The following is a 227,451-nucleotide window of genomic DNA, read 5'->3' on the forward strand; positions in this document are numbered from 1 at the left end:
GGGTCGCTCACTCAAAAAACTGACAGGCTACTTCCGAAGAAGTATCCTATTTCATTATTTCTTGTGAACATTTGATATTTTAAGTTAGACGCCAATCCGAAGATTGACGCTGCACTTGCATCAAATGCCCACACTTATCGACTGTTAATTGTTAAAGAACGGTATTCGGTACTGCTTATTTGCTACTCTCGCGCTATCGACAAAGCGTTGTGTTTGTCAGCTGCGAAGAAGGAAGAGTATGAAGCGTTTCGGCTATTTCGTCAACCTTCTTTTTTTGCCGTTTGCTACTGCATCCGGCTCCCTCTGTTTCGCTAAAACTACTGCGTCTCATCGGGGAGGCGAATCATATCAAAGACCGTCGAAGTTTGGCAAGCGCTTTTCCAGGAAAGCGTGCATGCCTTCTTTTTGTGCAGGCGTGCCAAAGGCGGCCTGGAACAAACGGCGCTCGTAAGCGACACCATCGGTCAAGGTGGTTTCGAAGGCGCGGTTGACGCAATCCTTGATCATCATGGCAACCGAGATCGGCATGGCGGCGATGGTCTTGGCGGCGGCCAAGGTTTCTTCCAGCAATTTATCGGCCGGCACCACGCGCGACACCAAGCCGATGCGTTCCGCCTCGGCAGCGTCGATGGTGCGCGCCGTCAGCAGCAGATCCATGGCCTTGGCCTTGCCAATGGCGCGCGGCAAACGCTGCGTACCGCCCGCGCCTGGCGTGACGCCAACCTTGATTTCCGGCTGGCCAAATTTGGCGCTGTCGGCGGCGATCAGGAAATCGCACATCATGGCCAGTTCGCAGCCGCCACCGAGCGCGTAGCCAGCCACCGCGCCCACCACCGGTTTGCGTACGCGCAAGATATGCTCCCAGTTGCGGCTGATATAACCCTGGGTAAAGGTATCGGGATAAGTGTAATCGGCCATGGCGGCGATATCGGCGCCGGCGGCAAACGCTTTTTCGCTGCCCGTGAGCACGATACAGCCGATATTGTCATCCGCATCGAACTTCAGCAGGGCGTCGCCCAGTTCATTCATCATGTTGTCGTTCAAGGCGTTCAAGGCCTTCGGGCGATTCAGGCGGATGATCGCCACTTTGTCCTGGATATCGATGATCAAGTCTTCGTATTGCATATAGTCTCCTCTGGATGAACACGGTATCGACGATTGTAGCGGCTAACGGCAGCGGCGCGACAGGTGCGCTGCTATTATTGTGAACCCGATCACCTTTATCGAGCAGCGTATTTTCTCCTCCTTCTTTCAGTACTGCACCCACTACCTGCGCGGCGACGGCAGCGCCGCCAGCGTCAATTTCCGCCGCCTATGGTTCAGCAATGGACTCAATTGCTTCGGCGCCCAGATCACCTCGCTGGCCCTGCCCCTGTGCGCGGTACTCTTGCTGCATGCCACGCCAGAGCAGATGGGTTTGCTGGTCGCCTTGCAGGCGCTGCCGTTTGCGCTCTTCGGCTTGCCCGTCGGCGTGCTGCTGGACCGGCGCAGCAAGCACCCGATCATGCTGTTCAGCGAAAGCATGTCGGGCCTGGCCCTGGCCAGCGTGGCCGTCGCCTACTGGTGTGGCGTGCTATCGATGCCCTGGTTATATATAGTGGGATTCATCATCGGCACGGGCTTCGTCGTGGGCGGCGGTGCCGAACAGGTCTTTCTGACTTTCCTGGTGGGCCGCGATGGCTTGATCGATGCGCAGTCGAAATTTGCCGCCACCGAATCGGCTTCGCGCCTGATCGGCCCCGGCCTGGCTGGCGTCCTGGTGCAAGTCTTGTCAGCTCCCGTCGCCATCCTGTGCACGGCTTGCGGTTATCTGATTTCCGTCTTCAATTTGCGTGCCATGAGCGTACGCGATCCGCGTCCCGCACCATCCGACAAACACGCCTTGCGCGACATCGCCGACGGCTTGCTGTTTGTCTGGCGCGAACCGCTGCTGCGCGCGCTGGCCTGGGGCGCCGGCATCTGGCACTTCCTGTTCTACGCCAGCATGGCCTTGACGGTGCTGTTCGCCACGCGCGACCTGGGCATGAGCCCTGGGGTGCTGGGCATGACGCAGATGCTGGGCGGCGCCGGCGTCTTGCTCAGCGCCTTCATCGTCAAACCGCTGACGCACCGCTATGGCGCCGGCCGCACCATCCTGATCGGCCTGGCATCGACGTCGCTCTGTTTTGCCCTGACACCAACGATTCCCGCCGCGCTATTTGGCAGCGCGGCGGCCAGCGCTGTGGCTTATGCCGTGCTGATGTTCTTTTTCGACTGCGGCGTGATGCTGTTTTTTATTCCCTACCTGGGCCTGCGCCAGAAGGTCACGCCCGATCCCATGCTGGGCCGCATGACGTCGACCATGCGCTTCCTGACGGTGGCGACGGCGCCGCTGGGCGCCCTGGCAGCCGGCTGGGTAGCGGAGCACTTCGGCGTGCGCAATGGCCTGGCCTGCATCGCGGCAGGCAGCATCCTGTTGACCGTCGCCATGGTATGGGGCACGCCACTTCGTAGCGTGCGCACCTGAAGCGATGAACGGGCATACACTGCTGAAAGATTGCCTTGGCGACACTATTCATACCAAAGCTCGCGAGGTTTGATTTACATCAAGGTTTTAGTTGATGTAAATCCATAAGCTGTCTTACATCACTTGAGGAGCACGCTATGTTTAACACCATCTTATTTCCCACCGACGGCTCGCCGTTGTCCGACAAAGCCGCCGAGACCGCCCTCGCCTTCGCCCAATTGAACAAAGCCAAGCTGGTCGCCATCAGCGTGGTGCAGCCCTTCCCGTTCTCGCCGATGGCCGACGGCGGCATCGTGCTCGACGCCAGCCTGTATGAACAGCAGATGCAGGAAGCCTCGCAACGCGCCATCGACAAGATCGGCGCAGCTGCGCGCGCCGTCGGCGTGCCCTTCGAAGGCGTGGTGGCCGTGTCACCGAGCCCGCACGACGAAATCGTCAATGCGGCGCAAACCTACCATTGCGACATCATCCTGATGGCCTCGCATGGCCGCAAAGGCTTGAACAAGCTGTTCGTGGGCAGCGAAACGCAAAAAGTGCTGGCGCATACCCATTTACCCGTCATGGTCTTGCGCTAACCTTGCGTTAGCGCAATCCCCGCCCGGCGCCCCGAGAAATTCAGCGCGCCGGCGCCTGCTTCGGCAGCAACACCCACACGGCGCCGCTCTGCTTCATGCGGCCCGCATTCTCGGCCGCTTCCGCGCCAAAGCCAAAGAAGTAATCGACACGAATGGGCCCGCGAATGGCGCCGCCCGTATCCTGCGCCATCACCAGGCGCTGCATGGGAATTTCGCTATTGGCTTGCGTGGTTGCCAGATACACGGGCGCACCGAGCGGCAGGAAGCGCGAATCGATGGCCACCGAGCGCTGCGGCGTCAGCGGCACGCCCAGCGCACCCTTCGGCCCCACTTTCGGATCAGGCAGACGCTCCTCCTTGAAGAAGACATAGCTGGGATTGGCGTTGAACAATTCATCCTTGCGCGTGGGATGGCCGGCGATCCACGCCTTGATGCCCTGCGCGGACGCCTGACTCAGGGTCAGCTCGCCCTTGTCGACCAGGTAGCGGCCGATCGATTTATAGGGATGGCCGTTTTGATCCGCGTACGCCACGCGCACGGTTTCCTGCGTATCGGTCAGCTGCACGCGCCCGGAACCCTGCACTTGCAGGAAGAACGCCTCGACTTCGTCGTCCACCCACAGTAATTCCTTGCCCGTAACGGACGTGGCGCGCTCGATGTCGGCGCGGGTCGCGTACGGTATCACCTTCTTGCCGACCAGCTTGCCGCGCAAGCGCATGTTCTTCAATTCCGGATACACGCCGGCCAGGTCAACCGAGACCAGGTCGTCCGGCACCTTGTACAGCGGTGTCTGATATGGACCGCCGCGCTTGCGCGCGCCATGCAGCAAAGGTTCGTAATAACCGGTCACCAAACCGGTACTGGCGCCATCGGCGGTGATGACTTGATTGGGCACAAAGAACGTCTCGAAGAACAGGCGGATGGCCTTGTCGCTGTCGGCATTCACCTGGCGCGCAATCGTGCACGATTCTTTCCAGTCCGGACGTTTCACCAGCACGCCGCACGAAGCCATGAACGCTGGCCAGGCGGCGCGCATGTCGTCGCGGGCCCAGCCTGGCAAGGCGGCAAACTTGGCGGGCACGAAGGTGGGGGCAGCCGCATCCGTGGCATCCTTGGCGTCGGCCGGCTTGGCCGGCACTGGCTCGACGACGGTCGGAGCGATGGCCGGCGCCTTGCCAGTCGCGGTGACCGGCTCTGCCGGCGGCGTGGTACAGGCGGAAAGCGCAAGCGCGACGGCACCGATTGAAACGGGTAGACTACCGCGTGTAAAGAGATGGCGGGTAAATACTAAGTTGCGGGTAAATAACATAGGGGTGCGTATGTGGATCTTGATGATAGAGGCGCTGGTGGCGTTCTTCCTGCTGGCATTTATAGTCTGGTGGACCATGTATTCGGGTAAAAAACCCGCGCCACCGGCGCGCAAGCAGCTCAGTGAAGAACAGGACAGCACCGAAAAACTGAAGTAAAGGGGCGCAAGCCTCCGGCGTCACGTTAATGCAGGGTACGCGGCACCGACAGCACGAACTCGGGAATCGGCGCTTCGAACTGATGGCCATCTTCGGCCACGCAAAAGTATTCGCCGTGCATCGAGCCTTGCGGCGTGCCCAGCATCGTCCCGCTCGTGTATTCGAACTGTTCGCCCGGCTGCAGCAACGGCTGGTGGCCGACGGCGCCCAGGCCGCGCACCTCTTCCACCTTGTTGTTCGCATCCGTGATGACCCAGTGGCGCGAAATCAGTTGCGCGCCAGCCGTGCCCGTGTTGACGACGCGGATCGTGTAGCTGAACACGTGCCGCCCCTGGTCCGGTGCCGATTGCTCGGGCAGATATTGCGTCTTGACCGTTACCGTAAATTCATAAGTCGCCATCGTCATTCCTATTCAGACATTGCCAGTCGTATTGTGTGTCGCGCGCGGCGCATTGGCCATCGCGCGACGCGTATTCTGTGTTTCACTGTACTTCAATGAGGCATGGTAACGGCGTCAGGCGTAAAATAGCGCAAATCGCATTTTCTATCCTTTGGCTACTTCACCATGACAACATTCCGTATCGCTCCCAGCATCCTGTCCGCCGACTTTGCCCGCCTGGGCGAGGAAGTGCGCAACGTCGTTACCGCCGGCGCCGACATCATCCACTTCGACGTGATGGATAACCATTATGTGCCGAACCTGACCATCGGCCCGCTGGTGTGCGAAGCGATTCGCCCGCACGTCCAAGTACCCATCGATGTGCATCTGATGGTCAAGCCTGTCGATCGCATTATCCCGGATTTCGCCAAGGCTGGCGCGAACATCATCACCTTTCACCCGGAAGCGTCGGATCACGTGGACCGTTCCTTGCAGCTGATCCGCGATAATGGCTGCAAATCGGGCCTGGTGTTCAATCCGGGCACGCCGCTGCACTACCTGGAACACGTGATGGACAAGATCGACATCATCCTGATCATGTCCGTCAACCCGGGCTTCGGCGGCCAGTCCTTCATTCCGCAAGCGCTGAAGAAAATCGCCGAAGCGCGCCGCATGATCGACGAATCGGGCCGTGACATCATGCTGGAAGTCGATGGCGGCATCAAGATCGACAACATCGCCGCCGCCGCTGCCGCCGGCGCCGACACCTTCGTCGCCGGCTCGGCCATCTTCGGCAAGCCGGACTACAAGGCAGTCATCGACGCCATGCGCGCCGAATTGGCCAAAACAGTGGGCGCCTGATGCAGCCGGGCACGGTGAAAGACCACGTACTGGCTGGCGTGCGCGCCGCCATCATCGACCTTGATGGCACGATGCTCGACACCGTGCCCGATTTTCATGTCGCCATCAACGGCATGCGCGCCGAACTGGATCTGGCGCCCATCAGCGCCGAGGCCATCAAGCTGATGGTGGGCAAGGGCTCGGAAAACCTGATCCGCACCGTGCTGGCGCTCGACTTCGATGCGGCTGGCGTGGAGCAGCATTTCGAGCAGGCGATGGACGGTTACCAGCGCCACTACCTGGCCATCAATGGCCAGTTCAGCACCCTGTACCCGGACGTGGAAGCGGGACTGGCGGCAATGAAAGCGGCGGGCTTGCGCCTGGCCTGCGTCACCAACAAGCCGATCGGCTTCGCCCTGCCCCTGCTGCAGCAGAAAAAGCTCGATGGGTATTTCGAGATCGTCTACGGCGGCGATTCGCTACCGAAGAAGAAACCGCACCCGCTGCCGCTGCTGCAAGTGTGCGCGGACTTCGACTTGCCGCCCGCCAAAGTGGTGGCCATCGGCGACTCCTCGAATGACGCGCAAGCGGCCCGGGCTGCGGGCTGCCCCGTCTTGACAGTACCGTATGGTTACAACCACGGACACTCTATACACGACACCGATTCCGATGGTATAGTAAATACGCTGCTCGAAGCGGCCCATTTTATTAGCATGCACAACAGACCAGCATACTGACCATACCTAACACCATATCGTGAACACGTTTCTCATCAAAAAACACAATGTCACCCAAACCGGCTCGATTGAGGCCTGGCTTTGGCGACGCTGGCAATCCTGGCAGGCCTAAGGGCCGAGCCGTGTAAGATTGCTGTCAGCTGCAGGCGCGCATGTGCGTGCTGTATGCACTGGCAGGTTTTTTGATAACCCACCGCAGGGTCTGTGCTTTGTAAGCACGACGCACACGCGTACCCTGGCGGCATGGAGAGACACATGACCGAACTCGAATTCAAATCGCTGGCCCAGCAAGGCTACAACCGCGTCCCCCTGATCGCGGAAGCCTTCGCCGACCTGGAAACCCCGCTCACGCTGTACCTGAAACTGGCGCAGACCCAGCAAGGCGGCAAGAACACCTTTTTGCTCGAATCCGTCGTCGGCGGCGAACGCTTCGGCCGCTATTCCTTCATCGGCTTGCCCGCCACCACCGTGTTGCGCAGCTATGGCAGCCACACGGAAATCGTCAGGAACGGCGTCGTGATCGAAGAGCACGAAGGCAATCCGCTCGACTTCATCGAACAGTACCAGTCGCGCTTCAAGGTAGCCCTGCGCCCCGGCATGCCGCGTTTCTGCGGTGGCTTGGCCGGTTACTTCGGCTACGACACCGTGCGCCACATCGAGAAAAAACTGGCCGGCGGCGCGCCGAAAGACGATTTGAACCTGCCCGACATCCAGCTGATGGTGACGGAGGAACTGGCCGTCATCGACAACCTGTCGGGCAAGCTGTACCTGATCGTCTACGCCGACACGGCGCAGCCCGAGTCGTTCTCGAAAGCGCGCCAGCGCCTGAAAGACTTGCGCATGATGCTGCGCCGCGGCGTCGATGCGCCCGTCACCAGCGCTTCCGTGCGCACGGAAACCATCCGCGACTTTGCCAAGGAAGACTATCTGAAGGCGGTCGCCAAGGCGCATGAATATGTGATGGCCGGTGACCTGATGCAGGTGCAGATCGGCCAGCGTATCCGCAAGCCATATGTCGATTCGCCGCTGACCCTGTACCGCGCCCTGCGTTCGCTGAACCCGTCGCCGTATATGTACTTCTATAATTTTGGCGACATGCAGATCATCGGCGCCTCGCCCGAGATTTTGGTGCGCAACGAGAACACGGCCGACGGCGGCAAGAAAGTCACCCTGCGCCCCATCGCCGGCACCCGTCCGCGCGGCGCCACGCCAGAACGCGATGCCGAGCTGTCGGCCGAGCTGCTGGCTGACCCGAAAGAGATCGCCGAGCACGTGATGCTGATCGACCTGGCGCGCAATGACATCGGCCGCATCGCCGAAACAGGCAGCGTGCACGTCACCGACCGCATGGTCATCGAAAAATACTCGCACGTGCAGCACATCGTCTCGAACGTGGAAGGCACCCTGAAGGAAGGCTTGTCGAACCTGGACGTGCTGCGCGCGACCTTCCCCGCCGGCACCCTGACGGGCGCACCGAAAGTGCGCGCCATGGAAGTGATCGACGAACTGGAAATCACCAAGCGCGGCATCTATGGCGGCGCCTGCGGCTACCTGTCGTTTGGCGGCGAAATGGATGTGGCGATCGCGATTCGCACGGGCGTGATCAAGGACGGCATGCTGTACGTGCAGGCTGCGGCCGGCATCGTGGCCGACTCGGTCCTCGAAATGGAATGGCAGGAAACCGAAAACAAGGCGCGCGCCGTACTGCGCGCCGCCGAACAAGTGCAAGATGGCCTGGATGGGGAGTTTTAAGATGCTGCTAATGATCGACAACTACGACTCCTTCACCTACAACATCGTGCAGTATTTCGGTGAGCTGGGCGAAGACGTGCGGGTGTACCGCAACGATGAAATCACGATCGAACAGATCGAGGCGCTGAACCCGGACCGCATCTGCATTTCGCCCGGCCCGAAAGCACCAAAGCAGGCGGGCATTTCGGTGGAAGTGCTCAAGCACTTCGCCGGCAAGAAGCCGATACTGGGCGTGTGCCTGGGCCACCAGGCCATCGGCGAGGCGTTTGGCGGTAAAGTCATCCGCGCCAAGCAAGTCATGCATGGCAAGACATCCCTCATCGCGCATACGGGCGTGGGCGTTTTCAAAGGCTTGCCCAGCCCCTTCACAGTGATCCGCTACCACTCTTTGGCGATCGAACGCGCCTCGCTGCCTTCCTGCCTGGAAGTGACAGCGTGGACGGACGACGGCGAAATCATGGGCGTGCGCCACCGGGAATACGATATCGAGGGAGTGCAGTTCCACCCCGAATCGATCCTCTCGGAGCACGGCCACGCCCTGCTGAAGAATTTTCTCGAGCGCTGATCCCATGCGCACGCCCCGGCGTGCCATCAGTGTCCTCCTGCGCCATCATTGAAGAAGGAAGCATCATGCCGATCACCCCACAAGAAGCCCTGCTGCGCTGCATCGAACACCGCGAGATCTTTCACGACGAAATGCTGTACCTGTTCCGCCAGATCATGTCCGGCGAAATGTCGCCCACCATGATCGCGGCCCTCACTATGGGCTTGCGCGTGAAAAAGGAAACCATCGGCGAAATCGCCGCCGCCGCGCAAGTGATGCGCGAGTTTTCCACCAAGGTGCCCATGGCCGACACCACCAACCTGCTCGACATCGTCGGCACGGGTGGCGACGGCGCGCACACTTTCAATATTTCCACCGCTTCGATGTTCGTGGCGGCGGCAGCCGGCGCGCGCGTGGCCAAGCATGGCGGGCGCAGCGTCTCCTCCTCGTCCGGCAGCGCCGACGTGCTCGATTCCCTGGGCGTCAACATCAACCTGCAGCCCGAGCAGATCGCCCAGTCGATCGCGCAAACGGGCATCGGCTTCATGTACGCGCCCAACCACCACGCGGCCATGAAGCATGCGGCGCCCGTGCGCAAGGAGTTGGGCGTGCGCACGATTTTCAACATCCTCGGCCCGCTGACCAATCCGGCCGGCGCGCCGAATATTCTGATGGGCGTATTCCACGCCGACCTGGTCGGCATCCAGGTGCGCGTGCTGCAGCGCCTGGGCGCGCAGCATGCCATCGTCGTATATGGCCACGACAATATGGATGAAGTGTCGCTGGGCGCGGCCACCATGGTGGGCGAACTGGTCAACGGCGAGATCCGTGAATATGAAATCCATCCCGAAGACTTCGGCATGTCGATGATCGCCAGCCGCAATCTGAAGGTGGCCGATTCTATCGAGTCGAAGGCCAAGATGATGGAAGCGCTGCGCGGCGAACCCGGTGCTGCCGCCGACATCGTCGCCCTGAACGCGGGCACGGCGCTGTACGCGGCCGGCGTGGCCAGCTCGATCGAAGACGGCCTGGCGCGTGCGCGCACCGCCGTCACTTCCGGCGCCGCGCTGGCGAAACTCGCTCAATTCGTGCAGGTGACGCAGCAGCTGGGCACCCCGGCGCAAGCCTAAGCTTCCGTCCTCCTTTATAGAATAGTGACCATCATGTCCGACATACTCGATAAAATCCTGGCCGTGAAAGCCGATGAAGTGGCCAAGGCCAAGGCCCACCGCAGCCTGGCCAGCCTGCGCGGCGACGTGGAAAGCGACAGCGCCCTGCGCGCCGGCCTGCGCGGTTTTGAAGCGAGCCTGCGCCAGCACATCGCCGCCGGCAAGCCCGGCATCATCGCCGAAGTAAAAAAGGCGTCGCCGTCGAAAGGCGTGATCCGCGCAGACTTCCGTCCGTTTGATATCGCCGCCAGCTATGCCGCGCATGGCGCGGCTTGCCTGTCCGTGCTGACGGACGAACAGTTCTTCCAGGGATCCGTGGCATATCTGCAGCAGGCGCGTGCCGCCTGCGCCATCCCCGTGCTGCGCAAGGATTTCATGGTCGACATGTACCAGATCTATGAAGCGCGCGCCATGGGCGCCGACTGCATCCTCCTGATCGTCGCGGCGCTCGACCATGGCCTGATGGCCGAGATGGAAGCGTGTGCCCACGAACTGGGCATGGGCGTGCTGATCGAAAGCCACGACGGCGAAGAACTGACGGCGGCGCTCAAGCTCAAGAGCGCGCTGATCGGCATCAACAACCGCAACCTGCGCACCTTCGAAACGTCGCTCGACACGACCATCAACCTGTTACCGCGCATCCCGCAAGACAAATTGATCATCACGGAATCGGGCATCCACAGCACGGCCGACGTGCAACGCATGCGCGATGCGCACATCCACAGTTTCCTCGTGGGCGAAGCGTTCATGCGCGCGCCAGACCCCGGCGTGGAGCTGGAACGCCTGTTCAGTTAAACCGTGGTAGTCTGGCAGACATGAGACACGCGATCACCATCCTTGCCACCACTGTCCTGCTGTCGGCTTGCCAGAATGCATCCCCGCCAGCGGGGCGCATGCCCTTGCCTGTGGAGCGCACGCCCCCTGGCACGCCGGCCGCGATACAGCTCGCCGCCAGCATCGACGCCTACAAGTCGCTGGTGGCGCAGCAGATCATGGCGGCCAACGGGGAATACACGTTCAGCGGGCGCCTGCCGCCCATGCTGCCGGCCATCGTCGTGCTCGACCTGAGCGTGGGTCCCGACGGCGAACTGAAAAGCGTGCATGTCCACCGTTCGCGCGACAGCGAAGCATCGGCCGCGGCGCTGGCTGCCGTGCGGCGCGTGCCAGCGTTCTTTCCGCCGGCGGGACACCTGATGCGCAGCCACGCACGCACCTTCGATTTCTCCGAAACCTTCCTGTTCAACGACCAGTACCGATTCCAGCTGCGATCCTTGTCCGGTCCTCAGTAAACGCGCAAGCATCGAGTTCGATGCGGTCGCGTCCCCGCTCCTTGGCCAGGTACAGGGCAGCATCGGCGCGCGACAGCAACTGTTCCAGTCCTTCCACCACCGATGCCTGGCAAGCGACGCCTATGCTGACCGTACATGATGGCAGCCCCGCATGATTGGGCTCGCGCAGCAAGGCGCGGATGCGTTCGGCAACGCCCAGCGCATTATGCGCCGGCATGTCCGGCATCAGCACGACGAACTCCTCGCCGCCGAAACGCGCCACGCAATCCGATTCGCGCAAGGCGCCACCGATGACGCTGGCCACATGCGCCAGCACCCGGTCACCCACCGCGTGACCGTAGCGGTCATTGATCAATTTGAAGTAATCGAGGTCGATACTGAGCAGTGTCAGCGGCAAGCGGCGGCGCCGCAGATTGCCAATTTCTCGTGCATAGGCGTCGCCAAAGCCGCGCCGGTTCAGCACCTGTGTCAGCGGATCGTGGGTCGAGCGGCGCTCCAGTATCTGCTGCAGGCGGCGCGTCGCCACCGTCATGAAGCCCACCGTCAGCAGCAGCGCCATGAAATTGGCGACCGCCAGATAGATGCCGGCCGGCGTACCGGCCACCGTCAGGTTCACGCTGGCGCCGCCATGCAGCAAGGCAGACACGCCGCGCGCCAGCACCACGACAGCTTGCAACAGCATCAGCGCACCAAAGAAAAAACTGGAGAAATGGCGCTCGCCATGGCGCCATACCAGTTGCGCCTGGCGCGCGTAAAACAGGAAGACCAGCAGGGAGAAGACCGCCACCCGCACCGAGAAATCGGGGTGCACCAGCAGCCACCAGCTATTGCCGGCAATAGACAGGGCAAGGATCAGCAGGTAGGCGCGGCGGCTGGGCGCCAGACCAAAGAATTTCTCCGTGCCCAGCATCGACAGGCCGATGCCGGCCACCAGCGCCGCATTGGCCGCGATCATGGACAATGCCGGCGGCAGCACTTCGCGGGTGCCGAACAGCAGCGACGCGCACACCAGCAACAGCAAACCGGCCGCCCAATGCCCCAGGCCATGCACCTCGCGCCGGAAACTGCGATACACCGAGAACATGACGACGCTCATCGCCCCGCACATCAGGGTCGTCATCAGCATAATCGTTCGAGGATCGAGGGATTGCACGTTGGGCGCGATCTAAAAGAGACAGTTCGGCAATTTTAGTTTAGTTAAAGAAAAATTAGTTCATTTGCAGTAAATATGATGGCAACCCTGCAGCGTCGGCGGGTGAGTTACATTTGAAAAAATGTATCCAAAAAGAAAAACCGGCCAGTAAAGGCCGGTTTTCTGTCTTACTGCACGACAAACAGCATCATGCCGCGCTAGGTCGCTTCGGCCCCGTGGCTTTCTTTGGCGCCGGCAACAACGCCAGGCTGACGCCAGGCACGCGGTCACCCTGCAATGCGGCCGTAAACGTCATCAGCTCATCGCGGCGGAAGGCGTGGATCGCCACCTTGGCGCCGACGGCGTAACGGCCCAGCAGGGTGTCCAGGTTGGCCGGGTTGCCCGTCACGCGCAAGCCATCGACGGCCACCAAAACGTCACCCGCCGACAGGCCAGCCACGTGGGCAGCACCGCCCTGGTGCACCTGCGCGAGCCTGGCGTCGTTGCCGTCGCGGCCCAGGTTGACGTCCAGGCTGGCTTTTTCGGCCTTGCGCGCGTCGCTGTATTTCACGCCGAACGGCGCCAGCAGGCGCGCCAACGGCACATCGTCCGTGCCGCGGATGTAGCGCTCGAAGAAGGGCTTCATGCGCGTGCCGGAGACTTCATCGAACAGGGCTTCGACTTCGGCCGGCGTCACGCCGCGCGCTTTGCCCTGGTAGAAATCGCGGCCATAGCGCTGCCACAATGCCTGCATCACGTCGTCCAGCGATTTTTCGCCATTCGTCTTGGTGCGGATCGTCAGGTCGAAGGCCAGCGCGATCAGCGAACCCTTGGTGTAGTAGCTGACGATGGCGTTCGGCGCGTTTTCATCCTGGCGATAGTACTTGCCCCAGGCATCGAAGCTGGAATCGGCCACGCTTTGCTTGCTGCGGCCGCTGCCGCGCAAGACGCTGTTGACGGTCTTGCCCAGCAGTTTGAAGTAGGCCGCCTCGTCGATCAGGCCGGCGCGCACCAGCATCAGGTCATCGTAATAGCTGGTGAAGCCTTCAAAGAGCCACAGCAGCGGCGAGTAGCTTTCCGCCTGCAGGTTGTACGGCGCGAAGGCGGCCGGCTTGATGCGCTTGACGTTCCAGGTGTGGAAATACTCGTGGCTGCACAGACCCAGGAATTTCAGGTAGCCGTCGCCGATCTCGGTGCTGTTCGAAGCCGTCGTCGGCAAGTCCGCGCGCGCGCAGATCAGCGCCGTCGAGGCGCGGTGCTCCAGGCCGCCATAACCGTCGCCGACGGCCATGGTCATGAACACATAGCGGTCCATCGGCGCTTTTTTGCTCTTCGGTTCGAAGAAGGCGATCTGCGTTTCGCAGATGGCTTTCAGGTCGCGGCACAGACGGTCCAGATCCAGGTTCGGCACCTTGCCCGTGACGACGATATCGTGCGGCACGCCGCAAGCAGTGAAGGTGGCCAGCGCGAAGTCGCCCATTTCCACAGGGTGGTCGATCAGCTCATCGTAGTTGGCCGCCTGGTAGCTGCCGAAGCCATAGCGTTTCGCTTTGAGTTCCGGCAGGGTCGTAGCGACGCGCCAGGTCTTGCAGGCCGCATCCTTCGGCTGCACGATGTGCACTTCATGCGCATCGGATTCCTGCCCCAGCACGCGCAGGAACACGCTGGTACCGTTGAAGAAGCCGTGATTCTGGTCCAGGTGGGCGGCGCGCACGGACAAGTCCCAGGCATACACGTCGTATTCGACCGTCAGGGCGCCCTGGCAAGGCGCGGCCTGCCACGAATGCTTGTCCAGTTTGGTCAGCGCCACGGCCTTGCCCTCGGACTCGGCGCGGATGCTGACGATGTTGCGCGAAAATTCGCGGATCATGTAGCTGCCCGGAATCCAGGCCGGCAAGGACAAGACCTGGCCGATGGCGGCCGGCGACTTGACTATCAACGTCACCTTGAACATGTGGCCCGCCAGATCAAGAGCGGCGATGCTGTAGATGATGCCGGCGGCCGGTGTGGTTTTCACTGCGGTTTTCGCCGCGGCTTTGCTTGTGGCTTTGCCGCTTGCCTTGGCTCCCGCCTTGGCGATGATTTTTTTAGTCGGTGCTTTCTTCATGTTTTCCTCGTGTCTGGCTTGTCTTCCCGGGAGCGCCACTGCCCCGCCTTACAAATCGTCAGGTGTATCAATATCGCGCAAGATGCCGCTGTCGTCCACTGTCACTTCGCATACGGCATGGCTGTTGACGATGCTGCGCGCACCCTGGTCGCCATCGAGCGCCAGCAGCAGCGGCAAGTGAAAGGCGCTGAATCCGACAGGATTGCCGCGCCGTCCCTGGAACACGGGCACGGCGATGTGCGCGCCATCGCCGATGGCTTGCGACAAGGCGGCGATTGTAGCCGCTTCCACACTAGGCATGTCGCCCAGGGCGATCAGCCAACCCGGCGCGCCGCGCACGTAATCGATGGCGCAGGTGAGCGAGGCGGCCATGCCCGTGTCGGCGTCATGGCAGACGCGCACCTCGCAGCCCAGCGCGCCGAGCACGCGCGCCACCGGCGTGTCGTCGGCACGCACCACGGCCAGCACGCGCGGCAAGGCCGCCAGCATGGCTTGTGCTGCCGCCACCACCACGGGCAAGCCCGCATGCGGGCCCTCCATCAAAGGCTGCAATAATTTGTTCTGTACGCCGGAAGGGTCGAACCTGCGTCCCCTTCCGGCTGCCAGCAAGATGCCGACCGTACTCAAAAAACTGCTACCGTCATGCGGCCGCCAGATCAAACGGCAGCTTGCGCAGGCGCTTGCCCGTCAGGGCGAACAGCGCATTGGCGAAGGCGGGCGCCAGCGGCGGCACGCCCGGCTCGCCCATGCCCGTCGGCGCGTCGCCCGACGGCACCAGGTGCACCTCGATCACCGGCATGTCGGGCATGCGCGGCACCGGATAGTCGCCGAAGTTCTGCTGCTCCACCACGCCATCCTTGAGCGTGATGGCCGCGCCGGGAATGGTCATGCCCAGCGCCATCAGCGCGGCGCCCTGCACTTGCGCCTCGATCGTCAAGGGGTTGACGGCCAGGTTGCAATGCACGCCCGCCCACACCTGGTGCAGCTTGGGCGCGCCCTCGACCACGGACGCCGTCACCACGTAGGCGACCACGGAATTGAACGATTCATGCATGGCCACACCCCAGGCCTGTCCCTTCGGCAGCTTCTTCTTGCCGTAACCGGACTTGGCGACGGCCAGGTCCAGAGCGGCGATGTGGCGCGTGTGCTTGGCGTCGATCAGCTGCTTACGGTAGGCGACGGGGTCCATCTTCGCCACGTGCGCCGCTTCGTCGATCAGGGTTTCCATGACGAAGGCCGTATGCGTCGAGCCGACGGAGCGCCACCACAGCACGGGCACGTTCGCCTTGGCCGTATGCACGGACAGTTTCATCGGCAGGGTGTACGGCTCGCCCATGCCTTCGACCATGGTGCCGTCGACGCCATTTTTCACCATGAACGCTTCGAACGGCGTGCCGGCCAAGATGGACTGTCCCACGATGGTATGGTCCCAGGCGAGAATTTTCCCTTTGGCGTCGAGGCCGATCTGCGCGCGGTGCACATGCGACGGCCGGTAGTAGCCGCCCTTGATGTCATCCTCGCGGCTCCACATCAGCTTCAATGGACCGCTCTTGCCCGCCGCCCGATAAGCCTTGGCAACGTTGACGGCTTCAACCACGTAGTCGGAGGACGGCACGGCGCGCCGACCGAAGCCGCCGCCGGCCATCATCGTGTGCAGGGTCACCTGCTCGGGTTTCAGGCCGGAGGTAACCGCGATGGCCGCCTGGTCGCCCGTCTGGAATTGCGAGCCCACCCACATCGTGCATTTGTCGGCTTGCAGGTCGACGACGCAGTTGAGCGGTTCCATCGGCGCGTGCGCCAGGTAGGGGAATTCGTAGACGGCTTCGATCTTTTTCGGCGCCTTGGACAATGCGGCGACATCGAAGGCGCGCGCCACCGTACCCGGCGTTTTCGCCAGCGCCTTGAAGGCCGCCAGCTGCTTGACGCTACTGACCTTTTCCACGGCGCTCGTGTCCCATTCGATCACCAGCGCGTCGCGTCCCTGCTTGGCGGGCCAGTAGCCGTCGGCGATGACGGCCACGCCGCTGCCACCACGGTCGGTCTTCACTTCCAGCACGTCGAGCACGCCCTTGATGGCCTTGGCCTTGCTGGCGTCGAATTTCGCCACCTTGGCACCAAACACGGGCGGCCGCGCCACCATGGCCACTTTCGCGCCAGGCGGCTTGAAGTCGATGCCAAACTGCTGTTTTCCCGTGGACTTGGCGGCCGCGTCGAGGCGTTTCACGGGTTTGCCGATGATGACAAATTCGCGCGGGTCTTTCAGCTTGACGGTGGTGGGCACGGGTTGATGCATGGCCGCGTCGGCAAGTTCGCCATACGTCGCCTTTTGTCCACCGGGGCCATACAGCACGCCCTTGGCGGCCCGTACCTGGTCGGGATTGACTTTCCACTGCGCGGCAGCGGCGCCCACCAGCATGGCGCGCGCCTTGGCGCCGATTTCGCGGTACTGCGTAAAGGAATGGGCGATGCTGCCAGAGCCGCCCGTCATCTGCATGCCGTAGGCGGCATCCTTGTATTGTTCCCCGGCGGGCGCCAGCGCGCCGTGCACCAGACGCCAGTCGGCGTCGAGTTCCTCGGCGATCAGCATGGGCAAGCTCGTTTGCACGCCCTGGCCGAATTCCAGCCGATTCACCTGCACCGTCACCGTGTTATCGGGAGCGATGTGCAAAAAGGCGTTCGGCGCATACGCGGGCTTGGCGGGCGCGGCATCGGCCGCCATGGCCAGCTTGCCTGCACCCGGCAGGAAAAAGCCCAGCATCAAGCCGCCGCCCGCCACCGCGCCGGCCTTCATGAAACCGCGCCGCGACACGCCATCTGCAAGCGCCACCGGCGCCGATGCCAGCGCCGCGCCCAGGGTCACTCCGCCATGCTGCAATGCTTCCTGATTCAACCATTCGATACGCATGTCGCTCTCCTCAGGCCAGGGTCTTGGCCGCGTCCTTGATGGCTGCGCGGATCCGTTGATAGGTGCCGCAGCGACAGATATTGCCGCTCATGGCGCCGTCGATGTCTGCATCGCTGGGCGCCTTGTTGGTGCGCAGCAGCGCCGTGGCGCTCATCACCTGGCCGCTTTGACAGTAGCCGCATTGCGGCACGTCGTGGCGCACCCACGCCGCCTGCACCGCCTTGCCCACCTGGTCGTTTTCCATCGCTTCGATGGTGGTGATTTTTTGCGCGCCGACCGAGGAAATCGGCGTGATGCAGGAGCGGATAGGCTGGCCGTCGAGGTGCACCGTGCAGGCGCCACACAGGGCCGCGCCGCAACCGAATTTGGTGCCCGTCATGTTCAGGTTATCGCGCAACGCCCACAGGATGGGCGTGGAAGGATCGGCGTCGACCTGCGTGTCGCGTCCGTTGATATTCAAGGTAATCATCTGCTGCTTCCCCTTTTTTGGATTGTTATGGCGTCTACAAACAACACTTGATGATACGACAGCGGAAAAAAGTGCAAAAAAAAGCGCGCCTTGCGAGGGCGCGCCGTCCAGCCTTCCTGGCGACAGCCCGGATTACTTAAGGGTCGAGAATTTCTGTTCCAGCGTTTTCGCATCGACTGCGCCCGGAATGCGGCTGCCGTCGGCAAAGAAGATGGCAGGGGTGCCCGAGACGCGCAATTGCTGGCCCAGGGCCAGGATTTTTTCATGCGGATTGGCGCAAGTGGCGGCGACCGTGGCTGGCGCCTTGCCGTTCAACATCCAGTCATCCCAGGCCTTGTTGCGGTCCGGTGCGCACCAGACATTGCGCGACTTGACGATGGAATCGGGCGACAGGATGTTGTACATGAAGGTGTAGACGGTGACGTTGTCGATTTCCTTCAGCGCGTTCTGGCGGAAGCGCTTGCAATAGCCGCAGTTCGGATCTTCGAATACGGCGATCACGCGCTTGCCATTGCCCTTGACGGTCTTCATGGCGGAATCGAGCGGCAGGTCGGAGAACTTGATGCGGTTGACTTCGTCCAGGCGCACCTTGGTCAGGTCTTGCGACGTCTTGGCATCGAAGACGTGGCCGACGAACAGGTATTGCGCGGCCTTGTCCGTGTACAGGATATCGCCGCCCGTGCGCACTTCGTACAGACCTCCGTATGGGGTTTCCTTGACCGAATCGACCTTGGCGCCTTCGCCCAGGCGCGGTTCAATCAGCTTTTTGATGTTCGCTTCCGTCGGCGTTTCCGCGCCGGCGCACGACATCATCAGGCCCGAGGCCAGCACCAATGCGATTCTGCTCATTTTTATCACTATCACTTCTCCACTTGAAACGCCTGGCTGAACTGGCACCTGGCCCCTGGCCCGACGTCATTATCTCTTTGACAAAACGATCGCCGCAGACCAGCTGCGGCGACCTTGAATTTTCACTACTGCCATTATCCGGCGATATCTTAAGATTCGCTGATATTTACTGATGTCCCAACGCGTGAGAAATCATTTTTCGCTTCAGGGCCGGCAATTTATCCAGCAAGTTTAATCCCAAATTGCGAACCACGCGCAACGGCTCCAGATCGGTGCCGAACAAACGCGCCAGGCCATCGGTGGCCAACTGCATCAGCAGCACGTCTTCCTTGCGCGCGCGGGCATAGCGGGCCAGCACGCGTTCATCGCCAATGCCCCGGTGCGCTTCGCGCTCGGCGATCGTCTTGACCAGCTGCGCCACGTCGGCAAAGCCCAGGTTCATGCCGTGGCCGGCCATCGGGTGCACCACGTGGGCCGCGTCACCCACCAGGGCCACGCGCGGCGCCACCATGGCGTGCGGGCGCATCAGGGTCAGGGGAAACGCGCGCACCAGTTCCGGCTGCAACGGCGTGAGTTTACCCAGTTTGTCGTGGCAGTATGCGGCCAGGCGCGCGGCCAGGGCGTCGGCCGATTCGGCCATCAAGGTGTCGGCCAGCGCATCGGGCGCCGACCAGACCAGCGAGACGCGGTCGCCCGGCAGCGGCAGCAGCGCGACGATGCCTTCGCTGCCCGTAAACCATTGGTGGGCCGCGCCATGGTGCGGCTTTTCGCAGGCGAAGTTGCTGACCACGCCGCGCTGGCCATACGAGCGGTAATCGAGGCCGATGTCGCACTGGCCCCGCACCCACGATTGGGCGCCGTCCGCGCCCACCACCAATGCGCAGGTGATGGTGTCGCCGCCATCGAGGTGCACGATGGCCGAGTCGTTCGTCCATTCCAGGCAGCTGGCGCGGCCCTGCAGCACGCTGACGTTCGGCGCGAATTTCAGGGCGGCGTCCAGCGCCTGGCCCAGGTTGCGGTCTTCGATGATCCACGCCAGGGTGCCCACATGGGCGCCGTAGGCGTCGAAACCGAGTCCGCCCGCCTGCGCGCCGTCGCCGTTGACCAGCATGGCGTCGACGGGCGCCACCCTGTCGGCCGCCAAAGCGCCCCATACCTTCAGCGACGACAGCAGCTGATGCGCCGTGTGATTGAGCGCATACACGCGCACATCCCAGCTGGCTTCGACCGGCTTGGCGGCGGAAGTGGATGTGGATGCGGGCGGACTCGCCGGGGATAACAGGGTGACGCTTTGTCCTGCCTGGGCAAACGCCAGCGCCGTGGTTTTCGCGATGGCGCCATTGCCGACGATGCAAACGTCGCTGTGGCTATGCATGAAGCGCCGCATGGTAGGGGGAGTGGGACTGTTCATGGGGCCATTATAGCGTTTGCCCCACCCTTTTCAGATAGTCCGGAAGTACAGAACGCGTGCCTCAGGTCAAGCGGCGCCATGAAATACGGGCAACACGTGGTCCGCGATCTCCTGCAGCGTCTCGTCCAGCGGGCGGCGGTTCTGCCGCAGTTGCAAGCCGATGTGCTGCACGCCGGCCGCGCGCATCGCCTGCAATTCCGCGATCAGGCCATCGCGCCCCGTGCGCCCGCCGAAGCGGAAACGCTGCAGCGGCAAGTTCGGATCTGCATCCAGGTCCAGGTGGATGAAGCTGACATACGGCTTGTCGCCACCGGCCACGGCGCGCCATTGCGCCGCACGCCGCGCATGGTCGTCCGGCGTGCCCGGATAGGCAAGCCAGCCATCCATCTGCGCGCCGATCCAGGCGGGCGACTGCTGCGCCAGCCCCGCCACCAGCAGCGGCAGGGGCGCGGCCGGCTTGGGCAGCAGACGGATGCCGGGTGGCAGGCGCATCTCGCCCCAGTCACGCAGCATGGCGATCTGCTCGCGGAAGGCGGCGCCGCGCTGGTCGAAGTCGCGGCCAAACACGGGATATTCGACGGGCCGGTCGCCGCTGGCCACGCCCAATAGCAGGCGCCCGCCGCTCAGCTGGTCGACGCTGGCCGCCGCCTTCAAGGTCAATACGGGTTCGCGCAGCGGCAGCACCACGGCGGCCGTGCCCAGCAGGATGTTCTCGGTGATGCCGGCCAGGTAGCCGAGGTAAGTAAACACCTCGAATACCTGCGCCGCATCGCCGAATGACGGGTCGTACAGGGGCACGTCGCGCAGCCACAGCGCGCGGAAACCCAGGCGGTCGGCCAGCTTTGCCAGTACCGCATGCTGTTTCAGGTCCGGTTCGCCCGGCACGCGGCCGGACGCCGCATTCGCCTGGCGCCCCAGGGATGACCAGTCATTGTCGAGCGGCAGTTCCAGGCCAATACTGAAACCACCCTGCCCCAGCTTCGTCATGGCGCCCATATCAGTCCCACTGCGGCGCCAGGCCGTCCGGGTTGGCCAGGCGTTCGCCCCGCTCCAGGGTCGCCATCTGCGCCATCTCGTCCGGCGACAGGGTGATGCGCTGGAAATGCAGGTTCGCTTCCAGGTTGGCGCGCTTCGTCGACGACGGGATCACGGCAAAGCCCTGCTGCAGCGACCAGCTCAAGGCCACTTGCGCCGGCGTCACGCCGTGTTTGGCGGCAATGGCGGCGATCACTGGGTCCGCGACCACCTTCCCATAAGCGAGCGGCATGTAGGCCGTGATATGGATGCCCTGGCTGCGCGCAAAATCAATCACCTTGCGGTTTTGCAGGAAGGGGTGGATCTCGACCTGCTGAGTGGCGATTTCTGTTACGCCCACCGTATCGATGGCTTGCCGCAGCTGCGCATTCGTGAAATTCGACACGCCGATAGCCTTGGTCAGCCCCTGCGCCTTGGCGTCCGCCAGCGCCGCCATGTAGTCGGCGACGGGAATCGCGTCCTGCGGCGACGGCCAGTGGATCAGGGTCAGGTCCAGCTGCTCCAGCTGCAGCTTGTGCAGGCTGTCTTTCAGGCTGGGAATCAGCTTGTCGCGCTGCAGATTGTCGATCCATATCTTGGTGGTGACGAACAGATCGTCGCGCGGGACGGCGCTGGCGGCAATCGCCTGGCCCACTTCGGCTTCATTGCCATAGATTTGCGCCGTATCGATATGGCGGTAGCCGACGTCCAGGCCCGTGGTGACGGAATCGATGACGACCTGCCCCTGCAGGCGGAAAGTGCCCAGGCCGATGGCGGGGATGGCGGTGTGATTGGTGGTGGCGTTCATGCGGTAGTCCTCTCGAGTCAGTAACGATGACCACACTATGCGCCCATCCTTTGTTGAGAAAAATACCGTTTATATCAAATCATATTTGATCCACGAGCAAGTAATACAATGTCAATTCGGGAAATACAGGAAAAATCGCAGCCGGCTCTTGCATTCGCGTTTTGGTCTGCTATAATTCGCCACCTTGGCCTGGTAGCTCAGTCGGTAGAGCAGAGGATTGAAAATCCTTGTGTCGGTGGTTCGATTCCGCCCCGGGCCACCAAGAATTCGTTTCACATTCAAAAACGCCACCTTCGGGTGGCGTTTTTGTTTGTGGGCCGTATAGTCATACTCCTCATTTCCCGCACGTCGTCGTCGCCCCCTCCGCAATCCCCAAACGCTCTTGCATCCGGTGCAGCACATCGCTCCAACTTACCCGTCCAGTCGCATCACGCAGGTCGGAGGCAGCCCGACCACAGGAAAGTTTTCCCATATGAAACATGTTAAAATTACATAAAAATCAACGGCGAGCCACCTCGTGCGGAGAACTCCTATTTATACGATCAAAGGATAACGAGAATGAAAAAATGGTTCGTACTGGCCTTCACAGCCTCACTTGCCAGTATCTGCGCAGCCCAAACCAAGCCAGCTGTCAATAAAATACAAACAGTCGCTAGCACGGCAAAACAAGTAAGAAAGACTCCTGTCGCGTCATTGCCGCCAGTCAAACAAGAACAAAAAAAACCGGTCAGCTTTTCAATGAGCATGATCGAAAACGGTCGCATCGATCCCGCATACGAGGGTTTTCCTGTCAGTGAAATCGTGGCAGCCGTGCAAAAAATCACAGGGGCCAGTAAGGGGGAGTTTGAGTCAACAGCCGATTTCAATGCAAGAAAAATAGCCAGCCTGAACGAAAAAGTAATTGGCGAGTCAACCCTGAATGATTACTTTGCGCTTGCTCTACCGGTTAAAAAAGGCGGGAAGTATAAGGAGGGACTGGCATATGACTTCAATGCGGACACGGGGGAAGTACGCTTGTTTGCGCTGCCAAATAAGCTATCCATGAATGGCATTGGCGCCCCTGACTACGATACAAACAAGCGCCAATATACGGACCTGGATCAGTTCGACTTAGACTTTAAAGTAATCGCAAAAGACACTTATGAGGCCAGCAATGCTTATGGCGCAACCGTCGTCGTTGAAAAAACAATGTCGGTACGACTTGGTGTCGCAGTAAACAAGATTCCATTTTTAAATGCCAGACGGGAGAAAGCTTACACAAATCCTTCCCCTGTCGCGCAATTCACCCTGGAAAATGCTAACGCAGCCAAGGAGCTTCCAGCATTAAAAGCGTTGATCGTGATGAAGATTGCGTCTCCTTATCTCATCTATGATTACTTTTACGCAAAACCGACAAGAGATGACCCAAAAGAAATGTCCATGCAAAGCAAGTACCTGACTGGAAATATTTTAGGAATTGTTTTCTATTCTGGAATCACTGGTGAAGTTTTTGGACGGGTACCAGAAGCCTTTGGCCGACCTGAGGTAAAACAAGAAGTAAATGCTCAAACACAGGCTGCACAGCCGGAATGACAGTAACTTTTTATCAGTAGATAACTTTACCTGCTGCCGATACCATCCCGGCCCGCGCTTACTCTCAGCGGCGCCGGGCGGTTACCCTCTTACCACATCAAATCATCGGGAATCTGGAACGCTGCATACGGATCATCCTCATCCACTTCCGTGCTGGCCTGCTTCACGCGCACGACGATGGCGGGATCGCGTTCGGCGATCTTGTCGGCGATGATGCGCGGCACCAGTTCCACGGCCCCGCCCAGGCAGACGATCACCAGACGGCCCGCCACCAGGTGGGCTTGCACGGCGGCCGTCACGTAGATGCGCTCGATCTTGCTGTTGAACGTGAAGTTGTACGGCACGTCGCCGTTGCTGCCCTTGCTCTGGCGGTTCTTTTGCACCATTTGCGCAATCTGCGCCACGATGGCCTTCTGGTTGGCGGCCGCATCGCGCTGGGCGTTCAGTTCACGCGCGCGCTCCGCGTTCTTGCGCTGGGTCTCGAGCGCGGCCAGGCGAACCTCATCGACACTTTGCGTGCCGCTCTTGCGCTCGTCCTTTTTTTGCTTGCTCTTGTCCTGGTTGGCCAGCTTGACCTTCTTCTTGTCGACCAGGCCGGCCTTTAAAAACTGCTCTTGCAACGAGACCATAACTACTCCGTATTGAGGGTGCGCCGGCCAAGGCAGCGGCATCGGCCGGTGGAAAGACGCTAGCATAGCAAAAAACAGGGGCGCTGCCGCCGCAACATGGCTGCCCGGGCCAGCTGGCGAGCGGCTGGCGCCTGACAGTAACAAAAAGACACACTCGAGTGGAAATTTTGTTGATAAATGTCATATAGTTAGTTACGTTCTGCATATCGGCTTCGCTGCCGGTTGCATGCCCCCTTCCACTGACTGCGTCTACAAGGATTTGCCATGAAACAATTAATCGCCCTTTGCATCGCCGCCGCGTTTGCCAGCACCGCCTTTGCCGCCGCACCGGAAGCGGCCCCCGTCGCCAAAACGGCGCAACAGTCAAAAATGACCACCTGCAATGCGGACGCCGCCGGCAAGAAAGGCGATGAGCGCAAAACCTTCATGAAAGAATGCCTGAGCGCCAAGCCAGCACCGGCCATGACGCAGCAAAACAAGATGAAGGCGTGCAATGTGGACGCCAAGGACATGAAGGGCGACGCCCGCAAGGCATTCATGAAAGAATGCTTGAGCGCGCCAAAGAAATAAGCGCCGGATAGCGTTTCACCCACAGCGCCAGCCGAAAGGCTGGCTTTTTTTTGTTCCAAAAATGGAGTCCCACTTGCCCTGCCGCCTGTCCCCATCCTCTGCCAGCAGCCTGCTGGCCGCCGCCTGCCTCGCTATCCTCTTGCCGGGCTGTCACACGGCCACGCCGGCGCCTGTCCCGGCACCGGCCGTCCGCGTGCCGGCCAGCATGCCGGCCGGCTGCCCCCCGCCATCCTGGCCCCTGGGCGAGAAACGGCGCGGTGCCCAAGGCAGAGTGACATTGCACTTCACGGTGGAAGCGGACGGCAAGGTCAGCCAAGCGGCGGTCATCCGCTCCAGTGGCTATCCCGCCCTCGATCAGGCGGCCCGCGATGCGCTCGCCAAATGCGTCTTCCAGCCTGAAACGCTGGACGGCAAGCCCGTCGCCAGCAAGGTGATCATGCCCTACCAATGGATCAATGAATCCGTCGACAAGGCTGACCGCTGAACGCCGGCAATCATGCTTAATGATTAAGATGACATGGTGAAAGATAACGCGTAGTATTTAATCAACCTACTGTTCAGTACGGTTACACGGGATTCTGGAGAAAGGACGGCAGCGTGGCGGCGTCGAACGATCTCGCGCACTGGCGCGGTCAGGTCTTTAGCCGCCTGCTGCAGGTGGTTCTGCTGCTTGGCTTCGTGACGGCCATTCCCAGCGCGCTGCTGGCCGCGAGCGAAGCCATCTGGTCCATCGTCGCCCTCGACTTGCTTGCCATCGGCTGGATCGGCATCATCTGGCATCTGCGCGCCATGCCCTACCGCTGGCGCGTGTGGCAATTCCTCATCGTCGCCTATCTGGTGGGCGTGGGCCTGTTGCTGAAAATCGGCCCCGTCAGCCAGATCTACATGATGCTCATGCCCGTGCTGGCGGCCTTGCTGCTTGGAATGCGGCCAGCCTTGTCGACCCTGGCCCTGACCTCGCTGACCATCTTTTTCCTCGGCCTGCATCCCGACGTTGCCCTGCAAATGCCGGGCACGCCCGATTCTCCCGTGCTGCGCGCGCTGATCGTGGCCCTGAACTTCCTGTTCATCGCCGCCGTGCTGACCCTGTCCTGCGCCTTCCTGCTGCGCCACCTGGAACGCAGCAGCCAGGCCCTGTCGCAGCTGAACGCCGAGCTGCGCTTGACGGCCACGGCACTGGCCCGCCTGAACGACATGGTGATGATCGCCGAAGTGGCCGATGCCCTGCCCGACGCGGGCGCGGTATCCGCCACGCGCATCATCTTCGTCAACGACGCTTTCGAACGCAGCAGCGGCTATGCGCGCGCCGAGGTGCTGGGCCGCAGCCTGCTGTTCCAGCACGGCCCCGCCACCGATACGGAGGAACTGGCCCGCATCGCCGCCGCCATGGGCCGCGCCCAGCCGGCACGCGCGGAACTGCTCAATTACAACAAGGCCGGCAAGGCGTACTGGGTCGAAGCGGAACTGGTGCCGTTCACGGATGCGGACGGCAAGCAAACCCACTGGGTGGCCGTCGAGCGCGAGATCGACGAACGCAAGCAATCGGAAGCGGACATCCACCGCCTGGCCTTCTACGACGTGCTGACGGGCTTGCCCAACCGGCGCCTGCTGATGGACCGCCTCGGCCACCTGCTGGCCGCCGCGCCGCGCGACCATAAAGTCAGCGCGCTGATGTTCATCGACCTCGACCACTTCAAGCACATCAACGACGCGCGCGGCCACGCCACCGGCGACGCGCTGCTGCGCCTGGCCGGCCAACGGCTGGCGCAACTGATGCGCAAGGCTGACACGGTGGCGCGCATCGGCGGCGACGAATTCGTCGTGCTGCTGGCACACCTGGCCGAGGACCTGGACAGCGCCGCCCGCGCGGCGGCCCATGTGGCCGAGAAAATCCGCGCCGCCATCGCGCGCGACTTCGATATCGACGGGCAGTCCTATCATTGCAGCGCCAGCATCGGCGTGACCCTGCTGCCGAAAGCGGGCCAGCAGGCGCACGACCTGCTGCGCGAAGCCGACATCGCCATGTACCGCGCCAAGGCGGAAGGGCGCAACGGCATCGCCTTCTTTGAAGCGGCCATGCAGGCGGGCGTGGAGCGGCGCCTGACTCTGGAACGGGCGCTGGCGCGCGCCCTCGCTGACCATGAATTATGCATGCACGTGCAGCCGCAGGTCGACCGCCACGGCCGGGTGACGGGCGCCGAATTGCTGATGCGCTGGCCGCAGGCGGACGGCACGCACATCGGGCCCGGCGTCTTCATCCCCATCGCCGAGGAATCGGGGCTGATCGTCAGGCTCGGACACTGGGCCCTGCGCGAAGCGTGCCGCGCCGCTACGCTGCTGGCGCAGGCTGGATCGCCCATCGCCCTGTCGGTGAACATTAGTCCTGCCCAGTTTCGCCAGCCCGATTTCGCCGCCCGCGTGCAGGCGGCGCTGGCCGAACACGGCACGCCGGCCGGCGCCCTGATCCTGGAGCTGACGGAAGGCTTGCTGATCGACCAGCGCGACGCCTCGCTGGCGCGCATGCGGGAACTGGCGAACCTGGACATCCGCTTTTCCATCGACGATTTCGGCACCGGCTATTCCAGCCTCGCCTACCTGACCTCGATGCCGCTGTACGAACTGAAGATCGACAAGCGCTTCATCGATGACACGCCGCACGATGCGCGCGACACGGCCATCGTGCAAGCGATACTGGCCATGGCGCGCCACTTGGGCTTGCGCGTCGTGGCCGAAGGCGTGGAAACGCAGGAGCAGGCCGACTTCCTGATCGCCCACGATTGCGACGGCTTGCAGGGCTACCTGTATGCGCGGCCGATGCCGCTGGAAGACTTTCTCGCCTGGCTGGCCCGGCATCAAGCTTAGCTTTCCGACATTTCCTGCACGAAACTCCTCCGCTAGAATACCGGCCTCATAGCCTGTACCTTCACCATCCCCTTTGATTAAAGTGATCCCCGATGCGTCTGGTTCTTCCCCTGCTGCCGCTCCTGCTGCTATCTCTGCTGCCCGCCGTCCATGCGGCCCCCTCCACCACCACGCCCACGCCGATCACCCTGGATCAGGCCATGGCCGATCCCGACTGGATCGGCACGCCCGTCGAGGCGGCGTGGTGGGGTTGGAATGGCCAGCTGTACTACAAGCAAAAACGCCTCGGCTCGCCCCTGCGCGATACCTATCAATTGCCTGGCGCGAACGCCAAGCTCAATAGCGGCAAGAAGGTCGACGATGCGCAACTGGCCAGCCTCGATGGCCAGCAGATGGTCGTCAACCGGGCCGGCACGCGCGCCATCCTGCTGCGCAACGGCGACTTATTCGAGCGCGACCTGAAAAGCGGCGCCTTGATCCAGATCACGCGCGGCGTCTCCGCTATCAGCGACCCGCAATATTCCGCCGACGGCGGCGCCGTGCAATACCGCAGCGGCACTGACTGGTTCAGCTGGAACCGGGTTGACCGCCTGAGCGCCCCCGTCGCCCTGCTGCGCGCGGCCAAGGACCCGGACGCCAAGCCGGAAGCGGACGCCCTGCGCGACCTGCAACTGCGCCTGATCGTCAACCTGGCGCGCCAGAAGGAAGACCGCGACGCCACCCGCGAGCGCCGCCACGAAGAACGCCGCCTGGACAGCACGCGCGCGCCGGAACCGATCTACCTGGGCGACAAGGTCACCATTTCGGGCAGCGCCCTGTCGCCGGATGGCCGCTGGCTGCTGTTCGTCACGCAAGATAAAGCCGCCGAGAAGGGCAAGCTGGGCAAACTGGCCCGCTACGTCACGGAAACGGGCTACCCGGACGTGGATGACGAGCGCACGCGCGTGGGCCGCAACATGCCTATCGCGCAAAGCCTGAAACTGGCCGACCTGCGCACGGGCCAGGTGCGCGAGATCGCTTTCGACAGCTTGCCCGGCATCGCCACCGACCCGCTGGCCAGTCTGCGCGCCGAGCAAAAGTTGCCGCCGTTGAAGGGCAACCGTGCCGTGCGCGTCGATGCCGAGCGCGACGGCATCGCCTGGACCGATGACGGTTCCAATGTGGCCGTGCGCGTGCGCGCCATCGACAACAAGGACCGCTGGATCGCCAACGTCGACCTGGCCAACGCGGCCCTCGTGCCCGTGCACCGCATCAGCGACACGGCCTGGGTCAACCGCCGCGCCGACGAATTCGGCTGGCTGCCCGACAACGCCACTCTGTGGTATTTGTCCGAGGAAAGCGGCTACGCCCACCTGTACACGAAAACCGGCGCCGCGCCCGCACGCGCCTTGACCAACGGCCAGTGGGAAGTGAGCGCCGTCGAATGGAGCCGCGACGGCAAGAACGCCTATTTCCTATGCAACCGGCAGGCGCCAGGCACGTATGAAGTGTGCGCCAGCACGGCCAGGGAGGGCGGCGCGCGCGAAGTGACGAATCTGAAAGGCGTGGAAAACTTCGGCCTGTCGCCTGATGGCGGCAAGCTGCTGCTGCGCTATTCGACCAGCTATATGCCGGCCCAGCTGGCGACCATTCCAGTCTCCGGCGGCAGGGCGAATATCCTCACGGATACGCGCAGCGACGCCTTCAAGGCGCGCAACTGGGTCATGCCGGAACTGGTGCAAGTGCCGTCCACGCATGGCGCGGCGCCCATCTGGGCCAAGCTGTACCGGCCAAAACAGCTGCAAGCGGGTAAGCGCTACCCGATCGTCATGTTCGCGCACGGCGCCGGCTACCTGCAAAATGTGACGCAGCGCTACCCCGTGTATTTCCGCGAACAGATGTTCCACAACCTGCTGGTGGAGCACGGCTACATCGTGCTCGACGTCGACTACCGCGCCTCGCTCGGCTACGGCAGCGCCTGGCGCACGGCCATCTACCGCCAGATGGGCCACCGGGAACTCGAAGATTTCATCGATGGCGCCAACTGGCTGGCGCAACAGCACCAGGGCGATATCAAGAACGTGGGCATCTATGGCGGCAGCTATGGCGGCTTCATGAGCCTGATGGCCCTGATGCGCGCGCCGGAAGTCTTCAAGGCCGGCGCCGCGTTGCGTCCCGTGACGGACTGGACCACCTACAACCACGAGTACACGGCGAATATCCTGAACACGCCGGACGTCGATCCGCAGGCGTACAAAATCTCGTCGCCGATCGAATATGCGGACAAGTTGACGGGCAACCTGCTGATCGCCCACGGCATGATCGACGACAACGTGTTCTACCAGGATTCCGTGCGCCTGTCGCAGCGCCTGATCGAGCTGAAAAAGGATAACTGGGAAATGGCCAGCTATCCGATGGAGCGCCACGGCTTCGTGCAGCCGGAAGCGTGGTATGACGAGTACCGCCGCATTTATCAGTTATTTCAGCGCACGCTGAAATAAACGTCGAATGCCCGCTTTCACGCGGGCATTTTTTATGTGCAGCTCACTCAGTCAAACGGCACCGGCCGCGGCGTCGTGTCGGACGATGGCGGCAGGATCGGCAGCACGATGTGCGGCTGCTTGCCCGTCAGGGTTTTCAGGAAGGCCACCAGCTTGGCGTTTTCGTCAGGCGTAAAGGTGCGGCCCAGCTGCAAACGGCCCATCACGTCGACGGCTTGCGTCAGGGTGGCCGCCTCGCCATCGTGGAAATAGGGATAGGTCAGTTCCACGTTGCGCAGGGTCGGCACCTTGAAGTTGAAGCGGTCCGCATCCTTGCCCGTCACGGCCGAACGTCCCTCCGCCGTCATCGCCGTTTTATACGGCTCCACCACGCCCATCTTCTGGAAGGTGTTGCCGCCCACGGCGGGGCCGTTATGACAGGCGATACAGCCGCTCGATTTAAATAACTGGTAGCCGGCCAGCTCGTCTTTCGTCAACGCGCTCTTCTTGCCGACCAGCCATTGGTCAAAACGGGAACCGGGCGTCACCAGCACCTCTTCAAAGGCGGCGATGGCGCGCGTGACTTGCTCGATGGTCAGCTTATCCTGGCCAAAGACTTGCCTGAATTCCGCGCGGTAGGCGGGAATCGAGGCCAGCACGTCAATGGCCAGCTCGTGCGTAAAAGCCATCTCGCCGGGATTGGCGATGGGGCCACCCGCCTGCTCCTGCAAATCCTTGGCGCGGCCATCCCAGAATTGCGCCACGTTCATGCTGGCATTGAGCACCGTGGGCGAATTGATGGGCCCGCGCTGCCAGTTGTGGCCGATTGACGTCTTGATGTTATCGGTGCCGCCCATGCTCAGGTTATGGCAGCTATTGCAGGAAATAAAACCCGAGCGCGACAGGCGTGGATCGAAAAACAGTTTTTTGCCCAGCTCGACCATTGCCGGATTGGCGACCTTGGCGGCAGTGATGGGCTGGATCGCTTCCTTTTCGGCGGCGTGCAGCACACTGCCGAAAGCGAGGCTGGTGATGAAGAGGAAGGGTGAGAGGGTGCGGCGCATAGTCTAACTCCTGGAAACATTCCCGAATCGGCGGCGCGCGCCGGCGCGGGAATGCAGCGCGCCAGCCCGGTTGCCACCCGTACATCGCTTGCTTGGATGTTGATTTATATTAACTTTGACTAGTTAATAAGGAAAATGACCGGGATCAAGGTTCTCGCCAAGTACGAATCGCGCTTGCCATTTACGCAAGCGTGGCACATGATGAAGGCATGCAAACGCCAACCTACCCCACCCTGTTTCCACTGCTGCGCGCCGCGTGCGCCAGCCTCCTGCTGCTGGCCGCCAGCGCCTGCGGCAGCGCCCCCACGCAAGATGATGCGCCACCCGCCCCCGGCAATGCCGGCTTGCTGGCACAGATCCAGGCGGAAGTGGGCGCCGCCGCCTGCGACTCCACCCAGCAATGCCAGACCCTCGCCATCGGCGCCAAGGCCTGCGGCGGCCCCGAGCGCTACCTGGCCTGGTCCAGCAAGGGCAATGACGGCAAGAAACTCAAGGCACTGGCCCAGGCGCAAGCCGAGGCGAGCCGCAAACAACAGCAGGCGGACGGCATGATGTCGACCTGCTCCATCGTCACGGACCCGGGCGCCACCTGCGAGGCGGGGCGCTGCGTGCTGCAAAAGAGCGGCCTGGGTGGCAGCTCAGCCATGTAGGCAAGGATAACCACGCCGCTGGATCAGCGGCTTGCGTGGTTCAGCAACATTTAGGATGGCAACTGCAAGGTCTTAATGATCTTGCTTTCCACCTTCTCGCCTGCGCCCGAGGTGGAGCTCTTGCTTTCCTTGCGCAACAGCAATAAATGATCGCCGCTGACGCCATACTGGCGCGTCTCATCCGTCTTTTGCGTAAAGCTGACAACGACAAAGGCGCGCCCGCTCACGTCAACATGGAAATGGCTGGCCAGCGGCGTACCGTCCGCGGCGATCCACACGTCGATACCGCCCTCGAACTTCTTCACGTACTTGCGGTCCTTCTCCGGCACCTTGTCGAGCGACAAGGTAAAGCTGAGCAGGCGCGCCGGCTTGCCCTTGTAGCTATCGGCCTTTTCGCCGCTGAACACGGCTTCCTCGATCTCGCGCGACAGGGCATCCGCCGCCGACACCATGGAACGCAACTCCGTCGCCTTCATTTCCCCCAGCGCAAAGCCGATCGGCGTCTTGAGCTTCGGATCCTTCACCTTGGCGCGCTGCTCGGCTTCCACTTTCGCCAACAATTCCTTGCCGTAGAGCACCTGCAAACCCGCCGGCCCGCCGTCGACAGCCACCGTGGCCTGGCCGCTATCCTCTTCCGCCGCCTTGCCCTCGCCCTCGCGGCGCCAGGTTTTCGATTCCACCTGCGCCTTGATTGGCATCTGGCCCTGCAAGCGCGCCAGCGCCGCATTCAGATCGGCCAGCCCGTCGGCCCGCGCCGTGCCGCAAAACAAACTGAACAAGCCCGCCACCGCCAAGCCTTGCACTCCACAACGTCGTCGCATCGCCACATCCCTTCAGCTCATACAAGGATGCCAAAACACCATGTTTTGGCCATCTGTTGCATTTGAACACAGCTAGCTCTGGTCAGGTGGAAAGTCTTTCTGCTATAATTCGCCGCCTTGGCCTGGTAGCTCAGTCGGTAGAGCAGAGGATTGAAAATCCTTGTGTCGGTGGTTCGATTCCGCCCCGGGCCACCAAGAATTCAGTAGTAAAGATCAAAAAGCCAACCTTCGGGTTGGCTTTTTTGTTTGCTGAGCTGCTCGTGCCCAGCCTATCGCCAGTCACGCTGCAAGCCGCGCAGCGCTGCGCGCCGCTTGAAAAAAATACATCCCTACGCCCCTTCCAGTACATCGCCTTAAATTTCAAGGCATGAAATATTGCTTAAAGATATATAATTTCCCTTAACAGACTGACTCCGACAAGAGCTTGGCCGTTTGAGCGTGACGCCACCTGGCATCACTTGAAAAATTAAACATGGATAGATTCGATGAAGACTTTGGCAATTGTGCTTGGTTCGTGCATGCTCGTTGCATGCGGTGGCGGTGGTAGCGGCTCGTCACCGGCTCCTGTGGCCCCGGCAGATTTAACAGTCAACGGCACTGCCGCAACGGGAAAAGCCATTGCTGGCGCCATGGTTACTGCCAAATGCCAGACGGGCACAGGCAACGCCACGACGCAGGCTGATGGCAGCTACAGCCTTGCCGCCGCCGGTGGCAAACTACCGTGCCTACTCCAGATCACCGATCCGGTAGATAGCTCAAAATTACATACACTCGTGCTGGGAAGCGGTAGCGCCGCCACTGCCAACATCACGCCACTGACCGAGATGCTGACGGCGCGGGTATTGGGCAACGAACCCGCAGTCTTCTTTGCCGCGTTTGACGCCGCTATTGCCAACAGCAAGATCACGACCACGGCAGTGACAGCAGCGCAGGCTGATGTGGGTACGGTACTGAACGGTGTCGTCGACACGAGCCCGCTCGCTAATTTCCTTTCCACACCCTTGAAAGCCGCGACACAAAACAACCCGGCTGGCGGCGATGCACAGGACCGGCTTCTGGATGCGCTCAGAGTGAAAATCAATGCCGCCCAGCTCACCCAGGTCGTGACCGCGCTGGCCAAGATCAGCAATACAGACGCCATCAAACAAGTCATCGCCGATATTGCGGCCGTCCCCCCTGTCGCCCAGGCTGGGCCTGCACAAAGCGTCGTCACGGGTACTGTCATCACGCTCGATGGCAGCGCCAGCTCGGCCGATGCAGGCCGTACGCTCAGCTATGCATGGACGCTGCAATCCAAACCGGCAGGCAGCATGGCAAGCTTGTCGTCGCCGACCTCCGCCAGACCCACTTTTACGGCGGATGTAGCTGGCACCTATGTGGCCAGCGTCATCGTCAACGACGGCAAGCTCAGCAGCAACGCGGCGGCGGTCAGCATTACGGCCAGTGTAGCCAATGCGGCGCCGGTTGCGAACGCAGGCTACGCGCAAAATGTCTTGTCCGGCAGCGTGGTCGAACTCGATGGCAGCGCCAGCTCGGATGCCAATGGCGATGTCTTGACGTTTGCCTGGAAGCTGACGGAAAAACCGGCGAACAGTACGGCCACCTTGTCCTCTGCCAGTTCGGCCAGGACCACCTTTACCGCCGACGCCACCGGATTGTATGTCGCCAAACTCATCGTCAACGATGGCAAAACCAGCAGTGCGGACGCAACGGTCACTGTCACCGCCAGCGCCGTCGACACCTCTGGTCCCACTGTTTCGGCCATCACGGTCAATCCCACCACCGTTGACGTCTCCCTGGCAAGTCAACTGGTGACGGCCACCGTCATCGTGACAGATGCCACCGGGGTCAATCTCAACGCCCTGCCCAATCCCTATTGGTACAACATCGCCGATATCGGCGGCACCCGCATCGACAGCAAATGGGTACTGGCATCAGGAGATGCGAAGCATGCCACCTTCAGCTCGACGGTGACGATCCCCGCAGGCGCCAAAGCCGGCTCCTGGTTGGTTGGCTGGACAGCGTTCCGCGACACATTAGGATATACGAGTACAAATGGCGGTTACAGCCGGAGTTTCACCGTACAGAGCAATGAACTCAGCGACACCTCGGGGCCCTCTGTGTCGGACATTACCGTCAATCCCACGAACGTTGACGTCTCGCAGGCAAGTCAACCGGTGACGGTCACCGTCACCGTGACAGATGCTACCGGGGTCAATCTCAACGCCCTGCCCAATCCCTATTGGTACAACATCGCCGATATCGGCGGCACCCGCATCGACAGCAAATGGGTACTGGCATCAGGAGATGCGAAGCATGCCACCTTCAGCTCAACGGTGACGATCCCCGCAGGAGCCAAAGCAGGCTCCTGGAAGGTTGGCTGGACAGCGTTCCGTGACACATTAGGCTATACGAGTACGAATGGCGGCTACGACAAGAGCTTCACCGTGCAAGGTAATGGACTCAGCGACACGTCGGGTCCCGCCGTTTCGGCTATCACCGTCACCCCCACCACCGTTGAAGCCTCACAGGCAAGCCAACTGGTGACGGCTACTGTCATCGTGACAGATGCGACCGGGGTCAATCTCAACGACCTGCCCACCCCCTCCTGGTACAACGACGCCGATATCGGCGGCACACGCATCTGGAGCCAATGGGTGCTGGCATCCGGCGACGCGAAGCATGCCACCTTCAGGGCGACGGCGACGATCCCCGCAGGTGCCAAAGCGGGTGCATGGCAGATTAGCTCTCTAGCTTTCAGTGATGTATTGGGCTATACGAGTACGAATGGCGGTTACAGCCAGAGTTTCACCGTCAAATAGGCGTACCATGCAGCGCCCGACGGTATATCCGGGAGCCGCCAACCCGATGTAAAACTTCACAGCCAACCTTCGGGTTGGCTTTTTTTTGTTTGTCCTTGCACAAAACCTCCACCCCGCCGCCCCATTGTGTGGGCAAACGTACGGACTGCGGCTGTCCAAGAGCACATGCTGCAAGCAGACCATATACCCATCTCGCCGCCAGCGCCCTGTGCGACACGGCGGAACGGCCACCTGGCTAGCTCTCTCCACCACACCGCCATGCGAAACTCGCGCCCGACGCCGTCGAGCCGTTCCGTACATAACGGCACACTGCCAAAGGATGCATCATGAAAACCACCCTGATATTGCTCGCGCTCGCCTCTACCCTCGCCTTGACCGCTTGCCAGCGCGAAGCGCCACCTATCGTACAAGTCGTTCCCGGCCCTGCCGGTGCGCCTGGTCCTGCCGGCGCTACGGGTGCCAAAGGCGCCGAAGCCCCTGCCGGCGCGACCGGTGCGACCGGCGCCACGGGCCAGACCGGCGACAGCGGTGCTGCCGGCTATGACGGCGCCAAGGGCGCCACCGGCGCACAAGGCAACGATGGTGTTCAAGGCAACGATGGGGCAAAGGGCGACGACGGCGCCAAAGGCAAGACGGGCGACACGGTGATTGTCGTTCCACAACGCTAATACGCCTCACGCCACACACCGCAACGCCAACTCATCCGGTTGGCGTTGTGCGTATGCGCAGTACCGCACAGTAACTTCGGCCATATCGGCCTACCCTGTACTTATTACACAGGGAGATATCGCATGCTGACGATCATACTGATGGTGGTCCTGCTGGGCCTGCTTGCACTGTTCGCGCCCGGCCCCGTGCGCCGCGCCCTGATTACCCCACGCTTGCTGGCCCTGTTCAAGCGCATCCTGCCGACCATGTCCGGGACAGAACGCGATGCACTCGAGGCGGGCACCACCTGGTGGGATGCCGAGCTGTTTTCCGGCCGGCCCGACTGGTCCAAGCTGCTCGCTTATGGCCGCGCCTCGCTCACTGCCGAAGAGCGCCATTTTCTTGAGCATGACGTCGAGCGGCTGTGCGAACTGGTCAACGACTGGGAAACGCAGCAGGCGCACGATTTGCCGCCCCAGGCCTGGGACTACATGAAGGCGCAGGGTTTCCTCGGCATGATCATCCCGAAACAATACGGCGGCAAGCAGTTCTCCGCCTACATGCACTCGCAGGTGGTAATGAAGCTGTCGAGCCGCTGCTCGGCACTGGCGGTGACCGTGATGGTGCCCAATTCCCTGGGACCGGCCGAACTGCTGCTGCACTACGGCACCGAGGAACAAAAAGATTATTACCTGCCGCGCTTGGCTTCCGGTACGGAGATCCCCTGCTTTGCGCTGACCAGCCCGTATGCGGGTTCCGACGCGGCCGCCATTCCCGACCTGGGCGTCGTATGCATGGGCATGCATGAGGGGCGCGCTACCCTGGGTTTCCGCCTCACCTGGAACAAGCGCTACATCACCCTGGCGCCCGTGGCGACCTTGCTGGGCCTGGCATTCCAGACCAGCGACCCCGAACATTTGCTCTCCGACAACGATGCGCCTGGCATCACTTGCGCCCTGATCCCCGCCAGCCACGACGGCGTGGTGATCGGCCGCCGCCACCATCCCTTGAACGCCGCGTTCCAGAACGGCCCGACCTCTGGTAACGATGTCTTCATCCCCATCGACTGGGTCATCGGCGGCCAGGCGCAAGTGGGGAAAGGATGGCGCATGCTGATGGAATGCCTGGCGGCCGGGCGCGCCATTTCGCTGCCCTCGTCCAGCGTCGGCATGGGCAAGATGGCCGTGCGTGGCACCGGCGCGTATGCGGCCGTGCGGCGCCAGTTCAACATGGCTATCGGTAAATTTGAGGGGGTGCAGGAAGCGCTGGCCCGCATGGGCGCCAACCTGTACCTGATGGACGCGGCCCGCACCCTGGCTGCGCACGCCGTCGACCTGGGCGAGAAGCCGGCCGTCATTTCCGCCATCGTCAAATACCACGTCACGGAACGGGGACGCGCGCTCGTCAATGACGGCATGGATATCCTGGGCGGCAAGGGCATCTGCGTGGGGCCCAACAATTTCCTCGCCAGCGCCTATCAGCAAATCCCCATCGCCATCACGGTCGAAGGCGCCAACATCCTCACGCGCAGCCTGATCATCTTCGGCCAGGGCGCCATCCGCGCGCACCCGTATGTACTCAGGGAAATGGCCGCCGTCAGCGAAAGCGGCGGCCGCAAAGCCCTGCGGGATTTTGACTCTGCCTTCTTTGGCCACGTGGGCTTTGTGCTGGGCAACCTGGTCAGGGGATTGTGGTACGGGCTGGGCGGCGCGCGCCTGGCGGCCGTGCCCGACGCCAGCGCACCCGCGCTGGCGCCCTACTACCGCGCCCTGACGCGGCTGTCGACGGCCTTCGCCGTCATGACGGATATGTCGATGTTCGTGCTCGGTGGCGAGCTCAAGCGCCGCGAACGGCTGTCTGCCCGGCTGGGCGATGTGCTGGCGCAGCTGTACCTGGCTTCGTCCGTGCTGAAACGCTACGAGGACGATAGCCGCCCCGAAGCGGACCTGCCCTACGTGCACTGGTCGCTGCAAGATGCGCTGGTCAAGGCGCAACAGGGCTTGACGGGCGTCCTCGATAATTTCCCCGCGCGCGTGCTGGCCGTGCTGCTGCGCACCTTGCTGTTCCCCTTCGGCCTGCCCCATCGTCCGCCTTCCGACGAACTGGGCAGCCAGGTGGCGCTAGCCCTGCAAACGCCGGGCGCCGACCGCGAACGGCTGCTGGCCGACGGCCATGTCGCCAGCGAGGGTAGCCACGGCGGCGATCCCGTGGCTTGCGCCGAACGGGCGCTGGTCTTGCTGCCCGACGTACTGCACATCGAAAAACGCCTGAAAGACACGCCCGCTGGCGCGGCCCTGCGGCACCTGCCGCAAAGCCTGTCCGCCATGCAGCAGTGGCTGGCAACGGCCAAAGCCGCAGGCTCGGTCAGTTGCCAGGAGCACAATACCTTGCTCGAATATGCGCGCCTGGTTGACGGCTTGATCCAGGTTGACGATTTTCCCGCCGATGCGTCGCATCAATCTCAAGACGGCGGCGCCGTGCACCTTCTTGATGAAGAATCCGCTGGCGAGAGCCGCGCGGCCTAGGCGAGTCTGCTTTGCGGCCTATACTGAATTGAGCGGGTGCTGTGCCCGCTCTTTCCAGAAAGGAGTCGATCATGACGCGCAAATTCATCGATTGCCGGGAATTCCCAAGCGACACGCATTGCTCGGTGGCCATCTCGGCCGACAGCGAGGAAGAGCTGTTGGGCATTGCTGTGCAACACGCAGTCTCGGTACATCAGCACCACGATACCCCGGAGCTGCGCCAGCAATTACGCCAATTGTTCAAGGACGGCATGCCACCCGAACATCTGTCCATGACCGGGCAGGCCGGCAGCAGCGCCAGCGGCGCCTCGCCCACGCATTAAGTCCATGCCGCACACGGCGGATTGACAGTTCAGGACGCCAGCTTGGTGGCAGGCGTCCTGATGTCCAGGCCCAGCACGAGCGGCACGAGCGCCGCGTACACGACGATCACCGACAGCCAGACTGCACCGGGCCAGTACGCCCTCACGCCAAAGTAAATGCTGGAAAATACCAGCGGGCACAGCACGGACGCCAGGCTCACGGACGAGGCCAGCACGCCCTGGAACTGGCCTTGCCGGTCGTCGGCAACTTGCCGCGTGGCCAGCGACTGCAGGGCCGGCGCGCCGATGCCGCCCAGGGCGAACACGGGCATGATGGCGAAGATCATCCAGCTGCGAGTGGCAAAGGCCATGACGACCAGCGCCAGGCAGGCGCAGGCCACCCCGGTCAGGATGGTGGCGCGCTCGCCCAGCAGTTTCACAGCCGGGCCGGGTAAAAAAGCCTGGGCCAGCGCCTGGCACACGCCAAAGGCGCCCAGCGACAGGCCGATCCACAGCCCGTTCCACTCGAACGCATCGTGTCCCCACAAGGCCCAGCACACGCCATACACTTCACCGGCAGCGCTGAAGGTAAAGAAAATGACGGCGATCGGCAGCAAGCTTTTCTCCGCGAAAACCCAACGCAGCGGGCGCAAGGGATTCAATGCCGCCAGGTCGATTTTCGCGCGCATGGGCGGGCGCATGGTCGGGCGTGACTCGGGCAGCATAAACAACGCCAGCAGCAGGTTGCCCATATTCAGTACGGCGGCCGCCATGAACGGCAGGCGCAGCCCGTAGTCGCCCAGTGCGCCGCCCAGCACGGGGCCGATGATGAAGCCGGCGCCAAACATGGCGTTCAGCAAGCCGAAACGGCGCGCCCGCGTCGCCTCGGGAGAAATGTCGGTGATATAAGCGGTGGCCACGGACACGTTGGCGCTCGTCAGCCCCGCGATGGCGCGCCCCAGTAGCAGCATCCACAGGCTCGGTGCAAAGGCGAGAAACAGATAATTGACGGCGGCGCCAGCCAGCGAAACGAGCAGCACGGGGCGCCGGCCCAGGCGGTCGCTCAGCGCTCCCAGCACGGGCGCAAAGACAAACTGCATCAGCGCGTACAAGGCCGTCATGATGCCGATATACGGCGCTACGTTGACCGCATGCGTCACGTCCCGCAGCAGTGCCGGCAGGATGGGGAAGATCAGGCCGATGCCAACGGCGTCCAGCACGACCGTGGCAAAGATGACAGGCAGCGCTGCCACAGGAAGAGATTCTTTCATATACTCAATCTAAATATGTACTCAGTACATAAATAGTACGCCTAGGCTTGCTGCGTCATCAAGCCTTATCTGTACTCAGTACACCTGGTGTATGATCGCGGCAACATGACGATTCCTTCCGACCTCCGCTCCCGCAAACGCCTTGCCACCCGGCAAGCCATCTCGAATGCCGCCACGCGCCTGTTCTTCGTGCACGGCTTCGAGCAGGTGACGGTGGATGAGATCGCGGCGGCCGCCAGCGTGGGACGCATGACGGTGTTCAACCATTTCCCCCGCAAGGAAGACATGTTCTTCGACCGCGAGGAAGAGGGACGCGAACTGCTGCGCGCCGCCTTGCGCCAGCGCGAGCCCGCCATCCCGCCCATCGAAACCCTGCGCCTGCTGGCGCACCGGCTGGTACAGGAAGACAGTCCCTACATCACATTTTCCGCCGCTGGCCAGGGTTTCATTGCCACCATCGAGGCCAGTGACACGCTCAAGGCGCGGGCGCGGGCGATACGCGACGAGCTGGCGCAAGTAGTGGCGCAAGCGCTGATCGAATGCACGGGGCGCGACGCAGGCGATCCCCTCGCCCACCTGGCGGCCAGCCTGCTGCTAGCCACCTGGAGCACCGCCCTCATCGAAGCGCATCGCGCCTTCGCGCGGCATGGCGACGCGCGGCAGGCCAAGGCCGGCTTTCTCGCCCTGGTGGACCAGGGACATATCGGCTTGAACGCAGCCATGGCGGGCACACCTTACGCCTGAAGTTGCCTGGCAGCGGTCTGGCACCGGCGCAGGTACCACATGTCAATCCCTTGACCCAAGGCAAGGCAATCTGGCGCCAGCCCGACTACAATCGCCGGCTTTGCCCCTCCTCCATGCGCCACGCTCCCGAACTCCTCCTGCCTGCCGGCTCCCTGGCCAAGATGCATGCCGCCTTCGACTTTGGCGCCGACGCCGTCTATGCGGGCCAGCCGCGCTACAGCTTGCGCGTGCGTAATAACGACTTTTCGACCTTGCAAGCCTTGCAGGAGGGCATTGATGGCGCGCATGCGCGCGGCAAGCAATTCTTTGTCGCCAGCAACATCTTCGCCCACAACGCCAAGCTGAAAACGTATCTGCGCGACATGGAACCGGTGATCGCCATGCACCCGGACGCCCTGATCATGGCCGACCCAGGCCTGATCATGATGGTGCGCGACAAGTGGCCGGACATCCCCGTACACCTGTCGGTGCAGGCGAATGCCGTCAACTGGGCCGACGTGAAGTTCTGGCACCGCATGGGTTTGACACGCGTGATCTTGTCGCGCGAACTGTCGCTCGACGAGATCGAGGAAATCCGCCAGCGCTGCCCGGAAATGGAGCTGGAAGTGTTCGTTCACGGCGCCCTGTGCATCGCCTATTCCGGCCGCTGCCTGCTGTCCGGCTATTTCAACCATCGCGACCCGAACCAGGGCACGTGCACGAATTCCTGCCGCTGGGATTACAAGGTAAAAAATGCCACGGAAGACGCCAGCGGCGACCTGGGCGGCATGCAGGTGGTGCCGCTGGAATTCCACCAGGCGCTGGCCGAGGCTGACAATAACGCGTTTTCCGCCCTGCACCAGCAGTCGCGCCACCCGCTGGCCGACCAGCCATATTTCATTGAAGAAGCCCAGCGCCCGGGCCAGCTGATGCCGATACTCGAAGACGAGCACGGCACCTACATCATGAATTCGAAGGACTTGCGCGCCGTCGAGCATATCGAGCGCCTGGTGAAAATCGGCGTCGATTCCCTGAAGGTTGAAGGCCGCACCAAGTCGCTGTACTACGCGGCGCGCACGGCGCAAGTCTACCGCCAGGCCATCGATGATGCCGTGGCGGGCCGGCCTTTCGATATTGGTCTCTTGGGCCAGCTGCAAGGCCTGGCCAACCGCGGCTACACGGACGGCTTCTACCAACGCCACCACACGCAAACGCACCAGAACTACATGCGCGGCGCGTCCGAGGCGGACCGCAGCCAGTATGTGGGCGACGTGCTGGGCGTGACGGACGGCTGGGCCAGGGTGGAAGTAAAAAACCGCTTCGCCGTGGGCGACCGCATCGAAGCCGTGCATCCGGGCGGCAACCGCGATTTCACTATTACCCGCATGCTCAGCGATGATGGCAATGACATCCAGGTCGCGCCCGGCAGCGGCCACTTCGTGCGCATCGAACTCGACGGGGCGCTCGACAAGGCCTTGCTGGCGCGCTATTTGTAACCGCCAGTCTGGTACGCGGGCGTGGCCAGCCCCATCATCAGCTGGATCAACACCCTGCCCGCCGCATGGCGCTTGCAGGATTACAGCCTGACGTCGAACTTCTTCTGAATCGTCGTCCTCGCCACCACCTTCGGCTTGCTGCTCAGCTTTACCAGCGCGCGCAGCCTGGAAGGTGCGGGCGCCTCGACCATCGGCTCGGCCATGCGGTACCTGCTGTTGGCCACCATCGGCATGCACATGGGCCTCGGTGCCTTGCTCGACTAGCCTTTCCTGCTGGGCCTGATCTGGATCGCCGGGCATGGCGGGCCTGATGCTGCTCGTCGCCAAGCTGATCCGCGCCCCCTGTTCTTCATGGCCGTCGGCTCGCAAGCGAACATCGGCGCCGCTGCCTCCGCCCCCGTCATCGCCAGCGCCTTCCACCCGGCCCTGGCACCGTGGGCGTGCTGCTGGCCGTGCTCGGCTACGCTCTGGGCACTTATGGCACCTACATCACGGGTTTGATATTGCGCGGCACGGCGGGGTGATATGCCCTGGCGCCAGCCAGGCATCGCACAGTGATGACAAGGACGCCAGCCTGCCGGTGGGCGCCGTTGTATCAGCAATCTTCTTACCAAAAATCACCACTAGTTGCTACAAAGAGACATAAAAGCATAAATAAAATACAACTTCATCTGGTAGTGGCTTGAAGTGGGCTAATATTTGAGAGCAACAGATTTTCAAAAACTTCGTTGCTTTCAAGTTATCTAATCGCAGACAACAAGGCTGAGCAAGCCTATCTTTCTATCCATGAATGAACGTTTCAATACTCCGCTGACTGATGCCCGGTCAGTGTGGTCAGGCGCCATGCGCCCGACGCCAGCTGAAATGCGTGAGTTTCCCTACGATACAACGTCGCCAGCGTTTCCCGATAAAAAACTGCTGGTCTGCGCAGCGCCACGCGCATCAAGCAAGCGGCTGGCCCGCCTATTGCTCGGCGCGGGCATCGGCGTGCCGCTGGAATATTTCAATGACAACAGCGTGCAGGCACTGACGGACCGCTGGCAGATCAAAAAACAGGATTACCTGGCGCATATTTATGCCAGACGTTCCGCGAATGGCGTGTTCGCGTCGAATATCCAGTTTCCGCAGATTCAAAAGTGGCCCCATGCACACGACTTTGCCGCCCTGTTCGAGGGTGCGACGGTCATTCATTTAATCCGCGACAACAAACTCGCGCAAGCGGCGTCCCTGGCGACCTGCATGGTCACCGGGCGCTGGGGTTTCGAAGAAGCCACGGTGACAAAAAGTTACTCGACCTGGCGCCTCAAATTGGTGGCACGCAAGGCCATGCAGCTGATTGCCGAGGATGAACAGCTGTGGCAGGACTGGTTCAGGAAACGGGGCGTCGAACCACTCGTCATCAGTACCGAGCGTGTCAACCGGCACGATCTGACGCTGATCAATGAGATCGCCGGTTTCCTCGGCGTCAGCGCCGATGCGGCAAGCGCACAGCGCATGCTGGACGTAGATCGGGGTGCCTACCCGGGCGATCTGGAACTGAAAGCGCGCTTTCACGCACTCATCGAAGAACTTGCGGCACGCGGCTAAACAACGCCGCGGCGTCCACATTTTCGTTAAACACATACAACAAGAAGGACGAACATTGAATATCTTTATGGTGCGGCCAACAACTCGCAACATTGGCAACGATCTCATCGGCTACGCTACAGCAGAGCTCCTCTACGAGGTGTTCGGAGCAGCCACCAATGTCGTCAGTATTCCCGCCCTGAAAGGGCCGCAGTTTGGCGGCCTGGTACCACGCCAGATCTATGACATGAACCGTCTCGCCGACGCCGTCATCGTGGGCGGCGGGAACCTGTTTGAAAACGGCCAGCTCTCCTACGATGTCCAGGCCGTCAATGCCTTGCGCCGACCGATGATGCTGATGGGCTTATCCCACGGCCGCATCACGGGGCGCGATGGGCAAATGGAAGACCGCACCGATGCGCTCAGCCCGACTGCGATACGGCACCTGGTCGAGCATGCCAAGGTGGCCATGGTGCGCGACACGGGTTCGCAAGAAATCCTCGCCGATCTTGGCGCCAAGGTGACGGTCGGCGGCTGCCCCACGCTGTACCTGCCGCCGAATGCCGAGGGCGAAGCCGCCAGGGGCGGCGTGATCATTTCCGTCCGTCACCCCATGCGCATGAGCGTGCCCGCTACCTTGCAGTGGCGCATCGCAGAAGACTTGCGCCGCCTGATTGCCGCCCTGCGTGCCGAGTATGCGCAACCCGTCTATCTGGCTTGCCACGATTACATCGATCTCGAATTCGCTGCCGGTTTCCCGGAAGCGTCTCCCATGTACTTTGACGAAGTCAGCCGGTACATCGAAGCGCTGCGCACCTGCAAGCTGCACGTCAGCTACCGCCTGCATGGCTTCCTGCCGTGCCTGGCCATGGGCTCGCACAGCATCAATCTGTCCTATGACGAGCGGGGCCGCTCGATGCTGTCGACCATCGGCATGGCGTCGTGGGATGTTGACCTGATGCAAAGTGGCGACTGCGTGAGCGCCATCATGGATCGCGCGCGATCGGTCGCGCAGTATCACCGCACCCGTCAGGCCGCCCTGCCACTGATACAGGAGTTGCGCCAGATCACGGTGCGTGGCTTGCAGACATTGCGCACCCTGGCAACGGAGCAATGAACATGAGCTTGTCATCCTCGTCTCACGGCGTGTGGCTGAAGTGCCACGTCCGCGAACTCGCCCCGTGGGAAACGATGACCGAGCGCGTGCTCAGCGAAATCATTTCCACGGTCGGGCAAATGAAGGGCGCCGCGGCGGCCCAGGTGCTGCGCCAGCATGGTATCGAGCGACTGCACGAAGTCATCGACACCGACGATGTGGCGTCCTTGCGCAACCAGGTATTGGAACGCTTGCGCCAGCCCTTGCTGGCCATGGCAACGGCCGTCGGACGCCAGGTTCTGGGATGGGATGGCGATTTCTATGTGGATGACTATTTGATCTTGCGCATCAACTTCCCTTACGAAGTGGCCCGCAAGACCAATCCATCGAGCGAGAATCCCGGCATTGGCAGGCTCAGCGCTACCGTGCGCGAAAAATTCCAGATGCGCAAGGTCATCGACCCCGTGTATGCGCCGAAAGAGTATCACCGCGGCCACCCGCCCGCCGCCTGGGCGCATGGTCCGCACATCGATAGCTGGGCCGGCCATTCGCGCGACGGGCGCAATATCTGGTGGGCCATCGGCGAGGTGCCGGCGGAAGCGGGCATGGTGCTGTATCCGGAATTGGCCAACGCCTCGCTGCCCTGCGAGCGGCGCACGCTTTACCTGCAAGCGGGCTACCGCCTGCCTGTACCGACGTACCTGCCCCTGACGGCGGGCGAGATGCTGGTCTTCGATCCCGAAGTGCTGCACGGCACGCATCTGAACACGACAGACGCCACGCGGGTGGCCATTTCCATGCGCCTGAACGCTTCCAGGCCGACGTTCGATCCCGCCTGCTTTTACTCGCGCGAATTCTGGCGCCGGGCCGCCGATATCGAACAGGGCCATGATGAAGTCCTGCATCTGCAACGCGAAGACAACTTCGGTGCGCCCGTTGTGAGCGCCCCCGTGCAGACGCCGCCCGCCGTTCCCGTCATCGCCGCGCGGCTCGACCAGGAAAGCGGTCTCCTACATGGCCAGTTGCCTGCCGCTGGGTCCGATACGCAGCGCGTCATCGTCGATGCCGCGCCCTATCGCATCATGCTGGTACACACCAGCGACGGCACCCGCGCCTACGATGCCGCCTGCCCGCATTACGGCGTGGACCTGGCCGACGGCGGGTGTGACAGCAATAAAGTGTATTGTCCGGCTTGCGCCATCTCGTTCGACTTGCAAACAGGAAAATCATCGTGTCCGTCATTGACACTGCAACCGTATGAAGTCAAACAAGATGGCGCAGCCGTGCAGATCCGTGTTGCGCCGCCAGCGGCCGCAAGGACATGACTCCAGCGGCAGTCCACGCATCAGCCGGCGCGCCAGCGGTCAGCGTCATCCTGTGCACCAGAAATGGCTGGTCCAGGGGCTTTCTTGAAGAAACCTTGCAGTCGCTGCTGGCCCAGTCCTGGCCAGCCAGCGAAATTTTGCTGATCGACGATGCCAGCAGCGACGGCACGCCCGCCCGGGTACAACAAGCTTACCCGCAGGTCACTGTCCTGCCGAATGCGGCAAGCGGCCTGGCGGCGGCGCGCAATACGGGCGTGGCCGCGGCCCGTTTTCCTTGGGTGGCCTTCATCGATGACGACGACATTTGGTGTCCTGAAAAACTGGCCGAACAACTGGCACAGGTACAAGCGTCTGAAACGCCAGATGCGATTGTGTATGCATCGCAAGTTGCAACGCTTAACAGCCATGGCGGCAATCCTGTGGCGTGGGCAACGCCACGGCAGTTTGCCGCCTGGCCGGCCTGCCTGCTGGGTTCGCCCATTCAGCCATCCGGCGTGCTGCTCAGCAAACAGCTACTCTCGCGTATGGGACCGTTTAGTGAGCAGCTCAAGGAAGGCGCCGCGTATGACTACTGGATACGCTGCCTGAGCGCGGGGATGGCGATACACTACAGCACCAACATCCTGCTGCACTATCGCCAGCATCACCCGCAAATGACGGCAATGTCGCGCAAGGTCGAGCATTTCCTCAATATCGACGCCGTGATCATGCCGCACCTTGCCCACCTTGCACCGGCGCTGGCCTACAGGATCCACTCGGCGCGCCTGCTGAACAATCTGCGTTCCCTGCTGAACCATAGCGGCATCTCGGCAGCGGTACATTATTGGCGCGCCAGCGCGCCACGCCCGGCATCGAGCCTGCGCACGCTTTCCTATTTCTTGCTAGATACAATTGTATGTCGTGCCCCGCACCGGCTACGCCCGGCCCTGCGGCAGCGCACCATGCAACTACTGATCGGCAAGGAAACACCCTTGCCTGCGCTGCGCCCGAAACACTCGGGGCATCCGATGTAACAGATATCCACGCCAGCGCTGCCGCTGGCGTTTTTATTTTTAAATCAACTTTCCTGCCCGCTACCACCTGTCTTGCCGCGTCGTCCCGCTGGCGGATTATCCCCAAAATGTAGCAGAAACCCCTCAAAACCAAATTTCCGCACTATTTTTGTGCAAAATCTGCGATGATAGTTGCCCAAATAACCGATTACCTCCATGGAATTCTGATGAAATACGCATCTGCTCACGAGTATGTCCAGCATGTCGCCGCACGCAATCCAGGTCAACCCGAGTTTCTGCAAGCCGTCACCGAAGTCATGGAGAGCTTGTGGCCGTTCCTGGAACAGCACCCGAAATACGCGGAACAAGGCTTGCTGGAACGCTTGATCGAGCCGGAGCGCGTGGTGATGTTCCGCGTGTCGTGGGTTGATGACCATGGGCAAGTGCAAGTCAATCGCGGTTACCGCATCCAGCACAGCATGGCTATCGGGCCGTACAAGGGCGGCATCCGCTTCCACCCGTCCGTCACCTTGTCCGTGCTGAAATTCCTCGCCTTCGAACAGACGTTCAAGAATGCGCTGACGACCTTGCCGATGGGCGGCGGCAAGGGCGGCGCCGATTTCGATCCGAAGGGCAAGAGCCCGGGCGAAGTGATGCGCTTTTGCCAGGCCTTCGTCAGCGAACTGTTCCGTCACGTGGGTTCGGACACGGACGTGCCGGCCGGCGACATCGGCGTGGGTGGCCGCGAAGTGGGCTTTATGGCCGGCATGATGAAAAAACTCAGCAACCGCGCTGACTGCGTGTTCACGGGCAAGGGCGCCAGCTTCGGCGGCTCGCTGATGCGTCCGGAAGCGACGGGCTACGGTACCGTGTATTTTGCGCAGGAAATGCTGAAGACGCGGGGCCGCTCCTTCGAAGGCATGCGCGTGTCCGTTTCCGGCTCGGGCAACGTGGCGCAGTACGCGGTGGAAAAAGCCATGGCCATGGGCGCGAAAGTCATCACTGTCTCGGATTCGAGCGGCACCATCATCGATGAAGACGGTTTCACGCCGGAAAAACTGGCCATCCTGATGGAAATCAAGAACCATCTGTATGGCCGGGTCAGCGACTACGCCGAACGCACGGGCGTGCGCTTCGAAGCAGGCGTATCGCCATGGCATGTGCCGGTCGACATCGCCCTGCCCTGCGCCACGCAAAATGAATTGAACATCGACGACGCGCGCATCCTGATCGCCAATGGCGTGCAATGCGTGGCCGAAGGCGCCAACATGCCCACTACCATCGAGGCGGCAAAAGCGTTCGAGGCAGCCGGCGTGCTGTATGCGCCGGGCAAGGCCAGCAATGCGGGTGGCGTGGCCACGTCAGGCCTGGAAATGAGCCAGAACGCAGCCCGCATGGCGTGGCCACGCGAAGAAGTCGATGCGCGCTTGCTGCAGATCATGCAGGGCATCCACGCGGCGTGCAAACAGTACGGCACGCGCGCCGATGGTTCCGTCAGCTATGTGGATGGCGCCAATATCGCCGGTTTTGTCAAAGTGGCCGATGCGATGCTGGCGCAAGGGGTCATTTAAAGCATTTCTGGTTTCATCAGGCTCTTGCGGCTGATCGTGCGGCCCGACACCATGAACTCGCCGTTGCCGCGGTAGTGCAGGGTTTCGGGCAGCTTGGGCGAGGTCGCCACATGGGCCTTCACGCACTCGAAAATGAAGAAGCCGCCTTTCGGATTGCCCGACACCTGGGCCAGCTTGCATTCGAAGTTGGCGTAGCACTCGGCGATCAGGGGCGCGCCTACCTGCTCAGCCGGCTGGGCCGTCAAGCCGAAGGCCGTGAACTTGTCCGTGTCCTCGCCGCTGCAATTGCCGATGGCCACCACCTGGTCGACCATGTCGGCCGTGGGCAGGTTGATCACGCACTCCATGCTGCGCTTGATCATTTCATAGCTGTGGTTCGCGTCGGAAATGAAGCAGCCCAGCAAGGATGGCGACAATTCCATCAGCATGTGCCAGGCCATGGTCATGACGTCGCTTTCGCCCTTCCACGTTGAACTGACCAGCACCACCGGCCCCGGTTCGAGGAAGCGCCGGATATCGGCGACGGGATAATCTTCTTTGTGGTAATTTTTCATCTAGTCTCCGGGACGCGGTACGCCATAGCATAGCCCAACGGCGCCTTGCCGGGCGCGCGTCTGGCCGCTGGCAGCGCCGTATCATCCGCGCCGCAATATGTGCAGTTCGTCGCAAATTTCTCCCCAATGGAGATGTTGCACAATAGAATACACTGATCAACTACTCAAGGAAACCGCCATGCGCCCTCTGTTCCTGTTGTCAGTCCTGTCCCTCGCCTGCCTCTCCACACTCGCGCATGCCGACGAACAAACCCGCACGGTCGGCGCCTTCAACGCCATCGACATCCGCGGCCCCATCAGCATCGAAGTCGAATCGGGCAAGGAGCAAAGCCTGCTGCTGCGCGGCGACCAGAAATTCCTCAGCGGCGTGATCACGGAAGTGGTTGATGGCGAACTGAAAATTTCCATGAAGGACAAGGAGATCAAGAAAACGGAGGGCGACCCGCGCGTCATCATCACCATGCCCACCTTGCGCAAGCTGATCGCGGAAGGCGCGGGCGAGAAGATCTTGACCAAGCTCAATGGTCCACGAGTCGACATCAGCTACAAGGGCGCGGGCCGCCTGGCCGCCGATGGCCAGGTCGACTGGCTGCGCCTGAAGGCGCAAGGCGTGGGCGAAGTCGATACGAAAGCCTTGCTGGCGAAAAACGTCGACGTCAATTTCGAAGGCATCGGTTCCGTCAAGGTGTACTCCTCGGGTGAACTGAACGCCGTGGTGCGCGGCATGGGCGAACTGACGTATTACGGCAAGCCGAAGATCGTGCACAAGTCGATCGCCGGCATCGGCAGCGTCAATGCCGCCAAATAAGCCGGCCTGCCGTGCGCCACGATGGTGGCGTTTAATCGACACTGTCTGGAACGGTCGCGGCAACGCCTCGACCTCCCGGGAGAGCTGCGATGCCAGAAGGACCTTCTATCGTCATCCTGTGCGAACAGGCTGCCTCCTTTGCCGGCAAGACGATCGCGCGCGCCAGCGGCAACTGCAAAACAATCGATCTTGCGCACCTGCAGGGGCAGCCGCTGCTGGCACTGCGCAGCTGGGGCAAGCACTTCCTGCTGCAGTTGCCAGACAGTGCGCTACGCATCCATTTTCTATTGTTCGGCAGCTACCGCCTCAACGAACGCAAGGATACGCCACCGCGGCTGCAGCTGGAATTTGACGATGGCAGCGAACTCAATTTCTATGCCTGCTCCATCAAGCCCCTGGATGCCGATCTCGATACCCTCTATGACTGGCGCGGCGACGTAATGAATCCCGCCTGGGATGGGGCGCTCGCGCGCAAGAAGCTGCGCGCGCGGCCCGACTTGCTGGCATGCGATGCCTTGCTCGACCAGGATATCTTTGCCGGCGTGGGCAATATCATCAAGAATGAGGTGCTGTTCCGCATCCGCGTCCACCCGCTCTCGCCGGTCGGCGCCCTCCCCGCGCCCAAGTTGCGTTTGCTGGTGGAACAGGCGCGCCAGTACAGCTTTGATTTTCTCGGCTGGAAAAAAGCAGGCACCCTGAAGGCGCACTGGCTGGCGCATGCCAAAAAGACCTGTCCACGCTGCCATATTCCACTGCACAAAGCCGTCCTGGGCAAGAGCCAGCGGCGCAGTTTTTTCTGTCTTCGCTGCCAGAAACAATATGGCGCGGTTGAAGATGCAAGCAGGCTATGATCAGGGCACAAGACCCATCAAATTCACCACTGGAGACCACATGACCGCAACACATGACACGGAAGCGCCGCTGGTGCTGCGCGAAGAGCAAAATGGCCTCGTCACCTTGCGCCTGAACCGTCCGCTGCAATTCAATGCCCTGTCCGAAGGCATGCTGACGGCGCTGCAAGAGGCCTTCGATACCATCGCGCAGCAGCCGCATGTGCGCTGCGTGGTGCTGGCCGCCGAAGGCAAGGCGTTTTGCGCGGGACACGATTTGCGCCAGATGCAAGCTACGCGCCAGCTTGCGTATTATAAAACCCTGTTTGCGCAATGCTCGCGCGTGATGCAAGCCATCCAGGCCTTGCCCGTGCCCGTGATTGCCCGCGTGCATGGTATCGCCACGGCGGCCGGCAGCCAGCTGGTGGCCAGCTGCGACCTGGCCGTAGCGGGCGCCTCCGCCCGTTTTGCCGTGTCCGGCATCAACGTGGGCCTGTTTTGCGCCACACCATCCGTGGCCCTGTCGCGCAATGTCTCGCCCAAGCGGGCCTTCGACATGCTGGTGACGGGCCGCTTCATCGACGCCGACACGGCCGCCGACTGGGGCCTGATCAACGAAACGGTGGCCGACGCGGCGCTCGACGAGGCCGTGGCGCGCCTGGCGCAGCAGATCATGGCGAAAAGCCCCACGGCCATCCGTTACGGCAAGGCCATGTTCTACCGGCAGCGCCAGCTGCCGCTGGACGAGGCCTACGCCTATGCGGGCGACGTGATGGCGCGCAACATGATGGAAGAGGATGCGGATGAAGGCGTGAGCGCCTTTTTAGAGAAACGGCCGCCCAGCTGGGCGCGACCTTGAGTACCTGACCGAACCTACTGCGCGTCGGTATAGGCAGCCTGCGATGCTCACCGTACTTTAGTACGGTTGCGCTTCTCGGCTACCTCTCCCTTCCGCTCGCTACGGTTCTGTCAGGTACTCTTGGACTTCCTAGTCTTAACGACTGTCCTTCATCTGCTGCTGCACAGAAAGACTCAAGGTACCCAGGTCTTCCTTGCCCAGCAGCGGCAATTGCGCCAGCAGCTGCATCAGGGCGGAACTGCCCGTCACGTCCAGCTCGGACGATTGCACCAGCACCGTGCCGGCGCCCGTGAAGTCGATCTGCTTTTCCTCGCCCGACAAACTGAAACCCGTGAGCGCGCCGGCGGCCGAGGCCCAGCCCTGCACGTGGGCATAATCGTAGTGGTAGGAAGGGCTGGGGCAATCGGCCCAGCCCAGCACGGCCTGCTCGTCGACGCGGCACGGCAATTCCAGGAAATGCACGGGGCCGTTCGACGAGGCGATGACCTTACCGGTGCCTATCATGGTCAGATAACCGGGCAAGGTCGATTCCTGGCAAATCACATCCTTGGTAAAACCCAGCAGGTTTTTCGCGCGGATGGTCATGTTGGCGTTGTCCAGGTCGTAGCACGCCAGGTCATTGCCGTTATCGCCCAAAATCAACTGGCCCTGCCCTTGCGCCACGACAAAGTGGTGGATGTATTTCGGTGCATTGAAGGCGTTGCGCACGATCAGGTCGAGCACGCTGCTGCCCATGGCTTCGAAGCGCAGTTCGCCATAGAAGGCGATCATCTTGCCCTTGCGGATGAATATCTGTTCCTTGACGTCGATGACATACGAAAAGCGGTTCAGGTTATCGTTCTTCGGCAAGGTATCGGGGGTGTAAATCGTCATGGCTTACCTTTCGCTCGCTTGGATATAGACCGTGCCCTGGCCCGTAAACTTCACCTGGTACGATTCACCGGACGCCTGGCCGACAAAGGTTTTCCAGTTCAGGTCCGTGACGATGGTCGAGCTCAGCTGCCCCGTATGGCCGATATACGCTTGCGGGTCGACAAACACGGGCACGTCCGGCGTGACGGGCAAGCCGATGGCATTGCCGTCGGACAAAATCGCCACTTCGCCCGTGCCTTGCAAGGTGGTGGTAAACAAGCCCTGGCCGGAAGCCATGCCGCGCACCACGCCCTGCACGCCGCCCTGATTGCCCAGGAACATGGTGCCGGCCGTCAAACGCGCATCGAAGGCCAGCAGGGAGTCGCTTTCCACATAGAACGTTTCACCACGCACGGGGACGATGGTGACGAACAGGCCACCCTGCGCATAAAACACGCTGCCCGTGCCGCGCGCCGACATCAGGGCGTAGCCTTCGTTCGTGACGGCGCGCATGGCCAGGCTTTGCACGCCCTGGCCGGCCAGGAAGGAGCGGCTGAACGCCACATCGCCCTGGTACGACACCATGGCGCCCTTGCGCGCGAATACTTCTTCATTGCCGAGTTTGACCTCAAGCATCTTTTCATTGATTTGCTGATAGACAGGCATGGCGGCTCCTAGCGTTCGGCGGGCTGGATGAACACCACGCCCTGGCCTGTGAATTTGTGCTGGTACGATTCGCCCGAGCTCTGGCCGATCATGGTGCGCCAGTTGACATCAAAAACGAATTCCTGGCGGATGTCGCCCTTGAAGCCGACGAAGGCGTCCGGGTCCACGCGCAGCGGGTGCGCCGGCGTCACTTCCAGCATGATCAGGTTGCCGCGCGAAATGACGGCCAGGTTGCCGTGACCTTCGACGGTGGTGGAGAACAGGCCCTGGCCCGAACTGGCGCCGCGCAAGCCCGCAAAGCTGGTGCCCGTCTTCAGGCTCGTGTCGTAGGCCAGCAGGCTGCTGCTTTCGATGGTCAGCTTTTCGCCGGCCAGCGCCATGACGGTGATCTCGGCCGCATTCTGCGCGAAAAACACGGTGCCCGTGCCGGCGGCCTGCATCACCTGCATGCCTTCGTTCGTCACCTTGCGCTTGAGCGCGCCGAAGAGGCCCTCGCCACCGAGCAGGGACTTTTCAAATTTGATGGCGCCCGTATAGGCGACCATGGCGCCGGCTATCGCCAGCACTTTTTCATCCTGCAGGCGCACTTCCAGCAGGCGGTCGGTATTGGTGCGAAAACTGGTCACGCGCGACTCCCCAAGAATGCCAGGGCACAAAGCCATGGCTAGCCGACAAGATACCGGTGGCTTTGCTGGCGTGCAAGCGCTATTCCTCCCGAACGGGGGTGAACGAATAAAAAAAAGGCGTGCCCGGAGGCACGCCTTGCGTTCATACAGAGAGCGGTTTATTCAGCCAGCACCGGTTTGGCGCCGCGCGCGTTCTGGAACAGCGGCACGGGGTCATTGGTATTGACTTCCACCACCGTGACGCCCTGCACCACGCCAGCCACCTGGTAGCCGACGGCGCCCAGGTGACGCTTGCCTTCGGCCAGGTTGGACCAGCTCAGCGAGACAGATGCGGTGCCGCCCGTGTAGGCGGTGCCCGGCATGAGCGCCTTGAAGCTGCCATTGGAGAGGCCCGGCGCCAGCACCCATGACGACAAGGTGTAGTCGGCCTGGCCGTTTTGCGGCGCGAAACCGATCACGCACACCTTGTACGTGCCGGCGGCAGGCAAGCGCAGTTCCACTTGCTCATTGGAACTTTCATTGCCGCTGCTGCCGACCAGCACATTGGCGGCGTTGTAGACCTCCATGTCCATGTCGGTATTCGCGCCGCCCGTCGTTTCCGCGTCGTAGGTGGCAAAACGCGCCGCCAGGGTACCGGCCGGTATCACCACGTTGTGCACGTTCACACCCGTGGCGCCACCGGCCTTGCAGGCGGCCGATGCGGCGGCGCCCGTCGTCGCCTGGCCGATCGTGCGCGCTTCACGCACGGCTTCGACCAGCCCCGACTTGACGCCCACCAGCGCACCCGTGAAGCCCGTGCCCAGGGTCAGCACCTTGCTGCCCGTGGCCGCTTCGCTGCTGACCAGCGGAATGGCGGCCAGCGAGGTGCCGCGCGCCGTCAGCGGGCTGCGCACCGTGTGCGTGCCATCCGTCCAGCTCAGGGCGCCGTAGGTCCAGGTATTGGCCGGCGCCGTGGTGCGCGTCAGCTTGACCTGGTACTGGCCCTTGGCGCCCGGCGCCAGGCTCAGGCTGGTTGGCGTCACCGCCACCGTATAGCCGGGCAGGCTGGCCGAGACGTTGTACACGGCACTGCTGGCGCCCACGTTGGTCACCGTGCGCGTCAGTGTTTGCGTGCCCAGCACGTTGGCCGCCGTCAGCGACGCCAGGTTCAGGTTATAGGCCGTGATGGTACCGATGGCCTGGCAGGTGGCGGCGCTGTAGACCTTCAGGTTCAGGCCGCACAGGAAGCGCGCATAGTCGATTTCCGACATGTCGTACACGAGGCCGGGATCGGCCGCGCTGTTCGGTGCGATGTGACCGGCGCCCTGGCCCCACGGCAGCTGACCCGAGTTCTTCGCCGTGGCATCCCACGACACGGAACCGTTCAAGCCATCCGAATAGGTGCTGAAGGCCGTCGTCATCAGCGCCGACTTGATGGCTGCGGGCGACCAGGTCGGATGCTGCTGCTTGAGCAGCGCCGCCACGCCGGCCACGTGCGGGCTGGCCATCGAGGTGCCGGAATAGAAATCCCACTCTGCCACCGGCGCCACGCCGCCAGCCGCCACGGCATCGCGTTGCGCCTGCGTCAGGTCGGCCGTCACGCCGGCCAGCACGTTGGTGCCGGGCGCGGACAAGTCGGGCTTGAGGATGTTCGCATTGGCCACGTTCGGCCCGCGCGAGGAACGGTCGCTGACAATCGGCGCCTGCACCGTGGTGTCGGGGATTGTATGCACTTCACCCAGCGCCGCCGTGCCATCGGGCGTCGCCGCCATGAAGGCCTTCAGCGCGTCGCCCTGCGCCTGCGCCAGGTGCACGGTCGACAGCGCGTGCGCCTGGTTGAGGATGGTGTTGGCGCCGCCGGCCACGTTGGCGATGATCACGCCCGCCGCGCCCGCCGTCTTCGCATTCGCGCTCTTGTTGACCAGCACGTTGCCGCCACGGTCGCACACGAGTATCTTGCCCGCCACTTTCGCCGGGTCCAGATACGCCGAGGTGGCGTCGGCCACGCCGAAGCAGCGCAGCAAATTCAGGTCCGTCGGCAGCACGCCGGCCAGGCCCGCATCGCGCGACTGGATCAGGGGCAGCGCCGGCGTCTTCGCATTGCTCGATGCGCCTTCCAGTTTGCTGCCGTTGCTGAGAGTGACGTTGGCCGCATACAGGCGGTTGTGGGTGGAATTGGCCACCGTCGCCAGCCACGGGCTGATATGCGACACGGGCGCCGGCACGTCGGGTGCAGGCGTGGCCGGACCGGAATTGCCGCCCGACGTGGCGACAAACACGCCGGCTGCCGCCGCACCGAGGAAAGCGACTTCCGTCGGTTCGTCGAAGGCGCCGCCGCCCGCGTTCGGGCCGATGGAGAAGTTGATGACATTCACGCCATCCTTGACCGCCTGGTCGATGGCGGCCACGCTGTCGGCCGTGGCGCAGCCGTTGCGGCCCGTCGAGGCGGCCGTCCAGCAGACTTTATAGGCGGCGATGCGGGCGCGCGGCGCCATGCCCGACGCCTTGCCCAGCGAAACGCCGTTCGAGGTGGCCAGGGCGCCATTGTTGCCGCCGGCCGTGGACGCCGTGTGCGTGCCATGGCCGCCGTGCCCCGTCAGTCCGGCGACGGAATCGCGCGGCGACAAAAATTCCGTCCAGTGCAGCGCCGAGGTGGCGGCGCGGTAGTAGCGCGCGCCGATCAGCTTGTTGTTGCAATTGTCGGCGGAGAAACCTTCGCCCGTCTGGCAAGTGCCCTGCCAGCTGGCCGGTGGCGCGCCGTACACGACATTGTTGCCGCTGTGGCTGGGCACGCCATTCTCGTCGAGGCGATCGGCAAAGGCCGTGTTCTCGGGCCAGATGCCGCTGTCGACGATGCCGATGATGATGTCTTCACCGGCGTGCGCCTTGCCGCCCAGTTGCTCCCAGATGCCGCCCGGTTTGTCCAGGCCCAGGAAGCTGGGCGTGTAGCTGGTGTCGAGCTGCAGGATGGAGTCGGCGCTGATGCTGGCCACGCCGCTGTTTTTCTTCAGGGCCCGCACTTCATCGTCCGTCAGCAAGGCGGAAAAGCCGTTGAAGACGACGCTGTACTGGTGCGTGATTTCAGCCGCGCTGACGGTGCCGGCCACGGCGGCCTGCTTGGTGTCGAGGTAGCTCAGGTAGGCCTGCACATCGGCGGCGCCCACGTTGATGCGCGCCCCCGGGGCCGGCTTGGTGGCAGCCAGGCCGTCGACCTGGCCCGTGTAGGTGGCGGCCGGCTTGTCGACCAGCTGCACGATGTAGGAGCGGCGTTCCTGCGCCTGCGCCGCTTGCGTCAGGCTGGCGGCCAGCAGGAGGATAGCGAGTGAAACGGGACGTAATTTCATCTCACGCTCCTTGCACGGTGGCAGTGGCAAACTTGCCGGTGCGGCGGCGCGACAGCATGCCGATGGCGCCCAGGCCGACCAGCATCAGCATGTAGGTCGACGGTTCCGGCACGGCGCTGATATTGATATTGTCGAGCGCAAACTGGCCTTGGTTAAAGGCGGGGAAATCGAGGGAATTGCTGCAGGCGCCCGTGTCGTTGAAGATGCACGCATTGAAAGTCAGGCCCGTGAAGACATAGTTGCTGAAGCCGCCCAGCAGGGAAGCGCTCTGGAAAGAGTAATTGCCATCGCTGCCCTGGCCGGGAAACGCCAGCGAGGTGCTGACCACCTGACCGTCGCTGAGGGTGCCGCTCAGCTGCAACTGGCCCCAATTCTGGTTCGGCAAGCCGGACACGGGCGCGATGAAGGAATAATCGAAACCGGCCAGGGTGAATGCCTGGTGGTCGGCACGCGAGAAATTCACGCCGCCATCGTTGAGGATGGCCAGGTAGTTGCCGGTGGCACCCTGCGGGCAGGCGGCGATATCGCACGACGAGCCCACGCGGCCATCGAGGATGGCGCCCACGCCGCTGACGCCGCCGCCGGCCGCCGTGGTCGGGTCGGCCAGGAACAGCAGGTTGTAGCTCGACGTATTGAGCGTCTGGCCGCTTTCATAGACATCGGGACGCAAGGAGTCGAAGCTCAGGACATCGGCCATGGCCGGCGCCGAGGCCAGCACGGACAAGGTGGCCAGCGCGGCAAGGACGGTGGAGCGACCGCGGGTAGCGGGCGGATTGGCGGTGGCGGGCGATACCCGCGCATGTGATAAACGATTCATTCTATTCCCTTGATTGTTGTGGATAGATAGGTCGGCAGGTCTGACGCCCGCTTTCAGCTTTTTCACAAAAGTGTCAATAAATATAGCAAATCACATAAAACAAATATCATATTTTTAATGTCATTTATTTATTTTTTATCTAACTTTGCGAAACTTTGTTTTGTTTTAGCTATGAAAGCTTGAGGAATCTCAACGTTACATTTGAACAACAATTCCTCACACTGCAGAGGCGCGCGCCAGCGTGCGCACAGAACTTCGGATAAGCTCGAAAACCGCGCCTGCAAAGCCATCATCCCCCCGTCACATCGCGGTACACCTGTTCCATCCTGGAACACTGGCCTGTGCCCCTCCACTCCCACAAGACGCACCTCCCGCGCAATTGCGCCGATGGCATGAAGCTTGCACAACAAGGATATCGACCGTGCTCAGGGAGCAGCATCATGGAACACCATCAATTTGGCGCCCAGGCAAGCGCGCGCTCCCGGCCGCGCCGGACTGTCCTGCTGTGCTGCGCACTGGCGCTGGCTTTTTTCCTGCTGGCCGCCAGGCTGGACCTGGCCGAACGGCTGACGCACGCACTCTGGCGCCAGGAGCACTGGCAACTCGATGAACTGGCCCTGAGCCTGCTGCTGCTGGTCTTGGCGCTGGCCGGCTTTGCCGTGCGGCGCGGACGCCAGGTGGCGCTGCTGCTGGCGCAGAACCGCGTCCTCACGCAGCGCCTGCTGCGCGCGCAGGAAGAAGAGCGCTGCGCGCTGGCGCGCGAGCTGCACGATGAAGTGGGACAAGACTGCACGGCCATCCGCGCCGCCGCCAGCTACATCCTGCGCGCGCGCGAGGGCGACCAGGCGAATGTGCAAGCGTGCGCCGCCAGCATCGCCCGCTCTTCGGAAGCGCTGCACGCGATGGTACGCAGCATGCTGCGCCGGCTGCGTCCGCCCGTGCTCGACAGCCTGGGCCTGGAAGCGGCCCTGCAGGCGCTGTGCGACAGCTGGGCCCAGCAACACGGCATCGTTTGCCATTTCGCGCCGTACGCCATCCCCGCCGACCTCGACGACAGCACCGCCACAGCCCTCTACCGCCTGGTGCAGGAAGGCTTGACGAACGTGGCGCGCCACGCGGGCGCCGACCAGGCCACGGTGGAACTGCGCGCCGATGCGCACGGCTTGCTGCACCTGGCCATCGAAGACAATGGCCGGGGTTTGCGCCAGGACATGCAGCAGGATGCCGGTTTCGGCATGCTGGGCATGCGCGAGCGCGTGGCCGGCTTGCGCGGCCATATCCGCTGGATCAGCGCACTGGGCAAGGGCTTGCGCATCGAAGTGGCCCTGGCGGCACGGTGCGCGGCATGAACGCCATGCGCGCAATGCGTGGCAATATGCTGCCGATCCGCGTGATGCTGGTGGACGACCACCCGGTGGTGCGCACCGGTTACCGGCGCCTGCTGGAACAGGGCGGCGACATCGCCGTCGTGGCCGAGGCGGGCAATGGTGAAACGGCCTATGCCTTGTACCTGGAGCAGGCGCCCGACGTCTGCGTGACGGATTTGTCCATGCCCGGCATCGGCGGCCTGGAATTGCTGCGCAAGCTGCTCGCCCGCGACGCCAGCGCCCGCGTGCTGGTCTTCAGCATGCACGACACGCCGCAGCTGATCGCGCGCGCGCTCGACGGCGGCGCCTGTGGTTTCATCAGCAAGCAGGCTGACCCGGAGCACTTGGTCGACGCCGTGCGCGCAGCCCACGCGGGCCGGCGCTACCTGGATCCGCACAGCGCGCCCGGCGTGCTGCAGGGCACGGCCCGCATGGAAGCGCAGCGCTTGAGCAGCCTGAGCCAGCGCGAATTCGAAATCTTCCGCCTGCTGGCCGAAGGCCGCAGCGCCGCCGACTGCGCCCGACTGCTGCACGTGAGCAGCAAGACGGTGGCCAACCACCAGACCTGCATCAAGGAAAAGCTCGACGTGCCCGGCCCCGCCGCTTTGGTCCACCTGGCCTTACGCAACGGGGTCATCGAACACGTTCAGCCGAATGCCTGACCAAACCTACTGCGCGGTGCGCTTTGCGGCCTGCGATGCTCACCGTACTAAAGTACGGTTGCGCTTCTTAGCCACAAATCCCATCCGCTCGCTACGGTTTTGTCAGGCATCTTTAATTTCAAAAAAACCTAATTAAATACATAGCGCAAGCCCACATTCACGCTGCGCGGCGCGCCGGCCGCATAAAACGTCGCATTGACCATCGGATATGCGCCGTTCACGGCCGGCAGCGGCCGGGCGGCGAAGTTGCCGCTGGCATCGAAACCCGTGGCGCCCAGCTGGGCCGCCGTCGCATATTTCCGGTCGAACAGGTTATTCACCTGGGCGAACACGCTCAGCTGCGGCGTCAGCTGGTACTTGCCGTTCAGTTCCACCACGGCGTAGCCGCCGCTCTTGCCCGCGCCCAGGTACGCTGGCCCGCCCGCCTGGTGCTGGTTGTTTTCATTGCCGCGCGCATAGGCGCTCGACACGGCCGTCATGGCCAGGCCCACCGTCCAGTCGCGTCCGCCCTGGACATCCACGTGCGCCTTGAAAATATGGCTGGGCGTCAGGGGAATCCGGTTGCCGGGCATGATGACGATATTGCCTTCCAGGCCGGGCGCGTCCGCGTCGCTGCTGCTGTTGGCGCTGCCATTGACCACTTCGCGGCTTTGATAGGTCGCCTGCAGCCACGTGTAGTTGACGCCGAAATCCAGCGCGCCCGCCTTGCCATCGAGCGCCAGTTCCACGCCCTGATGGCGCGTCTTGCCGAAATTCTTGAAATAGCCAAAGCCGGCCTGCTTGTCGGCCACGAACAGGATATCGTCGTGGTTTTCCGCGCGGAACACGCCCGCGCTCCAGCGGGCCAGCTCGCCCCACTTGCCGCGCACGCCCGTTTCCCACGTCTTCGTCACCACCTGTTTCAAGGGCGGATCGCCGGCCATGGCGTTGGGCAGGCGGCAAGGATTTTCCGGGTCGGCGCAGCCGAGTTCGATGGCCGTCGGCGTGCGGCTGCCTTCGTTGTAGCCGAGATACGCGCTCACGCCCGCGGCCGGCGCATAGGCCAGGCCGATGGCGGGATTGAAGCGGCTGAAACGGTGGTCGCCGTCGAGCGAGCCGCTGCCGCCGCCGGGCGTGATGGCGTCGCGGTTGCGCACCGTGCTGCGGTTGTAGCGGCCCGAGACGGTCACCGTCAATGCTTGATTCAACGCAATGCTGTCGCTCGCATACACGCTCCACGTGCGCATGCGCCCGCTCAAGTCGACCCGGTTGTCGACGGGCGTGCCATCGTCGTCGATCTCCGTGCCGTCGGCAAAGAAGTCGACGGGCGTGATGCTGCGGTCCGGGTTCAGGTAGCCGAACTGGCTGGTCTGGCGGAAGGTGGCGTGGCTCGCATCAAAGGCGGCGCCGGCCGTGATGGCGTGGCGCGCTCCCGCCACGTCGGCCAGCACGGTGAACTGGCCCGAAAAACCATAGTTTTCCTGCTCGGTATGGCTGCGGTTGATCATGCCGTTGCACTTTTCAGCCGGCTCATCGTTCAACAGCACGTTGCCGAGGCAGCGCCACTTCGGAAACGGCGTATTGCTCGCATTCGCCCCGCTGGCGGGAAAGCCCGTGTAGCCGGCCGCCGCCAACGCCGCCCGCTCGGCCGCGCCGGGCTGGTAGACGGACTGGTCGAGCGACTCGTCGTTGAGGTCACCATTGTAGGTGTGCGTGTCGATCTTGCGGTAGTACACATTGCCCGACAAGAGTAAGGCATTGCTGGCTTGGCGCTTGCCCGTCAGGTTCAGCAGGGTCGACTTGTTTTCCGTCAAGTCCGGCTTGGTGTAGACGCTGCGGTAATCGCGCGCCAGCAGGCGCTGCTCCTGCAAGCCGTTGCCCGTCAGCGCATTGTCCGCATGGGCGACGGTGACGGCAATGTCGGTGCGCGCATCGCTCCAGCCCAGCTTGCCGAAGACCTGGCGCACGTCGGACGGCGAATCGTCGCGCCAGCCGTCTTCCTTGAAACGGTTACCCGTCACATACCAGTGCCAGCCTTGTGCATTGCTGCCGCCATGCTCGACTTCGACGGCGCGCCGCTGGTGCGAACCCAGGCGCGCCTCGATGGCGGTGCCGGGACTGCTCCTGCCATCCTTGGTTTGCAGGGCCAGCGCGCCGCCCAGGGTGTTCAAACCGAACAGCGGATTCGAGCCTGGCATCAGGGTCAGCGAGGCTATGGCCATGCGCGGGATCAAGTCCCAGCTGACGACGTCGCCAAACGGCTGGTTCAGACGCATGCCGTCCAGATACACGGACAGTCCTTGCGGCGTGCCCAGCAGTGGCGAAGCCGTGTAGCCGCGGTAGCTGACGTCGGGCTGGAACGGATTGTTCTGTACTTCGTTCACAACCACGCTGCCCAGGTTGCGGCGCAAGAAGGCGGAAATGTCGAGCGCGCCGCTGCGGGCGATCTGCTGCGCGCTGGCCGTCTGCACGGGCGCGGCCAGCGCATCGCGCGGCTGCTCCACGGTGGGCAAGGGCATGCTGCCCGTGATGATGACGGTGGGCAAGTCGCCCGCTGCGGCCAAGTTCGCGGCCAGGCTGGCGACAGCCGGCTCGGCGGCCTGCGCCTGGCACAGCGCCATGGCAGCGGCGGCGAATAAAGTCAGTCTCATGCGTATCCCCGATTTATAGTGGTTTTTATTGCGTCCAGTATCGGACAGCCACCTGGGATGAACTAGGGAAAAACTCCCGCCGTGCGGGGAATTAACGCTGCAAGGGTAAGTAACTCTGTTTGAGCTGGCGCAAGACAAAGCTCGATTTGCTGTGACGGATGCCGGGAATTTTATACAGGCGCTCGCGCAGCAGGCGCTCGTAGTCGCGCGTGTCGCTGACGGCGATGCGCAGGTAGTAATCGTAGTCGCCGGAGACGAGAAACGCTTCCAGCACTTCCGGGATCATGGCCAGCGCGTGGCCGAATTCGAACAGGGCCTGGTCGGAATGGTCGTCCAGAGTCACTTGCACGATGACGGTGTCGGCCAGCCCCACCTTGGCTGCGTTGACGTTCACCGTGTAGCCTTCGATGACGCCATCGTCCTCCATGCGCTTGATGCGCGCCCAGCATGGCGACGAGGTCAGGCCCACCTTGGCGCTCAGCTCGTGCAGGCTGATGCGGGCATCCTGCTGCAAGGCCGTCAGGATGGCGAGGTCGAATTTATCGAGCTTATTTCCCACATTCATTCTGTCATACCCTTATTTCACAGCAAATTTTACTGAATATCGCATTTTATACGAGAAAACCAGCAGCCTTTTCTGCCAGGGCAAGCAGAAAATAGAGCCATGAAACCCGATCCCGCGCCCCTCCTCGCTCCCGCCCACGATCTTGCGCCGCGCAACGGCGCCAGCACCCTGATCGACACCCTGCTCGCCCTGGGCGTCGACACCGTCTTCGGCTATCCGGGCGGCGCCGTGCTGCCCCTGTACGACGCGCTGCACGCCCAGCCCCGATTGCGCCACGTGCTGGTGCGCCACGAACAGGCAGCCGTGCACGCGGCCGAAGGCTATGCGCGCAGCACGGGACGGCCCGGCGTCGTCTTCGTCACGTCCGGCCCCGGCATGAGCAATACCACCACGGGCTTGCTCGACGCCCTGTGCGATTCGATTCCCGTCATCTGCATCAGCGGCCAGGTGGCCACCACCAGCATCGGCACCAACGCCTTCCAGGAATGCGACGCGCTGGGCATCTCGCGCCCTGTCACCAAGTGGAACCGGCAAATCCGCACGGCCAACGAGACGGCGGCCGTGGTGCAGGAAGCGTACGCGCAGGCCATGCAAGGCCGGCCCGGCCCCGTGCTGATCGATTTCCCCAAGGATATGCAGCTGGCGCAGGTCGCGGCAAGCACGCCGCTGCCGCCCGCCGCCGCAGCGGCCGCGCCCCTGCCCGCCAGTACTGACCTGGAACGGGCCGCCAGCCTGATCGCCTCCGCGCGCCAGCCCGTGTTCTATGGCGGCGGGGGTCTCATCAATTCCGGCCTTGATGCCTGCGCCGCCTTCGGCCAACTGGTCAAGCTGGCGGCCGCGCCCTGTACCTTGACCCTGCTGGGCCTGGGCGCCTTTCCCGCCTCGCACCCGGCCTTCCTCGGCATGCTGGGCATGCACGGCACGCTGGAAGCGAACCTGGCCATGCACCATGCGGATCTGATCGTCTGCGTCGGCGCCCGCTTCGACGACCGGGTCACGGGCCGCCTGGACGCCTTCTGCCCCGGCGCGAAAATCATCCACATCGATATCGATCCGGCGTCGATCTGCAAGGTGGTGCGCGCCGACGTGGCCCTGCGCGGCGACTGCGCGCCCGTGCTCGCCGCCTTGCTGGCGCAGCTGCGCGGACGCTTGCTGGCGGACCGCCAGCCGTGGTGGCAGCGCATCGATGGCTGGCGCGCGCAGGATTCACTGGCCTTCGACGACACGCCTGACGTGATCGCGCCGCAGGCGCTGATGCGGCAGCTGCAGGCGGCGCTAAACGGCATGGACGCCATCGTCTCCACCGATGTGGGCCAGCACCAGATGTGGGCGGCGCAGCATGTGCGCTTCGAGCAGCCGCGCCGCTGGCTCACCTCGGGCGGCGCGGGCACCATGGGCTATGGTTTGCCGGCCGCCATCGGCGCGCAGATCGCCCATCCCGAAAAATGCGTGGTGTGCGTCAGCGGCGACGCCTCGATCCTGATGAATATCCAGGAACTGGCGACCGCCGTGCAGCACCGCCTGCCCGTCAAAGTGGTGTTGTCGAACAATGGCTACATGGGCATGGTGCGCCAATGGCAGGAACTGCACCACGGCGAGCGCTACAGCCACAGCTACACGGAGGCGCTGCCCGATTTCGTCGCCCTGGCGCGGGCCTTTGGCTGGCAGGCGCACACGGTGAGCCGGCGCGACGAGCTCGACGCGGCGCTGGCCGCCTGCCTGGCGTCCGAAGGCCCCTACTTCCTCGACGTGCGCGTGCATGGCGAGGAAAACTGCTTCCCCATGATGGCGCCCGGCGCGGGTCACCATGAAGTCACCTTGGCGAAAGGCGTCGTCTATACCGAATAAAAACCCCGTTTAACTCCATACTCGATAAACCCAGTAACTTTCATCATCGCGGCTGGCGCGCGCCAGTTCGGTGGGGCTCAAGCCCGTGATGGCGCGCACCTCGCGACACAGGTGGGCCTGGTCGGCGTAACCACCCTCGGCAGCGATATCGCTCCATGAGGCATTGCCTTGCAGCATGGCCTCGCGCGCGTCGAGAAACGACTGTTCCGCGCGGCGCATGCGGCGCAGGGTGCGCATGGGCTGGCCGGCCCAGGCCTTGATGCGGCGCTCGATATTGCGCACGCCGCTGGCCAGGCCCGTCGATGCCGCTTGCACGCCCAGGCGGCGCACCCAGTCCTGTATGGCGCCGGCCGGATGGTCGCCGCTTTTGCGCGCCAGCGCCCAGCGCGGCGCCAGGAATGCTTCCACCAGCGCGATGCGCGCCGCGTCGTCGGGTGCGGCCAGCACGGCATCGGACAGCGCCAGCCAGTCGGCGTCGAACAGGGGTTCGAGCGGGCGCACCTGGTCGAACAGGACGGCCATGTCGATGCCCGTCAGCGCATGCAGGGCAGCCGGATACAGCATCACCATGAACGAGTGCACGGGGCCGGGGTTGTAGCTGACCAGCGGATAGCCGCGCGGGCCGCTGAACAGGGCGGGCGGCATGCGCACATGCAGCAAGTCGGGGCCGGGCGCCGCCGCCTCGACCTCGCCCGCGACGGTCCACAGCAGGCAGCACATGGGCGTGGCAGGAAAACGGTTCAGGCGCTGCGCCGGCGGCAAGGGCGCGCAGCCCGTGGTGTCGCGCACGAGGAAGGCGCGCACGCAGGAAGCGAGCGCGGTGCGCGGCGCGATCAGGCGGGTCAGGGGCGTAGGGGCGGCAGGCATGGCGACGATTGTACCGGCAATTTCTGGCGGCGCGATGTCGTATTCGTTCAAGACGCGCGAACGCAAGCGCGCTACAGTCATGCCATCGTTCCCACTACAACAGGAGCTTGCCATGCCACCACTCGACCACGCCGCCTCGCCCGCCACCACCCCAGCCCTGCGCCAGATCCGTCAGTTGCCGGGGCCGTTTGCCCTGCCCATCATCGGCAACGCGCTGCAAGTGAGACTGCCGCGTATCCACCGCGACGTGGAAGGCTGGGTGCAGCGCTATGGCCCCTACGTACGCGCCTGGTTCGGCCGTACCCTGGTGCTGGTGCTGGCCGACAGCGAGGCGGTGGCGGCCGTGCTGCGCGACCGACCGGACGGCTTCCGTCGCCCCCTCAGCAGCTACATTGTCTCGGAAGAAATGGGCGGCAACCCTGGCGTGTTCCTGGCCGAAGGCAGCGAGTGGCGCAACCAGCGCCGCATGGTCATGGCCGGCATGGCGCCCGGCGCCATCAAGGCGTATTTCCCGGCGCTGGTGACGGTGGCGCAGCGTCTGCAGCGGCGCTGGCAGCATGCCGCCACGCAAGGCCAGGCGATCAGCCTGGACGGCGACCTGAAACGCTACACGGTTGACATCATCGCCGGCCTGGCCTTCGGCAGCGAAGTCAACACGCTCGAATCGGGCGAGGATGTAATCCAGCGCCACCTGGATTCGATCCTGCCGGCCGTGGCGCGGCGCAGCCTGTCGATGCTGCCGTACTGGCGCTACTTCAAGCTGCCCGTCGACCGGCGCCTGGACCGCGACGTTGCGGCGCTGGACGTGGCCGTGGCGCAACTGGTGCGCCAGGCGCGCGGGCGCATGGAGCAGGACCCCACGCGGCGCGTGCGGCCACCCAACCTGCTCGAAGCGATGATCGCCGCCGCCGACGAACCCGGCAGCGGCGTGAATGACCGCGCCGTTGCCGGCAATGTGCTGACCATGCTGCTGGCCGGCGAAGATACGACGGCCAATACGCTTTCCTGGATGATTTACCTGCTGCAGCGCCATCCACACAGCCTGGCAAAGGCGCGCGAGGAAGTACGGCGCCTGGCGCCCGACGTGACACAGTTCACGCTGGCGCAAATGGATAGCCTCGACTACCTGGGCGCCTGCGCCAGCGAAGCCATGCGCTTGAAACCGGTGGCGCCCTACATTCCGCTCGAAGCGCTGCGCGACACGGTCGTGGGCGACGTGGCCGTGCCCGCCGGCAGCATGCTGTGGTGCGTGCTGCGCCACGACACGGTGTCCGATGCGCACTTTCCCGACGCCCAGGCCTTCCAGCCGGAACGCTGGCTGGCCGAAGGCGGCGAGGCGAACAACAAGCGCGCCTCGATGCCCTTCGGCGCCGGCTTGCGCACATGCCCCGGACGCTACCTGGCCTTGTTGGAAATCAAGATCGCCATGGCCATGCTGCTGAGCAGCTTCGACATCGCCGGCGTCGACACGCCCGATGGCGGCGAGGCGCAGGAACTGATGGGTTTTGTGATGTCGCCCATCGGTCTGACGATGCGCCTGGCGCGGCCGCAGTGATACCATGGGGGAAGTCCCATTCATTCGACCTCCCCATGACAATCCGCCTGGAATCGCCGCAGCAAGCCGATGTGCAAACCCTGATCGCCGAGCTTGATGCCTATCAACAAACCCTGTATCCGGCCGAATGCGTGTATTCGCTGGACCTGGCGTCCGTGCCGCCCGATACCCTGCTGTTTGCCGTCGCCCGCGATGCGGCGGGCACGGCGCGCGCCTGCGGCGCCATCGTCGTCACGCCCGATTTCGGCGAGGTCAAGCGCATGTACGTGCACCCGGCCAGCCGTGGCCTGGGCCTGGCGAAACGCCTGCTGGCCCTGCTGGAAGAGCAGGCGCTGGCGCGCGGCTGCCGCTTGCTGACCTTGGAGACGGGCATCCACCAGCCCGAGGCCATCGCCCTGTACGCGCGCCATGGCTACCAGCGGCGCGGCCCCTACGGCGACTATCCCGACGATCCGTTTAGTGTCTTCATGGAAAAACCGCTGCAGGTGGCGGCATGAGCACGCCCACCGACAGCCTGACGGACATCCGCACGCGCCTGCGCGCCTTTGCCAACGAGCGCGACTGGGACCAGTTCCACACGCCAAAGAACCTGGCCATGGCCCTGTCCGTGGAAGTGGCGGAACTGGCCGAGCACTACCAGTGGCTGCCCACGGGCGCGGATGCCGAGCTCGATGAGGCCAAGCGCACGGGCATCCGCCACGAACTGGCCGACGTGCTGATGTATCTGGTGCGCCTGGCCGACAAGAGCGGCGTCGATCTGCACGCGGCCGTGCTGGAAAAGATGGAACTCAATGCGCAGAAGTACCCGGCGCAGCAGGTGCGCGGCGACGCGCGCAAATATAGCGAATACTGATACCCCCACGCGTGCGTGGCTGATGCGCAAAAAGGCGTAGCATCAAGCCATGCGCATCCCTCTCTCCCTGCTGCTTGCCTGCCTGCTCCAAGGTTCACTGTACTGCCCAGTTGCACTGGCGCAGACCGCGCCCGTGCCGCAAGTGAAAGTGGACGCCACGCGCGACCCCGTCGATAAATCCTACCGCAAGATGCTGCAGGGCGTGGACCGCTTCGAGCGCGACCATGCGCTGGCGCCGCAGGCGGTGCTGCGCTTTCGTTTGCTGCCGCGCCAGCCCGGCGTGGACATGACGGGCGTGCAGCTGCGCATCGCCGGCGACACCGTCAGCATCCCCTTGCCCTTGGCCGAGGACAACAGCTTTGCCCCCGTGCGCCATGCGCAAGCCGCGCGCGAGGACGCCGTGCTGATCGCCAACCGCAAGGCCACCACGATGAGCTGGCGCGCGCAAGTCATCACGCCCGGCTTGCCGCCCGGCACGCGGCGCCTGGGCGACTTGCGCCTGGAATGCCGCGCCGGCATGGATTCCGGGCTGATCTCGAACGACCCGCAAATCATCGCCTGGCTGTCCAGCATGCTCTACAGCACCGACAAGGTGTGTTCCGAGCCGGACGGCAATTATTTGTTTTTCACGGACCGCCCTCTGTTCGGCGTGACCCTCGTGCATGGCGAACGCAGGGTGTCGCTACCGTTCACCATGCTGTACGCGGGCGGCGAGCAAACTCCCGCCTCGCTGCCCTATTGCGATTGCCAGGTCTTGCTTGACCGCACGTATTACGCGCCCCTGTGGGACGCCAGCTGGCCCGACGATACTTTGCTGGAATTTACTTACATGGACGAGGTGGCGCCATGAAGTGGCTTGGTGTCCTTGCACTGGTGCTGCTGGCCGCCTGTTCCGGCACACGCGCCTTGCAGGCAAGCAAGAACGTGCCTTACGCCACCCTGGAACAGGTGGTGCAAGTGGGCAGCAGCACGCGCGAGCAGGTGCGCGCCGCGCTGGGAGACAGCACGGCCATCCGTTTCGACAGCGGCAATGAAGTGTGGATGTACAGCTACCCGGCCGCTGCAGGCGCTCAGGGCGAGTATGTCATTTTGTTTGGCGGGGATGGGGTGGTGAAGAAGGTGCGCAGCGGCCAGGTGTACCAGGTACGCAAGTGACCCCCGCCAGCGTTGCGCTGGCAGGGGTGGCATGCTTATCTTGCCTTCAGCAAGGCCCGTGTAGCCATGCCCGCGCCCACGCTGGGGCTGCGGCCTACGCCGGCAGCCTTGCGCTTGGGCGACGCCTTCAGTTTAAAAATGCCGATCGACTTGGCCACGCTGTCGGTGCGCTGCGCCAGATTGGTGGCAGCCGCAGCGGCCTGCTCCACCAGCGCCGCATTCTGCTGCGTGATGCCATCCATGTGGATGACGGCCTGGTTGACCTGGCCGATGCCCTGGTTCTGCTCGCGCGTGGTCGAGGAAATCTCGTCCATCACTTCCGTCACGCGGGCCACCGAGGCGATCACTTCCGTCATGGTGGCGCCCGCATTGCTGGTCAGCACGCTGCCTGCATTCACGGTGGCGATCGAATGGTCGATCAGATTCTTGACTTCCTTGGCCGCTGTTGCCGAGCGCTGCGCCAGGCTGCGCACTTCGCCAGCCACGACGGCAAAACCGCGGCCATGCTCGCCCGCGCGGGCCGCTTCCACGGCCGCGTTCAAGGCAAGAATGTTCGTCTGGAAGGCGATGCCGTCGATGAGGCCGATGATGTCGAGAATCTTGCGCGACGAGGTGCTGATTTCATTCATCGTCGTGACGACTTCACTGACGATGGTGCCGCCCTTGGCCGCGACCGTGGATGCCTGCGCTGCCAGGTCGTTGGCCGTGGCCACGTGGTCGGCGCTGTTTTGCACCGTGGATGTCAGCTCTTCCATGCTGGCCGCCGTCTGCTCGAGGCTGGACGCCTGCGATTCCGTGCGGCTGGACAGGTCCATATTGCCCGTGGCGATTTCCGCCGTGGTGATGCGGATATCCTCGAAATTGGCGCGCACGTCGCCGATGATGCTGTGCAAGTTGATGTTGGTCTGGCGCAAAGCCGCCATCAATTGCCCCATGTCGTCGTCGCGCACCTTGTCGATGACGCCCGTCAAGTCGCCACCGGCCATCTTGCGCGCCACGGTGATGGCGTCGCCCAACGGTGCGACGAGGGAATTGTGCAGATGGGCCCAGAAATACAGCATCAGCGCGACGGCCGCGGCGGCAGCGCCGCTGAGCCAGCTGCGCGTGGCCGTGCTCGTGTCGCCATCGATATTCCACACGGCGCAGCCGAGGATGGCCAGCACCACGCCAAAGACGATGCAATGCAGAGCCAGGTCTTGCGACAGGGTCAGCTTGCGCCACTCGGCCAGCTTGGCGGCCCAGCCCTGGCGCACGACGCGGCCATTGCGGATCGCCAGCTTGGCGGCATTGCCATCTTTAAAACTTTTATACAGGGCTGCAGCTTCGTTGATCTGCTCGCGCGTGGGCTTAGTGCGCACGGACATATAGCCGATCGGGCGGCCATTTTCGATGACGGGCGTGATATTGGCGAAGACCCAGTAAAAATCGCCATTCTTGCAACGGTTCTTGACCATGCCGGTCCAGGGCATGCCCGTCTTGATGGTATCCCACAGGTCGGCAAACGCTTCGGCCGGCATATCGGGATGCCTCAGGATATTCTGTGGCGCACCCAGCAGTTCCATTTCTGAAAAACCGCTGACTTCAATGAAATACTGATTGGCGTAATTGATGTTTCCCTGTAAATCCGTGGTGGAAACAATCGTCATGCCTTCATTTAATACGTATTCATTTTGCGTGATAGGCGTATTGACCCGCATCGTCGCTCCTCTATTTTTTTTCAACTAGCATAACAAAAACATAAAAACAATATACCACATCAAGCACCCACGAGATATCGCCCCAGCGACAGCAACACTGGTCAAACAATTTAGTAAAAGCCAATTCATTTATGTTTTAGAATTTACTTTGACTCAACTTGATTGATTTTATTGAAATCAAAAATTTCAATAAAATGCAGTATATATAATTAATTAAATATTATTTATTGTTATCCGGCGCGATAAACGAGCCGTCTACGCCGATTAAAAGATGGCAACGGCAGTCCAATAGAGAAAAAGCATGACGCAGCCATCCGCGTTAGTAACGGAGCGATAAGTTTCATTTCTTGGGGAAAATAAAAACTGGCGCGAATGCGCCAGTGGGGGATATGTCTCCAATCCGCGACACAGGCGCCGGAGCGCCCGTGGGGATGGATCCCTGTCAGTAACGACGCCTGACAAAACCGTAGCGAGCGGCAGTGATTTGTGGCCGAGAAGCGCAACCGTACTCTAGTACGGTGAGCATCGCCGGCCGCAAAGCGCGACGCGCAGTAGGTTTGGTCAGGTGTTACTTATAGGTTTTGCGCGGCGGGGACTTCGGACGCGGTGGCGCAGGCTTGCGCTCCGTCGTGCCGTCATCGAGGCTGATGCGCAGTTTCTGGCCCGAGACCACGACCGATTTCAGGTGGTCGAGGATTTCCGGCGGCATGCCTTCCGGCAGGTCCAGCACGCTGTAGTTGTCAAAGATATCGATACGGCCGATATGCTTGGCTTCCAGGTTCGCTTCGTTGGCGATGGCGCCGACGATGTTGCTTGGCGTCACGGCGTGCTCGCGGCCCACTTCGATGCGGTAGGCCGTCACGCCTGGGCGTGGACGTTCCTTCTTCGGCGCGCGCGGCGCTGGAGCTGCATCGCCTGCGTCCGCTGGCGCATCCTTGAACGCTGGCGCGGACTTGGCGGCAAACGGCTTGCGCGGTGCGGCTGGCGGCGCCAGGTCCGGCGCGTCGCCGTCGCGGCTGATGCGCAGCTGCTGGCCCGCGACCCACACGGTTTTCAACTGGTCCAGCAATTCTTTCGGCATGCTGTCCGGTAAATCCAGGACGCTGTAGTCGTCATAGATTTCGATGCGGCCAATGTTTTTCGAATCGATGCCCGCTTCGTTGGCGATGGCGCCCACGATATTGCCTGGTTTGACGCCATGCTGATGACCGACTTCAATGCGGAACGTTTGCATGCCGGCGTCGGCTGGACGCTGGATACGTTCCTTTTTCGGGAAGGCCGGGCGTTCGCTACGCTCGTTGCGGTCGAAGCGGTCGCCCCGTTCCGGACGGTCGTTGCGCTCGAAGCGGTCTTGGCGCACAGGACGGTCGTCTTGCCAGGTGGCTTGCTCGCGCGCCTTGTTCTTGTCCAGCAACAGAGGCACATTGCCACGCGCCATCTTCGCCAGGGCGGCGGCGATCTCGATGGCGGGAATGTTTTTCTCGCGTTCGAAATCTTCGATCAGCGACTGGAACTGTTCCAGTTCGCCCAAGGCCAGAGTGTCGCTGATCTGTTCCTTGAACTTGGCGATACGCACGTCGTTGACGGCCTGGATCGTTGGCAGTTCCAGCATGCCGATCGGCTGGCGGGTCGAGCGTTCGATGGCTTTGAGCAAGTTCTTTTCACGCGGGGTGATGAACAGGATCGCTTCGCCGCTGCGGCCGGCACGGCCCGTGCGGCCAATGCGGTGGGTATAGCTTTCCGGATCGTGCGGCACGTCGTAGTTGACGACGTGGCTGATGCGCTCGACGTCCAAGCCGCGGGCGGCCACGTCGGTTGCCACGAGGATGTCGATCTTGCCGTCTTTCAACTGCTGAATCGTGCGCTCGCGCTGGGCTTGCTGGATGTCGCCATTGATGGCGGCAGCCGAGAAGCCACGGGCTTGCAGCTTGCCGGCCAGCTCTTCCGTACCCAGCTTGGTGCGGGCGAAGATGATCATGCCGTCAAACGCTTCCGCTTCCAGGATGCGGGTCAGCGCGTCGAGCTTGTGCATGCCCGACACCAGCCAGTAGCGCTGGCGGATATTGTCGGCCGTGCCCGTCTTAGCGGCGACCGTTACTTCGGCCGGGTTCACCAGGTAGGTCGTGGCGATGCGCTTGATGACGGAAGGCATGGTGGCCGAGAACAAGGCCGTTTGATGGCCTTCCGGCGTTTCTTTCAAGATGCGTTCGACATCGTCGATAAAGCCCATGCGCAACATTTCATCGGCTTCGTCCAGCACCAGCGTTTTGAGCTTGGACAGGTCGAGCGAACCCTTGTCCAGGTGATCGATGACGCGGCCAGGGGTACCGACGATGACGTGCACGCCGCGGCGCAAGGCCGACAGCTGCGGACCGTAGCTTTGGCCGCCGTAGATCGGCAGCACGTGGAAGCCGGGGATGTGAGCGGCGTACACCTGGAACGCTTCGGCGACCTGGATGGCCAGTTCGCGCGTCGGTGCCAGGACCAGGGCTTGGGGTGAGCTTTGTTTCAGATCGATGCGCGACAGGATCGGCAAGGCGAAGGCGGCGGTTTTACCCGTGCCCGTTTGCGCCTGGCCCAGCACGTCGCGGTTAGCGAGCAATAATGGAATCGTGGCCGCCTGGATAGGCGACGGTGTTTCGTAACCGACATCCTTGAGCGCGCGAATCAGCGGCTCGCTCAGGTTAAGGTCGGAAAATAAGGAAATTGGTGTATCAGACATGAAATCACTCACAAGTTCGCTCGAATCGCCCAATGCGAAAGAGTGTATCTGCTAGTTTACTCTTTACTGGACCATACCGGGTGGCTGCATGCCGCAGAACGCCGTTTTTTGCGGCATATCTACCGAAAAAAGGCAGAAAAATCGGTGATCCGCACGCAATTGGTGCGTGATTTTGCCAACATTAAACGATACACAACAATGTGTCGCCTGCGCCTGTTCTGCGCGGCAACGGCAACGGCGGGCGCGCAGGCACTGCGGCGCCCGCCCCCTTTCAGGTGCGCAAGAACTCCAGCAAGTCCTCGTTCAGCCGGTCCTTGTGCGTCGTCGCCAGGCCGTGCGGCGCGCCCGCATACACGAGCAACTTGCTGCCGATGATGAGCTCGGCCGTGCGCCGCGCCGAGGCGGCGATAGGCACGATCTGGTCGTCGTCGCCATGGATCACCAGGGTCGGCACGTCGAACCTGGCCAGGTCGCTGGTGAAATCCGTCTCGGAAAATTGCTTGATGCACAAATAGGACGCCGGCATGCCCGCCTGCATGCCTTGACGCCAGAAACTGTCGCGCACACCCTGCGACGGCTTCGCCTCGGGCCGGTTGTAGCCATAGAACGCCTCGCTCAAGTCGCGGAAGAATTGGCTGCGGTCGGCCTGCACGCCGGCGCGGATGGCGTCAAAAGCGGACAGCGGCAGGCCCAGCGGATTGTCGGCCGTTTGCAGCATCAGCGGCGGCACGGCGCCCACCAGCACGGCGCCGGCCAGGCGCTGCGTACCATGGCGACCGATATAGCGCGCCACCTCGCCGCCGCCCGTCGAATGACCGACCAGGGTGGCGCCCGTCAAATCCAGCGCGGCTATCAGCGCGGCCAGGTCGTCGGCATAGGTATCCATGTCATTTCCGTCGAAGGGCTGGCTCGAGCGCCCATGGCCGCGCCGGTCGTGCGCGATGACGCGGTAGCCGTGCGAGGCCAGGTAAAACATCTGGTCTTCCCACGCGTCGGACGACAGGGGCCAGCCGTGGCTGAAGACAACGGGCGGGCCGCTGCCCCAGTCCTTGTAATAGATCAGGGTGCCATCGGCGGTACGCAGGGTATTGCTCGATGGTAAGTCGGTGGCAGTCATGGAACGCTCCTTGTCGGTGGGCCAGCGGCCATTGTGGCCGCAATGGCGCGCACACGCCGCGCGCTACGCTGGAGCATTGCGGTAGAGTAAGATTGCCGCTGCTTTGCTTTCCCGTATTCACTTTTGGAGTTGTCATGCGTTTTCCCTTCGTCCTCGCCGCCAGCCTGCTCAGCACGGCTACCCTCGCCCAACCGCTCGTAGCCGAAGCGCCACTGCGCGCCCATCTGTCCTTCCTGGCCGACGATTTGCTGGAAGGACGCGGCACGGGCCAGCGCGGCGGCGACCTGGCCGTGCGCTACCTGGAAACACAGGCGGCCGTGGCCGGTTTGCAGCCCTTGCCAGACGGCAGCTACCGCCAGGCGCTGACCATCGTCGGCAGCAAGGCCTTGCCATCGAGCAAGGTGACCTTCAGCGCGGGCGGCAAGACCTTGTCTCCCGCCTTCGGCCAGGACATCGTCTTTGGCGCGGCAAATGGCCAGCAGAAAGTGGCGTTCGACGCGCCCGTCGTGTTTGCCGGCTACGGCATCCGCGCCCCAGAAGAAAACTGGGACGATTTCAAGGGCATCGATCTGAAAGGCAAGCTGGTCATCATGATGGTCAACGACCCGCAACCGACCGTTGCCGAACCAAATCGCTTTGCCGGCAAGTCGCTGACCTGGTACGGCCGCTGGGTCTACAAGTACGAGGAAGCGCTGCGCCAAGGTGCCGCCGGCGTCTTGCTGATCCACACGACAGCATCGGCTTCGTATCCATGGTCGGTGCCGGCCAACGGTTTCGGCCATGAGCGCTTCAACCTGGCTGGCGCGGGCAATGCGATGGAAGGCTGGCTGCAGGAAGACATGGCGCGCACGCTGTTCCAGGCCGCCGGACAAGACCTGGACGCCTTGCGCGCGCAGGCGGAAACGCGCGAGTTCCGCCCCGTCGCCTTGAATGCCACGGTCAAGGTGCAACTCGACAGCCAGATCCGCAGCATCGAGCAATTCAACGTGGCCGGCATCGTGCCCGGCACGGACCCTAAACTCAAGGACGAGGCCGTGATCTACTCGGCCCACTGGGACCACCTGGGCAAGGATGACGAAGGCAGCCAACGCGACGGGCAAAGCGACCATATCTACAACGGCGCCATCGACAACGCCTCGGGCGCGGCGGCCCTGCTGGCCATGGCGCAAGTGGCCGTGAAACAGCCGGCGCGCCGCACGCAGATATTCCTGTGGCCGGCCGGCGAGGAAACGGGCATGCTGGGGAGCACGGCCTATACGCGCAAGCCCTTATGGCCGCTGGCCAAGACTGCCGCCGACCTGAACCTCGACAGCATGAATTTTGTCGGCAAGACGCACGACATCGGCGTGGCCGGCGCCGAGCGCAGCAGCCTGTACGCCAGCGCCGCCAAGGTCGCCAAGCGCATGGGCCTGCGCCTGGCGCCCACCATTCCCGACCTGTCCGGCGCCTTTTACCGGGCCGACCATTTTGCGTTTGCCAAGGCCGGCGTACCCGCCTTCAACGTGGGCTCGGCCGTGTTTTCCGGCGACGGCTCGTTCGACTTCGTCAAGGAGCCGAAAGCGTCCGGCGAGCGCCTGGTAGCGTTTAAAAAGGATTACCACCAGGTAAGCGATGAATACCACCCGTCGTGGGACTTGTCCGGCATGGTGCAGCAGGCGCAGTTCACCCTGAACCTCGGCTATGAAGTGGCGAATGACAAGAATTTGCCTACATGGAACAAGGGCGAAGCGTTTGGCAAAGTGAAACGCTAGGCAGCATGAAAAACACCGGCCTGGGCCGGTGTTTTTCATTCAAATTGCCATGATGCGTTTCAGGTCCACGAACGCGGTTTCATACAAATGCTGAAACGCGCCAATCATGACCTCTTCCACGCCTTCGGCCGCGTCGAATTCGCTCGACCATTCAGCCACGCACTCATTCGCGCCCGGTTCACCCGTGACGCGCAAGGTAGAACGGTAGTTTTTGACGGGGATCGGGCCAGAGACGATGGTGTAGCTGTAGCTCTTGTCCGCTTCGCTGTAGCTTTGCAGGCGTTCGGCGATGATGGCGCCGTCCGTGGTTTTCAGGCGGCGCACGCGGCCACCGTGTTCGGACAGGCTGGTCTTGATGGAGCTCGACCATTCAGCCAGCGACTGGAAGCCGCCGATAAAATCCCACACGCGTTCGGCGCTTGCCGCCAATGTTACAGAAACAATTACTTGGGCCATCTTTAATTCGGTTCCTCATCCAGGTTTGCCGGGCGCCGCGCCCGGCCGGCCGGAGTTGCCCGGCACAGCCGCTATTTTAGCGCCCATGCAGCTTTGCTGCTGGGTGCGCATTGGCCTCGACAATAGCAGTTGGCCAGCCTGGCGAGGCAAGCTTACAAATTTTCCGCCAGGAAAATCAAGGAATTGCCATGCGCGTGGGCGGCGGCGCGTTGCTGGTAACTGTCGCGGTGGGTGCAGTTGAAACCGTGCTCGGCGCCCGGGTAGATATGGATTTCCACGTCTTGCCGGTCTTCAAAGCGCTCGGCGATCTTTTGCACGGCTTCCGGTGGAATATGGCTGTCCTGGCCGCCGAAATGCATGAGCAGCGGCACCTTGATTTGGTCGGCCAGGTCCAGCTTGTTCTGAATGCCGCCGCCGTAATAGGCGATCGCCGCGTCGACCAGGCTGGCCGCAGCCGCCTGGTACGACAAGCGACCGCCGAAGCAGTAGCCGACCGAAGCCAGCTTACCCGTCACTTCCGGACGCGCGCGCAGAGCGGCGATGGTCGCGGCGATATCGGCGTCGGCATGCGGATTGTCGGTGGCCTGCATCAGTTCGACGGCGCGCTTCCAGCCGTCCGCGTCATAGCCCAGTTCGATGTGCGCACCGGCGCGCCAGAACAGGTCCGGCACCAGCACCACGTAGCCATCGGCCGCGTACTGGTCGGCCACGGCGCGGATGTGCTCGTTGACGCCGAAAATTTCCTGCAACAGGATGATGGCGGGGCCCTTGCCCACATGCGGCACGGCCAGGTAAGCCTGGAAGCTGCCGTCCGGGCCGGCGATATCGATCCACTGCGAAGTTATGCTCATAGAAACTCCAGTCTGAGGTTGGGGGAATGCCACAACCAGGCATGTTACTGGTTTTTCCCCCTTTCTGCGCCCGCCCTTTGTCCAGGCTCAATACATCTCGCGCAGGTAAATCACAGGCCCTGATTTGAAGACGCCAAAGACGACGGTGCCCACGGTGCTGGGCAGGTAGGGATGGCCGACCACGGAAACATCCACGCTGCCGGCCTTGCCGGCGCCGGGCGCCGCCAGGGTCAGGCGTTTGCTCGACGGCAAGATGCCCTTGTCGACCGTGTACGTGCCGTCGTCCAGCTTGAAGTCCGAGCACACCAGGGTTTTCTTGCAATTGGCGAACACCACCTGCTTGTTGCTGAACGCACTGATGCTGTCCGCCAGATTGGTGACCCAGGCCTTGCCATCCCAGTACTGCGCCTGCACGGCCAGGCGCACGGCATAGCGTTCGGAACCGTAGTCATGCGGCACCATCAGGCGGCCTGCCAGCACGGTCAACTTGCCTTCCTTGCCAAATCCTGCCGAGGTGGCGCTGATGCCTTGATAGCTGCTCGTTGCGCGCAACAGCACGTCCGTGGGCGCTACCTGCACGACGACGCCATTGGCGCCTGGAAAGCGATAAGCGATCGCTGCCGCGCCCTCGCCCTGCTTGAACAACGTCGGCGCCATGCTGGTGAACGTGGTCTGCGCGCTGCTGCCATCCGTCAGCCGGCTGCCGGCCGGGTCCTTGGGTGGGAACAGCTGCGTGACTCCGCTGGCGGCATCCCAGCCCTGCACCTGCACCGGCACCATGAAACTGGTATCGGCATCGCGGCCATCGAAATTGAACGTCGTGTCGCCGTTCACGTTTTGCGCCGTCACGCGCAGGCCGAACGGCTGTCCGGAATACGCGTACACGCCGTTCGGCGCCACGTCAGGGTAGCACTTCATTGCCTGCGAACACGGTGCCAGCACAGTGGCCAGCGGCGGCAAGTCCTTGTCGCCGCTGACGATGAGTTGCGTGATGTAATGGTGCGGCAGGTATTGCACGGGGCCGCTGTTGCCCGTCGCCGGCAAGGCTGGCGCCGCGGCAGTCAGGTAAGTGGGGATGCTGGCGGTAAAGCGCAGCTTGCCTACCTCCGGCCAGCTCAGATTCGTCGCCTTGCCAACGCCATTGACAAAGGTCACGCTGCCCGTCACCGGTGGTTTTTTGGTGCCGGCAAAGGTGGGCGCATCCACGGTAGGACTGAGCGATATCGTCGGTGGCGTCTTTTCGCGGCCAAAATTGGGCGTTAACGCACCCGCCGTATTCAAGGCCGACACGATGATGTCCTTTGCCGGCGCCACCGGCACCACGGCCACGCCCGCCTGTTGCGGCGAGGCGATGGCGCTGAAGGCAAGGGATTGGGGGCCCACGATGACGGTGCCGCTGCCCGTCATCGTCAAACCGCTGTCGCTGCCACTGTTCGACGCGTAGGTAGCGGTCAAGCCCAGCAAACCCACATCGGCGTACCGCATGTTCGGCGTGGCAACGCCATTGGCATCGAAGGCCAGCTGGATATCGGCCCCGGCAACGCTGCAGGAACTGCCGGCGTTGGCATTGACGGCCAGCGGCACGTAGCTGCCATTCTTGCCCTGTATGCGCGCCGGCAAGGTGCCCGTATCGGGATCGGCATAGTAGCATTTGAGGTTCAGCGTCTTGCTTTGTCCCGCAAACAGGGGCACGCAGGCGTTCGGATTCGATGACGACGCCTGCCTGGCGCTGATGCTGATCGTGACCTCATCCTCTGCATAGCGGGGCACGCCGCTGATCTGCAGTGCGCTCGTGAGAAATGCCATCCGGCAATTGGTCGTGCTGTTGTCGATACTGCTCTTGCAGACCAGGGCACCCGTCGTGGCCGGCACGCTCGTCAGGCCCAGCAGCACGTTGCTGGCGGCCGTCGTCTGCGCCACGCTCGATGCCACCATGCCCGTGGGCGGCTGCGTAGTGTTGATTTGCGCCGTCGCCCCGCCTGGCGTCAACGTCACCTGCGCGGCGCCCTTGTAGACGCTGCTGCAGCTGGCATCGGCGCAGGCCGTCACCGTAACGGGCGCTGGCGCGCACGTGAGCGCCGAAGGCGGATGCGTGATCTGGAAATGGTCGGGTCCCGCCTGCGTACCCGGCCCGCATTTCGGCCCCATCGGTTCATTGAAGGCCCAGCCGCTGTTGTTCGTCACGCAGCTGCACGGGGACGACGGCGTATACGCCTTGCAGGTAATGGTTTGCTGCACCCGGCCCTGCCAGCCCAGAGTAATGTGGTCGACCAAGGCGTTGCCGGTGATGTAGGCGTTGGAGGAATCCAGAGTCACGTTGCCGCCCTCCACATTGCCATTAACGCCATTGCCGGAGGCAATGCTCAGGGAATTGGTCGCCTTCACATCGCCCGTAACGAGCAGGCCGGACGCCCTCAGGTCGATGGTCGGCGACGTCAGGTTGCCCTTGATCTGGCTGCCGGAACCGACGGTCAACGAGGTGCTGGCCGTGATATCGCCCTGCACCTGGCTGCTGGCCGCGTCGATGCTGACGACGGGCGCCTTGGTGGTGCCCTTCAGGTTACTGCCCGAACCCAGGCTGAAGGCATTGACGGCCGTCACGTCACCCGTGATCGTCACGCTGGAACTGGTGGTGATGCTGCTGCCGTTGATCGGGCCTGCTATGGTCGAGCTTGACCCGATGCTGACGCTGCCGCTGGCCTTCACGCTGCCGCTGATCGTGACGTTGGAACTGGTGGTGATGCTGCCGCCGCTGATGGCGCCATTCAGCGTCGAGCCGGAGGAAATGTCGATATTGCCCGTGGCCGTGATATTGCCCGTCACCTTCACGGGTGTGCCGCCCAGGGAGACGGACGCCGCCGAGATATCGGCCACGATCACCGTGCCACCCTGCGACCCCACCGTGAAATTGCCGCCGCTGGCCGTCAGGCTGCCGCCCGTGATCTTCAGATTAGGCGGATTGACATTGCTGATGTCGAGATTGCGGTTGGCCGTCAGGGCCGCCGTGCCGCTCATGCTCAAGCCCTGGTTGTAGCCGATGCTCACATCGCTGTTGACCGTCACGCCATAGCCGCTGGCGATAACGACATTGTCGGTACTGCCCATGATCAGGCTGGCGCAAGTGTATCGGGTGCTTGACGCTGGCAGGCTGCAGCCGCCGACGGCGCCGCCATTGAAGTTAAGCGTGGCCGCGTGGGCAAGGGATGAGCCCAGCAGCAATGTCAGGGCGGCAAAAATGTGGAGTAAGCGCACGATATCGAGAAATCCGGTGGGTGGGGAGCCAGCGGGCGCGCGGATTATTCATGCTAACCTACGCCATCGCTGTTGTTGCATTATGGCAGTATTTATCCCCCTCGCGCATATCGCATGATCAAGCAAAGCCCCAAAGAATTCCCCCTGCGCACCGTCGACATCATCGTCTACCCCGGCTTCAAGGCGCTCGAAGCCATCGGCGCCATGAAAGTGTTTGATTACGCCAACACCCATTTGCGCCTGCGCAATCTGCCCGGCGGCTACGACGTGCGCATCGCCTCGACGGCCATCGGTCCCGTCGAGTCGGACACCCTGATGTCGCTGCACGCCAGCAAGGCGCTCGATGCCAGCCGCTTGCCCGACCTGGCCGTCATCGTCGGCTGCCACCACGTCGAGCAAGTCTTGCAGGACATCCCCGCCCTCGCCGCCTGGGTGGCCGAGGCCGCGCCCCGCATCGATACCTTGGCGGCCCTGTGCACGGGCTGCTTTTTCCTGGCCGAGGCCGGTGTGCTCGATGGCAAGAGCGCCGCCACGCACTGGAGCGCCGTGGACAGCCTGCGTCAGCGCTATCCCTTGATAAAGGTGAATGCCGATGCGATTTTCGTGCGGGAAGGGAAATTCTGGACGTCGGCCGGCGTAACGGCCGGCATCGATTTGGCCCTGGCCCTGGTGGAAGACGATTTCAGCCGCGATATCGCGCTGGAAGTGGCACGCGACCTGGTGGTATATTTGAAGCGGCCAGGCGGCCAGTCGCAGTTTTCCGTCCACCTGTCGAGCCAGATGACGACGCATCCGACCATCCGCCAGTTGCAGGGCTGGATCATCGAGCATCTTGCCGAAGAGCTCACGGTGCCGCTGCTGGCGGCCAGGCTGGCCATGAGCGAGCGCAATTTTACGCGCGTATTCCAGCGCGAAACGGGCACCAGTCCCACGGAATTCATCGACACGGCCCGCTTCGAAGTGGCGCGCCGCTTGCTGGAAGACAATGTGTCTTCTCTAAAACAGGTGGCCGCGCAGGCAGGCTTGCACAGCGAGGACAGGCTGCGCCGCCTGTTTCAAAAAAAACTCGCCATCACGCCGCGCGACTACCGCGAGCGCTTTTCCAGCACGGCGCGCTAGGCGCAGGAAGATCAGCGCGGCTTGCCGTGACGCACGTGGCGCGTGGCTAGCTGGCGGCTCTGCCGGGCCAGCGGCGTAAACAGTAGTGCACATAGCAAATACGTGGCCAGCAGCGCCAGCCAGATGGCGGGCGTGGCCAGGCTGGCGGCATTGCTCCACCACAAAGCCAGCAGGGAAGACAGGGCCGCGCCAAGGAAGACGGGCAGCATGCGGCGCAACGTGGCGAGGTAGGCAGTGGCAAACATGAACGGCTCCCAAAGCAAGGCGGATGTCTTCACACTAGCAGGGGCAGGCGGCGAAGTACAGCCTGCCGCCCTGCCCCGTCCGTCAAGTGTTGCGCAATGAGTACATTACGATGCGATCAATACAAGAAGATTAATACAGCACCACAGAACGGATCGACTCGCCGCTCTTCATCAGGTCGAAGCCCTGGTTGATGTCTTCCAGCTTCAGGCGGTGCGTGATCAGGTCGTCAATGTTGAGCTTGCCTTCCATATACCAGTCGACGATTTTCGGCACGTCCGTACGGCCCCGCGCGCCGCCGAAAGCCGAACCGCGCCATTCGCGCCCCGTCACCAGCTGGAACGGACGCGTGGAGATTTCCTGCCCGGCCGCCGCCACGCCGATGATGAAGGACTTGCCCCAGCCCTTGTGCGTGCACTCGAGCGCCTGGCGCATCAAAGTCGTGTTGCCGACGCATTCGAAACTGTAGTCGGCGCCGCCGTCCGTCAATTGCACGATGGCATCGACGACGTTCTCCACCTCGTTCGGGTTGATGAAATGCGTCATGCCGAACTTGCGCGCGATGGCCTGGCGCGCCGGGTTGATATCGACGCCGATGATTTTATCGGCGCCGACCATTTTCGCCGCCTGGATCACGTTCAGGCCGATACCGCCCAGGCCGAACACGACCACGTTGGCGCCCGCTTCGACCTTGGCCGAGAACAAGACGGCACCCACGCCCGTCGTCACGCCGCAGCCGATGTAGCAAACCTTGTCGAAGGGCGCGTCGGAGCGTATCTTCGCCAGCGCGATTTCCGGCACGACGATGTAATTCGAAAAGGTGGACGTGCCCATGTAGTGGAACAGCGGCTGGCCATTCAGCGAGAAGCGGCTGGTGGCGTCCGGCATCAGGCCGCGGCCCTGCGTCGAGCGGATGGCCTGGCACAGGTTCGTCTTTTGCGACAGGCAGAACTTGCACTGGCGGCATTCCGGCGTGTACAGGGGAATGACGTGGTCATCCTTTTTCAGGGTCGTCACGCCCGGGCCCACGTCGACGACGATGCCGGCGCCTTCATGGCCAAGGATGGCAGGGAAGATGCCTTCCGGGTCGGCACCGGACAAGGTGTAGTAATCGGTATGGCAAATGCCCGTGGCTTTCAGCTCGACCAGCACTTCGCCGGCGCGCGGGCCGGCCAGGTCGACTTCTTCGATGGTCAGCGGGGCGCCCGCCTTCCAGGCAATCGCGGCTTTGGTTTTCATGAGGGTTTCTTCCTGCTCGGTTTCAGATGCGCCATTATCGGGCGCCAGCGGGCGCGGTGGCGCAGCGGGCCGCGCGCTTGTCTGAAAACGCGGCGCATTTGTCCGATGGCGTCGGACCGTGCAGCAGCGCACGGAAGCGTGACCCATGTGAGGCGTACGCTTGCGCAAGCGCAATCGTGCCAGCACCAAAACGCGCATTCTTGACGCAACAGCATTCCCTTGATGCATCGCACCGACTCGCCCGCACTGACTCGCCATTTCGTCGTTCCCGCAGGAGACTGACATGCGCCATTTATTTTCCCGACCTCCGAATACCTGGCTGGCCCTGCTACTGGCATGCTGCCTGGCCCTGCTGTCATCCTGTGGCGGCGGGAGCGGCCACCACCCGCCCGGCGCCGCCACGGGCAGCCTGACAGTCAGCATCGGCGGCTTGCCGGCCGGCGTAGCGGGCGCCGTCACGCTCAGCGGACCTGCGTCCTACAGCAAGCTGCTGACGGCGAGCAGCACGCTCACAGACCTGGCGCCCGGTGTCTACACGCTCAGCGCCGCCAGCGTGGCGCAAGGCACGGGAACGCTGGCACCCACGCCCGTCACGCAGCAGGTGCAAGTCAATGCGGGGGCGACGGCCAGCGCCAGCGTCACCTATGCGGCGACCACGCCGCTGGCCCTGCGCCTGCAGGAAGTGGCCAGCGGCTTGAGCGCCCCCATCTTCCTCACGGCGCCGCCCGGCGACAGCCGTTTGTTCATTGTCGAACGGGCCGGGCGCATCCGCGTGGTGCAGAACGGCAACCTGCTGGCCACGCCCTTCCTCGATATCAGTACCCTGACCACCACCAGCGGCGAACGGGGCTTGCTGTCGCTGGCCTTCCATCCCCAGTACGCCAGCAATGGCTATTTCTTCATTTACTACACCAACCTGGCCGGCGATATCGTCATCGAGCGCCGGCAAGTGTCCGCTGGCAACGCCAACGTGGCCGATCCCCTGTCCGCGCTGGCCATCCTCACGCTTCCCCATTCCACGTTCAGCAACCACAATGGCGGCTTGCTCAGCTTTGGCCCGGATGGCTATCTGTATGCGGGCACGGGCGATGGCGGCAGCGGGGGCGACCCGCCCGGCAACGCGCAAAATACCAACGTCCTGCTGGGCAAGCTGCTGCGCCTGGACGTCAACGCCAACACGGTAGCCCAGCCGTACGCCATTCCACCCGGCAATCCATTTGCCACGGCAGGCGGGCGCCCTGAAATCTGGGCCTACGGCTTGCGCAACCCGTGGCGCTACGCCTTCGACGTACCGGCCCAACTGCTGTACCTCGCCGACGTGGGCCAGGCCAACTGGGAAGAAGTCGATGTGCGTCCCGTGGGCCAGGCGGGCAACAACTATGGCTGGAACATCATGGAGGGGTCGCACTGCTATAACAGCGCCAGCTGCAACCAGGCGGGACTGGTCCTGCCCGCCATCGAATACGGCCACGATGCGGCCGGTGGCTGCTCGATCACGGGCGGCTATGTGTACCGGGGCACGGCCCTGCCGGAACTGGCGGGGCAGTACCTGTATTCCGACTACTGCAGCGGCTGGCTGAAAAGTTTCAGCTACAGCAATGGCACGGCCTCGGCCGTGACGGACTGGGGCATCACCAACGTGGGCAATATCCTGTCGTTTGGCCAGGATGCACAAAACGAGCTGTACATGCTGAGCGGCACGGGCAAGGTGTACCAGATTGTACGTAAATAAGCATGCGCAGGCAGTCGTGGCGGCGCACACCTGAGGCGGCGTTTTTCGACGGGGCGCAGGGAACCGGCTAGAATTGACATTTCCGCCGCGCCCTGCGCCCTAGCCCAAGAGAACACCATGGCCCGTTTGAAACTTGAATTTCCTGAAGACCAGTACTGCTATTCCTCGCAACTGACGGTACGCACGACGGACATCAACGCCGGCAACCATCTCGGCAACGATTCCATGATTTCCATGATTTCCGAGGCCCGCGCCCGCTTCCTGTTCGAATATGGCGTGCGCGACATCGAAGCGGACGGCACCGGCATCATCGTCACCGACCTGGCCACCACCTACCGCGCCGAAGCCCATGCGCGCGACCAGTTGCTGTTCGAAGTGGGCGTCATGGATTTCAACAAGTATGGCGGCGACATCACCTTCCGCATCACGCGCCCGCGCGACAACACACTGATCGCCATGGCCAAGTCCGGCTTTGTGTTTTTCAACTATAAGCTCAGCCAGGTCGTTCCCATGGCGGAAGATTTCGGCAGCAAGTTCCCACAGGTGAACTGGATCGACTGAAGCGCGGTACATTCTGGCCATCATCCTGTATGCTTATCAGGATGATATGCAAAATTGACCTGCGCCGCGCCGGCGCCTGCCTGCTGGCCGCTACCTGCGCGATGGCGGCACCCGGCATCGGCCATGCCGCGCCGCAAACCGTCATCCTGTACGGCGACGACGACTATGCACCGTACAGCTATGTGGAAAACGGCGTCTTCAAGGGCATGTATGTCGATATGCTGCGCCTGGCGGCCAGGGCGATGCCCGATTACCGGCTGGAACTACAGGCCCGCCCCTGGAAACGGGGGCTCGACGCGCTGGAAAAGGGCCAGGTTTTTGGCCTGTTTCCGCCCGGACGCAAAACGGAACGCTCGTACGTGCAACCGTATTCGGCCATGCTGTACCGCGAATCAGTGGTCCTGTTTTGCCATGAGGCCGTCATGCGCACGCCGCGCACGCGGTTTCCCGCCGACTTTGCGGGCCTGACCATCGGCGTCAATACAGGATTTTTACTCTCGGAAAAACTAATGGCGCCAGCCCGCGAAGGACTGCTGCGCCTGGAAGCGGCCAAGGGCAATGAAGCGAATCTGAAAAAACTGGCCTTGCGGCGCATCGATTGCTACGCCAGCGACCGCGGCGCAGCCCGCCACACGGCGCGCCAACTGCAAGGCGAATTGACCAGTTACGGCTTTCAATTGCACGAAGTGCTGGAACTGTCGTCCGAACCCACCTATATCGCCTACAGCGCGCGCAACACGCCCGGCTACAAGGCCGATTTCATCGACAAGATGAATGCGGCCTTGCTTGCCATGCGGCAGAACGGCCAGCTGGCGCGCATCGAACAGGCTTACTTGCGTTGATTATTTGCGTTGATTACCTGTACTGTGCTTCGCGCGGCGGCAAGATCATTTGCGTGCCGGACGCTTCACTTGCGTGCCGAACGTGCTCGAGAACCAGTCATCGATCATCTGTTTTTCATAGCGCAGCTTGTCACCGCTCGCATAGCGATTGATGCGCGTCAGATAGGACATATCGGACAGGGCCGCATCGGAGTTGCCGATGACCTTGCCATCTTGCTCCAGCACATAGTGCAGGCGCATGCGCGGCCAATCGGCCCCGCCGGTCATCACGCGGAAATCCTGCGTGGAGCGCATGGCGGGATTTTCACGGCCAGCCATGTCCAGATCCGTCACCTCGATCTTCAGACTTAGCCCAGGCTTGAGCGACTCTCCCAGTTTCTCGAAATGCGCCGCCAAGTCCTTGAGCACCCTCTCACGCTCCGTCTGATCAAAAGACACATCCGAGAATTGTTCTGGCTTGGTGAAATGGACTTCCGTGCCCGCCCAGGCGGCAGTGCTCGCCAGCAAGGCAAGACCAGCAATGAAGGTACGCGTCGTTTTCGTTTTCATGATGAGTCCTTTCAAGAATGTTGATGGCGCTGCGGCCACTTTTACTTCCAAATATAGCGCGATGAGTTTTATTCTAAAGGGAAACTAATACATTGTTACTTTTTTTGCACGGCGTAACGAACCAGGCTTAATTCCACAGACTTTTTTACAGATTCATTGGCAATATTAATTAAAACAAAGTATTGTCTTGAAAATATAGTTGCCTAAGCGATAAAGTATAGATAGTGTTAACAACATGGATTTAAAGTGTTTTTTTGGCACGTGTGTTGCATGTTTTTAGTCAATTTTTCTTGCATATTGTTAATACTTAGCTGTCAGTCTACAATCGATAAGATGCGCCCGAAAAACGCGCAACGCCGGTAATGGCGCACAGGAATTCCTGGCGCAGGCGTCTCAGCATTGCGTCAGTTATGCCTTTTAGCGGAACTCGCCCTTATGTCATTTTTGTCTTCAGCATCGCCCAAGTTACCTCCCTGGAAAGTCCTGCTCGTCGACGATGAACCCGACATCCATGACATCACCAAACTGACGCTGAGCCGCTTTCGCCTGGAAGGCCGCGCCCTGAGTTTCGTGCATGCGTACAGCGGCGCCGAGGCCAAGCAGGTGCTGGCGCGCGAAGAAGGCATCGCGCTGGTGTTTCTCGACGTGGTGATGGAGCGCGAAGACAGCGGCCTGGAAGTGGCGCGCTGGATGCGCGAAGACCTGGGCAACCAGTTTACGCGCATCGTGCTGCGCACGGGACAGCCGGGACAGGCGCCGGAAGAACGGGTGATCGTCAACTACGACATCAACGACTACAAGGAAAAGACGGAACTGGACCGCACCAAGCTGTTTACCACCACCTTTGCCGCCCTGCGCGCCTACCGCGACATCATGAAGGTGGAAGAGGCGCGCCAGGCCCAGCTGCACTACCGCGAAGGACTGGAAAGAGTCATCGCCGCCTCGGCGCACATTTTCAAGCAGCGCAACCTGCGCGACTTTGCCAGCGGCCTGTTGCAACAAGTCGTCGCCCTGCTGCGCCTGGAAACGAGCATGCTGCTGCGCCTGCGCGGCGCCAGTGCCATCACGGGCGAGCAGGACTATGAAATCCTCGCGCAGATCGGCGACCATGAAGCCGATGACGGCATCCTCAGCCCATCCCTGCTGTCGCAGCTGGACCATGCCAAGAGCAACAAGATCTCGCGCCTGCACGGCGACACCTACGTCGGCTATTTTCCGAACAGCAGCGGCAAGGCGTCCTTGCTGGTACTCAAAGGCGTGGAAGAGATTTCCGACCTCGACGCGCAATTGCTGGAAGTATTCTGCTCCGGCGTGGCGATCGCCTTCGACAATATCCTGCTGACGCAGGAAATCACCGATACCCAGGCCGAACTGATCCTGCGCCTGGGCGACGTGGTCGAATCGCGCTCGCACGAAGGCGGCAACCACGTGCGCCGCATGGCCGAGGTGTGCCAGCTGCTGGCGCAGGCCTCCGGCATGTCGGAAGAGGAAACCATGGTGCTGCGCCACGCGGCGCCCATGCATGACATCGGCAAGATTTCCACGCCCGACGCCGTGCTGCTGAAACCCGGCAAGCTCGATGCGGCCGAATGGGAAATCATGAAGCAGCATCCGACGGTGGGCATGTCCATCCTCGACGGCTCGCAGCGCCCCTTGCTGAAGGCGGCCGCCGTGATCGCCCACCAGCACCATGAAAAATACGACGGCAGCGGCTACCCGCAAGGCCTGGCCGGCGAAAACATCCACAAATACGCGCGCATCGCCGCCGTCGCCGACGTCTTCGACGCGCTGATGCACAAGCGCTGCTACAAGGACGCCTGGCCCCTGGCGCGCGTGGTCAGTTATTTGCGCGAAGTAAGCGGCAGCCACCTCGACCCGCAGTATGTGGAGTTGCTGATTGCGAATCTGGATGAAGCCTTGGCCCTGAACCAGCGTTTCCCGGATTAAGCGGCGCAGGTCGGATTACACGGCTTCGCCGCTAATCCGAGCTACGTGGCTCTAATGGGAACCGGATCTTGTAATGCAATCCCATGCCCGGCGCGCTGACCACCTTCACCGTGCCGCCCAGCGGCCCCGTCACCAGGTTATACAGGATGTGCGCGCCCAGGCCGCTGCCGCCGGAACCCCGCTTCGTCGTAAAGAAGGGATCAAAGAGCTGGCCCAGGGTGGCGCTGTCCATGCCCATGCCGTCGTCGCTGTAGTCGAGCTCCAGCATCTCGCCGGCCGTCCGCACGCTGATTCTGATCTTGCCCGGCTCGCCTTCGACAAAGCCGTGCACCAGTGAATTGACCACCATATTCGTGACGATCTGCGAGACGGCGCCAGGATAGCTGCGCAGCTGGACCTCGGGCGCACAATCGATGTCCACCTTGATCGGCTTGCCCTTGAGCTTGGGCTGCAGCGACAGCAGGATCTCATCGAGGTATTTACGCAAGTTAAAGCTGCGCAATTCGTCCGACGACTGGTCCACGGCCACCTGCTTGAAGCTGCGCACCAGCGCCGCGGCGCGCTGGGTATTCGTCGTCATGATGCGCAGGGTCTGGTCGATGATGTCGAAAAACTGCCGCAAGCCGTCTTCATCGAGCTGGCCGCCTTCCAGGTCTTCGCGCGTGAGTTTCAATTCCTGCACCAGGTGGCTGGTGGCCGTCACGCAAATGCCCAGCGGCGTATTGATTTCATGCGCCACTCCCGCCACCAGGCGCCCCAAGGACGCCAGCTTTTCCTGGCGCACCAGTTCCGACTGCGCTTCCTGCAAGGCGCTCAGGGCGCCGTTCAAGGCCGCATTCTGCTCTTCCAGCGCTTCCTTGGCCTGGCGCATGGCGCTGTCGGCCTGGATGCGGGCCATCGCCACGGCCACGTGACTGGCCATGAAGGCCAGCACGTCCAGTTCCGCCTGGCCATACATGACTGAGGTGTCGTAGCTTTGCACGATGATCACGCCATATTTGCGCTCGCCCAGCAGCATGGGCGCACCCATCCAGCTGGCGATGCCGACATTGCCCAGCGGCTCGTCCATCTCGCCGCTGGCCACCAGCGCCGCATAGCTGCTTGCATCGAGCAGGCAAGCCTGGCGCCGCGCCAACACGTACGAACTCATGCCGATACCGTAATGAAAGCGTTTCACGGGCGCCTGCGCATCCTTCTCGTCGACGAAATACGGGATCGTGATGTCCTTGTTGTCCGGGTGATACAGGGCGATGAGGAAATTCTTTGCCGTCACCAGCTCGCTGATGATGGCGTGCAGGCGCGCATACAGGGTCGTCGCGTCGGCCGCCTGCGCCGACAGGTTGGCGATTTCATACAGCGCATGCTGCAGGTTCTCCGCGCGGCGCCGCTCGGCCACCTCGTGCGCCAGCAGGGCCGTGCGCTCCTGCACCGCCTTTTCCAGACGGTCCATGCTTTGCATGCCTTGCAGGGCGCTCGACACGTGCGTGGCGATCAGCGCGAACAGGGCCTGGTCTTCCAGGCTGAAGCGGTGCTGCGCGTCATAGCTCTGGATGACGATGGCGCCCAGCACCTGATGCTGCTGATCCAGCAGCGGGCAGCCGATCCAGTGTTCGGCCGCCGTCCCGCCGCCCCACGCACCGCCGCTGATGGCGCGCATGGCGTCATCGTCGGCCGTCATCACCAGTTGCTTGCGGTTGACGATGACCCACGCCGTGGGCGACTGCGCCGCGCTGGCCAGGCGCACGCCCTCGTCCGGGTCCGGTGCGGCGTCGAATTCATCGACAAAATAGGGAAAGCGCACGAGGCCATCGTCGCGGTCGCTAAGCGCCACATAAAAGTTCGCCGCATACATGATGCGTCCCAGCGCCGCATGCACCGCCTGCAGGAATTCACTGATATCGCTGCAGGTGCTCGAGCGCTGCCCGATTTCCAGCAACACGGTTTGAACGGCTTCCAGGCGGCTGAGACGGCTTTCCATGGGTGACTATGTACCTTGCGCAAGTATATGTTCTGAAAATCAATATTATCAGTTCAGCCCAGCCTTGGCACGGCATAAAACGCAGAATCTTGCCTTGTGGCGAAGCAACACACGCCACGTGCGCATTTGCCACGCTGGCAATACAGTGGCAGACTAGGCCTCTTCCTACAGACCAGACCGTCCTCATGACTGCCACGCTACGCGCCTCGCTTCGTCCCTACACCCTCGCCGGCCTGCTGGCCTTTGCCGCGCTGGGCATGCCGCCGCTGTGCGCCGCGCCAGCCAAGGCGCCGGCGGCGGAAACGGCCGATGGCGGACGCTATTTCGGCCCCCTCCTCGCGGGCAAGATGCATGGCCAGGGCCGGCTCGAATACGCGAGCGGCGCCTTCTACGAAGGGGGCTTCGCGCGCGGCGTGTTTTCCGGCCAGGGCAAGCTGCGCCAGGCTTCCGGCGTGGAATACACGGGCGCCTTCCGCCAGGGCGCCTTCGATGGCATCGGCCGCTACACCTCGCCCAAGGGCGAGATTTATGCGGGCAGCTTCGTCAAGGGCAGCTTCGAGGGACAAGGCCGCTTCCAGGGCGCCGACGGTGCCACCTTCGAAGGCCATTTCAAACACTGGCGCCCGCATGGCGCCGGCAAGCTGACCGACACGGACGGCACCATTTTCGAAGGCGAATTCGTCCAGGGCCTGCTGCAAGGCAAGGCCAAGGTCATCACCAGCGACGGCATCCACTACGAAGGCGAGCTGAAAGACTGGAAATTCGAAGGCGAAGGTGTGCTGCGCACGGCCGACGGTGACGAATACCGGGGCGGCTTCAAGAATGGGCAGTTCGACGGCAAGGGCGTGCTGCGCTACGCCGTGGCGCAGGCGGACGGCCGGCGCGAAGACAGCGGCAACTGGACGGACGGCCAGTTGGACGACCCGGCCTTGGATAAGCTCACGCGCGACAATATCGAACTGGCCCTGTACAACCAGCAATCCTTGCTGGAGCGCAGCCTGGCCGGTGTACTGCCGCGCGACGCGACGAAAAAGATCAATCTCTACCTGCTGGGCGTGGCCGGCGATGGCGCGCAGGAAGTGTTTCACCGCGAAACAGCTTTCGTGCAGCGCCAGTTCGACCGCGATTACGGTACCGTGGGCCGCTCCCTGATGCTCGTCAACAGCCGCAACACGGTGGCGCAGCAGCCGATGGCCACGCGCACCAGCATAGCCGCCAGCCTCGATGCCTTGGGCGCGAAGATGGACAAGGCCAACGACATCCTGTTTTTATTCCTCACCAGCCACGGCTCGCCCGAGCACGAACTGGCGCTGGCGCAAAACGGCATGGACTTGCACAGCCTGCCCGCGCAGGAGCTGGCCGGCATGCTCAAGCACAGCGGCATCCGCTGGAAAGTCATCGTGATCTCGGCCTGCTATGCGGGCGGCTTCATCGCGCCATTAAAAGATGACAACACCCTCATCATCACGGCCGCGCGCAGCGACCGCACCTCGTTCGGCTGCGATGACCAGAACGATTTTACGTATTTCAGCGAAGCGTATTTCAAGGAAGCCTTGCCGAAGAGCGCCGGCTTTGCCGAGGCGTTCGACCAGGCCAGGGTGCTGGTGCAGGCGCGCGAGGCTGCCGATTTCCTCGAAGGCGGCATGGAAGCGGAAGAACATTCCGAGCCGCAGTTGTTCCAGGGCAAGGCCATCGCCGCGCAGCTGAAGGCGTGGCGTGCCCAGCCACGCTAAGCGCGGCGCGGCCTTCCTTCTTTCTGTACAATAAGCGCACACATGAAAAAATTCTTCCTCATTTTGCTGCTGTTCGTGCTTCCGCTCCAGATGTCCTGGGCAGCGGCTAGCGCGTATTGCCTGCACGAGGAAGGCAAGGCGGCGCAGCACCTGGGCCACCACAACCACCAGCACAAGGCTGATGCGGACAAGAAACCTGTGGCCGACAAAAAAGTGGCGGACCAGCAGAAAAAAGGCCAGCCGCACAGCGACTGCAACGTCTGCCATGGCATCGGCCATGCGTGGCTGCCGGCCGGCTCCAGCCTGCCCGTCGGCGACACGGCGTCCGTGAACGCGGACACTTCCCCCTTCTTTTACGCTTCCCACATCCCGGACGTTCCCAAGCGCCCTGACTGGTCCTCGGCCATCTAGGCCGACGGGACGTTTCATTCCACTGATCGCAATACACGCGCCTGATTGACCTGGGCGCCAGCTTGCGCGTCCCGTCGAATTCTTTTCCATGCTTTTGGAGAATTCGATGTACCGAACCATCTTGTTACTTTCCGCTGGCCTACTGGCCGGCAACTTTGCCCACGCGCAATCTAGCGTGGAACCCGCCGCGCCCCTGACCTTGCCCGCCGCGCTGGCCTTGGCCGAAGGCGGCAACGCCACCCTGTCGGCCGCCCGCCATGAACTGGCGGCGCAAGGCGGCGCCCTGCAACAGGCGCGCGCCTTGCCTAATCCGGAATTGCAAACCGTGCTGGAAGACACGCGGCGCGCCACACGCAGCACCACCGTGCAGCTCAATCAACTCATAGAACTGGGCGGCAAGCGTGGGGCGCGCGCCGCCGTCGCCCAACGCGGCGAAGACCTGGCGCAAGCGGGCCTGTCACTGCAGCAGGCGGAAACCCGCGCCGCCGTGACTTCCGCCTTTGTCGACGTGCTGGCGGCGCAGGAAGGCTTGCGCCTAGCCGACAGCGCACAGGCCCTGGCCGCGCGCGCCAGCGACATCACGGCGCGCCGGGTGACGGCCGGCAAGGCCTCGCCTGTCGAGGAAACCCGCGCCAAGGTCGCCGAGGCGAGCGTGCGGCTGGAACTGAACCTGGCGCGCAGCACCCTGGCCAGCGCCCGCAAGCGCCTGGCCGCCCTGTGGGGCAACGCCACGCCCCGCTTTACCCTCGCCGAGGGACGCCTGGAAACCTTGCCGGAGCTGCCGCCGGCAAGCGAACTGGCGGCGCGCCTGGCCCAGGCGCCGGCCGTGCGCCAGGCGCACAGCGCGCTGGCCCAGCGGCAAGCCATGCTGGACGTGGAACAGCGGCGCGCCACGCCCGACGTCACGCTAAGCATCGGCATGAAACGCTCGGAAGAACTGGGCCGCAACCAGGCCATCATCGGCCTGGCCCTGCCGCTACCGCTGTTCGACCGCAATGCCGGCAACAAGCTTGACGCCTTGCGCCGCAGCGACAAGGCCAGCGACGAGCTGGCCGCCGCCCGCATCGCCGTGCAAACGGACGTGGCCGCCGCCACCGAACGCCTGGCCACGGCCCGGCTCGACGTGGAAAGCTTACGCCAGGACATCTTGCCTGGCGCGCAAAGCGCCTACGACGCGGCCAGCAAGGGCTTTGAGTTCGGCAAGTTCGCCTTCCTCGACGTGCTCGATGCCCAGCGCACCTTGCTGCAAGCCAAAAACCAATACCTGCGCGCGCTGACCGAAGCGCAGCACGCCGCCGCCGACATCGAGCGCCTGCTGGGCACACCAGCTCCCCTGTAAGGAATCCCCGACAATGAATATCAACCTCGACAAGAAACAAGCGATCGCCATCGCCTCCATCGCGGCCGCCGGCATCGTACTGGCCGTTCTCATCCTCGGCACGGGCAAGTCCGGCGCCCCGCCGGCCCCTGCCGTCAAGGCGGAAGCACATGCTGAAAAGAAAGACGAACATGGCCACGAAGAAGTGGAAGGCCATCTGGAATTGACGGCTGCGCAAAGCCGCGCGGCCGGCGTCGCCATCGCCACGGCCGCGCCCGGCCGCGTCAAGACGACAGTCGCCCTGCCCGGAGAAATCCGTTTCAACGAAGACCGCACGGCCCACGTCGTGCCGCGCCTGGCCGGCGTGGTAGAAGCCGTGCAGGCGGACCTGGGCCAGCTGGTGAAAAAGGGACAAGTGCTGGCCGTCATTGCCAGCACGGAACTGTCGGAACAGCGCAGCGCACTGCTATCAGCGCAGCGGCGTTTATCGCTGGCCCGGTCCACGTATGAGCGCGAAGAAAAACTGTGGCGCGAGAAAATTTCTGCCGAGCAAGATTATCTGCAGGCGCAGCAAACGTGGCGTGAGGCGGAAATCGCCGTGCAGAACGCGCAGCAAAAGCTCAGCGCACTGGGCGCCAGTGGGGCCAGCAAGGGGCCGCTGAACCGCTACGACATCCGCGCGCCGTTCGACGGCATGGTGCTGGAAAAACATATCACCCTGGGCGAAGCCGTCAAGGAAGACGCGAACATCTTCGTCATTTCCGACCTGTCGACCGTGTGGGCGGAAATCGCCGTGCCGGCGAAAGACCTTGCCACCGTGCGCATGGGAGGCAAGGCGGAGGTGAAAGCCAGCGCTTTTGATGCCAGCGCGCAAGGCACGATCACCTATGTGGGCGCCTTGCTGGGCGAGCAGACGCGCACGGCCAAGGCACGCATCAGCTTGCTGAACCCGGACATGGCCTGGCGCCCGGGCCTGTTCGTCACGGTGGAAGTGGTGTCCGGCGAAGCGGACGCGCCCGTCACGGTGCAAAGCACGGCCATCCAGACGGTGGAAGACAAGCCCGTCGTTTTCGTGCAAGTCAAGGATGGCTACCAGGCCACGCCCGTGGTGCTGGGCCGCAGCGATGGCAAGTTGACGCATATCAAGCAGGGCCTGGCCGCCGGCACGCCGTACGCGGCGCAAGGCAGCTTTGTGCTGAAGTCCGAGCTGGGCAAAGATTCTGCCGGCCACGAACATTGATCACGTTAAACAAAGGACACCATCATGTTTGAACGCTTGATCCGCTTCGCCATCGACCAGCGCTGGCTGGTGATGCTGGCCGTGGCCGCCATGGCCGGCCTGGGCATCTACAGCTATCAAAAGCTGCCCATCGACGCCGTGCCCGACATCACCAATGTGCAGGTGCAAATCAATACCCAGTCCGCCGGCTATTCGCCGCTGGAAACCGAGCAACGCGTCACCTTCCCCATCGAAACGGCCATGGCCGGCTTGCCTAACCTGGAACAGACGCGCTCATTGTCGCGCTACGGCCTGTCGCAAGTGACCGTGATCTTCAAGGATGGCACGGACATTTACTTTGCCCGCCAGATGATCAACGAGCGCTTGCAGGAAGCCAAGGAAAGCTTGCCGGCCGGTATCACGCCAAAGATGGGGCCCGTCTCCACGGGACTCGGCGAAATCTACCTGTGGACGGTGGAAACGCAAGACGGCGCGAAAAAGCCCGATGGCACGCCGTACACGCCGACGGACTTGCGCGAAATCCAGGACTGGATCATCAAGCCGCAGTTGCGCAATGTCACGGGCGTCACGGAAATCAACGCCATCGGCGGCTACGCCAAGCAATACCAGGTAGCGCCCTACCCTGAAAAACTTGCCGCCTACGGTATCAGCCTGCAAGATGTGGTGACGGCGCTCGAGCGCAACAACAGCAACGTGGGCGCCGGCTATATCGAACGGCAGGGTGAGCAGCTGCTGATACGCGCGCCGGGCCAGGTGGCCTCAAAAAGCGACATCGGCAACATCGTCGTCGCCAATGTGCAGGGCGTGGCCATCCGCATCCGCGACGTGGCCGACGTGGTGCTGGGGCGCGAACTGCGCACGGGCGCGGCCACGGAAAACGGCCGCGAAGTGGTGCTGGGCACGGTGTTCATGCTGATCGGGCAAAACAGCCGCGCCGTCTCGCAAGCGGTCGACAAAAAGATGGTGGAAATCAACCGCAGCCTGCCCAAGGGCGTGCATGCCGTCACCGTGTATGACCGCACGGTCCTCGTCGACAAGGCCATCAATACGGTAAAGAAAAACCTGCTCGAAGGCGCGGTCCTGGTGATCGCCATCCTGTTCCTGTTCCTCGGCAATATCCGCGCGGCCGTCATCACGGCCATGGTGATTCCGCTGGCCATGCTGTTCACGTTTACGGGCATGGTGCAATACCATGTGAGCGCCAACCTGATGAGTTTGGGGGCGCTGGACTTCGGCATCATCATCGATGGCGCCGTGGTGATCGTGGAAAACTGCGTGCGGCGCCTGGCCCATGCGCAGCAGAAACTGGGACGGCCCTTGACCTTGCAGGAACGCTTTCATGAAGTGTTTGCGGCATCGCAAGAGGCGCGCCGCCCCCTGCTGTACGGCCAGCTGATCATCATGGTCGTGTACCTGCCCATCTTTGCGCTGACGGGCGTGGAAGGCCGCATGTTTACGCCGATGGCCCTGACGGTCGTGATTGCCCTGCTGGGCGCCATGCTGCTGTCGATCACTTTCATCCCGGCCGCCGTGGCACTGTTTATCGGCGACAAGGTAGCGGAGAAAGAAAACGCCATCATGCGCGCCGCCAAGCGCTGGTATGCCCCGCTGCTGGACAAGGTGATGCGCAACACGCCAGTCGTGCTGACGGGTGCAGCCGTGGCAGTATTGCTGTCGGGCTTGCTGGCCACGCGCATGGGCAGCGAGTTCGTGCCCAGCCTGAACGAGGGCGACATCGCCATCCAGGCCCTGCGCATCCCCGGCACCAGCTTGAGCCAATCGCTGGCCATGCAGCAGCAGCTGGAAAGCAAGCTGATGGCAAACCACAAGGAAATCGCGCGCGTGTTCGCCCGCACGGGAACGGCCGAGATCGCCTCCGACCCCATGCCGCCGAATATTTCCGATGGCTACATCATGCTCAAGCCGCGCGACCAGTGGCCGGAACCGAAGAAATCGCGCGAACAATTGCTGGCAGAAATCGAAGCGACGGCCAGCAGCTTGCCGGGCAACAACTATGAGTTTTCGCAGCCGATCCAGCTGCGCTTCAATGAACTGATTTCCGGCGTGCGCAGCGATGTGGCCGTGAAACTATTCGGCGACGACATGGCCGTGCTCGACAGTACGGCGGCGAAGATCGCTGGTGTGCTTGGGAAGATTCCCGGAGCGACGGAAGTGAAGGTCGAGCAGACGACGGGCTTGCCCATGCTGACGGTGCAGATCGACCGCGAGCAGACGGCCCGCTACGGTCTCAACATTGCCGACGTGCAAGCGGCGATTGCCACGGCCATCGGCGGGCAAGAAGCGGGCACCCTGTTCCAGGGCGACCGCCGCTTCGACATCGTCGTGCGCCTGCCCGACAGCCTGCGCAGCGACCTGGAGCAATTGAAACGCCTGCCCATCGCCCTGCCTCTGGGCGCGGCGGCGGAAGGCCGCGCGCGCTTCATACCGCTCGGCGAAGTGGCCAGCCTGCAAGTGGCGCCGGGGCCGAACCAGATCAGCCGCGAAGACGGCAAGCGCCGCATCGTCGTCAGCGCCAACGTGCGCGGACGCGATATCGGCTCCTTCGTGGCCGACGCCACGCAGCAATTGCAAGCGCAGGTGGCTATTCCCCCTGGCTACTGGACCAGCTGGGGCGGCCAGTTCGAGCAATTGCAGTCGGCCACGAAACGCCTGGAGCTGGTGGTACCCGTAGCGCTGGCGCTCGTCTTTGTGCTGCTGTTTGCCATGTTCGGCAACGTGAAGGATGGTTTGCTGGTGTTCAGCGGCATTCCGTTCGCCTTGACGGGCGGCATCGTCGCCCTGTGGCTGCGCGATATTCCCATGTCGATCTCGGCGGCGGTCGGCTTCATCGCCCTGTCCGGCGTGGCCGTGCTGAACGGCCTGGTGATGATCGCCTACATCCGCCAGCTGCGCGAACAGGGCATGCCCTTGCAGGAGGCGATACGTGTAGGGGCCATCACGCGCTTGCGGCCCGTGCTGATGACGGCGCTGGTGGCCTCGCTGGGCTTCGTGCCGATGGCCATTGCCACGGGCACGGGCGCCGAGGTGCAGCGTCCGCTGGCCACCGTGGTGATCGGCGGCATCCTGTCGTCGACGGCCTTGACCTTGCTGGTGTTGCCGCTGCTGTACCGGCTGGCGTACCGCAAGGAAGAGGAAGTGGAAATGCAAGCCGCGCCCGAAGGCGCGGCGGTACAGCTGAGTAAATAGAGAGCGAGACGCGCGCTACCGCAATCGGCTTAACCCGGCTTGCGGTAGCCGCCTTCGATCCAGTTCGCGGCGGATGTCGCATTGAACTTGAAGGCGGCCGAGGTGCGCACCTTGGCGATCTGTTCGCCATCGGCGTCGTAAGCGCTCAGTTCCGCGTACGGATGGTCTTCGTCGGGGACGATGTCGAACATCACCTTGATTTGCCCCTCGTCGGTGGCGACAAACAGGTTCTTGTGCAACTGCGCATGCAACTGCTGCTCGTGGCGGCGCAGCACTTCCGAGGCCGTCTTGACCAGCGTATTAAACGCGTTGACGTCGAGCGGCTTCGGATTTTTCTTGTCGCGGCCCATGGTCCATGGTCCCACCAGTGCCGGCTCCGGTTCGCCATCCTTGATCATGGCCACGGCCCAGCCTTCATCTTCCTCGTTCTTGATCACGCGCGCCGTCCAGCCATTGCCTACCCACAGGCGCGGCTCCTGGATCGGGGCGTCATTGTCCTGCTCGGCTGCTTCGTCGGAAAAGTCGGGAAAATCGGTACTCATGGCGGTGCTCGTGATGGAAGGTCGGGGCTAGCATGATAGTCGAAAACGCCCGCCCGTGCCGCCTTGCCGCAAGGTAAGGCGCGGAGCGCCATAGTCGATCCTGGCAAGAAGACAAGCTATCAATGTAGTAGTTTTATTCTAGCAATCGAGCTTTGATATTCCTCAGGAGAACCTATTATTATTTTGCAATCTGAATTGTGTTTTTTATATTTATATATTGCATGTAGTAATGCTTGGCCCCAAGAAATTCTTTTCTTCATGCGGTGTCCATCGTCCCTGAACGCCGCATTGTCTCGCCACGCCAGGCACTTTCGTCGTTCTGATAAAAATAGCTGTGCACACCTATACATTCGAGGGTATCAACATGAAAATCTTGTCCACTCTGGCCTGCGCCACGCTCGTCGTCGTCGCAGGCAGCGCCAGCGCAGTTCCCACCTTCACTACCGGCGGTACGGTACTGGCAGGCGAGGGGCTGGTCACGTCGGTTGCGGGCGCCACCACCATCGATTTCAATGATGGTCTAGTGCCCGCTAATTACACGGGTAACGTCTTCACCAGCAATCACCCAAGCTACGCCGCGCAGCCACCGAACGATCTGACGGCTTTCTATTCCGTCGGCGTGACGAATGGCCAGATCACCCCTGGCGTCGCCACCTTCGGCGGCGGTCTGAGCTATTTTGGCTTCTACATGGGTTCGCCAGATACGTACAACAGCGTCGTCTTTACCATGGGAGATCAGAGCACGGTCACCTTGACGGGATCGGAAATCGCCACGCTGGGCGGTATCAGCGCCAATGGCGATCAATCGGTCGGCCTGTATGTGAATGCGTGGGCGGGCGAAGGGGAAAAATTTACCTCGATCGCCTTCCACTCGACAGGCCAGGATGCCTTTGAAAGCGACAACCACGCCTTCATCACCGCCGTGCCCGAACCGGAAACCTATGCCATGCTGCTTGCCGGCCTGGGCTTGCTGGGCTTCGTGCTACGCCGCAAACAATCCTGATTCCAGCATGCAGCCACAAAAGCCCGCGCCGCGGGCTTTTTTCACTACCAGGCGAGGCATTTCTTTGCATGGCCAAACATCAGCACATGGACATGGCAGGCCGGTTGGGCCAGGTCAACGGTGGACCGGGTGGTATCCAGCGCGGGTCGATGGCCGGCAGCGGCGCATGGTAATTGAACGGGGTGATGATGATCGGCGGTATCGCCGATGGCGCGCCGACGGGCTCGGCGCAGGACTGGGTGGCGCTACGCTGGCGCGTGATTCGATGTTCAGGGGGGGATAGCGATTGATCCCCGGTATCTGCAAACAAAAGCATGTTGCCCTCCTTGCTAGACTGAGGTGTTCAGTATAGGACGGCTTGCGTACATTACAAGAAAAGAAATCTTGTTCCAGATCAGCATTTTCTGGCCGCCAGCGCCTTCCATACCGTGAAAATGACGGCCTGTCGCACGCCGCTGGCGGCAAGCCAGGCGCGCCCCTACAGTGTGACCATGCAACACCCGATTCCCCACACACTGAGGCTTACCATGAAAAAATTGCTCACCTTCGTCCTCATCGTCATGCTCGCCTGCCTGTTTCTCGACAAGATAAGCGGCAGCGACATGCACATGCAGTTCAACGGCGACGATGTCGACGGTCCGCTGGAATGGTTGTTCGGCCTGGTGTTTGCCGGCGGCGGCTTGCTGATCGCCGCCATTGCGCTGGTGTGCGCCGCCGTCATCACGGGGGTCGTTCTGGCCGGCGTGGGCGTGGTGCTGATCGCCGTGGTGGCCTTGTGCGTGGTACTGGCGCTCGCCTTGAGCACACCCGTGCTGCTGCCGCTGCTGATACCCGTCGCCATCGTCTGGCTGATCGTCAGCCGCAACCGCAAGCAGGCGCAAGCGCGTCAGCACAGCCTGTAATCACTGCGCCATGAACTTGCTGAGCACGCCGTCGCTGCCGCCATCATTCTGTTCGATGCGGTTGCGCCCGCCCCGCTTGGCCCGGTACAGCGCCTCGTCGGCGCGCGCCAGCACGGCGTCGCAATCGGCATCCGTGCCGGCCATGGCGGCCATGCCGATACTCACCGTGATGGTAATCAAGATGCCACCATCGGTGGTCAGCGAACTTTCCGCCACGCGCCGGCGCAGCCGTTCGGCAAACACGGCCGCTGCCGCCAGGTCCGTGCCCGGCAGCAAGATGGCGAATTCCTCGCCGCCCACGCGGCCCGGCACGTCGACCTTGCGCAGCGCCTGGCACATCAACGCACCCAGGTGGCGCAACACGGTATCGCCCACCGCGTGACCATACTCGTCGTTGACGCGCTTGAAATGATCGATATCGAGCATCAGCACGGTGGCGCAACGGGCCAGCTCGCGCTGCAAGCGGGCATGCTCGTTTCCCAGCGCCGCCATGAAGTGACGCCGGTTTGGCAGGCCGGTGAGAAAATCGGTGGTGGCCAGCTGCAACAGTTCCGCGTTCATGCGCTTGCGCTCGGTGATATCGAACGAGGACACCATGACAAAGTCCAGGCTGTCGGCATGACCGGGCATGACCAGCAGGCTCAATTCATTTTGCCGCGCCGCGCCGTCGAGACGCACAAAGCTGCTTTCGCACTCGTACAGGTGCGCGCCGCCAGCCAGCGCCAGCAGCGCATCGCCGAAACAGGGCAAGGCGCTGTCGTCGAAATTCTGTGCCAGGCCCAGCGCGCCGCGGCGCTGGTCGTCCTCGTTGGCGCGCACCTGCGCCAGCGCGGCGCCGTTCGCATCGATGATGCGCACCAGCCCCGCCAGCTGCTGCAGCGCATCCGGATTGGCCTGGAAGTGGGTGCCCAGATCGCGCACGCCCGCTTGCTTGAGAGCATCGAGCGCGGCGCGCACGGCAGACCAGTCCTGTTCCCACAGGGCCACGGGCGCATGGTCGTACAGGCTGCGGAAACGCGCTTCGCCGGCGCGCAGGGCCAGTGCCACCTGCGCCTGTTCGATGGCCATGCCGGCCAGGTGCGCCGCCTCGCTCAGCCGTGCCAGATGCGCCGCGCCCGGTAGCGTAGGCTGGCGGTGATACGCCATCAGGACACCGAGCAGCTTGCCCGAGCCGCCACGCACGGGCTCGGCCCAGCACGATTGCAGCTGGGCCCGGCACGCCAGTTCCATGGTTTCCTGCGCATCGGCATGCAGGTCGCCGACGATCACGCGCAGGCCGTCGCGCACGGCTTGCGCGGCGATGCCATGCACGCCCTGCAGGGTGTCGAGGTCATGGCCATGGCTCGCCAGGTTGAAAAACGCGGGCAAGCTCGGCGCCGCGCCCAGCACCAGGCGGTGGCGGCTCTCATCGAGCAGCAAGATGCTGCACAGCATGGCAGGATGGTCGGCTTGTACACCCAACACCACGCTTTCCAGCACCCGTTCCAGCGGCGCGCCCGTGGCCAGCATTTCCAGCACTTGCCGCCGCGTGTGCTCGCGCCGTTCCATCTGGCTGCGCTCGCTGATATCGCGGAAGGTCCACAAGCGCGCCTGCTCATTGCCCAGCTGCATGCTGCGCACATACTGCTCGACCACCCGTCCATCGCGCAGGTGCAGCACGTCGCGCCGCTCGCGGTGGCCATGCGGCGCGTGGGCGCGTGCCCCAAGGAACGGCGCCGCCTGCTCCAGCTGGCTTTCCACATGGCGCACCAGCGCCGCGCCATCGGCTTGCCAGTCGAGCGCGTCTGGCACTTGCCACAGGTCGCGGAAGCGCCGGTTCGACATGAAGATGCGGCCATCGGTATTGTCGACCAGAATGCCGTCGATGGTCGAATCGAGGATGCTGCGCAGCATGGCCTGGCTGCGCTGCGCTGCTTCGGCCATCGCCAGCACGCTCGCCTGCCCCTGCTCCAGCTGGCCAGTCAGCTCGCTCGAGCGCGCCAGCGCCGCCCGCGCGCGGGCACGGCCCGCCGCCAGCAGCCAGGCTGCCAGCGCCAGCACGATGCTGGCCAGCAAACCGGTCCAGGCCACCAGGCGGGGCCGCGCCAGCAGTTCGCCATCGAAGCCCGGCATGGCGCGCACGTGCAAGGTCCAGGCATGGCCGGCGATGGTGATCGCTTGCTGCGACAGCCGGCTGTCCGAGGCGGCAGACGACAAGGCGCCCGGCAAGCTGTCATACATCAAGGCGGCCTCGGCCAGTTGCGCGCCATCATAGATTTCCAGATCCAGCTGGCGCGCGCCCTCGCCGCCCACGCCCGCCATCAGGTCGCCCATGCGAAATGGCGCGAAGACCCAGGCGCGCAAGGCGGCGCGCCGTTGCTCCACGCTGGCATGCGGCAAGCCATCGTCATACACAGGCAACACGACCAGGAAGCCATGCGCCTGGGTGCTGCCGCCATCTTGCACCAGGTGGATCTTGCCCGTCATGGCGGCCTGGCCCGTGTCGCGTGCCTGTTCAAGCGCGGCGCGGCGCACGGGTTCGGACCCGATGTCGTAGCCGAAGGCCAGCAGGTTGCTCTCGCTTAAAGGTTCCAGATAGGTGATGGGTGCATACCAGGCACGCTGGCCTTGCGGACGCACGGCATAGCCGGGATAGCCTTCCGCGCGCACGCCGGCCTCATGCCGTGCCAGGGCGGCGCCGGACAACAGCGGCAGGTAGCCGATGCCGTGTATGCCGGGAAAGTGGCGCTCCACCTGCTGCACCGCCAGATAGGCATGGAATTCGCGGCGCGTGACTTCCTGCGAACTGGCATACAGCCCCTGCACCCCGTGCAGCACCTGGATGTAGGTTTGCATGCGGCCGACGATGTTGTTGACCAGTTCGCGCACGCGGAAATCGAAATCGGCCTGCACCTGCTGTTCGCTGGCGTCGTGGGCATTGCGCCAGGCGCCGTACGTCAGTCCCAGGCACAGCGCCAGCACCAGCGCGGCCAACACGCGCGGTCCCACCCAGTGCGACACTGGCCAAGCAAACCACGACGAAGACGCGCGTGTAGGCATGACGGGCTGACAGGCAGAACGGATTTCAAACCACTATACGGCCAGCAACATGGCTGGCAGCGGGCTGCACGACGACCATCGGTAATCGCTGAGAATGATAGTACGTTACAGCGGGCGCCCTTGCAATGCTGAATATTGTATTAAAAAGATCACATATTTCGTGATTGCAATGATGCGTGCCCCAGGAAAATTCGATGCCGTGAAAACCATCCCCTCCCGCTGGTATGATCGTCCACGCAATCCATCATCAAGGAGTCGCGTTTGCAGCAGGATAGCTGGCAGGGAACACTATGGCTGGCGCCGGACTTTGCCATCTTGCATGGCGCAGCGGGCGCCACAGACAGCCACGCCCATTATGCGCAGCAGCTGATGCTGAGCACCGGTGCGCCCTTCACGGCCGAGCTCGACGGCATCGTCCATACGGCGCGGCATTTGCTGGTCGACAGCCTGCGCCCGCACGCCATCCTGAGCGCGCCTGCGCCCCTGCTGACCATCTATGCGGAACCGCAGCGACTGGGCGGCGCGGCCCTGCTGGCAGCGGCCGGCAGCGCAGGTACACCCAGCCTCGACAGCCTGTCCGCCGCGCTGCAGGCGCAGCCACGCGAGCATTTGCCCGATCCCCGCCTGCGGCGGGCGCTGGACAAGGTCGACGCGCTGTTGTCAGGCAAGGTCAGCGCAACCGCCGTGGCCGAGGCGGCGCATTTGTCGCTGAGCCAGCTGGAACGCCTGTTCAGCGCCCAGCTGGGCCTGCCCGTGCGGCGCCTGGTGCTGTGGCGCCGCTTGCGCCTGGCCATCCGTTTCATCTTGCTCGGCAGCACACTGACGGAGGCGGCCCACGGCGCCGGCTTTGCCGATGCCGCGCATTTTTCACGCACCATGCGCAGCCTGTTCGGCGTGCGCGCCGACCGCAGCTTGCGCCAGCTCGACGTCAAGCTGCTCGATTGAGTTTTCGATGCAGCGCCTGCTTCAAGCCGGCCGGCAGCTCGGGCGCGCGCACGCCCTCTTCCGCGCGGAACGGTTCGATCAATTGCGCTCCATAAGCGAGCGGGTAATCGGGACGGCTGCCGATGCCCAGGTCGTCGCCCCGCATGCGATAGCCGGGCGCGTCGAAGGCGGTGCCCAGCAGGCGATCCCAGCACGTAAAGAACAGGCCGAAATTCACGTCGCCGGCCGTGCCGTATTTCATGTGGTGAAAACGATGCAGGGGCGCCCAGGCAAACACGTGGCGCAGCGGGCCCATGCGCATGTCGACATTCGCGTGCTGCAGCAAGAGCTGGATCGCCACGGCAAACGCCAGCACGGCCATGACGGTTTCCGGTATGCCCAGCAGCAGCAAGGGCAGCATGCCGCCCGCCGCTTCCAGCAGCAAGTGCAAGGGGTGTTTCATCCAGCCATTAAAACCGTACAGGCGCTGCACGCTGTGGTGCACGGCGTGCAGTTTCCACAGGAAATAATAGCGGTGGCTCAGGCAATGCACGAGCGTGATGCCGCAATCGGCGATGACGATCGCCAGCAGCAACTGCCCCCAGAACGGCAGCTGGACCGGCCAGAACGGGCCCAGCGCCAGGTGTCCGGCCAGCAAGGGAAAAGCCGCCAGGCCCAGCAGGTACAGCGCTTCATTGACGAGCGCATGCAGGCTGTCGCGCCAGCCGTCGCCGTGATCGTGGTTCCATGCGCCGTCATACGGCAGATAGCGTTCGGCAAGAAAAGAAGTGAGCAGGGCCAGCAGCAGCAAGGGCGGCAAGAGCCAGAGGGAATGTTGGCGAACCGCAATTAACCAGCCGGCGGCGCCGATGAAGCCGGCCCAGAACACGGGGCCGTACAGCGCGGCAAAGAGGGATTTCATGGCAAGGCGCTCCTGTGGCAAAAACCACAGCATGGCTTGCACTCCTGCCGCGCCGCTTGAAGAAACGGCGCAACTTAGTTACAACTTGCTTACTTCAGGGCCTTGCGCGCCGCGTATTGCTGGTAGCCATTGGCGCGCAGGGCGCAGGCGGGGCAAGTGCCGCAGCCATAGCCCCAGTCGTGCAGCTCGCCCCGCTCGCCCAGATAGCAGGTGTGCGTGCCGCTGCGGATCAGGTCGACCAGCGGCTGGCCGCCCAGGTCTTCCGCCAGGTCCCAGCTTTGCGCCTTGTCCAGCCACATCAGCGGCGTTTCCAGTTTCAAACGCGTATTCATGCCCAGGTTGAGGGCCACTTGCAGGGCCTTCATCGTGTCATCGCGGCAATCCGGGTAGCCGGAAAAATCCGTTTCGCACATGCCGCCGACCAGCACCGTCAAGCCGCGGCGATACGCCACGGTAGCGGCCACCGTCATGAACAGCAAGTTGCGTCCAGGAACAAAGGTGTTCGGCAAGCCGTTTTCCTGCATGACGATCTCGACGTTCTGCGTCATGGCCGTATCGGAAATGGCGGAAATCAAGGACAGGTCTATCATGTGATCCTGACCCAGGCGGCTGTCCCACTCGGGCGACTGCTGGCGCATCTGTTCCAGTACGCCGGGACGCACGGTCAGTTCGATCGCATGGCGCTGGCCGTAATCAAAGCCGATGGTTTCGACGCGGCTATAGTGTTTCAAGGCCCAGGCCAGGCAGGTGGTGGAATCTTGTCCACCGCTAAAGAGCACCAGTGCGGAGTCCGTTGCTAGCATAATTTCTTTCCTTCAGTTTTATTCTGTCCAATAGTGCGCGGGGAAACATGATTCCCTGTGCAAAAAATACTTATTCGTCCGCCATCAGTTTACCTATTCCGGTAACATGCAGTCAGCATTTACTCATCTGGAGCACCATGTTTTCTGCACGACCCATACGGCATACGGCTGCCGGCAAGGCGATACGACCACGAATTTTGGCACAAGTAGTGACAAAAGTAATGGGTCAACTGACACTGGCGGCCGCTGGCAGTGTCATCTTGATATGCCCGATCGCCCAGGCCAGCGCGCAGGAAGCGACGCAAGAGCGCACACAAGAGCTCCCGCAAGACGCCGCTGCAGACAGCCCCGTCAGCAGGGAAGCGGCGCCCGCCCCGTTGCAGTACGAGGTCAAGGTCAACGCGCCCGGCGACCTTGATGAGTTGCTCGAAAAAAACCTGGACCTGGAACGCTTCCGCGGCAACCCGCGCATGGATCGCGAGCAATTGCAGCGCCTCGTGCGCGATACGCCCGAGCAAGCCAAAAACCTCGTCGCCACGGCCGGCTATTACACGCCCGTCGTCACGGTGCGCGTCGATACGACGGGCGCCAAACCCGTCGTCATCGTCGACCTCGATCCGGGCCAGCCGGTCACCATCGACAAGGTCGAGCTGGAATTGCGCGGCTTCGACCCCACGCCGCCGCTGTCCGCCAGCGAACCCTACGATACGGAAGCCCTGAAGCGCAGCTGGTCCCTGAAGACGGGCAGCGTGTTTCGCCAGTCCGACTGGGAATCGGCCAAGCGCGCCCTGCTGCGCGAAGTGGTGCAGACGCGCTACCCGCGCGCCCAGCTGGTCGATACGCAAGCCGTGGTCGATCCGGAAACGCACAAGGTCTCCTTGCTGGTGGTGCTCGACAGCGGGCCCGAGCTGCGCTTTGGCGAACTGCGCATCGAAGGCCTGAAACGCTACGATGCCAGCATCATCCGCAACCTCGACAAGATACGCCCGGGCGAATACTACAGCGAATCGGCGCTGCAATCGTTCCAGGCGCGCCTGCAGGACACGGGCTATTTTGCCAGCGTGGAGGTGAGCGCCGACATGAGCAGCATCCTCAGCGAGCAGATCGAGGCGGGCCAGGAAAGCCAGCAAGCCGATGCCGCCGGCGCCGCGCCCGAAGCCAAGCCCGTCAACCGCGGCCCCGCGCCGCTGCTGCCGCTGGTCGTGCGCGTGACGGAAAACAAGCAGCAGAACGTCAGCGCCGGTCTCGGTTTCAGTACGAATACGGGGAATCGCGCGCAGCTCAACTATGACAACCTGAATGTATGGGGCACGCGCTTCAAGAGCGCGATCACCATGGAAACGAAGAAACAGGCGGCGCACGCCAATTTTTACTTTCCAACGACCGAGCGCGGCTACAACGACAGCGCGGGCGCCTCGTTCGAGCGCAGCGACATTTCCAATGAAATCACGGCCGTCACCACCATTTCGGCCAAGCGCAACTGGGGCGGCACCAACCTCGAGCGCAGCCTGACGTTCGAGTTCCTCAGCGAAGACAAGACCGTCGTCGGCCTGGAACAGACGCGCAGCAAGAGCTTGCCGCTGACCTATGCCATCACCAAGCGCAGCCTCGACAGCCTGCTGTTTCCCACCAAGGGCTATGTCATCAACGCCCAGGTGGGCGGCGCCCTGCTGCCCGTGCTGACGGACGAGCGCTTCGTGCGCGTGGCCGGCAAGGCCGTGTATTACCGTCCGCTCGGTGAAAAAGGCGAGCTGATCGTGCGCGGCGAAATGGGCGCACTGGGTTCGAAGGAAAAACGCGGCGTGCCAGCCGTCTACCTGTTCCGCGCAGGCGGCGACCAGTCGGTGCGCGGCTATGCCTACCAGGAACTGGGCGTCAAAGAGGGCGACGCCACCGTCGGCGGGCGCTACATGGCCACCGCCAGCGCCGAATACCAGTACTGGTTCAAGCCGAAGTGGGCCATCGCCGCCTTCTATGACGCCGGTAACGCGGCCGATACCGTCAAGGCGCTGACGCCGAAATCGGGCTATGGCCTGGGCGGGCGCTACAAGAGCCCCGTCGGTCCCATCAATGTCGACGTGGCGTATGGCCACGCCGTCCACGCCTACCGTTTGCACTTCTCTCTGGGATTCACTTTCTGATGTCCGACATGATTACCGAGGCGCCCGACGCCGTCCCTCCACCGCCGGCAAAAAAACCGCGCCGCTGGTTGCGCTACCTCCTGATCGCCGTCGCCAGCCTGGCCGTGCTGCTGGGCGGCGCCTTCTGGTTCCTGGGCCGCGAATCGACCTTGCAGATGCTGGTGCAAAAAGTGGCCAGCGCCAGCGGCGGCGAGATCGCCGTCACGGGCGTGTCCGGCTCGCTGTACAACCGAATGCACCTGGGCCACGTCAGCTACCGCAGCAAGACGCAGCACATCACGGCCGACAACATCGACATCAACTGGTCGCCGTTCCAATTCTTCTCGGAAGGCATCGCGATCAGCGAACTGCACGTGGCCAGCCTGTCCGTGGAAAGCACGGCGCCCTCCGAGGAACCATCAACGATGCCGGCCAGCCTGGCTTCACCGTTCAAGATCGGCATCAGCGACGCGCGCCTGGACAAGGTGACCTTGGTGAGCGCGGGCGGCAACACGGTATTTGAAAAGATCCATTTCACCTTGTCGGGCGACCAGACGCAATGGCAGCTGGAAGACGCTTCGGCCTTGACGCCGTTCGGCAAGGCCACGGCCAGCGCGACGATTGCCGCCACGCAACCGTTCAAACTGTCAGGCAAGGCCGGCTTGACGCAGCTCAATGCCGCCGCTGGTGAAAAACCTGCCTCCCTTGCGCTGCAACTGGGCGGCGACCTGAATGTGCTGAATGTAACGGCCAAGGGTAACGCGGGCGCGGCCACGGCCGACGCCCAGTTGGCGCTGGCGCCGTTCGACCCCGTCATCATCCTGCGCTCGGCCAGCATCCGTGGCCGCAACATCAATCCGGGCAAGTTTGACGCCACCTTGCCGCAGGCGGACCTGAGCCTGGAACTCGACGCCGCCATCGACACGCGTCCCACGGCGCAGACCGTATCGGGCAAGCTGGCCATCCTCAACCACGCCACGCCCGGCCCCATCGACCAGCAAAAGCTGCCGCTGCGCCAGTTCGAAGCGCGCCTGGGCGGCACCCTGACGGCCACGACTTTAGAGTCGGCCATCATCGACTTCGGCAACGCGGGCAAGTTCACGGGTAGCGGCAAGCTCAACCGCGACGCGGCCGACGCTCCCATCGGCAATGCGCAGCTGACCTTGCACACGGACAAGATCGACTTGCAGCACATGTACAGCAGCATCAACAGCACGAAGATCGTCGGCGACATCGTGCTCGACAGCGACGGCAAGACGCAAACCCTGCGCGCCAAGCTGGGCGAAGCCAAGCTGCGCCTGGACGTGGAAGCCACCCTGGCCGACTCGCTCGTGCAACTGCGCAAGGCAACCTTGCAAGCAGGTAAAAGCAGCGTCAACGCGACGGGCCAGATCAGCCTGAAAGACGAGCAGCCTTTCAAGGCCGTGGCCAGCACCAGCCGCTTGAACCCGGCCGACTTCGGCGCCTTCCCCGTGGCCGACCTGAACCTCGACGTGCGCGCCAACGGTCATGTGGCGCCGACATGGCTGGCGAATGCGGACTTCACCGTGCGCCCAAGCAAGCTGCTCGACCAGCCCCTGTCCGGCAAGGGCAAGCTGACGGCCGATGCGGCCCATTTCAACGGCATCGACGTGCAGTTGACGTTGGGCAAGAACAATCTCACGGCCAAGGGCAACTTTGGCGGCGCCGGCGAAAAACTCAACTGGAACGTCGATGCGCGCCAGCTCTCCGCCCTGCAGGGCGACTTGCTGGGCGCCGTGCAAGCCAGCGGCGTGGTGCAGGGCACCCTGCAGCAGCCGCGCACGAGCTTTATTGCCGATGCAAAAGGATTGGGCCTCACCAGCGGCAAGCGTCCCGCGCCGGACAGCGCCATCCACGCCAGCGGCGACGTGGGCTTGACGGGGCCGAAGAAGGAAGCGGAATTGAAAATGACGGGTTCCTTGCAAAAGATCAACCCGGCCGCGTTTGGCGCATCACTACCCAACGGCAACGTGAATGCAGACTTCAACGGCAGCGGCCGCCTGACCAGCGACTGGCAAGTGGCTCTCAACCTGGGCTTGCGCGAATCGACCTTGCAAAACGCCCCGCTGGCCGGCTACGCCAAGCTGTCGGCCAACGCGAAACGGGTCGACAGCGTCGATGCGGAACTGCGCCTGGGGCCGAACAGCCTGCTGGCCAAGGGCGCGCTGGGCGGCGCCACCGACAAGCTGACGTGGAAACTCGACGCGCCGCAACTGTCGACCCTGGGTCCCCGCTTTGCCGGCGTGCTGCAGGCAGCCGGCTCCGTCAGCGGCAAGATGGACGCGCCCGCCGCGCAACTGACGCTCGACGGCCGTGACCTGACCTTCTTTGGCGACCAGCAACTGAAGTCCATCAAGGGCAGCGCCAGCGTGGGCGCCGGCCAGGGCGCGCTCGACCCCATGGTCAGCAGCCTGGACATCACGGGCTACAGCACGCCCACCTTCAAGCTGGGCAGCGCCCGCCTGGCCACGACGGGCACGCGCGGCAGCCATACGGTGAATCTGGCGGCGCGCAATGACGATTTCGACGCCACCGTGCAAATCCGCGGCAACCAGAGCGGCGCCAGCTGGACAGGCACGATCGACAGCCTGCAAAACAAGGGCCGCTATGCACTGGTGCTGCAGGCGCCCGTGCCCGTGAAAGTGGCGGGCCCGGCCGGCAGCGGCGTGGCGGGCCTCGGCCAGCCGGAACAGATCAGCGTGGGTAACACGGCCATCAAATTGCCAGCAGGCAGCATCACCATGCAAAGCCTGGTCAAGAACGGCCCCCGCTGGACCAGTTCCGGCCAGGCGGCCGGCGTGGCGCTGACCTACCTGGCGCAAGTGATCCCGTCGCTGCAAGCCAATGCGCGCAGCGACCTGACCCTGGGCGCGCAATGGTCGCTCGACATGCAGGTGCCGACGGCGCAACAGAAGGATCCCAAAGCCCCCTCTTTGGCCGGCATGCTGCACATCTACCGCGAAAAAGGCGACGTGACGGTGGGCGTGGAACAGCCGCTGGCACTGGGCTTGCGCACCCTCGATGCGCGCATCGACGTGGCCAACCAGCAGCTGCGCCTGGCCGTAAAACTCGATGGCGCGCGTGCGGGCCAGAGCGACATCAATGCCACCGTGCAAATGTTGGGCGGACGCATCAGCAACGACAGCGCCCTCTCGCTGACGGCCACCACCAACGTCGATTCGCTGGCCTGGCTGGCGCCGCTGACGGGCCAGCCAGGCCTGGAGCTGGGCGGCGCCCTGAAAATCGCGCTGGCCGGCAGCGGCACCATCGGCGCGCCGCAATTGAATGGCGACATCAATGGCAGCAAGCTGCTGGTGAACTGGGCCGACCAGGGCTTGAAGTTGCGCAATGGCGTGCTGCAAGCCAAGCTGGCCGGCGATCAATTGCAATTGCAGCGCCTGAGCTTTGACGGCGGCGACGGCAAGGTGCAGGCAGATGGCTGGGTACGCTTTGCGAATGGTGAGGCGAGCCTGGAACTGAAACTGCTGGCCGACCGCCTGCAGGCGCTGTCGCGTCCAGACCGCACCTTGATCCTGTCGGGCAACAGCACCCTGGTGCGCAACGACAAGCGTTTCAGCTTCGAGGGCAAGTTCAAGGCCAACCGCGCGCTGATCGAGCTGGCGCCGCAGGATACCCCGACGCAAAGCAGCGACGTGGTGGTGCTGGGCAAGGAAGTCAAGGGCAGCAAGGAGGCGCCCTCCTTGCCCTTGAATATCGACCTCGAGTTCGACCTGGGCAATGCCTTCCACCTGCGCGGCATGGGCATCGATGCGGACCTGGCGGGCAATGTGCGCGCTAGAGTCATCAACCGCGCCGCGCCGCGCGTGACGGGCAGTATCAGGGTCGTCAACGGCTTGTATGCGGCATATGGGCAGAAGCTGTCGATCGAGCGGGGCCTGATCGCCTTCACGGGCGCCTACGACAACCCGTCCCTGAACATCCTGGCCGTGCGCAAGCGTCCCGAAGGCGAAGCCTTGTCGGAAACGAACGTGGAAGCGGGCGTGGAAGTGCGCGGCACGGCGCAGGCGCCGACAGCCAAGCTGGTGTCCACGCCGAGCGTGTCGGACAGCGACAAGCTGGCCTGGCTGATCCTGGGCCACGGCGCGGAAACGGCGGCCGGCGATGAAATGGCCCTCTTGACAACGGCGGCCGGCGCCCTCTTCGGCGGCTCCGGCGGCGGCTTGCAAGGCAAGCTGGCCAGTTCGCTGGGACTCGATGAAGTGGGACTGTCGCAGGCGCAAGGACTGGAAAGCACGGTCGTCACCGTCGGCAAGCGCCTGTCCTCGCGCGCCTACCTGACGTTCGAGCAAGGCACGAGCACGGCGACGAGCCTGGTCAAGCTGCGCTACAAGCTGAACCGCCGCATCACCCTGCAATTCCAGACGGGCACGAACAATGCCCTGGACGTGTTGTACACCTGGGCGTTTGATTGACCCAACGCCGTCAAAACCTACTGCGCGTCGTGATTTGCGGCCTGCGATGCTCACTGTGCTAAAGCACAGCTGCGCTTCTCTGCCACAACTCACTGCCGCTCGCTACGGTTTTTTTTGGACGTTGGTTTTAGAATGCAACAAAACACAAAGGGCGCCTCGGCGCCCTTTTCTTTGCTCTGCCTCAAAGGCAATCTTACTCAGCCACGTCGAGGCCCCGCTCGATCATGCCTTCGACATATGCGCGCAAATATTGTTCCAGCGCGGGGCCGGACAGCACGTTGGCCGTCAGCGCGCCGTGCGGCGAGCCTTTCAGCACGCCGTCGTGGTACACGCGCGCAATCCAGGCCACGTCCGTGCCCTGGGTGTAATCGAGTTCATAGTCGAACGATTCTCCGCTGACTTTGCGTGTGTAGACTTCCTTGACAATTGCCATCTAAAACAGCCTTTCTTGACGAGATTAACTGGGATGCGGGTGCGGCACGGGATCGTCCTGCGGTACCGGATGCTCGGGCCCCGGGTGGTGCCCGGGCGCTTCTTGCGGCTCCGGCGCCGGCATGGGTTCATCGACAGGCGCCGGGTCGGGCGCGCGGTGGGCATGGATGACTGACATGGCTGACCTCCGTGCAGACAAAGGAAGACCATACCACGAGATGCCCGCCGCCTGTCTACATTTGCCTGCCGGCCGGACATCCGCGACCGGCGGCATGGCGTGACAAGGCATAGTGCTTGCATGCCATGCAAATGTCAATATGCAACTTTTACCGTTTGACAAGCATCGCCGCCCGTCCCCATCTGGCTTACAATCGCTGTTTTACCCGTACCCGATTGCATACATGGAAACCACCACCCTCGCCCTGCTGTTCCTGGTCCCGCTGCTGGTCTGGCGCATTTATTCGCGCCTGAAGAAACTGGTGGCGCGCCAGAAATCGCAGCTGTGGCGGCACTGGACCGTGGCGATCGCCTTACCCGTGCTGCTGCTGTTCCTGGCAACGACGACGAAATTCGACATCCTGCCCCTGTCCAGCCTGGGCGCAGCTGCGCTGGCCGGTGGCTGGCTGGGCGTGCTGGGCTTGAAACTGACACGCTTCGAACAGGTCGGCAAGGATTTCTTCTTTACCCAGCACCGCTATCTGGGCCTGGCCATCACGATGCTGTTCATCGCCCGATTGCTGTACCGCGGCATGGAAATCTACCTGAACACGCGCCTGGACGTGCCCGTGCCGCCGCCGCCATTCGGCCAGAGCCCGCTGACCATGGCTGCCTACGGCCTCGTCATCGGCTACTACGCCGTGTATGCGTGGGGCCTGGTGCGCTGGCGCCAGCGCAACAAGCCACTGCAGGCGCCCGAGTAAGTCATCCCGTCAGTAGTACTGGCACAGGCCTTCACAGCTCGTCACCGCCAGCGCCTGACGTATCGTCGCCAGCGCCGGCGCCAGGGCGGGATCGAGGTCCTTGTCCGCATCAGCCATGCTAGTCAGCAGACGCTCGCGCAAGGGCGGCGCCATCAGATTGGCATTCGCCGTGGCGTGCTGCGCGGCCGCTTCCAGCATCCGTTTCTTTTGCGCCACGTTCCAGAACGGCACTTGCGCGAACTGCACCACGCCAGTGTAAACAACGCCCGTATTCTTGCTGAACGCGCGTGCGCGCAGACGCTCTGACCCGCTCACTGCGGACGCCGGCTGGGCACTGAATTCCTGCTCCATCAGCCCAATCAAATGGCCATGGCAATGCATGCTGAAAGCAAACAACGTGCTCATTTCATCGCCATAATTGGCCAGGTTCTGCGTCACTTGTTCCTTGCGCGCCTGCTGCAGCTGCGCGCTGGACAGCGGCAAGGGCCATGCGAGGCCAAACGTATAGTATGTTTTTCCCAAACGCATGGCCTTTTCGCAGACGGCCACGCTCTGGTTCACGTCTTGCAGCGCAGCAACGGGCGTCTGGAACAGGCGCGGGCCGTCGGCGATGTGGGCAAACAGCTGCGCCACGACAGGGTCGCGCAGGCGCGGCAAGCCGCTTTGTGGCGTCGCCTTGGCCATCAGCGCTTCCAGCTGGTCGCTGGCTTGCTGGAAATCGGTATAACTATCGGCCCAGGCGGCGGGCGCCACGAGGGCGGAGGAAAGGCAGAACAGGCGGCCGAGGCGGCGCAACGGCATGGAAATCGACAGGGACATTGGATCAGAAGAACACTATTGGATAATTGGCAATTATAACAATCTGTATCCACAGTGCATTTAATTGTGTTTTACACCATCACTTGCCTAGGCAATGATGGTGACGCGCGGCCAGCGTGCCGCATAGTCCTTGCTGGCCAGGCGCTGCGCATAGCCGTCCAGGCTGATACGCGCCGGGTTGCGCCGCACTACCATGTCGAACAAGTCATCGAGGCCATGCGGTGCGACGATGCCAATCTCGCCATCCGGCTGCAGATAGATGCCGACGGCCGTGGCAAACTCGGGCCAGGAAGCGATGGCGTCATTGAGCGACAACAAGGGCGGCACGGCGTAGCCGAACTCATCTTCGAACCACAGGTGTACCCGGGCCTGGTTGCATACGTCCCACGGCACGCCGGGCAGCAAAGTTGCCAGGCGCTGGCGCAGTTCCACCTCGCGCCCGGGTTGCAAGTTGTGCGCATCGAAATACGCCACATCGACGTCGCCCAGCGCCGATGGTTGCGCGTAACCGTGCAAGGCGTCCCACACGAGGATGCGCACGGCGCCGGCGCCGATGCAGCAGTCAGACAGACCCAGCTGCGCCACGGCGTGCAGGGCCTGCATGCACCACGGCGTGGCGCTGGCGATCGCGCGCAGGCGCGCGGCCAGTGCTTCCTGCGTACTCATGCAGCTATGGCCGGATCTGCGGCGCCACGCCGTCGTGGCTAACCGTGCCTTCGACATTGCCGAAGTACACGTCCAGGTCTTGCTTCGGATGGAAGTTGCGCAGCTTGACTTGCAAGGTGGTGGGGTTGATTTTGGTAAACGTGCCGGGGAAGCACAGGCTGACCAGCTCGTCCGACTTGCCCTTGATCAGGTTCAAGGTGAAGTCTTCGATGCCATTCTTCCAGGTGTTACCCGTCGTCAAAATGTACGACACCCACACGGCATTGACGAAGCCGCTTTCGCCCTGCTGGGCCGCCAGGCGGTTCCACGTCTTGTAGAAGGCCTTGTCGCCGCAGTATTTCTTTTCAAATGTATTGCCTTCGCCCAGGTAGGACGCGCCCGGACCGGCCGCGACGAACGGCGCATATTGATGGCGCACGCGCACGACTTTGCCGGCAGGGAATTTTTGCTGCCACAGGTAGATGACTTTCACGGTCCAGGCCGGCACCCATTCCTCGTCGTACAACTGGGCCAGCAAGCCCTCCTTGATCATGATCTTGCTCTGCGCGGCCGTCAACGGCGCCACTTTCTTGTCGAATGGCGTGTGCGAGGGAAAATACGCAATTTGCGCATCGGACAAGCCCAGCTGGCGCAAGCGGGCCGTCACGTCTTCGGCGTCAAGCTTGGCGACGAAGGTGGTTTTATAGTCCTTGCGCTTGCCATCCACGTCGACAGTAAACTGCTGCGGCTGGCCATAATACGTGGGCGAGCCGTGGTAGCCGGCCGCGTATTCCGGCAAGGGGAAGAAGATCGTCTCTTCCACATCCGTTTTCGACTCGTTGAGGAACTCGTACTCGACCTTGATCAATTCCGCGCTCACGCTGAGCACTTCCTTTTTCATGGCCACGGCATCCGTCTTGCCGAACAGGATGCCGCCCGTGCTCACGGAACCGATGCCATCGTTGGCCACGGCCGGCGCCGAACACGCCAGCGCCAGCGCGGCAACTGCCAGCAAGGTGCGTACGCGCATCACGCCACCTTGCCCGAAACGGGATCGACCCGGCGCTGCAGCACGAAAATCGGTTGCGCCCATTGGGTATCCTTTTTCTTCTTGCTGGTGATCAAAGTCAGCTCCGATGGATCGTAGACATCCGTGTTGTGCGTCAACGGCGTCGTCATCAGGTATTGCGCTTCCGTATTTTTCAGGAACTCGCCGACCAACTGGATGTTGCGGATGTCGAGGTGGGCAAACGGTTCGTCGATGAAAACGAAGCCGCCGGAACCGTCTTCCGATTTCAGCAAGCCGATCAGCAGCACCAGCGACTTCATGACCTGCTGGCCGCCCGACGCTTCGCCATCGTTCATGCCGATGACGCCCTTGCCGTCGAACTTGAAGCGCACGTGCAAGCCCGCCTGCGACAGCTGCACATCGTCGTTTTCCAGGCGCACGGGATCGGCGTGCACTTCGATGCCGGCCAGCTCGCCCAGCTCCTTGATGTTCTTGCTGTAAGTCTTGATGGTGTAGCGCAAGCGTTCCATGTAGGCGCCACGGGCATTGCCCGTCGCTTCGATGGCGCGGTTGTTCTGGTAGCGGCGCTCGTCCGTTTCCGACTGGCGGCCATGCAGCTGGTCCGACAGGCGGTGATGCTGGTCGATGACGGTGGCGTCGAGTTCCCAGTCGTCGCGCGCCAGGCTGTTTTGCAGGCTGGCCACGCGCAAGTCGACCTGGTGCGCATTCTGATGCTCGGCGACAAGCGCCGCGCGTCGACCCGGCCTGCGCCAGCTTTTCGGCAGATGGCGCCACGCATGGCGCAAGGCCAGCAAGGCGCGTGCGTGCTCGGCGCGCTGTTCAATCTGTTTCTTGTAGCCCAGGCGCGAACCGGCTTCCGCTTCCGACAAAGCCAGGCGCGCGTTTTGCCACACCGTATCGGCACGCGTACGCGCCACGGTGGCGTTCTTGGTGAGATTTTGCAGCTCGCCCAGACGCCCACCCACTTCCAGGCGCTCTTCCTTGAGCGGCTTCGAGTTGCGCAGCGCTTCGGCGAATTCTTCCTGGCGCGCACTGAGTTCCTTGGCCGCGTCAACGCCGGCGATGCGCGCTTTTAAGGCGCCCACTTCGGCCGCCAGTTTCGAGATCGCCAGGGTGAGCGTGTCTTCCTGCCCTTCCAGGCCCGGCAGCGAGCGCAACAGCGCTTCCAGGCGGCCGCTGCGGCCAGCCTGGCCGAAGCGGTAGCGCGAGGCTTCCACGAACAGGGAGCGTCCGCCGCGGCGTTCGCGGTGGTACGCCTCGGGCGTGATCCACTCTTCGTGGTTGCCCAGCTTGAAGCCCGCTTCGACGGAATCGACCCGCGCAATGCGCGACAATTGCTCGATCAGCCAGCTTGGCACAGGCGCAGAAAATTTCACCACCGCCAGCAAGCTCTCGTCTTTCGCCACTGGCGCCGTGACCAGGTCGGGCACGATAAAGTGGCGGTAGCGTTCCTTTTCCGCCAAACGGTAGGCGGCCGACGCATCCTTGGCCTTGTCCAGCAGGACGACCGAAGCGTAACCGCCCAGCACGCCTTCGACGGCGCCCTGCCAGCGGCTGTCCGTCACTTCGACGATGTCCGACAGCATCGCGTGGCTGATCCCCGCATCGCGCAGCGCGCGGCGCATGCCGCGCACATTGTCCGGCTCCGGCATGGCCGTCTTGCCTTGCAGCGCGGCAATGGTGGCCTGCTCACCCGCGATGCGGGCGGACAAGGCGTCGCGCTGCTGGCGTTGGCGCAGCAATTCCGCTTCCTTCTGTTCCAGCTGGGCCGCCACTTCGGCGATGTCGCTGCCCGAGTCGGCTGCCAGCTTGTGCAAACGGTCCTTCTGTTCCAGCAGGCTGTCCAGCGGTTTCAGTTTGGCATTGATCAGCGATAGGCGACTCTGCAGACCAATGGATTCCTGCTCCAGCAAGGTCTCGTTCATCTGCGCGTCGGACAGGGCTTTCGCTTGCGCGGCCAGCGCATTGCGCTTGTCCGTCAGCTGCTGGTCCGCCTGCGCCATCGGTTTGCGCGCATCGCGCAATTGCCGGCTGGCCGTGGCCGCCTTTTCGCGTGCCTCGTGGTACTGCAGGCTGGGCAGTACTTCTTCCAACAGGTTGCGGCGTTCCTTGTGCAGACCTTCCCACTGGTGGTAATTGGCCACGCGCAGGCGCAAGCCTTCCAGGTTGGTTTTCGACGCCTCGAGTTCCGTCTCGAAGCGTTTCAGCTCCACTTCCGTATCGCGCTGGTGGCGCTTGGCTTCGTCATAGGCGTCCAGCACTTCCTTGTCGCCAAACACCTGGAACACCAGGTCGAGCAGCTGGCGCGGTGCGTATTCGCACAATTTGTCCGTCTCGCCCTGCTCCAGCGCCAGCACTTTCGACATGGCGGGCGACAGGCCCGCATTGGCCAGGCGCTTGCGGTAGTTTTCCACGCCCAGCCAATCGTTGGCATCCGTGATGTCCTCGATCTGCACATTGCCCGGACGCATCAGATACTGGCGCTTCCAGTCGCCGCCGTTCTTCTGGATCTGGCAGAACAGGGTCACTTCATCGTCGCTGAAGAAGCCGGAACTGCGGAATGGGCGGTTCGACAGCTGCTTGCCCACGTTCTTGTTGTCGACCACGGCGCGCAGCCAGGCTGTCTGCTGGCCCGAGTGGCGCGCATAGTGTTTATACGTGCGGCCCATCGAGCAGTCGAGGCCGAACAGGGTGCGCAAGGCGTCGAGCAAGGTGGTCTTGCCCGAACCGTTCTGTCCCGCGATGGTGATGATCTTCGCGTCGAGCGGAATATTCTTGATGCGCTGCCAGTAATCCCAGTGCACCAGTTCAAGTGATTTGATATGAAACATGGGCGCTTTCAGTGAGGGAGGTCGGACGCGGGCTCGTCGCCCGCGTCAGGCAGGTCGCCGATGTCGGCGGACAGGTCGGCATCGAGGTCGACGGCCACCAGGCGCGCCGGCGCACGCTTGAACACGTCGGCCAGGGCGCCATTGATGATGCGCTCTTTCAAAACGTCCGTGTCCATCATCAGGTCCAGCAGCGGGCCTTCCAGGATGAAATCGCCGCGCCGCTCGATGAAGCCCAGCTTGGCCAGGGTGCCCAGATTCATGTCCATGCGCGTCTTCTTGCCCAGCTTGTCGCCGAAGTCGGACAGCAGCGCCTTGTAGGAAATGCCGATCGATGCGTCTTCCGCGCGCGGCAGCGGCTTTTCCGTGCCAAACATATCGTTCTGGTCATCGTCCGCGTGCTGGTGCGTTTCCTGGCGTTCGCGCTTGGGCAGGATGATCTGCGCCCACAGCACCACCAGCAAGGCCACGCCATCGCGCGCCAGGCCGAAATTGTTGTTTTGCCAGACGTCGCGCGCGCCGAAGATCTTCGGCTCGATGGTGCGCGTCAGGGCCAGGGTGACATGGTCGGCGTACACGTTGTCGAGCAGCTTCAAGCCGCAGGCCAGCAGGCGCGCATCGATTTCGGCGCGGAACAGCTCGTCGGACAGCACGCGCTTGACGAGCTTGTCGTCGCGGCGCAGGGTTTGATGCGTGAGCAGGCGCGCAATCAGGATTTGGGAATCGTCATTCATCGGCTGTGCCGCTATCTAAATCAAGTGAAACATTCAGTGAAAGCGAGGCGATCGACATGGCCGCCACGTGGGGGTCGGTCAGTTGGACCATCTCGTCGGTCGGTGTAAAGGTAATCGGCAAACGGGCCAGTTCGGCCGTTGATCCCTGCAAGCTCGCTTCGGACACATCGCCCAGCAGCGGCAGCATCGAGGCGCGGTACGAGGCCACGGCAAAGCTGGCCGGCAGCAGGGAATCCTGCACCGGCACGCTCTTCGGCCCCTCTTCGCCAATGCTGGGGAAATTGCCCAGGCTGGCGAAGTTCGACAGGCGTTCGAGCAAGTCATCGAGTTCAAGCTGCATGGCGGGACCGTCGCTGATGGTGGTGGGCGCGTCCTCTCCGCTGGGCAGGCCCGTGTTGATGACGCCTGCCGCCCGTTCGGACAGCAGTTCCGTTTCGGCCACGTCGATCATTTCGGCCGGGGTGGAGAACAGGGGTACGACAGGCTGGTCGATGGCGCCCTCGGCCAGGCTGGCCAGGTCGTCATGCAGCAAGAGCCAGCGCTTGATGTCGGTGGTCGACAGGCCCGACTGCCCCAGGTGCACGCGCTGGCGCTCGATCTGGTTCAGGGCGCGCGAGAACATGCCTTGCATGTTGAGTAACTTGCTTTGCGCGCGGCCAATCGCCTGCGCCGCCTTGTGCGTGGCACTGTCCGCGTTTTCATCGGAAGTGATGGCCACCAGAATCTCGGAACCCTTCTCTACCCAGTCGCACGCCATGTTCCACTTCGCTTGCGCCGTGCGCAAACGGAATTCGGAACCGGAAGCGATGGCGTCGGAGAATTCTTCCGTCAAGTCCACCAGGCGGCCCAGCAAATGCTGCAATTGCTCGACCGACACGCCGCCCACGGCTTGTGCGCCCGCCACCTGCGACAGCAGGAAACCCATTTCCGCTTCGTCTTCCGTCTGGCCCAGGCCCAGCAAGCTGTCGATGGCGGACAGCACATTGCGCGCCATCGGCGTGACGCGGTACACGCCCTGCTGCGCATCCCAGGCCAGCAACTGGTTCGAGCGCAGGCGCAGCAAGACCGTTTCCAGGCTTTCCGGTAACAGATACGCCAGTTTCGTATTGATATCGGCGCGCGTATAGGCGGACGTGGCCGCATCGGACGCCAGCTCGCGCAACACCAGCAGACGCACCAGCACGCCATCGAAACCGCCGTGGAACAGGGCTGTAAACACCTGCAGCAGGGGCTGCGCCCGCTTCAAGTGAAAAACCTGCTCGATCTCGTCGGCCGAAATATTGGGCTGGAAATGCGCCTGCAAGGAATCGTGATGCTCTTGCTCTGTCTGATTTGCATCCGTAGCCACGGCTGCACTTGCCATTATATCAATCATTCTTTTCCGGATGAGTGTTCAGCGGGCAGCGCAGCGGGCTAACGCGGCGCTGCGGGGCGGGGGCGTCAGTATATCAGTTCTGACATGCAATTTAGCGCGTGGGAGGGGGAGGTGCGGACACGGCGCAACACGACCGGCGCGCCGTGCCGGGCCAGGATGACGAAATGGGGGACCAAACACGGCATGCCTGCCCCTGAAGCATTAGTGAATACTTACTTCTTGACGATCTTCTGCAAGGTTTGCTCGACATAATCACCATCTTCATCGGCGAACGTCACCTTCACGGGATACCATTCCAGCGACGGCGCCAGCCACAGGTCCACTTGCTGGCCCTTCTTGTCCGGCGGCGGCGCCTTGACCAGGTGCAAGGCCTCCACCAAACCCTGGCCGGTGGCGACGGTCTCCTGCTTGAGGACCTTGAAGGTCCACGGTTCGGCATCGTGGCGGCCGGCAACGAAGAAACTCCATTCCGAGCCGGGCGTGAATTTCTCGGGCGTGGCGCGCGCCACGCTGACCAGTTGCCAGACGGTGCTGTTGCGGTCTTGCTCGCCGCCTTTCAGCGGATAGCTGTCATCGCCTTCACTGAAGACGATGGTCTTGCTGTCGCGCTTGAACGTGGTCGTGGCCGCTTCCTTGCGGAAACGCTTTTCCACGAATTGTGCTGGCGCCAGGCCGTAATCGTCGACCATGCCTTCGCTGCGCTGCTCGAGGATCTTGCCGAACAGGGCTGCCTTGGTTTCAGCCAGCAGCGAATACTTGCCGTCGCCGGCGCGCCAGTTGCTGACCGATTCTCCGGACAGCGCAATGCCGCGCTGTTTGGCCTTGATCGAATAGACGAGGTCTGCCGATGGCGCCAGCTTGTATGGGCGTTTGATGACGGGATGGTCCACGGGCTCGTCTGCCGCCATGGCGGGCGTCAGGGTGGCAGCCAGCAGGCTGGCAGCCAGGACGCGTTTCAAAGTAGTCAAAGTAGTCATTTATTTTCCTGTGATGTCGGTGCAGCATTTACGGATATCTTGGTCACGGTTTGCGTGGTCAGCGCCCCGTTCGCTTCGGTATTGCGTATTTGTACCGGATACCATTGCATGGACGGCGCCAGCCAGATATCAAGCTGCGACGAATACGTGCCGGGCTTCGGCGGCCGGCGCAAATGCCAGGTCACCAGGCGCCCCATTTTGGTATCCAATTCTTCCTCGCCCACCAGCTGGAAGCGGAATACGGTCGCTTCCTTTTCCTCGCCGACGAGAATGTCGATATTGCCCGCCAGCTGGTTGACGTCGGCGCGGCCGATGGCGGCCAGCTGGAACGGCACGGTGGCCTTGTCTTGCGCCCCTTCCTGCCATGGCACCGTGGCCGTCGTGGCTGAAAACGTGATGGCCTTGGCGTCGCGGTTGAAATGCGTGGCCGTTTGCGCGCGGCCCTTGCGCTTCTCCGTGGCCGTGACGGGTACGATACCGCTGCCATCGATCACGCCCTCGCTGTTCAGCACCAGCAGGTTGATACGCGTGATCAGCATGCTCAAGCCCACTTCCAGCTTCAGCTGATACGTGTCGCCCCGGTTTTCCCACGCCATCGCGGCCACGCCCTGCCACTTGGTGCCGTCCGCATCGCGCCGGTCCACATGCAAGTCGAACTGGGCCGAGGCGGGCGCATTCGTCTTGTAGTGCCGCGCCTGCTCGACGGGCGGTGGTGGCGGCGCTGCGCTGGCCGGCGCGGGCGCAGCTGCCACGGCCGGCGCCGGCGCCGTGATGGCCGGGGCAGCCACCGGGGCCGGTTCGGAGGTGGCCGGGCCTTCCGGCACGTCGCTGGCAGGCGCCGTCAACTGGGGCGTTTCGCTCGAGGCCAGTTCCGTCGGCGGCGGCGGTGGCGGCGGCCTGGGTTTGGGCATGGGGAGCTCGGGCGGCGGCGGAGGCGGCACCACTGGCAGCGGCCTGGGCGGCTCGGCGATCAACGCCATGCTGACCATCTGCGCATGATCCTGCCCCAGCGGCACCATGCTGGCACGCGAGGTGAGCCATTCCAGCGCGCCGTAATGCAGTGCGCCTATGACCGCGACAAAGATGACGGTACGGCGGCGCGGGTGCGAAAAGAAGGAGTCAGGCATCATAGGCCGTAGTGTAACGCCTCCGCCCCGCTTCCCGCTTCTTGCCTGTGCTCAACTCTTAATGTTTTATGTAAGAAAATGTTGGCGGCATTGCGTCAGTTGCAAGCCGATATCTGCTACGCTAAGCCTATCCATCTACCAGGAGATTTCGCATGGCAAACCCGCAAATGCCCCAAATGCCGGGCGCAGCAGTTGTGACCGATACGCTCGACTTCGTCAAAAACCTGTGGGGCAGCATGAGCGTGCCCGGCATGGGCATGCCTGGCATCACGGCGCCCACCATGTCGGTGGAAGAGCTGGACAAAAAAATCAGCGACTTGAAAGCCGTCGAAGCCTGGCTGAACCTCAATATCAGCATGCTGCGCGGCAGTATCCAGGCGCTGGAAGTGCAGCGCGGCACCATCGCCACCCTGAAATCGATGGGTGCGTCACTGGCGGCGGCCATCACGCAACCGGGCGCCAGCGAGAAAACCGTGTTTGAATCGGTGCCCTACGCTTCCGCGTTTTTCCAACAAGCCGCACCTGCGGCGCCAGCGCCTGCACCGAAACCGGCACCTGCACCTGCACCGGAACCCGCCGCAGCGGCGCCCAGCGATGCCGACAGCCAGGCGGCAGCCCAGCTGGCCAATCCAAGTGCCTGGTGGAATTTGTTACAAGATCAGTTCAAGCAGGCCGTATCGACGGCCATGTCGCCCGACGCCGGCAGTGCGGCAGGGGCCAACTTTGGCAGCGTGAGCAAAACCAAGCCAGCGGCCAGCAAGCCCGCCAAACCTGCCGAGGCAGGCACGGCAGCCAAGGCCAAGGCCCCGCTGCGCAAGGCACCCGCGAAACGCGCAGCGCCCAAGGCTAAAGCACCAGGCAAGGCCTGATGTTTCAAGCCGGCAATATGATCAGGCGATACGATGAATGCGGATCGCCTCGATCATGTTGTCGGCCTGGCGTTTTACGTCACCGATCGTGATCAGGCCTTCGTCGGCCAGCGCCTTGGCGTGCTCGTACGAAGACTGGAATGTTTCCAGCGTGTCTCCCTTGGCGGCGACCGGGCGTACCCAGGCAATACTGCCGACTTTCATTTTTTTGTACACTTCATTGACCACATCACGCATAGTTTCTTCCTTATTGTTGTAAAGCAACTCAAGCGCAGGCGAACCCACACTGGCCCCTAGTTTATCATCCGGCACGCTCACGCATGGCTTTTCCCCCTTTTTCCACTACCGGCGGCGCATTTTCCGGCGCCACGATGGCCTCTTCCGGCCCGGGCGGCGGTGTCAGTTGCACCAGTTGCTCCATCAATTGCGCGAAGCGCTGCTGCCCTGGTGCAATTTTGTCTACATATAACAACACTTCCATGGCTTCGGCCGCCAATTCCGCCTGGTAGCCGCGCTGCTCCAGGAACGACACAATGATTTGCGCGGAATTGAACAGGATGCGCAGGTTGTTCGGCAGTTTTACACGCGCCGCGCGCATCCAGGCGACCGCTTCGTTGAGCTTGTCCGTCTTCCACAGCAGCACGCCCTTGTTCATCAAGTCCGACGCTTCCTTGCGCGAGGCGATGATCAGGCTCGTGCCTTCGTCGCCCATCTTCGCCTTGTCGAAAATCTTTTGCACCTCGTCCTGCACCACCTGGTTGTCGTGGTTGTTCTTCACCACGTAGCTCAGCAGGCCGGCCGGCGCATCCTTGACGCCGACGGCGAACAGCAAGGTGGCCAGTTCCATGCAGATGGCCTTCTCGGGCCGCGCAGGGTCTTCAAGCAGCATGGCTTCGAGCTCGTCGCCGCACTTGCGCGCGCGCCGGTAGTCGCCCGTTTCATGGTGCACCATGCCTTCCGTGATCTTCGCGCGCCAACCGATTTGCTCGGGCGAGAATTCGCGCTGCGCCAGCAGCAGCCATTGCAGCGCTTCCTTGGCATCCTTCTTCAGGCCGCATACGCGCGCCAGTCCCAGGTAGGCGTCGGGCGTCTTCATGACGGAAAACTCGCCGATGGAAATACACTTGCGAAAGGCCTTTTCCGCCATGCTGACATTGCCGACCTTCAAGGCCGCCAGCCCCAGGTTGCGCTGGCGCGGCACGGAATTGGGCGACAGGCGCGCCGCCTTTTCCAGCACGCCACAGGCTTCCTCGTGCTGGCCCATCAGCTGATAGGCGATGGCCATCTGGTCATAGGCGTCGATGTAATATTTGTTCTCGACGATCACGCCCTGGAATATCTGCCGCGCCGCCTCGTGCTCGCCGTTATTCATGCGGATCTTGCCCAGGCCCGCCTTGGCCCAGCTGTAATCGCGCTCGGCCAGCACTTTCTCGTACACGGCGCGGGCCTTTTCCGGCTCACCGCTTTTCAGCAGCAAACTGGCCTTCATGCGCAGCAGTTCCAGCTCGTGCAACTTGTTGACCTCGATCTGCGCATCGCACAATTTGGCCGCGCGCAAATAATCCTTTTCCATGCAGGCCTGGTCGATTTCGCGGAATACCTGCTTCTTGTGCCACACGCGGTTCAGCCGCGTCAGCAGCACGCCTTCCGTAATCGGTTTGATCAGGTAGGCGTCGGGCTGGTGCTCGGCCGCTCCCATCACGGATTCCACGCTTTTCTCGGCCGACACCATCAGCCACACGCTCGATGGCGCCGTCAGGTTGCGCACGCGCGTCTCTTCCAGCACTTGCTGGCCATTCTTGCCTTCGCCCAGGTTGTAATCGCACAGCACCACGTCGTAGCGCGTCTTGGCCAGCAGCTTCATGGCTTCGCCGCCGCTGGCCGCCTGGTCGATATGGCGCGCGCCCAGGTTGCGCAGGGATTCGCGCAGCAGGATGCGGATGCCGATGAAATCGTCGACCAGCAGATAATGCTTGTCGGCCCAGTCGGTACTGCCCGCTTCGGCGGCGGTGGCGTGGCTGTCTGTCGTCATGGCATCCTCGTTCAGGGCAGGCGCAGGAGGAAACAGCCGCCGCCCAGCGCGCCGCCATTTTCCAGGGCGATGCTGCCGCTGCTGCCCCGGTGCTTGTGCATCTTCGCCACTTCGCTGGAAAAATACAGGCCCAGGCCCGTGCTGTTGGTGGAAAAATTCACGCCGGCCGCCATGCCATCCATGGCCGCGCTGCCCGCGTCGAGCAGCGCCTGCGAGTAGCCGTCGCCATTGTCTTCCACGCGCAGCTCCAGCATCGTGTCAACCTGGCGCACCGACAGGCGGATCGTGTCCTTCGTGTAGCGGATGGCGTTGTTGATGGCATGCGCGAGCACGCCCATGACCAGGTCTTCATCGAGGGTCCAGATCAGCTCCGGCGGACAGGCCGTCTCCAGGCGGATGCCTTTCGAAGCCAGCAGGATCTTTTCCTGGTCCACCACCTGGTCGATCACCTGGCTCACCAGTTGCGGCTGCACGTCGAACGGATAGCCGGGCTTGCCCACTTCCTTGTACAGGGCCAGCAGCTGGATCAGGTTATCGTTGAGGCGCTTGGTCTGGTACAGCATCTGCGCCATTTGCAGGTAGGCGGGGTCGGCCTCGGGCGCGGGCTTGGCCTGCTCGGCCGCCAGCAGCGACTCCAGGGTGCCGCTGACCACGCTGATCGAGTTTTTCATGTCGTGCACGGTCGACGCCAGGAACAGGAAAAGCTCGGGCGAGCTGTGTTGATCTTCCACCGGATATCTCCTTGGGGCCGCAGCTTGAATATTGCCAAGGATAAATTATACCGCCAGCATGCGCACGCCAGCCAGCCGCGCGCAAAGTCCGTGATCTGACGCAACAATGCCGCCCCCGCTTGCGCAAGGACGGCATTGAACCGGAAACAGCTTGGCGTCAGCGGCGCGCGCCCGCCAGGCGTTTGACCACGACGATCATGCGGTCGATTTCCTCATACGTATTGTAGAAGGCGAACGAGGGTCGCACGGTCGCCTCCACGCCGAAGCGGCGCAAAATCGGCTGGGCGCAGTGGTGGCCCGAGCGCACGGCGATGCCCTCGTCGTTCAGGGCGCGCCCCACTTCCGCTGGCTCGTAGCCGGCCAGCACGAACGAAGCCACGCTGGCCTTTTCAAACGCCGTGCCGATCAGGCGCACGCCAGGTATGGCTTGCAGCTGGTGCGTCGCGTATTCCAGCAGCGCGTGCTCGTAGGCGGCGATGTTTTCCAGGCCGATGCGCTGCACGTAATCGATGGCCGCGCCCAGGCCCACGGCATCGGCGATATTGCCCGTACCCGCCTCGAAACGGTTCGGCACGCCCTGGTAGACGGTGCGCTCGAACGTGACGTCGGCGATCATATTACCGCCACCCTGCCATGGCGGCAGTTGCTCCAGCAAGTCCGCCTTGCCATACACGGCGCCGATGCCCGTCGGGCCGAACACTTTATGCCCCGAGAAGACATAAAAATCGGCGCCCAGCGCCTGCACGTCCACGCGCAGGTGCGACACGGCTTGCGCCCCATCGACCAGCACGCGCACGCCGGCCGCATGCGCCAGCGCGATGATCTGCGCCACGGGCGTCACAGTGCCCAATGCATTCGACACCTGCGTCACGGACACCAGCTTGGTACGCCCGTTGAGCAGCTTGCGGAATTCATCGAGCAGTATCTGGCCGCTGTCGTCGACGGGAATCACGCGCAGGGTCGCGCCCTTTTCCGCCGCCAGCTGCTGCCACGGCACGATATTGGCGTGGTGCTCGAGCTGCGAGACGATGATCTCGTCGCCGCTGCCGATGTACTTGCGGCCAAAGGTATTGGCGACCAGGTTGATGCCCTCGGTTGCGCCACGCACGAAGATGATTTCATTGGCCGACGCAGCGCCGAGGAAGTTCGCCACCTTGGCGCGCGCCGCCTCGTACGCATCGCTGGCGCGCGCCGCCAGCGCGTGGGCGGCGCGGTGGATGTTCGAATTCTCGTGCGCATAGAAATACGACACCCGGTCGATCACCGACTGCGGCTTGTGCGTGGTGGCCGCATTGTCGAACCAGGCCAGCGGCTTGCCGTTGACCCGTTCGGCCAGCACGGGAAAATCGCGCCGCGCGGCGTGCACGTCGAACGGCGCCGGCGTCTGGTGGTGACCCGGCTTCGTCGCGGAGGGCAGCTCGGTCTGGAAATAGAACGCGGGCGGGCTGTTAGCCGGCGCCACGGGCAGTTGCTGCGCAGGTGAGCGCTGCGGCGTGGCAAACAGTCCCCGCAAATCATCGGGGGCCACCGGCCCCTGTCCCAGCCCCTGCTGCGCCAGGCCGTCGAGCTTGCCGTTCGACACGGGATAACCATGTGCGCCGCCGACAAAATAGTAGGGCGACGGCGCACTCAGGGCCGACAGGCGTGGCGTCGGCACGGAGGCAGGCGCCGGTGCAATCGGCGACTCCAGAGGCGCCGTCACGGGCGGCACTTGCGCCGTCGCCACGCCGGGGGCGATGGCGGCGAAGGAAGGGCCGGGTTGTGGCGGCGGACGGTTCGCATAGCGGGGCGCCGCATCGAGCACGCTGCCGGAGCCACCGAGACTGGGAGACTTGTCCAACGCAGGGGGCAACCCCGGCAAACGCGCGAAAAACTCGCCCGCCAGCCGGTTCAGGGTCGCTTCATCGGGTAAAAACGGGACGGCAGGCAAGCCCGCCGCGCCATCACTTGTAGGTGTCTGGGTAGTCATGGTATTTACCGATCTCCACGTCTTCCAGTACGGCCAGCGCATCGTCGGTCAGCACGGCCAGCGAGCAATACAGCGAAATCAGGTAGGACGAAATCGCGTGGCGGTTGATGCCCATGAAACGCACGGACAGGCCCGGGCTTTGTTCGCCCGCCAGGCCAGGCTGGAACAGGCCGATCACACCTTGCCGCTGTTCGCCCGCGCGCAGCAGGATGATTTTCGTCTTGCCGTCTTCGATGGGCAGTTTGTCGGACGGCACCAGCGGCACGCCGCGCCACGTCAAAAACTGCGAACCGAACAGGCTGACGGTCGGTGGCGGCACGCCGCGGCGCGTGCATTCACGGCCGAAGGCGGCAATGGCCAGCGGGTGCGCCAGGAAAAAGCCCGGCTCCTTCCACACTTTCGTCAGCAGTTCGTCGAGGTCGTCCGGCGTGGGCGCGCCCGTCAGGGTAAAGATGCGCTGGTCGTCGTGCACGCTGGCCAGCAGGCCGTAATCGGGATTGTTGATCAATTCGCTTTCCTGGCGCTCCTTGATCGTCTCGATGGTCAGGCGCAGCTGCTCCTTGATCTGGTCGTGCGGGCTGCTGTACAGGTCCGACACGCGCGTGTGCACGTCGAGCACCGTGCTGACGGCATTGAGAAAATATTCGCGCGGCTGGTCATCGTAGTCGACGAAAGTTTGCGGCAGTTCCGACTCGTCACGCTGTGAGCAGGCCACGCGCACATCCTTCGGGTTTTTCACGCGGTTCAGGCGGTAGATACCCGCTTCCACGGGCAGCCATTGCAGCAGGTGCACGAGCCAGCGCGGCGTGATCGTGGATAACTGGGGGACGCTCTTGCTTGCATTGGCCAGCTGGCGCGCGGCGTTATCGCCCAGCGCGAACTGGCTCTCTGTTGCTTCTGCCATGACTACTCCTGATGAGAAAAGTGAATATGCTTATCTGAAAAACGAATAAAGTATCGGACGTCTCCCCAGTCTTCTCAACATGCTATCGCCATCAACGCGGCGTTTTAATCCACCAGCTCCGGTTCACAGCGCGCCATCAATCCCGCCAGGCCGATGCCCAGCGCGCCGGCCAGTTTTTCCACCGTCAGCAGCGACGGCGTGGCGGCGCCCCGCTCTATTTCGCCGATGAACGAGCGGTTCAAGTCGGCCGCTTCGGCCAGCCGCTCCTGCGACCAGCCATGCCCTTCGCGCAACTGGCGCACGGCCAGTCCAAACTGTTTGATCAACATGCTGTCCTCATGGGTGGTGGGCAAAAGCGGGGTGGGATGGCGCCGGAGAATCCGCTGCTTCCTGCTGGTTGTGCGCTTGCGTGACATGGCTGCCGGGCGCCACGCTGCGGGTCAGCCAGACATTGCCGCCGATGACGGAGCCCTGGCCGATGGTCACCCGTCCCAGGATCGTCGCGCCCGCGTAGATGACCACGTCGTCCTGCACGATGGGATGGCGCGCCAGGCCCTTTTTCAGCACGCCGTCGGCGCCGGCAGGAAAGCGCTTGGCGCCCAGGGTGACGGCCTGGTAGATGCGCACGCGCTCGCCGATGATGGCCGTCTCGCCGATCACCACGCCCGTGCCATGGTCGATGAAAAAGCTGCTGCCGATGATGGCGCCCGGATGGATGTCGATGCCCGTCTGCGAATGGGCCACTTCGGCGATGATGCGCGCCACCAGCGGCGCGCCCAGTGCATACAAGGTGTGCGCCAGGCGGTAGTGGATGATGGCCAGGATGCCCGGGTAGCACAGCAGCACTTCATCGACGCTGTGCGCGGCCGGGTCGCCATGGAAGGCGGCCGCCACGTCCGTGTCGAGCTGGGCGCGGATGCGCGGCAGCGCGCGGGCGAAGCGCTGCACGATGGCCAGTGCCTGCTGTTCGATGGAGACCGTCTGCTGCAAGCCGTGCTGTCGCGCGTGGTAACTGAGTTCGCGCCGCACCTGTTCGTGCAGGCCCGTCAAGGTCGTGTCGAGCGTGTGGCCGACAAAGAAATCCTCGCTCTCCTGCTGCAGGTCGAGGGGCCCGAGGCGCATGGGAAACAGGGCCGCGCACAGGGCGCCGACGATGTCGCGCAAATGCTGGCGCGACGGGAATTCGCGCGCGCCACACTCTTGATTGCTGGCCAATCCTTCGCGCCACTGCGCACGCACGGCGCGCAATTCATCGACGATCTGGCGCAGCTCCCACTGCGGCTGCGCGGCAAGGGAGGCGGGGGGAAGGGCTCGCTGATTCATGGTGGTCCCGGGAACAGAGTTAATCTTGCAGCCAAGGCAGCGCATGCCAGCGCCAGCCGCCGCTGTGGCCACGCTGCTGCTGCTCGTCGAGATCGCCCTCGAAGCCTTGCGCGATATTGAAGACGTGCGTGAAACCGGCCTTGGCGGCCGCTTCGGCGGCCGCGGCCGAGCGCTTGCCGCTGCGGCACAGCAGCACCACGACGGCATCCTTGCCACCCACTTTCGCTTCCAGTTCGCGCACAAAGCGGGGATTGCGGTTCATGGACGTGCCGGTCGCCCACGCCACATGCAGCGAGGCCGGCACGTAGCCGACGAAAGTGCGTTCCTCGTTGGTGCGCACGTCGACCAGTGCGGCTTTGCCAGCCTGCACCAGCTGCCATGCATCCTGCGCGCTGACGATGCCCGCATACGGCAAGCCCTGGGCCTGCGCCTGGGCGCGCGCGAGATGGAGTACTTCGTCAAAAGCCGCCTCGCCGTGAGCGGCGCGGGGATCGAAAATCAGTTCTGCAGCAGCCATCAGTCCACCTCTTTATTCCGTCGTCAAAAACCAGCACGAGTCCACTGTAGCGAACTTATGTTGTTCGGAAAACAAATTAAAAAGAGTTTGGAAAGCTGAAAAACGTATATGGAGGATATTGCGGCATGGAGCGTCTGAAAATGCCCAGGGCTAGGCGGAGTGCCGAAGACAGTACGAATGTACGGCGAGGCAGGACAACAACGCCATGGACTTTTTCAGGCGTTCCGGCGGCGCTCGCGCAACAAGAAACGCGCAGGATCCAACGCGGCGGCAAGCGACGATTCCAGCGGCAGCGGCTCGCCCTCCAGCTGGCAAGCCAGCAGCTCGGCCGCCAGCGGCGCCCAGATCAGGCCGCGCGAGGCGTAACCGAGCAAGCCAAACAGGCCAGGCCAGCGCGGCACGTCGCGCAAGCGCTCGCAGCGGCCCGGCACGCCCGGGTCGGGCAAGGCGCCCGCCAGCGGCAGGCGGTCCGGCGCCATGCAGCGAAAGCCCGTGCGCCCGGCCAGCGGCGCCTCGAACGGAGTCACGCCAAGGATGTCGGCGATCTTCGCGATATTTTCGTGCTGGCTGGCCACGCGCAGGCTGCTGTCTGCATCGGCATCATAGGTCGCGCCCACGCACACGACACCCTGGTGCGCCGGCGTCATGTAGGCTTCGCGGCAGACGACGAACGGCAACGAGGGCAAGCTGCCTTCGGCCAGGTGCGTGACCTGGCCGCGCACGGCGTCCAGCGGCAGGCCGGCCGCCTGTTCGAAATCCACGGCACCCGTGCCTGCCGCCAGGATGACGGTGGGTGCCGCCGCGATCAGGGCACCGTCCGCATCGCGCACCAGCCATTCCTCATCGCCGCGCTCCAGGCGCAGGGCGCTGCTGGAAAAGCGCCGCGTGAGCAAGGCGCCGCAGGCGTCCAGCATCGCCGCGCAAACGGAAGACGGGCGCGCCCAGCCGCCCTGCTCGAACCACCAGGCGCCATCGGGTGCCGGCGCGCCCAGCATGGCGGTCGCCTCGGGTGCTTCCAGCCAGCGGGCGAATTCGCGCGGATACAGGCCACTGGCGGCGATTTGCCGCTGCACCTGCGCATGCGCGCCGTCGCGCGCCAGATGCAGCACGCCGCTCTGTACACCCTCGATGGCGGCGCCGATGCCGCCCAGGTCTTTCCAGCGGCTCAGCGAGTACAGGTAGGCGGCGCGCACCAGGCGCGTGGCGATATTGTCGTCCTTCGACATCAGCGGCATGAAGATGCCGGCCAGGTTGCCCGACGCTTCGCCGGCCGGCTGCGCGTGGCGCTCGACCAAGGTCACCTTCCAGCCGCGCGCGGCCAGCCGTTCGCAGGCGGCCGCACCGGCCACGCCCGCGCCGATGACGATGGCGCGCCGCTCGGGCGCGGTGATGGCCGCGTGCTCTCCGCGCCGCGCATAAAACACGGCGCGCAATCGGCTCTCGTCAAAAACAAAGCCATTTTTTTGCAATTCCGTGCGCTGCGCCTCGTCCAGGTGCACGGCTTGCAGGCGGGCGCCGTCCATCATCAGGCGCGCCAGCACCGGCGTGGCTGCCGGCACCCAGGCCAGGTGCACTTCATCGACTCGCGCCGACAATTGCGCCAGGCAGGCATCGGGTTCGCCGATCAGCAGATCGAGTGTGACGAGGCCATCGTGTGAGACCATGCGATGCAGGCCCGGCACGCAAAGCGGCCACTGCGCGCGCCACTGCTCGGGTAAGTGGCGGGCATCGACGGGACGCGGCGCCAGCGCGATGTAATGCAGACGGCGACCGCCATGCGCCGCGCAGACGGCACGCAAGCGGGCGCCGTCAAAATCCGTGTCGAGCAAGACCAGCGCGCGGCGCATCAATGCCCCGCACGGCAAAAGCAGGTCGGCGCATGGTCGTTGACCATGCCGATGCCCTGCATGTAGGCGTAAATGATGGTCGAGCCGACGAACTTGAAGCCCCGCTTGAGCAAGTCCTTCGATAATTTGTCTGACAAGGCCGTCTTGGCGGGAAAGGCGCCGGGCTGCCAGCTATTGACGATAGGCTGGCCATCGACATACGCCCACAGGAAGCTGTCCAGGGTCTGCCCTTCCGCGCGCAGGCGCAGGTAGGCTTGCGCATTCGTGATGGCCGCCGCCACCTTCAGGCGGTTGCGCACGATGCCGGGGTCGAGCAGCAGCTGCGCCACCTTCTCCGGGCCATACGCGGCGATCTTTTCCGCATCCCAGTGATCAAACGCGGCGCGGTAGGTGTCGCGCTTGTTGAGGATGGTTTCCCAGCTCAGGCCCGCCTGCGCGCCTTCCAGGTTCAGCATCTCGAACAGCCGGCGCTCATCGTGGCAGGGCACGCCCCACTCCGTATCGTGGTAATCGAGATAGCGAGGATTGGCCGGATTGGCCCAGGAGCAGCGGATGGTGGTCATGGTCGTGTTCTTCATGTGCGGGCAAGCACCAGTATAGTTTATCGGCCGCGCAGGAGGCGCCCCAGTTCCAGCAAACCGTGCGCCATCTCGGCCGGGGGAATTGCCGTAAAGCCCAGCAGCAGCCCTGGCGGCGTGGCGCACGCCGGCCCCGCCGCCGGATCGGCATAGTGGCCCAGCGGGCGCAATTCGATGCCCCGTGCCAGGCCCGCGCGCGCGACCGTTTCTTCATCGTGTTCGCCGCGAAAATACGCGCACAGTTCCAGGCCGCTTTCGGCCGGTCCGCACGCGAGCTGGTCGTCGAGTTCACGCGCCAAGCCGCGCACCAGCAGATCGCGCCGTTCGGCATTGCTGTCTCGCGTGCGGCGGATATGCCGGCCAAAGTGGCCCTCGGCGATGAAGTCCGCCAGCGCCATCTGCGGCACGATGGCCGTGTGGCGGTCCATCACGGCCTTGGCTTGCACCAGCGCTTCCGCCAGCGCGGGCGGCGCCACCATGTAACCGAGGCGCAGCCCGGGAAACAGCACCTTCGACATCGTCCCCACATAGACCACGCAACCATCGCGGTCCAGGCTTTGCAGCGAGGCCAGCGGCGCGCCCGCGTAACGGTATTCGCTGTCGTAATCGTCTTCCACCAGCCACGCCTTGTTGTGCGCGGCCCAGGCCAGCAGGGCAAGGCGGCGGGGCAAGCTCATGCTCACGCCCAACGGCATCTGGTGCGATGGCGTCACGTATGCCAGCTTCGCCTGCGGGCAGTGCGCCACGCCGTACGCCACATCGAGCCCCTGCGCATCGACGGGGACGGGAAACACGCGCGCGCCGGCCGCGCGCAAGGGGCCGCTGGCGCCCCGGTAGCCGGGCGACTCCATCCAGGCCGAGTCGCCCGGCGCCAGCAGGATGGTCGACAGCAAGAACAGCGCCTGCTGCGAGCCCGAGGTGATGACGATCTGCTGCGGCGTGCACTGGACGCCGCGCGAGGCCTTCAGGTACACGCACAGCAGCTCGCGCAGCGGCAGGAAGCCGGCCGGGTCGCTGTAGCCGAAATGGTGGTCGGGCCGGCGCCAGCGCCGCGCTTCCAGGCGGTTCCACACGTCGAACGGGAAATGGTCGATGCGCGGCATGCCGACGCGAAATGCGCGCAGCGGCCCCCGGTGGAAGGCCACCTGGCGCATGGCCGCCACCACGCCCTGCCCGCGCGCCGACAGGGGCCGCAGCAAGCCGGGCGCTTCCGCCTTGCCGGCCGGCGCGGGCTGGGGCACGGGCAGCGGAACGTCGCGACTGACAAAGGTGCCGCGCCCCACGGCGCCATCGAGATAACCTTCGGCCGCCAGTTGCGCATACGCATTGAGCACCGTCTGGCGCGACACGGCCAGCAGGCGGCAAAAGTCGCGCGTGGGCGGCAGCTGCATGCCGGGACTGATGCGGCCATCGAGGATGGCGGCCTTGATGGCCGCATACAGCTGGCGAAACAGCGGCTCGATGGCGCCGCGCTGCAGCGGCAGGGCGGCGATGATCTGGTTCAGGTGCGAAGCTGGCATGGTGGGATGGCGTTTAAATTGGTAGCTTAAAGATAGCATTTATTGGCTATTTTAAATAGCCAAAACAAGCGCTAAGATGGCGCATCCCCTCACTCTTGCGGAGCACCCATGCATCAGTTTTTCGCCAACGTGGCCTGGCAGCGCGACGGCCAGGATTTCGCCGGCCAGCGCTACAGCCGTGGCCATGAATGGCAGTTCGACGGCGGCTTGCGCGTGCCCGCCTCGTCGTCGCCCTTGTCCGTGCCGCTGCCCATGTCGGTGGCGGAAAATATCGACCCGGAAGAAGCGCTGGTGGCCGCTACGTCGAGCTGCCATATGTTGTTCTTCCTGTCGCTGGCGGCCCAGCGCGGCTACGTCATCGACGACTACCGTGACGACGCCGTCGGCGAACTGGGCAAGAATGCCGCCGGGCGCCTGGCCATGACGCGCATCGTGCTGCGTCCCCGCATCGCGTTTGCGGGAACGCCGCCCTCGCCCGACGCGCTGGCCGCCCTGCACCACGACGCGCACGCGCGCTGCTACATCGCCAATTCGCTGACGGCCGATGTGGTCGTGGAAGGAGCGCACTAGATGTACACGCCCGCCAGCTTTCGCGAAGAGCGCCTCGACGTGCTGCATGGCCTGATCGACGCGCATCCGCTGGGCGCGCTGGTGCACCATGGCGAGGATGGTTTGTGCGCCGACCATCTGCCTTTCGAGATCACCGCGCCCACGCCCGAGGCGCCGTTCGGCATCCTGCGCGCCCACGTGGCGCGCGCCAACCCGCTGTGGCGCGGCGCCGGCGTGAACGATGACTGCATGGTGATTTTCCAGGGGCCGCACGCCTATATCACGCCCGCCTGGTATGCGGAAAAGCAGCGCAGCGGCAAGGAAGTGCCAACCTTCAATTACGCGGTCGTGCATGCCCACGGTCCCCTGCGCGCCATCGATGATGCGGCATGGCTGATGGACTTGCTGGAACGGCTGACGACACGTCATGAAGCTGGCCTGGCGATGCCGTGGACAATCGCCGATGCGCCGGCCGGCTATATCGAGAAGCTCGTGAAAGCCATCGTCGGCATCGAAATCCCCCTCACCCGCATCACGGGGAAATGGAAGCTGGGGCAGAACCGCAGCATGCAAGACCAGGCCAGCATGGCGCATGGCCTGGCGCTGGACAATCAACCCGGCGCGGCGCAGGCGCTCGGCGCGCTGATCGCCGCCAACCTCACGCCAGCCAGCTGACGGCCGCTGAAAACGTCAAAAACGACAGCGCCGTTGAGACCAGGATGATGCGGGCGATGCGCGCCGTCGCTGTGCTCACGACGATGCGCATAGCGCGCGGCGAGGCGAGGGTCAACGAATCCAACCTCACGCCAGCCAGCTGACGGCCGCCGAGAACGTCAAAAACGACAGCGCCGTCGAGACCAGAATGATGCGGGCGATGCGCGCCGTGTTCGCCCCGAAGCGCTCGGACAGCAGCGACACATTGCTGGCGCTGGGCAGGCAGGCCACCAGCACCATGCAGGTCAGCGCGAACGGATCGAGCGGCGCGCCCAGCGCGATGGCCGCGTGGCCGATGCCCCACACCAGCAGCGGATGCAGCAGCAGTTTTTCAGCGCCACGGGCACATATTCCCCCAGCGGCGCCGGGTCGCTGGTGCTCATCTGCGAACGGGCCAGTACGGCGCCAATGGTAAACAGGGCAACAGGAGAGGCGGCGTCGGCCAGCAGGCCCACCGTCTGCATCAATGGCTTGGGCAGGGCCAGTTCCAGCCACGACGACAGGGCGCCGAACACAATCGCCCACGGCATCGGGTTGCCGGCCATGCCCTTCAGGGCATTGCCGACGGCGGCGCGGCTGCCGTGCGCGCCGCCGCTGCCGATGCGCGACAAGGCGATGCACAGGGAACTGGTCATCAACATATCGACGACGATGGTGACGATGACGGGCCCTGAGGAACGGGGACCGAGCAAGGTCAATAGCAGGGGCACGCCCATGAAGCCCGTATTCGGGAAGGCCGCCACCAGCGCACCGAAGGCGGCGTTGTTCCAGTCGATGCGGTGGCTCAGGGTCATGGCCATGGCCATGGTGACACCCACCATGATCAGCGCGCACAGCAGATACACGCCAAACACGCTGGCGTCGAGCAGTTGCGCGATGGGCGTGGCGGCGCCGAAGCGGTACAGCATGCAGGGCAGCGCGAAGTACAGGACAAAACTGTTCAAGCCGCCGATGGCGGCCAGCGGCAGCAGCTTGCGGCGCACGGCCAGGTAGCCGCACAGCACCAGGGCGAAGAAGGGAAAGGTGATGGCGAGGATGGTCAGCATGGAGCGCCATTGTAGCGCGCTGCACTGGCTGGCCGCCGGGCGCAAAAAAAGGCCGCTCGCGCGGCCCAAGGAGGTTTCGGGAAAAACGCCGCTGGCCGGCTAGGGCTTGAGCTGGGCGCGGATCTCGCCAGCCGGGTAGGCGGCGCTGTGCACGTTCACGTACAGCTTGCCGGCCTGGTAGCTCGCATACTGGGGCGGCGTGAGCATGGCGCCGTCCGGCACGGCAAACATGCCTTCGGCGGTTTTCACCAGCGGCACGATGACGGGGCCATTGGCGCCGGCGGGCGCTTCATGAATATGCGCGACGGTGGCTACCATACCCGTATAGCGCACGCCACCGCTGACACTGAGGTCGTCGGCGACGCGGATAGTGCTGCTGCCGCTGGCCGTGCTGGTGTTGGCCGGCACTTCCTGCGCGCCCGTCAAGGTGACGTCATGGTCGCCCGGGTGATGCGGGCCATGGGAACAGGCGCCCAGCAGGGCGGCCAGCGCCAGCATGCTGGCGGCGCGGCGTACGTGTTGTGGCAATGTGGTCATCGCAGTACTCCTTCAACGGACATCGGATCACGGATGGCGCCCTGCCCTGCCCGTACAGCCGAGCCGGGCTTGCGCCGCACTGGTCTCGCGCAAAAAATCTTGCTGTCATGCGACAGTAAGGCCATGCCGCCTTGTCCGCTTTGCTTTTCGCCAAACCTGGTGCTCGCCTGCCAGCGTGCCGTCAAGCCAGATGCACTTCCGCCACCCAGCCGCGGTTGGCGGCCGGCGCCTTCGGCTTGGGTGCGATGCCGCTGCTTTTTTCCGCATCGAGGATGATGTTGCGCATGCTGTCGCTGGCGGCAGGCCCAGGCGCGAAGGCGTAATACTCGTCATTGATAGGCAGGCCCGTCGTGGCGTCGACCAGCACCGGATCGGCGGCCAGGCCCGTGTCACGGCTGGCAATGACGAGGCTGGCGCCTTCCGGCGCGAAGTTTTCATTGCCCCAGGCAATAAACGCCAGCAAGACGGGCTTGAAGGCGCGGCCGGACTTGGTCAGCACATAGTCGTAGCGGGGCGGCTTGGCGCAATACAGGCGGCGCGTCATCAAGCCCCCTTCCACCAAGTCGGCCAGGCGGCGCGTCAGGATGGTGGGCGCGATCTTGAGGCTTTTTTCAAATTCGTCGAAACGCGTCTTGCCATAAAACGCTTCGCGCAGAATGAGGATGCTCCACCATTCACCCACCTTGCCCAGGCTGCGTGCAATCGGGCAGGGCAAATTATTAAAGTTGGTATGTTTCATGACCATCTCCTCACGTTGATTCAACACAACAATCGAAAAATATTTCAGTTGCAACACGCTCAGTTGCAACACGGACACTTAGTTACTATCACTTTGCAAGTGACATTGACACCACGGGTAGCGGCTTGAAAATACGCAAAAACTCACGCTTTTCTTGTTCAAGTACAATCATGGCTCGTTCAATTCCCCAATCCCGGTACGAAAAACGGTGTCAGCCACGCCCGTTTTTCACTCAATGCGTTCACGATGACCCCTTTGAAGCTTGCCGTACTGCCAGCCCTGCTCGCCCTGTCCGTTTGCCAGACCACCACCGCCGGTACCGTGTCTTCCGCGACACTCCAGGCCACCTTCGTCGTCCATGAAGCGTGCACCATCGTCTCGCAGCGCGGCGGCGCCCAAGTGCGCTGCCAGCACAACACGCCCTATCTGCTGCACCAGCAGGCAATGCCATCGGGCGCCGGCCTCGTCACCGTCACGTTCTAAAAATAAATCGTTGCCGTCACTGTGTCCTTGTAGTCGCCGGGGCGCGGCGATACCTGCGCCGGCACGCGGCCATAAATCGTCAGCGGCACGCTGGCGCCCGTGCCCGTCCCCGTCACCATGCTCGTGCCTGCCGTGCCATCTCCCCATGGCGCGCCATCGAGGGTGGCTGACAGCAGGTAACTGACCTTGTCCGTCGTTAAGATATTTTTCATCTGGCGATTGGCCACATTGGCCGCCACGCTGCCGCCGTTCAGGGCAATCTGATACGCGTTGTTATTCACGCAGCGCACGGACAAGGTGCTGGTGCTGCGCAAATTGCCCGTCAGGATGGAGGCGTTCGCGAACGCCATCGGCGTGGCCGCGATGGTGCAATCGTTGACTGCCGTGGCATTCACCGTGAAACCGAAGCTGCCGCTGGTGGCCGTGCAACCTTGCAGGTTGACGAGGCCATAGGTGGTGTAGGTGTAGGTACCCACGCCGGCAAAGCTCGAGGTATACACGGTATTGGCGTTGGCGACCGTGGGCACGGCGGCCAGGGCGGTGCCGGCAGGGATCTTTGCATACACGGTAAAGGTGGTGGAATAGGTGCCGGGCGGCGCCAGCAAACCGGCCGACAGGATCATGCCGAAGGTCGACGGCGCGCCCGTCACGCCGGCGCCGCCCCAGATCTTCGCCGTGGCATACGAACTGTCCACGTACACGTTGTACTCCATGCGATTGATGCCATTGCCCAGCTTGCGCGGCAGGGCCGAGGTGGAATTCGTGCCCAGCCCCAGCGAGATGCACACTTGCGCATTCGGCGTGAGCAACTGCCCCAGGTTCAGCGACGAGAACAGGCAGCTGAAGGTCCCCGTTGCCTGCGCCACGTAATCGGCGCCGGAAATCGGGCTGACGGAGCCGAAATCGATATTCGTCATGCTGACCGTGCAGGTATCGGCCGCCTGCGCCACGCTGCCCCAGGCGCAGCCCAGCAGCAGAGTCAGCCATAGCAGCAGGCGGCGCATCAGCGGCCTGCCCCGGCGCTGGCTGCCGCTGCGCAATGCAGCGGCCCGATCACGGGCAAGCCGCCCGCGGCAGGACGCACATAGGCAAAACGCAAGGTGCACGCGCTGTCGCCTTCGCCGACTTGCAACTGATTCTGCTCGAGCAGATCGTCGACGAAAACGATGCCGTCAAATCCCACCACCGTCTGCTTGCCGCTTTGCACGTGCAACACGGGCAAGCCCGTAGCCAACGGCTTGCCCTGCGCATCCTGGACGATGACGGTGGCCGCGCTGTAGCGCTCGATGGGAAAGGCCGCCAGCACGCCCGCCAGGTGTTGCGGAACGACATTGATATTACTCGCGGGCACCCGCGCATCCACATCGAGTTCCTCCGTGGCGATGCTGATCTGATTATTGCCATAGGGGTTCAAATTCGGCACCAGCAGATAGCCGTCCCTGCCCGTCACACCGATCTGGCGGTTTTCATGCAGCACAGGAATATTACCCACGCCGCCCGTGGATACCAGCGCAAAACCGTTGCCCACCTGGCGCGCCGCCTCGACATGGCCATCCATCAACACCAGCGCGCCGGCCGCGCCCAGCGAGGAGGCATTGCCCATGCTGCTGTTTTGCGTGCGCGCGCTCACGCGGCCGTCATTGCCCAGGTATTCCACTTGCGCCTGCCGGTAGGCATTGCCGCCCGTCGTGCCAGCTTGCAAGTTCCAGCCGAAACCGCCGCCAAAGTCCGCCGCGCGCTGCGCGCTGACGCTGCGGCCGTTCTCGCCGTTTTGCCGGCTGCTGTACACGCTGACGGCCAGATTGTTGTCGAAAGCCATGCTCAGACCGAAGTAAAAGCCCCGCTTCTCGCGTTGCCGCAAATCCTGGAACAGGCTGGCGTTGAAGAACAGGCCGTGAAACAGGGTGGCCGAATAACCCACGGTGGCAAGCTTCGATGGCGGCGCGCCAGGCGTGCGGTAGCTGATATAGCTGCTGCTGATACTACTTCCTGCCGGCAATGGCAGGCTGACGGTGAAGCGGTCCGCCGCGCGCACCACGGGGCTGCCGTCGCGCGAGGCCAGGTCCCCAAACCCGGCGCTGGCGCGCACGCTTTGCACATCGACGCTGAAGCGCGGCCCCATGTACTGATAGCCAGCGCCCAACTGCGCGCCGCGGCTGCGGCCGGCGCTGGCCGACAGTGAACCGTTGAGCACGCCCGCCTGGCCCAGCCGCACCAGCGCGCCCGCGCCCGCCTGATACAGGCCGGCGGCCAGTTCCGCATGGCCTTCGAGGGTGAGACTGTCGCTGACGCCATGGCGGCCGGAAGCGCTGACGACCAGTTGCCGCTCATAGCCGAACAGGCGGCGGCCATAGTCGCGCCGCACGGCGCCCGCCTCGACCGAGTAATCGCTCAAGCCGCTGGCCAGCATGCGCGTATCGACATACAGGGGCAGCACGGTCGTCACGCTGCGTCCCAGCGCATCGCGCGTGATGAGGGTGGCTTGCCCGGCGCCATTGATGCCGGCCACCTGGTTCAGCACAAACGGACCGCTGGGCACGCTGGCAGCATATTGCTGCACGCCATTGACATACAGGCTCAGCGACGAAGGCACGAGCGCCGTGCCATCGACAGAGGCGACAGGAAAGGTCAGCAGGTCGGGGCGCAGCTGGAAATTCTTGCGCCACTGCACACCACCGACACGCACGGCGCGGCTCCAGCTCAGCGACGAGGAAATCAGGTCGCCCACCTGCCACGTTTGCAAGGTCTCGGGGTCGGCGTGGCTCCAGAAGGTGTCGAAGCGCATGTACTTGCGCTGATCCGACCCCAAGTTCAAGGTGCCGGTATTGCTGAACACGCCGCTGTCATTGAAATAGCGCAAGTCGTTGAAGATGGCGGCGCGCCGCGTCTGCCCCAGCTCCGCATAGGCTTCGTAATTGAGGACGGCGCCGGGCGTGACGCGCGATGGCGGCGTCAGCGCCACCGTGCGCGCGCTGATGCGGTAGGGCGAACGCAAGTCGTCCGCCACTTGCAGCGACACGCTCTGGCGCGCCGCATCATATTCATAGCTGAGGCCGGGAATCGCCTCGAGCGCCACCTCGGTCTGACCGGGTGCGACCAGGCGCGCCGGGTCCAGCCCCAGCTGCTGCAAGGTCGCCACACTGCTGCGCAAGCCTTTGCCCACCTGGGTAAAGCGCAAGATCAGCCCGGTTGGTTCAGCATTCACAGTGACCTCCAGATACAGTTCATTCGGCGCCGCCGGATCGCTGGGCAAGCTGGCAGGGCCCGGATCGGCGCCCGTCATGGCCGCCGCGCCATCGGCCCTGGCCAGCGGCGCCATGGCCAGCAACAGCAACGATGCCAGTACGCGTTTCATGATGTGGCCGCTTGCGCCCATGCCCGGGGCGCGCAGCAAGCCGGCCCGTCATGGCAGCCATGTTCAAGGTGTCGAATTCTTGGCAATGAGTGCCTTGGCATTCACATTTACCGCGATACTCAACGGTCCATCCAGTTCGGCCTCCCTGGCAATGGGCAGGCGCCATACGCGCATGCGTGCCGCCAGGACATAACCAAACAGCCCCTTGCTAATGACAAACTCCTTGCCCGCCTGGTTCGTGAACGTCATCGCACCGATCTGCGCATGGACATTGCCACTGTTTTTGATACGCAACATCCACTCGCCCTGGTCGCGAAAAACTTGCCAGTCGAGTACTTCCTTGCCCGGCGCGCCGGCCGGCAGCACGAACACGGGCACCGAATAGCGCAGACGGATATCGACGCCGCTGCGGCCCGCCTCATCCTCGCGGCTGACTTCATCGATGAGCACGCGATACGTCTTTTCCTGCGCGACAGTGCCAGCCTGGGCACGCACCAGGCGGATGGTCTGCCGGCTATTGGCGGCGATTTCGACGATCGGCGGACTGGCCACCAGTTCCTGCGTCGGCGCCAGCGTTTCCTCGCCATCGCGCTGATCCCAGACGAACACCCGCACCTGCCCGTAGATGGGCTGGTCACCGAGGTTTTGCAGGTTGATGCCGGCTGCATTCTGTGCCGCGCGCAAATTGAGCGTCACCGGTGAAATCTGCAGACTGGCGCCGTGCGCGCCCGCAGCGCAGCAGGCCAGCAGCGCCAGCACGCCTTTCATCAGGGAAGCAACACCGGCCGTCACGCAGCGCCCGGCTTAAAAGTAAACGGTGGCTGTGATGATCGACTTGTAGGTATCGGGTGCCGGTGTCGCTTGCGGCGGAATGTTGCCGTACACCGTGATCGGCTGCGCGGAGCCGTTGCCGGTACCAGCGACGGTATTCGTGCCCTGGATATCGCCCCACAAGGTGCTGCCGGCCGTCTGGTACAGATTGAATTGCACCGTCCCCAGGTTGCCGCCGGTGCCGCTCAGGTAGCGCGTGGTGCCGGTCGACCCGGTGCCCGTGCCGGCCGTCAAGCCCACGTTATACAGCGTGGTATTGGTGCAGGTGACATTCACGGTCGTATTGACGTTCACGGCAGTAGCCAGTACACCCTGACTTTGGCCAAAGTCGAGATTGGCCGCCACGATGGTGCAATTGGCGATGATTTTCAGGGTAACGTCAAAGGTGGTGCTGGCGCTGCCATTCAGATACACGGCTGCGTCGGCGCTACGAGGCAGGAGCGCCGTGGCGGCCACAGCCACGCTGGCAGCAACGATAAGGCGGGGGAAAATAACTCGCAACATGATACCTCCTGATGATGGAACATCATTAATGAGCCCGCCAATTTGAGGGGCTTCGAGGATAGTCACGGTATTGCCGGCGTTTTCTTGGGCACGCAAACCAGGACGACAAAATACGTATGCCGAGAGTCAGAAACCCGGGGACTCCGGCACTTTTTGCAGCATTGACAAAACAGCTTTTTTGGCAAGCGACATTGCTTAAAATCAATGCGTGAGTTTATTATTGGCGATCTGGGAAATCCGCGCTTCTTCCTGCGGAGAAACATCTTTTGAAACACGAGAAAAGCAGAAAAAAAAGGAAAAGCAGCGCATAATAAGCCACAACTTGCTTTTTGGTTAAGTCATCCATTCCATGCCATTGACCAGCGAAACCATCAAAAAAAATATTCTGATCGTGGACGATTCCGCGTTCGAGCAGCGCATGCTGATGGAGCTGCTCAGCGAACAGCCATACCGTTTCAGCATCGCGTTCAACGGCTACCAGGGCTACCAGCTGGCACTGGCCACGCATCCCGACCTGATTCTGCTCGATGTGCGCATGCCCGAGATGGATGGCTACACGGCATGCCGTTTGCTCAAGGCCAATCCCGAAACGGAAGAGATTCCCGTGATCTTTCTCAGTGGCGCCGATGCCGCCAAGGAACGCATCATGGGCTTGCAGGTGGGGGGCGTCGACTACATTTCGAAGCCGTTCACGCCGGAAGAACTGGCCGCGCGCATCCATATCCACCTGGGGTTGATGCGTAAAAGCAACAGTACCTTGCCGGCAACGACTCCGATCAGCGACAAGCAGCAGCATCCCGACCTGGTATTCGTCAATGCGGTCAAGCAACTCATTCTCGACAACCTGGGCAGCCTGCCGAACCTGTCCGAAATCGCCCGCAGCGTGGGCACTTACCGTGAAAAGCTGACCCTGATGTTCCGCGAGCAGACGGGCATGACAGTCTTCGCCTTCATCCGCGAAGCGCGCATTGCCCGCGGCGTGGAATTGCTGCAGCAGACCGACATCGATGTGCAGGATGTCGCCCTGCTGATCGGCTTTCACAACGCGGGCAACTTCGCCACCGCCTTTCGCGAACGCATGGGCGTCACGCCCAGCGCCTACCGCCAGCGCCTGCAGGAGCAGACGGGCCAGCGGCAGGCGGCGGGCGGCTAGAACTTGTAGTTCAGCTTGAGTGCCGCAACGCGCCCGCGCGGATCGGCCTGGGTAAAGTCAAAGCCGGTGGAGGCATAGTCCCAGGGAGCCCGTTTGTTGGCCAGGTTTTGCACGATGAAGGTGACGTTCGCCTGTGGTGTCACCTGCCAGCTGCTGGTCACGTCAAAGGTACTGAAGGCAGCCACCGATTCATTGAGGTGCGTCTCCTGCGCATAGCTGCCCACATAGTTCCATGTGAGCGTGGACGACCATTTTCCCTGTTCCCAGGTGGCCGACGAGACGCCGCGCCATTTCGGGATGGAACCGAAATGATTGGTGCCGGCGCCATCGGTCAGCGGCGCGCCATCGGACAGCGGTTCGGCAAAGCGCAGTACGCGGCTCAGCTGGCCAGCCAGGGTCAGCTTGCCCCAGTCCTTGTCGACGAAGCGCTGGCGCAGGTCGATATCGATGCCCGACACTTCGCGCTGGCCCTGGTTGCGGAATTGGCGGTACAGGGTCGTGATGCGCCCATCGGCACCGCGCGTGATCTGTTGCGGCGCCGTGCTTTCATTCTCGAGGATAGTGGTGGCGCTGGCCGTGCCGATCACGCCATCCTGCTTGATGCGGTAGTAATCGAGGCCGATGCTCGAACTGCTGGTGGGCGACACCACCACGCCCAGGTTCAGGTTGTTCGACCGCTCGGGGCGCAGGTTCGGATTGGCGATGGTCATGACCGTCACGCCGCGCGACTGCGTTGGCGTCAGCGGATCGCGGGCATCGATCACGCCGGTATAGCTGACGGCCGTGCTGTCGGTGATTTCCGGCAGCGACGGGGCACGGAAGGCGCGTGAAACGGTGCCGCGCAGCAACAACCAGGGCGCTGCCTGGTAGCGCGCGCTGGCTTTCGGCGAAAACGCATTGCCAAAGTCGCTGTAATGGTCGGCGCGGCCCGCCACATTGACGGACAGGTCTTTTACGACGGGCACATTGAATTCGGCAAACAGGGCCGACACATTGCGCGAGCCGTTGATGATATTGAGTGCGGGGCGCAGTTCCGTGCCCGACAGCACGGCCGTCGAGGTTTGCGAATCCATTTTTTCGCGTCGCCACTGGGCACCGGCGGCAAAGCCCAGCGGGCCCGCCGGCAAGTTCCAGATATCCTTGGCCGCCGAGAAGTCGAGCGTGTCGAGGGTCGACTCGGCTGGGCGCAGGGTCGACAGGCGCAGGCGGTTGCGCACGGCTTCGCTGTTTTGCGACTGGTCATAGAAATTGTAGCTGCCCTCGGCCAGCACTTTCTGGAATTCGTAGCGGTTGACGAAGTTCTGCACCGTTTCCTCCAACTTGCTGCTGGAATGGGCCACGGCCGTATCCCAGTCCCAGCCCGCCCAGGTGCCCTTGGCGCCGGCCAGCGCGCGGTAGAAGGTGACGCGGTCCTGCTTCAGGCGCGGTCCCAGGTCGAACAGGGTGGCCGTGAACGGCAAGGGTGTCGTGCCCGGATTGTTCGGGTGACCCACGGGCAGCACCACGGGTATGGTATCGAGCAACTTGGTGCTGTTGTTCCACACGCGCGTGGCGTTATTCACCGTCAGAGGCGCGCTGAAGGTCTGGTCGGCGCGCGAGTAACTGTGCAACAGGTCGACATACGCTTCCGTGTCCGCGTTCAGCTTGAGGGTGCCGCGCAGCGACGAGTGGATACGCTGGATACCCGGGATCAGCGTTTTGTACGGCGCCGGATTGTAGGCCAGCACCTGGCCGCTGCGATCGGGATTGATGTCGTTGTATGGCACCAGTTGCAGCGGACCGCGCACGCCACCGAGCGTCTGCGTGGGATCGTTGCCGGCGTAATTCGTGGCGGTCCATCCCAGGCTGCCGCGCTGCTGCTGGCGGTAATCGGCATCGCGCAGCCATGCCACGTCGCTCTGCTGCAGCTTGTCGCGCTGCTGCGCGTCGACCGAGAAGACCACGCTGTAGCCATCTTCCTCGAGCTTGCCGAAACCCGTTTGCAGCGCCGCGCTCTTTTCGTGCTGGCCCGTGCCTTGCGTCGAGCCGCCCCATTGCGCCGTGATGTCCGTGCCCGTGAATTCCTTGTACAGGATGATGTTGACCACGCCGGCCACGGCGTCGGAACCATACACGGACGAGGCGCCATCCTTGAGCACTTCGATGCGCTGCACGGCCGCCATCGGCAGGCTGTTGAGGTCAACGAAGGTCTGCTGCAAATCCTGCGCCGTGGCATAGCTGGCCACGCGGCGGCCATTCACCAGGATCAGGGTGTTTTGCTGGCCGATACCGCGCAGCGACAGGCCCGAGGTGCCGGCCGAGAAACTGCCCGTATATTGTTCGTTATAGCTGTTGCCGCTATTGGCGGAGATGGCGCGCAGCACGTCCGACACGCTGGTCTTGCCGCTGGCTTTCAATTCCTTGGCCGTGATGACTTGCACGGCGCTGGCGCCCTCCTTTTCGCTGACGCGGATATTCGATCCGGTGACATTAACGCGCAGCATGTCGTCCTCGGCGTGGGAGAAGGCGGGAAAGGCGGCGGCGATGGCAAGACTGATGGCGAGTGGTTTGAACATGGTTTCCTCTTATTGGGATTGCAGCCTTTTTCCGATAAAAAAGGCCGAGTAGGGGCACGCGGACCGGGTGGGCCAGCGGGCAAACGACAACGAAATGGATGGGATGACTTAGGGGATGCGTGGACGGGCACGCACCGGCATCCACTGCGCCATGCATTGCATGGTCAGCTGGTGCGGGACGGCGTAAAAACAGGCAGAAAGGGTAAAGCGCAACATAAAAGACACCGGTAAGCGGGGAAAGGCCACTATATCCCGGCGTCTTTTTGGCGTGAACGAATTAAAAATTGATTGTATATACGATTTGAATCTAAGGACTTGGCATATGGCAATATCAGGCGTCGGCAATCGCCGTGGAAGGCGCCGCGCGGCGGGCCTGCACGCTCCACCAGTACCAGGAAATCAGGGCATTGACCCAGTAGGCCGCATACAGCACGGCCGTCAGGTGCAGACCGCGGCTGTAATACAACGGCACGGCCACGGTATTGACCAGCAGCCAGAAAGCCCAGGTTTCGATGCGCCGGCTCATCAGGAGGAATTGCGCGATGATGCTAAATACCAACACTGCCGAATCGATGAAGGGCGCGTAGGCATTGGTAAAGCGGTGCAGCAGCATGCCGTAGATCGCCACGGAGGCGATCCCGGCCGGCACCACCCAGGCCAGGCTGCGCCAGCCCGTGCGCGTGATCGGCAACGGCTTGCCGCCAGCGCCGCGCCGCCATTGCAGCCAGCCGATGACGCACGTGACGATGAAAAACAGCTGCAGCATCACATCGGCGTACAGCTTGACCTGGAAAAACAGCACGGCAAACAGCACGCAGCCGACCATGCCGATCCACCAGGAATGAATATTATTGCGTCCAGCCAGGATGATGGAGGCAGTCATCAATACATTGGCGGCGATCTCGAGCGGGGCAGTCAAGCGGTCTTCCTTTACGGGGCAGTGTTGGCACCGCGCCACTATAGCCGATTACACTGCACGGTGTTCGCCGTGCCGGCGGCGACACCCATGGGGGCAAGCTGCAAAAAACGCGCACATATCGAGGAAATGCGAATCTGGCCGGGCTTCAGCAGCCGCAGCCCTTGACTTCCATGGCCATTCTGGCAAATTGAATATCAAGTTGAAACTCCAGGGAAGTCCCCATATGCGCATGCGCCATCTCCTGTTTGCGGCAGTGCTCGGCGTATCTGCCCTGCCCGCCATGGCTTGCCGCATGACGATGGCGCTGGAACAGTGGCCGCCGTATATCTACCACGATGCCCAGGGCCGCTATACGGGGCTGGATCTGGAGTTGCTGAAAGCCATTTTCAAGGAAGCCCGGTGCACCCTGGTCACCTTGCCGGAACTGCCCACCGCCCGGCGCCAGTTGCTGTTCCAGAAAGGGGGGCTGGACCTGATGCTGGCTGCGTCCGAGACGCCGGAACGCCAGTCATATGCGCGCTTTTCCATCGCGTATCGCGACGAAGCCGTGGGCCTCTTCAGCAAATCCGGCGCACCCGGCGGCCACCGCCAGATCGCCAGCTTCGCGCAGCTCGCGCGCGGCAACTCGACCTTGCTGGCGCCCAAGGTGGGCTGGTATGGCGCGCAGTATGCGGCGGCCAGGCCGACGCTGGAAAAGGCCGGCCGCCTGAATGCGTTCGGCAGCTTCCAGCAAGGCGTGCGCATGCTCGATGCGGGCCGCGCCGACCTGCTGCTGGGCGACGTGCTGGCCGTGCGCCACGAAGCGCGCCTGCAGGGCGTCGCCTTGAGCATCCTGCCCTTCCTGGCCCTGCGCGCCCCCGTGCACCTGATGCTCAATGCGCGCACGACCAGCGCCGCCGACTTGGCGCGCCTGAACGCCGCCATCACGCGCCTGGAACAGCGCGGCGTGCTGGCGGCGATACGCAACAGCTACGAAGCACCATAGCGGAGGTCAGCCCTTCGATGCCGCCTCGAGGATTTCCAGTTTCGTTTCGCGGCCATTCTTTTGCACGCCCTGCGCCTTGTCGTAGCTTTCGATCAGCGCACGGTACGGCGGCACGATATGGTCGGTCATGATGGCGGCGAATTCCATCGCGTCTGCGCGGTTCCAGGTGCTCATCACTTCAGCCAGCACCGCATACGTGTCGATCGGCACGGCGCCGGCCTGCGTCACGCGCGCCATGGTGATGTCGGTGGCCATCTTCGACCAGTTACCCGAGGCGTCGATGATGGCAAACACTTTGTAGCCGGCCGCCAGCGCGCTGATGGTGGGAAAAGCCATGCACACGCTGGTGAGCGTGCCGGCGATCAGCAAGGTCTTGCGACCCGTCTTTTCGATGGCTTCGACCCAGGCCGGATTGTCCCAGGCGTTGATCTGGCCCGTGCGCGGGATATAGACGGCGTCCGGGTTGAAATGGTGGATTTCCGGGATCAGGGGGCCGTTCGGGCCGTCGGGCACGGAAGCGGTAGTAAAAGTGGGCATGTTGGCCAGGCGCGACAGCTTGGCCAGCGCCGTGACGTGACCGCGCAGCACGTGCTGCTCGATGTCGCGCACCAGCTGGAACAAGCCGCTCTGGTGGTCGATCAGCAACATGACGGCGTCGTCGGGATCGATCATCGGTGGCAAACCTTGGAAGTTGGCGGGGGTGCTCATGGTGGTCTCCTGAAAAACCATGCCGCGGGATGCGGCATGGGTACTGCACAAATTAACTACACAAATTACGTCGCGATGCGGGCGAAGCGGCCGCTGTTGAAATCCTCGAACGCCTGCGCAATTTCCGCTTCAGTATTCATGACGAAGGGGCCATGGCCGACGATGGGTTCCTCAATCGGCGCGCCGCTGAGCAGCAGCACTACGGCGTCGTTGTTCGCCTCGATGGTGATGCTGTCGCCATCGCGCTCGAACAGCGCCATCTGCGCTTCGCGCACCACGCTCTCGCCATTCACCAGCACCGTGCCGTGCAGGACGATCAGCGCCGTGCTCCAGCCCTTGGTCACGGGCAGCTCCGTCAGCTTGCCCTGGGCCAGGCGCATGTCCCACACCTGCATCGGCGAAAACGTGCGGGCCGGGCCATGCTGGCCATCGAAATCACCGGCGATCACGCGCACCGAGCCGGCGCCGTCCCGCAGCGCCACCGTGGGAATGGTGTCGCTGGTGATGGCCTGGTAGCCGGGCGCCGTCATCTTGTCTTTGGCCGGCAGGTTCACCCACAGCTGCACCATTTCCAGGGTGCCGCCCGACTGCGTGAAGGCAGGCGAGTGAAACTCTTCATGCAGGATGCCGGCGCCGGCCGTCATCCACTGCACGTCGCCGGGGCCGATCACGCCGCCCTGGCCCGTCGAATCGCGGTGCGCCACTTCGCCCTTGTAGACGATGGTCACCGTTTCAAAGCCGCGGTGCGGGTGCGAACCGACGCCGGGCGGACGAGTGCCAGGCGCAAATTCGGCAGGGCCGGCATAGTCGAGCAGCAGGAAGGGGCTCAGCTGCTTGCCATGGCCGTTGTACGAAAACATCGAGCGCACGGGGAAACCGTCGCCGACCCAGTGCTGGCGGGGTGCGCTGTAGATACCTGTGACTGTGTTCATCTCGATCTCCTGTTGGGGTTTGCATTACGATGAAAACAGAATACGCTTGCAACGATGAAGCCGGTAGACGGTAAAATATGCCATCAGCGTTCTAAAAATAGAACGATCAAGGAGGCGGCATGCAGGATCTGAATGACTTGTATTACTTTGTGCAAGTGGTCGACCATGGCGGTTTCGCGCCGGCCGGGCGCGCGCTGGGCATGCCGAAATCCAAACTGAGCCGGCGCATCGCGCTGCTGGAAGAGCGCCTCGGCGCGCGCCTGCTGCAGCGCACGACGCGGCATTTTTCCGTCACCGACGTGGGGCAGACGTTTTACGAGCATTGCAAGGCCATGCTGGTGGAAGCGGAGGCGGCGCAGGAAGCGATCGAACTGACGCGGGCCGCGCCGCGCGGCACGGTGCGCCTGTCCTGCCCCATCGCCCTGCTGCACTCCCTGGTGGCGCCCATGCTGGCCGGTTTCATGCGCGAGCATCCGCAGGTGACCCTGCTGCTCGAAGCGAGCAACCGCCGCGTCGACCTGGTGGCCGAGGGCATCGACGTGGCCATCCGCGTGCGTCCGCCGCCGCTGCCCGACAGCGACCTTGTGCTGCGCGTGCTGGCCGAACGCAGCCAGTGCATGGTGGGCAGCCCGCTGTTGTTCGCCGGCGCGCCGCTGCCGAAAGCGCCAGCCGACCTGGCCGACTGGCCCAGCCTGGCCCTGGGCGCGCCGCAACAGCACTACCAGTGGGATTTGTACGGCCCCTATGGCGCGCGCGCCCAGCTGCGCCACGTGCCGCGCTTCGTCACGGGCGACATGCTGACCCTGCGCGACGCGGCCGTGGCCGGCGTGGGCCTGGTGCAGCTGCCGACCATGATGATCACCGAACAGGTGGCCAATGGCAGCCTGCTGCCGCTGATGGAGCAATGGCGGCCGCAGCGCGAAATCATCCACGCCGTGTTTCCTTCGCGGCGCGGCCTGCTGCCGGCCGTGCGCGCGCTGATCGACTACCTGGCGCACAGCTTCGCCGCGCTGGAGGAAGAGTGAGGGTTTTCAGGTACGATGGCGTACTCTCGAATCGCCTGGATACCGCATGCGTTTATTGATCTTGTCGGACCTGCACCATGAGTTATGGCGCGACGAAGCGCCGCAGGGCGACCTCACGCTCAGCTGCCCCGACGCCGTCATCCTGGCCGGCGATATCGACACGGGCGCCCGCGCCGTCGCCTGGGCCGCCAGCGCATTCGCGGGACTTCCGGTGCTGTACGTGCATGGCAACCACGAAGGCTATGGCCACCACCTCGACAAGGTGCGCCAGGAGCTGCGCAGCGCCTGCGCCGCCACGGACAACGTGCATTTTCTCGACGCCGATAGCCACGTCATCACCGACCAGGCAGGCAACGCCGTGCGCTTCCTGGGCGCTACCCTGTGGACGGATTTCCGCCTGCTGGGCGACGACACGCGGCAAGCGGCCATGCGCGACGCGGAAGCCGTCATGAACGACTACAAGCGCATCCGCCTGGCCAGCATGGGCTTTCGCAAGCTGCGCGCGACCGACACGGCCATGTTCCACGCACAGCAAAAAGCCTGGCTGGCGCGCGAACTGGCGCAACCTTTCGATGGTGCGACAGTCGTCATCAGCCACATGGCGCCGTCGCTGCTCTCGGTCGATGATGCCTACGGCAACGAGGGGTGTTCGCCCGCCTATGCCTCGCGCCTGGACGAGCTGGCCGCGCAGGCGGACCTGTGGGTGCATGGCCACATCCATGCTTCACGCGACTACCGCATCGGCCCGTGCCGCGTCGTAGCTAACCCCTGCGGTTACAAGACGCGCAGCGGCACGCCGCAAAATCCCCAGTTCAACCCGAACTTCATCGTCGAACTAGGCACACGCTAATCGTCCGACTTCAAACGGCCCGCCAGCCATTGCTGCAGGCGGTGCTTGCCGGCCCGGCGCGCCGCCCGTGGCGACACTTCCGACTGGTGCGCGCCCGCGCCGCCACGCAGCCTGGCAGCGGCCACCAGCGGATTGCGCGGCTTGGGCGTGGCTTTCACTTTGATTTTCATGATGTTTCCTTTCAACCCTCGATGCATGGGCATCACGGTATTTCCTGTTCTTATACCGGGGTCGTCCAAAAACAAAAAACCCCGGCGAGTTTCCTCACCGGGGTTTGAAGGACACCGGCTCGGGATCGGCAATGTGCCGATGGCCCCGAGCGTCATGCACGGGGCTAGTAATAGGTCAACTTGCTGCCAGCCTGCTCGAACATGGGTTTCCTTGTTTGGTTAATCTGAACTGCGGACGCTGATTCTGCACCTTATGCTGCAGTGCGTCAATCACTTTCATGGCGAATGCGCCAACGTTGTTATTTTGTCGCAGTCGCTTTTTCTTTCGCAATGCGGGCATCGAGCTTCGCTTCATTTTTGGCAGCGTAGTCGCTGCACGCTTGTGCATCGATGAAGGGATTCGGCGTGACGCCTTCCAGCAATTGCGTCAGCTTGCGGTCAGCGCCGGAGTGGTCGGGGTGGGCCGAGATCAGGATGTCGCACGGCAGCCTGGCGAAGTCCTGCATGACGCGGCGAAAGGCCGGCGTCAGGTCCGCATGGCGTTCATCGGCCAGGTAGTGAAAATCATCGGCCGCCACCGGCGTGAGGCTGGCGCCGAATACCACGCTCAGGCACTCCTGACGCTCGGCATCCTCGCATGACACCCAGGTCCAGCTGGTGCTGCCCGGCGTATGGCCAGGCGTGTGGCGCGCCGTGATGGTCACGTCGCCCAGTTGCAGGGTTTCGCCATCGGCGATCTCGCGCACGTTTTCCACGGCCGGCATGGGATCGATTTCGCCCGCTTGCGGATCCATGGCGAGTACCGCTCCCGCGCGCAGCGCCTGCGCTCCCAGCGGGCTGGCGACCACTTGCGCGCCGCTGTCGCGGGCCAAGGCAGCGATGCCGCCAGAATGGTCGAAATGCGCTTCCGTATTCAGGATGAACTTGATGTCTTGCAGGCGAAAGCCCAGTTCGAGGATATGTTCCTTGATGGCGGCCACCGATTGCGGCAATGCGCCATCGATCAGGATCAAGCCCTCGCGCGTATCGATCAGCACCACGCTCAAGCCGCCCACGCCCACGTAATATGTGTCGCCGTGGATGCGCGCCGGTTGCTGCGGGCGGTTCCATTGCGCCGCATAGGGCGAGGCGATCGGCTGCGTCAGGGGATCGACGGCGGGCGTGGCGGCATGCGCGGCAAACGGCAGCGCCATGGCGGCCAGCGCGATACAGAGCAAGGTCTTGGGGGTGAAGAAGGGTGGCATGCGGCTCCAGGAAAATAGGCGGTATGAATCGATGCCATAGGGTAACGTCGCCAGCCTCGCGCGGTCAAGCAGACGGGCGCGGCGACTTGCGCTACGATAGAGGCCCATAGACTGCCGTGCGCCTTGCCGCGCCCACTGCCATGCGTTTGCTGATCCTGTCCGACCTGCACCTGGAAGTCTGGGGTGAAGACACGCCCGCCCTCGACCTTGCCGCCAGCCGCCCCGACGTGGTGATCCTGGCCGGCGACATCGATACGGGCAGCAACGCCATCGCCTGGGCCGCGCGCACCTTCGGCGCCCTGCCCGTGCTGTACGTGCATGGCAACCACGAAGGCTATGGCCATCAGCTCGAACACATGCAGGACGCCGTGCGCGACGCCTGCGCCAGCGCGAATGCGCACGGCGCCAACATCCGCCTGCTCGACGGCGATGCCGTGACGTTCGATGGCGTGCGCTTCCTGGGCATCACGCTGTGGACGGATTTTCTGCTGTTCGGCGCCGAGCGCCAGGAAGAGGCGCTGAACGCGGCACAAGCCTACATGCCCGACTACAAGCGCATCAGCACGGGCGGCGACACGCCCCGCCTGCTGTGCGCCAGCGACACGGCGCAGCTGCACGCGCAGCACCGCTCCTGGCTGGAACAGCAACTGGCGCAGCCCTTCGATGGCAAGACGGTAGTGATCACGCACATGGCGCCCTCGATGCTATCGGTGGACGAGCAATACGCGACAAACCTGGGCTCGCCCGCCTTCGCGTCGCGGCTGGACGCGCTGGTGGCGCAAGCCGACCTGTGGGTGCATGGCCACATGCACGCCTCGCTCGACTATCGCGTCCAGGACTGCCGCGTCGTGTGCAACCCCTGCGGCTACAAGCGCCCCGATGGCACGCCGGAAAACGAACGCTACGATTCCGGTTTCATCGTCGACATCGCCAACGCGGTTTAATTTTTCCGATAGCGCAGCTGCGCCACGCCGCTGGGCAGCTGGCGCGTGCTGTCCAGGCGCCAGTCGCTGCGCGGCAAGCCATCCTCGAACAGGCGCACGCCCTTGCCCAGCACCACGGACAGCACGGACAAGGTCAGGCTGTCGATGACACCCTCGCGCAAACCGGCACGGATGACGGCGCCGCCGTCGAGATATACGTGGCGGCAACCCTCCTCTGCCAGCTCCTCCAGTACTTCCCGCACGCTGCCTTCGCGCCGCTGCTCGCCATGGCGCGACGCGAAGTCGCGGTGGCTCAATACCACCACGCGCTTGCCCGCATATGGCCACGGCTCGAACCCCAGCACGGCGTCATAGGTGGTGCGCCCGATCAGCAGGGTATCGACTTGATCCATCAAGGCCGTGTAGCCGGTGGCGTCAGGCGAGTCGGGCGCCAGTTCGGCCAGCCAGGACAGGTCGCCATTCTCTCCCGCGATATAGCCATCGATGCTGATGCCGAGAAAAACGCTGACAGAAATTTTTTGCATGGGTGCTCCTTGAATTAATTCTACAGTGTAGAATTATGCCCATGAAAACCCCAAAACTTCAAGCCATGGCATCTCCCGTGCGCCGCGCGGGGCGTCCGCGCCGCGCGGCGCCCACGCTGGACAGCGCCAGCATCCTGCACGCTGCCCTGGTCCTGCTGGAAGAGCAAGGCGAAGCGTTTTCCATGCGCGCGCTGGCGCAACGCCTGGGCGTCGATGCCATGGCCGTGTATCACTACTACGCAGGAAAAGAGGAGTTATTGCTGGCCTTGATGGTGCAGCGTTTTGCCGCGCTCGATCCGCTCCAGCCGCCGTTTACACGGCGCCAGTCACCACCACGGCGTGTGCTCGCGCTGTGCGCACTGTACCTGGAACTGGTCAGCGCCACGCCGTATTTCGTGCGCCTGATGGCGCGCGGTCTGGTGACGCAAGCCGATGTGGCCGAGCGATTTACGGCGCTGTTCGAGCTGGCCGTCGACGGTCTCGCGCCGGACAAGAAAACCCGCCTGCGCGGCCGTGATACGCTCGTCGATTTCCTGCACGGCTATGCGCTGGCGGGCAGGCCCGCCAGCGAGACGCAATGGCACGCCTCCGTAGGCCTGATCCTGGCGGGGATGCTGGCAACAAGCTGAATCTGCTACTCGGGGCGTGGGCAATGCGCGGCCAGACCCGGCATGTATAGTCAGACTGGACATTCATGCATAGACATGGCGCATATCGTCATCGATGTGTATCACCTGCGTCGGCGCTCCCGCAAACACAGGTGCGATCAGCATGGGGCGCAGATCATCGCCAATCAACGCGGCATCAAGGAATGCCAGCAGATTGGCAGTGCTGGCTTGCACCAGGCGCCCTTTGAAGATGGCGCGCCTGCCCACATGCATCACCAGTTTGTGGGCCACGTAATATGACTGTGCCGTCATATGTTGGCGCAGCGCGTCGATGGAATCGCATGCCGCCACACAGACGCCATGCTGTGTTAGTGCCAGCATGCTAAAGAACAGCACGTCCGCAGGAGGTCCTGCCAGCACATCTTGCTTCACCAGCGCCGCGAAAGTGTAGCCATTCCTCACGCCTATTCCGTCATCACGCAAACTTTTTGAAATCCGGCTTCCTCTTTTCAAAGAAGGCCGTAAACGCTTCCTTCGCCTCGGCGCCGCCCAGCATGGCGCTGAACAGTTTGTTTTCGTCGGCGATGGCGGCCTTCATCGGTTCCATGCGGCTTTGCTTCATCAGGCGCTTGGTGGCGCGGATGGAGGCGGCAGGCAGGGCCACCAGCTTGGCGGCCTGGCCTTGCGCGAAGGTCATCAATTCGTACAGGGGCACGACTTTCGACACCAGGCCCATTTCCAGCGCTTCGCTAGCAGGGAACGCTTCGCCCAGCATCAGCTTTTCCGCTGCGCGCGGGTAACCGGCCAGTTGCGTGAGCAGCAGGCTGGAGCCGAATTCCGGGCACAGGCCCAGTTGCGTGAACGGCATCGAGAAGCTGGCGTTGTCGGCCGCGTAGACCAGGTCGCAGTGCATCAACAGCGTCGTGCCGATGCCGATGGCCGGGCCGGAGACTGCCGCCACCACGGGCTTGCTGCTGCCGTACAGGGCGCGCATGAACTGGAACACGGGACGGTCATGGTCGAGCGAGCCATCCTTCGGACGCGCCGTCTTCATGAAGTCGTCGAGATCGTTGCCTGCCGTGAAAATCTCGCGCTTGCCGCAGATCAGGATGGCGCGCACGGCGTCGTCCGTCTCGGCCGCCACCAGCGCATCGGCAAGGGTCTGGTACATGGCGCCCGTGATCGCATTCTTGCGTTCCAGGCGGTTAAATTCCAGGGTAAGGATGCCCTCGCTCTTGCTGCACAAAATATCCATGTCGTCTCCAAAAAGATAAAGGGCGCCGGGGTAATCCCGCAGCGCCCTGTTTTATTGCTTTAGCCCGTCAAGCTTATACGCGCTCAAAAATTCCGGCGGCGCCCATGCCAGCACCCACGCACATCGTGACCATGCCGTACTTCTGCTTGGTGCGCTGCAGTGCGTGGATCACGGTGGCCGCGCGGATGGCGCCGGTGGCGCCCAGCGGGTGGCCCAGGGCGATCGCGCCGCCCATCGGGTTGACCTTCGATGGATCCAGGCCCAGGTCGCCGATGACGGCCAGTGCCTGTGCGGCAAACGCTTCGTTCAGCTCGATCCAGTCCAGCTGGTCTTGCGTGATGCCGGCCGCGGCGCACGCTGCAGGAATGGCGAATTTAGGACCGATGCCCATGATTTCCGGCGGCACGCCGCGCACGGCGAACGAGGAGAATTTCGCCAGCGGGGTCAGGTTATGTTCGCGCAGGATTTTTTCGCTGACGATCAGCAGCGCGCCGGCGCCGTCGGACATCTGCGAGCTGTTGGCGGCGGTAACGCTGCCTTTGGCGGCGAACACCGGTTTCAGCTTGGCCAGCGACTCCATCGACGAATCGGCGCGCGCGCCTTCGTCCGTGTCGACGGTGCGGCGCGTCACATCAACCTGGCCGGTGGCCAGGTTCGGCGTGCGCGTGATGATTTCGACTGGCGTCGTTTCCGCCTTGAAGAAACCGGCTTGCTGCGCGGCGATGGCGCGGCGGTGCGATTCGACCGAGAACGCGTCCTGCTGTTCGCGCGACACTTTCCATTGCTGCGCCACTTTCTCGGCCGTCAAGCCCATGCCGTAGGCCATGCCGATGTTTTCATCGCTGAACATATCCAGGTTCATCGATGGGTGGTGGCCCATCATCGGCACCATCGACATCGATTCGATGCCGCCGGCGATCATGACGTCGGCTTCGCCCACGCGGATGCGGTCGGCCGCCATGGCAATGGCCGTGATGCCCGAAGCGCAGTAACGGTTGACGGTGACGCCGCCCACGGTTTTCGGCAGGCCGGCCAGCAGCACCGAGTTACGCGCGATATTGAAGCCCTGCTCGGCTTCCGGGAACGAGCAGCCGATGATGGCGTCGGTGATCAGCGCTGGATCGAGACCAGGCGCTTGCGCCAGGGCCGATTGCAGCACGCGCACCAGCAGGTCGTCCGGACGGGTGTTTCTGAACATGCCGCGCGGCGCCTTGCCGATCGGGGTGCGGGTTGCAGAGACGATGTAGGCGTCTTGAAGTTGTTTGCTCATTTTGTTCTTTCAAAGATGTTGAACGAAGTTCGTGTTCTGTCGAATGTCCGAGGTGGCGCTCTATCGCTTCTGCGACAAGTACCAGTCCACCGTCACCTGTGCCGCCAGCGTGCCTTCGGCGTCGAAAATATCGACTTCCACGGGAAACGCCACCTTGCCATCCTGCGCCAGCTGCGCCTTCAAGGCAGCCAGGTCGCCCGGTACCCGGCCTTCGGCGCGCGTCGCGCCCCGGGCCACCTTCTGGTACTGGATGCGCGACTCCTTGGCCACCGGGCGCAAGCCCAGTATCAGCTCGGCGAAGCCGCCAGCCATGGCCGCGCCGGAAGCCGTTTCGGCCAGGGTAAACAAGGCGCCCGCATGCTGCGTGCCCAGGTGATTATTCAGTTTGGGATCTTCCGGCATCGACACCTTCGAGGTGCCGGCGCCGATGTCGTCGATGCTGATCCCCAGCAGCCGCACGAAGGGCAAGGTGTCCATCATCTGTTGTTTGATACGGTCATACACCATGCTTGGCCTCACGCGCAGTAATACTTTAAATACCAAAGACAGGATCGTCATCGACGTAAGGCTTAGTTGCGTACCGGCTTACCGGTCTGCATCATGCCCATGATCCGTTCCTGGGTTTTCGGATGGTTCAACAGCTCCAGGAATGCCTTGCGTTCCATATCCAGCAGCCACTGTTCGCTGACGAAACTGCCCTGGTCCACGTCACCGCCCGATACGATCTCGGCGATCATCTCGCCCAGCTTGAAATCGTGCGCCGAAATGAAGCCGCCGTCGCGCATGTTGACCAGCTGCGCCTTGATGGTGCCCCAGCCGTAACGGCCCGTGACCTGGATCAGCGAAGGGAGCGCTGGACGGAAGCCGGCGTCGAACATGGCGCGCGCTTCGACCTTGGCCACGTGCAGCAGCTCGTAGGCGTTGAACACGATCACGTCGTCTTCTTTCAGGTAGCCCATTTTTTTGGCTTCCAGCGCCGATTTCGACACGTTGGCGGTGGCCGCATTGGTGAAGCCCGTTTTCAGGAATTGCAGGATATCGTTACCCTTGGCTTCCTTGTAGGCGCGCTGCGCCGCTTCCTTCAAGCCGCCACCGGCTGGAATCAGGCCCACGCCCACTTCCACCAGGCCGATGTAGGACTCGATCGAGGCCACGCGCTTCGATGCGTGCAGCGCCAGTTCGCAACCGCCACCCAGTGCCAGGCCAGCGACCGCGGCGATCACCGGCACGTTCGCGTATTTCAGCGACATGAAAGTATTCTGCAGTTCGGCGATGATCGGATCGACGGCTTTCACGCCACCTTGCATGAATGCTGGCAGGGCCGATTGCAGGTCGGCGCCGGCCGAGAAGGCGCCGCCTTCGGCTGCGTCGGCGTGCCAGATCACCAAACCTTTGAAATTCTTCTCGGCTTCGGCCAGCGCCAGTTTCAGGCCATTGATCACGCCTTCGCCGATCACGTGCATCTTGGTCTTGAACGAGATGATCAGGACGTCGTCGCCCGTATGCCAGACGCGCACGGACTCGTCTTCAAAGACGGTGGTACCGGCAGTCTTGCCGTCGATGGCGCCGCTGCCCAGTACTGGCGCGCGGAATGGCTGGCGGTCATACACGGACAGGGTCGAACGGGGCACGAAGCTGTTCGACACGGCGGAGTAGGAACCTTCCGGCGTATGCACGCCGCCTTTTTCAGCGACCGGGCCTTCGAAGACCCAGGCTGGCAGCGGTGCATTGCACAGCGCGTGGCCGGCGTCGATGTCTTCCTTGACCCAGTTGGCCACTTGCAGCCAGTTCGATGCCTGCCACGTTTCAAACGGACCGACGTTCCAGCCGAAGCCCCAGCGCATGGCGAAGTCGATGTCGCGCGCATTGTCGGCCACGGTGTCGAGGTGGATGGCGATGTAGTGGAAAGCGTCGCGGAAGATCGCCCACAGGAACTGGCCTTGCGGATTCGTCGATTCGCGCAGCGCCTTCATCTTCTTGACCGGATCCTTTTCTTTCAGGATGCGGGCGATGATGTCGGCAGCCTTGGCGCCGCCAGCCACGTATTCACCGGTGGCGAAATCCAGTCGCAAGATATCCTTGCCGACTTTCTTGTAGAAGCCCGCGCCGCTCTTCTGGCCCAGCGCGCCTTTTTCCACCAGCTGCGCCAGCACGGCCGGCGTCTTGTAGACGGCGGCGAACGGATCGTTAGGCAGGTAGTCCTGCATGGTCTTGATCACATGGCCCATCGTGTCCAGGCCGACCACGTCCGCCGTGCGGAAGGTGCCCGACTTGGCGCGGCCCAGCTTGGCGCCGGTCAGGTCATCGACGACGTCTACGGACAAGCCGAATTTTTCAGCTTCGTGCACGATGGCCAGGATGCCGAACACGCCAACGCGGTTGGCGATGAAGTTCGGCGTATCCTTGGCGCGGACCACGCCCTTGCCCAGGGTGGTGGTCAGGAAGCCTTCCAGCTGGTCGCTGATCTCAGGCTTGGTGAACTCGGTCGGGATGATCTCGACCAGGTGCATATAGCGCGGCGGATTGAAGAAGTGCACGCCGCAGTAGCGCGCTTTCAGGTCGGCGTCGAAGCCTTCGGCCAGCTTGGTGATCGACAGGCCCGAGGTGTTCGAGGCGAAGATCGCGTTCGGGCCGATGTGCGGAGCGACCTTCTGATACAGGTCGTGTTTCCAGTCCATGCGCTCAGCGATGGCTTCGATGATCAGGTCGCAACCGGCCAGCAGATCCAGGTTGTCTTCGTAGTTGGCCACCTGGATCAGCGCGGCGTCATCCTTGTTGCCCAGTGGCGCAGGCGACAGCTTTTTCAGGTTCTCGATGGCACGCAGCACGATGCCATTCTTCGGACCTTCCTTCGCAGGCAGGTCGAACAGCACGACCGGCACTTTCGCGTTGATGCAATGGGCGGCGATCTGCGCGCCCATCACGCCGGCGCCGAGGACGGCTACTTTTTTAACGATGAAATTGGTCATATTTTCCTCAAGTCTTAGAACAGGTCTGCGTCGAGTGCCATCAGGTTGGCCGAACCGGAACGCGCCTGACGGATCAGGGTTGCCGTCTCAGGCTGCAAGCGGGCGAAGTAGAAACGTGCGGTAGCCAGTTTGGCGGTGTAGAACTTGTCGCCGCTGGACTCTTTTTCGAGGGCGATCTTGGCCATCTGCGCGAACAGATAGCTGTAGATCATGTGGCCGACGACGCGCAGGTAAGGCACGCATGCCGCGCCCACTTCGTCCGGATTCTGGAAGGCCTTCATGCCGATTTCCATGGTCAGCTTGGTGACTTTGTCGCCCAGGTCGCCCAGTGGCGTGACGAATTCGCTCATCGCTTCATCGGTGCCGTTGTCTTCGACGAAGGCCTTGATCTTTTCGCCGAACTTGCGCAGCTTGGCGCCGTTGTCGCCCAGGATCTTGCGGCCCAGCAGATCCAGCGACTGGATCGTGTTCGTGCCTTCGTAGATCATGTTGATGCGCGCGTCGCGCACATACTGTTCCATGCCCCATTCCGAGATGTAGCCGTGGCCACCGAATACCTGCATCGCGTCCGAGGTGGCGATCCAGGCGTTGTCGGTGATGAAGGCCTTGATGACGGGCGTGAGCAACGCCACTTCGTCGGCCGCTTCCTTGCGCACGTCGGCGTCAGGATGGTGCAGTTCGCGGTCGATCTGCAGCGCCACGTACGAGGTGAAAGCGCGCGCGCCTTCGGCGTAGGCTTTGCCCGTCAACAGCATGCGGCGCACGTCAGGGTGCACGATGATGCGGTCGGCCGGCAGTTCCGGGTTCTTGATGCCGGACAGCGAACGCATTTGCGTGCGGTCCTTGGCGTAGATCAGCGCGTTCTGGTAAGCGATTTCCGTCAGGCCCAGCGACTGCATGCCCACGCCCAGGCGGGCCGCGTTCATGAAGACGAACATGGCGTTGAGGCCCTTGTTCGGCTGGCCGATGATCCAGCCTTTCGCGCCGTCCAGGTTCATCTGGCAGGTCGAGTTACCGTGGATGCCCATTTTTTCTTCGATGGCGCCGCAGGTGATCGGGTTGCGCTCACCGACCGTGCCGTCCGCGTTCGGCAGGAATTTCGGTACCAGGAACAGCGAGATGCCTTTCGAGCCTTCCGGTGCGTCCGGCACGCGGGCCAGCACCAGGTGCAAGATGTTTTCCGCCATGTCGTGCTCGCCGGCCGAGATGAAGATCTTGTTGCCGGTGATGGTCCAGGAACCGTCCGCCTCAGGCAGCGCTTTCGAGCGCAGCAGGCCCAGATCGGTGCCGCAGTGCGGTTCGGTCAGGCACATGGTGCCCGTCCATTCGCCCGACACCAGTTTCGGCAGGTAGACTTCCTTCTGGTGGTCGGTGCCGTGTTCCTTCAGGCACTCGTAGGCGCCGTGCGACAGGCCAGGGTACATGGACCAGGCCTGGTTCGACGAGTTCAGCATTTCATAGAACGAATTGTTCAGCACGACAGGCAAGCCCTGGCCGCCGTATTCCGGATCGCAAGCCAAGGCCGCCCAGCCGCCTTCGACGTACTGCTTGTAAGCTTCTTTAAAGCCTTTCGGCGTGGTCACGCTTTTCGTGACAGGGTCATGATGGCAGCCTTCGCGGTCGCCGGAGTGGTTCAGCGGGAACAATACTTCGGAGGTGAATTTGCCGCCCTCTTCCAGCACCTGGTTGATGATGTCGGCGTCGACGTCGGCGTACGACGGCATTTGCTTCAGTTCTTCTTCCACTTGCAGGAACTCATGCAGGACGAATTGCATATCCCGGATTGGCGCGACGTATTGACCCATAATTTTCTCCTGAAGGCGATTAGCTAAAGTGTTGTACTTGTAATGCGTGTGCGTTATTGCGGATACTGCCTGACAGCTTATTTGTTTGTGACAGAATTCTGGTACGACGCCAGCAGACGGATAAAGCCCGCTTGCGCCCGTTCGATGCTGCCCGGCACGCGCAGGAAGCGCGCGTCGTGATGCAGGGCCAGGATCAGGCCATACATCTCGTACACCAGCTGCTGCGCGTCCGTGTCCGCTTTCAGGTCGCCCGTGGCGATCGATTGCTCGACACAGCGCAGCAGCGCGCCCTGCCAGGCCCGTACCATGGCCACCAGGGCTTCGCGGATGGGACCGGGACGGTCGTCATACTCGACGGCGCCGCTGATATAGATGCAGCCGGAAGCGATTTCCACGCTGACCCGCTTGACCCAGCGCGCAAACATCGATTGCAGGCGCTGGATACCGCGTGGTTCTTTCATGCTGGGGAAAAAGACTTCTTGCTCGAAACGATAGTGGTAAAGCTTCAGCACTTCCATCTGCAAGTCCTCACGCGAGCCAAAGTGGGCAAACACGCCCGACTTGCTCATGTTCATTTTGTCCGCAAGCAGCCCAATGGTCAGGCCTTCCAGGCCGTCGCGGCTGGACAGGTCCAGCGCCACGTCGAGGATGGCTGCACGGGTCAGTTCGCCCTTGCGCATGAATTTGACTGAAGTATTCAAGATGTCCGTTCTAAAAGTGATGTTGCCGATTTGGCGGACTGAAGCGAGGGTAAAAAAAAGCACGCTCCGAAAAAATCCGAACGCTCGTACTATTATCCACTACCACGTAAAAGTCAAACGGGAACTTTAGAGCCGGCGTTCTATTGGTGCAGCGCAGCATTTTTTGACTGCGTGTTTGTAGCGATTTCGGGAGGCAAAAGCATCGCGCGCCCTTGCCTTCCCACGACAGGAAAACTTCAGGAAAGGTCGCCTGCCTTGCTCAGTTGACGGCGGTCGCGCTTGGTCGGCCGCCCCTTGATGGTGGTGCCCGGCTCGCGGAACAGCTTGCGCTCCTCGGCCAGCTGCTCGCGGCGCGCGATACTGGCCGGCGTTTCCCCATACAGCAAGCGCGCCACGGGCGCCGCGCCGCGCTTGTCGGACAGGCCCAGCACGGCCACTTCCCATGTCTCCGCGCCATTGTCAATGGCCAGCTCGTCGCCCACGCGCAGGCTGCGCGCCGGTTTCACGCGCTCGCCGCCCACTTTTACTTTACCCGTGTCGACAGCTTCGCTGGCCAGCGAGCGCGTCTTGAAGAAGCGCGCCGCCCACAGCCATTTATCCAGCCTTACCGTTGTCATCTCGTTCATGCGTACTTGCCTACTGAAAAAATGCGCATCACCAGCCGGTACACGAGGAAGGCGGCTTCATAGCCGATACGCCGGAAGCGGCCGATGTGCTTGAAATCATCCTGGTGAATCACGATGCCGTCCGCCACGCCCTGCTCGATATGCTGGCGCAGGCTTTGCGCGAACGCCACGTCCTTGATGACCACGTTCGCTTCCTGGTTCAGGAACAGGCTCAGCGCGTCAATATTGCTGGAGCCGACCGTCGCCCAGTCATCATCGACCACGGCCACCTTGGCGTGCAGCTGCGTCTTGCGGTATTCGACGATTTTCACGCCCGCAGCCAGCAGTTTCGGGTAAAACGAGTGCGCCACGGCATCTTGCATGCGGAACTCGCCAACGCCGATCAACAAGACCACGTCGACACCCCGCTGGGCCGCCTGGGCCAGCGCATGGCGCAGCTTGTGCCCGGGCGCGAAATACGGGTTGGCCAGCATCACGCTCTTGCGCGCCTGGCCCAGCGCCTGCAGGTAGGCGCGCTGGATGGTACGGCGGTTGCGCAGGTTGTCGCGCACGACAAAGCCGGCCACGACAGGGGTTTTCGCCAGCTCCTTGCTGACGACGCGCATCTTGCGATACAGCTTGATACGCCGCACCAGGTTCATTTTCCCCAATCGCGCCCACTGCGCATGCGCCTCTTCATGGATGGCGTCCACCAGCGGGCCCTTCACCTGCACGGCAAAGTCCCAGCGCGGCGCTTCCAGGCTGATGTTGTGGTCGTAGTCGCAAAACATGTCGTCGTTGATATTGATACCGCCCACCAGGGCAATTTCGCCATCGGCCACGCAAATCTTGCGGTGCGTGCGCGTGATGCCGCGCCGGAACCACGGATTGAAGATGCGGTGGTGCACGCCGGCCGCTTCCAGCTGCGCATGCATGGCCTTGACCCTGCGGTTGCCCGTGCCGAACCAGTCCGTGATCATGCACACCAGCACGCCGCGCGCGGCGGCACGCTTGAGCGCATCGAGCACCAGCGTGCCCGTGGCGTCGTCGGCAAAGATATACGTTTCGAAATAGACTTCCGAGCGCGCGCCGTCGATGGCCGCAATCAGGGCAGGAAAGTAATCGGTGCCGCAATACAGCAGCTTGATGTCGTTGTGGGCGATAAAATTGACTGTGCGCATGCCGGCAGTCTACGCGAGTTTTAAAGCGGCAACGATCGGCGCGTGGTCCGACAGTTTGGCCCACAAGGTGCCATGCATCACTTGCGCGCCTTCCACGTGGAAACCACGCACATAGATGCGGTCCAGGCGGAACCATGGCAAGGCGGCGGGAAAGGTGCGCGCCGGTACGGGCACGGGTGGCTTCGTCTGGCGCCGCGCCAGGGTCCGCACCAGGTCGCCCAGCGCCGAGTTCGATGCGCGCTGGTCGAACACTTCCACCACACCGAGCGCATTGCGCAGCTTGTCGCTAAGCGTATTGCGCCAGTCGTTGAAGTCGCCGGCGATGATGACGGGTTCGCCGTTCGGCGCCGATTCCATAACGGCGTCGATCAGCGCCTGCGCCTGGCGCCCCCGTCCCGATTCGAACAGGCCCAGGTGCACCACATAACAGTGCACGTCGGCCTGCGGTGTCTGGAGCACGCAATGCAGGATACCGCGCTGCTCGTAGGCATGGTCGGAGACGTCGTGGTTGATTTGCGAGGCGATGGGGAACTTGCTGAGCAAGGCATTGCCATGGTGGCCATGGTCATACACGGCATTCATGCCATACGCGGAATGGTGCTCGGCGCCGGCAAAGAATTCATGCTGCGACGCTTCCGGCCAATGCTTGTGGCCGTTTTTTTCGGCGCCAAAGCGGGCCGCATTGCGGTCATGCTTGCCTTGCACTTCCTGCAAAAAGACGACATCGGCATTGAAGAGAGCGATCGCCTGCTTCAATGCGTGAACCCTGGGCAAGCCCCGCACGGAGGAGACACCCTTGTGAATATTATAAGTTGCTACGCGGATTTTCATGCCTTGATTCTACTCCCAGACGGGCCCCGCGCGGCGCCAGCGTAGGTGCGCGTGCGCACCTACACGCACAATCAGGCCAGCATGCGCCCCACGCCCGCCGTCACGCTGACGATCAGCGCGGTGATGCCGGCCGCCCAGACGATCTTGACCAGCAACGGTGCGCCGCGCCAGGCGACGGTGCGCTTGCCCTTGGCAAACGCGCCCGGGTGCAGCAGCCAGCCGATTGCCATCAGCGGCATGCCGATGGGCGGCGTGCGGCCGGGCACGGTGGAGCTAAACAGCAGGAAGATAAAGCACAGGCAAAAAACGATGCCCACGGTGCCCAGCAGTTTTTGCTGCGTTGTCAAATGTAACCAGTTCAACATGGAATGCTTTCTAGGAAAATCAGGTGGGACGCGCCAGGCCCGTCATGGCCGGCAATTGCAAAATCGCTTCCGCGTTGGACGACGAGAAACAGCGGTCGGCCGCCGCCAGATAGGGTAGCCACGCGTACTGCAAGTGTTCGCGCGGACTCAGGGTGATGGCGATGTCGCGCGGCACTTGCACGCTGAACACGTGTTCCGTGTTGCGCGTCACGCCGGGCGCATAGCGGTGGCGCCAGATCGGATAGATCTCGTACACATTCGACAAGTTCCAGTCGCGCAGCACGATCTCGTGACCATCGACAACGATGCCGGTTTCTTCAGCCAATTCGCGCGCGGCCGTCTGCAGCAGCGCTTCGTCGACGGCATCGACGGAACCCGTCACCGATTGCCAGAAACCGGGTTGGCCCGCGCGCTCGATCAGCAAGACGTCAAGGTCAGCCGTATGGATGACGACCAGCACGGAAACAGGAATTTTATGAGTCATATCAACAATGAAAAAGGCGCCACAACAGCGCCTTTTTTTTGCATAGCGGATCAAACAGCGGCCGCCTGGGCAGCCGCATGCTTCATTACACTACTTTAGGCTCGGCGCTGCGCAAACGGATGTGCAGTTCACGCAATTGCTTCTCGTCCACTTCCGACGGCGCATGGGTCAGCAAATCTTGCGCGCGCTGGGTTTTCGGGAAGGCGATCACGTCGCGGATCGATTCGGAACCCGTCATCATGGTCACGATACGGTCCAGGCCGAATGCCAGGCCGCCATGCGGTGGCGCGCCGTATTGCAGGGCGTCGAGCAGGAAGCCGAATTTCAGCTGCGCTTCTTCGGCGTCGATCTTCAGTGCACGGAAAACCTTGCTTTGCACTTCTTCGCGGTGGATACGGATCGAACCGCCGCCCAGTTCCCAACCGTTCAAGACCATGTCGTAGGCCTTGGCGATGCAGGCGCCCGGATCGCTTTCCAGCATGTCTTCATGGCCGTCTTTCGGCGCCGTGAACGGATGGTGGGTTGCCGTCCAGCGGTCCGCTTCTTCGTCGTGCTCGAACATCGGGAAGTCGACCACCCACAATGGCTTCCACACGTCCTCGAACAGGCCGGCTTTCTTGCCGAACTCGCTGTGACCGATTTTCACGCGCAGCGCGCCGATGGCGTCGTTGACGACCTTGGCCTTGTCCGCGCCGAAGAAGATCAGGTCGCCATCTTGCGCGCCGGTCTGCTCGAGGATCGTGGCCAGCACGTCGGCAGGCAGGAACTTGACGATCGGCGACTGCAAGCCTTCAGGACCCTTGGCTTTCTCGTTGACCTTGATGTAAGCGAGGCCCTTGGCGCCGTAGATGGCGACGAACTGGGTGTAGGCGTCGATTTCCGAACGGGGCATGCTGCCGCCTTGCGGTACGCGCAGGGCCACCACGCGGCCGCCCTTCATGTTGGCGGCGCCGTTGAAGACCTTGAACTCGACCGACTTCATGACTTCGGTCAAGTCCGTGAAGGCCAGCTTGACGCGCATGTCCGGCTTGTCGGAACCGTACAAGCCCATCGCTTCGGCGAAATCCATCACCGGGAACGGGTTCGGCAAGTCGATGTTCAAGGTGTTCTTGAAGACAACGCGGATCATATCTTCGAACAGGTCGCGGATTTCCTGTTCCGTCAAGAACGAGGTTTCGCAGTCGATCTGCGTGAATTCAGGCTGGCGGTCAGCGCGCAAGTCTTCGTCGCGGAAGCACTTGGTGATCTGGTAGTAACGGTCAAAGTTGGCGACCATCAACAGTTGCTTGAACAATTGCGGCGATTGCGGCAAGGCGAAGAAGCTGCCCGCGTTGACGCGCGACGGCACCAGGTAATCGCGCGCGCCTTCTGGCGTGGACTTGGTCAGCATCGGCGTTTCGATGTCGATGAAGCCCAGCGCGTCGAGGTACTTGCGCACTTCCATCGTCACCTTGTAGCGCAGGCGCAGGTTGTTTTGCATTTGCGGGCGGCGCAGGTCCAGCACGCGGTGCGTCAAACGCGTCGTTTCCGACAGGTTGTCGTCGTCCAGCTGGAACGGCACGGGCACGGAAGGGTTCAGCACTTCCAGCTCCGAGCAGACCACTTCGATCTTGCCGGACTTCAGGTTGTTGTTGATGGTGCCTTCGATACGGTTGGTCACGACGCCCGTCACGCGCAGGCAGAATTCGTTGCGCACGGCTTCGGCGACCTTGAACATCTCCGCTTGTTCCGGGTTGCAGACGATTTGCACCAGGCCTTCACGGTCGCGCAAGTCGATGAAAATCAGGCTGCCGTGGTCGCGGCGGCGATGTACCCAGCCGCACAGGCTGACGGTTTGTCCCAGCATGGCTTCGGTAACGAGGCCGCAGTATTCAGTACGCATAGACATAAAATTCTCAGTTCAGGTTAGTGAGTGTTCAATCCGGCCACGTCCCGCATGGGACGCCTGCCTTTATTCTTTGGCTGCCGGGGCCGGTACAGCAACAACTTCCGCAGGCGCCACCACGCCCATCGAGACAATATATTTGAGCGCCGCATCGACGCTCATGTCGAGTTCGACGACATCGCTGCGCTTCATCATCAGGAAGAAGCCCGATGTCGGGTTCGGCGTCGTCGGCACATACACGCTGACATAGTCGCCCACCAGGTGGTTCGCCGCATCGCCGCCCGGCACGCCGGTCAGGAAAGCGATGGTCCAGGAGTTCTGGTGCGGATACGGCACCAGCACGGCCTTGCGGAAGGCATTGCCCGACGGGGAAAACAGGGTATCCGACACTTGCTTGACGCTCGAATACAGGGAGTTGACGATGGGTATGCGTTGCAGCAATTTTTCCCACAGTTTCACCACGTAATTGCCGACCAGATTATTGGTCAGCAAGCCCGTGAAGAACACGATCAGTACCGTCAATACCGTGCCCAGGCCGGGAATGGTGCTCAGCGCGGGAACCTTGCGGCCGAACCATACGCTAGGCTGCGTACTGCCGGGCACCAGCAATAGCGACTGGTCCATCGTGCTGATCACCAGATTCAAGACCCAGGCGGTAATGGCCAAGGGAACCAAAATCAGCAATCCGGTAATAAAGTATTTACGCATCGGTTTCTCGGTAATGGAACATATCGGCGCGGCGCGCTTTTCAGTCCGCTTTCGGTGCAGCCGCAGCCGGGGCGGGGGCAGCCGCCGCAGCAGGCGCGCTCTCGGCGGCCGGGGTGGGCTTGGCGCCATCGGCCGGACCCGTCGGAATGGCCGTGGTGGGCGCCGTGCCGCCGCGAAAATCGGTCGCGTACCAGCCAGTGCCCTTCAATTGGAAACCGGCGGCCGTCAATTGTTTCTTGAAACTGGGCTTGCCGCACGACAGGCACACCGTCAGTACTGGATCGGAGATCTTTTGCAAGACATCCTTGGCAAAACCACACTCGTCACAACGGTAAGCGTAAATCGGCATCTCTACTCCGAGAAAATCATCAAAAACCCTGAATTATAAAGCTTTTCCGCCGTTCCCAGCGGAAAATGCCCGCTCACTCGGCCTGTCAGGCTCAGTCCGCCCGGCGGCGCCAGCTCATCCAGCGCTCCTTGCCGGCGAAGACGGCAATGGAATCGTCCACGGCCTCGTCGGCCAGGCAATCGAAATGCGGCGCCAGCAATTCCTGCAGTTTCTCACGAGAGATGCCAAATGGCGGTCCCTTGGCATTGTCGTCAAAGAAAAAGTAACCGGCCAGCATGGCGCCCGGCGCCAGCAGCTGCGCCCAGCGGGCCACCACCTGTGGCCACATGGCGCGCGGCATGGCGCACAGGAAAGCCCGTTCATAGATCAGGTCCAGCGGCGCAACAGCTTCCCAGGCAAAGAAATCGGCTTCCACCACCTGCCCTGCCCGCTCGCCGACGACGGCGCGCGCGGCAGCCACGGCGGCCGGGGAAAAGTCGATGGCCGTGGCATCCCAGCCGTGATCGAGCATGAAGACCAGTTCATAGGCCGAGCCGCAGCCGGGAATCAGGCAGCGCAGCGGCGCCGGACTGCCGGCAACAAAGCTGCGCAGGCGCGACGGCACGCCGCCCTGGTCCCAGGGCGTAAATTGCTTCTCGAAACGCTCGTCCCAGAAGGCGGGCGAGAGCGGATCGCGGGTATTGAAGTCAGCCATCACTTACGTCCTCAGCCTTTAAAACGGCAGTTGATGCCAGCGCATGAACACTTGCAAGCCCAGCGCACCGAGGGCAAAGGCGCCCACGAAATACACGATAAAGCTCAGCAAACGGTTCGTCTGGCGTTGCTCTGCCAGCAAGGTTTTCATCAATTCCACGTCGTTTTCGCGCGGTTCGCCATGCACCGTCAAGGCCTGGTGCAGCAAGCGCGGCAGTTGCGGGAAGATATGCGCATAGCGGGGCGCCTCGGCGCGCAGGCGCTCCATGAAGCCTTGCGGCCCCACCTGGTTGCTCATCCATTTTTCCAGGTAGGGCTTGGCCGTTTGCCACAGGTCCAGTTCCGGGTCCAGCTGGCGGCCCAGGCCTTCGATATTGAGCAGCGTCTTTTGCAGCAGCACCAGTTGCGGCTGCACTTCCACATTGAAGCGGCGCGAGGTCTGGAACAGGCGCAGCAGCACCTGGCCGAACGAGATATCCTTCAGCGGACGGTCGAAGATCGGCTCGCAGCAGGCCCGCACAGCCGCTTCCAGCTCATCGACGCGCGTGTCTTTCGGCGCCCAGCCCGATTCGATGTGCGCCTCTGCCACGCGCTTGTAGTCGCGGCGGAAGAAGGCGAGGAAGTTTTGCGACAGATAATCCTTGTCGTAGTCGTTCAACGTTCCCACGATGCCGAAATCGAGCGCGATATAGCGGCCAAACGATTCGGGGGCGATCGACACGAGAATATTCCCGGGATGCATGTCCGCATGGAAAAAGCCGTCGCGGAACACTTGCGTGAAGAAAATTTCCACGCCATCGCTGGACAGCTTGCGCAAGTCCACGCCAGCCGCCACCAGGCGGTCGGTCTGCGAGACGGGAATCCCAACCATGCGCTCCATCACGATGACGCTGCTGGAACAGTAATCCCAGTACATTTCCGGCACCATCAGCAAGTCCGAATTGGCGAAGTTGCGGCGCAGCTGGCTGGCGTTGGCCGCCTCGCGCATCAAGTCCAGCTCGTCATGCAGGTATTTGTCGAACTCGCCCACCACCTCTTTCGGTTTCAGGCGCTTGCTGTCGGCCCACAGGCGGCTGGTCCAGTCGGCGGCGATGTGCATCAGGGCCACGTCTTCGTCGATCAGCTTTTTCATGCCTGGACGCAAGACCTTCACGGCCACTTCACGGCCATCTTTCAGGGTGGCGAAGTGCACCTGGGCAATCGAAGCGGACGCCACGGGCTCGCGCTCGAAGCGGGCAAACAGTTGATCCGGGTGCGCGCCAAGCGACTTGGTGATCTGTGCGATGGCCAGGTCGGAATCGAAAGGCGGCACCCGGTCTTGCAGGCGCGCCAGTTCTTCGGCGATGTCGGGCGGCATCAGGTCGCGCCGGGTCGACAGCACCTGGCCGAATTTGACGAAAATCGGGCCCAGCTCTTCCAGCGCCAGGCGCAGGCGCAAGCCCCGCGGCGACGACAGGTCGCGCCAGAAAATCAGGGTGTCGATCAATTTGGCGGTGCGGGGAACTTGCAGACCAGAAATCGCTATCTCATCCAGGCCGTACTTGATGGAAACACGGATGATTTTAAACAGGCGCAGGAATTTCAATATCATGTAGACAAATCCGGTGAGGAGGACTGCGGCTGGAGGGCGGCGGCCGCCTTTTCCAACCGGGCAAGGCGCTTGGCCAGGCGTTCGACGTCATCGCGCACGCGCGTCACGCCAGCGGAATACTCTTGCAGGGTGGAAGGACGGATCAGCATGGGCTGTTCGTCGAGAAAATATTCAGCCACATTTTCCGCCAGCTTTTGCTGGCCCGTGCGGACAAAGGCGGCGGCATCTTTCGCGCCGGAAACGAGGCGCGTGGCCAGCATGGGACCGACGACCTTTTCCAGGTCGTGCTCGGCTTCCCAGCGCAAGCCCTTGCTCAATTGCGAAATCGCATTGGCAAACTCGGCATCGCCTTCGATCTTGACGTAGGAAAACGCCCGCTCGCGGTTTTGCAGGATCAGCGGCACATCGGACAATTTCACGCGGATGGTGACGTTGGCCGGCATGTCGGCTGGCGCCGCTTCCAGCATGCCGGCGCTGTCGACGCGCAGGCGCAAGGCCACGGCGCCCGTGTCGATGCAGGCCAGCTTGCCGGCGTGCACGGCCAACTGCTGGCGCGCCCACGGCTCTTGCGCCAGCAAATGGTTGATTGTCGCGATGACGGGCGTCATCAGGGAAAGATCGGAAAGTGGTGCCATCTATATACAGCGCGCCAGGCGCGCCCCTAAAAAGAAAAAACCGCCCGTAAAACAACATGGGCGGTTTCGATCTTACCAGTTCAGCAGGAAATATCTGTTAAGCATCATGCATTCGGCATGGACTTAAGCCATTATTCAGCAAGTTTTGACAATTAATTCAATTGCTGGATGCCGGCCAAGACCCAACCGCTATTGCCGCTGACGGGTTTCGACATATTCCACACTTCCGCGAACGGTTCCGCTGCCGCGCCAGGCGCCGAACGGATCAGGCCCGTAAACTTCACGCTGGCCAGGTAATCGTTGACGCTCGTCTCGATCCCCAGCAGTTCGGCATCGATGGTGACGACATCGGTGAAGTCCGGCTGCGCGCCCCGTTCCTGAATTTGCATGCGCAGTTCCGCATACACTTCCGGCGACGTGAATTCGCGGATATCGTTGACGTCGGCCTTGTCCCAGGCCGCTTGCAGGCGAATGAAATTGCTTTTCGCGTGGCGCAGGAAGGCGTCCTTGTCGAAATCGGCAGGCACGCCCCATGGCGCGGCAGCCGGTGCCGGCTTGTCCAGGCCGACGCCCGACGAGACGGGCTGCAGCGGCGGCAGCGGTGGAATGCGCGAACCGATGTCGGGCACGTTACCGGCCGGCGCAGGCTGGTTGCCAAAGCCCGCGAACGGCGCATTGCCGCTGGTATTGTTGTCGCGCTTGCCACGCACCATGCGGTAAATGAAGAAGGCCACGCCAGCCAGCAAAGCCACCATCAGCAGGGTGCTGATCATGCTGGCCAGGGCGCCGCCCAGGCCGAAATGCGACAGCAGCGCGCCCAGGCCCAGGCCCAGCAAAGCGCCGCCCAGCAAGCCCTTCCAGCGACTCGGTGCCTTGGCGGCAGGCGCCGGTGCAGGGGCCGGCGCAGGTTGCGCCTGGCGTGGTGCGGCGGCTGGCGCCGGGGTTGGCGCCGGCGCAGGCGCCTGACGGCCCACGTTTTGCGACTGGCGGCCAAACGAACGGCCACCGCCCATGGGACGGGCCAACGCCTCGCCCAGCATGGATACCGTGGTCGCGGCCAGCATCATGCCGACCATAAATTTCTTCAATTTCATTTCATCTCCTAAAATCAGCAACATTGATGCATTACATCTTGATGCCGGTATGCAAAGCGGCAATGCCTGCCGTCAAATTGTAGTACTGCACGCGCTCCAGGCCCGCTGTTTCCATCATCGTCTTCAAGGTTTCCTGGTCCGGATGCATGCGGATCGATTCGGCCAGGTAGCGATAGCTTTCCGCATCGCCGGCGATCTTCTGTCCGAACCACGGCAAGACCGAGAACGAATACAGGTCGTACGGCTTTTGCAGGGGAGCTGCCACCTTGGAAAACTCCAGCACCAGCAGCTTGCCGCCCGGTTTCAGCACGCGGCGCATTTCCGCCAGCGCCACATCCTTGTGCGTCATGTTGCGCAGGCCAAAGGCCACGCTGACACGGTCGAAATAGTTATCGGGGAACGGCAACTTTTCCGCGTCACACAACAAGGTGGGGGTGAGCAAGCCGCGATTCAAGAGGCGGTCGCGGCCTACGCGCAACATCGATTCATTGATATCGGTCAGCCAGACTTCGCCGGTAGGACCCGCCTGCTTGGCGAACGCCTTCGACAGGTCGCCCGTGCCGCCGGCGATGTCGAGCACCTTGAAACCGGGGCGCACGCCCGCGTTGGCAATGGTAAACGTCTTCCACAGACGGTGCAGCCCGCCCGACATCAAGTCGTTCATCACGTCGTATTTGGCAGCGACGGAATGGAACACCTTGGCGACTTCGCGCACTTTGTCGTCTTCTGCAACTGTTTTGTATCCGAAATGGGTCGTATTGGTCATGGTAGGCAGTCTGTTTGAACTTGGGAGCATTATACAAGCGGCAGGCGCATTTCCCCGTGACGCCGGAGAAGGTATTGCCTTTCCACTGCATTCGCGGCAAGCATTGCCGCCCGGGCATACGCCGCCAGCGCGCCGGAGCGGTCGCCCTGGCGGCGCAGCAAGTCGGCCCGGGCCGCGTGCAGATAATGCGAGTTGGCAAGGCTGGGCAAGGCTTCCAGGCGCGCCAGCCACGCCACGCCGTGTTCGGCGCCACGCGCCATCGCGCAGGCAATCACGGCATTGAGCAAGATTAATGGCTCCGGCTTGTGCCGCAACGAGGCGCCATACAGGGCGCTGATCTGGCGCCAGTCCGTCTGGCTGGCCGCAGCCGCCCTGGCGTGCAAGGCGGCAATCGCCGCCTGCAACTGGTATGGCCCTGGCGCGCGCGCCGGCAAGGCCTGCTCCAGCACGGCCAGTCCCTCGGCAATCAGGGCTTCATCCCACAGGCGCCGGTCCTGTTCTTCCAGGGTCAGCAAATATCCTTCGGACGACAAACGGGCCGGGCCCCGCGACGCCTGCAGCAGCATCAGTGCCAATAAACCCAGCACTTCCGGCTGGCCGGGCTGCAGGCTATCAAGCAGCCGCCCCAGGCGCAGCGCTTCCGCACACAAGTCCGCGCGCAGCAGGCTATCGCCCTCGCTGGCGCAATAGCCTTCACTGAAGACCAGGTAAATCACGTGCAGCACTTGCGCCAGCCGTTGCGGCAGTTCTTGCGCCGGCGGCAACTCGAAAGGGATGCGCGCTTCGGCGATCTTGCGCCTGGCGCGCAATAGCCGCTGCGACAGGGCCGCTTCCGCCAGGCCGAAGGCGCGCGCGATTTCGGCCGTGGACAAGCCACACAGGGTGCGCAGGGCCAGCGCCACCTGCGCCTCCGGCGCCAGCGCGGGATGACAGCAAATAAACAGCAGGCGCAAACGGTCGTCCTCGATGGGCTGCGTATCTTCAATCGCAGATGCGGGCAGGCGCGACAGCACGGCCTCGGCATCAACGACGCTCTTGCCCGCGCGGCGCACGTGATCGAGGCCCGCGTTGCGCGCCACCGAACTGAGCCAGGCGGCGGGATTGGACGGGATACCCGTCCGCGGCCACAGTTCCAGCGCCTTGCGGCATGCTTCCTGCAACACATCTTCCGCCAGGCCAAGGTCGCCGAAACGCCGCATCAGGCCCGCCAGCACCCTGCCCCGCTCCTGGCGAAAGACGTGCTCGACGACCGACAGGGCGTCGCCGGCCATGCTCAGGCCGTGACAGGCCGTACTTCGATGGTGCCCAGGGAGGCGACCGGGCAACGCCCGGCCCAGGCCAGCGCCTCGTCCAGGTTGGCGCAGGCTAGCAGATAGTAGCCGCCCAGTTGCTCCTTGGTTTCCGCGAACGGTCCATCCGTGATGACTGGCTTGCCGTTTTGTACACGTACGCTGGTGGCGCTGCGCACGGGCGCCAGCTCCGCGCCCCCGCGCAGCACGCCGGCCGCTTCCAGAGCTTGCGTATAGCTGGCAAAGTCGGCCATCAGGTTGGCCATCTGGCCCTCGTCCATGGCGGCATAGCGCGCCTCGTCGGCGTAGATCAGGATCATGTATTCCATAGTCTCTTCTCCAAAAGAAAAATGCCCGCAAGCGCGGGCATTCATACGACGAACGGGGCGGCGGCAATCCGACAAGATTACCGCATTATTTTTTTAGCTTAATGTTGATGCCCGCAGCTCGGGCCGTGAACGTGGCCGGAAGATTGCTTGACCGTCATGTCGGCCTTGGCGTCTCGGCCGCTGTCGCCCGGATAGCCAGCTGCCGTCAGGCGGTCCAGGTAATCCTGCCACAGGGTCGCTTGCTGCGCGCCCAGCTTGTACAGGTAGGCCCATGTGTACAGGCCGGTATTGTGGCCATCGCTGAAGGTTGGCTGCACGGCGTAGTTGCCTACCGGCTCCAGACCCGTGATGCCGACCAGGCGTTTTCCTAATTGCAAGGTTTCCTGGCCCTTGCCATGGCCCTGCACTTCGGCCGATGGCGAATACACGCGCAGGTATTCGAACGGCAGCGCAAACGTACTGCCATCATCGAAAGCCACGTCAAGCACGCGCGACTGGTTGTGCACGGTCAAGCCGGTGGGTTGGGACATTGCTACTTTTTCAGTCATGACAATACTTTATGCGGATAAACGTTGAATGATGGCGTCGCGCAAGGCCGGCAACAGGGCGCGGCGCGCGGCCAGCACCTCGGGCGCCGTCTCACGCTGGATCACCGCCCAGCTGGGATTGGGGAAATGCGCATCGTCGCGGTAGCGGGGAATCACGTGCCAGTGCACGTGCGGCGTCATGTTGCCGAAACTGGCCACATTGACCTTTTCCGGCTGCATGACTTCGCGCACGGCCAGCTCAACTTGCCACACGACTTCCATGACATAGTTGCGCTCGCCCGGCGTCAGATCCGTCATTTCCTTCACGTGCTTGTTCCAGATCACGCGGCAAAAGCCGGGATAGGCAGGATCGTCGACGGCCACGACGGACAAGCGCTCGCTGCGCCACAGCAAGGTCTCCAGACCCTGCTTGTTGGCGTAGCCATCCAGCAAATTGCACAGATCGCAGCGCGTGGACATCACACGAGTACCCGTTCGATGCCACCGTCATTGGCGCGTTTCACGTAATCCGGCATCCAGTTCTCTCCCAGCAAGTGTTTGGCGATCTCGACGACGATATAGTCGGCAGTCGTGCCCGAATCATCATTGTAGCGCGACAGGCCTTGCAGGCACGACGGGCAGCTGGTGAGGATTTTCACCTCACCCGTGAACCCGTCGTCGCGCAGCTTGTCGGCGCCCTTGACCATCTCTTCTTCCTTGCGGAAACGCACTTGCGTGGAAATATCGGGACGCGTGACGGCCAGGGAACCCGATTCGCCACAGCAACGGTCATTCTTCTCGATCTTCACGTTGTCTACCGTGCTGATCAGGGAGTTGATGGTCTTGCCCGACTCTTGCAGCTTCATCGGATTGTGGCATGGCTCGTGGTACATATAGCGCGTGCCGTTGACGCCTTCCAGCTTGACGTTTTTCTCCAGCAAATACTCATGGATATCCATGATGCGGCAACCGGGGAAAATCTTTTCAAACTGGTACGTTGCCAGCTGATCATAGCAGGTGCCGCACGACACGAGCACCGTCTTGATGTCCAGGTAATTGAGCGTGTTGGCCATGCGGTGGAACAGGACGCGGTTGTCCGTCATCATCTTCTCGGCCTTGTCGAACTCGCCCGCGCCCCGCTGCGGATAACCGCAGCACAGGTAGCCCGGCGGCAAGACAGTCTGCACGCCCACTTCCCACAGCATCGCTTGCGTGGCCAGGCCCACTTGCGAAAACAAACGCTCCGAACCGCAACCGGGGAAGTAGAACACGGCTTCCGTATCGGCCGTGGTTGTCTTCGGATTGCGGATGATCGGGATGACTTTATCATCTTCGATGTCGAGCAGCGCGCGCGCTGATTTCTTCGGCAAGTTGCCCGGCATCTTCTTGTTGATGAAGTGGATCACCTGCGCCTTCACGGGCGGCTTGCCTGTGGATGGCGGCGGCGCCTTGGTTTGCTTCTTGGCAAACTTCTTCAGCAAATCGTGGCCCAGGCGCTGCGCCTTGTAACCCCAGCCGATCATGACCTTGCGCGTGGCGTTGATGGTCACGGGATCGGTGGCGTTGAGGAACATCATCGTGGCCTTGGTGCCCGGATTGAAGCTCTTCTTGTCCATCTTGCGCAGCAAGTTGCGCATGTTCATCGACACGTCGCCGAAATCGATGTTGACGGGGCAAGGCGTGACGCATTTATGGCATACCGTGCAGTGATCGGCCACGTCTTCGAACTCTTCCCAATGCTTGATGGAAATACCGCGGCGCGTCTGTTCTTCGTACAGGAAGGCTTCGATCAGGGACGACGTCGCCAGGATCTTGTCGCGTGGCGAGTACAGCAAGTTGGCGCGCGGTACGTGGGTCGAGCACACGGGTTTGCACTTGCCGCAACGCAAGCAATCCTTGACGCTGTCGGCGATGGCACCGATATCGCTTTGCTGCATGATCAGCGACTCGTGGCCCATCAGGCCGAACGATGGCGTGTAGGCATTGCGCAAGTCGGCGCCCATGCCCGGCAGGTTCAGCAATTTGCCTTTATTGAAACGGCCTTCCGGATCGATGCGCTGCTTGTAGCTGCGGAATTCGCCGATCTCTTCTTCCGTCAAAAATTCCAGCTTGGTAATGCCGATGCCATGCTCGCCGGAAATGACGCCATTCAGCGAGCGCGCCAGGATCATGATGCGGCCCACGGCTTCGTGGGCGTCCTGCAGCATTTCGTAGTTGTCCGAGTTGACGGGCAAGTTGGTGTGCACGTTGCCGTCGCCCGCATGCATGTGCAGCGCGACAAATACGCGGCTACGCAAGATGCGCGCATGGATGGCGGTCGCCTCGTCGAGGATCAGTTTGAAGGCGGCGCCATTGAATATCTGGCGCAGCTGCGCGCGGATCTCTTGCTTCCAGGTAATGCGCACGGTGCGGTCCTGCACCACGTCGAACAGGGTGGCGGTGGGCTGCGTTTCCAGGCGTGCATCGAACACGGGCAGCAAACGTTCCATGCCCAGCTCGGCCAGCTCGCCCTTCACGTCCGCCAGCGGACGGTCCAGCTGGGCCAGCAGATAGGTCCAGCGTGCCGTGACTTGCGCCAGCAGTTGCTGCGCCTGCTCGGCGCGGTCGCCCAGCATTTCCGCGTCGTCGACCCGATCGTCCGACGCATCGTCACTCTTGCCAATTGGCAAGTTACCCTTGGCAAAGAATTCACTGAGGGCATCGGCCAGTTGCAGCTTGTTCTTGATCGACAGTTCGATATTGATGCGCTCGATGCCATCCGTGTATTCGCCCATGCGATTCAGGGGAATCACCACGTCTTCATTGATCTTGAACGCGTTGGTGTGCTTGGCAATTGCCGCCGTGCGGGCACGGTCAAGCCAGAATTTCTTGCGCGCTTCCGCGCTGACGGCAACAAAGCCTTCGCCCACGCGCGTATTGGCGATGCGCACCACTTCCGATGCCGCTTGCGCGACGGCATTCTCATCGTCGCCGACGATGTCGCCAAACAGGGCCATCTTCGGCAGCACGCCCCGTTTCGACTTGGTGGCGTAGCCGACGGCGCGCAGGTAGCGCTCGTCCAAATGCTCAAGGCCCGCCAGGCGGATGCTCGTGTATTGCTCGCCCTTGGCCGGCAAGCCGTCGAGGTAATCCTTGATTTCCACGATCGACGGGATCGCGTCGCGCGCCTGGCCAAAGAATTCCAGGCAGACGGTACGGGCGAATTTCGGCATCTTGTGCAGAATCCAGCGCGCCGACGTGATCAGGCCGTCGCAGCCTTCCTTCTGGATGCCCGGCAAGCCGGCGAGGAATTTGTCCGTCACGTCCTTGCCCAGGCCCTCCTTGCGGAACTTGCGGCCTGGAATTTCCAGGATTTCCGTCTTGAACGGTGCGTTCGGCTTTGTCGCGTCGCGCGTGCTCGGGTGACGCCATTCCAATTGGAAACGTGCCAGCGCGATATCGTGAATCTTGCCCAGATTATGGTCGAGGCGGGTGACGTCGAGCCAATCGCCATTCGGGTCGACCATGCGCCACGAGGCCAGGTTATCGAGCGCCGTCCCCCACAGCACGGCCTTTTTGCCGCCGGCATTCATGGCAACGTTGCCGCCGATGCAAGAGGCGTGCGCCGAGGTCGGGTCGACGGCGAAGACGAAGCCGGCCTTTTCCGCCGCTTCCGACACCTTATTCGTGATCACGCCCGCGCCCGAATTGATCGTCGCGTATTCGTGCGTGAGGCCGGGCAAGACCGTCATTTCCACGGCGCCCAGGGTAATGAGTTTTTCCGTATTGATGACGGCTGACATCGGCGTCAGGGGAATCGCACCGCCCGTATAGCCGGTGCCGCCGCCGCGCGGGATGATGGTCAGCCCCAGCTCGATACAGCCTTTCACCAGGCCGGCCATTTCCTCTTCCGTGTCAGGCGTCAGCACGACGAACGGGTATTCCACGCGCCAGTCGGTGGCGTCGGTCACGTGCGACACGCGCGTCATGCCATCGAAGCGCACATTGTGCTTTTCCGTGTAGCGGCCCAGCACCTTGACCGTGCGCTTGCGCAAATCGTAGGTCTTGCGGAATTCGTCGCCGAAATCGGCCACGGCCTTGCTGGCTGCTTTCAGCAACAGCTCCACATTTTGGCTACGCGCTTGCGCCACTTCCGGCGCTTCACCGGCAGCAAGCGCGTCGCCGCCGGCCGCATCGATGGACAGGCGGCGCTTGTCAACTTCAGCCAGGCGGTGATGCAAGGCATCGATCAAGCCCTGGCGGCGCTTTGGATTGTCGAGCAAGTCATCCTGCAGGTAGGGATTGCGGCGCACGACCCAGATGTCGCCCAGCACCTCGTACAGCATGCGGGCAGAACGACCCGTCTGGCGGGCGCCGCGCAGCTCGTCGAGCAAGCGCCAGGAGTCCTCCCCCAACAGGCGTATGACGATCTCGCGATCAGAAAACGACGTGTAGTTATACGGGATTTCGCGCAGGCGGCTTGCTGCGGGACCATTGGGCGTTTCTGCCAGTAAAGCTTGGAGTTGTGCGGGAGCGTTCATGGAGTGTGGTGACGATGTGGACTGGACCCTAAAGGCCCATTTTATCTTATTGCGCCGCACCATGCGGGAACAGCCTTAGCCCGCCTAAGGTTTAAGCACCTCATCCGCCACCATAGCAAATACGGAAAAGCCTTCTTATGTGTGAATAAAAAACCAGTTTTCGTGATTTTTTTACGCAAAAATGCCAAGAATCAGACTGTGCTGCAAACTATCGAACTGCCCAAAAATGGGGCAAATTGACGTTGCATTACGCCCGTTTGCCTGCCGTTTACGCCAGCATTTGTCCAATCCTGTGCCATACGCCATCGGGCACAAACAACAGCAAGCCCGTCATCGTCAGGTAGCGCGCGCACTTGCCAATGGCCATGTAGGCCACGCTGGGCCAGAACGGCAGCTTGAGCCAGCCGGCCAGGGTGCACAGCGGGTCACCCACGATGGGCAGCCAGGCCAGCAACATGGTCTTGGCGCCATAGCGGGCCAGCCAGCGGAACCAGCGCGTGTCGCGCTCCTTGGCGAACGCCTGCTTGGCCCGGTAGCCGAGCCAGTAGTCGACGACACCGCCCAGGGTATTGCCCAGGGTGGCGACGCCGATGGCGGCCCAGAACAGCGCGGGATTGGCCTTGATGACGGCAAAGACGGCCGGTTCCGAGCCGAGCGGCAACAAGGTGGCGGAAATAAAGCTGATCAGAAAGACCGATGTCAGCCCGACTTCCGGCGCTGCGATCAGTTGCAGCAGCCAGGCGATTGCGGATTCGATCATGGAACACTTCGCGATGCAGTAAGGCTCTCCATTATAATGAAGAGCAGCCTGGGCGCCGCACAATCCGCGCCGACCGGCAAAGGCATACCCGCCCGCAGTTCCACAGAGCATTATTGTCGCCAGGCTATCCGCCGCGGTGCCGCCGCTATCGCCCGACACGCTCCAGACCCTTTCTGGCCCAGAATCACTTGCTTGCAGATTATGAACATCGACTACCTCAAGAAAATCCTGACCGCCCGCGTCTATGACGTCGCTACCGAAACGCCGCTGGAACTGGCCCCTGCCCTGTCGCAGCGCCTGAACAACCAGATTTACTTCAAGCGCGAAGACATGCAAAGCGTGTTCAGCTTCAAGATTCGTGGCGCCTACAACAAGATGTCCAAGCTCAGCGAAGCGGACCGCAAGCGCGGCGTGATTTGCGCCTCGGCCGGCAACCATGCCCAGGGCGTGGCCCTGTCGGCCGCGCGCATGGGTTGCCGCGCAGTCATCGTCATGCCAACCACCACGCCGCTGGTGAAAGTCGAGGCGGTCAAGGGACGCGGCGGCGTCAACGTGGAAGTGGTGCTGCACGGCGAGTCGTATACCGATGCCTACAACCATGCGCTGACCCTGGAAAAGGAACAGAAGCTGACCTTCGTGCACCCGTTCGATGACCCGGACGTGATCGCCGGCCAGGGTACGATCGGCATGGAAATCCTGCGCCAGCACGCCGGCCCCATCCACGCCATCTTCGCCCCCATCGGCGGCGGTGGCTTGATCGCCGGCATTGCCGCCTATGTGAAACAGATTCGCCCCGACATCAAGATCATCGGCGTGCAAAGCGTCGATTCGAATGCCATGGCCCGTTCGCTGAAAGCGGGAGAGCGCGTGACCCTGAACGATGTGGGACTGTTCGCCGACGGCACGGCCGTGCGCCTGGCCGGCGAGGAAACCTTCCGCCTCGTGCAGGCGTATGTCGATGAAATCATCACCGTCGACACGGACGCCATCTGCGCCGCCATCAAGGATGTGTTTACGGATACGCGTTCCATCTTGGAGCCGTCCGGCGCGCTGGCCATCGCAGGCGCCAAGGCCTATGTGGAACGGGCCAGCCTGACCAAGCATCCCGTCAACAATGAAACCCTGATCACCATCGCCAGCGGCGCGAACATGAATTTCGACCGCCTGCGCTTCGTCGCGGAACGGGCGGAACTGGGTGAATTCCGCGAAGCCGTGTTTGCCGTCACCATGCGCGAACAGCGGGGCAGCTTCAAGCGCTTCTGCTCGCTCATCGGCGCGCGCAACGTGACGGAATTTAACTACCGCATCAGCGATGAAAAAGCCGCGCACGTATTCGTCGGCATCCAGATTGCCGACCGGCATGAGTCGAGCGTACTGGCGAAGAAATTCGAAGAGCATGAATTCAAGACCCTGGACCTGACCCACGACGAGCTGGCCAAGTCGCACATCCGCCACCTGGTGGGCGGCAAGAGCCGGCTGGCCCAGGACGAGCTGCTGTACCGCTTTGAATTCCCCGAGCGCCCCGGTGCGCTGATGCGCTTCCTCGACAGCATGGCGCCGAACTGGAATATTTCCCTGTGCCATTACCGCAGCCAGGGCGGCGACGTGGGCCGTATCCTGATCGGCCTGCAAGTGCCACCCGACGAGATGGGAGAATTTGCCCGCTTCCTCGATACCCTGGGCTACCGTTACTGGGATGAAAGCAGCAATCCTGTGTATAAATTATTCTTGGGGTAAATGGCGCAGTAACCCAACTGCAAATGCTGGGGTCAGACCCGTCGGGTCTGACCCCGGTCCTTGCCGTTGGGTTGAAATAAGCTACCATTCACCCTTCACAGAATTTGTAGCCACGCCACCATGACCACCACCAACGATCTCGCCGAACAATCTCCCCTGGGCAAAAGCTCCGCCTACCGCACCGATTACGCGCCGGAATTGCTGTTTCCGATTCCGCGCCAAGGCAAGCGCGACGAGCTGGAATTGCACGGCACCTTACCGTTCTTCGGCCTCGATATCTGGAATGCCTACGAACTGTCGTGGCTGAACCAGCGCGGCAAGCCGCAGGTGGCCATCGCCAAGGTCAGCGCCCCGGCCGATTCGCCCAACATCATCGAATCGAAATCGTTCAAGCTGTACCTGAACTCGTTCAACCAGACCAAACTGGACAGCCCGGATGCGCTGCTGGCCCTGCTCAAGCAGGATTTGTCGAACGGTTTCGGCGCGCCCGTGCAAGTGGAACTGACCTTGCAGGAAGATTTCGGCAAGCTGAAAATGGGCGAATTCGACGGCGTGCTGCTCGACCGCCTGGACCTGGAAATCACGCAATACACGCCCTCGCCGCTGCTCTTGAAGGCGGCGCTGGATGAAGCACCGGTGGAAGAAAAACTCGTTTCGCACCTGCTCAAGTCGAATTGCCTGGTGACGGGCCAGCCCGACTGGGGCAGCGTGCAGATCACGTATGCGGGACCGCAGATCGACCAGGAAAGCCTGTTGCGCTACCTGATCGGTTTCCGCGAGCACAATGAATTCCATGAGCAATGCGTGGAGCGCATCTTTGTCGATATCTTGCGCCAGTGCAAGCCGCAAAAACTGTCCGTGTATGCACGCTATACGCGCCGTGGCGGCCTCGATATCAATCCGTGGCGCAGCAACTTCAGCACCGGGGTGATGCCGGGCAATCTGCGCAATGCGCGCCAGTAAGTCCAGGCAACATCACAAAACCATGCCAACAGGAATATTGGCTGTGTTTTAAAACAACGTTGCAGTAGTGCCGCAGAGCATCTTAAAGACGCTGAAAAATCGGAAAATCGGCATTCGGCGGCGGAAAAACCGGCGCGCCGCGTGTTTTTAATCAAGAAATAGCCGATACACCCTGGCGTTATTTTTTTGCTAAAATGATGGCGAGACGGACTGTAGCGCCCACCGCGCCCGCAGCGGGCGTATACTGTTGAGAATTGGCGTTACAGGCCGCTGAAACAGGCCTATAATTCGGCTCGCAAGCCCTCTGCGCATTGCACCATTTCATTGAGTGTCATGACTAATCTTAGCAAAATACTATCCCTCGAAAACGTCCTGCTGGACCTGGAAGTCTCCAGTAAAAAGCGCGCCTTCGAGCAAGCCGGCCTGATCTTCGAAAACAATTACGGCATCGCCCGCTCCACCGTCTCGGACAATCTGTTTGCCCGCGAACGCCTGGGCTCGACTGGTCTGGGCCATGGCGTGGCCGTGCCGCATGGCAGAGTCAAGGGCAGCAAAACCTTGAAAGCGCCGCTGGGCGCCTTCGTGCGCCTGGCCGAACCGATTCCGTTCGAGTCGCCTGATGGCAAGCCCGTCAATCTGCTGTTTTTCCTGCTGATTCCCGATCATGTCACGCAGCAACATCTGGAAATCCTGTCGGAAATCGCCGAAATGTTTTCCGACGATGCCTTCCGCACGGCGCTGGCCACGGATCCGGAACCGAAATCCGTGCATTCGCGCATCGTCAATTGGCAACCCAGTCTGCAAGCGGCGGGTTAAACTTCAGGTATTCCTCCACTCCTGAAGAAGACTGCCATGTTGCAAACGCCGCTGACGATACAACGCCTGTACGACGATAATCGTGAAAGTCTGCAACTGGGCTGGTTCGCCGGCTTCCCCGGCGGCGAGCGCCTGATCTCGGGCGACGTCTCGTCGGCCGCCGACCAGGTGGGCCACTTGAACCTGATCCATCCGGGCCGCATCCAGGTCTTTGGTCACCAGGAAATCAATTACTATCAGCGCCTGAAGGTCAACACGCGCACCCACGTGATCGGTGAGCTGATCGCCGGCGGTCCGCCCGCGCTGATCATCGCGCAAGGGCTGGAAACGCCGCCTGACATCCTCGCCATCTGCGACGAACAAAACATCCCCCTGTTCTCGACCCCGCTGCCGGCCGCGCAAGTGATCGACTTCCTGCGCGTGTACCTGTCGAAAAAACTGGCGCAGCGCATCATCATGCATGGCGTATTCATGGACGTGCTGGGCGTGGGCGTGCTGATCACGGGAGATTCGGGCCTGGGCAAGAGCGAGCTGGGCCTGGAGCTGATCTCGCGCAGCCACGGCCTGGTGGCCGACGACGCCGTCGAATTCTCGCGCATCGCGCCCAACATGATCGAAGGCCGCTGCCCGCCCCTGCTGCAAAACCTGCTGGAAGTGCGGGGCTTGGGCTTGCTCGACATCAAGGCCATCTTTGGCGAAACAGCCGTGCGCCGCAAGATGCGTTTGAAACTGATCGTGCACCTGGTGCGCCGCAACGCGCTGGAAGAAGAAGTCGAGCGCCTGCCTTTCCTGTTCCCCACGGAAGACGTGCTGGGCTTACCCGTGCGCAAGGTCGTCATCCCCGTCGCCGCCGGCCGCAACATCGCCGTGCTGCTGGAAGCGGCCGTGCGCAACACGATTCTGCAGTTGCGCGGCATCGATACCTTGCAGGAGTTCATGGAGCGGCAGAGATTGGCAATGAGCGGTGACTAATTGAATGGCAGAACAGGTTCCTACTGAGATGATTTTGTTTAACCAACACTACAGTCAAAATTGCAATAATTTGTAAAGATCATTGCCTCGGGAGCGCAGCGCCGATCTTTATTGTATGATCGACGTATGCATATCGTCCTTATCACCGGAATATCCGGCTCCGGTAAATCCGTCGCGCTCAATGTGCTGGAAGATACCGGCTACTATTGTGTCGACAACCTGCCACCGGCCTTGCTGCCCAGCCTGGTGCAAACCCTGCTCGACGAAGGGACGCCGCAACTGGCCGTCGCCGTCGATGCGCGCAGCGCCGAGTCGCTGACCAGCCTGCCGCACAATGTGGCCCTGTTGCGCGACCAGGGGCACGACGTCAAGGTCATGTTTTTGACGGCCACCACGCATTCGCTGGTGGCGCGCTTCTCGGAAACGCGGCGCAGCCATCCGCTGTCGCATGAATTGCGTCCGAACCAGAATCCGGCCAGTCGCCGCACCCTGATCGAATGCATTTCGGAAGAACGCGAACGCCTGTCGGCCATCGAGCAACTGGGCCATGTGATCGACACGTCGGAACTGAGCGCCAATAAATTGCGCGCGTGGATCAAGGATATCGTCGCCTCCGAACGCGCGCCGCTGACCCTGTTCTTCGAATCGTTCGCCTTCAAGCTGGGCGTGCCGCTGGACGCCGATTTCGTCTTCGACGTGCGGGCCTTGCCGAATCCCTATTACGACCTGGCGCTGCGCCCCCTCGACGGCCGCGACGCGCCCGTGATCGCCTTCCTCGATGCGCAGCCGAGCGCGCTGGAACTGCTGGCCGACATCCGCGCCTTCATCGAAAAATGGTTGCCGTCATTCAAGTCCGATAACCGCAGCTACCTGACGGTGGCCCTGGGTTGCACGGGTGGCCAGCACCGCTCCGTGTACATGGCGGAACGGCTGGCGCAATACTTCGGCCCGAATGAACGGGTCGTACTACGCCACCGCGAGCGCTCCTAGTTAATCCAGGTGGCGTAGCGGATGCGCTTGCGCCGGCCAGACGGGGGCAAAGAAGCCCGCCACCATGGTCGCGTCGACCTCGTCCAGGCTGGCAGGGTTCCAGCGCGGCGCATTGTCCTTGTCGACCACCAGCGCGCGCACGCCTTCGAGCACTTCGCCATGTTCGAAGTTGTGGCGCACCACGCTGCGCTCCATGCGCAGGCAATCGGCCACGCCCAGGTGGGCGCCCCGCTGCAGCAATTCCAGGGTCACCGACATCATCAGCGGCGAACGCAGGCGCATGGCCGCCAGGGCCTTGCCGGCGAACGGGCTGTCGTCCTGCGCCAGCGAGGCCATGATGGCGGCCACGGACCCGGCGCCGAAATGGCGGTCCAGCGCCGCGCGCGCCGTGGCCAGGGCAGATACGCCCGCCTCGGCCTGAAACGGTGCCGCCAGCGCCTTGATGGCCACCGGTAAGGCCTCGCCCGGCGTCGATTCGAACAGGGCCAGCAGCGCCCCCATCTGCGCCTCGGGCAGGTAGACATCGGCCAGTCCCGTGTACAGGGCATCGGCCGCGTTGATCGTCAAGCCCGTCAAGCCCAGGTATAGGCCCAGCTGACCGGCCAGGCGGGACAGGAAGTAACTGCCGCCCACGTCGGGAAACAGGCCGATATTGACTTCCGGCATGGCCATGCGCGTGCGGCCCGTGACGATGCGCAGACGGTTGCCAGGCCCGGCTTGGGCCACACCCATGCCGCCGCCCATCACCACGCCATCCATCACGGCAATATACGGTTTCGGATAGAAATGAATTACATGGTTGAGCGCATATTCTTCCGTAAAGAAATCTTCCAGCAAGGCGCTGCCGCCTTGCGGCGTGGCCAGGCCCGCATCGTAAAAGAAGCGGATGTCGCCGCCGGCGCACAGGGCTTTTTCACTGCTGGAGCGGATCACGACGGCGTCCACCTGCGGATCGTCGCGCCAGGCCAGCAGGGCCGCGCTCAGGGCGCGCACCATCTCCAGCGACAGGGAATTCAAGGCTTTCGGACGGTCGAGCACGATGTGCCCGGTGCGGTTGCGGATGGAGGTCTCGACGAAGTCGCTCATGGCAGGCAGGAAAGAAGTGAAAGTGCAAACATTCTAGCGCCTGCGCGGGGAACATTGCGTTCCCATTGTGCTGCCCGACAAAGGCGGCAGGCGCAAAAAAGGGCGCAGTGAGCGCCCTTAGTTGATCACAACCGGTTCAAAGTCGCAGGCCGTAGAACACGTGGAAAAACCGTAGCGAGCAGATGTGAGTTGTGGCTGAGAAGCGGAGCTGTGCGTATGCACAGTGAGCATCGGAGGCCGCAAATCGCGACGCGCAGTAGGTTTTTTGGTGTTCTTAGGCGGCGGCGAATTCTTCGTCCGAATTGTCTGGCAGATGCTTGATCGCCTCTTTACCGTGCCCTTGCACTTTGGTTTTGTACTTCATCACTTGCCTATCGAGCTTGTCGATCAGGCTATCAATTGCGGCATACAAGTCTTGCGCCAGGCTTTCCACATAGACAGTTTTTCCACTCAGACGCAGGTTGACTTCGGCCTTTTGACGTTTTTCTTTCTCTTTGAGGTTATCCACGGTCAGAATCACGGCGATATCGATGACTTGATCAAAATGCCGTTTCACGCGCTCCAGCTTCGTTTGTACGTATTCACGGATGGCTGGTGTCACTTCGAGATGATGTCCGCTGATGGTGAGATTCATACACACTCCTAAAGATGATCGGGTTCGTGCGGTCCATCGTATCCGGCCCGCAGAGGAACCGAAAAAAACTTACAAACACTTACGCAGACTCACTGGCGGAATTTTCAACGCTTCCCGGTACTTGGCAACAGTACGTCGCGCAATCACCATGCCTTGTTCCCCCAGCATGTCCGCAATCTTACTGTCGGATAAAGGATTTTTAGGGTCTTCTGCTCCTGTCAGTTGCACGATCAATGCCCGTATCGCCGTCGATGACGCTTCGCCCCCCGCTTCGGTGGCGACGTGGCTACCAAAAAAATATTTCAACTCGAACATGCCGTGCGGGGTCAGCATGTACTTTTGAGTTGTTACCCGCGAGATAGTACTCTCGTGTAAACCCAGTGTATCAGCTATTTCACGGAGCACAAGGGGGCGCATGGCAACGGCCCCATGCGAGAAAAAGTTCTTTTGTCTTTCTACTATCGCCTGCGCCACGCGCAGAATCGTGTCGAAACGCTGGCGCATATTTTTGATCAGCCACTTGGCTTCCTGCAACTGCGCGCCCATGGCGCCCTCGCCCTTGCCCTGCTTGAGCAGGTTGGCGTACATGGCGTTGACGCGCAGGCGCGGCATGACATCGTTGTTCAGGGTGACTTGCCAGCCATTGCGCGCGCGCTTGACGACGACGTCGGGCACCACGTAATCGGACACGTCCGAAGCGAACACGGCACCCGGATGCGGATTGCACTGGCGAATCACCGTCTGCGCCTCGCGCAAGTCTTCATCGTCGCAATCGAGGGCTTTTTTCAGCTTGTTGAAATCGCGCTGGGCAAACCAGGCCAGGTGCTTTTCCACGATGACGAGGGCCATGCGCCGCGTCACCATGGCGATATGCGGCAAGCGCTTGATTTGCAGGGCCAGGCATTCGGACGCATTGCGCGCGCCCACGCCGGGCGGATCGAAACTTTGCAGCAGCGACAAGGCCGTGCGCATCTCGTCGGCATCGATTTCCAGCTCTTCCGGTAGGCGCGCCAGGATGTCGTCGAGCGACTCTTCCAGGTAGCCATTATCGTCGAGCGCGTCGATGATCAGCTCGACCAGCGCGCGGTCACGCAATTCGAGCACCGTCACGCGCATCTGCTCCATCAGGTGCTCGCGCAGGGTGCAGTGGTGGGCTTCGAGTTGCGGGCGCGAATCTTCGTCGTCGGGCGCCTTGCCCCGGCTCGCCTCGCTCCAGTCGCTGTCGCCGCCCTCCGCGGCGGCCGGGCTCTCGCCCGCCTCGCCGTCAAAGGTTTCCGCTTCGGCCGGCGCTGCGGGCACCTCCTGGCCTGGCGGCTGGGGCGGCGCTTCGGCCGGCGCGGCCGTGGAACTCAAGGCCCCGTCGGACAGCAGACGCAGCGAACGGTCGAGCGGATCGTCGAGACGCTCGAGCAAGGGATTGTCCGTCAGCAATTGCTCTAGCTCCTGGTGCAATTCCAGGGTAGACAATTGCAATAGGCGTATCGATTGCTGCAACTGCGGCGTCAGTGCCAGATGCTGCGAAGTGCGCAGCTGCAATGATTGTTTCATTGGCTCACATGCGGAAGTGTTCGCCCAGATAGACCCGGCGTACCGACTCGTTCGCGATGATGTCGTCGGGGCGTCCCGACGCCAGTACCGAGCCCTGGTTGATGATGTAGGCACGGTCGCAAATACCCAGCGTCTCGCGCACATTATGATCGGTGATCAGCACGCCGATATTGCGCTCCTTCAAAAAGCGCACGATGCGCTGGATCTCGATCACGGCGATCGGATCGACGCCGGCGAACGGTTCGTCCAGCAGCACGAAACGGGGATCGGTGGCCAGCGCGCGGGCGATTTCCACGCGGCGGCGCTCGCCGCCCGACAGGGACAGCGCCTGGTTCTCGCGCAGCTTTTCAATCTGCAAGTCGGCCAGCAATTTATCCAGGCGCTCCTCGATCTCGGCTTTCTTCAGCGGTCGGCCTTCGACGGTCTGGATTTCCAGCACGGCGCGGATATTGTCTTCCACCGTCAGCTTGCGGAACACGGACGCTTCCTGCGGCAGGTAGGACAGGCCCATCTGCGCCCGGCGGTGGATCGGCAGGCTGGAGATATCCACACCGCTGATATCGATGCTGCCGCCGTCCGACGGCACCAGGCCGACGATCATGTAGAACGAGGTGGTCTTGCCGGCGCCGTTCGGGCCCAGCAAACCCACCACTTCGCCGCATTCGACTTGCAGCGAGACATCATGCACGACTTGCCGCTTGCCATAGGTTTTTTGCAGCCCGCGAACGATCAGGGTGCTGCCGCAACGTGTATTGTCCATTATTTCTTTCCTGGCGCAGGCGTGGCCGGCGCTTTCTCCGCCGCTGGCGCCTTGGTCTTCGGCTGGATCACCATGCGCACGCTGCCGCCATCCGGGGTGCTGGTGCCGCTGTTGGAATTTTCCATCGCAAACTCTTCCTTGCGGCTGTCATACGAGATGAAGGCGCCATTGGCCACGTCGGTCACTTTCGTGCCTTCCAGGCGCGTCAGCTTGGCCCTGGAAAACATTTTCACCACTTCCGTCTTGTTGTCGTATTCCACGCGCTCCGCTTCGCCTTCGACCCACAGGTCGCCTGCGCCATCACGCTTCTGACGAAAGGTGGCCAGCTTGCCGGGATCGGCCCAGAAGGTAATGAACTGGTAGCCTTGCGGGTCTTCCGTGATCAGGGCCCGGCCCGCCTTCATGGTCAGGGTACCCTTGACCAGCACGACGTCGCCCGTCAAGGTACGCACTTGCTTGACGTCATCGACGTGGCCGCTACGTGCAGTGATGACGGCCTCCTTCTCGGAATCGGCCTTCTCGGCATGCGCCACGCCCATCACGCCCAACGAGCAAACGGTCGAGAATAGTGTCAACAGCAAGATGTTCTTCATAGTATGGTTTCCTTGTTTCATTCTGTCATTTTGCCGCAGCGGCCGGGCGCGGTTTCGGCGGGAGTACCATGCGCAGCGCATTCTGCACTTCCACCACGCCGGTGGCGTTATTGGCCTTCATGCCGATGCCATTGATGCGCGAGGCGCCCGTCAGGATATCGACAGGCACGTCCGTTTCCATTCTTTCCTCGTCCGGGAACACCGTCAGCGCTTCCGTCTTGACCGTCAGGTTCTGCGCCTTCGGGCTGGCCACGCGGTCGATCACGACCTTGCGGTGCAGTTGCAGCCGGGTATTGTCCTGGTCGATATGCGCCAGTTCCGCATTCATGTTCATCGGCGGCATGCCGGGCGTGAGCTTGCGCACGAAGGGCAGGTCGATATCGGACGAATCGTCCAGCGGATAATGCGTGAGCTTGGTGCCCGACACGATATAGCTGGGCTTACCCGTCAAATCCATGCGCACCAGGCTGAAATTGGTGATGAAATAGTCGGGCTCATCCAGATGCTTGCTGGCCGTGATGTCCAGGCTATTCTTGTTCATCACCTCGAGCAGCCAAAAGCTGCCCAGCGCGACAACAACCGCGCCCAGCACGGTAAAAATCATGCGCCAGCGATGGGCGCCTCCTGGCTTACGCATAGGGCTTCACTCTTTCAAAGGTCACTGGCGAGGCGGCGCGCCTCACTCCAGGAACGGCGCCATGACGCGCGCATAGTTGTCCTGGGCGCGCAGCAGGAATTCGCAGATCTCGCGCACCGCGCCGCGGCCGCCGCCGGCCTGCGTCACATGGTGCGCCAGCCCCTGCACTTCCGGACGCCCGCCCGGCACGCTGACGGCAAAGCCCACGCGTTTCAGGATGGGCGCATCGATGACGTCGTCGCCGATATAGCCGCATTGCTCTTCCGTCAAGCCCGTCAGGGCCAGCAGTTCGCGAAACGGCGTCAGCTTGTCATGGCCGCCCTGGTGCACATGGGTAATGCCCAGGTCTTGCGCGCGGCGCGCCGTGATGGCCGAGCGGCGCGCGCTGATGATGGCCGTCTGCACGCCCGATTCCTGCAGCAGCTTGATGCCCAGGCCATCATACACATTAAACGTTTTCATCATCTCGCCGTCCGGGCCGAAATGCAGGCTGCCGTCGGTGAGCACGCCATCGACGTCAAAGATCATCAGTTTGACCTTGGCCGCGCGCGCCAGGTTGTCCGCTACGCTATCCATCAGATCACCTTCGCTTGCGTCAGATCATGGATATGCAGTGCGCCCACCAGCTTGCCGTCGGCATCGACGACCAGCATCTGGTTGATGCGGAACTGCTCCATCACGGCCACGGCGTCCACGGCCAGGCGTTCGGGCGCGATGCTGCGCGGCTGCGCATGCATGACGTCGCGGATCGCCACTTGCGTGAAATCCTGCACGCGCTCGAACATGCGGCGCAAGTCGCCATCCGTAAACACGCCCACGGGGCGGTTGTCCGCGTCGACGACGGCCGTCATGCCCATGCCCTTCTTCGTCATTTCTTCCAGCGCCTGCAGCAAGGAAGCCTGCACGGGCACTTTCGGTACACGTTCGCCGCTGCGCATGACGTCATGCACGTGGGTGAGCAGGCGGCGGCCCAGGGCACCGCCCGGGTGCGAGCGGGCGAAATCTTCTTCCTTGAAGCCACGCAAATCGAGCAAGGCCACGGCGATCGCGTCGCCCAGGGCCAGGGTAACGGTGGTGCTGGCCGTCGGCGCCAGATTCAGCGGACAGGCTTCTTTCTCAACAGAAATATCCAGGTGCACGTCGGCCAGCTGGGCCAGGCTGGAGTTCGGTTTACCCGTCATGGAAATGAGCACGCCGCCCATGCGCTTGACGACGGGCATGATGGCCATCAGTTCCGACGATTCGCCTGAGTACGATATGGCAATAAAAGCATCGTCCGAGGTGACCATGCCCAGGTCGCCATGGGCCGCTTCGGCCGGATGCACGAACAGGGCCGGCGTGCCGGTAGAAGCGAGGGTGGCGGCAATCTTGCGCGCGATATGGCCAGACTTGCCGATGCCCGAGACGACGACACGCCCCTTGCATTGCAACAACATCGCCACGGCGCGGCCCACGCTGTCATCCGTGGCCAGGCGCGCGTGCAGCGCATTGATGGCGTCGGACTCGATCTGCAAGGTGGTACGGGCCAGCGCGACAGCGCGCTCGGTCGTCGCTTGCATGTCAATTCGATCAAAAGCTTTCAGCATTGTTTTTTCATGGGTTACACTCATGCCCAAAGTATAAACGAATTAGGAAAGCAAAAAACTTGCCAGTCACAACAAACAACGATTTCCATTGACCGTACCGGGCAACCCATGTTTTCCTCGCTTGAACTGACCCTGATGTTACTCGGCAGCGCCGTGCTGGGCGTGGTCGCTTTCAGAATGTTGCATTTGCCGCCCATGCTGGGCTACCTGGCCGTTGGCATCGTTATCGGCCCCCACGCGCTGGGCCTGGCAGCGGAAAACGAGGCCAGCCACACCCTGGCCGAGTTCGGCGTCGTCTTCCTGATGTTTTCCATCGGGCTCGAATTTTCTCTTCCCAAATTCCTCGCCATGCGGCGCATCGTCTTCGGCCTTGGCATGGCGCAGGTGGTCACCACCATCATCGCCACCGTCGTCTTCGGCTGGTTCGTCGGGCGCTACCTGTCCGCCTACATCCACCTGAGCTGGCAAGCCGCGTTCGCCCTGGGCGGCGCGCTGGCCATGTCGTCGACGGCCATCGTGTCCAAAATGCTCACGGAACGGCTGGAACTCGAAAGCGAACACGGCCGCAAGATCATCGGCATCCTGCTGTTCCAGGACTTGGCCGTCGTGCCCCTGCTGATCCTGATTCCCGCCCTCACGCGCGATTCCGACAACCTGGCCGAAACCCTGGCTTGGGCCGGCGGCAAGGCGCTGGTCGTGCTGATCTTGCTGCTGTTCATCGGCCAGAAACTGGTGCGCGGCTGGCTGACCATCGTCGCCAAGCGCCGCTCGCAAGAATTGTTCATGCTCAACCTGCTCCTGATCACCCTGGGCGCGGCCTGGATCACGGAACGGGCCGGGCTGTCGCTGGCCCTGGGCGCGTTTGTTGCCGGCATGCTCATTTCCGAAACGGAATTCAAGCACCAGGTGGAAGAGGATATCAAGCCCTTCCGCGACGTGCTGCTGGGCCTGTTCTTCATCACCGTCGGCATGCTGCTCAATATTCGCGTCGTGCTCGACAACTGGTGGCTCGTCCTGCTGCTGCTGTGCGGCCCCGTGCTGCTGAAATTCGCCCTGATCGCGGGCCTGGCCCGGCTGTTCGGGTCCAGCAACGGCGTGGCCTTGCGCACGGGACTGGGACTGGCGCAGGCGGGCGAGTTCGGCTTCGTGCTGCTGAACCTGGCTGGCGGCATCAAGCTGATGGATCCGTTCGTCGTGCAGGTGGTGCTGGCATCGATGGTGCTGTCGATGCTGGCGGCGCCCTTCCTCATCGCCAAGTCGGACGCCATCGTCATGAAACTGGCGGCCAACGACTGGATGATGCAATCCCTGGCGCTCACCAAGATCGCCACGCGCACCATGGCCTCGCAGAAACACGTGCTGATCGCCGGTTTCGGGCGCAGCGGGCAAAGCCTGGCCACCCTGCTGGCGGAAGAAAAAATCGATTACCACGCGCTGGACCTGGACCCGGAACGGGTGCAGGAAGCGCAACTGGCCGGCGCCCACGTCTCGTATGGCGACGCGGGCCGGCGCGAAAGCCTGGTGGCGGCCGGCATCTACCGGGCCAGCGCCGTGGTGATCACGTATGCCAACACGCCCTCGGCACTGAAGTTATTGCATTTACTTAAAGAAATGGCGCCGACCTTGCCCGTCATCGTGCGCAGCTACGACGATACCGACCTCGACCAGTTGAAGAAGGCGGGTGCGGCCGAAGTGGTGCCGGAATTGATGGAAGGCAGCCTGATGCTCGCTTCGCACGCGCTGATCATGATGGGCGTGCCCCTGCGCCGCGTGGTGCACCGGGTGCAGGCGGCGCGCGAAGAGCGCTATGCGTCCTTGCGCGGCTATTTCCACGGTTCCAGCGATACAGGCGACGATGCCGAGCTGGAACGCCTGCATACGGTCACCGTCAGCGAGGGCGCGCTCTGCGTGGGCTTGCCCTTGAGCACGATCGACGTGGCTGCCTGCGGCGCGTTTGTTACGGCCATCCGCCGCGGCCGCGGCCGCCTCGATGTCACCCCCGAGACGCAGCTGGCCAGCGGCGACGTGGTGGTACTGCGCGGCACGGCCGACGCCGTGGCCAAAGCCGAAACCTTGCTGTTGAAATAATTATTCGACCTGCGCCTGCCAGCTGATGACCTTGTTGCGGCCATCGGCCTTGGCCTGGTACAGGGCCTGGTCGGCGTGCGCCACCAGTTGCTGCGCCACCGTTTCGATCGGTAGCAGGGCCGCGCCCGCTTCCAGGCTGGCCACGCCGATCGATACACTGACCCACGCCTGCGCGCTGCCCGGCAAGTCAAACATGGTGCCGGCGATGCTGGCGCGGATGCGTTCGGCAACGAACGTCGCACTGTCGAGGTCGGCGTCGATCAGCAGCACGACGAATTCCTCGCCGCCGAAGCGTCCCAGCGCATCGGAGCGGCGCAACTCCGTGCGAATGCGGGTGGCCACTTCGCGCAGCACTTCATCACCGCCCTGGTGGCCATAGGTGTCATTGACCAGCTTGAAATGGTCGATGTCGATATACATGCATGAAATACAATAATTCTGGCGCCGCGCGCGGGCGATTTCTTCCAGCAGGCGGCGGTCGATATAGCGGCGGTTGTAGACGCCCGTCAGGGAATCGGTCAAACCGATGTATTTCAGCATTTCATTGCTGATCACGTTTTCCAGGCAAATGGCGATGATGGAAGCCATGTGCTTGATGAAATCCGTGCCCAGCGCGGGCGTAAAGCGCGTCACGTCGCTGCTGGCCAGGTTCAGGCTGCCAATCAGGCGCTTGTTGCGCAACAAGGGCACCAGCGCCACGCTGCGCAGGGGAACGTTGATCTGCGGAAAACGCGGGCCATGCACGGCCGCATCGAAGGCACCCAGCAGCGGTAACGGCGGCAAGGCCGCTTCGCCCTCGGCCACAGGCTTTGGTGCGGCAAAACCCAGCTCCGCCACAGCATGCACGAACAGCAACTGCGGAAAGGCGCTGAAATCGACGCCAAGCTTTTCCATCACCAGCACGATATCGTCATCCTCGTCGAGCAGGCTCAGGGTGACGCCGTCGAGGTCGGAAATCACGGGCAGGGTGCGGAAGATGGTGCCGATCAGTTCGGGAAACGTGGACGCGCCGACGATTTCCAGGTCGAACGCCTGGTGGCGGCACATGATGTCGTGGTTGCGCTCGACCTGTTCCAGCAGGAAAGCCATGCGCGCGCGCAAGGCCTGGTTTTCGGCTTCGAGGCTGGCAATGCGCGGGTCCGGCGGTATTGCTTGATTCATAGAAACCTTAAACCCTTCTGTACGGGCGCCATGCTTAAAATGCCAGTTCGAAACCGATATCCTGCCCCACCACGATACGCTCATCGCCGCCTTCGGTGACGATGGCGTTCATGCCGAAGCAGATGGCGCCGTCGAGCTCGGGCTTGGCGCGATAGCCATGCATGACGTCGAGCGGGTCCGGTCCGGGCACGCCCGTGGCCTGATCCACCGACGGGATCGGGCAGCGCGAGCACGGCTTGACGGGTTTTAACACGGTGGCGCCAAATTGCAGGAATGCCGCATAGTCTTCCTCGAAGGCGCCGATGTCGCCGATAACGAGGTTGGGCCGGAAACGGTTCATCGGCAGCGCCTCGCGGCCGGCGGCGCGCAGCTTGTCATTGACATCGGCTAGCGAGGCACTGCCGGCGATCAGCACCGGGTAGCCATCGGCAAACATGGTCGAGGCGGCCACGCCATCCGTCCAGGTGGTGCTGGTGGCGCGCACCACGTCCGGGTGAAAGCGCACCAGGCGGCAGGGCACGCCGATGGCGTTGGAAAACCAGGCGGCCGTGACTTCGTCGCAATCGTAGGCGCGCACGGTATCGTCCCACACTTGCACCTCCAGCATGGGCGCCAGTTGCGGATGCGGCAAGCCCAGTTCGATTTCCAGGCGCAGCATGCCCGGCGCGCGCAATTCCAGCGTGGTGGCCTTGATGCGCGGCACGATCAGCGCCATGCGCGGATGTTCGCGCTGGGTCAGGAAGCGGCCTTGCTCGTCCACCACCATCCATTCGCGGTCGAACACGTGCTCGCTCATCAGCCCTGAGCGCGTCAGGACCGCCTCGCGCAAATGGATGCCGGCGCACGATTTGATCGGATACAGGATGATGTCGGACAGGATAGCCATAGACAAGAGACAAGAGACAAGGAACAGTGTTGCTGCTTCTGCCTGGTAATTATTCAGAAACGAAGTATGGCAGCAAAGCGGGCAAGCGTAAATCAGCCAGGCTCAGCCAAAGAGGCTGAGCCTGGCACGGCAGTGATCAATAGGTGTAGAAGATACGCTGGATTTCTTGCGTACTGTTCGTTTTGGTCAAGGCCAGCATCAGCAGGATGCGGGCTTTTTGCGGGTTCAGGGTGTCGGACACGACACTGTCGAGTTCATCGTCGTTGGCCTCGCCATTGCGCGCCACGATGCCCTGGCCAACGCGGCTCGAACGCACGATCAGCACGCCCTTCTGGCGCGCTTCCACCAGGGCCGGCTTCATTTGCGCGGCCACGCTGCCATCGCCCACGCCCGCGTGGATGATGCCCTTGGCGCCGGCGGCAATGAAGGCGTCCATGCCGACACGGTTCATATTGGCGTAGCCATACACGATATCGACTTGCGGCAGGGCATCGAGCTTGCTGATGTCAAATTCCGATTCCAAGGTGTGCTTGCGCGTCGACTGGCGGTAAAAGAAGGCCTTGCTGCCCTGGATGTAGCCGAGCATGCCCAGTTCCGGCGACTTGAAGGTGTCGGTGGTCGAGGTATTGGTTTTGGTCACTTCGCGCGCGGCGTTGATCTGATCGTTCAAGGCCACCAGCACGCCCTTGCCCACGGCTTCCTTGCTGCCCGCCAGCATCACGGCGTTGTACAGGTTGATGGGCCCGTCAGCCGAGATGGCCGTCGACGGACGCATGGCGCCCACCACCACGACCGGCTTGTGGCTTTTCACGGTCAGGTTCAGGAAATATGCCGTTTCCTCGATGGTGTCGGTGCCGTGCGTGACGACCACGCCATCGACATCGTTCGAGGCCAGCAGCACGTTGATGCGCTTGGCCAGGGCCAGCCAGTGGCTATTGCCCATGCTCTCGCTGGCGATCTGGAACACTTGCTCGCCTTTCACATTCGCCACTTTTTTCAGTTCCGGCACGGCTGCGATCAGGCGCTCAACGCCCACGGTGGCCGAGGTGTAGCCGACGGTAGTGGTGCTGTCGGCGCCGCTGCCGGCGATCGTGCCGCCCGTGGCCAGAATCACCACGTTCGGCAATTTGACGGCCGCCTGCTGCGCGCGCGCGGGGGAAGCGGCGATAAAGCCCATCAGCAAGGTAGTCAGCATCAGCTGTGCACAAGAATGGAATTTGCGTGAAAACATGGTGCTCCTGTTCGGTGATGTGTCAAAGATAACAAAGTCGTGTGCAAATTATATGTCATCCGTGCGCGGGGAAATCCCGAATTCATGCGTATCGCGCAAACGTGCGCGCCTGCCCATGCGCTACAGTGGCGCCATGTCCACACTGCTCCCCTTCCGCTCTTGCCTCATCCTGCTGCTAGTCTTGATGACGCTCAACGCCTGCTCCACGCAAATCGAACTGCGCACGGCGGCGCAGCAGGAACAGTTCGCGCAGGAGGAGGCCAGCCGGGGCGACTGGGCGCAAGCCATGCGCAGCTACGCGGCCGCGGCCGACAATGTCGAGCTGGGCCGAGGCGACCTCGCTTGGCAGGCGCGGCTGCATCATCAGGCGGGACGGGCCGCCAGCGGGGCCTGCCGCTACGATGCGGCCGAATTTCATTTCCGCCAAGCCATCGCGCTGGCAAGGAAGATCGAACGGTCGGGCGCGCTCAGCTACAAGGCGCTGATCGACCAGTATGAACGCCAGGGCAAGGCGACGGAAGCCTTGGCCGTGCGCAATGAACTGGGCTTTCATCAATCGTGGGCACTGGGCGCCTTTGCCGACCTGGAATCGCTGCCGGTGGGCAAGCCTTGCGGAGTTCCTCGATGAACACCGCACGCACCTTGCTGGTCGCCTCCGCCCTCTTCGCCGCCATGGCACCGGCGCGCGCCGTCGAACCACCGCTGCCATTATGGGAAGCGGGCGTGTTTGGCGGCACGGCCGTCACGCCCGCCTATCCCGGCGCCAGCGAACGCTCGACACGCAGCCTGGCCCTGCCCTACCTGATTTACCGCGGGAAAGTATTACGCGCCGACCGCTCCGGCGTGGGCGCGCGCCTGCTCAACACGGAGCGGTTCGATGTCGATATCGGTTTTGCCTTGTCCTTGCCGGCCAGGTCCAGCGACGTGCCGGCCCGGCGCGGCATGCCGGACCTGGGCACCCTGGTGGAGTTTGGCCCGCGCCTGAAAATCAAGCTGGCCGAGCCAACGCAGCACAGCCGCCTGGGCCTGGAACTGCCCTTGCGCGCCGTCATCGAAGCGCGCGGCGGCCTGCACCGCCAGGGCGCCACGTTCGAGCCGCGCTTCGTGTATGCGCTGCAAGGCGAGCAGCAGGCATGGAATGTCGATGCCAGCCTGGGCGCCGTGCTGGGCAATGCCGCCATCAACGATTACTTTTATGGCGTCAGCCCCGCGTTTGCCACCGGTCAGCGCCCGGCGTATGCGGCAAAAAGCGGCTTGATGCTCACGCGGCTGGGCCTGGGCGGTTCGTACCGGCTGCAGCGGGACTGGCGCGCCTTTGCATTTTTGCGTTACGACAACTACACAGGCGCCGCCAACCGCGCCAGCCCCTTGCTGCGCCAGAACAGCGGCACCTCGGCCGGCGTCGGCCTGCTGTGGACGTGGCAACGCTCGGACAGCCTGGCACGGGGCCCGGACGATTAGCGACTAGCCGGCTTAAAAGTCCGTCGTGGCCGACAGCATGACCGTGCGCGGCGCCCCCAGGCCCAGGCTGGTCCATTGCGGCAGCGCCCAGTACGCCCTGTTGCCGACGTTCGTCACGCTGGCGCGCACGGTCAGGGGCCGGCCGGCAGCCTGCGTCGCATAGCGGGCGCCCAGGTCAAACACGGTACGGCCCGGCACGGACATCGAATTGTCGGCATTGATGTATTGCTTCGATGCCGCCGTCGCGTTCGCCGTCAGGGTCACGCCGGGGATGGCGGGCGTATCCCACTCGACGCCCAGCTTGGCTTGCAGCTTGGGCACGCCCGTTGCCTGCTTGCCCTGGTTGCTGCCGCCCGCCGTCTTGCTCAAGACCGGGTCGACATACGCCACGCCGCCCATCAGGCGCACGTCGCGCAGGGGCGAACCGAAGAAGCCCCAGTCGATGCCGCGGTTGCGCTGTTCGCCGCCGAACGAAAAGATGTTGCTGACGGGATCGACATAGCTGCTGGGCCGCTTGATTTCATACACGCTGACCGTATGCGCGAACTCGCCAAGGTCGACCTTGACACCCAATTCCGCCTGCTTCGACTTGTACGGCGCAAAGACTTCGCCCGCATTGGCCGCCGTCAACGGCGCCGTGGCGCCCTGGCTCAAGCCTTCGATGTAATTACCGTACAGGGAAACCGTTTTGCTCGCCTTGACCAGCAGGGCGATGGCGGGCGTGGTGGCGCCCTCGTCATAGCGCGAGGTGCGCGCCCCCGTCTTGATGTTGAAGTTGTCGCTGAGCACTTCCTGGCGGCGCAAGCCCACCGTCAGCTGCACCTTGTCTTGCGCAAAGGAAAGCGTGTCGACCAGACCGACACTGGCCAGGCGCAATTCCGCCTTGGAAATCTGCGGCGCCTCGAAACGCGTCGCCGGTCCCCAGACGGGCTTATAGATATTCGTGATCCAATCTTTCGCCAGGGTATTGCGGCGCCCATACTGCTTGTCTGTATGGTGATAATAGGTGGCGTTGACGGCCCATTGATGGCCGATCTCACCCGTGCGCAGCTTGCCCCGCAAGCCCACTTCCGCCGACTGCTTTTCCACGTCAAAACCCAGGTCGGCAAGATTGGTGCGGTAGTCGCCGGCCGTGTTGAATACCTGGATCAGGTACGCGCCCGTCGACTGGTAGTCGGCCCGGCTGGCGCCCAAGGCGGCATACGCCATCACCTGCTCGCTCACGTCCAGCTCGCCGCGCAGCATGGAGCCCTTGTCCTTGGTATCGTAAAACGCCCAGCTGGGATTGAGCAGGGTTTCCGCCTTCGGCGGGCGCGGCACGGGCAAGCCGGCGGCCAGGTTGACGCCCCGGTTCAAGCCATCGGCGCGGTCCTCGCTGTGGTACAGGTCGGCGGACAGGCGCGCGCCGTTGCCACGCCAGTCGAGGCCCACGGAGACGAGCCGGGTCTTCTTTTTCTGGTGGTCGATGGCGCCTTCGCCGTCGCGGTAGACGCCGTTGACGCGGATGCCGAATTGTTTATTCTCGCCAAAACGCTGGCCCAGGTCCACATGGCCTCCCCATTGAGAGTCCGACATGTACGAGGCCGTCACGCGCGCCAGCGGCGTATCGCCCGCGCGCTTGGGCACGAGGTTGATGCTGCCGCCTACCGAGCCGCCCGGTGGCATGCCGTTGAGCAAGGCCGACGGCCCCTTCAACACCTCGATGCGTTCGAACATTTCAGGCGAGGTGCGGTAGTAGGGCGAGATGCCGTACAGTCCGCCAAACGCCACGTCGCCGATATTCGAGCTGAAGCCCCGTATCGAATAATTTTCGCCAATGATGCCCGTCATGCCGCTGCTGAAGACGGTAGGATCGGTCGCGGAAATCACATCGGTGATGTCGCGCGCCTGCCGGTCTTCAATGAATTTATCCGTATAGCTGATGGTGTTGAAGGGCGTTTCCATGAAATCCTTGTCACCCAGGAACCCCACGCGGCCGCCGGACGCCACTTGGCCACCTGCGTAGGCATCCGTCACTGCGCTGCCCTTGCCCCACACCGTCACGGCCGGCATGGTGGCGGCGGCCTCTGCCGCTGCACTCAGCGCCGGTTCGCGGCGCAGCGTATAGCTGCCATTGCCCTCGCGCACGGCCAGCAAGCCGTGGCCACGCAACAATGCATGAAAACCTTCGGGCACGCTGTAGCTGCCGGACAGGCCGGCGCTGTTCTTGCCTTGCAGCAGGCTAGCCTCAACCGTCAATTCGATGCCCGCCGCCGCCGCGAAAGTGTTGAGCGCCAGGCCCAGTGCACCGGCCGGCACGTTGAATGCTTGCCGGGCCTGGCCCGCCCCCGCTTGCGCGTAGGCCGGCGTGGCCGCCACGCCCAGCGCCCCCACGGTCAGGCCTGTGATCAGCGCCAGGCGCACGGCGGTAGCGATACAGCTCAGGTTCAAAACGGGAAGGTGGCGCGTTGCCATGCGTTTGCTCATACGGTAAATCCTTTCAGATGGGTGATTGCTTGTTCTCACCCTATCTCCCGAACGAAAAGGCAAAATCCTCAATCTAAATACGAATCATTACGAAAATACGGTATCACTGGTAACCCTTGAGCACATCGTCGATCACCCGTTTCAACGACGTCACGCTGGCCGCCGTGATGTACCAGGCGTCGGCATCGACGAAGACCACGCGACCGTTCTTCCAGGCATTGGTCTGACGTAACAGCGGATTGGCCATCTGCTCGGCCGTCATGACGGGCCGGTGTTCCATCACGGCCGTGCGGTCCACAACATAAATAATGTCGGGATTGGCTTGCTGGATGAACTCGCTGGAAATCGGCTGACCATGCAAGCCCGCCTCGATGGCCGAGCTGGCAGGTTTCACGCCCAGCGCGTCGAAGACAAAACCGTAGCGCGACTGCACGCCGAAGGAACTGAAGGCGCCGTTGTTGTGCAGCACGATGAGCGCCTTCTCGGGACGGTCCTGCGTCACCTTGCGCGCGTCCGCCACCCTGGCGTCAAGCTGCTGTGCTTTCAGGCTGGCGATGTCTTCCTTGCCGAAGATGCGTCCCAGGGTCAGCAAGTGCTGCTTGACAACCTCGATGTGCTGGCTCTCGCTGTTCTGGTAATCCACGTCGAAATGCAACGTGGGCGCGATCTGGCTCAGTTCCTTGTAGTGATTGGCCTGGATCGACGTCATCAGCACCAGGTCCGGCTGGAGCGCATGGATATGTTCGAGATTCGGTTGCACGATGGCGCCCAGGTCGCGGATGGCCTGGTCATCCTTGTAGCGCTTGAGGAAATGCGGCACGTAATCCTTCACCATGCCGGCCACTGGCACGCCCAACTGGTCGAGGAAATCGACTTCGTTCATGTCGAGCACGGCCACCCTCTGCGGACGCCTGTCGATCACCGTCGTGCCCAGTTTATGCACGATGGTGATGGGAGCGAACGCCGGCTGCGTAGCCGAGGCGGCAGGCGCTGGCGGTGCACTCGCCCTCTTTTCGGTGCAGCCTTGCAGGGCGGCCATGGCGGCAAGCAGCACGGCCAGCGCGCAGCGGGATTTGTTCCAGATCATCTCAAGCTCCTGTAGGGGTAAAGTAATTGCAGACGCAGCCGCGTTCATTGCGCACGATGTCGAAATCGATGTCGTACAACGCGCGCAAGCGTTCCTCGGTAACGACCTCGTGCGCGGGGCCAGAAAAGCGCACGGCGCCGCCCTGCATGGCGACGATGTGGTCCGAATAATTGGCGGCGAAATTGATGTCGTGGATCACCAGGATCACCGTGCGCCCCTGCTCGTCGCACAGGCGGCGCAGCGCGCGCATGATCTGCACGGCGTGCTTCATGTCGAGGTTGTTGAGCGGTTCGTCGAGCAGCACAATATCCGTCTGCTGGGCAATCGTCATGGCCAGGAACGCCATCTGCCGCTGGCCGCCGCTCAGTTCATCGACGTAGGCGGCGCGCAGGCCTTCCAGCGACAAGAAGGCGATGGCCTCGTCGATGGCGTGCCGGTCCTGCGGCGTCAAGTTACCTCGGCTGTAGGGGAAGCGGCCGAAGGCGACCAGCTCTTCCACAGTCAGGCGCAACTGAAAATCGGGCGACTGACGCAGGGTGGCCACTCGTCGTGCATAGTCCTGGACCTTGATATGCGCGATGCTGCGTCCGCCCACCGTAATGTCGCCGCCGCTCGGCTCAAGCAGGCGCGCAATGAGCATCAGCAAGGTCGTCTTGCCGGCGCCGTTGGGGCCGATCAAGGACGTCACCGTCCCCTTGGGAAACTGCGCGCTGACGTTGGCCAGCACGCGCCGGGCGCCGTAGCTTTTTTCGATATGGTTGACGTGGATCATGCGGTGCCTCGGGTGCGGACCATGAGCGCGAGGAAATACGCGCCACACACCAGGTTGACGAGGATGCCGACCGTGGTCCGGTAATTAAAAACATGTTCGACCAACAGCTGGGCGACGAGGAAGATGGCGACGGCGATGGCGCAGCCCAGCGGCAAGGTGGCGCGGTGGCGCGCCGTACGGGCCAGGGCGTAAGTCGTGTTCGCCACAAAGATACCCATGAAGGCCGTGGGCCCCAGCAAGCTGGTCGACACCGCCACCAGCACGGCGATCAGCGCCAGCTGCGACTGCACCATGCGCCGGTAATCGATACCGAGCGAGATGGCTTGCTCGCGGCCCAGCGCCAGCACGTCGAGCGCCGGCAAAGTTTTCACCACGGCTACGCAGGCGGCGCCCACCAGCAAGGCCGAGTACAGCAATTGCGCGGGCTGCGCCTTGTTGAACGATGCCTGGCTGAACCCCTGCAAGATGGCAAACTCGCCAGGGCTGATGCGCAGCTGGATGAACTGGGTGAAGGTGCCGATCACCATCGTCAGCACGAATCCCAGCAGCAACAGGAAGTACACGTTGTTCTTGCCATCACGAAACAACCAATAGTGGATGGCCCAGGAATACGCCAGCATCAGCGCGATGGACAGCACGAAGTTGCCGTTCTGGCCCAGCAGCACCACGCTGTGCATGCCCATCGCGAGGATCAGCAGCGATTGCAGCAGCAGATACACGGCTTCATAGCCCATGACGGCCGGCGTCAGTATCCGGTTGCCGGCGATGGTCTGGAAAACAATCGACGACACGGCCACGCAAACGCCGCCGATGACGATGGCGGCCAGCCGCGCCAGGCGCTTCGGGATAACGTAATCAAAGTCAAAATTTGCGCCGATGAAGAGGAACGCCAGCGCCAGGGCAAAGACGGCCAGCCACAGCGTCCGCTGCTTGAATATGCGCCTCATCGCCGCCCCCGGACGATCAATACGAGGAACAGCAGCCCACCCACGCCGCCCGCCGTCAGGCCGATCGGCACCTCGAAAGGATAGATCAGCAATCTCCCGGCGATGTCGCAGGCCAGCAGCAGCGAAGCGCCGCCCAGCGCGACGATAGGCAGGGTGCGGCCCAGGTTGTCGCCATGGCGCAAGGCCACCAGGTTGGGGATGGCCAGCCCGACAAACGGGATCGCCCCCACCGTGATCACCGTGGCCGCCACCGTGACGGCCACCAGCATCAGGCCCAGCGCCACCGTACCCGCATAGTTCAAGCCCAGGCTGGTGGCCATGCCCTCGCCCATGCCCAGCACGGTAAAACGCTGCGCGTACAAATACGTGAGGGCAACGATGGGCAGGATCAGATAAATGATTTCATAGTTGCCCTGCACGATCCGCGAAAAATCACCGAGCAGCCAGCCCTGCATGCTTTGCAGGATGTTGTGGCGGTAAGCATAAAACTCGGCAACGGCACTGAGCACGCCGCCATACACGAGGCCGATCACGGGCACCAGGATCGTGTTCTTGAAACGGATGCGGCGGATCAGCGCCACATAGATCAAGCTGGCGGCAAAGCAAAAGACCAGCGCGAATGCCATCTTGCCGGCCGTGCCCGCTGCGGGAGCTACCGTCAGCGCAACGAGGATGCCCAGCTTGGCAGCGTCGAGACCGCCCGAGGTGGCCGGTTCGACAAACTTGTTGCGCACGATGTGCTGCAGGATGACGCCGCACACGGACAGGCCCACGCCCGTCAGCACCAGCGCCGCCAGGCGCGGCAGCCGGCTGGCCGTCAGGGTCAGCCATGCATCGTCGGACAGCGCGCCGGACAGCGCGTCGGAAGACAACGATGGCGACAACAGCTGTGCCCACTCCATCTGCCTGGCGCCGACCAGCAGCGAAGCAGCGCACAGCAGAAAAAACAGGAAAAACCAAGGCGCGCGTGTCAAATGCCGGACTCCGTTCCAGGCTGGCGCGCGGGCGCGGCGATGCGCCACCCCTTGGCCGCCTGGCGCTGGGCCAGGAAGTGCGCATACAGCCCGTCCTGGGTGCGCAGGGTGGCTGGTGCACCCTGCTCGCGGATCGTGCCGCCATCGAGCGCGACAATCTGGTCGGCCATGGCCACCGTCGACAGCTGGTGGGCGATGACGATCACCGTGCGCTTGCCGCGCAACCGCGCCAGCGCCTCGGCGATGGCCGCCTGGTTTTCCGCGTCGAGCGCGGCCGTCGCTTCATCGACCAGCAGAATAGTCGCATCCTTGATCAGTGCGCGGGCGATGGCGATGCGCTGGCGTTCGCCACCGGACAGGCGCGCGCCGCCCTCGCCCACCGGTGTCGCGAGTCCCTGCGGCAGTCTGGCGATGATTTCGGCCACGCCCGCCTGGCGCGCCGCGTCCATCACCTCGGCATCGGTCGCGCCCGGCTTGCCGAGGCGGATGTTGTCGGCGATGCTGCCCTGGAACAGATAACTGTCCTGGAATATCTGGCTGATCTGGCCAGCCAATTGCTCGCTGGACATATCGCGCACATCGATGCCACCCACCAGCACCGTGCCTGCACTGGCGTCAAAGAAGCGCGCGATCAGGCGTACCAGGGTCGTCTTGCCGGAGCCGGAAGCGCCGATCAGCGCCGTCATGCTGCCCGGCGCAATCTGCAGGTTGATGTCCGTCAATACGTCGGGCTGGTCCTGTGCATAGCGAAAGCGCACATTGCGCAACTCGACAGCACCATCGCGCGGCGCTTGCGGCTTGTGTGCTTCCGGCAGCGGCTGTACGGCGAAAATATCGCGCGCCGCATCGAGCGGGCCGCGCGCGCCGCGCAGCACTTCGCCATAGCTGGCCACTTCCTGCAGCGGGTCGACAAAGCGCACCACCAGCAACAGGGCCACGATGACGGCGACGGCGCCTGCTGGAGCCACTGCCGCACCGAGCAGACTGCTCAGCCACAGCGCGGTGGCGGCCAGCAAGGCGGCGAAGATGGCTTGCACGGTCCAGGCGTTGAGCACCGACGACAGGGCCGACAGGTAGATGAGCCGTGTGCCGGCGTGGCGCTGCTCGTCGATGGCTTGCTGCAGGAAACGCGTACCGCCACCACCATCGCCGTGACCTTGGAAGGCGCGCAAAACGGATTGCGCTTGTGCAAACTCCACCAGGCGCTGGCTGGTCTGGGCAAAATGATGTTGATAGGCATCGTCGGCGCGCTGGCCCAGGTGCGCCGTCAGCCGCAAGGCGCCGGCCAGCAGGGGCAGCGCCAGCAGCGCCAGCACGCCCAGTTGCCAGTGCAGCGCGAACAGCGCGGCCACGAGCACCAGGGGCGTGACGGCGCCGCAGATCACGGGCGTCAGCACGTGTGCCGGTAGCTGGGCAACATTCATCATGCCCTGCGTGATGACGTGGCCCAGTTTTGCCGTGTTCTCCGGCGTGAACCAGCCGACGGGGAGGCGTGCCACGTGGTCGCCCAGGCGCTGGCGCGCCCCTTGCAGCACCGTCACGCCCACGCGCACGCCCGCTTTTTCCACCTGGCGCCGCCAGGCCCAGCAAGCGACCAGCCCGGCCAGCAGCACGATTAGCCACAAGGCCGCACCGCCCGTATCGCCGCCCAGCAGCCGGCCCAGGGCCAGCACCAGCGCCGTGATCGTCAAACCACTGAGCACGCCATACGCGACGGCCATGGCACAGTAGCGGCGGAACACGGGCGCATCGTCGCCCAGCAATTGTATGAAAGTCTTCAGCATGACGGGGTCGCCCCTTCCTGGGTATCCTGATAGCCGCCCAGCGCCCACAGTTGCGCATAGCGGCCCTTGTGGGCGAGCAAGTCGGCATGGCTGCCCTGCTCGACGATGGCGCCGTTCTCGACAACGACGATGTGGTCGGCGTGCATGATGGTGTCGAGCCGGTGCGCGATCACCAGCAGGGTGCGGCCTTGGGCAAAGCGCGACAGCGCATCCTGGATCGCCACTTCGTTTTCCGCATCGGCCGCAGCCGTTGCTTCATCGAGCACCAGCACGGACGGGTCGAGCAGCACGGCGCGGGCGATGCTGACGCGCTGCAGCTCGCCGCCGGACAGTTGCGCATCCTCGCCGATCACGGAATCGTAGCCACGTGGCAGGGCCAGGAGGCGCTCGTGGATGTTCGCCAGGCGCGCCGCCTCTTCGATCTCGTGTGCGCTGGCCGATGGCCGGCCCAGCGCGATGTTCTCGCGCACGCTGGCGTGGATCAGCCGCACTTCCTGCAGCACGAAACCGATGCGCCGGTACAGCTCGGGCGTGGCGATGTGCCGCAGGTCGACGCCACCGAGGGTGATGCGCCCTTCGGTGGGGTCGAAAAAGCGCAGCAGCAGCCGCGCCAGGGTCGACTTGCCGGAACCCGAAGCGCCGACGATGGCCGTCACCGTGCCAGGACGCAAAGTCAACGTGATGTCCGACAGCACCTTGTTGTGTCCATCGTAGGCATAGCCCACACGCTCCATGCGAATCTCCGTTCCGTTGGGCAATTGCTGCTGGTCTGGCGCCGGCTGCGCCAGCACGGGCGTGTCGAGCAAGGCTTGCACACGCTGTGCCGCGCCCGTGGCGTTATTGAGGTCGTGCGTCAGGTAATGCAGTAGCAGCATCGGCGCGGAAATACCGGGGGCCACCAGGGCGAACGGCAGGATATCGACGGGCGCCATCCAGCCCAGAACCACGAAGAGGGTGCCGGCGATCACCACCACGCCCAGCACAGCAACAGGCGCGATCAGCGCGTTGGCGTTGGCCATCGAGCCCACCAGCGGGCGCGTAAATGCGGCGAACGCCTCGGCAAACGCATCGACGGCGGCGCGATAGCTGCCATGCGCGCGTCCTGTGGCACCGAAGGCCTTGACCACGGGAATGCCGTTGACGAACTCCACCACGGCATTGTTGATGCGCCCCATGCCGGCGACGAATTGCTCCATATTGCTCCCGCTGGCCTTCATGGCGCGGCCGAAGAACAGGAAGAAGCCAGGAAATGGCAGGATGGCGATGAGGGCCAGGTGCCAGTCCATGGCGAACAGATAAATGATGGAAATGGCGATGGCGCCCACGGCGCGCGCCGTCGTCGTGTAGAAGTGGGCCGTGAGGCTGTGCAGGGTATTGATGTCATCCTGCATTGCCTGCTTGACCTCGCCCGAGGCCCGGCTGGTGAACCAGCCCAGCGGCACTTGCCCCAGGCGCTGCATGGCTTGCAGGCGCAATTGATGGGTGAGGCGGTTGTCGGCCAGATGCGCGGCCAGCTCGCCCAGCGAGATCAGGGCCATGCCGGCAAACAGGCAAGCAACGCTGGCGATGATGAGCTGCCACACCGCGCCGTGCGCCAGCGCAGGGTCCAGGGCCATTTTCGCCAGTTGCGCGATGCCCGCCAGCGGCACCAGGGTAAGCATGGAACCCGTGCCGGCGAGCAACGCAGCGGCGATCAGGCGTCCGCGGATGGGGTACAGTATCCGGCTGATCGGACCGGCTTGGCGGCTTTGGCTACTCATGGGGAAAACGGGAAAAAACGTGCATAAGGTCTCTGAATAAAGGTGGCTCTCACCCTATATCCCGAACGAGAATGCCAAACCCTCAATCGCGCATGCGAAATTGTCAGGCAGCAGCCTGGGGCATGGCTTGAACCGTCACCCAGTAGCGCGTGCGCGCCAGGATTTGCACGGGCAAGGCCAGCGCCAGGTTATGCAGCGCGCGGTCCGTGTCGCGCAAGGAAAACACGCCGTTGACGGTCAGGCTGGCCACGGCCGGGTCGCAGCGCAGCAGGCCGGGGCGATAGCGGGCCAGTTCCGCAAGCAGCTCGTCCAGGCGCATGTTGTCGGCCACCAGCACGCCCTTCGTCCAGGCCGCCGCACTGGCCGGCACGGGGGCGGCCGATTGCACGATGTCCGCCGAGAAGATGGCACTGTAGCCGGTGGCGACGCCCACGGCGTGGCCGGGCGCATGCGCGAGGCGTATCTCGACGGCCCCCTCGAAGACGGCCACGCGCGACGTGTATTCGTCTTGTCGTAAAGTAAAACGCGTGCCCAGCGCCTGCACCGTGCCGTGGCGGCCCTGCACTCGGAAAGGCCGCTGTGCCGGATCGGGATCGTGGGCCGTGGTAACGAGGATTTCGCCGGTGCGCAGGATCAGCAAGCGCTCGCTGGCGTCGAAGCGCACATCGATGGCGGAAGCGGAAGCGAGCATCACGTGCGTACCGTCGGGCAAGGTAATCTCGCGGATCTCGCCCGTGCCGGTGCTATGCCCTGCCGTGGCCACTTGCCAGGCATCCGTGCCGCGCAGCATGTACGCCATGCCGCCCACGGGCAGCAGCACGGCCAGCAGCTTCAGGGCACGGCGACGGTTCAGGTAGGCGGCCGGCGCCGGTTCGCGCAGCGCGTGCCGGGCCGCATCGCGCGGCACGCTGTGCAGCTTGCCCTCGAACGCTTGCAAACGCTGCCAGGCGAGGGCGTGATGCGGATGGGCGGCGCACCAGCGGGCACAGGTGGCCCGGTCTTCGTCGCTGGCGTCATCGGACCACAGGCGCGCCATCCACTGGGCCGCCTGCTGCACGATGGCGGGCGCAATCACCACCTCCATGACTCAGGCGTCCGGCGCATGCAAGGCTTGGTAGCAGGCCAGCAAACCGGCGGCGATGTATTTTTCGACGGACGAGACGGACACCTGCAATTCGGCAGCGATGTCGCGGTAGCTCAAGCCGTCGAGTTTGCACAGCAACAAGGCTTTGCGCGCCTTGGCGGGCAACTGGTGCAGCACGGCATCGATTTCCGTCAGCGCCTCGATCACCAGCGCGCGCTCTTCCTCGGACGGGGCCAGCGCTTCGGGCACCAGGGCCAGCACTTCCAGGTAGGCCGCCTCGATCTGGCGGCGGCGGTACAGGTCGATGACCATGCCGTTGGCGATCTGCGTCAGGTGACGGCGCGACTCCCCGGCCGGCGGCACCCTGCCCGTCTTCATCAGGTGCAGGTACACGTCGTGCGCCAGGTCGGCCGCATCGAAGGCATTGCCCAGCTTGCGGCGCAGCAAGCCACGCAGCCAGTGATGGTGGTCGGTGTACAGACTGCTGACTTGCTGCTGAAGCGCTAACTCGGCGGTGCTCACGATACCCTTCCTGTCGCCAACGGCCGGCAAGAACAGGCGCATCGGATTATAAATGAGAATTATTCTCATTGTACGCGGAGTGACAAGGAAAGCGCAATACGGCGATGGGCAGCAAGCGCTGTCAGTCCTGCTGCCGGACGGGCCTGAGCAAGCTGAAGGCGGCCCACAGCGAAGGCCGGTAGACATGCAGTGCCAGCGCCAGCAGCACGCCCCACGCCAGCGGAGCAAACAGCCCCATGCGCTGGGCAAAAAAAGCGTGGCCTATCGCCAGCAGCGACAACAGCAGGGCACTCAGGTACAGCGAGCGGCGCGGCAGCGGACGCCAGACGCGCATGCCCAGTTCCGTCTTGACGACAAAATACACGAGAAAACCCAGCAGCTGCGACACGGCGGCGCCTGTGGCGCCACAGCGCGGCACCAGCACGGCGCCCGCCAGCAGCGTGCCCAGCAAGCCAGCCGCAAAGGCGGCGATGGAGAATGCAGGACGGCGGGCCAGATTGATGCCGACACCGGTCACTTCCGCCAGGGCATACAGCAGCGGCTGGCCTACGGTGGCCACCGCCAGGTACGCGACGCCATGATAGTTGGGAGGCAACACCCATCCGATCAGCCAGGCCAGGGTGCCCACCAGGCAGAAACCCACCACCACGATGGCCAGCGCATGGCGGCAAATGGCCGCAATATTCGACAGGTCGCCGCCGGCCGCAGCCCATTTGTGTACTTGCGGTATCCAGACAATAGTAAAAATCGACTGCACCAGCCAGGCGCCAGTGGCCACGCGCGTGGCCAGCGCATAAATACCGAGTTCATCAAAGCCGGCAAAGAAACGCAGCAAGCCCAGGCCGGCCGACAGCATGGACAGGTAGCCAATGGCGCTCACCAGCAGGGGCCCCGCCTCGGAAAGCAGGCGCCGCAGCAACACCCGGTCCACGGCGGCGCTCCAGGCATGCGCCAGCGATGCGCGCGCATGCCACAACAGCCATAGCGTGACCAGCCAGGTGGTGGCCACGACCAAGCTTGCCAGGTGTACGAAATTACGCTGCGGATCCCACCACAGCACAGGCAGCAGCATCAGCAGCGACATTTTCGGCAATACCTGCGCCAGGCTGAATACCCAGGCGCGCTCCTGCATGCGAAAGAGCTGCGCGAGCAGGCGATTGGCCAGGGCGCTCAGCATGCCAGCAGCGAACAGGACAGCCAGTGCAGGTTGCGCAACATCAAATAACAGTTGCGCTACCGGCGCGGCAAACAGCAGTACCAGCGCGAGCGCGACAGGCGCCAGCAGCACGGCTGGCAGCAGGCACGCTTTCAGCAAGCCGCTACGCGCGGTGCTGTAATGGTATTCATGCAGGAAGGCCTTATCCAGCCCCAGCGACAGCAGCAAACCGGCCACCGTGCACGCGGTCATGAAGAAATCCAGCTTGCCGATGTCGGCAGGCGGAAACAGCCAGGCCACGGCAGGCACGGTGGCAAGGCTGCACAGCAGCGACAGGATGGGGCCGGCTGAAAAACCCGCGAGACGGGTCAGCCACATCGCTCAGCCAGACCGGGCATCTCAGCCATGCCTGTCATTGGAAAAACGATAGGGCACCGTGTCCGAATCGGCCGGCACGCGCCAGTGATCCGGCGCATCATAGCGATACGCATGGTCCACCGCATTGACGAGGATGGCCGGCGTGCTGCAGTAATTTTGCACGCCATGCCAGACGCGCGGCGGCACGACGAGCAGGCCGGGACGCTTGGTGCCCAGCTTGAATTCGTTGAGCATGCCAAAGGTCGGCGATTCCTCGCGCGCGTCGTACAGCACCACGCGCATCTGGCCCGCCGCCACGAACAGGCGATCCGTCGTGATGGCATGCGCATGCCAGGCGCTCAGTCCGCCAGGCTCCAGGGTCGAGGCGAATATCTGGCCAATCTGCGCCGCATCGGGCACCCATTCAGTCCGGAAAATTTCAGTCAGGCTACCGTACGCAGTCAAGACAGGCTTGATTTCCTGGAAGATCACGCCATCGATCAAGGCAGGCGCCGTCGGCTTCCATTCCTTGGTAATGCTTTCGCCATCCTGTTTCGCGCCAGCCAAAAGCCAGTTATTTTTCTCAGCCACCAGATCTACCCCTAGAAATTTTCTAAAAATGCTCTTATGTATTGCAACCGTATTATCTATCGCCGCGGCATGTCCTTCAATCCCCGGCGGCGGCGTAATTCACGTAAAAAAGTACCTCTACGCCAGTACTTGAGCCAATAGATGGGTTGTGGCGGCCATAGGCCAAATAAATAAAATATTCGCCGCAGCAAAGCTTTCATGGCAAGCCGTGCACACTGGACCGGAGAAATGTAGCGTTCGCGGCTCAGCTTGCCACATAGTGTTGCGACAGCCTGCAGAATATTCACGGGATTTTGCATATGCCCCCACCAGAACGCATGCTCGCTGTGCTGCCGGTCAAGGTAAGCATTGCTGCGCCTGCCAGACTGGATCAGGATGGCGCCGATGCGGGGATGGGCCAGTATCGGTCGCCCCGCGCGATACACGCGGTGCAACCAGGCTTGTGATGGCCAGCAGCGCAGCTCCCACGACGGTTGCCATGGACCAATTTGCAAGGCCAGATCACGCCGCATGACCCACAAGGTAGCAGGCGCATTCATCCACGGACGATAAGAACTCAGTTCATCAGTTAGTGCTCCGTCAATGTGATTTCCCGACATGCCGATGCCTAGCCCTTGATCAAAGACCAGGTCGGCCCCGGTGCGCTCGAGGACATCGATATTGCTTTGCAGATGGTCGGGCAACCACAGGTCATCGTGGTTCAGGAATGCCAGATAGGTGCCGCGCGCCAGGCTGACGCCGAGATTGTTGGGCCCCGTCTGTTCGCCGTAATTGGTTTCCAGATTCACAAAGCTGATACGCGTATCAGCGAACGCGGCAACCACCTCGGCAGTATCGTCGGTGCAGCAATCGCCGACGATAATCAGCTCCCAATCCTGCAAGGTGCTGGCGAGTGCCGACTCAATTGCATACCCGAGGATATTGCTCCGGTTATACGTGGCCATGACAATGGAAACGAGCGGTTGTTTCTCTGACTGCATGGCAAGCCTTTCACATCACAGACAAAAAAAATGCCGCCCAGATACATTGAGCGGCATTTCGCAATGGAGTAATGCAACTGTTGCTGGCGCTCGCCAGCAAGCATCTGTCCTAGACGTTGAACAGGAAGTTCAGCACGTCGCCATCCTTGACCACGTATTCCTTGCCTTCGGCGCGCATCTTGCCCGCTTCCTTGGCGCCCGCTTCGCCCTTGTAGGCGATGAAGTCGTCATAGGCGATGGTTTGCGCGCGGATGAAGCCGCGTTCGAAGTCGGTGTGGATCACGCCGGCCGCTTGCGGCGCCGTGTCGCCCACATGGATGGTCCAGGCGCGCACTTCCTTCACGCCAGCCGTGAAATAGGTTTGCAGGCCCAGCAGTTTGTAGGCGCCGCGGATCAGGCGGTCCAGGCCCGGCTCTTCCATGCCCATATCGGCCAGGAAAGCGCCCTTGTCGGCGTCGTCCAGGTCGGCGATTTCCGCTTCCAGCGCCGCGCAGATGGCGACGATAGGCGCGTTTTGCGATTGTGCATACGCCGTCAGCTGGTCCAGCAGCGGGTTGTTGGTAAAGCCCGTGTCCGACACGTTGGCCACGAACATGGCTGGCTTGGCCGTGATCAGGCACAAAGGCTTGATCAGTTCCATTTCGTCGGCGTCCAGGCCCATGGCGCGCACGGGCTTGGCGTCATTCAGGTAAGGCATCATGCGTTCCATGATGGCCAGCAGCTTGGCGGCATCCTTGTCGCCCGAGCGGGCTTTCTTGTTTTCGCGGTGAATGGCTTTTTCCACGGTGCCCATGTCGGCCAGCGCCAGTTCGGTCTGGATGACTTCGATATCGTCGAGCGGGTTGATCTTGCCGGCCACGTGGATGACGTTGTCATCTTCGAAGCAGCGCACGACGTTGACGATGGCGTCCGTTTCGCGGATGTGCGAAAGGAACTGGTTGCCCAGGCCCTCGCCTTTCGATGCGCCAGCCACCAGGCCGGCGATGTCGACGAATTCCACGATGGCGTTGACCATGCGTTCCGGCTTGACGATCGCGGCCAGCGCGTCCATGCGTGGGTCCGGCACTTCGACGACGCCGACGTTCGGCTCGATGGTGCAGAACGGATAGTTTTCAGCCGGGATGCCGGCTTTCGTCAGTGCATTGAACAGGGTGGACTTGCCGACGTTCGGCAAGCCGACGATACCGCATTGGAGACTCATGGAAAACCTTTAATAATCAAAGCACATGGCGCCGTCTATCGGCGTGCTTGCCGTGTTGTTAGGGAAAACGGGGCGATTGTTCGCCCTTTTCCGGGGATAGTGCGTGTGCTGCATTTCAAGGGGTCAATTGTACCCGTGTCCCGCGCGCTTCAAAAGCCCGATGATGGGCAAATGACGCCAAAACAGCCGTATCATGACGCCATCAGGCCCTACTCTCAGGCCGTATGCAGCTTCATCGTCGCGGCCTCGAACTTGCCTTCGACAATCTGCGGCATGACCTGCAAGGATTTTTCTATCGCTTGCTCGATCAGCTCCTGGTCTTCGCGACGCGGGCGGTGCAGCACGAAATCGGCCACCTGCTGCTGCAGGCTGAGGGTGCGCGGGTGGCCGATACCCAGGCGCAAGCGCCAGTAATCCTGCGTGCCCAGCGCGGCCGTGATGTCTTTCAAGCCATTGTGGCCACCGGCCGAACCGCCCTTTTTCAGGCGCGCGATACCGGGCATCAGATCGAGTTCGTCGTGCACGACGAGCACCTCATCGGCGGCGATCTTGAAGAAACGCGCCAACGCGCCCACGGACTGGCCCGAGCGGTTCATGAAGGTCAGCGGTTCGAGCAGCCAGACTTCGTTGCCGCCGATGGAAGTCTTGGCCAGCATGGCGTTGTAGCGCGAATCGCGCTGCAAGCGCGTGCCGGGCAAGCTGTTGGCAAGGTTGTCCACCAGCCAGAAGCCGGCATTGTGGCGGGTTTGTTCGTATTCGGGTCCCGGATTGCCGAGGCCGACGATCAGGCGTATGGGCATGGCTGTGTCTGCAATGTAAAAGAAAGCATTATCGGTGAAAACGGGCGGAAAAAAACCCGCGCGGCGAACCTGGCGGGTTTTTCCTTGCGACTACCGCATTGCTGCGGCGGCAGAATTACTTCTTGTCGGCTTCAACAGCAGCAGCGGCTTCAGCTTCAGCAGCAACGTGGCCAGCCGGTACCGAAGCGGTAGCGATGGTCAGGTTGGCGCCGTGGGTGACAGCGGTCACGCCAGCTGGCAGGACCAGGTCGCCGACGTGCAGCGAGTGACCGACGTCGATGTTCGACAGGTCAACGTTGATGAATTCTGGCAGTTGGCCTGGCAGGCACGAAACTTCGATTTCGTTGGCTACGTGGCTGATGGTCGCGCCATGCAGTTTGACTGCTGGGGAAACGTCAGCGTTGATGAAGTGCAGCGCCACTTTCACGTGGATAGCTTGCTTAGCGTCAACGCGCTGGAAGTCAGCGTGCAGAACCAGTTGTTTGTATGCGTGGACTTGGAAGTCGCGCAACAGAACTTGCTGGGAAACGCCGTCGATTTCCAGATCCAGGATCGACGAGTGGAACACTTCTTTTTTCAACGCGTGGTACAGGGCGTTGTGATCCAGCGAGATCAGCACAGGGGCTTCAGCGCCACCGTAGACGATACCAGGGGTTTGGCCGGAAATGCGCAGGCGGCGGCTCGCTCCGGAACCTTGCAATTCGCGTTTAAATGCGATAACTTTCATGTGAAACTCCAAGAAGAACAAGGCTTGCGCCTTGTGTTATGAAGATTCCCGCGACCAGGAATCTTCGGAAATGGGCGCGAATGCGCCCCGAAAACTAAAACACTACGGCGCAACAGGCTAAAAGCCGGTCGCGCCGCAGGCATTACGTCTGTTTCTATTTATCGAATTAGTCGATAAAGAGGGAAATAACCGAATCACCCTTGATGATGCGCTTGAACGTCTCGGCCAGCAGCGGCGCGCACGTCAATTGACGAATCTTGCCGCAGGCCAGGGCCGCTTCGGACAGGGGGATCGTGTCGGTCACGACCAGCTCATCGAGTGGCGACGCCGAAATACGGTCGATCGCCGGGCCCGACAGCACCGCGTGCGTGCAATATGCCACGACTTTTTTCGCGCCGCGCTCTTTGAGCACTTCAGCAGCCTTGGTCAGGGTGCCTGCCGTGTCGACCATGTCATCCATGATCACGCAGTTGCGGCCTTCGACTTCACCGATGATGTTCATCACTTCGGACACGTTCGCTTTTGGACGACGCTTGTCGATGATGGCCAGGTCGCAGCCCAGGCGTTTTGCCAGGGCGCGCGCACGTACCACACCGCCGACGTCCGGCGACACCACCAGCAAATCCTGGTAGTTTTTCTTTTGCAGGTCACCCAGCAAAATTGGCGAAGCGTAAATATTGTCGACTGGGATATCGAAGAAACCTTGAATCTGGTCAGCGTGCAAGTCCATGATCAGGACGCGCTCGACACCGGCTTCTTCCAGCATGTTCGCCACCACCTTGGCCGAAATCGCCACACGCGCGGAGCGTGGACGACGGTCTTGGCGGGCGTAGCCAAAGTAAGGAATCGCGGCGGTGATGCGGCCAGCGGAAGCACGTTTCAAGGCATCAACCATCAGCATGATTTCCATCAGGCTGTCGTTGGTTGGAGCACAGGTGGATTGCAAAACAAAAACATCCTTGCCGCGTACGTTTTCGTTAATCTCGACCATTACTTCGCCGTCGGAGAATTTCGAAACGTTTGCTTTACCGAGAGGGATGCCGAGGTTTTTTGCGACCCCCTCTGCCAACGCTGGATTCGCGTTGCCGGTAAAAACCATCAGGTTTTCGTAAGCCATGGGAGTCCCAAGAGGTGATATAGAAGTCTTGAAAAGCACTAACCGGGCATAGGCCCGGTCAGTCATTGTTTAGAATATGCCGCGTGGCGGCATATCTGCTTTTTCCCGCACTGGACGCCAACTTCGCATCGACAGACTACGGTGAAATGGTGGCAGGGGAAGAAGGATTCGAACCTTCGCATGCTGGAATCAAAATCCAGTGCCTTAACCAGCTTGGCGATTCCCCTACGTTACTGACTGCTTGCCGTCATGTTGGCCAGTATTATACCGACTATTTGACGCTAAGCAAAATCTTTTTTTGCTGCCTGCCTTGCTTCACAACACCGTGAACATCGGGTGGCGATTCAGCGCTTTTGCCTTCCAGGCGATCCAGACTGGTGGCACATTGCTGAGCACCGCATCCGCTTTTTCCTGACTGCCAAACGCACTAAACACACAAGCACCGGAACCAGTCATCCTGGCCTCACCGTAAGCACCCAGCCATTCTACCGCATCTGCTACCGGCTTGAAAAGACTGCATGCCACTTGCTGTAAGTCATTCTTACCAAACCCGCCCGCATCGTTTCCTTCTGCGAGGTACCTGGAAAAGTCCGCTATTGTGACGGGTTCGGTATTTCTCGTCAAGCCTTCCGCGCAAAAAATTGCAGCGGTAGGCACTTGCACGCCCGGCTCGATCACTACATACCAGCATTCGGGCGTGGCGACTGGCTGCAGGGCCTCGCCCACGCCTTCGGCAAAGGCGTTTTCGCCAAAGATGAAAAACGGGATATCGGCGCCCAGCGGCAAGCCCAGCGCCATCAATTCCTCGCGCGTCAACCCTGCCTGCCACAGGCGGTTCAAGGCCATCAGGGCCGTGGCTGCGTCGGACGAACCGCCACCGAGGCCACCGCCCATGGGCAGCACCTTGTCGATGGCGATATCGACGCCGCGCGGCAAGGCGCCCGTGCGGCGCAGCACTTCGGCCTGCAGCAATGTCGCGGCGCGGATGATCAGGTCCTGCTCTTCCGGCACGCCGGCCAGCGCCGTCACGCGGCGGATCTGCGTGTCGTCGCGCAGCGCGAAGTGCAAGGTGTCGCCATGGTCGAGCAACTGGAACACCGTCTGCAGCAGATGGTAGCCATCGGCGCGGCGGCCGTTGACGTGCAGAAAGAGGTTCAGCTTGGCCGGTGCCGGGCAATTGTTCAAAGTCGTCAATGTCATGGTGCAGGTGCGGATGGGGCGGGATCGAGCACGATGCGCAGCGACACGGCATCGGCCTGCGCGCTGGCATTGCGTTCGGCATCGATACGCCGCGGTTGGGGCAAGGCGCCCGGTGTATTGTCAGCCGCATCTTGCCACGACACATAACGCAAGCGCCAGCCATCTTTCGTGGTCACGCTGTCGTTGGCCGGCGAAGCCATGAAACGCTTGCCATCGGCGCCCACGGCATAGCCTTGCAGCCAGTCGCGCAAGCCCGACACGGGCAAGGACCAGCCCAGCATCTGCGCGCTCAGGGTATCGACATCGGGCGCGCTGCGCGGCGCCTTGCCGCTTTGCGTCAACACGGCCTGCTGCGGCGTGACGGCGATCGTCGCCAGGGTGCTGCCGACGGGCGAATACAGGGTCACGTTCGTGCGCTGCGCCGTCTGCTGCCAGTTGAAATTGACGGTGGCCGATTCGGGCTTGTCATCCTTCTGGTACACGACGTTCAAACGGCCCGTCAGCTCCACCTGTTCGCGGTATGGGGCCACGGCAGCGCCCGATGGCGCGGCGCCGGACGAGAATGGAGAACTCAGGGTCGAGCAGGCCGACAGGGCCAGGCAGAGGACAGTCAGGGGCAGGCAATGTTTGAACATGAGTTTGAACATGGGTTTGAACATGGGCAAAAGGAAAAACCAGCGCCATGGCGCTGGTTTTTTTATAGAGGAGTTAATCGATTCAATCACAGACTGACATTCAAGCGCGCCAGCGTGCTTTTCAGCGCGTCGTTTTTCGGGTCCTTGCTTTGCGCCTCGCGCCACAGCTTTTGCGCTTCAGCCTTGTCGCCCTTCTGCCACAGCACCTCACCCAGGTGGACGGCGATTTCCGGGTCGCTGCGCACGGCATAGGCGCGGCGCAGCGCGTTTTCCGCGGCGGCCAGGTCACCCATGCGGAACTGCACCCAGCCCATGCTGTCCATGATGAAAGGATCGCCCGGCGCCATCTGCAAGGCTTTTTCGATCAGCGCATGGGCTTCCTGCAGGCGGATGCCCCGTTCGGCCAGCGAGTAGCCCAGGGCGTTATACGCGTGCTGGTTATCGGGCGCCAGCGCCATCACGCGGCGCAGGCTCGCTTCCATCAGCTCGAGTTTGTCCAGGCGCTCGGCCAGCAAGGCGTAGTCGTACAGCAGCTCCGGATTGTCGGGGAAGCGCAGCAAGGCGTTTTCCAGCACCGTATAGGCGCTTTGCACGTAGCCGGCGTCGCGCAGGAATTGCGCGTCGACCAGCAGCACCTGCGCCTGACTTGCCGGATCGTCCGTTTCGATTTCCGTCAGCGCCTTGCGCGCCGCATCGAGATTGCCGCCACGAGCGATCAGCTGGGCGCGGCGCAAACGCGCCTCGACATAGCCGGCGGAAGCGCTGTTGTCGACCTTGTCCAGCCAGGCGATGGCGCCGGCCGTATCGCCGCGCGTCTCGGCGATCTGCGACAGTATCATCAGGGCCTTGAACGGATCGCGCGCGTCGCCAGGCGATTTGTCGAGCACGGCGAGGAAGCGCTTGAAGTACTGCTCGGCGCCCTTGGTGTCATCCAGCTGCAGCGCCACGATGCCGAGCGCATACAGGCCGCCCACATTATCGGGCTGGCTTTTCAGCAGCAGCAGGAACTGGTCGCGCGCCGGCTCCAGTTGTTTTTGCTCGACCAGCAGGCGTGCATACGCGCCGCGCACTTCGACGGCGTCCGGATTCTTTTGCAGGAACGTGGCCAGCACCTTGCCTGCCGCCTCGGGTTCGCCCGTCACCTGCGCCAGGGTCAGCGCAGCCAGCTCGGAGTTCGGCTTGATCGCCAGCGCCTTGTTCGCTTCGCCGATGGCGCGCTCGCGCTCGCCGATCGACAAGGCGCCCTGCGCCAGCACCAGGTGCGCCTCGAACATGTCCAGATAGGGCTGCACCAGGCGCGTCACCATCGAGTAGGCATACAGCTTGTCATTCGAGCGCGACAGGATCTGCTGCATCTGGAACAGGGCCACGCCGCGCGCGCCCTCTGGCGCCTTGGCCAGGCGCTCGGCAAAAATCGGTTCCGCTTCTTCGATCTTGTCCGTCAAGACGACAAAGCCGAGGAAGAACTGCGTTGCCTCGTCCGATTCAGGCGCCAGCTCGCGCCACAGGCGGATGGCCGCCAGCGCTTCGCTGCCCTGCTTGGCGGCCAGCGCCATTTCGGATGCGCGGCGCGCCAGGCGCGGATCGCGCGTCTGCTGCGCCGCCACCATCATCGTCACGTACGGCCCTTGCCACTGGCCGCTCTTGAATTCCATTTCGGCCTTGGTCAGCTTGTACAGCAAGTCGCTGCTCAGCTCGACCTTCGGCAAGCCCTCCGCCTTGACGTCCGCCTTGGACTCGGCGCTCTCTTCCTGCGGCACGGCGGGCGCGGCCGCAGAGGGGCTGGCCGCGGCATCGGCAGGGGCGACAGGCGTCTGTGCCATGGCATGCGTGGCCATCAGGGCGGACAAGGTTACAATGGCGAAAGCGTTTTTCAAAGGCTGATCCTGGCTAAACGGCAAAGTTTGATTCTACGCCCAACGCGGCTATCGCGTACTTCACGTATGTAACGAAATATATACGTCGTGGCGGCGTAGCGTGCCAGGGCCAGCCATCCGCCTGTTCTTTACCCGGTTTTCCACCATTCGAGCCCTATGCCAGAATTGCCAGAAGTCGAAGTCACACGGCGCGGTGTCGCCCCCCATCTCGAAGGACGCGCCGTGCGTGCCGTCGTGCTGCGCCGCGACGGCCTGCGCTGGCCCTTCCCCCCTGCCCTGGGCGAACAATTGTCGGGGCAAACCATCGGCTTGACGGGGCGACGCGGCAAATACCTGCTGATCCACTTCCGCCACGGCACCCTGATCATCCACCTGGGCATGTCGGGCCATTTGCGCGTGCTGCCGCCGGGGACGGAAGCGCAAAAACACGACCATTTCGACCTTGTCGTGGAAGATGCGGAAGGCGGCAGCCAAGTGCTGCGCATGACAGACCCGCGCCGCTTCGGCGCCGTGCTGTGGCACGACGAGGCCGACGGCCCGCTCGATGGCCACGCGCTGCTGCGCGGCCTGGGCACGGAACCGCTAGAAGGCGGCTTCACGGGCCAGCTGCTGTTCGAGAAAACGCGCAACAAGGGCACCAATATCAAGCAGGTGCTGATGGCGGGCGACATCGT

Annotated in this window: 205 protein-coding genes, 3 tRNA genes and 2 pseudogenes (1 of these 210 only partly in view); 77 read left to right on the plus strand and 133 right to left on the minus strand. The window is 62.7% G+C overall.

Going from position 1 to position 227,451, the window contains the following annotated elements:
* Positions 1 to 348: 348 nt before the first annotated feature.
* The gene (locus ACQ4WY_RS13150; RefSeq protein WP_436504464.1) at positions 349 to 1,125 is read right to left on the minus strand and encodes an enoyl-CoA hydratase; all 777 of its coding nucleotides are present in this window, start codon (positions 1,123 to 1,125) and stop codon (positions 349 to 351) included.
* Between the two features lie 79 nt (positions 1,126 to 1,204).
* Between ACQ4WY_RS13150 and ACQ4WY_RS13155 the strand changes: the two genes are divergently transcribed.
* On the plus strand, positions 1,205 to 2,506 hold the full coding sequence (locus tag ACQ4WY_RS13155; RefSeq protein WP_436504465.1) for an MFS transporter: 1,302 nt from the start codon (positions 1,205 to 1,207) through the stop codon (positions 2,504 to 2,506).
* 137 nt (positions 2,507 to 2,643) lie between these two features.
* Positions 2,644 to 3,081 (plus strand): universal stress protein, encoded by a 438-nt coding sequence (locus tag ACQ4WY_RS13160; protein ID WP_436504466.1) that lies wholly within the window; start codon positions 2,644 to 2,646, stop codon positions 3,079 to 3,081.
* A gap of 40 nt (positions 3,082 to 3,121) precedes the next feature.
* On the opposite strand, the gene mltA is transcribed toward ACQ4WY_RS13160, so the two are convergent.
* Positions 3,122 to 4,390, minus strand: a complete 1,269-nt coding sequence (gene mltA, locus ACQ4WY_RS13165; protein WP_436504467.1) for a murein transglycosylase A — start codon at positions 4,388 to 4,390, stop codon at positions 3,122 to 3,124.
* A gap of 10 nt (positions 4,391 to 4,400) precedes the next feature.
* Here mltA and ACQ4WY_RS13170 point away from each other — a divergent pair, with 10 nt between their 5' ends.
* Positions 4,401 to 4,547 (plus strand): hypothetical protein, encoded by a 147-nt coding sequence (locus ACQ4WY_RS13170; RefSeq protein WP_170909598.1) that lies wholly within the window; start codon positions 4,401 to 4,403, stop codon positions 4,545 to 4,547.
* A gap of 25 nt (positions 4,548 to 4,572) precedes the next feature.
* Here the strand turns inward: ACQ4WY_RS13170 and apaG are convergent, their stop codons facing one another.
* On the minus strand, positions 4,573 to 4,947 hold the full coding sequence (gene apaG, locus ACQ4WY_RS13175; RefSeq protein ID WP_034753698.1) for a Co2+/Mg2+ efflux facilitator ApaG/CorD: 375 nt from the start codon (positions 4,945 to 4,947) through the stop codon (positions 4,573 to 4,575).
* A gap of 165 nt (positions 4,948 to 5,112) precedes the next feature.
* On the opposite strand from apaG, the gene rpe reads away from it, so the two are divergent.
* The 7 genes from rpe (at position 5,113) to ACQ4WY_RS13210 (ending at position 11,257) form a co-directional block, all read left to right on the plus strand.
* Complete coding sequence (rpe, locus tag ACQ4WY_RS13180) at positions 5,113 to 5,787, plus strand: ribulose-phosphate 3-epimerase (protein ID WP_436504469.1); 675 nt, start codon at positions 5,113 to 5,115, stop codon at positions 5,785 to 5,787.
* Positions 5,787 to 6,503 (plus strand): phosphoglycolate phosphatase, encoded by a 717-nt coding sequence (locus ACQ4WY_RS13185; protein ID WP_436504470.1) that lies wholly within the window; start codon positions 5,787 to 5,789, stop codon positions 6,501 to 6,503. Before rpe ends, ACQ4WY_RS13185 begins: the two co-directional genes overlap by 1 nt.
* 255 nt (positions 6,504 to 6,758) lie before the next feature.
* Entirely contained in the window at positions 6,759 to 8,255 is a 1,497-nt protein-coding gene (trpE, locus tag ACQ4WY_RS13190) for an anthranilate synthase component I (protein WP_436504471.1), read from the plus strand.
* 1 nt (position 8,256) lies between these two features.
* A complete protein-coding gene (locus ACQ4WY_RS13195; protein WP_436504473.1) occupies positions 8,257 to 8,820 on the plus strand; it encodes an aminodeoxychorismate/anthranilate synthase component II in 564 nt (187 codons plus the stop codon).
* 65 nt (positions 8,821 to 8,885) lie between these two features.
* On the plus strand, positions 8,886 to 9,929 hold the full coding sequence (gene trpD, locus ACQ4WY_RS13200) for an anthranilate phosphoribosyltransferase (RefSeq protein ID WP_436504474.1): 1,044 nt from the start codon (positions 8,886 to 8,888) through the stop codon (positions 9,927 to 9,929).
* A 33-nt stretch (positions 9,930 to 9,962) separates the two neighbouring features.
* Positions 9,963 to 10,763, plus strand: coding sequence for an indole-3-glycerol phosphate synthase TrpC (gene trpC, locus ACQ4WY_RS13205; protein ID WP_426073163.1), 801 nt, complete (start codon positions 9,963 to 9,965; stop codon positions 10,761 to 10,763).
* 20 nt (positions 10,764 to 10,783) lie between these two features.
* Positions 10,784 to 11,257, plus strand: a complete 474-nt coding sequence (locus ACQ4WY_RS13210; protein ID WP_436504476.1) for an energy transducer TonB — start codon at positions 10,784 to 10,786, stop codon at positions 11,255 to 11,257.
* Here the strand turns inward: ACQ4WY_RS13210 and ACQ4WY_RS13215 are convergent.
* The 9 genes from ACQ4WY_RS13215 to dkgB form a co-directional block, all read right to left on the minus strand.
* Positions 11,208 to 12,377 (minus strand): GGDEF domain-containing protein, encoded by a 1,170-nt coding sequence (locus tag ACQ4WY_RS13215; RefSeq protein ID WP_436504477.1) that lies wholly within the window; start codon positions 12,375 to 12,377, stop codon positions 11,208 to 11,210. The genes ACQ4WY_RS13210 and ACQ4WY_RS13215 overlap by 50 nt on opposite strands.
* A 220-nt stretch (positions 12,378 to 12,597) precedes the next feature.
* Complete coding sequence (locus ACQ4WY_RS13220; protein WP_436504478.1) at positions 12,598 to 14,496, minus strand: M61 family metallopeptidase; 1,899 nt, start codon at positions 14,494 to 14,496, stop codon at positions 12,598 to 12,600.
* A gap of 48 nt (positions 14,497 to 14,544) precedes the next feature.
* Positions 14,545 to 15,123: a nucleotidyltransferase family protein gene (locus tag ACQ4WY_RS13225; RefSeq protein ID WP_436504479.1), complete on the minus strand. Its 579-nt coding sequence runs from the start codon at positions 15,121 to 15,123 to the stop codon at positions 14,545 to 14,547.
* A 13-nt stretch (positions 15,124 to 15,136) separates the two neighbouring features.
* Positions 15,137 to 17,401, minus strand: coding sequence for a xanthine dehydrogenase family protein molybdopterin-binding subunit (locus tag ACQ4WY_RS13230; RefSeq protein ID WP_436504480.1), 2,265 nt, complete (start codon positions 17,399 to 17,401; stop codon positions 15,137 to 15,139).
* 10 nt (positions 17,402 to 17,411) lie between these two features.
* Complete coding sequence (locus tag ACQ4WY_RS13235; RefSeq protein ID WP_034753534.1) at positions 17,412 to 17,870, minus strand: (2Fe-2S)-binding protein; 459 nt, start codon at positions 17,868 to 17,870, stop codon at positions 17,412 to 17,414.
* 132 nt (positions 17,871 to 18,002) lie between these two features.
* On the minus strand, positions 18,003 to 18,719 hold the full coding sequence (locus tag ACQ4WY_RS13240) for a DsbC family protein (protein ID WP_353658983.1): 717 nt from the start codon (positions 18,717 to 18,719) through the stop codon (positions 18,003 to 18,005).
* 166 nt (positions 18,720 to 18,885) lie between these two features.
* Positions 18,886 to 20,130 (minus strand): FAD-dependent monooxygenase, encoded by a 1,245-nt coding sequence (locus ACQ4WY_RS13245; RefSeq protein WP_436504481.1) that lies wholly within the window; start codon positions 20,128 to 20,130, stop codon positions 18,886 to 18,888.
* 66 nt (positions 20,131 to 20,196) lie between these two features.
* On the minus strand, positions 20,197 to 21,126 hold the full coding sequence (locus tag ACQ4WY_RS13250) for an LLM class oxidoreductase (RefSeq protein ID WP_436504482.1): 930 nt from the start codon (positions 21,124 to 21,126) through the stop codon (positions 20,197 to 20,199).
* Position 21,127: 1 nt separating this feature from the next.
* Positions 21,128 to 21,952 (minus strand): 2,5-didehydrogluconate reductase DkgB, encoded by an 825-nt coding sequence (gene dkgB / locus ACQ4WY_RS13255; RefSeq protein ID WP_436504483.1) that lies wholly within the window; start codon positions 21,950 to 21,952, stop codon positions 21,128 to 21,130.
* A gap of 186 nt (positions 21,953 to 22,138) precedes the next feature.
* On the opposite strand from dkgB, the gene ACQ4WY_RS13260 reads away from it, so the two are divergent.
* Together ACQ4WY_RS13260 and ACQ4WY_RS13265 are read left to right on the plus strand one after the other, a co-directional pair.
* Positions 22,139 to 22,214 (plus strand) — tRNA-Phe (locus ACQ4WY_RS13260).
* 296 nt (positions 22,215 to 22,510) lie between these two features.
* Entirely contained in the window at positions 22,511 to 23,524 is a 1,014-nt protein-coding gene (locus ACQ4WY_RS13265; RefSeq protein ID WP_436504484.1) for a hypothetical protein, read from the plus strand.
* 89 nt (positions 23,525 to 23,613) lie between these two features.
* On the opposite strand, the gene ACQ4WY_RS13270 is transcribed toward ACQ4WY_RS13265, so the two are convergent.
* Entirely contained in the window at positions 23,614 to 24,153 is a 540-nt protein-coding gene (locus tag ACQ4WY_RS13270) for a DUF2058 domain-containing protein (RefSeq protein WP_436504485.1), read from the minus strand.
* A 264-nt stretch (positions 24,154 to 24,417) separates the two neighbouring features.
* Between ACQ4WY_RS13270 and ACQ4WY_RS13275 the strand changes: the two genes are divergently transcribed.
* From ACQ4WY_RS13275 to ACQ4WY_RS13290, 4 genes are all read left to right on the plus strand, one after another.
* On the plus strand, positions 24,418 to 24,723 hold the full coding sequence (locus ACQ4WY_RS13275; protein ID WP_046682222.1) for a PsiF family protein: 306 nt from the start codon (positions 24,418 to 24,420) through the stop codon (positions 24,721 to 24,723).
* 73 nt (positions 24,724 to 24,796) lie between these two features.
* The gene (locus ACQ4WY_RS13280) at positions 24,797 to 25,207 is read left to right on the plus strand and encodes an energy transducer TonB (RefSeq protein ID WP_436504486.1); all 411 of its coding nucleotides are present in this window, start codon (positions 24,797 to 24,799) and stop codon (positions 25,205 to 25,207) included.
* Positions 25,208 to 25,320: 113 nt separating this feature from the next.
* On the plus strand, positions 25,321 to 27,585 hold the full coding sequence (locus ACQ4WY_RS13285; RefSeq protein WP_436504488.1) for a putative bifunctional diguanylate cyclase/phosphodiesterase: 2,265 nt from the start codon (positions 25,321 to 25,323) through the stop codon (positions 27,583 to 27,585).
* A 92-nt stretch (positions 27,586 to 27,677) separates the two neighbouring features.
* A complete protein-coding gene (locus ACQ4WY_RS13290) occupies positions 27,678 to 30,065 on the plus strand; it encodes a S9 family peptidase (protein WP_436504490.1) in 2,388 nt (795 codons plus the stop codon).
* 47 nt (positions 30,066 to 30,112) lie between these two features.
* Here the strand turns inward: ACQ4WY_RS13290 and ACQ4WY_RS13295 are convergent, their stop codons facing one another.
* A complete protein-coding gene (locus tag ACQ4WY_RS13295) occupies positions 30,113 to 31,108 on the minus strand; it encodes a cytochrome-c peroxidase (RefSeq protein WP_436504491.1) in 996 nt (331 codons plus the stop codon).
* A gap of 209 nt (positions 31,109 to 31,317) precedes the next feature.
* On the opposite strand from ACQ4WY_RS13295, the gene ACQ4WY_RS13300 reads away from it, so the two are divergent.
* Positions 31,318 to 31,758 (plus strand): hypothetical protein, encoded by a 441-nt coding sequence (locus ACQ4WY_RS13300; protein ID WP_436504492.1) that lies wholly within the window; start codon positions 31,318 to 31,320, stop codon positions 31,756 to 31,758.
* A gap of 50 nt (positions 31,759 to 31,808) precedes the next feature.
* Here ACQ4WY_RS13300 and ACQ4WY_RS13305 read toward each other — a convergent pair whose 3' ends face one another.
* Entirely contained in the window at positions 31,809 to 32,579 is a 771-nt protein-coding gene (locus ACQ4WY_RS13305) for a hypothetical protein (RefSeq protein ID WP_436504493.1), read from the minus strand.
* A 119-nt stretch (positions 32,580 to 32,698) separates the two neighbouring features.
* Here ACQ4WY_RS13305 and ACQ4WY_RS13310 point away from each other — a divergent pair.
* From ACQ4WY_RS13310 to ACQ4WY_RS13330, 5 genes are all read left to right on the plus strand, one after another.
* Positions 32,699 to 32,774, plus strand: a tRNA-Phe gene (locus ACQ4WY_RS13310).
* A 290-nt stretch (positions 32,775 to 33,064) separates the two neighbouring features.
* Entirely contained in the window at positions 33,065 to 35,401 is a 2,337-nt protein-coding gene (locus ACQ4WY_RS13315) for a PKD domain-containing protein (RefSeq protein WP_436504494.1), read from the plus strand.
* Positions 35,402 to 35,727: 326 nt separating this feature from the next.
* Positions 35,728 to 36,069, plus strand: a complete 342-nt coding sequence (locus tag ACQ4WY_RS13320; protein WP_436504495.1) for a collagen-like protein — start codon at positions 35,728 to 35,730, stop codon at positions 36,067 to 36,069.
* 123 nt (positions 36,070 to 36,192) lie between these two features.
* Positions 36,193 to 38,574, plus strand: coding sequence for an acyl-CoA dehydrogenase (locus ACQ4WY_RS13325; RefSeq protein ID WP_436504497.1), 2,382 nt, complete (start codon positions 36,193 to 36,195; stop codon positions 38,572 to 38,574).
* A 71-nt stretch (positions 38,575 to 38,645) separates the two neighbouring features.
* Complete coding sequence (locus tag ACQ4WY_RS13330) at positions 38,646 to 38,897, plus strand: DUF1059 domain-containing protein (protein ID WP_436504498.1); 252 nt, start codon at positions 38,646 to 38,648, stop codon at positions 38,895 to 38,897.
* Between the two features lie 29 nt (positions 38,898 to 38,926).
* Here the strand turns inward: ACQ4WY_RS13330 and ACQ4WY_RS13335 are convergent, their stop codons facing one another.
* Positions 38,927 to 40,147, minus strand: a complete 1,221-nt coding sequence (locus ACQ4WY_RS13335) for a TCR/Tet family MFS transporter (protein WP_436504500.1) — start codon at positions 40,145 to 40,147, stop codon at positions 38,927 to 38,929.
* A gap of 105 nt (positions 40,148 to 40,252) precedes the next feature.
* Here ACQ4WY_RS13335 and ACQ4WY_RS13340 point away from each other — a divergent pair, with 105 nt between their 5' ends.
* From ACQ4WY_RS13340 to gdhA, 8 genes and pseudogenes are all read left to right on the plus strand, one after another.
* Positions 40,253 to 40,891 (plus strand): TetR/AcrR family transcriptional regulator, encoded by a 639-nt coding sequence (locus ACQ4WY_RS13340; RefSeq protein WP_436504501.1) that lies wholly within the window; start codon positions 40,253 to 40,255, stop codon positions 40,889 to 40,891.
* A 113-nt stretch (positions 40,892 to 41,004) separates the two neighbouring features.
* Positions 41,005 to 42,366: a prephenate-dependent tRNA uridine(34) hydroxylase TrhP gene (trhP, locus tag ACQ4WY_RS13345; RefSeq protein ID WP_436504503.1), complete on the plus strand. Its 1,362-nt coding sequence runs from the start codon at positions 41,005 to 41,007 to the stop codon at positions 42,364 to 42,366.
* A 135-nt stretch (positions 42,367 to 42,501) separates the two neighbouring features.
* Positions 42,502 to 42,867, plus strand: a pseudogene (locus tag ACQ4WY_RS13350) (DUF819 family protein).
* 285 nt (positions 42,868 to 43,152) lie between these two features.
* On the plus strand, positions 43,153 to 43,953 hold the full coding sequence (locus ACQ4WY_RS13355) for a Stf0 family sulfotransferase (RefSeq protein ID WP_436504505.1): 801 nt from the start codon (positions 43,153 to 43,155) through the stop codon (positions 43,951 to 43,953).
* 55 nt (positions 43,954 to 44,008) lie between these two features.
* The gene (locus ACQ4WY_RS13360) at positions 44,009 to 45,049 is read left to right on the plus strand and encodes a polysaccharide pyruvyl transferase family protein (protein WP_436504507.1); all 1,041 of its coding nucleotides are present in this window, start codon (positions 44,009 to 44,011) and stop codon (positions 45,047 to 45,049) included.
* 2 nt (positions 45,050 to 45,051) lie between these two features.
* Complete coding sequence (locus tag ACQ4WY_RS13365; RefSeq protein WP_436504509.1) at positions 45,052 to 46,353, plus strand: Rieske 2Fe-2S domain-containing protein; 1,302 nt, start codon at positions 45,052 to 45,054, stop codon at positions 46,351 to 46,353.
* Positions 46,350 to 47,366, plus strand: coding sequence for a glycosyltransferase family 2 protein (locus tag ACQ4WY_RS13370; RefSeq protein ID WP_436504511.1), 1,017 nt, complete (start codon positions 46,350 to 46,352; stop codon positions 47,364 to 47,366). Before ACQ4WY_RS13365 ends, ACQ4WY_RS13370 begins: the two co-directional genes overlap by 4 nt.
* 206 nt (positions 47,367 to 47,572) lie before the next feature.
* On the plus strand, positions 47,573 to 48,916 hold the full coding sequence (gene gdhA, locus ACQ4WY_RS13375; protein WP_436504513.1) for an NADP-specific glutamate dehydrogenase: 1,344 nt from the start codon (positions 47,573 to 47,575) through the stop codon (positions 48,914 to 48,916).
* Here the strand turns inward: gdhA and ACQ4WY_RS13380 are convergent.
* Positions 48,913 to 49,470 (minus strand): flavin reductase family protein, encoded by a 558-nt coding sequence (locus tag ACQ4WY_RS13380; RefSeq protein ID WP_436504515.1) that lies wholly within the window; start codon positions 49,468 to 49,470, stop codon positions 48,913 to 48,915. The two genes, gdhA and ACQ4WY_RS13380, sit on opposite strands and share 4 nt — an antisense overlap.
* A 178-nt stretch (positions 49,471 to 49,648) precedes the next feature.
* Here ACQ4WY_RS13380 and ACQ4WY_RS13385 point away from each other — a divergent pair, with 178 nt between their 5' ends.
* The 3 genes from ACQ4WY_RS13385 to ACQ4WY_RS13395 all read left to right on the plus strand — a co-directional run bounded on the left by ACQ4WY_RS13385 (position 49,649) and on the right by ACQ4WY_RS13395 (position 51,967).
* Complete coding sequence (locus tag ACQ4WY_RS13385; protein WP_436504517.1) at positions 49,649 to 50,278, plus strand: head GIN domain-containing protein; 630 nt, start codon at positions 49,649 to 49,651, stop codon at positions 50,276 to 50,278.
* Between the two features lie 89 nt (positions 50,279 to 50,367).
* Entirely contained in the window at positions 50,368 to 51,129 is a 762-nt protein-coding gene (locus ACQ4WY_RS13390; RefSeq protein WP_436504518.1) for a DNA-formamidopyrimidine glycosylase family protein, read from the plus strand.
* A gap of 40 nt (positions 51,130 to 51,169) precedes the next feature.
* Positions 51,170 to 51,967, plus strand: a complete 798-nt coding sequence (locus ACQ4WY_RS13395; protein ID WP_436504520.1) for an enoyl-CoA hydratase — start codon at positions 51,170 to 51,172, stop codon at positions 51,965 to 51,967.
* A gap of 135 nt (positions 51,968 to 52,102) precedes the next feature.
* On the opposite strand, the gene ACQ4WY_RS13400 is transcribed toward ACQ4WY_RS13395, so the two are convergent.
* The 5 genes from ACQ4WY_RS13400 to ACQ4WY_RS13420 form a co-directional block, all read right to left on the minus strand.
* Entirely contained in the window at positions 52,103 to 52,840 is a 738-nt protein-coding gene (locus ACQ4WY_RS13400) for an AIM24 family protein (RefSeq protein ID WP_436504522.1), read from the minus strand.
* 3 nt (positions 52,841 to 52,843) lie between these two features.
* The gene (locus ACQ4WY_RS13405; RefSeq protein WP_034784288.1) at positions 52,844 to 53,485 is read right to left on the minus strand and encodes an AIM24 family protein; all 642 of its coding nucleotides are present in this window, start codon (positions 53,483 to 53,485) and stop codon (positions 52,844 to 52,846) included.
* 8 nt (positions 53,486 to 53,493) lie between these two features.
* Complete coding sequence (locus ACQ4WY_RS13410; RefSeq protein WP_035828590.1) at positions 53,494 to 54,111, minus strand: AIM24 family protein; 618 nt, start codon at positions 54,109 to 54,111, stop codon at positions 53,494 to 53,496.
* 158 nt (positions 54,112 to 54,269) lie between these two features.
* Positions 54,270 to 57,434, minus strand: a complete 3,165-nt coding sequence (locus ACQ4WY_RS13415) for a S8 family serine peptidase (RefSeq protein WP_436504523.1) — start codon at positions 57,432 to 57,434, stop codon at positions 54,270 to 54,272.
* Position 57,435: 1 nt separating this feature from the next.
* Entirely contained in the window at positions 57,436 to 58,251 is an 816-nt protein-coding gene (locus ACQ4WY_RS13420; protein WP_436504524.1) for an NF038120 family PEP-CTERM protein, read from the minus strand.
* Between the two features lie 440 nt (positions 58,252 to 58,691).
* Here ACQ4WY_RS13420 and ACQ4WY_RS13425 point away from each other — a divergent pair, with 440 nt between their 5' ends.
* Both ACQ4WY_RS13425 and ACQ4WY_RS13430 read left to right on the plus strand, forming a co-directional pair.
* Positions 58,692 to 59,600, plus strand: a complete 909-nt coding sequence (locus ACQ4WY_RS13425; protein WP_436504525.1) for a histidine kinase — start codon at positions 58,692 to 58,694, stop codon at positions 59,598 to 59,600.
* A 5-nt stretch (positions 59,601 to 59,605) separates the two neighbouring features.
* Positions 59,606 to 60,280: a response regulator transcription factor gene (locus ACQ4WY_RS13430; RefSeq protein WP_436504527.1), complete on the plus strand. Its 675-nt coding sequence runs from the start codon at positions 59,606 to 59,608 to the stop codon at positions 60,278 to 60,280.
* 128 nt (positions 60,281 to 60,408) lie between these two features.
* On the opposite strand, the gene ACQ4WY_RS13435 is transcribed toward ACQ4WY_RS13430, so the two are convergent.
* Together ACQ4WY_RS13435 and ACQ4WY_RS13440 are read right to left on the minus strand one after the other, a co-directional pair.
* Positions 60,409 to 62,910, minus strand: a complete 2,502-nt coding sequence (locus tag ACQ4WY_RS13435) for a TonB-dependent receptor (protein WP_436504529.1) — start codon at positions 62,908 to 62,910, stop codon at positions 60,409 to 60,411.
* Between the two features lie 91 nt (positions 62,911 to 63,001).
* On the minus strand, positions 63,002 to 63,475 hold the full coding sequence (locus tag ACQ4WY_RS13440; protein ID WP_426073201.1) for an Lrp/AsnC family transcriptional regulator: 474 nt from the start codon (positions 63,473 to 63,475) through the stop codon (positions 63,002 to 63,004).
* 99 nt (positions 63,476 to 63,574) lie between these two features.
* Here ACQ4WY_RS13440 and ilvB point away from each other — a divergent pair, with 99 nt between their 5' ends.
* On the plus strand, positions 63,575 to 65,323 hold the full coding sequence (gene ilvB, locus ACQ4WY_RS13445; RefSeq protein WP_436504532.1) for a biosynthetic-type acetolactate synthase large subunit: 1,749 nt from the start codon (positions 63,575 to 63,577) through the stop codon (positions 65,321 to 65,323).
* 9 nt (positions 65,324 to 65,332) lie between these two features.
* Here the strand turns inward: ilvB and ACQ4WY_RS13450 are convergent, their stop codons facing one another.
* Complete coding sequence (locus tag ACQ4WY_RS13450) at positions 65,333 to 66,271, minus strand: helix-turn-helix domain-containing protein (protein ID WP_436504534.1); 939 nt, start codon at positions 66,269 to 66,271, stop codon at positions 65,333 to 65,335.
* 31 nt (positions 66,272 to 66,302) lie between these two features.
* On the opposite strand from ACQ4WY_RS13450, the gene ACQ4WY_RS13455 reads away from it, so the two are divergent.
* From ACQ4WY_RS13455 to bamE, 5 genes are read left to right on the plus strand one after another with little or no spacing between them, the layout of a single operon-like run.
* Complete coding sequence (locus ACQ4WY_RS13455; RefSeq protein ID WP_436504536.1) at positions 66,303 to 67,745, plus strand: cytochrome P450; 1,443 nt, start codon at positions 66,303 to 66,305, stop codon at positions 67,743 to 67,745.
* 35 nt (positions 67,746 to 67,780) lie between these two features.
* On the plus strand, positions 67,781 to 68,242 hold the full coding sequence (locus tag ACQ4WY_RS13460) for a GNAT family N-acetyltransferase (protein WP_436504537.1): 462 nt from the start codon (positions 67,781 to 67,783) through the stop codon (positions 68,240 to 68,242).
* Complete coding sequence (locus ACQ4WY_RS13465) at positions 68,239 to 68,598, plus strand: nucleotide pyrophosphohydrolase (protein ID WP_436504538.1); 360 nt, start codon at positions 68,239 to 68,241, stop codon at positions 68,596 to 68,598. The genes ACQ4WY_RS13460 and ACQ4WY_RS13465 overlap by 4 nt, the downstream gene beginning before the upstream one ends.
* Positions 68,599 to 68,647: 49 nt before the next feature.
* Positions 68,648 to 69,448, plus strand: a complete 801-nt coding sequence (locus ACQ4WY_RS13470) for a hypothetical protein (protein ID WP_436504540.1) — start codon at positions 68,648 to 68,650, stop codon at positions 69,446 to 69,448.
* A complete protein-coding gene (bamE, locus tag ACQ4WY_RS13475) occupies positions 69,445 to 69,753 on the plus strand; it encodes an outer membrane protein assembly factor BamE domain-containing protein (RefSeq protein WP_436504542.1) in 309 nt (102 codons plus the stop codon). Before ACQ4WY_RS13470 ends, bamE begins: the two co-directional genes overlap by 4 nt.
* A gap of 35 nt (positions 69,754 to 69,788) precedes the next feature.
* Here bamE and ACQ4WY_RS13480 read toward each other — a convergent pair whose 3' ends face one another.
* From ACQ4WY_RS13480 to ACQ4WY_RS13490, 3 genes are all read right to left on the minus strand, one after another.
* Positions 69,789 to 71,450, minus strand: a complete 1,662-nt coding sequence (locus tag ACQ4WY_RS13480; protein WP_436504543.1) for a methyl-accepting chemotaxis protein — start codon at positions 71,448 to 71,450, stop codon at positions 69,789 to 69,791.
* A 568-nt stretch (positions 71,451 to 72,018) separates the two neighbouring features.
* On the minus strand, positions 72,019 to 74,172 hold the full coding sequence (locus tag ACQ4WY_RS13485) for a DEAD/DEAH box helicase (RefSeq protein WP_436504546.1): 2,154 nt from the start codon (positions 74,170 to 74,172) through the stop codon (positions 72,019 to 72,021).
* Positions 74,173 to 74,443: 271 nt separating this feature from the next.
* The gene (locus ACQ4WY_RS13490; RefSeq protein ID WP_436504548.1) at positions 74,444 to 75,289 is read right to left on the minus strand and encodes an alpha/beta fold hydrolase; all 846 of its coding nucleotides are present in this window, start codon (positions 75,287 to 75,289) and stop codon (positions 74,444 to 74,446) included.
* 134 nt (positions 75,290 to 75,423) lie between these two features.
* On the opposite strand from ACQ4WY_RS13490, the gene ACQ4WY_RS13495 reads away from it, so the two are divergent.
* Positions 75,424 to 77,040: a M28 family peptidase gene (locus tag ACQ4WY_RS13495; protein ID WP_436504549.1), complete on the plus strand. Its 1,617-nt coding sequence runs from the start codon at positions 75,424 to 75,426 to the stop codon at positions 77,038 to 77,040.
* A 39-nt stretch (positions 77,041 to 77,079) separates the two neighbouring features.
* Here ACQ4WY_RS13495 and ACQ4WY_RS13500 read toward each other — a convergent pair whose 3' ends face one another.
* The 3 genes from ACQ4WY_RS13500 to ACQ4WY_RS13510 form a co-directional block, all read right to left on the minus strand.
* Positions 77,080 to 77,496, minus strand: a complete 417-nt coding sequence (locus ACQ4WY_RS13500) for an SRPBCC family protein (RefSeq protein ID WP_072457112.1) — start codon at positions 77,494 to 77,496, stop codon at positions 77,080 to 77,082.
* A gap of 152 nt (positions 77,497 to 77,648) precedes the next feature.
* Entirely contained in the window at positions 77,649 to 78,347 is a 699-nt protein-coding gene (locus tag ACQ4WY_RS13505; RefSeq protein ID WP_436504551.1) for a dienelactone hydrolase family protein, read from the minus strand.
* 87 nt (positions 78,348 to 78,434) lie between these two features.
* On the minus strand, positions 78,435 to 81,599 hold the full coding sequence (locus tag ACQ4WY_RS13510; RefSeq protein WP_436504553.1) for a DUF6701 domain-containing protein: 3,165 nt from the start codon (positions 81,597 to 81,599) through the stop codon (positions 78,435 to 78,437).
* Between the two features lie 114 nt (positions 81,600 to 81,713).
* Between ACQ4WY_RS13510 and ACQ4WY_RS13515 the strand changes: the two genes are divergently transcribed.
* Positions 81,714 to 82,718: a GlxA family transcriptional regulator gene (locus tag ACQ4WY_RS13515; protein ID WP_436504554.1), complete on the plus strand. Its 1,005-nt coding sequence runs from the start codon at positions 81,714 to 81,716 to the stop codon at positions 82,716 to 82,718.
* Positions 82,719 to 82,729: 11 nt separating this feature from the next.
* Here ACQ4WY_RS13515 and ACQ4WY_RS13520 read toward each other — a convergent pair whose 3' ends face one another.
* Both ACQ4WY_RS13520 and ACQ4WY_RS13525 read right to left on the minus strand, forming a co-directional pair.
* Positions 82,730 to 82,963, minus strand: a complete 234-nt coding sequence (locus ACQ4WY_RS13520) for a hypothetical protein (RefSeq protein WP_034784311.1) — start codon at positions 82,961 to 82,963, stop codon at positions 82,730 to 82,732.
* A 130-nt stretch (positions 82,964 to 83,093) separates the two neighbouring features.
* The gene (locus ACQ4WY_RS13525; protein WP_436504556.1) at positions 83,094 to 84,200 is read right to left on the minus strand and encodes an S-(hydroxymethyl)glutathione dehydrogenase/class III alcohol dehydrogenase; all 1,107 of its coding nucleotides are present in this window, start codon (positions 84,198 to 84,200) and stop codon (positions 83,094 to 83,096) included.
* 283 nt (positions 84,201 to 84,483) lie between these two features.
* On the opposite strand from ACQ4WY_RS13525, the gene ACQ4WY_RS13530 reads away from it, so the two are divergent.
* From ACQ4WY_RS13530 to ACQ4WY_RS13540, 3 genes are all read left to right on the plus strand, one after another.
* On the plus strand, positions 84,484 to 85,932 hold the full coding sequence (locus ACQ4WY_RS13530; RefSeq protein ID WP_436504558.1) for a PQQ-dependent sugar dehydrogenase: 1,449 nt from the start codon (positions 84,484 to 84,486) through the stop codon (positions 85,930 to 85,932).
* A 117-nt stretch (positions 85,933 to 86,049) separates the two neighbouring features.
* Positions 86,050 to 86,493, plus strand: a complete 444-nt coding sequence (locus ACQ4WY_RS13535) for a thioesterase family protein (RefSeq protein ID WP_034784316.1) — start codon at positions 86,050 to 86,052, stop codon at positions 86,491 to 86,493.
* A 41-nt stretch (positions 86,494 to 86,534) separates the two neighbouring features.
* Positions 86,535 to 87,335, plus strand: a complete 801-nt coding sequence (locus ACQ4WY_RS13540) for a substrate-binding periplasmic protein (protein WP_436504560.1) — start codon at positions 86,535 to 86,537, stop codon at positions 87,333 to 87,335.
* A 45-nt stretch (positions 87,336 to 87,380) separates the two neighbouring features.
* On the opposite strand, the gene ACQ4WY_RS13545 is transcribed toward ACQ4WY_RS13540, so the two are convergent.
* On the minus strand, positions 87,381 to 87,884 hold the full coding sequence (locus tag ACQ4WY_RS13545) for a DUF3016 domain-containing protein (protein ID WP_436504561.1): 504 nt from the start codon (positions 87,882 to 87,884) through the stop codon (positions 87,381 to 87,383).
* A 435-nt stretch (positions 87,885 to 88,319) separates the two neighbouring features.
* On the opposite strand from ACQ4WY_RS13545, the gene ACQ4WY_RS13550 reads away from it, so the two are divergent.
* Complete coding sequence (locus tag ACQ4WY_RS13550; protein WP_436504563.1) at positions 88,320 to 89,831, plus strand: DUF3369 domain-containing protein; 1,512 nt, start codon at positions 88,320 to 88,322, stop codon at positions 89,829 to 89,831.
* Between the two features lie 31 nt (positions 89,832 to 89,862).
* On the opposite strand, the gene ACQ4WY_RS13555 is transcribed toward ACQ4WY_RS13550, so the two are convergent.
* Positions 89,863 to 91,809 (minus strand): GAF domain-containing sensor histidine kinase, encoded by a 1,947-nt coding sequence (locus tag ACQ4WY_RS13555; protein ID WP_436504565.1) that lies wholly within the window; start codon positions 91,807 to 91,809, stop codon positions 89,863 to 89,865.
* 185 nt (positions 91,810 to 91,994) lie between these two features.
* Here ACQ4WY_RS13555 and ACQ4WY_RS13560 point away from each other — a divergent pair, with 185 nt between their 5' ends.
* From ACQ4WY_RS13560 to ACQ4WY_RS13580, 5 genes are all read left to right on the plus strand, one after another.
* Complete coding sequence (locus ACQ4WY_RS13560; protein WP_436504567.1) at positions 91,995 to 93,542, plus strand: C13 family peptidase; 1,548 nt, start codon at positions 91,995 to 91,997, stop codon at positions 93,540 to 93,542.
* A gap of 42 nt (positions 93,543 to 93,584) precedes the next feature.
* Positions 93,585 to 93,953, plus strand: a complete 369-nt coding sequence (czcI, locus tag ACQ4WY_RS13565; protein ID WP_436504568.1) for a cation efflux protein, CzcI family — start codon at positions 93,585 to 93,587, stop codon at positions 93,951 to 93,953.
* A gap of 106 nt (positions 93,954 to 94,059) precedes the next feature.
* The gene (locus ACQ4WY_RS13570) at positions 94,060 to 95,292 is read left to right on the plus strand and encodes a TolC family protein (protein ID WP_436504570.1); all 1,233 of its coding nucleotides are present in this window, start codon (positions 94,060 to 94,062) and stop codon (positions 95,290 to 95,292) included.
* A gap of 13 nt (positions 95,293 to 95,305) precedes the next feature.
* Positions 95,306 to 96,511, plus strand: coding sequence for an efflux RND transporter periplasmic adaptor subunit (locus ACQ4WY_RS13575; protein WP_436504572.1), 1,206 nt, complete (start codon positions 95,306 to 95,308; stop codon positions 96,509 to 96,511).
* A 24-nt stretch (positions 96,512 to 96,535) separates the two neighbouring features.
* On the plus strand, positions 96,536 to 99,718 hold the full coding sequence (locus tag ACQ4WY_RS13580; RefSeq protein ID WP_436504574.1) for an efflux RND transporter permease subunit: 3,183 nt from the start codon (positions 96,536 to 96,538) through the stop codon (positions 99,716 to 99,718).
* A 29-nt stretch (positions 99,719 to 99,747) separates the two neighbouring features.
* Here the strand turns inward: ACQ4WY_RS13580 and ACQ4WY_RS13585 are convergent, their stop codons facing one another.
* The gene (locus ACQ4WY_RS13585) at positions 99,748 to 100,260 is read right to left on the minus strand and encodes a hypothetical protein (RefSeq protein WP_436504576.1); all 513 of its coding nucleotides are present in this window, start codon (positions 100,258 to 100,260) and stop codon (positions 99,748 to 99,750) included.
* A 364-nt stretch (positions 100,261 to 100,624) separates the two neighbouring features.
* Here ACQ4WY_RS13585 and ACQ4WY_RS13590 point away from each other — a divergent pair, with 364 nt between their 5' ends.
* Positions 100,625 to 101,263 (plus strand): Npun_F0296 family exosortase-dependent surface protein, encoded by a 639-nt coding sequence (locus tag ACQ4WY_RS13590; protein WP_436504578.1) that lies wholly within the window; start codon positions 100,625 to 100,627, stop codon positions 101,261 to 101,263.
* A 79-nt stretch (positions 101,264 to 101,342) separates the two neighbouring features.
* On the opposite strand, the gene ACQ4WY_RS13595 is transcribed toward ACQ4WY_RS13590, so the two are convergent.
* Positions 101,343 to 101,579: a hypothetical protein gene (locus ACQ4WY_RS13595; protein ID WP_436504580.1), complete on the minus strand. Its 237-nt coding sequence runs from the start codon at positions 101,577 to 101,579 to the stop codon at positions 101,343 to 101,345.
* A 211-nt stretch (positions 101,580 to 101,790) separates the two neighbouring features.
* Between ACQ4WY_RS13595 and ACQ4WY_RS13600 the strand changes: the two genes are divergently transcribed.
* The gene (locus ACQ4WY_RS13600; protein ID WP_353659039.1) at positions 101,791 to 102,165 is read left to right on the plus strand and encodes a hypothetical protein; all 375 of its coding nucleotides are present in this window, start codon (positions 101,791 to 101,793) and stop codon (positions 102,163 to 102,165) included.
* Here ACQ4WY_RS13600 and ACQ4WY_RS13605 read toward each other — a convergent pair whose 3' ends face one another.
* On the minus strand, positions 102,166 to 105,204 hold the full coding sequence (locus ACQ4WY_RS13605) for a sensor domain-containing diguanylate cyclase (protein ID WP_436504582.1): 3,039 nt from the start codon (positions 105,202 to 105,204) through the stop codon (positions 102,166 to 102,168).
* 261 nt (positions 105,205 to 105,465) lie between these two features.
* Here ACQ4WY_RS13605 and ACQ4WY_RS13610 point away from each other — a divergent pair, with 261 nt between their 5' ends.
* Positions 105,466 to 106,149, plus strand: coding sequence for a helix-turn-helix domain-containing protein (locus ACQ4WY_RS13610; protein WP_436504584.1), 684 nt, complete (start codon positions 105,466 to 105,468; stop codon positions 106,147 to 106,149).
* Here ACQ4WY_RS13610 and ACQ4WY_RS13615 read toward each other — a convergent pair.
* Both ACQ4WY_RS13615 and queC read right to left on the minus strand, forming a co-directional pair.
* Complete coding sequence (locus tag ACQ4WY_RS13615) at positions 106,133 to 107,050, minus strand: sterol desaturase family protein (RefSeq protein ID WP_436504586.1); 918 nt, start codon at positions 107,048 to 107,050, stop codon at positions 106,133 to 106,135. The two genes, ACQ4WY_RS13610 and ACQ4WY_RS13615, sit on opposite strands and share 17 nt — an antisense overlap.
* Positions 107,051 to 107,139: 89 nt before the next feature.
* Complete coding sequence (queC, locus tag ACQ4WY_RS13620; protein WP_101483693.1) at positions 107,140 to 107,853, minus strand: 7-cyano-7-deazaguanine synthase QueC; 714 nt, start codon at positions 107,851 to 107,853, stop codon at positions 107,140 to 107,142.
* A gap of 221 nt (positions 107,854 to 108,074) precedes the next feature.
* Here queC and ACQ4WY_RS13625 point away from each other — a divergent pair, with 221 nt between their 5' ends.
* Both ACQ4WY_RS13625 and ACQ4WY_RS13630 read left to right on the plus strand, forming a co-directional pair.
* Complete coding sequence (locus ACQ4WY_RS13625) at positions 108,075 to 109,994, plus strand: autotransporter assembly complex protein TamA (protein WP_436504587.1); 1,920 nt, start codon at positions 108,075 to 108,077, stop codon at positions 109,992 to 109,994.
* Positions 109,994 to 114,427 carry a translocation/assembly module TamB domain-containing protein gene (locus ACQ4WY_RS13630; RefSeq protein WP_436504588.1) on the plus strand — a complete coding sequence of 1,478 codons (4,434 nt, stop codon included), beginning with the start codon at positions 109,994 to 109,996 and terminating at the stop codon, positions 114,425 to 114,427. The genes ACQ4WY_RS13625 and ACQ4WY_RS13630 overlap by 1 nt, the downstream gene beginning before the upstream one ends.
* A gap of 193 nt (positions 114,428 to 114,620) precedes the next feature.
* Here ACQ4WY_RS13630 and ACQ4WY_RS13635 read toward each other — a convergent pair whose 3' ends face one another.
* Together ACQ4WY_RS13635 and ACQ4WY_RS13640 are read right to left on the minus strand one after the other, a co-directional pair.
* Positions 114,621 to 114,860, minus strand: a complete 240-nt coding sequence (locus ACQ4WY_RS13635) for a hypothetical protein (protein ID WP_099378551.1) — start codon at positions 114,858 to 114,860, stop codon at positions 114,621 to 114,623.
* A 24-nt stretch (positions 114,861 to 114,884) separates the two neighbouring features.
* Positions 114,885 to 115,037 carry a hypothetical protein gene (locus tag ACQ4WY_RS13640; RefSeq protein ID WP_353659045.1) on the minus strand — a complete coding sequence of 51 codons (153 nt, stop codon included), beginning with the start codon at positions 115,035 to 115,037 and terminating at the stop codon, positions 114,885 to 114,887.
* Between the two features lie 223 nt (positions 115,038 to 115,260).
* Here ACQ4WY_RS13640 and ACQ4WY_RS13645 point away from each other — a divergent pair, with 223 nt between their 5' ends.
* Positions 115,261 to 115,779 (plus strand): CcdC protein domain-containing protein, encoded by a 519-nt coding sequence (locus tag ACQ4WY_RS13645; protein WP_436504589.1) that lies wholly within the window; start codon positions 115,261 to 115,263, stop codon positions 115,777 to 115,779.
* A 9-nt stretch (positions 115,780 to 115,788) separates the two neighbouring features.
* Here ACQ4WY_RS13645 and ACQ4WY_RS13650 read toward each other — a convergent pair whose 3' ends face one another.
* The 8 genes from ACQ4WY_RS13650 to ACQ4WY_RS13685 all read right to left on the minus strand — a co-directional run bounded on the left by ACQ4WY_RS13650 (position 115,789) and on the right by ACQ4WY_RS13685 (position 125,317).
* Positions 115,789 to 116,580 (minus strand): hypothetical protein, encoded by a 792-nt coding sequence (locus ACQ4WY_RS13650; protein WP_436504590.1) that lies wholly within the window; start codon positions 116,578 to 116,580, stop codon positions 115,789 to 115,791.
* Positions 116,581 to 116,685: 105 nt separating this feature from the next.
* The gene (locus tag ACQ4WY_RS13655) at positions 116,686 to 117,264 is read right to left on the minus strand and encodes a nucleotidyltransferase family protein (protein WP_436504591.1); all 579 of its coding nucleotides are present in this window, start codon (positions 117,262 to 117,264) and stop codon (positions 116,686 to 116,688) included.
* Between the two features lie 4 nt (positions 117,265 to 117,268).
* Positions 117,269 to 118,273 carry a DUF4424 family protein gene (locus ACQ4WY_RS13660; protein WP_436504592.1) on the minus strand — a complete coding sequence of 335 codons (1,005 nt, stop codon included), beginning with the start codon at positions 118,271 to 118,273 and terminating at the stop codon, positions 117,269 to 117,271.
* The gene (locus ACQ4WY_RS13665) at positions 118,273 to 121,104 is read right to left on the minus strand and encodes an ATP-binding protein (protein WP_436504593.1); all 2,832 of its coding nucleotides are present in this window, start codon (positions 121,102 to 121,104) and stop codon (positions 118,273 to 118,275) included. The genes ACQ4WY_RS13660 and ACQ4WY_RS13665 overlap by 1 nt, the downstream gene beginning before the upstream one ends.
* 8 nt (positions 121,105 to 121,112) lie before the next feature.
* On the minus strand, positions 121,113 to 121,835 hold the full coding sequence (locus tag ACQ4WY_RS13670) for a hypothetical protein (RefSeq protein WP_436504594.1): 723 nt from the start codon (positions 121,833 to 121,835) through the stop codon (positions 121,113 to 121,115).
* Positions 121,828 to 123,210: a hypothetical protein gene (locus tag ACQ4WY_RS13675; protein ID WP_034784354.1), complete on the minus strand. Its 1,383-nt coding sequence runs from the start codon at positions 123,208 to 123,210 to the stop codon at positions 121,828 to 121,830. The genes ACQ4WY_RS13670 and ACQ4WY_RS13675 overlap by 8 nt, the downstream gene beginning before the upstream one ends.
* A 212-nt stretch (positions 123,211 to 123,422) precedes the next feature.
* Positions 123,423 to 124,187 (minus strand): DUF3108 domain-containing protein, encoded by a 765-nt coding sequence (locus tag ACQ4WY_RS13680; RefSeq protein WP_436504595.1) that lies wholly within the window; start codon positions 124,185 to 124,187, stop codon positions 123,423 to 123,425.
* Positions 124,184 to 125,317, minus strand: a complete 1,134-nt coding sequence (locus ACQ4WY_RS13685) for a DUF3108 domain-containing protein (RefSeq protein ID WP_436504596.1) — start codon at positions 125,315 to 125,317, stop codon at positions 124,184 to 124,186. Before ACQ4WY_RS13685 ends, ACQ4WY_RS13680 begins: the two co-directional genes overlap by 4 nt.
* Before the next feature lie 149 nt (positions 125,318 to 125,466).
* Here ACQ4WY_RS13685 and ACQ4WY_RS13690 point away from each other — a divergent pair, with 149 nt between their 5' ends.
* Positions 125,467 to 126,183 (plus strand): PhaM family polyhydroxyalkanoate granule multifunctional regulatory protein, encoded by a 717-nt coding sequence (locus ACQ4WY_RS13690; RefSeq protein WP_436504597.1) that lies wholly within the window; start codon positions 125,467 to 125,469, stop codon positions 126,181 to 126,183.
* Positions 126,184 to 126,204: 21 nt separating this feature from the next.
* On the opposite strand, the gene ACQ4WY_RS13695 is transcribed toward ACQ4WY_RS13690, so the two are convergent.
* From ACQ4WY_RS13695 to pdxR, 11 genes are all read right to left on the minus strand, one after another.
* On the minus strand, positions 126,205 to 126,501 hold the full coding sequence (locus tag ACQ4WY_RS13695; protein ID WP_226939630.1) for a hypothetical protein: 297 nt from the start codon (positions 126,499 to 126,501) through the stop codon (positions 126,205 to 126,207).
* Positions 126,485 to 128,215, minus strand: a complete 1,731-nt coding sequence (locus tag ACQ4WY_RS13700) for a response regulator (protein WP_436504598.1) — start codon at positions 128,213 to 128,215, stop codon at positions 126,485 to 126,487. The genes ACQ4WY_RS13695 and ACQ4WY_RS13700 overlap by 17 nt, the downstream gene beginning before the upstream one ends.
* 11 nt (positions 128,216 to 128,226) lie before the next feature.
* Positions 128,227 to 128,946 carry a sensor histidine kinase gene (locus ACQ4WY_RS13705; RefSeq protein ID WP_436504599.1) on the minus strand — a complete coding sequence of 240 codons (720 nt, stop codon included), beginning with the start codon at positions 128,944 to 128,946 and terminating at the stop codon, positions 128,227 to 128,229.
* Between the two features lie 157 nt (positions 128,947 to 129,103).
* A complete protein-coding gene (locus tag ACQ4WY_RS13710) occupies positions 129,104 to 130,915 on the minus strand; it encodes a family 2A encapsulin nanocompartment cargo protein cysteine desulfurase (protein ID WP_436504600.1) in 1,812 nt (603 codons plus the stop codon).
* Positions 130,890 to 131,819, minus strand: a complete 930-nt coding sequence (locus ACQ4WY_RS13715; protein ID WP_034753448.1) for a family 2A encapsulin nanocompartment shell protein — start codon at positions 131,817 to 131,819, stop codon at positions 130,890 to 130,892. The genes ACQ4WY_RS13710 and ACQ4WY_RS13715 overlap by 26 nt, the downstream gene beginning before the upstream one ends.
* 104 nt (positions 131,820 to 131,923) lie before the next feature.
* Entirely contained in the window at positions 131,924 to 132,148 is a 225-nt protein-coding gene (locus ACQ4WY_RS13720; RefSeq protein WP_034784364.1) for a helix-turn-helix domain-containing protein, read from the minus strand.
* A gap of 7 nt (positions 132,149 to 132,155) precedes the next feature.
* On the minus strand, positions 132,156 to 133,142 hold the full coding sequence (gene epsC, locus ACQ4WY_RS13725; RefSeq protein WP_436504601.1) for a serine O-acetyltransferase EpsC: 987 nt from the start codon (positions 133,140 to 133,142) through the stop codon (positions 132,156 to 132,158).
* 19 nt (positions 133,143 to 133,161) lie between these two features.
* Entirely contained in the window at positions 133,162 to 133,659 is a 498-nt protein-coding gene (locus tag ACQ4WY_RS13730; RefSeq protein ID WP_436504602.1) for a rhodanese-like domain-containing protein, read from the minus strand.
* A gap of 215 nt (positions 133,660 to 133,874) precedes the next feature.
* Positions 133,875 to 135,506 carry an FAD-dependent 5-carboxymethylaminomethyl-2-thiouridine(34) oxidoreductase MnmC1 gene (gene mnmC1 / locus ACQ4WY_RS13735; RefSeq protein WP_436504603.1) on the minus strand — a complete coding sequence of 544 codons (1,632 nt, stop codon included), beginning with the start codon at positions 135,504 to 135,506 and terminating at the stop codon, positions 133,875 to 133,877.
* Complete coding sequence (locus ACQ4WY_RS13740) at positions 135,506 to 136,069, minus strand: DNA-3-methyladenine glycosylase I (protein ID WP_436504604.1); 564 nt, start codon at positions 136,067 to 136,069, stop codon at positions 135,506 to 135,508. Before ACQ4WY_RS13740 ends, mnmC1 begins: the two co-directional genes overlap by 1 nt.
* Before the next feature lie 38 nt (positions 136,070 to 136,107).
* Positions 136,108 to 137,604 (minus strand): MocR-like pyridoxine biosynthesis transcription factor PdxR, encoded by a 1,497-nt coding sequence (gene pdxR, locus ACQ4WY_RS13745; protein WP_436504605.1) that lies wholly within the window; start codon positions 137,602 to 137,604, stop codon positions 136,108 to 136,110.
* A gap of 108 nt (positions 137,605 to 137,712) precedes the next feature.
* Between pdxR and ACQ4WY_RS13750 the strand changes: the two genes are divergently transcribed.
* Positions 137,713 to 138,174, plus strand: coding sequence for an OsmC family protein (locus ACQ4WY_RS13750; RefSeq protein WP_436504606.1), 462 nt, complete (start codon positions 137,713 to 137,715; stop codon positions 138,172 to 138,174).
* Positions 138,175 to 138,828, plus strand: coding sequence for an FMN-binding negative transcriptional regulator (locus ACQ4WY_RS13755; protein ID WP_436504607.1), 654 nt, complete (start codon positions 138,175 to 138,177; stop codon positions 138,826 to 138,828).
* On the opposite strand, the gene ACQ4WY_RS13760 is transcribed toward ACQ4WY_RS13755, so the two are convergent.
* From ACQ4WY_RS13760 to ACQ4WY_RS13775, 4 genes and pseudogenes are all read right to left on the minus strand, one after another.
* Entirely contained in the window at positions 138,812 to 138,952 is a 141-nt protein-coding gene (locus ACQ4WY_RS13760; protein WP_436504608.1) for a hypothetical protein, read from the minus strand. The genes ACQ4WY_RS13755 and ACQ4WY_RS13760 overlap by 17 nt on opposite strands.
* Positions 138,953 to 138,954: 2 nt before the next feature.
* Positions 138,955 to 139,913: pseudogene (locus ACQ4WY_RS13765) on the minus strand (AEC family transporter).
* A gap of 99 nt (positions 139,914 to 140,012) precedes the next feature.
* Entirely contained in the window at positions 140,013 to 140,450 is a 438-nt protein-coding gene (locus tag ACQ4WY_RS13770) for a CHRD domain-containing protein (protein ID WP_436504609.1), read from the minus strand.
* A gap of 181 nt (positions 140,451 to 140,631) precedes the next feature.
* Positions 140,632 to 141,189, minus strand: coding sequence for a winged helix-turn-helix transcriptional regulator (locus tag ACQ4WY_RS13775; RefSeq protein WP_436504610.1), 558 nt, complete (start codon positions 141,187 to 141,189; stop codon positions 140,632 to 140,634).
* Positions 141,190 to 141,435: 246 nt separating this feature from the next.
* On the opposite strand from ACQ4WY_RS13775, the gene ACQ4WY_RS13780 reads away from it, so the two are divergent.
* The gene (locus tag ACQ4WY_RS13780; protein ID WP_436504611.1) at positions 141,436 to 141,672 is read left to right on the plus strand and encodes a hypothetical protein; all 237 of its coding nucleotides are present in this window, start codon (positions 141,436 to 141,438) and stop codon (positions 141,670 to 141,672) included.
* Here the strand turns inward: ACQ4WY_RS13780 and ACQ4WY_RS13785 are convergent.
* From ACQ4WY_RS13785 to ACQ4WY_RS13800, 4 genes are all read right to left on the minus strand, one after another.
* Positions 141,669 to 142,676, minus strand: coding sequence for a Csu type fimbrial protein (locus ACQ4WY_RS13785; RefSeq protein ID WP_436504612.1), 1,008 nt, complete (start codon positions 142,674 to 142,676; stop codon positions 141,669 to 141,671). The two genes, ACQ4WY_RS13780 and ACQ4WY_RS13785, sit on opposite strands and share 4 nt — an antisense overlap.
* Positions 142,676 to 145,027 carry a fimbria/pilus outer membrane usher protein gene (locus ACQ4WY_RS13790; protein WP_436504613.1) on the minus strand — a complete coding sequence of 784 codons (2,352 nt, stop codon included), beginning with the start codon at positions 145,025 to 145,027 and terminating at the stop codon, positions 142,676 to 142,678. Before ACQ4WY_RS13790 ends, ACQ4WY_RS13785 begins: the two co-directional genes overlap by 1 nt.
* Positions 145,028 to 145,090: 63 nt before the next feature.
* Positions 145,091 to 145,819: a fimbrial biogenesis chaperone gene (locus tag ACQ4WY_RS13795; RefSeq protein ID WP_436504614.1), complete on the minus strand. Its 729-nt coding sequence runs from the start codon at positions 145,817 to 145,819 to the stop codon at positions 145,091 to 145,093.
* Positions 145,820 to 145,831: 12 nt separating this feature from the next.
* Positions 145,832 to 146,362 (minus strand): Csu type fimbrial protein, encoded by a 531-nt coding sequence (locus tag ACQ4WY_RS13800; protein ID WP_436504615.1) that lies wholly within the window; start codon positions 146,360 to 146,362, stop codon positions 145,832 to 145,834.
* Positions 146,363 to 146,711: 349 nt separating this feature from the next.
* Between ACQ4WY_RS13800 and ACQ4WY_RS13805 the strand changes: the two genes are divergently transcribed.
* Positions 146,712 to 147,515, plus strand: coding sequence for a response regulator transcription factor (locus ACQ4WY_RS13805; RefSeq protein ID WP_436504616.1), 804 nt, complete (start codon positions 146,712 to 146,714; stop codon positions 147,513 to 147,515).
* On the opposite strand, the gene ACQ4WY_RS13810 is transcribed toward ACQ4WY_RS13805, so the two are convergent.
* Both ACQ4WY_RS13810 and pnuC read right to left on the minus strand, forming a co-directional pair.
* Positions 147,512 to 150,070, minus strand: a complete 2,559-nt coding sequence (locus tag ACQ4WY_RS13810; RefSeq protein WP_436504617.1) for a TonB-dependent receptor — start codon at positions 150,068 to 150,070, stop codon at positions 147,512 to 147,514. The genes ACQ4WY_RS13805 and ACQ4WY_RS13810 overlap by 4 nt on opposite strands.
* Before the next feature lie 331 nt (positions 150,071 to 150,401).
* Positions 150,402 to 150,989, minus strand: a complete 588-nt coding sequence (gene pnuC / locus ACQ4WY_RS13815) for a nicotinamide riboside transporter PnuC (RefSeq protein ID WP_436504618.1) — start codon at positions 150,987 to 150,989, stop codon at positions 150,402 to 150,404.
* Between the two features lie 229 nt (positions 150,990 to 151,218).
* Between pnuC and ACQ4WY_RS13820 the strand changes: the two genes are divergently transcribed.
* Entirely contained in the window at positions 151,219 to 151,974 is a 756-nt protein-coding gene (locus ACQ4WY_RS13820; RefSeq protein WP_436504619.1) for a substrate-binding periplasmic protein, read from the plus strand.
* Positions 151,975 to 151,980: 6 nt separating this feature from the next.
* Here ACQ4WY_RS13820 and ACQ4WY_RS13825 read toward each other — a convergent pair whose 3' ends face one another.
* Both ACQ4WY_RS13825 and ACQ4WY_RS13830 read right to left on the minus strand, forming a co-directional pair.
* Positions 151,981 to 152,682, minus strand: coding sequence for an isochorismatase family protein (locus ACQ4WY_RS13825; protein WP_207780966.1), 702 nt, complete (start codon positions 152,680 to 152,682; stop codon positions 151,981 to 151,983).
* A gap of 65 nt (positions 152,683 to 152,747) precedes the next feature.
* Positions 152,748 to 153,614, minus strand: coding sequence for a pirin family protein (locus ACQ4WY_RS13830; protein WP_436504620.1), 867 nt, complete (start codon positions 153,612 to 153,614; stop codon positions 152,748 to 152,750).
* A 119-nt stretch (positions 153,615 to 153,733) separates the two neighbouring features.
* Here ACQ4WY_RS13830 and ACQ4WY_RS13835 point away from each other — a divergent pair, with 119 nt between their 5' ends.
* Entirely contained in the window at positions 153,734 to 154,639 is a 906-nt protein-coding gene (locus ACQ4WY_RS13835) for a LysR family transcriptional regulator (RefSeq protein WP_436504621.1), read from the plus strand.
* Positions 154,640 to 154,685: 46 nt separating this feature from the next.
* Complete coding sequence (locus ACQ4WY_RS13840) at positions 154,686 to 155,489, plus strand: metallophosphoesterase family protein (RefSeq protein ID WP_436504622.1); 804 nt, start codon at positions 154,686 to 154,688, stop codon at positions 155,487 to 155,489.
* On the opposite strand, the gene ACQ4WY_RS13845 is transcribed toward ACQ4WY_RS13840, so the two are convergent.
* A complete protein-coding gene (locus tag ACQ4WY_RS13845) occupies positions 155,486 to 155,659 on the minus strand; it encodes a hypothetical protein (RefSeq protein WP_436504623.1) in 174 nt (57 codons plus the stop codon). The two genes, ACQ4WY_RS13840 and ACQ4WY_RS13845, sit on opposite strands and share 4 nt — an antisense overlap.
* A 299-nt stretch (positions 155,660 to 155,958) precedes the next feature.
* Positions 155,959 to 156,903, minus strand: a complete 945-nt coding sequence (bla, locus tag ACQ4WY_RS13850) for a subclass B3 metallo-beta-lactamase (protein ID WP_436504624.1) — start codon at positions 156,901 to 156,903, stop codon at positions 155,959 to 155,961.
* Positions 156,904 to 157,043: 140 nt separating this feature from the next.
* On the opposite strand from bla, the gene ACQ4WY_RS13855 reads away from it, so the two are divergent.
* On the plus strand, positions 157,044 to 157,847 hold the full coding sequence (locus tag ACQ4WY_RS13855; protein WP_436504625.1) for a metallophosphoesterase family protein: 804 nt from the start codon (positions 157,044 to 157,046) through the stop codon (positions 157,845 to 157,847).
* On the opposite strand, the gene ACQ4WY_RS13860 is transcribed toward ACQ4WY_RS13855, so the two are convergent.
* A complete protein-coding gene (locus ACQ4WY_RS13860; protein WP_436504626.1) occupies positions 157,844 to 158,371 on the minus strand; it encodes a dihydrofolate reductase family protein in 528 nt (175 codons plus the stop codon). The genes ACQ4WY_RS13855 and ACQ4WY_RS13860 overlap by 4 nt on opposite strands.
* Before the next feature lie 41 nt (positions 158,372 to 158,412).
* On the opposite strand from ACQ4WY_RS13860, the gene ACQ4WY_RS13865 reads away from it, so the two are divergent.
* Positions 158,413 to 159,000, plus strand: coding sequence for a TetR/AcrR family transcriptional regulator (locus tag ACQ4WY_RS13865; protein ID WP_436504627.1), 588 nt, complete (start codon positions 158,413 to 158,415; stop codon positions 158,998 to 159,000).
* Between the two features lie 63 nt (positions 159,001 to 159,063).
* On the opposite strand, the gene ACQ4WY_RS13870 is transcribed toward ACQ4WY_RS13865, so the two are convergent.
* The 26 genes from ACQ4WY_RS13870 to ACQ4WY_RS13995 form a co-directional block, all read right to left on the minus strand.
* Positions 159,064 to 159,462: a hypothetical protein gene (locus ACQ4WY_RS13870; protein ID WP_436504628.1), complete on the minus strand. Its 399-nt coding sequence runs from the start codon at positions 159,460 to 159,462 to the stop codon at positions 159,064 to 159,066.
* Positions 159,455 to 160,234, minus strand: a complete 780-nt coding sequence (locus ACQ4WY_RS13875) for an enoyl-CoA hydratase (RefSeq protein ID WP_071079693.1) — start codon at positions 160,232 to 160,234, stop codon at positions 159,455 to 159,457. The genes ACQ4WY_RS13870 and ACQ4WY_RS13875 overlap by 8 nt, the downstream gene beginning before the upstream one ends.
* Before the next feature lie 73 nt (positions 160,235 to 160,307).
* Positions 160,308 to 161,504: an acetyl-CoA C-acyltransferase gene (locus tag ACQ4WY_RS13880; protein WP_035824191.1), complete on the minus strand. Its 1,197-nt coding sequence runs from the start codon at positions 161,502 to 161,504 to the stop codon at positions 160,308 to 160,310.
* Between the two features lie 60 nt (positions 161,505 to 161,564).
* Entirely contained in the window at positions 161,565 to 162,011 is a 447-nt protein-coding gene (locus ACQ4WY_RS13885) for a PaaI family thioesterase (RefSeq protein ID WP_070305557.1), read from the minus strand.
* 62 nt (positions 162,012 to 162,073) lie between these two features.
* Complete coding sequence (locus tag ACQ4WY_RS13890; RefSeq protein WP_436504629.1) at positions 162,074 to 164,473, minus strand: 3-hydroxyacyl-CoA dehydrogenase/enoyl-CoA hydratase family protein; 2,400 nt, start codon at positions 164,471 to 164,473, stop codon at positions 162,074 to 162,076.
* 14 nt (positions 164,474 to 164,487) lie between these two features.
* Complete coding sequence (locus tag ACQ4WY_RS13895; RefSeq protein ID WP_034753387.1) at positions 164,488 to 166,278, minus strand: acyl-CoA dehydrogenase C-terminal domain-containing protein; 1,791 nt, start codon at positions 166,276 to 166,278, stop codon at positions 164,488 to 164,490.
* Positions 166,279 to 166,355: 77 nt separating this feature from the next.
* Complete coding sequence (locus tag ACQ4WY_RS13900; RefSeq protein ID WP_436504991.1) at positions 166,356 to 166,958, minus strand: TetR/AcrR family transcriptional regulator; 603 nt, start codon at positions 166,956 to 166,958, stop codon at positions 166,356 to 166,358.
* A 257-nt stretch (positions 166,959 to 167,215) separates the two neighbouring features.
* Positions 167,216 to 167,605 carry an RNA-binding S4 domain-containing protein gene (locus ACQ4WY_RS13905; protein WP_077398991.1) on the minus strand — a complete coding sequence of 130 codons (390 nt, stop codon included), beginning with the start codon at positions 167,603 to 167,605 and terminating at the stop codon, positions 167,216 to 167,218.
* Positions 167,602 to 168,765 (minus strand): cardiolipin synthase ClsB, encoded by a 1,164-nt coding sequence (clsB, locus tag ACQ4WY_RS13910; RefSeq protein ID WP_436504630.1) that lies wholly within the window; start codon positions 168,763 to 168,765, stop codon positions 167,602 to 167,604. Before clsB ends, ACQ4WY_RS13905 begins: the two co-directional genes overlap by 4 nt.
* 9 nt (positions 168,766 to 168,774) lie before the next feature.
* On the minus strand, positions 168,775 to 169,596 hold the full coding sequence (locus ACQ4WY_RS13915) for an endonuclease/exonuclease/phosphatase family protein (protein WP_436504631.1): 822 nt from the start codon (positions 169,594 to 169,596) through the stop codon (positions 168,775 to 168,777).
* A gap of 71 nt (positions 169,597 to 169,667) precedes the next feature.
* Positions 169,668 to 169,961: a hypothetical protein gene (locus tag ACQ4WY_RS13920; protein WP_353659089.1), complete on the minus strand. Its 294-nt coding sequence runs from the start codon at positions 169,959 to 169,961 to the stop codon at positions 169,668 to 169,670.
* 19 nt (positions 169,962 to 169,980) lie between these two features.
* The gene (gene nudB / locus ACQ4WY_RS13925; protein WP_436504632.1) at positions 169,981 to 170,445 is read right to left on the minus strand and encodes a dihydroneopterin triphosphate diphosphatase; all 465 of its coding nucleotides are present in this window, start codon (positions 170,443 to 170,445) and stop codon (positions 169,981 to 169,983) included.
* An 85-nt stretch (positions 170,446 to 170,530) separates the two neighbouring features.
* Positions 170,531 to 172,327: an aspartate--tRNA ligase gene (gene aspS, locus ACQ4WY_RS13930; protein WP_070221635.1), complete on the minus strand. Its 1,797-nt coding sequence runs from the start codon at positions 172,325 to 172,327 to the stop codon at positions 170,531 to 170,533.
* Between the two features lie 69 nt (positions 172,328 to 172,396).
* Positions 172,397 to 173,038, minus strand: a complete 642-nt coding sequence (locus tag ACQ4WY_RS13935) for a DUF502 domain-containing protein (RefSeq protein ID WP_353659091.1) — start codon at positions 173,036 to 173,038, stop codon at positions 172,397 to 172,399.
* Between the two features lie 40 nt (positions 173,039 to 173,078).
* Positions 173,079 to 173,387: an FmdB family zinc ribbon protein gene (locus tag ACQ4WY_RS13940; protein ID WP_436504633.1), complete on the minus strand. Its 309-nt coding sequence runs from the start codon at positions 173,385 to 173,387 to the stop codon at positions 173,079 to 173,081.
* A 91-nt stretch (positions 173,388 to 173,478) separates the two neighbouring features.
* Positions 173,479 to 174,081 carry a methyltransferase gene (locus ACQ4WY_RS13945; RefSeq protein ID WP_436504634.1) on the minus strand — a complete coding sequence of 201 codons (603 nt, stop codon included), beginning with the start codon at positions 174,079 to 174,081 and terminating at the stop codon, positions 173,479 to 173,481.
* A gap of 18 nt (positions 174,082 to 174,099) precedes the next feature.
* The gene (gene ubiB, locus ACQ4WY_RS13950; protein WP_353659094.1) at positions 174,100 to 175,671 is read right to left on the minus strand and encodes a ubiquinone biosynthesis regulatory protein kinase UbiB; all 1,572 of its coding nucleotides are present in this window, start codon (positions 175,669 to 175,671) and stop codon (positions 174,100 to 174,102) included.
* Positions 175,668 to 176,306: a ubiquinone biosynthesis accessory factor UbiJ gene (locus ACQ4WY_RS13955; protein WP_353659095.1), complete on the minus strand. Its 639-nt coding sequence runs from the start codon at positions 176,304 to 176,306 to the stop codon at positions 175,668 to 175,670. The genes ubiB and ACQ4WY_RS13955 overlap by 4 nt, the downstream gene beginning before the upstream one ends.
* A 152-nt stretch (positions 176,307 to 176,458) precedes the next feature.
* A complete protein-coding gene (locus ACQ4WY_RS13960) occupies positions 176,459 to 177,400 on the minus strand; it encodes a Tim44 domain-containing protein (protein ID WP_353659096.1) in 942 nt (313 codons plus the stop codon).
* A 31-nt stretch (positions 177,401 to 177,431) separates the two neighbouring features.
* Positions 177,432 to 178,166 carry a bifunctional demethylmenaquinone methyltransferase/2-methoxy-6-polyprenyl-1,4-benzoquinol methylase UbiE gene (ubiE, locus tag ACQ4WY_RS13965; RefSeq protein WP_034753359.1) on the minus strand — a complete coding sequence of 245 codons (735 nt, stop codon included), beginning with the start codon at positions 178,164 to 178,166 and terminating at the stop codon, positions 177,432 to 177,434.
* A gap of 29 nt (positions 178,167 to 178,195) precedes the next feature.
* Positions 178,196 to 179,437 carry an RNA polymerase sigma factor gene (locus tag ACQ4WY_RS13970; protein WP_436504635.1) on the minus strand — a complete coding sequence of 414 codons (1,242 nt, stop codon included), beginning with the start codon at positions 179,435 to 179,437 and terminating at the stop codon, positions 178,196 to 178,198.
* Between the two features lie 2 nt (positions 179,438 to 179,439).
* Positions 179,440 to 179,784, minus strand: coding sequence for a YciI family protein (locus ACQ4WY_RS13975; RefSeq protein ID WP_436504636.1), 345 nt, complete (start codon positions 179,782 to 179,784; stop codon positions 179,440 to 179,442).
* A gap of 98 nt (positions 179,785 to 179,882) precedes the next feature.
* Positions 179,883 to 180,314 carry a gamma-butyrobetaine hydroxylase family protein gene (locus tag ACQ4WY_RS13980; protein ID WP_436504637.1) on the minus strand — a complete coding sequence of 144 codons (432 nt, stop codon included), beginning with the start codon at positions 180,312 to 180,314 and terminating at the stop codon, positions 179,883 to 179,885.
* Between the two features lie 27 nt (positions 180,315 to 180,341).
* A complete protein-coding gene (locus ACQ4WY_RS13985) occupies positions 180,342 to 180,791 on the minus strand; it encodes an HIT family protein (RefSeq protein ID WP_353659100.1) in 450 nt (149 codons plus the stop codon).
* Entirely contained in the window at positions 180,791 to 184,831 is a 4,041-nt protein-coding gene (locus ACQ4WY_RS13990) for a DUF3683 domain-containing protein (protein WP_436504638.1), read from the minus strand. The genes ACQ4WY_RS13985 and ACQ4WY_RS13990 overlap by 1 nt, the downstream gene beginning before the upstream one ends.
* 268 nt (positions 184,832 to 185,099) lie before the next feature.
* Complete coding sequence (locus ACQ4WY_RS13995) at positions 185,100 to 185,591, minus strand: YqaA family protein (RefSeq protein ID WP_436504639.1); 492 nt, start codon at positions 185,589 to 185,591, stop codon at positions 185,100 to 185,102.
* A 201-nt stretch (positions 185,592 to 185,792) separates the two neighbouring features.
* Between ACQ4WY_RS13995 and ilvA the strand changes: the two genes are divergently transcribed.
* The 5 genes from ilvA to rapZ all read left to right on the plus strand — a co-directional run bounded on the left by ilvA (position 185,793) and on the right by rapZ (position 191,069).
* Complete coding sequence (gene ilvA / locus ACQ4WY_RS14000) at positions 185,793 to 187,328, plus strand: threonine ammonia-lyase, biosynthetic (RefSeq protein ID WP_353659103.1); 1,536 nt, start codon at positions 185,793 to 185,795, stop codon at positions 187,326 to 187,328.
* Between the two features lie 120 nt (positions 187,329 to 187,448).
* Positions 187,449 to 188,291, plus strand: coding sequence for an NADPH-dependent 7-cyano-7-deazaguanine reductase QueF (gene queF, locus ACQ4WY_RS14005; protein ID WP_436504640.1), 843 nt, complete (start codon positions 187,449 to 187,451; stop codon positions 188,289 to 188,291).
* A 333-nt stretch (positions 188,292 to 188,624) separates the two neighbouring features.
* Positions 188,625 to 189,107 (plus strand): PTS sugar transporter subunit IIA, encoded by a 483-nt coding sequence (locus ACQ4WY_RS14010; RefSeq protein WP_071079718.1) that lies wholly within the window; start codon positions 188,625 to 188,627, stop codon positions 189,105 to 189,107.
* Between the two features lie 36 nt (positions 189,108 to 189,143).
* Positions 189,144 to 190,079, plus strand: coding sequence for an HPr(Ser) kinase/phosphatase (gene hprK, locus ACQ4WY_RS14015; protein WP_034753337.1), 936 nt, complete (start codon positions 189,144 to 189,146; stop codon positions 190,077 to 190,079).
* Positions 190,080 to 190,205: 126 nt separating this feature from the next.
* On the plus strand, positions 190,206 to 191,069 hold the full coding sequence (rapZ, locus tag ACQ4WY_RS14020) for an RNase adapter RapZ (protein ID WP_035824128.1): 864 nt from the start codon (positions 190,206 to 190,208) through the stop codon (positions 191,067 to 191,069).
* Here rapZ and ACQ4WY_RS14025 read toward each other — a convergent pair whose 3' ends face one another.
* The 8 genes from ACQ4WY_RS14025 to ACQ4WY_RS14060 form a co-directional block, all read right to left on the minus strand.
* The gene (locus tag ACQ4WY_RS14025; RefSeq protein ID WP_436504641.1) at positions 191,070 to 192,155 is read right to left on the minus strand and encodes an enoyl-CoA hydratase/isomerase family protein; all 1,086 of its coding nucleotides are present in this window, start codon (positions 192,153 to 192,155) and stop codon (positions 191,070 to 191,072) included.
* Positions 192,156 to 192,429: 274 nt separating this feature from the next.
* Positions 192,430 to 192,789, minus strand: coding sequence for a ribosome hibernation-promoting factor, HPF/YfiA family (gene hpf, locus ACQ4WY_RS14030; RefSeq protein WP_353659106.1), 360 nt, complete (start codon positions 192,787 to 192,789; stop codon positions 192,430 to 192,432).
* A gap of 69 nt (positions 192,790 to 192,858) precedes the next feature.
* Positions 192,859 to 194,337, minus strand: a complete 1,479-nt coding sequence (locus tag ACQ4WY_RS14035) for an RNA polymerase factor sigma-54 (protein WP_436504642.1) — start codon at positions 194,335 to 194,337, stop codon at positions 192,859 to 192,861.
* Between the two features lie 4 nt (positions 194,338 to 194,341).
* Complete coding sequence (gene lptB / locus ACQ4WY_RS14040; protein ID WP_034753325.1) at positions 194,342 to 195,097, minus strand: LPS export ABC transporter ATP-binding protein; 756 nt, start codon at positions 195,095 to 195,097, stop codon at positions 194,342 to 194,344.
* Entirely contained in the window at positions 195,097 to 195,690 is a 594-nt protein-coding gene (lptA, locus tag ACQ4WY_RS14045; protein ID WP_353659107.1) for a lipopolysaccharide transport periplasmic protein LptA, read from the minus strand. Before lptA ends, lptB begins: the two co-directional genes overlap by 1 nt.
* A 25-nt stretch (positions 195,691 to 195,715) precedes the next feature.
* Complete coding sequence (gene lptC, locus ACQ4WY_RS14050) at positions 195,716 to 196,327, minus strand: LPS export ABC transporter periplasmic protein LptC (protein ID WP_353659108.1); 612 nt, start codon at positions 196,325 to 196,327, stop codon at positions 195,716 to 195,718.
* Positions 196,328 to 196,369: 42 nt separating this feature from the next.
* Positions 196,370 to 196,903: a KdsC family phosphatase gene (locus tag ACQ4WY_RS14055; protein ID WP_034778379.1), complete on the minus strand. Its 534-nt coding sequence runs from the start codon at positions 196,901 to 196,903 to the stop codon at positions 196,370 to 196,372.
* Positions 196,903 to 197,937 carry a KpsF/GutQ family sugar-phosphate isomerase gene (locus ACQ4WY_RS14060; RefSeq protein WP_436504643.1) on the minus strand — a complete coding sequence of 345 codons (1,035 nt, stop codon included), beginning with the start codon at positions 197,935 to 197,937 and terminating at the stop codon, positions 196,903 to 196,905. Before ACQ4WY_RS14060 ends, ACQ4WY_RS14055 begins: the two co-directional genes overlap by 1 nt.
* 84 nt (positions 197,938 to 198,021) lie before the next feature.
* Here ACQ4WY_RS14060 and ACQ4WY_RS14065 point away from each other — a divergent pair, with 84 nt between their 5' ends.
* The gene (locus ACQ4WY_RS14065) at positions 198,022 to 200,001 is read left to right on the plus strand and encodes a cation:proton antiporter domain-containing protein (RefSeq protein ID WP_436504644.1); all 1,980 of its coding nucleotides are present in this window, start codon (positions 198,022 to 198,024) and stop codon (positions 199,999 to 200,001) included.
* Here the strand turns inward: ACQ4WY_RS14065 and ACQ4WY_RS14070 are convergent, their stop codons facing one another.
* The 3 genes from ACQ4WY_RS14070 to ACQ4WY_RS14080 form a co-directional block, all read right to left on the minus strand.
* Complete coding sequence (locus ACQ4WY_RS14070) at positions 200,002 to 201,162, minus strand: GGDEF domain-containing protein (RefSeq protein WP_353659112.1); 1,161 nt, start codon at positions 201,160 to 201,162, stop codon at positions 200,002 to 200,004.
* A 34-nt stretch (positions 201,163 to 201,196) separates the two neighbouring features.
* On the minus strand, positions 201,197 to 202,048 hold the full coding sequence (locus ACQ4WY_RS14075) for an MOSC domain-containing protein (RefSeq protein WP_436504645.1): 852 nt from the start codon (positions 202,046 to 202,048) through the stop codon (positions 201,197 to 201,199).
* 136 nt (positions 202,049 to 202,184) lie between these two features.
* The gene (locus tag ACQ4WY_RS14080; RefSeq protein WP_081344939.1) at positions 202,185 to 203,279 is read right to left on the minus strand and encodes a type II asparaginase; all 1,095 of its coding nucleotides are present in this window, start codon (positions 203,277 to 203,279) and stop codon (positions 202,185 to 202,187) included.
* A gap of 133 nt (positions 203,280 to 203,412) precedes the next feature.
* Here ACQ4WY_RS14080 and ACQ4WY_RS14085 point away from each other — a divergent pair, with 133 nt between their 5' ends.
* On the plus strand, positions 203,413 to 203,907 hold the full coding sequence (locus ACQ4WY_RS14085) for a hypothetical protein (protein WP_436504646.1): 495 nt from the start codon (positions 203,413 to 203,415) through the stop codon (positions 203,905 to 203,907).
* Positions 203,904 to 204,740 carry a MipA/OmpV family protein gene (locus ACQ4WY_RS14090; RefSeq protein WP_436504647.1) on the plus strand — a complete coding sequence of 279 codons (837 nt, stop codon included), beginning with the start codon at positions 203,904 to 203,906 and terminating at the stop codon, positions 204,738 to 204,740. The genes ACQ4WY_RS14085 and ACQ4WY_RS14090 overlap by 4 nt, the downstream gene beginning before the upstream one ends.
* 12 nt (positions 204,741 to 204,752) lie before the next feature.
* Here the strand turns inward: ACQ4WY_RS14090 and ACQ4WY_RS14095 are convergent, their stop codons facing one another.
* The 20 genes from ACQ4WY_RS14095 to ACQ4WY_RS14190 form a co-directional block, all read right to left on the minus strand.
* Complete coding sequence (locus ACQ4WY_RS14095) at positions 204,753 to 207,206, minus strand: TonB-dependent siderophore receptor (RefSeq protein ID WP_436504648.1); 2,454 nt, start codon at positions 207,204 to 207,206, stop codon at positions 204,753 to 204,755.
* A gap of 103 nt (positions 207,207 to 207,309) precedes the next feature.
* The gene (locus ACQ4WY_RS14100; protein ID WP_436504649.1) at positions 207,310 to 208,293 is read right to left on the minus strand and encodes a siderophore ABC transporter substrate-binding protein; all 984 of its coding nucleotides are present in this window, start codon (positions 208,291 to 208,293) and stop codon (positions 207,310 to 207,312) included.
* Position 208,294: 1 nt separating this feature from the next.
* A complete protein-coding gene (locus tag ACQ4WY_RS14105; RefSeq protein ID WP_436504650.1) occupies positions 208,295 to 209,065 on the minus strand; it encodes an iron ABC transporter ATP-binding protein in 771 nt (256 codons plus the stop codon).
* Complete coding sequence (locus ACQ4WY_RS14110) at positions 209,062 to 210,012, minus strand: iron chelate uptake ABC transporter family permease subunit (protein ID WP_436504651.1); 951 nt, start codon at positions 210,010 to 210,012, stop codon at positions 209,062 to 209,064. The genes ACQ4WY_RS14105 and ACQ4WY_RS14110 overlap by 4 nt, the downstream gene beginning before the upstream one ends.
* Positions 210,009 to 210,986, minus strand: a complete 978-nt coding sequence (locus ACQ4WY_RS14115) for an ABC transporter permease (protein ID WP_436504652.1) — start codon at positions 210,984 to 210,986, stop codon at positions 210,009 to 210,011. Before ACQ4WY_RS14115 ends, ACQ4WY_RS14110 begins: the two co-directional genes overlap by 4 nt.
* A complete protein-coding gene (locus ACQ4WY_RS14120; protein WP_436504653.1) occupies positions 210,983 to 212,770 on the minus strand; it encodes an ABC transporter ATP-binding protein in 1,788 nt (595 codons plus the stop codon). The genes ACQ4WY_RS14115 and ACQ4WY_RS14120 overlap by 4 nt, the downstream gene beginning before the upstream one ends.
* Positions 212,764 to 214,530, minus strand: a complete 1,767-nt coding sequence (locus tag ACQ4WY_RS14125; RefSeq protein ID WP_436504654.1) for an ABC transporter ATP-binding protein — start codon at positions 214,528 to 214,530, stop codon at positions 212,764 to 212,766. Before ACQ4WY_RS14125 ends, ACQ4WY_RS14120 begins: the two co-directional genes overlap by 7 nt.
* Positions 214,531 to 214,633: 103 nt before the next feature.
* Positions 214,634 to 215,614 carry a FecR domain-containing protein gene (locus ACQ4WY_RS14130; protein WP_436504655.1) on the minus strand — a complete coding sequence of 327 codons (981 nt, stop codon included), beginning with the start codon at positions 215,612 to 215,614 and terminating at the stop codon, positions 214,634 to 214,636.
* 3 nt (positions 215,615 to 215,617) lie between these two features.
* Entirely contained in the window at positions 215,618 to 216,136 is a 519-nt protein-coding gene (locus tag ACQ4WY_RS14135; protein ID WP_436504656.1) for a sigma-70 family RNA polymerase sigma factor, read from the minus strand.
* Positions 216,137 to 216,257: 121 nt separating this feature from the next.
* Positions 216,258 to 217,670, minus strand: coding sequence for a lipopolysaccharide biosynthesis protein (locus ACQ4WY_RS14140; RefSeq protein WP_436504657.1), 1,413 nt, complete (start codon positions 217,668 to 217,670; stop codon positions 216,258 to 216,260).
* 21 nt (positions 217,671 to 217,691) lie between these two features.
* Positions 217,692 to 218,240 carry a dTDP-4-dehydrorhamnose 3,5-epimerase family protein gene (locus tag ACQ4WY_RS14145; protein ID WP_436504658.1) on the minus strand — a complete coding sequence of 183 codons (549 nt, stop codon included), beginning with the start codon at positions 218,238 to 218,240 and terminating at the stop codon, positions 217,692 to 217,694.
* 56 nt (positions 218,241 to 218,296) lie between these two features.
* Positions 218,297 to 219,220 carry a glycosyltransferase family 2 protein gene (locus ACQ4WY_RS14150; RefSeq protein ID WP_436504659.1) on the minus strand — a complete coding sequence of 308 codons (924 nt, stop codon included), beginning with the start codon at positions 219,218 to 219,220 and terminating at the stop codon, positions 218,297 to 218,299.
* A gap of 109 nt (positions 219,221 to 219,329) precedes the next feature.
* Positions 219,330 to 220,421, minus strand: coding sequence for a redox-regulated ATPase YchF (gene ychF, locus ACQ4WY_RS14155; protein WP_034778348.1), 1,092 nt, complete (start codon positions 220,419 to 220,421; stop codon positions 219,330 to 219,332).
* 215 nt (positions 220,422 to 220,636) lie between these two features.
* Positions 220,637 to 221,221 carry an aminoacyl-tRNA hydrolase gene (gene pth, locus ACQ4WY_RS14160; protein WP_086145733.1) on the minus strand — a complete coding sequence of 195 codons (585 nt, stop codon included), beginning with the start codon at positions 221,219 to 221,221 and terminating at the stop codon, positions 220,637 to 220,639.
* A gap of 115 nt (positions 221,222 to 221,336) precedes the next feature.
* Positions 221,337 to 221,948, minus strand: a complete 612-nt coding sequence (locus tag ACQ4WY_RS14165) for a 50S ribosomal protein L25/general stress protein Ctc (RefSeq protein ID WP_353659129.1) — start codon at positions 221,946 to 221,948, stop codon at positions 221,337 to 221,339.
* A gap of 166 nt (positions 221,949 to 222,114) precedes the next feature.
* Positions 222,115 to 223,065 (minus strand): ribose-phosphate pyrophosphokinase, encoded by a 951-nt coding sequence (locus tag ACQ4WY_RS14170; protein WP_034753270.1) that lies wholly within the window; start codon positions 223,063 to 223,065, stop codon positions 222,115 to 222,117.
* Positions 223,066 to 223,215: 150 nt separating this feature from the next.
* Positions 223,216 to 223,292, minus strand: a tRNA-Gln gene (locus ACQ4WY_RS14175).
* Between the two features lie 88 nt (positions 223,293 to 223,380).
* Positions 223,381 to 224,265, minus strand: coding sequence for a 4-(cytidine 5'-diphospho)-2-C-methyl-D-erythritol kinase (gene ispE, locus ACQ4WY_RS14180; RefSeq protein ID WP_436504660.1), 885 nt, complete (start codon positions 224,263 to 224,265; stop codon positions 223,381 to 223,383).
* Complete coding sequence (locus ACQ4WY_RS14185; protein WP_436504661.1) at positions 224,262 to 224,912, minus strand: outer membrane lipoprotein LolB; 651 nt, start codon at positions 224,910 to 224,912, stop codon at positions 224,262 to 224,264. Before ACQ4WY_RS14185 ends, ispE begins: the two co-directional genes overlap by 4 nt.
* 74 nt (positions 224,913 to 224,986) lie before the next feature.
* Positions 224,987 to 226,777: a tetratricopeptide repeat protein gene (locus ACQ4WY_RS14190; protein ID WP_436504662.1), complete on the minus strand. Its 1,791-nt coding sequence runs from the start codon at positions 226,775 to 226,777 to the stop codon at positions 224,987 to 224,989.
* 156 nt (positions 226,778 to 226,933) lie between these two features.
* On the opposite strand from ACQ4WY_RS14190, the gene mutM reads away from it, so the two are divergent.
* On the plus strand, positions 226,934 to 227,451 hold the 5' portion of the coding sequence (gene mutM / locus ACQ4WY_RS14195) for a bifunctional DNA-formamidopyrimidine glycosylase/DNA-(apurinic or apyrimidinic site) lyase (protein WP_436504663.1). The gene runs 319 nt beyond the window's last position; the window shows 518 of its 837 coding nt (coding positions 1-518); it begins with the start codon at positions 226,934 to 226,936; the stop codon falls past the right edge of the window.

This window comes from Janthinobacterium salmonicoloratum (assembly GCF_051380845.1).
In the GTDB taxonomy this organism is placed as follows: Bacteria; Pseudomonadota; Gammaproteobacteria; order Burkholderiales; family Burkholderiaceae_D; genus Janthinobacterium; species Janthinobacterium lividum_F.

Bases quoted from the DNA above. Each gene is read 5' to 3' on its own strand.
- ACQ4WY_RS13750 (WP_436504606.1), top strand. From the start codon at position 137,713: ATGCATCAGTTTTTCGCCAACGTGGCCTGGCAGCGCGACGGCCAGGAT.
- ACQ4WY_RS13535 (WP_034784316.1), top strand. From the start codon at position 86,050: ATGGCCCGTTTGAAACTTGAATTTCCTGAAGACCAGTACTGCTATTCC.
- ACQ4WY_RS14075 (WP_436504645.1), bottom strand. From the start codon at position 202,048: ATGGCTATCCTGTCCGACATCATCCTGTATCCGATCAAATCGTGCGCC.
- ACQ4WY_RS14105 (WP_436504650.1), bottom strand. From the start codon at position 209,065: ATGATCCACGTCAACCATATCGAAAAAAGCTACGGCGCCCGGCGCGTG.
- ACQ4WY_RS13435 (WP_436504529.1), bottom strand. From the start codon at position 62,910: ATGAGACTGACTTTATTCGCCGCCGCTGCCATGGCGCTGTGCCAGGCG.
- ACQ4WY_RS13330 (WP_436504498.1), top strand. From the start codon at position 38,646: ATGACGCGCAAATTCATCGATTGCCGGGAATTCCCAAGCGACACGCAT.
- ACQ4WY_RS13270 (WP_436504485.1), bottom strand. From the start codon at position 24,153: ATGGTCTCGTTGCAAGAGCAGTTTTTAAAGGCCGGCCTGGTCGACAAG.
- ACQ4WY_RS13900 (WP_436504991.1), bottom strand. From the start codon at position 166,958: ATGCGCAAGGGCGAACTGACCCGTGCAGCCATCCTCGACGTGGCGCTG.
- ACQ4WY_RS13875 (WP_071079693.1), bottom strand. From the start codon at position 160,234: ATGGATATTTTGTGCAGCAAGAGCGAGGGCATCCTTACCCTGGAATTT.
- ACQ4WY_RS13825 (WP_207780966.1), bottom strand. From the start codon at position 152,682: ATGAGCACCCCCGCCAACTTCCAAGGTTTGCCACCGATGATCGATCCC.
- ACQ4WY_RS13540 (WP_436504560.1), top strand. From the start codon at position 86,535: ATGATATGCAAAATTGACCTGCGCCGCGCCGGCGCCTGCCTGCTGGCC.
- trpD (WP_436504474.1), top strand. From the start codon at position 8,886: ATGCCGATCACCCCACAAGAAGCCCTGCTGCGCTGCATCGAACACCGC.
- ACQ4WY_RS13455 (WP_436504536.1), top strand. From the start codon at position 66,303: ATGCCACCACTCGACCACGCCGCCTCGCCCGCCACCACCCCAGCCCTG.
- ACQ4WY_RS13210 (WP_436504476.1), top strand. From the start codon at position 10,784: ATGAGACACGCGATCACCATCCTTGCCACCACTGTCCTGCTGTCGGCT.
- ACQ4WY_RS13990 (WP_436504638.1), bottom strand. From the start codon at position 184,831: ATGAACGCTCCCGCACAACTCCAAGCTTTACTGGCAGAAACGCCCAAT.
- ACQ4WY_RS13975 (WP_436504636.1), bottom strand. From the start codon at position 179,784: ATGGAATACATGATCCTGATCTACGCCGACGAGGCGCGCTATGCCGCC.
- ACQ4WY_RS14035 (WP_436504642.1), bottom strand. From the start codon at position 194,337: ATGAAACAATCATTGCAGCTGCGCACTTCGCAGCATCTGGCACTGACG.
- ACQ4WY_RS13505 (WP_436504551.1), bottom strand. From the start codon at position 78,347: ATGAGCATAACTTCGCAGTGGATCGATATCGCCGGCCCGGACGGCAGC.
- ACQ4WY_RS13855 (WP_436504625.1), top strand. From the start codon at position 157,044: ATGCGTTTGCTGATCCTGTCCGACCTGCACCTGGAAGTCTGGGGTGAA.
- ACQ4WY_RS13220 (WP_436504478.1), bottom strand. From the start codon at position 14,496: ATGAAGAAAGCACCGACTAAAAAAATCATCGCCAAGGCGGGAGCCAAG.
- ychF (WP_034778348.1), bottom strand. From the start codon at position 220,421: ATGAGTCTCCAATGCGGTATCGTCGGCTTGCCGAACGTCGGCAAGTCC.
- ACQ4WY_RS13830 (WP_436504620.1), bottom strand. From the start codon at position 153,614: ATGAACACAGTCACAGGTATCTACAGCGCACCCCGCCAGCACTGGGTC.
- ACQ4WY_RS14150 (WP_436504659.1), bottom strand. From the start codon at position 219,220: ATGCAGTCAGAGAAACAACCGCTCGTTTCCATTGTCATGGCCACGTAT.
- ACQ4WY_RS13590 (WP_436504578.1), top strand. From the start codon at position 100,625: ATGAAAATCTTGTCCACTCTGGCCTGCGCCACGCTCGTCGTCGTCGCA.
- ACQ4WY_RS13315 (WP_436504494.1), top strand. From the start codon at position 33,065: ATGAAGACTTTGGCAATTGTGCTTGGTTCGTGCATGCTCGTTGCATGC.
- ACQ4WY_RS13685 (WP_436504596.1), bottom strand. From the start codon at position 125,317: ATGATGCCTGACTCCTTCTTTTCGCACCCGCGCCGCCGTACCGTCATC.
- ACQ4WY_RS13250 (WP_436504482.1), bottom strand. From the start codon at position 21,126: ATGGGCGCCATGACGAAGCTGGGGCAGGGTGGTTTCAGTATTGGCCTG.
- ACQ4WY_RS14085 (WP_436504646.1), top strand. From the start codon at position 203,413: ATGTCCACACTGCTCCCCTTCCGCTCTTGCCTCATCCTGCTGCTAGTC.
- hpf (WP_353659106.1), bottom strand. From the start codon at position 192,789: ATGAATCTCACCATCAGCGGACATCATCTCGAAGTGACACCAGCCATC.
- queC (WP_101483693.1), bottom strand. From the start codon at position 107,853: ATGCTAGCAACGGACTCCGCACTGGTGCTCTTTAGCGGTGGACAAGAT.
- ACQ4WY_RS14130 (WP_436504655.1), bottom strand. From the start codon at position 215,614: ATGGAGGTGGTGATTGCGCCCGCCATCGTGCAGCAGGCGGCCCAGTGG.
- ACQ4WY_RS13670 (WP_436504594.1), bottom strand. From the start codon at position 121,835: ATGAATGACGATTCCCAAATCCTGATTGCGCGCCTGCTCACGCATCAA.
- bamE (WP_436504542.1), top strand. From the start codon at position 69,445: ATGAAGTGGCTTGGTGTCCTTGCACTGGTGCTGCTGGCCGCCTGTTCC.
- ACQ4WY_RS13460 (WP_436504537.1), top strand. From the start codon at position 67,781: ATGACAATCCGCCTGGAATCGCCGCAGCAAGCCGATGTGCAAACCCTG.
- ACQ4WY_RS13290 (WP_436504490.1), top strand. From the start codon at position 27,678: ATGCGTCTGGTTCTTCCCCTGCTGCCGCTCCTGCTGCTATCTCTGCTG.
- ACQ4WY_RS13305 (WP_436504493.1), bottom strand. From the start codon at position 32,579: ATGCGACGACGTTGTGGAGTGCAAGGCTTGGCGGTGGCGGGCTTGTTC.
- dkgB (WP_436504483.1), bottom strand. From the start codon at position 21,952: ATGAACGCCACCACCAATCACACCGCCATCCCCGCCATCGGCCTGGGC.
- ACQ4WY_RS13805 (WP_436504616.1), top strand. From the start codon at position 146,712: ATGCCATTGACCAGCGAAACCATCAAAAAAAATATTCTGATCGTGGAC.
- ilvB (WP_436504532.1), top strand. From the start codon at position 63,575: ATGAAACCCGATCCCGCGCCCCTCCTCGCTCCCGCCCACGATCTTGCG.
- ACQ4WY_RS13480 (WP_436504543.1), bottom strand. From the start codon at position 71,450: ATGCGGGTCAATACGCCTATCACGCAAAATGAATACGTATTAAATGAA.
- ACQ4WY_RS13920 (WP_353659089.1), bottom strand. From the start codon at position 169,961: ATGTTGAACTGGTTACATTTGACAACGCAGCAAAAACTGCTGGGCACC.
- ACQ4WY_RS13665 (WP_436504593.1), bottom strand. From the start codon at position 121,104: ATGTTTCATATCAAATCACTTGAACTGGTGCACTGGGATTACTGGCAG.
- ACQ4WY_RS13885 (WP_070305557.1), bottom strand. From the start codon at position 162,011: ATGGTGTATGACCGTATCAAACAACAGATGATGGACACCTTGCCCTTC.
- ACQ4WY_RS13420 (WP_436504524.1), bottom strand. From the start codon at position 58,251: ATGAATCGTTTATCACATGCGCGGGTATCGCCCGCCACCGCCAATCCG.
- ACQ4WY_RS13320 (WP_436504495.1), top strand. From the start codon at position 35,728: ATGAAAACCACCCTGATATTGCTCGCGCTCGCCTCTACCCTCGCCTTG.
- pth (WP_086145733.1), bottom strand. From the start codon at position 221,221: ATGCCCATACGCCTGATCGTCGGCCTCGGCAATCCGGGACCCGAATAC.
- ACQ4WY_RS14095 (WP_436504648.1), bottom strand. From the start codon at position 207,206: ATGAGCAAACGCATGGCAACGCGCCACCTTCCCGTTTTGAACCTGAGC.
- ACQ4WY_RS14140 (WP_436504657.1), bottom strand. From the start codon at position 217,670: ATGTGGCTGACCCGTCTCGCGGGTTTTTCAGCCGGCCCCATCCTGTCG.
- ACQ4WY_RS13495 (WP_436504549.1), top strand. From the start codon at position 75,424: ATGCGTTTTCCCTTCGTCCTCGCCGCCAGCCTGCTCAGCACGGCTACC.
- trpC (WP_426073163.1), top strand. From the start codon at position 9,963: ATGTCCGACATACTCGATAAAATCCTGGCCGTGAAAGCCGATGAAGTG.
- ACQ4WY_RS14100 (WP_436504649.1), bottom strand. From the start codon at position 208,293: ATGATCTGGAACAAATCCCGCTGCGCGCTGGCCGTGCTGCTTGCCGCC.
- ACQ4WY_RS13810 (WP_436504617.1), bottom strand. From the start codon at position 150,070: ATGTTCAAACCACTCGCCATCAGTCTTGCCATCGCCGCCGCCTTTCCC.
- ACQ4WY_RS13640 (WP_353659045.1), bottom strand. From the start codon at position 115,037: ATGTCAGTCATCCATGCCCACCGCGCGCCCGACCCGGCGCCTGTCGAT.
- ACQ4WY_RS13645 (WP_436504589.1), top strand. From the start codon at position 115,261: ATGGAAACCACCACCCTCGCCCTGCTGTTCCTGGTCCCGCTGCTGGTC.
- ACQ4WY_RS13820 (WP_436504619.1), top strand. From the start codon at position 151,219: ATGCGCCATCTCCTGTTTGCGGCAGTGCTCGGCGTATCTGCCCTGCCC.
- ACQ4WY_RS13235 (WP_034753534.1), bottom strand. From the start codon at position 17,870: ATGATTACCTTGAATATCAACGGACGCGACACGCAGGTCGACGCCGAT.
- ACQ4WY_RS14070 (WP_353659112.1), bottom strand. From the start codon at position 201,162: ATGAATCAAGCAATACCGCCGGACCCGCGCATTGCCAGCCTCGAAGCC.
- ACQ4WY_RS13905 (WP_077398991.1), bottom strand. From the start codon at position 167,605: ATGAACGAGATGACAACGGTAAGGCTGGATAAATGGCTGTGGGCGGCG.
- ACQ4WY_RS13380 (WP_436504515.1), bottom strand. From the start codon at position 49,470: ATGAAAAATTACCACAAAGAAGATTATCCCGTCGCCGATATCCGGCGC.
- ACQ4WY_RS13550 (WP_436504563.1), top strand. From the start codon at position 88,320: ATGTCATTTTTGTCTTCAGCATCGCCCAAGTTACCTCCCTGGAAAGTC.
- ACQ4WY_RS14170 (WP_034753270.1), bottom strand. From the start codon at position 223,065: ATGGCTTACGAAAACCTGATGGTTTTTACCGGCAACGCGAATCCAGCG.
- ACQ4WY_RS13580 (WP_436504574.1), top strand. From the start codon at position 96,536: ATGTTTGAACGCTTGATCCGCTTCGCCATCGACCAGCGCTGGCTGGTG.
- ACQ4WY_RS13585 (WP_436504576.1), bottom strand. From the start codon at position 100,260: ATGAGTACCGATTTTCCCGACTTTTCCGACGAAGCAGCCGAGCAGGAC.
- ACQ4WY_RS13465 (WP_436504538.1), top strand. From the start codon at position 68,239: ATGAGCACGCCCACCGACAGCCTGACGGACATCCGCACGCGCCTGCGC.
- ACQ4WY_RS13325 (WP_436504497.1), top strand. From the start codon at position 36,193: ATGCTGACGATCATACTGATGGTGGTCCTGCTGGGCCTGCTTGCACTG.
- ACQ4WY_RS13195 (WP_436504473.1), top strand. From the start codon at position 8,257: ATGCTGCTAATGATCGACAACTACGACTCCTTCACCTACAACATCGTG.
- ACQ4WY_RS13595 (WP_436504580.1), bottom strand. From the start codon at position 101,579: ATGCTTTTGTTTGCAGATACCGGGGATCAATCGCTATCCCCCCCTGAA.
- ACQ4WY_RS13720 (WP_034784364.1), bottom strand. From the start codon at position 132,148: ATGTTGATCAAACAGTTTGGACTGGCCGTGCGCCAGTTGCGCGAAGGG.
- ACQ4WY_RS13605 (WP_436504582.1), bottom strand. From the start codon at position 105,204: ATGCCTACACGCGCGTCTTCGTCGTGGTTTGCTTGGCCAGTGTCGCAC.
- ACQ4WY_RS13185 (WP_436504470.1), top strand. From the start codon at position 5,787: ATGCAGCCGGGCACGGTGAAAGACCACGTACTGGCTGGCGTGCGCGCC.
- ACQ4WY_RS13690 (WP_436504597.1), top strand. From the start codon at position 125,467: ATGGCAAACCCGCAAATGCCCCAAATGCCGGGCGCAGCAGTTGTGACC.
- ACQ4WY_RS13170 (WP_170909598.1), top strand. From the start codon at position 4,401: ATGTGGATCTTGATGATAGAGGCGCTGGTGGCGTTCTTCCTGCTGGCA.
- ACQ4WY_RS14065 (WP_436504644.1), top strand. From the start codon at position 198,022: ATGTTTTCCTCGCTTGAACTGACCCTGATGTTACTCGGCAGCGCCGTG.
- ACQ4WY_RS13230 (WP_436504480.1), bottom strand. From the start codon at position 17,401: ATGCGTATCGAATGGTTGAATCAGGAAGCATTGCAGCATGGCGGAGTG.
- ACQ4WY_RS13390 (WP_436504518.1), top strand. From the start codon at position 50,368: ATGCCAGAAGGACCTTCTATCGTCATCCTGTGCGAACAGGCTGCCTCC.
- ubiE (WP_034753359.1), bottom strand. From the start codon at position 178,166: ATGACCAATACGACCCATTTCGGATACAAAACAGTTGCAGAAGACGAC.
- ACQ4WY_RS13660 (WP_436504592.1), bottom strand. From the start codon at position 118,273: ATGCGCGTACGCACCTTGCTGGCAGTTGCCGCGCTGGCGCTGGCGTGT.
- ACQ4WY_RS13880 (WP_035824191.1), bottom strand. From the start codon at position 161,504: ATGAGCAAACAACTTCAAGACGCCTACATCGTCTCTGCAACCCGCACC.
- ACQ4WY_RS13265 (WP_436504484.1), top strand. From the start codon at position 22,511: ATGAAAAAATGGTTCGTACTGGCCTTCACAGCCTCACTTGCCAGTATC.
- ACQ4WY_RS13790 (WP_436504613.1), bottom strand. From the start codon at position 145,027: ATGAAACGCGTACTGGCATCGTTGCTGTTGCTGGCCATGGCGCCGCTG.
- ACQ4WY_RS13430 (WP_436504527.1), top strand. From the start codon at position 59,606: ATGCGCGCAATGCGTGGCAATATGCTGCCGATCCGCGTGATGCTGGTG.
- ACQ4WY_RS13740 (WP_436504604.1), bottom strand. From the start codon at position 136,069: ATGACCACCATCCGCTGCTCCTGGGCCAATCCGGCCAATCCTCGCTAT.
- ACQ4WY_RS13895 (WP_034753387.1), bottom strand. From the start codon at position 166,278: ATGGGTCAATACGTCGCGCCAATCCGGGATATGCAATTCGTCCTGCAT.
- queF (WP_436504640.1), top strand. From the start codon at position 187,449: ATGACCACCACCAACGATCTCGCCGAACAATCTCCCCTGGGCAAAAGC.
- ACQ4WY_RS13785 (WP_436504612.1), bottom strand. From the start codon at position 142,676: ATGCGCCGCCTGCTGCTATGGCTGACTCTGCTGCTGGGCTGCGCCTGG.
- ACQ4WY_RS13525 (WP_436504556.1), bottom strand. From the start codon at position 84,200: ATGAAAACCAAAGCCGCGATTGCCTGGAAGGCGGGCGCCCCGCTGACC.
- ACQ4WY_RS13150 (WP_436504464.1), bottom strand. From the start codon at position 1,125: ATGCAATACGAAGACTTGATCATCGATATCCAGGACAAAGTGGCGATC.
- ACQ4WY_RS14055 (WP_034778379.1), bottom strand. From the start codon at position 196,903: ATGGATAGCGTAGCGGACAACCTGGCGCGCGCGGCCAAGGTCAAACTG.
- ACQ4WY_RS13995 (WP_436504639.1), bottom strand. From the start codon at position 185,591: ATGATCGAATCCGCAATCGCCTGGCTGCTGCAACTGATCGCAGCGCCG.
- ACQ4WY_RS13485 (WP_436504546.1), bottom strand. From the start codon at position 74,172: ATGTCTGATACACCAATTTCCTTATTTTCCGACCTTAACCTGAGCGAG.
- ACQ4WY_RS13710 (WP_436504600.1), bottom strand. From the start codon at position 130,915: ATGACTACCCAGACACCTACAAGTGATGGCGCGGCGGGCTTGCCTGCC.
- ACQ4WY_RS13865 (WP_436504627.1), top strand. From the start codon at position 158,413: ATGAAAACCCCAAAACTTCAAGCCATGGCATCTCCCGTGCGCCGCGCG.
- ACQ4WY_RS13425 (WP_436504525.1), top strand. From the start codon at position 58,692: ATGGAACACCATCAATTTGGCGCCCAGGCAAGCGCGCGCTCCCGGCCG.
- czcI (WP_436504568.1), top strand. From the start codon at position 93,585: ATGAAAAAATTCTTCCTCATTTTGCTGCTGTTCGTGCTTCCGCTCCAG.
- trhP (WP_436504503.1), top strand. From the start codon at position 41,005: ATGCGCCACGCTCCCGAACTCCTCCTGCCTGCCGGCTCCCTGGCCAAG.
- ispE (WP_436504660.1), bottom strand. From the start codon at position 224,265: ATGACATTGACGACTTTGAACAATTGCCCGGCACCGGCCAAGCTGAAC.
- rapZ (WP_035824128.1), top strand. From the start codon at position 190,206: ATGCATATCGTCCTTATCACCGGAATATCCGGCTCCGGTAAATCCGTC.
- ACQ4WY_RS13755 (WP_436504607.1), top strand. From the start codon at position 138,175: ATGTACACGCCCGCCAGCTTTCGCGAAGAGCGCCTCGACGTGCTGCAT.
- ACQ4WY_RS13635 (WP_099378551.1), bottom strand. From the start codon at position 114,860: ATGGCAATTGTCAAGGAAGTCTACACACGCAAAGTCAGCGGAGAATCG.
- ACQ4WY_RS13240 (WP_353658983.1), bottom strand. From the start codon at position 18,719: ATGAGCAGAATCGCATTGGTGCTGGCCTCGGGCCTGATGATGTCGTGC.
- bla (WP_436504624.1), bottom strand. From the start codon at position 156,903: ATGCCACCCTTCTTCACCCCCAAGACCTTGCTCTGTATCGCGCTGGCC.
- aspS (WP_070221635.1), bottom strand. From the start codon at position 172,327: ATGCGTACTGAATACTGCGGCCTCGTTACCGAAGCCATGCTGGGACAA.
- gdhA (WP_436504513.1), top strand. From the start codon at position 47,573: ATGAAATACGCATCTGCTCACGAGTATGTCCAGCATGTCGCCGCACGC.
- ilvA (WP_353659103.1), top strand. From the start codon at position 185,793: ATGAACATCGACTACCTCAAGAAAATCCTGACCGCCCGCGTCTATGAC.
- ACQ4WY_RS14165 (WP_353659129.1), bottom strand. From the start codon at position 221,948: ATGAAAGTTATCGCATTTAAACGCGAATTGCAAGGTTCCGGAGCGAGC.
- ACQ4WY_RS13955 (WP_353659095.1), bottom strand. From the start codon at position 176,306: ATGGCACCACTTTCCGATCTTTCCCTGATGACGCCCGTCATCGCGACA.
- ACQ4WY_RS13615 (WP_436504586.1), bottom strand. From the start codon at position 107,050: ATGAAATCCCTCTTTGCCGCGCTGTACGGCCCCGTGTTCTGGGCCGGC.
- ACQ4WY_RS13655 (WP_436504591.1), bottom strand. From the start codon at position 117,264: ATGAGTACGCAGGAAGCACTGGCCGCGCGCCTGCGCGCGATCGCCAGC.
- rpe (WP_436504469.1), top strand. From the start codon at position 5,113: ATGACAACATTCCGTATCGCTCCCAGCATCCTGTCCGCCGACTTTGCC.
- ACQ4WY_RS13940 (WP_436504633.1), bottom strand. From the start codon at position 173,387: ATGCCGATTTACGCTTACCGTTGTGACGAGTGTGGTTTTGCCAAGGAT.
- mltA (WP_436504467.1), bottom strand. From the start codon at position 4,390: ATGTTATTTACCCGCAACTTAGTATTTACCCGCCATCTCTTTACACGC.
- ACQ4WY_RS13385 (WP_436504517.1), top strand. From the start codon at position 49,649: ATGCGCCCTCTGTTCCTGTTGTCAGTCCTGTCCCTCGCCTGCCTCTCC.
- ACQ4WY_RS13490 (WP_436504548.1), bottom strand. From the start codon at position 75,289: ATGACTGCCACCGACTTACCATCGAGCAATACCCTGCGTACCGCCGAT.
- ACQ4WY_RS13560 (WP_436504567.1), top strand. From the start codon at position 91,995: ATGACTGCCACGCTACGCGCCTCGCTTCGTCCCTACACCCTCGCCGGC.
- ACQ4WY_RS14060 (WP_436504643.1), bottom strand. From the start codon at position 197,937: ATGAGTGTAACCCATGAAAAAACAATGCTGAAAGCTTTTGATCGAATT.
- ACQ4WY_RS13355 (WP_436504505.1), top strand. From the start codon at position 43,153: ATGAATGAACGTTTCAATACTCCGCTGACTGATGCCCGGTCAGTGTGG.
- ACQ4WY_RS13575 (WP_436504572.1), top strand. From the start codon at position 95,306: ATGAATATCAACCTCGACAAGAAACAAGCGATCGCCATCGCCTCCATC.
- ACQ4WY_RS14090 (WP_436504647.1), top strand. From the start codon at position 203,904: ATGAACACCGCACGCACCTTGCTGGTCGCCTCCGCCCTCTTCGCCGCC.
- ACQ4WY_RS13835 (WP_436504621.1), top strand. From the start codon at position 153,734: ATGCAGGATCTGAATGACTTGTATTACTTTGTGCAAGTGGTCGACCAT.
- ACQ4WY_RS13800 (WP_436504615.1), bottom strand. From the start codon at position 146,362: ATGTTGCGAGTTATTTTCCCCCGCCTTATCGTTGCTGCCAGCGTGGCT.
- lptB (WP_034753325.1), bottom strand. From the start codon at position 195,097: ATGGACAATACACGTTGCGGCAGCACCCTGATCGTTCGCGGGCTGCAA.
- ACQ4WY_RS14080 (WP_081344939.1), bottom strand. From the start codon at position 203,279: ATGTTTTCACGCAAATTCCATTCTTGTGCACAGCTGATGCTGACTACC.
- ACQ4WY_RS13915 (WP_436504631.1), bottom strand. From the start codon at position 169,596: ATGAAAATCCGCGTAGCAACTTATAATATTCACAAGGGTGTCTCCTCC.
- ACQ4WY_RS13395 (WP_436504520.1), top strand. From the start codon at position 51,170: ATGACCGCAACACATGACACGGAAGCGCCGCTGGTGCTGCGCGAAGAG.
- hprK (WP_034753337.1), top strand. From the start codon at position 189,144: ATGTTGCAAACGCCGCTGACGATACAACGCCTGTACGACGATAATCGT.
- ACQ4WY_RS13555 (WP_436504565.1), bottom strand. From the start codon at position 91,809: ATGGAAAGCCGTCTCAGCCGCCTGGAAGCCGTTCAAACCGTGTTGCTG.
- ACQ4WY_RS13545 (WP_436504561.1), bottom strand. From the start codon at position 87,884: ATGAAAACGAAAACGACGCGTACCTTCATTGCTGGTCTTGCCTTGCTG.
- ACQ4WY_RS13400 (WP_436504522.1), bottom strand. From the start codon at position 52,840: ATGACGATTTACACCCCCGATACCTTGCCGAAGAACGATAACCTGAAC.
- ACQ4WY_RS13415 (WP_436504523.1), bottom strand. From the start codon at position 57,434: ATGAAATTACGTCCCGTTTCACTCGCTATCCTCCTGCTGGCCGCCAGC.
- ACQ4WY_RS13405 (WP_034784288.1), bottom strand. From the start codon at position 53,485: ATGCCTGTCTATCAGCAAATCAATGAAAAGATGCTTGAGGTCAAACTC.
- ACQ4WY_RS13335 (WP_436504500.1), bottom strand. From the start codon at position 40,147: ATGAAAGAATCTCTTCCTGTGGCAGCGCTGCCTGTCATCTTTGCCACG.
- ACQ4WY_RS14120 (WP_436504653.1), bottom strand. From the start codon at position 212,770: ATGCTGAAGACTTTCATACAATTGCTGGGCGACGATGCGCCCGTGTTC.
- ACQ4WY_RS13775 (WP_436504610.1), bottom strand. From the start codon at position 141,189: ATGAAACATACCAACTTTAATAATTTGCCCTGCCCGATTGCACGCAGC.
- ACQ4WY_RS14185 (WP_436504661.1), bottom strand. From the start codon at position 224,912: ATGTTCAAACTCATGTTCAAACATTGCCTGCCCCTGACTGTCCTCTGC.
- lptC (WP_353659108.1), bottom strand. From the start codon at position 196,327: ATGCGTAAGCCAGGAGGCGCCCATCGCTGGCGCATGATTTTTACCGTG.
- ACQ4WY_RS13570 (WP_436504570.1), top strand. From the start codon at position 94,060: ATGTACCGAACCATCTTGTTACTTTCCGCTGGCCTACTGGCCGGCAAC.
- ACQ4WY_RS13845 (WP_436504623.1), bottom strand. From the start codon at position 155,659: ATGAAAATCAAAGTGAAAGCCACGCCCAAGCCGCGCAATCCGCTGGTG.
- ACQ4WY_RS13515 (WP_436504554.1), top strand. From the start codon at position 81,714: ATGATCAAGCAAAGCCCCAAAGAATTCCCCCTGCGCACCGTCGACATC.
- pdxR (WP_436504605.1), bottom strand. From the start codon at position 137,604: ATGCCAGCTTCGCACCTGAACCAGATCATCGCCGCCCTGCCGCTGCAG.
- ACQ4WY_RS13980 (WP_436504637.1), bottom strand. From the start codon at position 180,314: ATGTCCCAACCCACCGGCTTGACCGTGCACAACCAGTCGCGCGTGCTT.
- nudB (WP_436504632.1), bottom strand. From the start codon at position 170,445: ATGACTCATAAAATTCCTGTTTCCGTGCTGGTCGTCATCCATACGGCT.
- ACQ4WY_RS13960 (WP_353659096.1), bottom strand. From the start codon at position 177,400: ATGAAATTGAAGAAATTTATGGTCGGCATGATGCTGGCCGCGACCACG.
- ACQ4WY_RS13160 (WP_436504466.1), top strand. From the start codon at position 2,644: ATGTTTAACACCATCTTATTTCCCACCGACGGCTCGCCGTTGTCCGAC.
- ACQ4WY_RS13630 (WP_436504588.1), top strand. From the start codon at position 109,994: ATGTCCGACATGATTACCGAGGCGCCCGACGCCGTCCCTCCACCGCCG.
- ACQ4WY_RS13730 (WP_436504602.1), bottom strand. From the start codon at position 133,659: ATGGCTGCTGCAGAACTGATTTTCGATCCCCGCGCCGCTCACGGCGAG.
- epsC (WP_436504601.1), bottom strand. From the start codon at position 133,142: ATGAATCAGCGAGCCCTTCCCCCCGCCTCCCTTGCCGCGCAGCCGCAG.
- ACQ4WY_RS13840 (WP_436504622.1), top strand. From the start codon at position 154,686: ATGCGTTTATTGATCTTGTCGGACCTGCACCATGAGTTATGGCGCGAC.
- ACQ4WY_RS13440 (WP_426073201.1), bottom strand. From the start codon at position 63,475: ATGAATGTGGGAAATAAGCTCGATAAATTCGACCTCGCCATCCTGACG.
- ubiB (WP_353659094.1), bottom strand. From the start codon at position 175,671: ATGATATTGAAATTCCTGCGCCTGTTTAAAATCATCCGTGTTTCCATC.
- ACQ4WY_RS13970 (WP_436504635.1), bottom strand. From the start codon at position 179,437: ATGGCCGGCGACGCCCTGTCGGTCGTCGAGCACGTCTTTCGCCAGGAG.
- ACQ4WY_RS13860 (WP_436504626.1), bottom strand. From the start codon at position 158,371: ATGCAAAAAATTTCTGTCAGCGTTTTTCTCGGCATCAGCATCGATGGC.
- ACQ4WY_RS13715 (WP_034753448.1), bottom strand. From the start codon at position 131,819: ATGGCAGAAGCAACAGAGAGCCAGTTCGCGCTGGGCGATAACGCCGCG.
- ACQ4WY_RS13600 (WP_353659039.1), top strand. From the start codon at position 101,791: ATGAAAAAATTGCTCACCTTCGTCCTCATCGTCATGCTCGCCTGCCTG.
- ACQ4WY_RS13945 (WP_436504634.1), bottom strand. From the start codon at position 174,081: ATGGCTGACTTCAATACCCGCGATCCGCTCTCGCCCGCCTTCTGGGAC.
- ACQ4WY_RS13500 (WP_072457112.1), bottom strand. From the start codon at position 77,496: ATGGCCCAAGTAATTGTTTCTGTAACATTGGCGGCAAGCGCCGAACGC.
- ACQ4WY_RS13650 (WP_436504590.1), bottom strand. From the start codon at position 116,580: ATGCCGTTGCGCCGCCTCGGCCGCCTGTTCTGCCTTTCCTCCGCCCTC.
- ACQ4WY_RS14110 (WP_436504651.1), bottom strand. From the start codon at position 210,012: ATGAGGCGCATATTCAAGCAGCGGACGCTGTGGCTGGCCGTCTTTGCC.
- ACQ4WY_RS13215 (WP_436504477.1), bottom strand. From the start codon at position 12,377: ATGACGACCCTGATGTGCGGGGCGATGAGCGTCGTCATGTTCTCGGTG.
- ACQ4WY_RS13770 (WP_436504609.1), bottom strand. From the start codon at position 140,450: ATGACCACATTGCCACAACACGTACGCCGCGCCGCCAGCATGCTGGCG.
- ACQ4WY_RS13275 (WP_046682222.1), top strand. From the start codon at position 24,418: ATGAAACAATTAATCGCCCTTTGCATCGCCGCCGCGTTTGCCAGCACC.
- ACQ4WY_RS13470 (WP_436504540.1), top strand. From the start codon at position 68,648: ATGCGCATCCCTCTCTCCCTGCTGCTTGCCTGCCTGCTCCAAGGTTCA.
- ACQ4WY_RS13985 (WP_353659100.1), bottom strand. From the start codon at position 180,791: ATGTCCACGCGCTGCGATCTGTGCAATTTGCTGGATGGCTACGCCAAC.
- ACQ4WY_RS13890 (WP_436504629.1), bottom strand. From the start codon at position 164,473: ATGACCAATTTCATCGTTAAAAAAGTAGCCGTCCTCGGCGCCGGCGTG.
- apaG (WP_034753698.1), bottom strand. From the start codon at position 4,947: ATGGCGACTTATGAATTTACGGTAACGGTCAAGACGCAATATCTGCCC.
- lptA (WP_353659107.1), bottom strand. From the start codon at position 195,690: ATGAAGAACATCTTGCTGTTGACACTATTCTCGACCGTTTGCTCGTTG.
- ACQ4WY_RS13295 (WP_436504491.1), bottom strand. From the start codon at position 31,108: ATGCGCCGCACCCTCTCACCCTTCCTCTTCATCACCAGCCTCGCTTTC.
- ACQ4WY_RS13450 (WP_436504534.1), bottom strand. From the start codon at position 66,271: ATGACTGTAGCGCGCTTGCGTTCGCGCGTCTTGAACGAATACGACATC.
- ACQ4WY_RS13780 (WP_436504611.1), top strand. From the start codon at position 141,436: ATGACCCCTTTGAAGCTTGCCGTACTGCCAGCCCTGCTCGCCCTGTCC.
- ACQ4WY_RS13340 (WP_436504501.1), top strand. From the start codon at position 40,253: ATGACGATTCCTTCCGACCTCCGCTCCCGCAAACGCCTTGCCACCCGG.
- ACQ4WY_RS13700 (WP_436504598.1), bottom strand. From the start codon at position 128,215: ATGACGACAGACAGCCACGCCACCGCCGCCGAAGCGGGCAGTACCGAC.
- ACQ4WY_RS13680 (WP_436504595.1), bottom strand. From the start codon at position 124,187: ATGACTACTTTGACTACTTTGAAACGCGTCCTGGCTGCCAGCCTGCTG.
- ACQ4WY_RS13300 (WP_436504492.1), top strand. From the start codon at position 31,318: ATGCAAACGCCAACCTACCCCACCCTGTTTCCACTGCTGCGCGCCGCG.
- ACQ4WY_RS13365 (WP_436504509.1), top strand. From the start codon at position 45,052: ATGAGCTTGTCATCCTCGTCTCACGGCGTGTGGCTGAAGTGCCACGTC.
- ACQ4WY_RS13520 (WP_034784311.1), bottom strand. From the start codon at position 82,963: ATGTTTGCCACTGCCTACCTCGCCACGTTGCGCCGCATGCTGCCCGTC.
- clsB (WP_436504630.1), bottom strand. From the start codon at position 168,765: ATGCGCACAGTCAATTTTATCGCCCACAACGACATCAAGCTGCTGTAT.
- ACQ4WY_RS13370 (WP_436504511.1), top strand. From the start codon at position 46,350: ATGACTCCAGCGGCAGTCCACGCATCAGCCGGCGCGCCAGCGGTCAGC.
- ACQ4WY_RS13530 (WP_436504558.1), top strand. From the start codon at position 84,484: ATGCGCCATTTATTTTCCCGACCTCCGAATACCTGGCTGGCCCTGCTA.
- trpE (WP_436504471.1), top strand. From the start codon at position 6,759: ATGACCGAACTCGAATTCAAATCGCTGGCCCAGCAAGGCTACAACCGC.
- mnmC1 (WP_436504603.1), bottom strand. From the start codon at position 135,506: ATGCGCCGCGCGCTGGTCTTGCTCGACACGGATTTTGACGGCGCCCGC.
- ACQ4WY_RS14125 (WP_436504654.1), bottom strand. From the start codon at position 214,530: ATGAGTAGCCAAAGCCGCCAAGCCGGTCCGATCAGCCGGATACTGTAC.
- ACQ4WY_RS14010 (WP_071079718.1), top strand. From the start codon at position 188,625: ATGACTAATCTTAGCAAAATACTATCCCTCGAAAACGTCCTGCTGGAC.
- ACQ4WY_RS13625 (WP_436504587.1), top strand. From the start codon at position 108,075: ATGGGTCAACTGACACTGGCGGCCGCTGGCAGTGTCATCTTGATATGC.
- ACQ4WY_RS13675 (WP_034784354.1), bottom strand. From the start codon at position 123,210: ATGATTGATATAATGGCAAGTGCAGCCGTGGCTACGGATGCAAATCAG.
- ACQ4WY_RS13245 (WP_436504481.1), bottom strand. From the start codon at position 20,130: ATGAACAGTCCCACTCCCCCTACCATGCGGCGCTTCATGCATAGCCAC.
- ACQ4WY_RS14025 (WP_436504641.1), bottom strand. From the start codon at position 192,155: ATGAGCGACTTCGTCGAGACCTCCATCCGCAACCGCACCGGGCACATC.
- ACQ4WY_RS13935 (WP_353659091.1), bottom strand. From the start codon at position 173,038: ATGCGTAAATACTTTATTACCGGATTGCTGATTTTGGTTCCCTTGGCC.